Origin of the sequence: Pseudomonas sp. BP6 (genome assembly GCF_017875935.1) — a bacterium.
Classification (GTDB): domain Bacteria; phylum Pseudomonadota; class Gammaproteobacteria; order Pseudomonadales; family Pseudomonadaceae; genus Aquipseudomonas; species Aquipseudomonas putida_Y.
Map to the genome: position 1 here is coordinate 56,696 of NZ_JAGINI010000001.1, position 223,305 is coordinate 280,000.

Below are 223,305 nucleotides of genomic sequence, written 5' to 3' on the forward strand. Positions count from 1 at the left end.
AAACCCGCTCCTACACGGCGGCCTGTGGCCAATCACCGATGTGTGTCCACCCCGACCGGGCGTAGGAGCGGGTTTACCCGCGAATACGGCAGCGGCGGCAACGGTGAACGGCGGGTGGTAATTGGCCAGCAGGGCCGGCCTCTTCGCGGGTGAACCCGCTCCTACACGGCGGCCTGTGGTCAATCACCGATGTGTGTCCACCCCCGATCCGGTGTAGGAGCGGGTTTACCCGCGAATACGGTAGCGGCGGCAACGGTGAACGGCGGGTGGTAATTGGCCAGCAGGGCCGGCCTCTTCGCGGGTAAACCCGCTCCTACACGGCGGCCTGTGGTCAATCACCGATGTGTGTCCACCCCGGTCGGGCGTAGGAGCGGGTTTACCCGCGAATACGGTAGCGGCGGCAACGGTGAACGGCGGGTGGTAATTGGCCAGCAGGGCCGGCCTCTTCGCGGGTAAACCCGCTCCTACACGGCGGCCTGTGGTCAATCACCGATGTGTGTCCACCCCCGACCGGGCGTAGGAGCGGGTTTACCCGCGAATACGGTAGCGGCGGCAACGGTGAACGGCGGGTAGAGATTGGCCAGCAGGCCCGCCCCGTTCGCGGCTACAGGCTAAACGACAAATCAGGCCGCGCCGTAACGCTTGCGCGCCTCGATGGCCAGCCCGCTCCCAATGCTGCCAAAGATGTTGCCTTCCACATGCCGCGCATTCGGCAGCATCGCCGAAACACTGTTACGCAGCGCTGGAATGCCGCTGGAGCCACCGGTGAAGAACACCGTATCGACCTGGCCTTCGCTTACCCCGGCCTTGGCCAGCAGTTCGGTCACGCTGCCGCGCACGCGCTCCAGCAGGCCTTCGATCGCCTCTTCGAACAGCGTACGGGTCAGTTCCGCTTTCAGGTCGGGCTCGACGCGGCGCAGGTCGATGTGGCGGCTGTCGTGCTCGGTCAGCTCGATCTTGCTGGCTTCCACTTCCATTGCCAGCCAGTGCCCCGCGCGCTGTTCGATCAATTTGAACAGGCGATCGATGCCGAAGCTGTCCTCGATGTCATAGCGCATGCTGCCCAGCGCCAGCTGCGACTTCTGCGAGTACAAGGCGTTGATGGTGTGCCAGGTGGCCAGGTTGAGGTGGTAGCTGGTCGGCATCAGCGCACCGCTCTTCATGCGGCTGCCGTAGCCAAACAACGGCATCACGCCCTGAAGGCTCAGTTGCTTGTCGAAGTCGGTACCGCCAATGTGTACACCGCCGGTGGCGAGGATGTCACTTTGGCGCTCGGCGACCAGGTGGCGCTCCGGCGACAGGCGGATCAGGGTGAAGTCCGAGGTACCACCGCCGATGTCGACGATCAGTACCAGCTCTTCGCGGCTGATGCTCGATTCATAGTCGAAGGCCGCGGCAATCGGCTCGTACTGAAACGACACGTCCTTGAAGCCTATCTTGCGTGCCACCTCGGCCAAGGTGTCCTCGGCCTCCCGGTCGGCAGCCGGGTCTTCGTCGACGAAGAACACCGGGCGGCCCAGCACTACCTGGTCGAACTCACGGCCAGCGGCGGCTTCAGCGCGCTTCTTGAGCTCGCCGATGAACATGCCCAGCAGGTCCTTGAACGGCAAGGCGCTGCCCAGCACGCTGGTGTCGTGCTTGATCAGCTTCGAGCCCAGCAGGCTTTTCAGCGAGCGCATCAGGCGGCCTTCGTAGCCTTCCAGGTACTCGTGCAGCGCCAGGCGGCCATACACCGGGCGCCGCTCTTCGATATTGAAGAACACCACCGAGGGCAAGGTGATCTTGCCGTCTTCCAGGGCAATCAGCGACTCGACGCCAGGCCGGTGCCAGCCGACTGTGGAGTTGGAGGTGCCAAAGTCGATGCCCAGGGCGCGGGCCGGGGATACGTCAGACATGGGAAATGGGCTTCCGGAGGCAAAACGGCCGCGCAGTGTATGCCAGTTGGCTACAGAATCAAGACCAGTCGTCTGCCTTGAGGCAAACCCAAGTCGGTCTTGAAAGGCTATGCTTGACCCCTATCTTCAGTTGCAACATGCACATTCACATTGGTGATCCATAAATGGACTTCAAAGACTATTACAAGATACTCGGCGTAGAGCCCACTGCGGATGACAAGGCGATCAAGGCCGCATACCGCAAATTGGCGCGCAAGTATCACCCGGATGTCAGCAAGGAGCGCGACGCCGAGGAAAAATTCAAGGAGGCCAATGAGGCCTATGAGGTGCTGGGCGACGCGCAGAAACGTGCCGAGTTCGACGAAATTCGCAAGTACGGCGGCCAGCATGGCCGGCCGTTCCAGGCACCACCGGGTTGGGAAAACCGTGGCGGTGGCGGCGGCTTCGAAGGCGGCGACTTCTCCGACTTCTTCAGCTCGATTTTCGGTGGGCGCAGTGCTGGTGGCAACCCCTTCGGTGGCGCCCGGCAGCAACAACGCAGTGCCGGCAGGCGGGGGCAGGACGTGGAGCTTGAACTGGCAGTATTCCTTGAAGAAACCCTGAGCAAGGAGTCCAAGCAGATCAGCTTCCAGGTGCCGCAAACCAATGCCATGGGCCAGCGCACCGGCTTCACCACCAAGACCTTGAACGTGAGGATTCCGGCCGGGGTGACCGACGGCGAACGCATCCGCCTCAAGGGCCAGGGCGCGCCGGGCAGCGGTGGCGGGGCCAACGGTGACCTGTTCCTGACCATCCGCATGGCACCCCACCCGCTGTTCGATGTCGAAGGTCATGACCTGATCATCACTGTGCCGTTGGCACCGTGGGAGGCGGCCCTGGGCGCCAAGGTGGCGGTGCCGACCCTGGATGGCAAGATCAACCTGACCATCCGCCCTGACAGCCAGAGCGGCCAGCGCCTGCGTGTACCGGGCAAGGGCCTGGCGAACAAGCAGGGAGAGCGCGGCAACCTTTATGCGCAGCTCAAAGTGGTCATGCCGCCCGCGTCGGACGAATCTGCCCGCGAACTCTGGACCAAGCTTTCCGAGAAAGCTGCGTTCAACCCGAGGACACAATGGAGTAAGTGATCATGAGCAGCACCCTGATCGTTCAACTGGACATGCGTACCCTGTGTCAGGAAGCCGATGTCACGGCTGAATGCGTGATCGAAATTGTCGAGCACGGCATTGTCGAACCTTCCGGGCGAACGCCGGAGGACTGGCTGTTTGACGATCAGGCGCCGCTGGTGGCCAAACGAGCGGTGAAGCTGCACCAGGAGCTGGAACTGGAGTGGGAAGGGGTGGCGCTGGCGCTGGAGCTGTTGCAGGAAGTGCAGCAGTTGCGCAGTGAGAACAGCATGCTGAAGCAGCGGCTGGGCCGGTTTATCCAGATGTAGGCTCCCTTGCCGACATCTGTGGGGGCGACACAAGGCCGCTCCCACAATGGACCGCATTTCAGGTCGGTTCGGCGCCCGGGTTCAGCACCAACTGCATGAAGGTCAGGTCCAGCCAGCGGCCAAACTTTACCCCCACCTGCGGCATCTGGCCGGTCACCACGAAGCCCAGCCGCTCGTGCAGGCGCACCGACGCTGCATTACCACGCTCGATCGCTGCCACCATCACATGCTTGCCACATCCGCGCGCGCGCTCGACCAGCGCCGCCATCAACACCGGCCCGAGCCCTTTGCCACGCTGGTCGCTGCGCACGTACACCGAGTGCTCAACGGTCAGGCGAAAGCCCTCGAAAGGCCGCCAGTCGCCAAACGAGGCATACCCCAGCACGCCGGTTTCATCGACCGCCACCAGAATCGGGTAGCCCTGCTGCGCGCGCGCTTCAAACCAGGCCTGGCGGTTGCCGAGGTCTACCGGGGTTTCGTTCCAGATCGCCGTGGTGTTGAGCACCGCGTCGTTGTAGATGTCGAGTATGCCCGGTACATCGGTGGGCAGGGCATCGCGGATTTCGTAGCTCATGACAGCGTCTCGCAAGGTCGTTGCTCGCAGATTAAATGGTTACCAGCCCGCGTACACCTTCGGCTTGCATGTTTTCGCCGCGGCCGCGCTGGATGATTTCGCCGCGGGCCATGACCAGGTACTGGTCAGCCAGCGCTTCGGCAAAGTCGTAGAACTGCTCCACCAGCAAGATCGCCATGTCGCCACGCTCGGCCAGGCGGCGGATGACCGCGCCGATCTCCTTGATCACCGAGGGCTGGATGCCTTCGGTCGGCTCGTCGAGAATCAGCAGGCGCGGGCGGCTGGCCAAGGCGCGGCCGATCGCCAGTTGTTGCTGCTGGCCGCCAGACAGGTCGCCACCGCGGCGCTGCTTCATCTGCTCCAGCACAGGGAACAGTTCGTAGATGAAGGCCGGTACCTCGCGGGCTTCGCGGGCGGGGAAGCGCGACAGGCCCATCAGCAGGTTTTCCTCGACGGTGAGGCGCGGGAAGATCTCGCGGCCCTGGGGCACGTAGGCGATGCCGGCCTGCACCCGTTGCTGCGGTTTGAACGCGGTGATCGGCTTGCCTTCCCATTCGATACTGCCGTCACGGGCGGGCACCAGGCCCATCAGGCAGCGCAGCAAGGTGGTCTTGCCCACGCCGTTGCGGCCCAGCAGGCAGGTCACTTCGCCGACCTTGGCTTCGAAGGACAGGCCACGCAGGATGTGGCTGCCGCCGTAGTACTGGTGCAGTGTGTCGATCTTGAGCATGTGAGAGTTCCTGAAAGGGATGCTGTGCCTGTGCCGGCCTCTTCGCGGGCAAGCCCGTTCCTGTAACGGGAACCGCCCCATGGCATTACGCCCCCTGTAGGAGCGGGTTTACCCGCGAAGAGGCCGGTACAGGCGCCAAAAATTCAAATCCGGTCAGCGGCCCAGATACACCTCGACCACCCGCTCATCTGCCTGCACCTGCTCCAGCGAACCTTCCGCCAACACGCTCCCCTGGTGCAGCACGGTCACATGGTCGGCAATGCTGCCGACAAAGCCCATGTCATGCTCCACCACCATCAGCGAATGCTTGCCGGCCAGGCCCTTGAACAGCTCGGCGGTAAACTCGGTCTCGGCATCGGTCATGCCGGCCACCGGTTCATCCAGCAGCAGCAGTTGCGGCTCCTGCACCAGCAACATGCCGATCTCCAGGAACTGCTTCTGCCCATGGGACAGCAAGCCGGCCTGACGCTGGGCAAGCGGCAGCAGGCGCAAGGTGGTCAGCACTTCCTCGATGCGCTGGCGCTGGTCACCGCTCAGGCGCGCCGCCAGGCTGGCCCACACCGACTTGTCGGTCTTCAGCGCCAGTTCCAGGTTCTCGAACACGGTCAGCGCCTCGAACACCGTGGGCTTCTGGAACTTGCGGCCAATGCCGGCCTGGGCGATCTGGTATTCGCTCATGCGGGTCAGGTCGAGGGTATCGCCGAAGTAAGCCGTGCCGCTGTCGGGGCGGGTCTTGCCGGTGATGACGTCCATCATCGTGGTCTTGCCGGCGCCGTTGGGGCCGATGATACAGCGCAGCTCGCCCACCCCGATGTACAGGTTCAGCGTGTTGAGCGCCTTGAAACCATCGAAGCTGACGCTGATGTCTTCCAGGCTCAGCACCGTACCGTGGCGGGTGTCGAGGCCGGCCTTGCGGCTGTGGCCCAGGCCAATGGCATCGCGTCCGGCGCCGAGGTTGTCGAATACCGGTTCCAGCATGAATTCCGGGTGGACTGGGGGCACGCCTCTCATGGCTGGCTCCTTTTCTTCAACAGGCCGACCACGCCCTTGGGCAGGTACAGGGTGACGAGGATGAATAGTGCGCCGAGGAAGAACAGCCAGAACTCGGGGAAGGCCACGGTGAACCAGCTTTTCATGCCGTTGACCAGGCCTGCACCGAGCAGCGGGCCGATCAGCGTGCCGCGTCCGCCCAAGGCTACCCAGACGGCGGCTTCGATCGAGTTGGTCGGCGACATCTCGCTGGGGTTGATGATGCCCACCTGCGGCACGTACAGCGCACCGGCCAGGCCGCACAGCACGGCGCTCAGTACCCACACCAGCAACTTGAAGCCGCGCGGGTCATAGCCACAGAACATCATGCGGTTTTCAGCGTCACGCACGGCGGTGAGCAGGCGGCCGAACTTGCTGCGGGTCAGGCGCCAGCACAGGTACAGGCTGGTCAGCAGCAGGGCCACAGTCAGCAGGAACAACACTGCGCGGGTACCCTGGGCTGCAATGTCGAAGCCGAGGATGGTGCGGAAGCTGGTGAAGCCGTTGTTGCCACCGAACCCGGTTTCGTTGCGGAAGAACAGCAGCATGCCGGCAAAGGTCAGGGCCTGGGTCATGATCGAGAAGTACACGCCCTTGATCCGCGAGCGGAAGGCGAACCAGCCGAACACCAGCGCCAGCAGCCCGGGTGCCAGGACTACCAGGCACAGGGCCCAGGCGAAATGCTGGGTACCGGCCCAGTACCAGGGCAGCTCGGTCCACGACAGGAAGGTCATGAACCCGGGCAGGCCGTCGCCGGCTGCCTGCCGCATCAGGTACATGCCCATGGCGTAGCCGCCCAGGGCGAAGAACAGACCGTGGCCCAGCGACAGCAGCCCGGCATAGCCCCAGACCAGGTCCAGGGCCAGGGCGACGATGGCGTAACAGAGAATCTTGCCGACCAGGGTCAGGGTGTAGGCCGACACGTGCAGGGCATGGTCTGCCGGCAGCAGTGAGCACAGTGGCAAAGCCACCAGCAGCAGGACGACGACGGCACCGATGGCAAGGGTCAGGCGTGGGCCGGCCTTTTGCGTAGCAGTGACAAGCAGTGGCTGGTTCATCAGTCGATTACCCGTCCCTTGAGGGCGAACAGGCCTTGCGGGCGTTTCTGGATGAACAGAATGATCAACGCAAGGATGAGGATCTTGCCGAGTACGGCACCAATCTGCGGCTCCAGCAGCTTGTTGGCGATACCCAGGCCGAAGGCGGCCCAGAGGCTACCGGCCAGCTGCCCGACGCCGCCGAGCACCACCACCAGGAACGAGTCGATGATGTAGCTCTGGCCCAGGTCCGGGCCGACATTGCCCACCTGGCTCAAGGCCACGCCGCCGAGCCCGGCGATACCCGAGCCCAGGCCAAAGGCGAGCATGTCGACGCGCCCAGTGGACACGCCGCAGCAGGCGGCCATGTTGCGGTTCTGGGTGACTGCGCGCACGTTCAGGCCCAGCCGGGTACGGTTGAGCAGCAGCCAGGTGAGCAGCACCACGGCCAGGGCGAAGCCGATGATGACCAGACGGTTGTACGGCAGCACCAGGTTGGGCAGCAGCTGGATGCCACCGGACAGCCAGGCCGGGTTGCTCACCTCGACGTTCTGCGCGCCGAACAGCAGGCGGATGGCCTGGATCAGGATCAGGCTGATGCCCCAGGTGGCCAGCAGGGTTTCCAGTGGGCGGCCGTACAGGTGGCGGATCACCGTGCGCTCCAGCGCCATGCCGACGCCGGCACTGACGGCGAACGCCACCGGCAGGGCAATCAGCGGGTAGAACTCGATGGCGCCTGGGGCGAAGCGCTGCAGCAGTACCTGAACCATGTAGGTGCTGTAGGCGCCGAGCATCAACATCTCGCCATGGGCCATGTTGATCACCCCGAGCAGGCCGAAGGTGATCGCAAGGCCCAGCGCTGCCAGCAGCAGGACCGAACCCAGCGACAGGCCGCTGAAGGCCTGGCCGAGCAGTTCGCCGACCAGCAGTTTGCGTTTGACCTGGGCCAGGCTCGTTTCGGCGGCTGTGCGCACGCCCGGGTCGCGTTCCGCATCGGGCTGCAGCAGGGCTTCGAGGCGGGTGCGGGCCAGCGGGTCGCCGGTTTCACCCAGCAGGCGCACGGCGGCCAGGCGTACCGCAGGCTCGCTGGCGCCCAGTTGCAGGTTGGCCAGTGCCAGGCCGAGGGCGGCCTGCACGGCGGCGTCCGGCTCGCTGGCGAAGCGCCGGTCAAGGAAGGCCATTTGCGCGGGTTTTGCGGTTTTTTGCAGTTGTTGTGCGGCGGCCAGGCGGGTGTCGCTGTCGTCGCTGAGCAACTGATGGCTAGCCAGGGCGTTGTTGATCAGGCCGCGCAGGCGGTTGTTCAGGCGTACCTTGCGCGTGTCATCGGTGGCGATGCGGCCTTGGCGCAGGTTTTCCAGTAGCGGCAGGCGCGCGGCATCGGGTTGCGCCGCCCAGCCTTCGAGCAGGCGGACCTGCTCGGCGGGCTTGGCGGTGAGAAAGAATTCGCCCTCGCTGGCGTGGGTTGCCAGGGGGATTAGTAGCAGGAGGGTGAGCAGGAGTCTGAGCATGCGGGCAATCCTGGAAATCGGTGTTGGATTCTTCGCGGGTAAACCCGCTCCTACAGGGATTTCACCGGTCCAGAGGGCAGTGGGGAACCTGTGGGAGCGGGCAAGCCCGCGAATGGGCTGCAAAGCAGCCCCGTGCACTCAGTTACCTTTCACGGCGTAATCTGGCCGCTTGTCATTGCCCGGAATGAACGGGCTCCATGGCTGCGCCCGCAGTGGCTGCTCGGTTTCCCACACCACGCTGAACTGCCCGTCATCCTGAATCTCGCCGATCATCACCGGCTTGTGCAGGTGGTGGTTGGTCTTGTCCATGGTCAGGGTGAAGCCCGACGGTGCCTCGAAGCTCTGCCCGGCAAGCGCTTCACGCACCTTGTCGACGTCGGTGGACTTGGCTTTTTCCACCGCTTGCGCCCACATGTGGATGCCTACGTAGGTGGCCTCCATGGGGTCATTGGTCACGGCTTTGTCGGCACCCGGCAGGCCCTTGGCCTTGGCGTAGGCCTTCCAGTCGGCGACAAATTTCTGGTTGACCGGGTTATCCACCGATTCGAAGTAGTTCCATGCCGCCAGGTGGCCCACCAGCGGTTTGGTGTCGATGCCGCGCAGTTCCTCCTCGCCCACCGAGAAGGCCACCACCGGCACGTCGGTGGCCTTCAGGCCCTGGTTGGCCAGTTCCTTGTAGAACGGCACGTTGGAGTCACCATTGACTGTGGATATGACCGCGGTCTTGCCGCCGGCGGAGAACTTTTTGATGCTGGCGACAATGGTCTGGTAATCAGCGTGGCCAAACGGCGTGTACACCTCTTCGATGTCCTTGTCGGCCACGCCTTTGCTGTGCAGGAATGCGCGCAGGATCTTGTTGGTGGTGCGCGGGTAGACGTAGTCGGTGCCCAGCAGGAAGAAGCGCTTGGCGCTGCCGCCGTCCTCGCTCATCAGGTATTCCACGGCCGGGATGGCCTGCTGGTTCGGGGCGGCGCCCGTGTAGAACACGTTCGGCGACATTTCTTCGCCCTCGTACTGCACCGGGTAGAACAGCAGGCCGTTGAGTTCTTCGAACACCGGCAGGACAGACTTGCGCGACACGGAGGTCCAGCAGCCGAACACCACGGCCACTTTGTCCTGGGTCAGCAGTTGGCGGCTTTTTTCAGCGAACAGCGGCCAGTTGGACGCCGGGTCGACCACCACCGGTTCCAGCATCTTGCCGTTCACGCCACCCTTGGCGTTGATCTGCTCGATGGTCATCAGCGCCATGTCCTTGAGCGATGTCTCGGAAATGGCCATGGTCCCGGAAAGCGAATGCAGGATACCGACCTTGATGGTCTCGGCGGCCTGGATACTCCAGCTCAGGCCCATCGCCGCAATCGATGCGCTGAGGGTAAGGGCCTTGATCAGACTGCGACGCTTCATGTGCTCTCTCCGCTGAGTTTTTTATGGTGTTGGGCAAGCGGGGAGGGCATTGCAAGGGGTGTGCCTAGTGGCGAAAGGTACGGTTTAGAGGGGCTGTGCGAGGTGTTGGGGCGTTGGTTGGATCCAGGTTGGTGCCTGATGGAATTGTGTGCACAGGATTGGGGCTGCGACGCAGCCCCGAGGCCATCAGCCGTTATGCACAGCCGTGCGGGGATGGCGCCTGCTGCGTACGAGCTGGTAGGTCACCGCCAGCAATACAAACCAGATCGGCGTCACCACCAGCGCTGAACGTGTATCTGCCTCCAGGCTCAGCAACACCAGGATGAACGCAAAGAACGACAGGCACACGTAGCACATGAAGCGCCCGCCCGGCATCTTGTAGTTCGAGGCCTGGTGCAGCGCCGCGCGGTTCTTGCGGTACTTCAGGTATGACAGCAGGATCAGCGTCCACACGAACATGAACAGTACCGCCGACACGGTGGTGACCAGGGTGAATGCCTCGACCACGTTCGGCACCAGGTAGATCAGCACCGCACCAAGCAGCAGGCAGGTGCACGAGAAGTACAGGCCGTTGGCCGGTACCGAACGGCTCGACAGTTGTTCGAAGGACTTGGGCGCATCACCTTCCTGCGACAGGCCGTACAGCATGCGGCTGGTGGAGAACACGCCGCTGTTGGCCGACGAGGCCGCCGAGGTCAGCACCACGAAGTTGATGATACTCGCCGCCGCCGGCAGGCCTGCCAGCACGAACAACTCAACGAACGGGCTTTTGCCTGGCACCACGTCGCGCCACGGGGTTACGGCCATGATCGCGATCAGCGCCAGCACATAGAACACGATGATACGGATCGGAATCGAGTTGATCGCCCGCGGCAGGGTGCGTTCCGGGTTCTTCGCTTCGGCGGCGGTGGTACCCACCAACTCGATGCCGACGAAGGCGAACACGGCGATCTGGAAACCGGCGAAGAAGCCCATCAGGCCATGGGGGAACATGCCGCCGTCATTCCACAGGTTGGCCAGCTGGGCGGTGCGCCCGCTGGGCGAGGTGAAGCCGGTGATGACCATGTACAGGCCGGTGGCGACCAGGCCGAGGATGGCCACGATCTTGACCAGGGCGAACCAGAACTCCAGTTCGCCGAACATTTTTACGGTCACCAGGTTCAGCGACAGCAGCAGCCCTACGCAGGTCAGCGCCGGTATCCACTGCGGCAGGTCGGGGAACCAGAACTGCGTGTAGGCGGCGATCGCGACCACGTCGGCGATGCCGGTGACCACCCAGCAGAACCAGTAGGTCCAGCCGGTAAAGTAGCCGGCCCAAGGGCCGAGCAGGTCGGCAGAGAAGTCGATGAAAGATTTGTAGTTCAGGTTCGACAGCAGCAGTTCGCCCATGGCGCGCATGACGAAGAACAGCATGAAGCCGATAATCATGTAGACGAAGATGATCGATGGCCCGGCCAGGCTGATGGTCTTGCCCGAGCCCATGAACAGGCCGGTACCGATCGCGCCGCCGATGGCGATCAGCTGGATGTGGCGGTTGGTCAGGTTGCGTTGCAGGTGCTGTTCATCGGGTGGAGTTGGTGAGGTTTGCGTCATAGGCGGCATTCCCTTGTAGAGGCCAGTCTGCTTGTCAGAGGTAGCCGGCTAGGCTAACACGCGCGTTCCAGTTCTGGGCGCGACAGATCGACTCTACATTTGCGGCTCAGCATTTCGCCTGTACCGGCCTCTTCGCGGGTAAACCCGCTCCTACAAAGGCAACGCGGTCCCCTGTAGGAGCGGGTTTACCCGCGAAGAGGCCAGCACAGGCAACACAAGGCTCAAGCGCTGGCCAAGACCCGGCGGCGTCTCACCACCAAACTATCCACCCCCCACATCACCACCATCGACACCCCCACCAGCGGGAACATCACCCCCAGCACCAGCATCACTGCCACCGCCGCCTTCCAGCGTGGCAGGTCATGACGCAAAGGCGGTACGCCCAGGCCGCCTTCAGGCCGGCGCTTCCACCACATCACCAGCCCGCTCACCGAACCCAGCAGGATCATCAGGCACACCAGCAGGATGATGATCTGGTTCAGCGCCCCGAACATCTTGCCTTCGTGCAGCATCACGCCCAGCTCGGTGGCGCGGGCAACCGGGCTGTAGTCTTGCCAGCGCACATCGGCCAGAACCTTGCCGGTGTATTGGTCGACATGCAGGGTGGCGTCGTTGCGCGGGTCGTCGGCGAACACGGCAATGGTGAACACCCCGTCGGCAGTGGTGGGCAGGATAATGCTGTAGCCCGGCTCGACTTGACGCGAAGTGGCAATGTCTTCGACTTGCTGCAAGCTCACCAGGGGCGCCGCGGGCATGTCCGACATCATGTGGTGCCCGGCGTGCTCGGCGTGTGCACCGGACTGCGGCATCGGCGTGTTTTCCATGGCCCAGGGCACGGTCTGGCGGTGCGCGCTGTTCAGCTCACGCGCCTGCTGGTCCGACTTGGGCACGTCGTTCCACATGGCTGCCGGGAAGCGGTTCCACAAATCAGCGTACTGCTTGCCCCACAGGCCGGTCCAGGTCATGCCGCTGAGCAGCATCAACAACAGCAAGGCCGAACCCCAGAAGCCGGTTACCGCGTGCAGGTCACGCCACAGCAGCCGGCCGCGTGCCGACAGCCGCGGCCAAAGCACGCCGGCGCCATTGCGCCCGCGCGGCCACCACAGGTACAGGCCTGATACCACCAGCACGATGCCCCAGCCCGCCGCCAGTTCCACCAGCCGGTCGCCGACCGTGCCGACCATCAGTTCGCCATGCAGGGCGCGGGCGATGGCCTGCAGGTTCTGCTTGCCGTCCTGTTCACCGAGGACCTTGCCGCTGTATGGGTCGACGAACACGTTCAGTTCACGCCCGCCGTCCTGCACCACGAACTGCGCACTACGCTCTGCATTCAGTGGCGGCAGGTATTGGCTGATGTGGCCCTTGGGGTAGGCCTGGCGCACTTCAGCCAGCATCATGTCTGCGCCCTGGCGGTGGTGACCGGCCTCGACCACCATCAGGTCGCGGTACAGCAGCGGGTCGAGCTGGGGCTTGAACAGGTAGATGATCCCGGTGATCGCCAGCAGGATCATGAACGGGGCCACGAACAGCCCCGCATAGAAATGCCAACGCCAGGCCAGGTTATAGAATGAGACGCGTGTTCCTCTCATGGGAACCTCCTTTTTGACCAGCTGAGGGGCGCAACCGAAGCTGCGCCCGTTGTTGTCAGAAGCTGAAGTCGACCTTGGTCCAGAAGGTCCTGCCTGGCTCGTTGACCGGCTGTGGATCTGTAGCCGGGTAGCCAAACCCGGCGTTCCCGGCCAGGTTCAGGTGCTCGGCGTAGGTTTTGTCGAACAGGTTGTCGACCCCTGCGCTGAGCTTGAGGTTGTTGTTCACCTTGTAGGCGCCGTTCAAGGAGAACACGCCGAAGCCGGCGCTCTTGTCGTAGTCCTTGCCGACGACGTTCCCTTGATTTTCGGCAATACGGTTTTGCGCCGCCACCAGCCGCCACAGTGCGCCGACGCTCCACACATCGCGGCTGTAGGTCAGGCCCATGCGGCTTTCCAGGGGAGGCATTTGAGGTAGCGCCTTGCCATCACTGCTGTTCTTGCCCCAAGCGTAGGCAAGCGTGGCGTCGGCCTTCCAGTTTTCAGTCAACTGGTAGGCGGCGCCCAGTTCGCCACCCATGATGCGGGCGTCGATGTTCTGCGCCTGCGAGGTGCTCATGCCCATCATGCCAGTGCGATAGTCGAACAGGATGTAGTCGCGAATCTGCCCGACATAGCCCGAAGCCCAGGCCTCCAGGCGCTCGGTGCGGTACTGGATGCCGAAGTCGAGCTGGGTGGTTTTCTCTGGCTTGATGCCGTCGAAGGCATTGGCCGAGCCGGGTGGTGCCAGCTTGGGTGAGAACAGCTCCCAGTAGTCGGGGAAGCGCTGGGCATGGCCGAGGCCGATGTAGGTGGTGGCCGGGATGGCTGCCAGGTCGTGCTCGTAACGGATGAAGCCGCTTGGCAGGGTATCGGCGCGGGTGTCGCCTTCGGTGGCGCTGGTTTTGCGGAAATCGCGCGCCGAGGCGCGGTCCAGACGGGCGCCGGTAATCAAGCGGTCCTCTCCGCTGACGTACCAGGTCAGTTCGCTGAAGGCGCCGTAGTTGTGGAAGTCGGCGTCCTTGGTCCAGGCCTGGCCCCTGTGTGCGTCCACACCCATACCGCCACGCTGGCGATGTTCGTTGGTTTGCGCGTCGATCCCGCTGATCAACTGCACGTCGGCCCAGCGCCAGGTGGCTTTGATGCGTGCGCCCATGGTGCGGCGGTCGACGTTGCTGACCATCGGCATGCCCATCATGCCGCTACCCGACGGCGTGCGCAGGCTGTAGTTGTCCATCACATGGTCGGCGTAGTTGTAGTAGACCTGCGCCTCGACCTTGTCGAGCACCTCGCCGAGGTTGGACTTTTCAAAGCGCAGGCCAAGGCTTTCGCGCTTGAACTGCGAGCCGTCCATACCGCGCCCGGCGTAGCGGGCTTCGCCGTCACCCTTGCCGGCAGTCAGCTCCAGCAAGGTGTCCTGGTCGGGTGTCCAGCCGAGGGCGACATCGCCGTTCCACTTGTCCCAGCGCGACGGCACGGTGTCGTTGTTGCCGTCGTGGTAGTCATCCGAACGTGACTGGTTGCCGACGAAGCGGGCATAGCCCTGACTGTTGCCGGCCGCGGCATCCAGCACCTTGTCGAAGCGGCCGTTGGAGCCGGCCAGCAGGCTTGCGTTGACGCGGCTGCCGAGGGTGCCGAATTTCTCCGGTTCGCGCTCGAAGAGGATGGTGCCTGCCGAGCCGCCGGGGCCCCAGATAACGCTCTGCGGGCCTTTGATCACGGTCAGGCGGTCGTAGGTTTCTGGCGAAATATAGGACGTGGGCGCGTCCATGCGATTGGGGCAGGCCCCAAGCATCATGCCTCCGTTGGTGAGGATGTTCAGACGCGAACCGAACATGCCGCGCAGTACCGGGTCGCCGTTGGTACCGCCGGCACGGATTGCCGAGAAGCCGGGGATGGTCTTCAGGTAGTCGGCCCCGTCGCTGGCCGGCACTGGCTGGCGCGGGTCTTTCGGGTTGGTGACCACGGTCAGCGGCGAACTCGGGGCCACGGCGGTGATCACCGTCGGGCTCAGTTCGGGAGCATCGTGCACATGGCCTTCATGGCCAGGGTCGGCGGCCAGGGCCATGGGTGCGAGCAGCGAGCCGCACAGGGCGGCGATGGTCCCGCGCAGGGACAAGGCAAAAACAGGGGTGCAGCCGGACATAATGATTCCAGTCGATCAGTCATGAGTTAGCGCGAAGCCTCCTGGCTTCGTGCGCAAAATGTGGTTTCAGACGTTGATCGAAGAAGGCGGGGCGCGGCTGCGCGCACCTGGGAATACAGCCTGCCGGGCATGGCCCTGGTGCGTTGGCGCAAGCAGGTGGCTGGTGGGGACGATGCTGCCGGCGCTGAGCGGGCTGAGGGCCTGGGGCAGGGCCGGGCAGTTGAACAACAGGCTGCAGTAACCGCACTTTTCCCACATCACATGCAGCTGGCCATCGCCGCCGTGGCCGTGATGGGTGTCACCGCCATGCTGATGGGCAGCCGCCATCGGCATGTCCATCGGCATGTTCATGCCCGCGTGGTGGTCCATCGGCATCGACTGGGAAATCAGCGGGCCGATGAAGATCATCCACATGGCGAACAGGCTCAGCCATCCGCCACCGGCGCGCCTGAATTCAGGGCGGGTGGTACGGCTGATGCGGCTGCGCGGCAGACTCATGGCGAGTGCCTGTCAGCAGGTGTCAGTGTGCGTGTTCGTGGGCTTGCGACTGGTCCGCTGGCGCCTGCTTCTGCACGGCCACTTCGACGGTGATATCGCCGGCCTTTTCGAAGTGCAGGGTCAACGGGAAGCGCTTGCCGTCGCTGAGCAGGCTGCGGTCCTTGGGCTGCATCAGCATCACGTGGTACGCGCCGGGGGCAAAGGTCAGGTCCTTGCCGGCAGGCACTACCACGCTGGGCACCTGTTGCATCTTCATGGCGCCGCTGGCGCTCATGGCATGCTCATGCAGTTGCGCGTCATCGCTGATGGGGCTGTCGACGCTGAGCAGGCGGTCATCGGCCTGGCCATTGTTGTGCACCACGAAATATGCGGCGACATTAGGCGCGTTGGGTGGCAGTTGCAGCGACCACGGGTGGGCAATATGCAGGTCACCCACGCGGTATTCGTGGGCATTGGCAAAGGCGCCAGGCAGCAGCAGGGCGGCCATGACGAGGGCGTGCTTGAGCATGGTGAATCTCCGTTTCCGTTCTGGTTCAGGCAGACAGCGTGATGAACTCAGGCTAGCGGAGAGGCACGAGGGTTTAGCCCAGGCCAGAGCTGGCGCGGCGTAGGCTGGTACTTGGCAGGTGGCGGCAGCAGCCCGCCGAGCAGTGTCGGCGGGTTGTGCAACTGTGGCGGGTAGCCGGGCAGGGCCAGCAGCGGCACGGCACCGGAGCAGCACCAGCAGTTCATCATGCCGACGCTGTCGTCGCTTTGTGGGCCGAGGTCGATCTTGGCCAGGGCCTGTACGTCGACGTTGCCCTTGTTGGCCATGCTGGAACAGAAAGCCCCCCACAGCAGCTGCTCGGCCGGGCCCTTGGGCGCAGCAGAGGACAGCGGCATGGCCAGCAGGTTGAACAGCACTGCAAGGCAGGCTATCCAGGCAATGTGCCGACGTGGGGGCATGGAGAGATCCGGTCAGGAATCGTGGTGGCTATTGTACGGCGGAGTATAGGTAAAAATGCCGGGGTGCGGTGAAGTGACGCAGGTGGTCTCGTAATGGGGGCTGCTGTGCAGCCCATCGCGACACAAGGCCGCTCCCACAGAATTGCGGCAGCCTCGAATACTGCGCTGTCCTGTGGGGCCTTGTGTCGCGATAGGTGCGCAAAGCGCCCCCGACACTCTCAAACCTTGTTGCGGCCCATCAACCCGCGCACGGTTTCTTGCAGGTCAGCCGGCAACACCACCACCTTGGCATTGCTGCTGCCCGCCAGGTTCTCCATCGCGCCCACATAGCGTTCGCCCAACAGGTACATGGCCGGTACGGTCTCGTTGCCCACTGCTTCTTTCACCAGCGAAATCGCCCGCGCCGAGGCCTCGGCCAGGCTGATCTGTGCCTCGGCATCCAGCCTGGCCGCCTGCAGGCGCGCTTCTGCTTCGAGGATTGCCGCCTGCTTGGCCCCTTCGGCACGGGTGACGTCGGCCTTGCGCTCACGCTCGGCCGCAGCCTGGCGTTCCATGGCCAGTTGCATGTTTTCCGACGGTTTGATGTCTTGAATTTCCACCGAGCGCACGGTCACGCCCCAGTCTTCGGTCTGCTCGGACATTGCATCGCGCAGGCGGGCCTTGATCTGCTCGCGGCTGGACAGCGCCTCGTCGAGGTCCATTGCACCGACGATGGCGCGCAGCGAGGTCATGGTCAGGCTGGTGACGGCGAAGGAGAAGTCCTGCACGCCATACGAGGCTTTCTGCGGGTCGACTACCTTGGCGAAACACAGGGCGTTGGCGACGATTACCGCGTTGTCCTTGGTGATGATTTCCTGCTGCTGCACATCGAGGATGATGTCCTTGGTCGGCAGGCGGTAGGCGACCACGTCCATGTAGGGGATGACAATGTTGAGGCCCGGCTTGAGGGTGCTGTTGTAGCGGCCCAGGCGTTCGACGATCCACTCCTCGCCCTGGGGCACGATGCGCACCCCCTTGAACACGGTGATCAGGACGAACAGGGCGATGGCGCCGACGACGATGAGGCTGGTCATGCTGCAAAATTCCTTTTAATGCGGATTCAGGCCCGGATAACGCGGGCGGTGTTCCCCTCGATGGCGGTCAGGCGTACCCGTTCGCCGACGGCGATCTGGCTATCGGCGACGCAGGTCCACTCTTCGTTGCCGAGGATCGGCTTCTGGAAGCGTACGCGGCCCTTCTGAAACTCCGACACGGCAGCGGTCAGCAGGCCCACTTCGCCGATCACGCTGTCGGCGGTCCAGCGCACATCCGGCTGCTTGCGCCGGAACACTTTGAACCACAGCACGGTGGTGGCCGACGACAGCAGCACCCACAGCAGGATTTGCATGTCCAGTTGCAGGCTGGGTGCGGCGAGCGAGATGAGCGAGACCAGCACGGCGCCGATGCCGAACCAGAGTACGAAGAACGTTGGCAGGACCAGTTCAAGCAGGATCAGCGCGATGCCGAAGACCAGCCAGATCCACCATTGCATTTCCATATGGGTGAAACCTTCCGGGGGAGGGGCGTTGAGTTTAAGGCAGCAGGGCAGCAACGGGCCACTTGGTAAGTTGGAAGAAAAGTCTGAAATCTTTGTAGGAGCGCCTTGGGGCGCGAAAGGTCAGCGCCTAGAGAGCGAGCGCTGTTGCCAGATCTGCCAGTGAGTCGAATGTCCGGTCCACCTCCGGCAGCGCCGGACGTTTCAGGACAAGCACCGGCACGCCAAGCTCCCGCGCCACTTCCAGCTTCGGCTCGGTCGCCACACTGCCGCTGTTCTTGCTGATCAGCACATCGATGTGGCGGCGTTGGAACAACGCCCGCTCATCCTCGATATGGAACGGCCCACGTGCGCCAATCACTTCACAGCGCTCGTTGCCAGGGCATGCCTCCAGCGCACGCAGGGTCCAGAACTGCTCCGGCGGAATCTCGTCCAGGTGCTGCAGCGGCTCACGGCCCAGCGTGAACAGCGGCCTGCGGAACGGCTTCAGTGCTTCGATCAACCCTGCCCAATCGTCGACTTCTCGCCAGTCGTCCCCTGCTTGCGCCTGCCAGGCCGGACGACGCAAGGCCCAGCACGGGATGTCGGCGTTGCGTGCGGCGCTGGCGGCATTGCGGCTGATTTGCGCGGCATAGGGATGGGTGGCGTCGATCAGCAGGGTGATACCCGCTTCGCGCAGGTAGCGGGTCAGGCCCTCGACACCGCCATAGCCCCCGACCCGCACCTGGCATTGCAGGCCCTGCGGCACGCGGCCTATGCCAGCCAGGCTGTAGACATGTCGAGGCCCGAGCCGGCGGGCGATAGCCAGGGCTTCAGTGACCCCGCCCAGCAACAGGATGCGCGCAGTCATTGCACACCCGCCTGGCCGACGATGCCGCCTTGGCGGTCGATGGCGAACACTTCCACTTCCACCTGCGCCGGCACGACGCTACGGGCGAAGGCCAGGGCGTGGGCACACACCGCGTCACCCAGGGCAATGCCGGCCGCATGAGCCAGAGCGAGCGCTTGCTGGCTGGTGTTGGCGCCGCTGATGGCAGCCTGCAACGCCTCGTCAGCGCCAATGTCTGCGGCCCAACCGGCCAGTTGCGGCAAGTCGATGCTGGAGTGACGACTGTGCAGGTCCATGTGCCCGGCGGCCAGTTTGCTGATCTTGCCGAAGCCGCCGCACAGGGTCAGGCGCGGCACCGGTACCTTGCGCAGGTGCTTGAGCACCGCGCCGACGAAATCGCCCATTTCGATCAGGGCGATTTCCGGCAGACCGTAGACGCGGCGCATGGTGTCTTCGCTGGCATTGCCGGTGCACGCGGCGATGTGCGTGTAGCCGTTGGTGTGGGCCACGTCGATGCCTTGGTGGATCGAAGCAATGTAGGCTGCGCAGGAGAACGGCCGGACGATTCCGCTGGTGCCGAGGATCGACAGCCCGCCAAGGATGCCCAGGCGCGGGTTCATGGTTTTCAGGGCCAGTTGCTCGCCATCTTGCACATTGACCGTGACCTCGAAGCCGCCAAGGTAGCCGCACGCGTCGGCCAGGCGTTGCAGGTGTTCACTGATCATGCGCCGAGGCACCGGGTTGATGGCCGGTTCACCCACCGCCAGCACCAGCCCTGGCCGGGTCACCGTGCCCACGCCGCTGCCGGCGACAAAACCAATGCCAGGTTCCGCCAGCAGGCGCACCTGGGTATAGAGCAGGGCGCCGTGGGTCACGTCCGGGTCGTCACCCGCATCCTTGAGCGTGCCGGCTTCGGCGCACTCGCCGATCAGGCGGCAGAACTCCAGGCGCATCTGCACGACCTTGCCTTTGGGCAGGGTGATGTCCACCGCATCGTCACGCTGCCCGGTGAGCAGCAGCTTGGCCGCTGCCAGGCTGGTAGCGGTGGCGCAGCTGCCGGTGGTAAGGCCGCTGCGCAGAGGCGCGGGTTGTTCGCGGGTTTCTTCACGCATCGGCGGGTTTCAATACTTCCAGGAGGGTGATCGGTAGTGCCTGGCGCCAGGTGTCGAACGCACCCAAGGGCTGGGCATGCGCGACATGGATGCGGGTCAGCTCACCACCGTGCTGTTCGCGAAAGTGCGCCAGGGCCAGTTCGCTTTGCAGGGTGACGGCATTGGCCACCAGGCGGCCGCCGGGGCGCAGGCTTGCCCAGCACAGGTCCAGTACACCTTCGCGGGTAACGCCACCTCCGATGAAGATCGCATCCGGTTGCTCCAGGCCTTGCAGCGCCGCTGGCGCCTTGCCGCGAACCAGTTGCAGGCCAGGTACACCCAGTGCATCGCGGTTATGCTCGATCAAACCCTGGCGACCTTCGTCGGCCTCGATGGCCAGGGCCCGGCATGCCGGATGGGCGCGCATCCATTCGATGCCGATCGAGCCACAGCCCGCGCCCACATCCCACAACAGTTCGCCAGGCTGCGGTGCCAGGCGCGCCAGAGTGATGGCGCGGACATCACGCTTGGTCAACTGGCCATCGTGCCGGAATGCGGCGTCTGGCAACCCGGCCAGCCGGTGCAGGCGGGGCGCATCGGGCGTAGCCAGGCATTCGATGGCTACCAGGTTGAGCGCCGCGATACCGGTGTGCGGCCAGTCCTGGGCGGTGCCGGCCAGTGCACGTTCGTTCACGCCCCCCAGGTGCTCGAACACCTGCAGGCGGCTTGGGCCGAAGCCTTGCTCGCGCAACTGCGCGGCAATTGCCGCCGGGCTATCGCCATCGTTGCTCAGCACCAGCAGGCGCATGCCGCTGTGCAAGTGGGCATTGAGCGCTGCCAGGGGGCGGGCCACCAGCGACACCACCTGCAGGTCCTGCAGTGGCCAGCCCAGGCGGGCAGCAGCCAGGGCGCAGGAAGAGGGCATCGACAGCACGCGCATTTCTGCAGCGGGCACCTGGCGTGCCAGGCTGGCGCCGACGCCGTAGAACATGGGGTCGCCGCTGGCCAGCACGCACACCGGCTCGCCACGCAGGCTCAACACCGGGGCCAGCGAGAACGGGCTGGGCCAGGCCAGTTGTTCAGCGGTCACGCAACGTGGCAGCAAGGCCAACTGGCGCGGGCTGCCGAAGACCCGCCCAGCGCCAAGCAGTGCGCGCCGGGCCTGTTTGCCCAGGCCGCTGAAGCCGTCTTCGCCGATGCCTACTACCGTCAGCCAGGGTGTCATGTATTTCAATCCGCCATTTTTGGGGCCGCTTCGCGCCGCTTCGCGGGCAAGCCCGTTCCTACAGATACAGTGCAGCATGTGCGGCCTGCAGTGATCCTGTGGGAGCGGGCGAGCCCGCGAAGAAGGCGACGCGGTCCTGAATTTCTACTTGATCGCCGAGGGTGCTCGACCACCGGCTTTTCATGCCGCCGGACAAAGCAGGCATAATACCGCGCCTTCTACACTCAAGCGCACTTTCACAGATTGCCGGACACCCCATTGACCCAGGCCGAAGCCCCCACTGTCATCCCTCGCCCCTCGGCCTGCCCGGGGTTGTGGCGCATCGTCAGTGCCCGTGATGGCGGCATCTGCCGTATCAAGCTACCAGGCGGCCTGTTGCTGGCCGATCAGGCCGAAGTCGTGGCGACGGCGGCCGAGCGCTTTGCTGGCGGTGTGATCGAGGCTACCAACCGTGGCAACCTGCAGATTCGCGGCATCGGTAACGAGCACCGTGCCCTGGTCGACACCTTGCTCGCTGCTGGCCTGGGCCCACGCGAGGCGGCCGGTGACGATGTGCGCAACCTGATGCTCAGCCCGCTGGTCGGGCATGATCCGCTCATGCTGCTGGACGCCAGGCCGCTGGCCGGGCAGATCCTCCACCTGCTGGAAGGTACTCCGCGCTTTCACCAGCTGTCGGCCAAGTTTGCTGTGCAGCTGGATGCAGGCGAGCGCCTGGCGATGCTCGAGCACCCTCATGACCTGTGGCTGTCGCCCCTGCACCTGGACCAGCAGACCTGGCTGGTGTTTGGCCTGGCAGGTTGCCCGGCAGAGGGCCAGGCGCTCGGTGCGGTGCCGCTGGCGCAGGGCCTGATGCTGGTGCGCGCCGTGCTGGATCGCTTCCTCGATCTGGCATCCCCGACGCAGACGCGCATGCGCCAGCTGCTTGAGGTGTACCCGACAGCCGATTTTGTCGCTGGGCTCGGTCTGGACATCCGCCGCGATGCCGCCGTGCTCACATGGCGGCGTAAACAGCACCGCGCCTCGTGGTTGGGCAGGCTGCCCCAGGCGCAGGGTATTGCCCTTGGCGTTGCCCCGCCGCAAGGCCGCCTGACCCCCGCGATGCTGCGTGGCGCCGCACGTATTGCCCGTGAACTGGGCGATGCCAGTATGCGCCTTAGCCCTTGGCAAAGCCTGGTGCTGACCAACCTGCAAGAACAACACCTCGATCAGGCCTTGGCCGAACTGTCTGCGCTGGGGTTGCTGTGCCACGACCATGAACCCCTGGCGCGTATCAGCGCCTGCACCGGTGCCAGCGGCTGCGCCAAGGCCCTTGCCGAGACCAAGGCCGACGCGGTTGTCCTGGCCGCGCTGCTGGGCCCTGGCGTGCCGGCCAGCGTGCACCTGTCCGGCTGCCCCCGTTCCTGTGCTGTGGCCCATGTTGCCCCGGCCACTTTGCTGGCCCGTTCGCCGGGCCGTTACGACCTGTACCTGCGTGATGCGCGCCAGCCGGGTTTCGGTGCCCTGCGCGCCACCGACCTTACCTTGAATGAAGCAGGCGCCATGCTCGACCTGCCGACGGAGCACCTTGATGATTGACTACATCCGCGATGGTCAGGAGATCTATCGCAATTCCTTCCGGATCATCCGTGAGGAAGCCCGACTCGAGCGGATCCCCGCAGACCTTGAAAAGCTCGCCGTGCGCGTGATCCACGCCTGTGGCATGGTCGATGCACTCGATGGCCTGCAGTTCTCCGAAGGTGCCGGCCGGGCCGGGCGCGAGGCGCTGCTCAACGGCGCGCCGATCCTGTGCGATGCGCACATGGTGGCCGAAGGCATCACCCGGGCCCGCCTGCCAGCCGACAACAAAGTCATCTGCACCCTGCGTGACCCGAGCGTGCCGGGCCTGGCCAAAGATGCCGGCAACACCCGCTCCGCCGTAGCCCTGGAACTGTGGCGCCCGCACCTGGAAGGCAGTGTGGTGGTCATCGGCAATGCCCCTACCGCGCTGTTCTACCTGTTGGAAATGCTCGATGCCGGCGCGCCCAAACCGGCGCTCATCCTCGGTTTCCCGGTCGGTTTCGTCGGCGCTGCCGAGTCCAAGGCCATGCTCGCCGCCGACAGCCGTGGCGTGCCGTTCGTGATCATGCAAGGCCGCCTGGGCGGCAGCGCGATGGCCGCGGCGGCGGTCAACGCCCTGGCTACGGAGGTGGAATGATGGCCCCGCGTGGACGGCTGCTTGGCCTGGGTGTGGGCCCTGGCGATCCTGAACTGATTACCCTCAAGGCCCTGCGCCTGTTGCGCGAGGCGCCGGTGGTCGGCTACTTCGTGGCCAAGGGCAAGCGTGGCAATGCCTTCGGCATTATCGAGGCGCACCTGCAGCCCGAGCAGACCTTGCTGCCGCTGGTCTACCCGGTCACCACCGAAGTGCTGCCGGCGCCGCTGTCCTATGAGCAAGTGATCAGCGACTTCTACGACGAAGCCAGCGTACAGGTGGCCGAGCACCTGGATGCCGGCCGCGACGTGGCGGTGATTTGCGAAGGCGACCCGTTCTTCTATGGCTCCTACATGTACCTGCATGACCGCCTGGCGCAGCGCTACGAGGCCGAAGTGGTTCCCGGTGTCTGCTCGATGCTCGGTGGTGCTTCGGTGCTGGGGGCGCCGCTGGTGTACCGCAACCAGAGCCTGTCGGTGTTGTCTGGCGTGTTGCCCGCCGAAGAGCTCAAGCGCCGTCTGGCCGACGCCGATGCAGCGGTGATCATGAAACTTGGACGCAACTTCCCCAAGGTGCGCGAAGTGCTGGCCGAACTGGGCCTGGATCGGCGTGCGCTGTATGTGGAGCGGGCGACCATGGCCAACCAGAAGATCGTGCCGCTGGACCAGGTCGACCCGCAGTCGTCGCCCTACTTCTCGCTGATCATCGTGCCGGGGGAAAAATGGCAGGGCTGAACATGCACAAGGCACCGGCCATCGTCATTCTTGGCCCGGGCAGCCTTGCGACGGCGCAGCGTATCCAGGCCTGTTATCCACAGGCCACGATCCATGGCCTCGAAGGGCGTGTCGAGGGTGCGGACCAGTCGTACGCGTCGTTTGGCGATACCCTGCGTGGGTTGTACCAGCAAGACACGCCGATCATCGCGTTGTGTGCCGCGGGCATTGTCATCCGCAGCCTGGCCAGCCTGCTCAGCGAGAAGGGCAGCGAGCCGCCAGTACTGGCCGTGGCCGAGGATGGTAGCGCGGTAGTGCCGTTGCTCGGAGGCCTCGGTGGGGTGAACGTGATGGCGCGCGAAATCGCTGACGCACTGGGCGTTTCCGCGGCCATTACCACCAGTGGCGAGCTGCGCTTCGGTACTTGCCTGCTGAACCCGCCGCAGGGCTATGCATTGGCCGACATCGAGCAAGGCAAACGCTTTGTATCCGACCTGCTGGCGGGTGAGACTGTGCGTATCGAAGGTAACGCTCCGTGGCTGCAGTTGGCGCAGTTGCCTGCAAGCGAAGCGGCGCAGCGCACCATCCATGTGGGGCATCAGGCGCGCCCGGCCAACCGCGACGAGCTGCTGATCTACCCGCGCCTGGTGGTGGTGGGCGTTGCCGGTGGCAATCTGCACAGCATTCGCGCAGCACTGCAGCAGGCCGGTATCGCCGAGCCCTCGGTAGCCTGCGTGCTGGCAGACGAGCGAACCATGGCCGACAGCGCGTTGCACGAAGCTGCGCAGGCTCTGGGCGTCCCTTTGCGCTTCGCCACCCGCCTAGGCGATGTGGCCAGCATGGTCGCTGCGGCGGTGCCCGATGCCGAGTTGATAGCGATTGAAGAAGTCGTAGTCGCGGTGGCGCCTGCCCCGGTCGACGTAGCGCAGGTCGGCCGCCGTCGCGGTCGCCTGGCGGTCATCGGCCTTGGCCCAGGTGCGGCGGAACTGATGGTGCCGGCGGTCAAGGCAGAACTTGCGCAGGCCGAAGATGTGCTCGGTTACGAAACCTACGTACGCATGGCTGGCCCGTTTCGCGGCGACCAGGTGCTGCACTGCACCGACAACCGCGAAGAGATGCAGCGCGCTCGACATGCTTTCGAACTGGCAGCCCAAGGCCGTTCGGTGGTGGTGGTATCTTCGGGTGACCCGGGCGTTTTCGCCATGGCTGCTGCGGTGCTCGAAGCGCTGCACGAATCCAGTGACCCCGCCTGGCATAGCGTCGACCTGCAGATCCTGCCGGGGGTTTCAGCCTCGCTGGCAACCGCCGCCCAGGCAGGGGCACCGCTGGGGCATGACTTCTGTGTCATGTCGCTGTCGGACAACCTCAAGCCCTGGTCCATCATTGAAAAACGCCTGGACTTGGCTGCCCAGGCCGACCTGGTGCTGGCCTTCTACAACCCGATCTCCAAAGCCAGGCCACACCAGCTCGGTGTGGCCCTGGAGGTTGTGCGCCGACATCGTGACGGGAACACGCCTGTAGTCCTAGGCCGTGACATCGGTAGGCCGGGGCAGACGCTGAAGGTAGTCACCTTGGCCGAACTGCTGCCAGAAATGGTCGACATGCGCACCATGGTGCTGGTTGGATCGTCCACTACCTGCACTTTCGACCGCGCAGCTGGCGGGGTTTGGGTCTATACCCCGCGCTGGTATGGCGCAAAGCCGTAAGCGGCGGCAGCGCGGGCAGATGAGGAATTGCTTCGTGGCAGATTGAGGTAAAGGTCACAGGTAGGTTTGCGGCTGGAGCTATTTGGCTCCAACCGTACCCTTCCTGGAGACCTTTCCCATGACGACCGATAAAGAGAAGCTGCAGCTTCAGGTTCTGCCGGACAAGAATCTGTTCGTGTTCCCCGACCAAATGAGTGAGCAAAACCGCGATGCTGCAAAAGCTTGTCATGCCCTGGCAACGCAAGGTGCCAACAGGCAGCATGATCCTGTCCGTGAGACGCAGCTCTGGTTCAAGCACTACATCTACCTGATGTCCAAGATGGGCTGGGCGTCAACCAATGTCGACGTACAGCAGCTCACTGAACGCAATATGCACCTTGAGATCAGCAACCTGCTGGGCAAGGGCTTGCAGGCGGCATATGGCGTTTTCACTGGCGATGTGGCAACCGCCCTGGACAATCTCGGCAAAACAGTTGTTTCAGCCTTGGCCGCCAGCACCAAAAACGTCGAGTTGCTCGACCGCAAGTCGGTGGAAGATGACCGAACCGAGCTGAGCCTGGTCAAGTGCGAGCAAACCGGCGAAGGGCAGGTGGCGATGCTTGTCAGTGCAATCCAGACCGACGCCAAGCCTGACAAGGCTGCCAACTATCTTCTGGCCAAGTGGGAAAGCAGCGGCACCTCCAATTTTGCCTGTGGTGCAGTGTTGAATTTCGATAGCCGCCGATACGACAAAATTCGCGCCATTGTAGAAACCAAACTTGACGACAATGCCCTGCAGGTTCTGCTGGCACTGGAACTCTGACTATGAAGTTGGCCTGTCGACACGGCGTCGACGGGCCTGGAGGGCATACTGATGCACGCCAATTACACTTTGTGGTTGAACGGCAATAGCCTGGTATTGATCGACAACTCCGTCAGTGCTTCACGAGCAGAAGCGTTGTTGGATGTTCAGCTGGCAGCCTACCTGACTGCTAACAAGGGTCACGCCATTCAGGACGCTGTGTGGCACAAGGAATATCTGCGAATTCAGGGTAACTTCGGCTGCACTGTCGCGACCTTGCATTCCGGCGCCGCGCCTGCTGTATCCGCAGTGGCCTGTGAACCGTGGAAGATGCTGCGGATCAATCTCTTGGCAGCTCTGCCAAGCGCCCTTCAGGGGCCGGTAGCCAAATGCCTCGACGCTTACGCCGCCCAGCCAGACGGCGCTATTGAACAGTTGTTATGGGTGGAGTGTGTTCGGCCCCCGGACGATAAAGGCGTGAGCCATGTACGTATGGAGTTGCGCCTGATACTGGCTGATTCCGGCGTTATCAGTACCGCGTTGGGCTTTAGCACAGCAGAGCATGTGGCGATGGATTGGCTGTGGCAGCCGCTGGAACTTGCAAGCGCCCATCCCGCTCAGCAGTTCGACGCCAATTATTTCACCCATGGAAAAGTGATCAGTTCGATAAGTGCAGGCTTGCATGATTCCATCAAGGTCAAGCAATTGCAGTATCGCAGCCAGGTCAAACTTGCGACAACATCAGGAGTCGACAATGAGTGAGTTCAATCAAGATGCCGCCAGTGGCAAACTCGTCCACAGCAGCCTGCTGTCATTCTTGCCAGGTGTTAGCCGCGAAGCCCGTGACGACATCCTGTTGGCCAATGCGTTTGCCCAGCAAGTAGCCTGGGGGGACTTTAACGAAGGCCTGGAGCCGGACTGGTTCAGGAACTACTGGCGTAACCTTGCGTTTCTGGGCTTTGATGGCAAGCTCGCGCCCACGGCGACTCGACCGGGGCCGGACAGGGCCAGCCTTGCCGAGCAGGCGCTTGCCCAGGTTCGTCAGAAAGGCTCCGCCGGTCATCATCAATCTGCCCAGTCGTCGCTTCAGGCACTGCGCAATGACAGCCAGGCATTGACCGCGTTTGAATCCAGGGCAGTCTCCAAAGCGGTCGGACGCTTTCAGTTGCTGCCTTGCTCACAGCAGTCGAGCGGCTTCATCGACATGGTGTTGGTTCACATGGAAATGTCGATGAAAAAGACTTCCAAGGGCTTCTTGTTCATGCAGTTGAACAGTGAAGTCAAAATCCTGGACATGCGTGTCGAAGTGATCCACTTCAACTTGCAGGGGTTTCGCGAAGACTACCGCAAGCGGGCCCAGGCCAGCGTCGACAAGCAAAATGGCAAGGCTATCCTTGAGCTGCAGTTGTAGGCCTCCGGCCTACCGGTCCGGACAGCTTTGGTTCTGTACCCTAGGGCAGCAGGTAGCCGCGAATCCCGGTAAAGATGATCTGTGCTGCCAGGGCGCAGACGAAGAGCCCCATCAGGCGGCTGACAATTTGCAAACCCTGGTCACCGAGCAGGCGCTCGATACCGTGCGATAGATACAGCACCAGGCCTACGGTAAAGCTGGCCAGGGCAATGCTGACGATGGCCAGCAGTTTTTCATCCCAGTGCGGCTGGCTTACCCCCATCACCAACAGCGCACCGATGGTGCCTGGGCCAACCGTCAGCGGAATGGTCAGCGGTACGATGGTCACATCCTGCTGTACGTTGTCGGCCTGTACCGCCGGCTTGCCCTGGGCCATGCCCAGGGCCGAAATGAACAGCACGCTGCCGGCACCGATGCGGAAGGCATCGGCGGTGATGCCGAAAATACCGAAGATCGCCCGCCCGAACAGGTACAGCATCACGCTGGCGACCAAGGCTGCGAACGCGACCTTCCAGGCCAGTTGCTTGCGCTCCTTGCTGGAGTGGCCACGGGTCAGGCTGATGAAACACGACAGCACGAAGAACGGGCTGTAGAGCACGAGCATTTTCAGGTAGACGCTGAACAACTCATGGAGCATGAGCACTGTTCCTTGGGGGTTATGCCGGGGCGGCCTTGTTTCGCGAGGCCGCTCCTGCAAGAGCATTGGGTATCGGTCAGGACGTATGTGCCGGGTCCACCTTGACTTCCCGGTGATTGGCCCAGTATTGAATCAGCTCGCGTAACTGCGACAACTCCACCGGCTTGGCCATGTGTCCGTCCATGCCCGCCAGCCGCGCGCGTTCCTTGTGTTCGGCCAGTATGTGCGCAGTCAGTGCCACCACCGGCGTGCGCTGGCGCTGGTTTTCAGCCTCCCAGGCCCGTAACTGCTGGGTGGCCGAAAAACCGTCCAATATCGGCATCTCGCAGTCCATCAACACCAAGTCATAATGCTGCGTTTTCATTGCCTGCAAGGCCTCTTCGCCATTGCAGGCGGTATCGGGCTTGAGGTTGAGCTTGCCGAGCATACTGCGGATTACCTTGGTCGAGATGCTGTTGTCTTCGGCGACCAGCACGCGGAAGTCGCCTGGCAGGTCCAGCGCCTGCGGGACGCCAGGCAGGCTGGCAGGCATCGCTTGTTCGCGGCCGCGCTGGGCCAGTTCCTCGGCCAGGGTGGTCTTCAACGTATACCCGGCCACCGGCTTAGCCAGTATTCGCTTGACCCCGGCGTTGCGCGCGATGACTTTGCTCGGCGCATTGCTGATGCCGGTGAGCATCACCACCAGGATGTCGTGGTTCAGGCTCGGGTCTTCCTTGATCTTGGCGGCCAGTTGCATGCCGGTCATGCCGGGCATGTTCTGGTCCAGCAGCACCGCATCAAAGTAGTCGCGCAGGTGCGCCTTGGTGCGCAAAAGGGCCAGGGCCTCCTTGCCCGACGGTACCGCGCTGACATTCATGCCCCAGGCGCTGCACTGCTGTACAAGCACCTTGCGGCACGTGTCGTTGTCGTCCACCACCAGCACGCGGGCATCGCGCAGCGGGCTGTCGAGGTCCGCCGGTGGCTGTTCCAGGCGCGAAGGGTCCAGCGGTAAGGTCAGCCACAGGGTATTGCCCATGCCGGTGCTGCTCTTGATGCCGAACTCGCCCTGCATCAGACCGATCAACTGTTTGGCGATGACCAACCCCAGATGGCCGCCCAGCTTGTTGCTGGAAAGGAAGTGGTGGCTGTGCAACTCGGCCTGCAGCAAGGCTTCACGGTCGGCAGCGGGCAACGGCTCGCCGCTGTCCTGCACGGCGATACGCAGGCGTGGCACCTCGCCGCGTTGATCCAGCGCCACCACCAGCAGGATCTCGCCTTGGTCGGTGTTTTTCAGGGCGTTTTCCAGCAGGCTCGACAAGGCCTGGCGCAGGCGCGTCGGGTCTCCGCTGATGACCCGCGGTACTTGTGGCTGGGTGAAGCTGATCAACTCGATGTTCTGTTGCTCGGCCTTGGCGCGGAAGATGTTCAGGCAATCCTCGATCAGCGCGTTAAGGTCGAACTGCACATCATCCAGCTCGATCTGCCGGGATTCCAGCTTGGAAATGTCCAGAATTTCGTTGATCAGCGTCAGCAGCTCGTTGCCGGCGCTGTGGATGGTCTGCACATAATCACGCTGCTTCACCGACAGCGGTGTGCCCAGCAGCAATTCAGTCATGCCTAGCACGCCGTTCATTGGGGTGCGGATTTCGTGGCTGATCTTGGCCAGGAACTCGGCTTTGGCGTTGATTTCCGCATCGCTGGCGGCCAGCGCACGGCTGGCGCTGAAACGCTCCTCGCTTATACGCCGCAGCCGTTCACTGACTGCCAGGTTGAGCAGCAGGCCACTGACCACGGTCAGGCCCAGCAGGATACACAGCAGCCAGGGTGTCGAGGTGCGTGTCAGCCCCAGCAGGGCGGGCAGCAGTACCAGGCCTCCGAGGTTGAACACCACCATGGCCAGGCTGAACAGGCGTCCGGGTGCATAGCCCTTGTACCAGTGGTAGCTGCTGACCAGCAGCATGCTCACGCTGCCCAGCGCCATCAGGGCGTAGGTCATCAGGTTCAGAGGCAGGGTATCGACGAACAGCAGCACCAGGCCACTGAGCCCGACGATCAGCATCTCACCCTGCAGCAAGCGGTTAAGCCGTGGCGAATTGCATGGCGAAAAGAAATGTTGAGTGAAATACAACCCGGACAAGCCGGCCAGAACCAGCGTCAGGTAGGCGGCAGGTGTTTGTGCACTGTGCCACACATGCCACCAGGGGCCGCTGAGGTTCAGCAGGATCAGGCCGCTGAGCAGCATCAGGGCGTGGTACAGCGCCAGGATCAGGGTGGTGCTGGAGCGGGTGTAGAGGAAGCGGATCAGGTTGTGCATGATCAGCATGATCAGGCCGCCGAACAGCATGCCGAACAGCAGCGGCTGGCGTTGGTCCGAGGCGGCCTCTGCCGCAGGCTCAAGGCTGATGGCCGGCCGCAGCTGGTGCTCTGAGACCAGGCGCAGGTAGATGTCCAGCGGTTGCCTGCTGTTGGGCAGGGGCAATACATGGTCGCTGCCGCGCAGGGTCGGGCTGGCATTGCCGGCCTGGCGCCCGTGGTGCAGCTGACGCAGAAGTTGCTCGCCTTCAAGGGCGTAGAGGTCCAGGCCAGAAAGGTCCGGGGCAAATACCCGCAGCAGTTGCTCCTGGTCACCTGGAGCCAGACGATAGTGCAACCACAAGGCCTGCCCAGCCGGGGCAGCATCAAGGTCGGCGAGAGGCAGTGGGCTGAACTGGTTGCGATAGCGCTCGGAGCGCACATCGCTCAGTTGCAGGTTGGCCTGTTCGTCGAGCAGAACGGTCCAGCCACCGTCATGTTCGGCCGCAGCCGGAAACATGCAGAGCAGGGTCAGCAAGCTGACGATCAGAACTGAGGCAATCCGAAGCCGACGCACTACGAAATCCCTTCTTGGCCGATGTGCCGGGTACTCACTATGCGCGGCGCGCCAAGTCGAAGGCAAGGCCCATGCCGGGCCCTGTCGACGAGCCGGATGCCGCAAGCTGAATCAGCTACGGCAAACCGGTAATACTTACTGCTGGTGCTCACCGCGCTCGCGGGCGATGGCCCGATAGCCGATGTCGGAACGGTAGAAGCTGCCGTTCCAGCTGACTTCCTTGGCCAGGCGATAAGCCTGCTGCTGCGCGTCGGCAACGGTGCTGCCCATGGCGGTGGCACACAGTACGCGCCCGCCGTTGGTGGTTACCTTGCCATCCTTGAGCGCAGTACCGGCATGGAACACCTTGCCTTCGATCTTGGCGGCAGCGTCCAGGCCGTTGATCACGTCGCCCTTGGCGTAATCGCCCGGGTAACCGCCAGCTGCCAGGACCACGCCCAGGCTCGGGCGCGGGTCCCACTGTGCTTCGACCTTGTCCAGGGCCTTGGCGAATGCAGCTTCCACCAGCAGTACCAGGCTCGACTCCAGGCGCAGCATGACCGGCTGGGTTTCCGGGTCGCCGAAGCGGCAGTTGAACTCGATGACCTTGGGGTTGCCCGCCTTGTCGATCATCAGGCCGGCGTAGAGGAAGCCGGTGTAGACGTTACCTTCCTCGGCCATGCCGCGCACGGTTGGCCAGATCACCTGGTCCATCACGCGCTGGTGCACGTCGGCGGTGACGACCGGGGCAGGGGAGTAGGCGCCCATGCCGCCCGTGTTCGGGCCGGTGTCCTGGTCGCCGACGCGCTTGTGGTCCTGGCTGGTGGCCATGGGCAGCACATTATGGCCGTCGACCATGACGATGAAGCTGGCTTCCTCGCCGTCGAGGAACTCTTCGATCACGACGCGCGAACCGGCTTCACCGAAGGCGTTGCCAGCCAGCATGTCACGCACGGCTGCTTCGGCTTCTTCCAGCGTCATGGCGACGATCACGCCTTTGCCTGCCGCCAGGCCGTCCGCCTTGATCACGATTGGCGCGCCTTTTTCCTGCAGGTAGGCCAGCGCTGGCTCGATCTCGGTGAAATTCTGGTAGTCGGCGGTCGGGATCTTGTGACGCGCGAGGAAGTCCTTGGTGAAGGCCTTGGAGCCTTCCAGCTGGGCCGCGCCCTTGGTTGGGCCGAAGCAGTCCAGGCCGCGGCTGCGGAACAGGTCGACCACGCCGATAACCAGCGGTGCTTCCGGGCCGACGATGGTCAGGTCGACGTTTTTCTCGGCGAAGTCTGCCAATTGTTCCAGGGCGCACACGTCGATGGCGACGTTCTCGCACTTGGCTTCAATGGCGGTACCGGCGTTGCCCGGTGCAACGAAGACTTTCTCGACGCGTGGGTCCTGGGCGGCTTTCCAGGCCAGGGCGTGCTCACGGCCGCCGCTGCCGATGATCAAAACTTTCATGTCAAAACCTCGATTCAAGTGATCCCGTGGCTTGCGCCGAACACTGTGGGAGCGGGCTTGCCCGCGAATGCGGCGGTGAATCCACCATCGTATTCGCGGGCAAGCCCGCTCCCACAGGATCTCGACTCGCCTCGGGATCCGCGTAATTAGTGGCGGAAGTGGCGCATGCCAGTGAAGACCATCGCGATGCCGGCCTCGTCGGCAGCAGCGATGACTTCAGCATCACGCATCGAGCCACCCGGCTGGATCACGGCGCTGATACCCACTTTAGCTGCATTGTCGATGCCGTCACGGAATGGGAAGAATGCATCCGACGCCATGACTGCGCCCTGCACCTGCAGGCCAGCATGCTCGGCCTTGATTGCAGCGATGCGGGCGGAGTTGACGCGGCTCATCTGGCCGGCGCCGACGCCGATGGTCTGGCGCTGCTTGGCGTAGACAATGGCGTTGGACTTGACGAACTTGGCCACTTTCCAGGCGAATACCAGGTCGTGGATCTCTTGCTCGCTCGGGGCACGCTTGGTGACGATCTTCAGGTCATCGGCGGTGATCATGCCGATATCGCGGCTTTGCACCAGCAGGCCACCGTTGACGCGCTTGAAGTCCCAACCGGCAGCGCGCTCGGCTGGCCACTCGCCGCACTCCAGCAGACGTACGTTCTGCTTGGCAGCCACCACGTCGCGAGCGGCCTGGGAGATTTTCGGAGCGATGATCACTTCGACGAACTGGCGGTCGACAATGGCCTTGGCGGTTTCGCCGTCCAGTTCACGGTTGAATGCGATGATGCCGCCGAACGCCGACTCGGTGTCGGTCGCGTAGGCCAGGTCGTAGGCCTTGCGAATGCCGCCCTCGTCTTCCGGTACTACCGCCACGCCGCACGGGTTGGCGTGCTTGACGATGACGCAGGCCGGCTTGACGAAGCTCTTCACGCATTCCAGCGCGGCGTCAGTGTCGGCCACGTTGTTGAATGACAGTTCCTTGCCTTGCAGCTGGACAGCAGTGGAAATGCTGGCTTCGCCTTTCTTGGCTTCTACATAGAACGCCGCGCTCTGGTGCGGGTTCTCGCCATAGCGCATTTCCTGTGCCTTGACGAACTGGCTGTTGAAGGTGCGCGGGAATTCGCTGCGCGCCTCGGTGCTCAGGGTGTCCTTGGCCTGGTCGATGGTGCCCATGTAGTTGGCGATCATGCCGTCGTAGGCGGCAGTGTGCTCGAACGCCTTGAGCATCAGGTCGAAGCGCTGGGCATAGGTCAGGCCACCGGCCTTGAGGCCTTCGACGATGCCGGCGTAGTCGCTGGCGTTGACCACGATGGCCACGTCCTTGTGGTTCTTGGCTGCCGAACGGACCATGGTCGGGCCGCCGATGTCGATGTTCTCGATAGCGGTCGGCAGGTCGCAGCCAGGCTTGGAAATGGTGGCTTCGAACGGGTACAGGTTGACCGCAACCAGGTCGATCGGCTTGATGCCGTGCTCGTTCATGATGGCGTCGTCGGTACCGCGACGGCCGAGGATACCGCCGTGGATCTTCGGGTGCAGGGTCTTGACCCGGCCATCCATCATTTCGGCGAAGCCGGTGTAGTCAGCCACTTCCACCGCGTTTACGCCGTTGTCCTTGAGCAGCTTGTAGGTGCCGCCGGTGGACAGGATCTCGACACCGAGCTGCTGCAGCTCACGGGCGAATTCGAGGATACCGGTCTTGTCGGAGACGCTGATCAGGGCGCGGCGGACTGGCAGGCGGGTAGTCTGGTCGGTCATTTCGGATTCCAATAACGCGGTGGAGTCAGCAAAAAAGGCGCCTCTGTTCAGGGAGTCGCCTTTTCTGGATGGGATTCTGGCTTACAACAAGTCGTACTGCTTGAGCTTCTTGCGCAGGGTACCTCGGTTCAGCCCGAGCATCTCGCTGGCCTTGGTCTGGTTGCCCTTCACGTAGTTCATCACGCTTTCGAGCAGGGGCGCCTCGACTTCGGAGAGCACCAGGTTGTACACGTCCGTCACGGTCGCGCCTTCCAGGTGGGCGAAGTAGTTGTGCAGCGCCTTCTCGACGCTGTCGCGAAGGGTCTGGCCCTCTTCGCTCGGCGTGTTGAGGTGCTGTTTCAGGTTGGCGTTGTCGCTCACGGGCGTTGTTCCACTCACAAATGTCTCGGTCATCATCGTCATGCGGCCACCCCTTGTCCGTCCTCTGTCTCAAGGCTCTGTCGACGTTCGCTGAAAAACGCGCGAACGTTGGCGCACTGCGCTTGTGTGTCTTCCAAAGCGTTGAACCGGGCGCGAAACTCCTTGCCGCCGGGTCGTGTTGCCAGGTACCAGCCAACGTGCTTGCGGGCGATACGTACGCCCATCACATCGCCATAGAAGGCATGCAGCGCGGCCAGATGCTCCAGCAGGATGCGTTCCACTTCTTCCAGTTGCGGCGCTGGCAGGTGTTCGCCAGTGCGCAGGTAATGCTCGATCTCGCGAAAGATCCATGGCCGCCCCTGGGCAGCCCGGCCGATCAACAGGCCATCGACCCCGGTGGTTTCCAGCACCGCCCGGGCCTTTTCTGGCGAGGTGATATCGCCGTTGGCAAAAACCGGGATTGACACCGCCTGCTTGATGGCAGCGATGGTGTCGTATTCGGCTTCGCCGGTATACAGGTCGGCACGTGTGCGGCCATGCACCGCCAGCGCCTGGATGCCGGCCTGTTCGGCGATCTTCGCCACGTTCAGGCCGTTCTTGTTCGCCCGGTCCCAGCCGGTGCGGATTTTCAGGGTCACCGGTACATCCACGGCGCTGACAACGGCGTGGAGGATCTCGCTGACCAAGGCTTCATCTCTCAATAAAGCAGAGCCTGCGGCTTTGTTGCAGACTTTTTTTGCCGGGCAGCCCATGTTGATATCGATGATCTGGGCACCCGCGTCGACGTTGGCCTTTGCCGCCGCTGCCATCATCTGCGCATCACCGCCGGCGATCTGCACCGAGCGTGGCTCGGGATCACCTTCATGGATGCGGCGCAGGCTCGACTTGCGGCTGTTCCACAGGCTCATGTCGCTGCTTACCATTTCCGACACCACCATACCGGCGCCCAGGCGCTGGCAAAGTGTACGGAAAGGCTGATCCGTCACCCCGGCCATGGGCGCGAGGATCAGGTTGTTACGTAGTGTGTATTGGCCGATGCGTACCGCCGACATAGGTGATCCCTGTTGTGGGGCCGAATCTTGGAGTTCGAAAAAGGGTTGGCATGATACCCGCTCTCGATGACTGGATAAAGATGGATTTGGATAAAATCTGAACAGTTGCCGGCTTATGCCTTTGCGCTTCAAGCAGCAAGCGACACGCCAAAAGCGGCCACGTTTTGGGCCTCTTGTCTTGTGGCTTGCTGCTGGCCGCTTGTCGCTTATTCCGGCGAACGGAAGCTCAGGCTGTAATTCACGGCCTTCGGCCCCGGGTCGAGGATGTCCAAGGCAATGTGGATCGGCGTCTGGCTGGGCATTTCGCCACGCCCTGCCAGTTCGCCCGACAGGTACTCGCTGGGCTTGAAGCGACGGCTGGCGATCAGTTGGCCATTGAGGTCGGCGAAGCGCAGTTCCAGCAACGGGAACGGCTGGGCGAACGGCGCGCGGTTGTAGATGATCGCGTCGACAATCAGGGCGCCCGTGAAGTCAGGGTGGCTACGCACCACCAGATTGCTGCTCTTTATCCGTGCAATATCGACGCGGGTAGGTACCTGGCAACCGACCATCGGGCAGATCTGCTGGAAAATCGGCCGATACTGATCCTGGCGGGCCATCTCGTCGAAGTGGAACCACACGTACTGGAACGCCAGCAGGCCGGCAGCCAGCAGGGTCAGAAAGCCCCACAGCAGGCGCTTGCCCCAGTGGGGTGCGGGTTTTTCCCAGCCCAGCTGCAGCGGGTCGTCGACCACATCGACCAGCGGCTCCTTGCGCGAGGGGCGCTCAGGTTTGCCGGCAAGGCCTGGTTCCAGGCGCTCTCCGGGCAACGGCTCGACTGGCTCGTCATCATGCGCCGAGAGGCGCAGCGCCAAGGGCTCGTCGTCACGGGCACTCAGGCCCTTTTCCGGGGTTTCGTCATCGCTGATGCGCAGCGGTTCGCTGAGCACGGGCTGGTCATCGCGTTCGGCTGCACGGTGCGCGGGCGGCTCGCCATCGATGTCCAGGTCAAGGTTGCTGCCCAGGGTCGGCTCGGTGCGCTCGCCGGGTGCAGGCTCCAGGTCCAATTCCAAGGGCTCAGGCTCCAGTCGTACTGGGCCAGGCTCTGCCGGTTCCTGCGGCGCGTAGGGCTCATCGGTAGCCGTGCCGAAAAGGTCTTCTGCGTGCTCGTCCGGGTGAAGTTCGTCGCGCCGTGCCTGCAGTTGATCACCCTGGCTGGCCGGGCGGGTCGGGGCCGGTTGGCCGCGACGCTCCAGGCGCTCCAGTTCCTTGTCGAGGTCAAGCTCGTCCAGCGCTTGGGCGGTAAGCGCCCAGTCCTGGTCAGGGGAGCTGCCGCGTACACTGATGGCAGGCTCTGGCGCCGGTTCGGCAGGCGCTGCAGGTGCCGACGCCGGTACCACGGGGGCGCTGGTGGGCGCGGCGCGGTTCTGCTCCAGCAACTGCTTGGCGGCATTGAATACCTGCAGGCAATGCCCGCAGCGCACCACACCGCGGGCCACGCTCAACTGGTGGTGGGTGACGCGAAAGCTGGTCTGGCAATGCGGGCACTGGGTGACGAAACTGTCGGTCATGCGGCGATCCGGGAGCTGTGCAGAAATGTATTCTAGGCCCGCTTAGCGACGCCGACCACTGATGCGTACCCAGCCGTCGCGCACGACGATCGGGTCCAGTTCAAAGTCGGCGGCGTAAGCGGCGGCCACTTCTTCACCTTGCTCGGCGAGGATACCCGACAGCGCCAGCAGGCCACCTGGGCGAACCAGGCCGGACAATTGTGGCGCCAGCGACACCAGTGGGCCGGCGAGGATGTTGGCAACCAGCACGTCGGCCTGCATCGCCGGCATGTGCTCGGGCAAGTACAGCGCCAGTTTCTCGTCGGCAATACCGTTGCGTTGGGCGTTGTCGCGCGAAGCCTCGATGGCCTGCACGTCGATGTCGGTACCTACCGCTTCGCGGGCGCCCAGCAGCAATGCAGCGATAGCCAGGATGCCCGAACCGCAGCCAAAGTCCAGCACCTGGGTGCCTTCAAGCTGCTGGCCGTCGAGCCATTCCAGGCACAGGGCCGTGGTGGGGTGGGTGCCGGTGCCAAAGGCCAGGCCCGGGTCGAGCAGCAGGTTCACGGCGTCCTTTTCCGGAGCATCGTGCCAGCTGGGCACGATCCATAGGCGGCGACCGAAGCGCATCGGCTGGAAGTTGTCCATCCAGCTGCGTTCCCAGTCCTGGTCCTCGATCACCTCGGCCTGGTGTTCGGGCAGCTCGGCGCCGGTCAGCAGGCGCAGGTGGGCGAACACCTGTTCAGGGTCGGCATCGGCCTCGAACAGCGCCAGCAGGTGGGTGTGCGACCACAGCGGGGTGGTGTTGAGGTCTGGTTCGAAGATCGGTTGATCTTCGGCATCCATGAACGTGACCGAGACGGCGCCTACTTCAAGCAGCGCATCTTCATAGGTTTCGGCTTGTTCCGGGCTGATGGCCAGGCGTACTTGCAGCCAGGGCATGGCGGGCACCTTTGATAAATCGACAGGGGCAGCCCTAGGCTGCGCGAAGGCTGGCAGTTTACGCGAGTGCGGGGGATTTGTGGATCGGGGGCTGCATAGCAGCCCCTGGGGCATGTATCAGACAAAACAAAGCGACAGCGACTCGGCTATATAAGCAGGCTTCTCTTCACCTTCGATCTCCAGTGTGGCAATCGCCTTGAGTAGCCACTGCCCCGGCTTTTTCTCCACCACCTCGCCCAGCTTTACCTTCAGCCGAACGCGGCTGTCGACCTTGACCGGCTGAATGAAGCGCACGCTGTCCAGCCCGTAGTTCACCACCATCTTCAGCCCTTGCGGCAGGACGAGGATGTCCTCGATTAGCTTGGGGATCAGCGACAAGGTCAGGAAACCATGAGCGATCGTGCCGCCAAACGGGGTTTTTGCCGCCTTCTCAGGGTCGACATGGATGAACTGGAAGTCGCCGGTCGCCTCGGCGAACAGATTGATGCGCTGCTGGTCAATCTTCACCCACTCAGAGTGGCCCAGCTCCTTGCCAACGTACTGCGAAAGCTCTGTAACCGGTACATGGGGCATCGCGGACTCTCCGGGTTGTCAGTTGGTACGAAAGTACAAGATCAGCACGGCGAACCGTTTCAGTCAAGTTGCCCGCTTTTCGGCGAATATCGGTCTCTAGCTGCGCGTGCTTATAATGGCGGCCATGCACGAGGGAGATGCTTATGCTGTTGCGTGGTTTGACCTGGCTGGTGCTGTTCCAGTTGCTGGGGACGGCGATCAATCACCTGTTTGTACCGTTTTTGCCCGGCCCGATCATCGGCCTGTTGTTGTTGCTGTGCTTCCTCATGGCCCGCGGTGAGGTTGGCAAGCCGCTGAACGAGGCCGCCAGCAGCTTGCTGCGCTATCTGCCGCTGTTACTGGTGCCGCCGGCAGTTGGGGTGATGGTATATGCCAAGGACATTGCCGCCGACTTCTGGGCGATTGTCGGGGCCTTGCTGATCTCCTGCCTGGTGACCCTGGTGTTCGTCGGTGTGCTGATGCAGAAGCTCATCCAGCGCCAGGGCAAGCGTGAGGAACAGCCATGATGTTCGACTGGCAGGGCGCGCTCGATGCGGTCATACATCACCCATTGTTCGGTATCGGCATTACGCTGGGGGCCTATCAGGTAGTGCTGGCAGCCTACGAGAGAACCCGCTGGATCTTCTTGCAACCTGTACTGGTATCGATGCTGCTGGTGATCGGCGTGTTGCTGCTGAGCGGTATCGATTACAGCGAGTACCGCAAAAGCACCGAAATCATGAACATCCTGCTGGGGCCCGCCACTGTGGCCCTGGCTGTGCCGCTCTATCTCAACCTGCGGCGTATCCGCCAGCTGTTCTGGCCTACATTTACTACGCTGGTGGTCGGAGGCCTGTTCGCCACGCTCTGCTGCTTGGTGCTGGGCTGGTGGTTCGGTGCCGAGCACATGATCCTGATGACCATGGCGCCGAAGTCCGTCACCTCGCCGATCGCCATGCTGGTGGCCGAGCAGATTGGCGGGGTGGCGGCCCTGGCAGCAGTGTTCGTGTTGATTACCGGGGTGATCGGGGCGATCTTCGGCCCGGCGTTGCTGAGCCGCTTCGGCGTGCACAGCCCTGAGGCGCGCGGCATGTCGCTGGGCGTGACCGCACACGCAGTGGGCACTTCGGTGGCCCTGCAGGAAAGTGACGAATGCGGCGCCTTTGCCGCGCTGGCGATGAGCCTGATGGGGGTGGCTACAGCGGTGTTCCTGCCGCTGGCGGTCAGCCTGGTGGCTTGAGGAGTTGTGATGACGCTACCGCTGTTTCCGCTCAATACCGTGCTGTTTCCTGGCTGCTTTCTCGATTTGCAGATTTTCGAGGCGCGCTACCTGGACATGATCGGGCGCTGCATGAAGCAGGGCGAAGGGTTTGGTGTGGTGTGCATCCTTGAGGGCGAACAAGTCGGCAAGGCGCCGCCGGTGGTCGCCTCGATCGGCTGTGAAGCGGTGATCCGCGACTTCGTGCAGCAGGATAATGGCTTGCTGGGTATTCGCGTCGAGGGCGTGCGGCGCTTCAATCTGGAAAGCTCCGAGGTGCAGAAGGACCAGTTGCTGGTGGGTCAGGTGCAATGGCTGCCGGAGCAGGCCGACAGCCCCTTGCTGGAAGCCGATGACGACCTATTGGCGCTGCTGGTGGCTCTGGGTGAGCACCCCATGGTCGAAGCGCTGGGCATGCCGCGCCCGGTGGACGGGCGTCAGGCGCTGGCCAATCAGCTGGCGTACCTGTTGCCGTTCATGGAAGAGGACAAGCTGGACCTGCTGACTCTCGATTCGCCGCAGCAGCGGCTGGGGGAAATCCAGAAACTGCTGGAACGGATTCAGGGTGAGCTGTTCGCTTGATGGTTCTGTATTGCCTGTGCCGGCCCCTTCGCGGGTAAACCCGCGCCTACAACAAGCGCGATCCCCGCGAATAGGCCGGCACAGGCGACATCAATATTGATACCTGGCCAACGCCTGAGGCAGCGCATGCATGGCAAAGAACGCCAGCAGCGCCACGCATGCCGGCAACACCAGCCACCACACCCGAAGCGGCAGGGCCGGCAGGGCCTGCTGGCGTTGCACCAATGTCAGGCTGAGTGCACACACGCAACAGGCCAGAAGGGCCCCGGCCAGGATGTCGGTTGGCCAGTGCGCCCCCAGGTACACCCGCGACAGGGCAATCGCCAGCGCCGGAATGCACCCCAGCATCACCCAGGTCAGACGCATCCGTGGTGGCTGCCCACGCCCTGCCAGCACGGCCATTACCAGAAAGAACGCGAACGATGCCGAGCTGTGCCCGCTGGGCATGCTGTAGCTGGTCAGTGGGTCGGTCAATACTTCCGGCCGTGCCCGGGCAAATAGCCATTTCAGGGTGCCGTTGGCGATCGCCGTACCCATCAGCGCACCAGCGGCGAAAAATGCATGTCGCCACTGGCGGGCAAGCAGCAGCAGGCCGGTCAGCAGGCCGCCGAGGAAGAACTGGGTGCGGAAATCGCCTAGTCGTGTCACCAGTACCACGGTACTGTCGATGGCCTGGCTGCGATGCTCCTGGACCAGTGTCATCACGCCTTGGTCGAACTCATGGAAGTAGGGCCAGCCAAGGAATACACCGGCCAGGGCGATAAAGCTGAGAGCGGCAACCAGCCGCGTGCCGTGGCGCTGGTCACGCAGGCTGGTATTCAGGCTCAGGCCGATCAGCACTGCGAGGGCGCCGGCAATGATCCCGGCGTCCAGCCAGAAGCCTTCCGGCAGGGGCAGGCGCATGGCGGCGCCGGTGGCCCAGCCGGGTAGCAGGTAGGCTACCGACCAGCCGGCACCCGCCAACAGGCTGACAGCGATGAAACGCGGCAGGGGCATGTCGAACATGCCGGCGACCATTGGCAGCATCGGCCGCAGCGGGCCGATGAAACGGCCTACCAGCAGGCTGGCGATGCCATAACGCTGGAAGTAGCTTTCGGCGCTGCCGATCCATTCTGGATGGTGGCGGAGCAGCGGCAGGCGGCGGATGTTCTGGTGAAAGTACTTGCCCACTGCGTAAGACAGGGCGTCGCCCAGCAGGCCGCCGAGAAAGCCGAGGAGCAGCGTTTCGCCCAGGCTGAACGCGCCGTTGCCGGCCAGTACCGCAACGGCGAACAGCAGTATGGTGCCCGGCACGATAATGCCGGCGATGGCCAGGCATTCGATGCAGGCCACCAGGAAAATCGCCAGGCCAAGCCACTGCGGGTTGGCGCTGAGCCAGCCGGTCAGGCTGTCGAGCCATTGGCCCATGTTCAGCTTCCTTGTTCGAGAATGAAGAAATCACGGCCTTCGACTTGGCCGCGGCGTAACGGGTTCCGCGTGCAGAAACGGGCGTACTCGGCGTCGACGAAGCGGTACGGCAGGTGCTCGTCGCGCCCGTGCGGGATGCCCAGGCGAGCGGCCTGGACCACTCGGGGCACGGCGTTGCCGCAGTCCTCGACGTACAGGCGTTCGGCGTCAAAACGCTGGGCGTCCCAGTGCGGCACTTTCAGGCCCAGGGCCCGGCATAGCAGGGTCTGGCCGGCGCACAGGTGTTGTTCCGGGCGTAGGTTGCCGCTCGCATCGGGGTTGTTCAGTTGCATCTGCGCCAGGCTGTCGGGCCCCGAGAGGGTGTCCTGCCAAGGATAGGCAGACTTGATCAGCACGGCGTTGCCCGGCCCTTGGGCGCTGAAGTTCAGCGAGTCGCCGCCGCGGGCGTAGTACATGTAGATGTGCCCACCATCCAGGAACAGCGCCTTGCGTTTTTCGGTGTAGCCGAGCGAGGCGTGGCTACCTTTGTCGGCAAGGTAGTAGGCCTCGGTCTCGATGATGCGCGCGGCCAGCCACAGGTCGCCGTGGCGGTGGCGGATGACCTTGCCCAGCAGGGCCTTGGCCAGGGTCTGGGCGTCGCGGTCGAAAAAGCTGTCGGGCAGGGCTGGCATGCGGGCAGTTCGTGGCTGGAGGGGCAGGGATGATAGCAATGAATGGCTTAATCGAGGCTGAATTGGATGGTGATGTTGGCAGTGCCGGCTCTTTCGCAGGCATGCCCGCTCCCACTGGTGGTGCATAGGTCCAGGCCTTGTGAAATCCCTGTGGGAGCGGGCGCGCCCGCGAAAGGGCCGCAACAGGAGGTGCCAATCTCGATAACCCCGGTTACATCTTTCCTGCGCATTGCCCCATCCATTTTCTACCATCCGCCACCCGCCGCTGGGCGTACACCTGCGCGGCAGTTATAATCAGCCGATTTCCCCTTCGCCAAGACACCGAACCCATGACTGAGTCCGTTCTTGACTATATGACCCGCTTGGGTCGCGCTGCCCGTGAGGCTTCCCGGGTGATTGGCCGTGCCAGCACCGCGCAGAAGAACCGCGCCCTGCAAGCCGCCGCCGACGCGCTGGACGCTGCCCGTGCCGAACTCACTGCTGCCAACGAGCTGGACCTGGCCGCCGGCCGCGCCAGTGGTCTGGAGCCCGCACTGCTCGACCGCCTGGCGCTGACCCCTGCGCGCATCGACGGCATGATCACCGGCTTGCGCCAGGTGGCCAGCCTGCCGGACCCGGTCGGTGCCATTCGCGACATGAGCTACCGTCCATCGGGCATTCAGGTAGGCAAGATGCGTACCCCGCTGGGGGTGATCGGGATCATCTATGAATCGCGCCCGAACGTGACCATTGATGCTGCCAGCCTGTGCCTCAAGTCGGGGAACGCAACCATCCTGCGTGGCGGTTCCGAAGCCATCCATTCCAACCGCGCCATTGCCACCTGCATCCAGCGCGGCCTGGCCGAAGCCGGCTTGCCGGCAGCGGTGGTGCAGGTGGTCGAAACCACCGACCGCGAAGCCGTGGGCGCGCTGATCAGCATGCCGGAATTCGTCGATGTCATCGTGCCGCGCGGAGGCCGTGGCCTGATCGAGCGCATCAGCCGCGATGCCCGCGTACCGGTGATCAAGCACCTGGACGGTATCTGCCACATCTATGTCAGCCAGCATGCCGACCTGGACAAGGCCTGGAATGTGGCCTTCAACGCCAAGACCTACCGCTACGGCATTTGCGGGGCCATGGAAACGCTGCTGGTCGACCAACAAGTGGCTGAGCGCTTCCTGCCAGAAATGGCCCGCCGCTTCGTGGAGAAGGGCGTGGAGCTGCGCGGTTGCGAGCGTACCCAGGCTATCATCAGCGCCAAACCGGCCACCGAAGCCGACTGGCACGCGGAATACCTCGATGCGATCCTGTCGATTCGCGTGGTCGACGGCCTGAACCAGGCCATCGAGCACATCAACCACTACGGCTCGCACCACACCGACTCGATCATCAGCGAACACCAGGGTGAAGCCCGTCAGTTCATGGCTGAGGTCGATTCGGCGTCGGTCATGCTCAACACCCCGACCTGCTTTGCCGATGGCTTCGAGTACGGCCTGGGTGCGGAAATCGGTATTTCCACCGACAAGCTACATGCCCGCGGCCCTGTGGGCCTGGAAGGCCTGACCTGCGAGAAGTATGTGGTGATCGGTGATGGCCAGTTGCGCGGCCAGGGGTCCTGCTGAGTTGAGCAAGGCCCAGGCAGTCCGGCGCATCGGCATTCTAGGTGGTACCTTCGACCCCGTGCATATCGGCCACTTGCGCAGCGCGCTGGAAGTGGCCGAGTTCATGGGGCTGGATGAGCTACGCCTGTTGCCCAATGCCCGGCCGCCGCACCGCGACACGCCACAGGTGGCTGCGCAGGATCGCCTGGCCATGGTCCGTGAAGCGGTGCAGGGCGTCGTTTGCCTGAGCGTCGATGCCCGCGAGCTGGAACGTGACAAGCCGTCGTACACCATCGATACGCTGGAATCGATCCGCGCCGAACTGTCCGGCAACGACCAGCTGTTCCTGGTGCTGGGTTGGGATGCCTTCTGTGGCCTGCCCGCCTGGCATCGCTGGGAAGAATTGCTGCAATACTGTCACATCCTGGTACTGCAACGTCCGGATGCCGACGTAGAACCCCCTGACGAGTTGCGCAACCTGTTGGCTGCGCGCTCGGAGAGCGATCCCACCGCCATGTCCGGCCCGGCGGGAAATATTTCGTTCGTCTGGCAGACGCCGCTTGCGGTGTCGGCTACACAGATCCGACAGCTGCTGGCCAGCGGCAAATCGGTGAGGTTCCTGGTGCCGGACGCCGTACTGGCCTATATCGAGGCGCACGAACTGTATCGTGCGCCCAACTGACGGTGCCTCTGGCGCCTCATCCAACGAGTTGAACGAGTTTTATATGACCAAGCAGAAAATTTACGGCGAAGAACTGGTCGCAGTGACCAAGGCCGCGCTGGAAGACGTCAAGGCCCAGGACATCCAGGTCATCGACGTGCGCGAGAAGCACAGCCTGACCGACTACATGATCATTGCCACCGGTACCTCCAACCGCCAGATCAACGCGATGGCCGAAAAGGTCCGTGAAGCGGTCAAGGCCAAGGGCGCCCAGCCACTGGGTGAAGAAGGCAAGGGCGATAGCGACTGGGTGCTGCTGGACCTGAACGACGTCATCGTGCATATGATGACCGCCGCTGCCCGCCAGTTCTATGACCTTGAGCGTCTGTGGCAGGGTGCCGAGCAAAGCCGTGCCGCCGATGGCAAGCACCACAGCCCGGACCATGCCCACGAGTACTCCGACAAGCTCAAAGACCGCGAATAAGGAAAGCGCTGTGCGTCTGCGCCTGATTGCAGTCGGCTCGCGTATGCCAAAGTGGGTCGAGGAAGGCTGGCATGAATATGCCAAGCGCCTGCCCGCTGAGCTGTCGCTGGAGCTGGTGGAAATCCCGCTGAACACCCGTGGCAAGAATGCGGACGTCGCTCGCCTGATCCGTCAGGAGGGCGAAGCCATGCTGAGCAAGGTGCAACCTGGGGAACGCATTGTCACCCTCGAGGTCCATGGCAAGCCCTGGAGTACCGAGCAGTTGGCCACCGAGCTGGACCGCTGGCGCCTGGATGCGCGCACGGTGAATTTGATGGTGGGCGGCCCGGAGGGCCTGGCGCCTGAGGTTTGCGCACGCGCCGAGCAACGTTGGTCGCTGTCGCCGCTGACTTTGCCGCACCCGTTGGTAAGGATACTCATCGGCGAGCAGATCTATCGCGCCTGGACCGTGTTGTCCGGGCACCCTTACCACAAATGAGCCTGTAAGCAGTCCGATGTCGCAGCCGATCCGTCTCAAGGACCACGAGAAAGACGCCCGCCTGGTGCGCAAGCGCGTCGTGGTCGGCGCAGTGGCGATCATGCTGCTTGTTTGCGTGTTGATCGCGCGGCTGTACTACCTGCAGATCATCCAGTACGACTACCACTCCACGCTGTCGGAGAACAACCGGGTGCATGTGCAGCCGATCCCGCCGACGCGCGGGCTGATCTTCGACCGCAACGGGGTGATCGTTGCCGACAACCGGCCCAGCTTCAGCCTGTCGATGACCCGCGAACGTGCAGGTAACTGGCAGGAAGTGCTGGATACGATCGTCGAAGTGCTGGATCTTACCGCTGACGACCGCGCCCTGTTCGAAAAGCGCATGCGCCAAGGCCGCCGGCCATTCGAGCCGGTGCCGATCCTGTTCGAACTCAATGAAGAGCAGATCGCCCGTGTGGCGGTAAACCAGTTCCGCCTGCCAGGTGTGGAAGTGGTGGCCCAGTTGGTGCGGCATTACCCGCAGGGTGCGCATTTCGCCCACTCGGTGGGTTACGTAGGGCGGATCAACGAGAAAGAGCTGAAAACGCTCGACCCGGTGAACTACAGCGGTACCCACCATATTGGCAAGACCGGCATCGAGCGCTTCTACGAGGATGCCCTGCACGGCCAGGTGGGTTACGAGGAAGTCGAGACCAACGCCCGTGGCCGCGTGCTGCGGGTGCTCAAGCGCACCGACCCGAAGCCGGGCAAAGACATTGTGCTGAGCCTGGACATCAAGCTGCAGGAGGCCGCCGAAGCCGCCCTGGGAGGCCGGCGTGGTGCAGTGGTTGCGCTCGATCCGCGAACCGGCGAAGTCCTGGCGATGGTGAGTCAGCCTAGCTTCGACCCCAACCTGTTCGTCACCGGCATCAGCTTCAAGGCCTATGGTGAATTGCGCGACTCGATCGATCGGCCGCTATTCAACCGCGTGCTGCGTGGCCTGTACCCGCCGGGTTCGACCATCAAGCCGGCGGTGGCTATTGCCGGACTGGACAGTGGCGTTGTCAATGCCAGCAGCAGGGTGTTTGACCCAGGCTACTACCAGCTGCCCAACTACGACCATAAATACCGTAACTGGAACCGCTCCGGTGATGGCTGGGTGGATCTGGATACTGCCATCATGCGCTCGAACGACACCTACTTCTATGACCTTGCGCACAAGATGGGTATCGATCGGTTGTCCATCTACATGAACAAGTTCGGTATCGGCCAGCGGGTTTCCCTCGACATGTTCGAGGAGTCTGCCGGGTTGATGCCGTCGCGCGAATGGAAGCGAGCCACCCGTCGCCAGGCCTGGTTCCCCGGCGAAACCCTGATTCTCGGCATCGGCCAGGGCTACATGCAGGCAACGCCGCTGCAACTGGCCCAGGCCACTGCACTGATCGCCAACAAAGGCGTGTGGAACCGCCCGCACCTGGCCAAGACCATCGAAGGCCAGCCGCCGGTGGACAACAACCCGATGGAAAACATCGTGCTGCGTGACAAGTCCGATTGGGCCAAGGTCACCCATGGCATGGAGCAGGTGATGCACAACGCCCGCGGTACCGCGCGCAAAGCAGCTGCCGGTGCCCAGTACCGTATTGCAGGCAAGAGCGGTACCGCTCAGGTGGTGGCGATCAAGCAGGGCGAGAGGTACGACCGCAACAAACTTCAGGAGCGCCACCGCGACCATGCCCTGTTCGTCGCTTTTGCCCCAGCCGAAGCCCCGAAAATCGTGGTCTCGGTGATGGTCGAGAACGGTGAGTCCGGCTCGGGTGTCGCCGCACCGGTGGTACGCCAGATCATGGACGCCTGGTTGCTCGACGAAAATGGCCAGCTCAAACCCGAGTTCGCGCCAGCCACCGTTACCCAGGAATCGGCCCTGTGATGAACAATTTCGATCGCATGCTCTCCAGCGAGGATGTGATGCGTCGGCGTGCCAGCTTTCTGCAGCGCATCCATATCGACGGCCCCTTGCTGATCATTCTGCTGACCCTTGCAGCCGGCAGCCTGTTCGTACTGTATTCGGCCAGTGGCAAGAACTGGGACCTGCTGCTCAAGCAAGCCACCTCGTTTGGCATCGGTCTGGTGTCGATGTTCGTCATCGCCCAGCTGGAGCCGCGCTTCATGGCGCGCTGGGTGCCGCTGGCCTACCTCACCGGAGTGCTGCTGCTGGTGGTGGTGGACGTGATGGGCCACAACGCCATGGGTGCCACGCGCTGGATCAACATCCCAGGGGTGATCCGCTTCCAGCCCTCGGAATTCATGAAGATCATCATGCCGGCGACCATCGCCTGGTACCTGTCCAAGCGCACCTTGCCGCCCCATTTGAAGCACGTGGCGATCAGCCTGGTGCTGATCGGTGTGCCGTTCATGCTGATCGTGCGTCAGCCCGACCTGGGGACCGCGCTGCTGATCCTGGCCTCCGGTGCGTTCGTGCTGTTCATGGGCGGCTTGCGCTGGCGCTGGATTCTCAGCGTGCTGGCGGCAGCAGTGCCAGTCGCAGTGGCAATGTGGTTCTTCGTCATGCACGACTACCAGAAGCAGCGGGTATTGACCTTCCTCGACCCTGAAAGCGACCCGTTGGGCACCGGTTGGAACATCATCCAGTCCAAGGCGGCGATCGGCTCGGGCGGGGTGTTTGGCAAAGGCTGGCTGCTTGGCACACAGTCGCACCTGGACTTTCTGCCGGAAAGCCACACCGACTTCATCATCGCCGTGCTCGGCGAGGAGTTCGGCCTGGTCGGCATCTGCCTGCTGCTGATTGTCTACCTGCTGCTGATCGGCCGTGGCCTGGTGATCACGGCCCAGGCGCAGACCCTGTTTGGCAAGCTGCTTGCGGGCAGCCTGACCATGACCTTTTTTGTATACGTATTCGTCAATATCGGAATGGTAAGTGGCCTTCTGCCCGTGGTGGGCGTGCCGCTACCGTTCATCAGCTATGGCGGAACATCGTTGGTGACGCTGCTGTCAGCGTTTGGCGTTTTGATGTCGATCCATACGCACCGCAAATGGATCGCGCAGGTTTGAATAAGGTGAACAATTTCATGCAAGCAGTGCGTAACTGGGCTGCCCGTTGTGCGCCTTGGATCGGAGCGATGGGCCTGTTCGGCGCTGTACAGCTGGCCCATGCCGGCGAATACGACGGCTCGCCCCAGGTAGCCGCGTTCGTTGGCGAACTGAGCCGCGACTATGGTTTTGCGCCTGAGCAACTGATGGGTGTGTTTCGTGAGGTGCAGCGCAAGCAGTCGATCCTCGACGCCATATCGCGCCCGGCCGAACGGGTCAAACCGTGGAAGGACTACCGGCCGATGTTCATCACCGATGCGCGTATCGCTCGCGGTGTGGACTTCTGGCGCCAGCACGAGGCCGTATTGACGCGGGCCGAGCAGGAGTACGGCGTACCTGCGCAGTACATTGTCGCGATCATTGGCGTGGAAACCTTTTTTGGCCGCAATACCGGCAACTACCGGGTGATCGACGCCCTGTCGACGCTGGGCTTCGACTATCCGCCACGGGCCGAATTCTTCCGCAAGGAGCTGCGTGAGTTCCTGCTGCTGGCCCGCGAGGAACAGCTCGACCCCTTGACGCTCAAGGGGTCATACGCCGGTGCCATGGGGCTGCCGCAGTTCATGCCAAGCAGCTTCCGCCACTACGCGGTGGACTTCGACGGGGACGGCCATATCAATATCTGGAACAACCCTGACGATGCCATCGGCAGCGTGGCCAGCTACTTCAAGCGCCACGGCTGGGTGGCCGGGCAGGGTGTGGTCAGTCGCGCCAGGGTGGCCGGCGAGCGCGTCGACGAAGGCCTGACGACCGGCATCGAGCCGGTGAAAACGGTTGGAGAGTTGCGTACGCTTGGCTGGTCGGTTCATGATTCCCTGCGCGATGATCTGCCGGTTACCGCCTTCCGTCTCGAAGGCCAGAACGGTCCCGAGTACTGGATGGGCCTGAAGAACTTCTACGCGATCACTCGCTACAACCGCAGCGTGATGTATGCCATGGCGGTACATCAGCTTGCGGAACAGCTGGTTCAAGTACGGGGCATCAAGTAATGCGCGCAATCATCTCTGCCAACTCTTTCAAGCTGCTCACCTGCCTCACCGTCGGTGTGGCGCTGGCCAGCTGCTCTTCCAACCGCCCGGCCCCGCAAAGCAGTGGTAATGTCGTGCGCAGCCAGCCGGGCCTTGACATCAACCGGGCGCACAAGGACGGCGCACCGTGGTGGGACGTGGATGTGAACAAGATCCCCGATGCCACGCCGACCGTGCACACCGGTAACTACAAGGCCAACCCGTACACCGTGCTTGGCAAGACCTACTACCCGATACAGGACTCGCGCAACTACCGCGCCGAGGGTACGGCGTCATGGTACGGCACCAAATTCCACGGGCAGAACACTGCCAACGGTGAGCTGTACGACCTGTATGGCATGAGCGCAGCGCACAAGACCCTGCCACTGCCAGCCTATGTGCGGGTGACCAACCTGGCGAACGGCCGCAGCGTGATCCTTCGCGTGAACGACCGCGGCCCGTTCTACTCCGACCGTATCATCGACTTGTCCTATGCTGCGGCGAAAAAGCTCGGCTATGCCGAAATCGGCACTGCGCACGTGCGCGTCGAGGGTATCGATCCGAAGCAGTGGTGGGCTCAGCGTGGCCAGACGCCGCCGATGGTGTTGAAGGAGCCGCAAGTGGCGCAAACCCAGGCAATACCGGCCAGCACCGGGCGTGTCGAGCAATGGAACCCGCCACCACAGCAACACGCAGCACCAGTGGTCCCGGTGCAGGTGGGTGGCAACAACGTGCCCGGCGGCAACGCTGGCAGTTTCTTGCAGGTAGGCGCTTTCGCCAACCCTGACGCTGCCGAGTTGCTGCGCGCCAAGCTCAGCACCATGGTCAGTGCACCCGTGTTCATCAGCTCGATCGTGCGTAACCAGCAGACCCTGCACCGCGTGCGCCTGGGGCCGATCGGCAGCCAGGGTGAGATCCGGCAAGCACAAGACAGCATTCGCTTGGCGAACTTGGGGCAGGCCAAGGTGGTCACAGCAGACTGACTGCGGTTTTGTCATGAATTGCCGGGCTCGGCCATGTACAATGACAGCTTTTGCCCGCAGCGACATAAAGCCGCACGTTCGCGGGCCAGGCCAACGGCCATAAAACTAGACTGACTGGCGCTGGGCACATGATCTTGCCCAGGGAACATCTCAGACCATTAGCGATTTTCGAGAGACGGATGAACATCACCAACCTTGCCAAACGACTTTGCCTGCCTGTACTGCTGCTGATCACGCCTGTCGCCTTCGCGGCCGAGCAGATGACGCCGGCGCCACCACAACTGGCAGCCAAGTCCTACGTACTCATGGACGCGTCCAGCGGCAACGTGCTGGTCGAGAACAACGGTGACGAGCGCCTGCCGCCAGCCAGCCTGACCAAGCTGATGACCGCCTACATCGCCACGCTGGACATCCGACGTGGCCAGATCGGTGAAAACGACCCGGTCACCGTCAGCGAAAACGCATGGCGTACCGGCGGTTCGCGCATGTTCATCAAGGTTGGCAGCCAGGTAACGGTCAGCGACCTGCTGCACGGCATCATCATCCAGTCCGGTAACGACGCCTCGGTCGCCTTGGCCGAGCATATCGCCGGCAGCGAAGACGCCTTCGCCGACATGATGAACAAGACGGCTGCCGACCTGGGCATGACCAACAGCCACTTCATGAACCCGACCGGCCTGCCTAACCCTGAGCACTACTCGTCGGCGCACGACATGGCGACCCTGGCCCGTGCGATCATCAGTGTCGATCCGGCCCACTACGCCATCTACTCGCAGAAAGAGTTCTTGTGGAACAACATCAAGCAGCCTAACCGCAACCTGCTGCTGTGGCGTGACAAGACCGTCGATGGCCTGAAAACCGGTCACACCGACGAAGCCGGCTACTGCATGGTGGCCTCTGCCGTACGTGACGGCCAGCGCCTGATCGCCGTGGTGTTCGGTACCAACAGCGAACAATCGCGTGCTGCCGAAACCCAGAAGCTGCTGACCTACGGTTTCCGCTTCTTCGAAACCCAAACCTTCTACCAGAAGGGCACCGAGCTGACCCAGGCACCGGTCTGGAAGGGTGCGACCAGCCAAGTCAAGGCTGGCCTGGCGGACGACCTGACCATGACCATGCCTAAAGGCCAATTGAAGCGCCTGCAGGCTTCGATGACCATGAACCCGCAGCTCACCGCACCGATCGCCAAAGGTGACGTGATCGGCAAAGTGGAAGTCAAACTGGACGAGAAAGTGGTTCACAGCGCCGACCTGATCGCCCTTGATGGCGTCGAGGAAGGTGGTTTCTTCCGCCGTATGTGGGATAGCATCCGTCTATTCTTCTACGGGTTGTTCAACTGATACGTGACCTGCATGCCCCCGCGCATACCGCGGGGGTGTTGTTGTTGCCACGGCTTACGAGGCCGTTTCCGCCATGAGCGAACCAGACGTCAAGTCGCACAAGATCGAATTCCCCTGCGACGATTACCCGATCAAGGTCATCGGTGACACCGTTGTCGGTTTCAAGGACACGGTCATCGAGATTCTCAGCAAGCACGCCAAAGTCGACCTTTCCACCCTGGCCGAACGCCAGAGCAAGGAAGGCAAGTACACCACCGTGCAATTGCACATCGTTGCCGAAAGCGAGAACCAGTTGCACGATATCAACAGCGCTCTGCGCGCTACTGGCATCGTGAAAATGGTGCTCTGATGTCCGCCTGCCTCGGTTTTCGCGAGCTTGGCCTGCAGCCCTATGAACCGGTGCTCGAGGCCATGCGTCGTTTTACCGAGCTGCGCAGCCCGGACAGCCAGGATGAAATCTGGCTGGTCGAGCACCCTGCGGTCTTCACTCAGGGGCAGGCCGGCAAGGCCGAACACCTGCTGGTGCCGGGCGACATCCCGGTGGTGCAGACCGACCGCGGCGGCCAGGTCACCTACCATGGCCCCGGCCAGCTGGTGGCCTACCTGCTGCTGGATGTGCGCCGGCTGGGCTTTGGCGTGCGTGAGTTGGTCAGCCGTATCGAGCAGGCCCTCATCGACCTGCTCGCCAGCTATGCTGTTCAGGCGTCTGCCAAGCCTGATGCCCCGGGTGTCTATGTCGACGGAGCGAAAATCGCCTCCCTCGGCCTGCGAATTCGCAACGGCCGTTCGTTTCACGGCCTTGCCCTGAACGTGGACATGGACCTTGCGCCATTCCGCCGAATCAACCCCTGCGGCTATGCGGGGCTGGCGATGACCCAGCTGCGCGACCTGGCAGGTCCGATCGAACTCGACGAGGTCAGGACAAGGCTGCGCGGACAGCTGGTCAAGCACCTCGACTACGCTGAGCAGACGACCCTCACGGGCGGAATCGACTGAATATGACAACTGTGCAAGAAGCCGTGCCGAACCTGATACCTACCCAGGATGCCACCCCGCGCCCAGCGCCGAAGAAGGTGGAAGCTGGGGTCAAGCTGCGTGGTGCCGACAAAGTCGCGCGCATCCCGGTGAAGATCATCCCTACCGATGAGCTGCCAAAGAAGCCCGACTGGATTCGCGTGCGTATCCCGGTGTCGCCCGAGGTAGACCGCATCAAGCAACTGCTGCGCAAGCACAAACTGCACAGCGTGTGCGAAGAAGCATCCTGCCCGAACCTGGGCGAGTGCTTCTCGGGTGGTACCGCCACCTTCATGATCATGGGTGACATCTGCACCCGTCGTTGCCCGTTCTGTGACGTTGGCCACGGCCGACCGAAGCCGCTGGATCTGGACGAGCCGAAAAACCTGGCGGTTGCCATTGCCGACCTGCGCCTGAAGTATGTGGTGATCACCTCGGTGGACCGCGACGACCTGCGTGACGGTGGTGCCCAGCACTTTGCTGACTGCATCCGCGAAATCCGCGCGCTGTCGCCGGGCGTGCAGTTGGAGACCTTGGTGCCGGACTACCGCGGCCGTATGGACGTTGCCCTGGAAATCACCGCGCAAGAGCCGCCGGATGTGTTCAACCACAACCTCGAGACCGTACCGCGCCTGTACAAGGCCGCGCGCCCGGGGTCGGACTATGACTGGTCGCTGGACCTGCTGCAGAAGTTCAAGCAGTTGGTGCCGCACGTACCGACCAAGTCGGGCCTGATGCTCGGCCTGGGTGAGACCGACGAGGAAGTGATCGAAGTGATGCACCGCATGCGCGAGCATGACATCGACATGCTTACCCTCGGCCAGTACCTGCAGCCGTCGCGCAGCCATTTGCCGGTGCAGCGTTTCGTTCACCCGGACACCTTTGCCTGGTTCGCCGAGGAGGGCTACAAGATGGGCTTCAAGAACGTTGCTTCTGGCCCGCTGGTGCGTTCTTCGTACCACGCCGACCAGCAGGCTCACGAAGCCAAGATCAAGCTCTGAGCTATGCTCTAGCCAAGAGCAGAGCCACAGATGCCGATGCGCGCCCAAGGGCGGCATCGGCATTTTTGTTTGTGTCCCATGCGCTGCAAGGAGCCGCGATGTATTGCGCCAAAACCTTCCAACCCACCCTGCCAGCCGCGTTGCCGGCCAACGCGTGCTTTGCCATTGTCGCCCCGGCGGGCGCGGCGCGGCTTGATGCGCACAACGTTAGCCAGTGGTTCGTCGACCGCGGCTACCGTTGCTGTATCTACCCGGGTGCCCTGCAGGCGCAGGGCTACCTGGCTGGGCCGGACCAGCAGCGCCTGCAGGACTTGCACGCAGCCTTTGCCGATCCGGCCATTGACGCCATTCTGTGCATGCGTGGGGGGTACGGCAGCATGCGCTTGCTTGATCAGCTCGACTTCGAACTGATCCGACGCAACCCCAAGCCGCTGATCGGCTACAGCGACATCACCGCGCTGCATACGGCGATCTACCGGCATGCCGGACTGGTGACCTTCCATGGGGGGATGCTCAATGCCGACCTGCTGGGGGCCAAGTTGCCACCTACCGAGTCGTCGTTGCTGGCGCAGCTGGGTGGGCTTGTGAAGGCAGGCGAGCAGGTCGCGCACCCGGAGGGCTTCGCTTTGGATAGCGTGCTGCCGGGGGGGGCCAGCGGGCCGCTGTTGGGTGGCAACCTGTCGATGCTGGGTGCGACCATGGGGACGCTTGCCGAGCTGGATACCCAAGGCTGCATCCTGTTCATCGAGGACGTCAACGAGCCGTTGTACCGGGTGGATCGGCTGCTGACCCAGTTACGCCTGGCAGGCAAGCTGGAGGGGATCAAAGGCGTGCTGGTGGGTGACTTTGCCGGGATTACCACAGCGGCGCTGACGCCGTTGCTGGAGGATACGTTTGCACCGCTGGGGGTGCCGGTGCTGGCGGGTTGGCGCAGCGGGCATTGTGACCCGAATGTATGCTTGCCGCTGGGGGCTCGGGTAAGGCTGGACAGTGTTCAGCAAACACTGGTGCTGGAGCAGGATCTGTTCAGGGCGTGAGATTGTCGGGGCCGCGCAGCGGCCCCGAAATGCTTACTGCTGCCGCAGGCTCTCAAGCAGCTTATGGGTCGGGTAGCCATCCGCTGGCCATCCCAGCCCTTGCTGGGCATTGCGGATCGCCTTGCGGGTATTGGCCCCGATAATGCCATCGGCTTTACCCGCATCATGCCCGCGGCTGTTCAACAAGTGCTGCAGCTCCATGCGCTCGCTGCGACTGAGCGGCAGGTCCTCTTTCGGCCAGCTGCCGGCAATGAAGCCCCAGCCGCTGAAGCGATCCCCGAGCAGGCTCACTGCCAAGGCATAGGACGACGAGTTGTTGTACTTGAGGATGGCGCGGAAGTTGTCCAGCACCAGGAACGCCGGGCCGCGTGCACCGGCCGGCAGCAGAAGGGCGGCAGACAGTTGGTTGCTACCTGCTGGCAGGCGGGTACCTGCTGGCAGTTTTAAGCCCATCGCCAGCCATTCACTCACCGGTTTGCGCTGTGCGCCATCGGCCTGCCAGAAGTCGAAACCAGCCGGCACCTGTACCTCGAAGCCCCACGGTTGGCCGCGTTTCCAGCCCGAACTCTGCAGGTAGTGCGCTGTTGAGGCCAGGGCGTCTGGTGTGCTGTTCCAGATGTCGCGGCGGCCATCGCCGTCGAAGTCCACGGCATGGGTGTTGTAGGTGGTCGGGATGAACTGGGTCTGGCCCATGGCGCCGGCCCACGAGCCCCGCATGGCTTCAGGCTGGATGTCACCATGCTGGATGATCTGCAGCGCGGCAATCAGCTGGTCCTGGGCGAACTGTGGGCGGCGGCCCTCATAGGCCAAAGTGGCCAGCGAGCGGATCACCGACTTGCTGCCCTGGAACTGACCGAAGTTGCTTTCCATGCCCCACACCGCGACCAGCACCTGGCGGTCCACGCCATATTGTTGCTCGAGGCGAGTCAGCAGCTCAGCGTTCTGCACCAGCAGCTTCTTGCCGTTGCGCACACGCAGGGGCGACAGGGCGCCTTCGAGATATTCCCATACCGGGCGGGTGAACTCCGGCTGGCTGCGATCTGCCTTGATCACGTCCAGGTCGGGGGTGACACCGAGGAAGGCGCGGTCGAAGGTGCTCGGCGAAATGCCGGCTTGCAGGGCCTGCTCGCGGAAGCCCGCTTGCCATTGGGCGAAGGTTTGCAGAGGCTGGATTTCAGTGCTGACGTCGGGCGTTGCGCCGGGCACGGTCACCACTGGGTTGGGTTGGGCAGGGGCCAGCGGCAGCGCGTCGGCGGCGGTGGGCTTTTCCGCACAGGCCACGAGCAGGATGAAGCTGGAGGCCGCGATCAGCTGGCGGGTTTCCCAGCGGGGGATAATACGGAAGAGCATGCACAGATCCAGAGTTGCAGGTCAGGTGACGACCATATCATGCCTGCGCTTGCGATGCTTTCATGCAGCCAAAAAGTAGGAAGCCTCCCAATCTCTCGATTGGAAGGCTTCGCGGCGGTAGCTGCCTTTGCCCTTGTTCGGTTGTTCCTGGCGGCAGCGGAACAGTGGCTGGGCGATGATGGACTTGGCCTTGTTGGGGCCGTGCTTTTTCGGCTTTTTGCTCATGGCGGTCTCCCGGGGTTGGGTGGGTTTCGGGCGCACTGTAGGCCCCCCGAGGGGTGGGGGCCAATTGATTGTGTATATGATCGAGGCTCTGGTGCCTATGCAGGCGCGGGCCTGCGCCCAATCGCCAATGTGTGTCCGCCCCCGATCAGGTGTAGGAGCGGGTTTACCCGCGAATACGGTAGCGGCGTCAACGGTGAACGGCGGGTGGAGACTGGCCAGCAGGGCCGGCCTCTTCGCGGGTGAACCCGCTCCTACACGACGGCCTGTGTCCAACCCCTGATGTGTGTCCGCCACCGATCAGGTGTAGGAGCGGGTTCACCCGCGAATACGGTGGCGGCTGCGACGGCGAATGACCGGGGATATTGACCAGCAGCCCCGGCCCTTTCGCGGGTAAACCCGCCCCTACATGGGCGGCAGGGTCAGGCGCTGGCCAGCCATCAACAGCGACAGCCGCGCCAGGCCAATCCAGGGCGAACCTTCTGCCTGCCCTTTGATCTGCGCATCGATACGCTGGGCATCCTGCAGCAGTTGTGCCCAGCGCTGCGCCGAGAGGCGCTGCAGGGCCTTGCTGACCAGCGGTCGGCGTTTGTCCCAGATGGGCGGGCGGGCCTGGCTGAACGCTTTGTCCAATGGCACGCCTTGGCTGAACTGCTGGGCCAGCCCCGCCAGCTGACGCAGCTCACGGGCCAAGGCCCAGAGGATGACGGGCGGCTCCACACCTTCACCGCGCAAGCCTTCGAGCATGCGCAGGGCATGCGCAGCCTCGCCGTTGAGAATGGCATCGACCAGGCCGAAGACATCGAAGCGGGCGCTGTCGGCGACGGCAGCCTGCACGGTTTCCACGGTGATCTGACTGCCTTCGGCCAGCAACTTGAGCTTTTCGATTTCCTGCGCGGCTGCCAGCAGGTTGCCTTCCACGCGCGCGGCAATCAGGTCGACGGCATCACGCTGGGCTGACAGGCCGGCCTGTTGCAGGCGCTGGTTGATCCACTGAGGCAACTGGTGCACATCCACCGGCCAGATCTGGATGAACTGGCAATGGGCGCCTTCGATCAATGCCTTGCCCCACTTGGTCTTCTGCGCACTGCTGTCGAGCTTGGGCAGGCTGATCAGCAACAGCGTGTCTTCGGCGGGATTGGCGCAGTATTCCATCAGCGCGGCGGCACCTTTGTCACCGGGCTTGCCTGAGGGCAGGCGCAGTTCCAGCAGGCGGCGCTGGGCGAACAGCGACAGGCTTGCACCCGCCTGGAGCAGGGTGCCCCAGTCGAAGTTGGCGTCGGCACTGAATACCTGGCGTTCATCGAAACCTTGCTGACGCGCGGCATTGCGGATGGCGTCGGCGGCTTCCTGGCACAGCAGCGGGTCGTCGCCGCTGACCACGTAGACCGGTGCCAGGGCGCCTTGCAGGTGCTTGTTGAGTTGGGCAGGGGCGAGTTTCATGGGAGCAGGCGAGGCGCCCGAGGGCGCCCCTCACGGGCTTAGTTGCCCGGAACTTCCAGTGGCGATTGCTGAGGCGTCTCGGCTTGCTGGCGGCGGGCTGCTTCCAGCGCGGCAGCTTCGGCGCTGGCACGCTCGTCGGCTTTACGCTGCAGCTCATCCAGCTGGGACGGGGACAGCATTTGCAAGCGTACGACCATGGCGTTGACCAGGTCGCGGCGCATTTCTTCGCGGGCGCGTTTGGCTTCCTGCTCGGAGCCGGTGATGTTCGAGCCGTCACGCACGTAGACCTTGCGCACCTCCAGCTTGTCGCTCATCAGCTCCAGGTTGTTCAGGCCCAGGATGCTGTAGTCCAGCTTGGTGGTCAGCTCGTACTCGGCGGTACGGTTGCCACTGTTGTAGGTGGCCGAGCGCTCGCGCTCCTGTTCGTTGGTCAGCACCAGGCGATACGGTGCGCCGGCGTGCACGTTGACGCCGCTACGTTCCAGTACTTCACGCAGCTGGACCACGGTCGGGCCATAGGCATTGCGCGCGCTGACGTCCATTTCCTTCACGCTCAGCTCGGTGGCGCCGGTGCCGCGCAGCTGGAAACCGCAGGCGCTGAGCATGACCGCCAGGCCGATTACCAGCAAATTGCGTTTGATCATGTTGTTGCTCCCTTTTGGGCCTGTTCCGCCCACCCGCAGCCAATGCGGGTGGGCGTTTTCATCAGTTGGCGACGATGTTGACCAGTTTGCCCGGTACCACGATGACCTTGCGGATGGTCAGGCCATCGATGAAGCGCAGGACATTCTCGTTGCTGCGGGCAGCGGCTTCGACTTCTTCGCGGCTGGCAGCAGCAGGCATCTCGACCTGGCCGCGCAGTTTACCGTTGACCTGAACCACCAAGGTAATGGTGTCCTGCACCAGCGCCTGTTCGTCGACGCTTGGCCATGCGGCATCGATCACCGACCCTGCATGGCCCAGGTGCTGCCACAGCGCGTGAGAGATGTGCGGAGTGATCGGTGCCAGCAGCAGGGTGACGGCTTCCAGGCCTTCCTGCAGCAGGGCACGGTCCTGCTCGGTGGCTTGCGGGGCCTTTTCCAGCACGTTCATCACGGTCATCACCTGGGCGATGGCGGTATTGAACTTGTGGAACTGGCCCACGTCGGTGCTGGCCTGCTTGATGGCGGCGTGAATCGCGCGGCGGATGACTTTTTGCGCGTCGTCCAGGGCGGCGACATCCAGCTTGCCTGGCAGACCCTGGCTGACGTGAGCCTGAGCCAGGCGCCAGACGCGGCGCAGGAAGCGGCTGGCACCCTCGACGCCGGAGTCGGACCATTCCAGGCTCATGTCGGGCGGCGAGGCGAACATCATGAACAGGCGGCAGGTGTCGGCGCCATAGGCTTCGATCATGGACTGCGGGTCGACGCCGTTGTTTTTCGACTTGGACATCTTTTCGGTGCCACCGATTTCCACCGGCAGGCCGTCGGTCTTCAGGCGGGCGCCAATGATCTTGGCTTTGGCATCACGCTCGATCTCGACATCGGCCGGGTTGAACCAGTCCTTGCCGCCGTTGCTGGCAACGCGGTAGTAGGTCTCTGCGACCACCATGCCCTGGGTCAGCAGGTTCTTGAACGGCTCGTTCGAGGTGACCAGGCCTTCGTCACGCATCAGCTTGTGGAAGAAGCGCGCGTACAGCAAGTGCAGGATCGCGTGTTCGATACCGCCGATGTACTGATCTACCGGCAGCCAGTGGTTGGCGGCTTTGGGGTCGACCAGGCCTTTGTCGTAGTTTGGCGAGGCGTAGCGGGCGAAGTACCAGGACGACTCGACGAAGGTGTCCATGGTGTCGGTTTCGCGCTTGGCCGGAGTACCGCATTTCGGGCAGCTGCATTCGTAGAATTCAGGCATGCGCGCCAGTGGCGAACCGGCCCCGTCCGGCACCACGTTCTCCGGCAGGGTGACCGGCAACTGGTCTTCCGGCACCGGTACGTCGCCGCAGGACGGGCAGTGGATGATCGGGATCGGGCAGCCCCAGTAGCGCTGGCGGCTGATACCCCAGTCGCGCAGGCGGAACTGGGTACGCGACTTGCCCAGTTCCTTGCGGATCAGCGCCGCTTCGATGGCGTCGAAGGCGCCAGCGAAGTCCAGGCCGTCGAATTCTGCGGAGTTGATCAGCTGGCCGTGTTCGCCATAGGCGGCCTGCCATTCGCTGCCGACTTCATCGCCAGCGCTGGTGCGCACCACGGCCTTGACCGGCAGGTTGTACTTGTGGGCGAACTCGAAGTCGCGCTCGTCGTGGGCCGGTACGGCCATTACCGCGCCATCACCGTAGTGCATCAGCACGTAGTTGGCGACCCATACTGGCAGCTTCTCGCCAGTGAGCGGGTGCTCGACCAGCAGGGAAGTGGCCATGCCCTTCTTCTCCTGGGTGGCCATGTCGGCTTCGGCAACGCTGCCGCTCTTGCACTCATCGATGAACGCCTGCAGCGCCGGGTTGCCCTGCGCGGCCTGGGTGGCCAGCGGGTGCTCGGCGGCGACGGCGACGTAGGTGGCGCCCATCAGCGTGTCCGGACGGGTGGTGAAGACCTTGAGGGTGCCTTCGTGGCCGATGCTGGCCTGGTCGTACGGGAACTGTACTTCCATGCCGCGCGATTTGCCGATCCAGTTGCGCTGCATGGTCTTGACCTGCTCAGGCCAGCCTGGCAGCTCGTCGAGGCTCTCCAGCAGTTCGTCGGCGTAGTCGGTGATGCGGAAATAGTACATCGGGATTTCGCGCTTCTCGATCAGCGCGCCCGAACGCCAGCCACGGCCGTCGATGACCTGTTCGTTGGCCAGTACGGTCTGGTCCGCCGGGTCCCAGTTCACGGTACCGTTCTTGCGGTAAATGATGCCTTTCTCGAACAGACGGGTGAACAGCCACTGCTCCCAACGGTAGTAGTCGGGTTTGCAGGTGGTGACTTCACGTGCCCAGTCGATGGCCAGGCCCAGGCTCTTGAGCTGGGTCTTCATGTAGTCGATGTTTTCGTACGTCCACTTGGCCGGGGCGACGTTGTTTTTCATCGCCGCGTTTTCCGCGGGCATGCCGAAAGCGTCCCAGCCCATCGGTTGCAGGACGTTCTTGCCCAGCATGCGCTGGTAGCGGGCAATCACGTCACCGATGGTGTAGTTGCGCACGTGGCCCATGTGTAGCTTGCCGCTCGGGTACGGGAACATCGATAGGCAATAGTAGGTGTCTTTGCCTGGCTGTTCGGTCACAGCGAACGATTGTTGCTCGTCCCAGAACTTCTGGGCGGCGGCTTCGATATCACGGGGCGTGTATTGTTCGTGCATGGCTACTTTTGGCTGAGAGAGAAGAGACCTTGTTCCAGGCAGCGGAACCTCGCTGCGTCCGGCACTCCGGTGTCGTTTAGAGTGAACGCCGTAGCATACAGCAGCGCTGCGTATCGTGGGAAACCTTCGTTGCGAATGCCCGCTGGTCGCGGCACACGGCTGCTTTTTGCAGCGACGCTAAGCTCAGGTGTGGGGGGGATATTCTTACCTTCAATGAGGTGAACGGATGGGAGAGACGCAGCTACCCGCAATCAGACCGGAGCTTTACGAGCGCCTGATCGACCGGCTTGGCCTGGCACTGGAAACGGCCAGGACCTCGGTTCGATTGCGCGACGAGATGCCAGCTGAGCTTGAGTTGCGTGGCCTGAGCCACGCAGAGTTCGAAGTGATAAAGGCCTACCTGGATTCCCTCCCGGAGCGCCACAATGCCTCTGTCGGCAGTTACCCACAAGCGGAGCCGACATCGGCCAAGATCATCTGGCTCAAGGACAAGAAACGCCCCGCCAGTAAGGCGAGATCCAGGACGCTGCCGCATCGCTAGCCGTTCAGGACGCCAGGCGCAGGCTATCGCGCGCCGGTTCTTCACTATCACACAACTCACGATCGACGCCGGTACGCACTTGTTGACCGGCGTCGATCCTTCTAGGCTGCACGCCTGCCAAGGAGGTGTGGCCGATGCCGATCCGATTCTTCATCAAACAATGGCTGATGCCGCCGGGCGTGCTGCTCTTGCTGCTGCTTGCTGCCTGGTGGCTGCGCACGCGGCGGCCACGGTTGGCGGCGCTTTGCTTTGCCGCAGGACTGGGTGGTCTGTGGCTGATGAGCCTGCCGCTGGTGGTGCAGGAAACCGCCCGTGTGCTGGAAAGTGAGCCGCCGCTGGCGGTGAGCGACTGGGCCGGCCTGGCGAGCCGGGCGGATGCCATTGTGGTGCTGGGCGCCGGGCGCGAGCGCGGGGACCCGGCCTGGGGTGGCGGTGACCAGCCCACGGCCACGGCGCTGGAGCGTATGCGCTTTGCGGCGCGGCTGGCCAAGGCCTCCGGTCTGCCAGTGTTGACCAGTGGCGGGTTGCATTACGGGACGCCGCCCAGCGAGGCGAGGCTGATGGCTGATCGCCTGCGTGAAGATTTCGCTGTCGAGGTGAAATGGCGCGAAGAGGCCAGCCGCACGACTTGGGAAAATGCCCAGCTGACGGCAAAGGTGCTGCAGCCTTTGGGAGTTCGCCGGGTGGTGCTGGTGACCCAGGCCTGGCACATGCAGCGCTCACGCTGGAGTTTTGAAAAGGCGGGGTTCGAGGTGGTGCCGGCGCCGGTGGGGTTCCTGGGGCGCGATCATGCGCGGCCGTTTGGCGGGCTGTTGCCAGAGAGCCGGGCGATGTGGCAGAGCGGGCAACTGCTTAATGAAGTTGTGGGGTTGGCGGGGTATCGGGTGTTTTACTGATTCACCGGCTTACATAGTCCCCTGTAGGAGCGGGCTTGCCCGCGAAAGGGCCGGCCCTGCCGGCCAATCTCCACCCGCCGTTCACCGTTGCCGCCACTACCGTATTCGCGGGTAAACCCGCTCCTACAGTGGCCGCGTATCGCCAATCAGACGGTTTTTGCAATACGCCCTGCCAGCAACGCCCAGCCCAGCAGCAATGCACAGACTATTGCCAGCGGCCATGAGCGCCATTGCAGGTAAGGTGTCAGCTGCTGCATCGGCACCACTTCGCCATACAGCACTGCCTGCTGGAATTGCGGAACCTGCGTGGTAATGCGGCCAAACGGGTCGATCAGCGCCGTCACGCCGTTGTTGGTGGCGCGGATCATCCAGCGGCCGGCTTCCAGCGCGCGCATCTGCGCCATCTGCAGGTGCTGCAAGGGGCCGATGGATTTGCCGAACCAGGTGTCGTTGCTGATGGTCAGCAGCAGGTCGCTACGCGCAGCCAGGCCGGCGGCGAACTCGGGGTAGACCACCTCGTAGCAGATGTAAGGGGCAATCTGGTAGCCCTTGGCCTGCAGCAGCGGCTGGTCTTCCGGGCCGCGGGCGAAGTCCGACATGGGCAGGTCGAAGAACTCGATGGCCCCACGCAGCACGTCTTGCAGCGGCACATACTCGCCAAACGGCACCAGCTTCTGCTTGAGGTAAGTACCATCGCCTTCGCCCGTGACGGTGATGCCGTTGTAGTAGCGGCGCTGGTGGTGCACTTCTTCACGCACCGGCACCCCCGTGATCAGTGCCGAGTGGCGCTCGGCGGCGAAGCGGCCCATCACGTCGATGTAGCCCTGGGCCTGGTCCTTGAGTACCGGAACAGCAGTTTCCGGCCAAACCAGCAGGTCCACTGGCCTGGAGCTGAAACTCAGGTCGCGGTATAGCGCCAGTTGCGCGTCGATGTGCCTCGGGTCCCATTTCAGGTCCTGCTCGACGTTGCCCTGGATCGCCGCCACTTTCAGCGGCTCGCCTGCCGGAATGGTCCAGGCATGGCCCTTGAGCGCCAGGCCCAGCACCCAGGGGGCCAGCAACAGCACACTGGCCACGGCCAGGAACGAGGGGCGGGTGCGCAGGCGGTGCAGGTTGCACAGCAGGGCGGCGGTGAGGGCGAGGGTGAAGGAAATCAGCCATACGCCGCCCAGCGGCGCAAGGCCGGCCAGCGGGCCGTCCAGTTGGCTATAGCCGGCGTACAGCCAGGGGAAGCCGGTCAGGAACCAGCCGCGGAAGGCCTCTTGCAGGAGCCAGAGGGCGGCGAAGCACAGGGCGTCGGCCAGTGGCGCTTCGTTGCGGCGTAGCCAGCGCGCCCACAACCAGGTGGGCAGGGCAAAGAACCAGGCCAGTGCGGCGAAGAACGCCAGTAACAGCACGATCGCCAGCAGCGGCGAGGCGCCGCCGTAGGTGTTCATGCTGACGTAGATCCACCAGGTGCCGGCGCCATACAGGCCAAACCCGAACCACCAGCCACGCCACATGGCCTGGCGCGGGCTGAGCTCGCGCAGGCCAAGGTAGAGCATCGCGATGGACAACACTGCCAGCGGCCAGATGTCGAACGGCGCCAGGGCCAGGAGGGTGGAAGCACCGGCCGCCAGGGCCAGCAGGTTACCGGGCCAGCCGGGGCGGGTGATCCAACGCATGTTTGTCCTTAACGGGTGATCGGGGTCAGGCGCAGCAAGTGTATCCGCCGGCTGTCGGCGTTGAGAATACGGAACTTGTAAGAGCCGATCTCAGTGGTTTCGTTGCGCTTGGGCAGGTGGCCAAAGGCGCTCATCACCAGGCCGCCGACCGTGTCGAACTCGTCGTCGGAGAACTCGCTGTCGAAGAACTCGTTGAAGTTCTCGATCGGGGTAAGCGCTTTGACCAGGAAATCACCGCTGGGCAGTGGCTTGATGTAGCTGTCTTCCTCGACGTCGTGCTCGTCCTCGATATCGCCGACGATCTGCTCCAGCACATCCTCGATGGTAACCAGGCCCGCCACGCCGCCATATTCGTCGATGACGATGGCCATGTGGTTGTGGTTGGCGCGGAACTCGCGCAGCAACACGTTCAGGCGCTTGGACTCGGGTACGAAGGTGGCCGGGCGCAGCAGGTCCTTGATGTTGAAGCTGTCGCCGTTCTCCTTGAGGATCAATGGCAGCAAGTCTTTGGCGAGCAGGATCCCGAGCACATCGTCATGGCTTTCGCCGATTACCGGGTAGCGCGAGTGCGCGGCGTCGATCACCGCCGGCAGGAACTCGCGAGGCGACTGGCCGGCCTTGATGCTGTTCATCTGCGAGCGCGGCACCATGATGTCGCGAACCTGCAGGTCGGCGACCTGAATGGCGCCTTCGACGATGGTCAGCGCTTCGCTGTCCAGCAATTTGTTCTGATGGGCTTCGCGCAGCAGCTCAAGCAGCTCCTGGCGGTTTTTCGGCTCATGGGCAAAAGCCTGGGTCAGTTTACCCAGCCAGGACTTCTGCCCGTTGCTCGATCGATCTTCGCTCATGGCGGTTCTCGTGATCCTTCGTGTATCAGTGTGTGATTGTGTCGGTTTCATCATCGGCATACGGGTCGGGGTGACCCAGTTCTGCCAGCAATTCCCGTTCCAGGCTTTCCATTTCCTCGGCCTCCTCATCCTCGATGTGGTCATAGCCGAGCAAGTGCAGGCAACCGTGGATGACCAGGTGCGCCCAGTGCGCCTCCAGCGATTTGCCTTGTTCGGCCGCTTCGCGCTCGACCACCGCCACGCAGATCACCAGGTCGCCCAGCAGCGGGATATCGAGCAGGTCATCGGGCACATCGGCCGGGAACGACAACACATTGGTCGCGTAGTCCTTGTGCCGGTAGGTGTGGTTCAGCTCGCGGCCTTCGTTTTCGTCGACCAGGCGAATGGTCATTTCCGAGTCTGCGCTGCGCTGGCGCAACGCCAATTCGCACCAGCGGCGAAAGGCGGCGTCATCTGGAGTGGCAGCATCCGTGGCCCGTTGGATATCAAGTTCAAGCATCTTTGCCGGGCGCCTCGGGCTTGGGCTGACGGGCTTCGAAGCGGTCGTAGGCTTCGACAATACGCTGCACCAGTGGGTGACGAACCACATCCTTGGGTTGGAAATGGGTAAAGCTGATCCCGGGAACGTCCTTCAGCACCTCGATGACGTGCGCCAGGCCCGACTTGGTGCCACGGGGCAGGTCGACCTGGGTGATGTCACCGGTGATCACCGCGGTAGAGCCGAAACCGATGCGGGTCAGGAACATCTTCATCTGTTCGAGCGTGGTGTTCTGGCTTTCGTCGAGGATGATGAAGCTGTTGTTCAGGGTGCGGCCACGCATGTAGGCCAGAGGGGCGATTTCGATCACCTGGCGTTCGATCAGCTTGGCCACGTGTTCGAAGCCGAGCATTTCGTACAGGGCGTCGTACAGCGGGCGCAGGTACGGGTCGATTTTCTGTGCCAGGTCGCCGGGCAGGAAACCGAGCTTTTCACCTGCCTCGACCGCCGGGCGCACCAGCAAGATGCGGCGCACCTGTTCGCGTTCCAGCGCGTCCACGGCGCAGGCTACGGCCAGGTAGGTCTTGCCGGTACCGGCCGGGCCGATGCCGAAATTGATGTCGTTGGCCAGGATTTCCTTGACGTAGCGCTGCTGGTTGAGCCCGCGCGGGCGGATGTTGCCCTTGCGCGTGCGCAGCGACACGCTGACCTCGTTGACGGCCGGGTTGTCGATGTTTTCGACAGCCGACTCCTGCAGGTACAGGTGTACGGTTTCCGGTGACAGGTCGGTGGCCTTGGTCTCGCGATAGAGACGGCGCAGCAGCTGTTCGGCAGCAGAGGTGGTCCTGGGTTCGCCGATCAGTTCGAACTGATTGCCGCGGTTGCGGATCTCGATGGCCAGGCGCTGCTCGATCAGGCGCAGGTGCTCGTCGAACTGGCCGCACAAGTTGGCGAAACGGTGGGCCTCGAAGGGTTCGAGGATGAAACGATGGGGTTCTATGGGTGCGTTCAAGGTCGTTTTTAGCCGCTCGACGGCGATGGAGTTGAACTCAAGAATAACCCTTGAATGGCAGTGGCGAAAGCACTGAAACGTTCAACGGTATGTACGGGCTGTTCTGGCCTCGTCGCGGGTGAGCCCGCTCCTGCAAGGCCGGTAGAGATCCTGTGGGCGCGGGCTCACCCGCGAAGGGGCCAGAACAGGTATCATGGCCACCTTTTCTTACGCATGTGTTATCTGGTCGAACATGAGCAAACGCGAACCCGCCATCTATAAAGTGATCTTCCTGAACCAGGGCCAGGTCTTCGAGATGTACGCCAAGCAGATCTACCAGAGTGACCTGTGGGGCTTTCTGGAAATCGAGGAGTTCGTGTTCGGAGAGCGCTCGCAGCTGGTAGTGGACCCGAGTGAGGAGAAGCTCAAGAGCCAGTTCGACGGAGTGGTCCGCAGTTTCGTGCCAATGCACTCGATTGTGCGCATCGATGAGGTGGAGCGGCTGGGCACGGCGAAGATCAGCGAGGCCAAGGGTGGCGGCAATGTGATGCCGTTCCCGATGCCAATGCCGGAAAAGTGACCTTCAGGGAAGCGGCGAGAACGGCGTACGCCCTTCGGCGCTCTGCAGCTCCAGCAGGTACTTGCGGAAAATCTGGCCGAGCACCTGGGTGGCATGCTCCAGTTCGTCGCGGGGCATTTGCTCGGTCACTTCGTCGGCCATGTCCAGCGCATCTTCGGCGCCATTGACCGCAGCCATCTTCAGCAGGATGTAGGCCTGCACGTTGTTGGCCTTGACCCCTTCGCCACGGAAGAACATGGCGCCCAGGCGGTATTGGGCGTCGGCATGGCCTTGCAGCGAAGCCTTCTGGAACCAGTCCAGGGCTTTGTCCAGGTTTTTTGGCGTTTGCGTGTAGTAATACTCGCCCAGTTCGAATTGCGCCTGGGCATCCCCCGCAGTCGCCGTCTGCTCGCAGGCCTTGAGGGCGTTTGCCAGGTCTTCAGGCTGAACGTTCAAGGTACAGCGGCCCGTCGCCGGAATCAGCAACGAGTTACCGCCCTCCGCCAGGGCCAGCAGGGGCTGAAGAAGCAACAGGCAGCCCAGGGTCAGGGCGCGGCCGGTGCGGTTCATGGGGATCGACTTACCTCTGCAAAGCTGCGGCCAATGTCTCTGGTGGCACATTATGGGATAAGCAGCGCCAACCTTACAAAGTTTTACTCGAATTTCTGCTTGGTTGGGGAAGTCAGCTGATTGTGCGTGCGTAATTATTGCCTGTGCCGGCCTCTGTGGGAGCGGCCTTGTGTCGCGATAGGGCTGCGCAGCAGCCCCAGAATTCCAGCAGAAATGCATCGATTGCTGGGGCCGCTTTGCGGCCCTATCGCGACACAAGGCCGCTCCCACAAAGGGGAGTAGCTGCTTATTTCAGGGCGGCAAAGGCCTTCTCAGCCGCATCCAGGGTGATCTGCAGCTCCTTGTCACCGTGGGCGATGGAGGTGAAGCCCGCCTCGAACGCGCTCGGTGCCAGGTACACGCCACCGTCGAGCATCAGGTGGAAGAAGCGCTTGAAGCGCTCGGCATCGCTGGCCATCACGTCTTCGAAAGTGACGATATCGTCGGCGCCGCTGAAGTACAGGCCGAACATGGCACCGGCCTGGGTGGTGACGAATGGCACGCCAGCGGCATCGGCGCGCTGCTGCAGGCCATCGAGCATGCGGCTGGTGTAGTCGGTCAGCTCGGCGTGGAAGCCTGGGCGGCTGATCAGCTTGAGGGTGGTCAGGCCGGCGGCCATGGCCAGCGGATTGCCCGACAGGGTGCCGGCCTGGTAGACCGGGCCGAGCGGGGCGATGCAGCCCATGATTTCACGCTTGCCGCCGAAACAGCCGACCGGCATGCCGCCACCGACGATCTTGCCGAAGGTAGACAGGTCCGGCGTGATGCCGTAATGGCCCTGGGCGCCGCCGAGCGAGACGCGGAAACCGGTCATCACTTCGTCGAAAATCAGCACCACGCCATGCTTGTCGCATTGCTCGCGCAGGCCCTCGAGGAAGCCCGGTGCCGGTGGCACGCAGTTCATGTTGCCGGCCACGGGCTCCACGATGATGCAGGCCACGGTCTGGCCAACTTCGGCCAAGGTCTTCTCGACGGCAGCGATGTCGTTGAACGGCAGGGTCAGGGTGTGTTTGGCGAAGTCCGCTGGCACGCCTGCCGAGCTTGGCACGCCTTGGGTCAGCAAGCCGGAGCCGGCTTTTACCAGCAGGCTGTCGGAGTGGCCGTGGTAGCAGCCTTCGAATTTGATGATGGCGTCACGGCCAGTGTAGCCACGGGCCAGGCGGATGGCGCTCATGGTGGCTTCGGTGCCCGAGCTGACCATGCGCACCATTTCCATCGACGGTACGATCGAGCAGACCAGATCGGCCATCTCGGTTTCCATGGCGGTCGGCGCGCCGTAGGACAGGCCGTGCTCCAGCTGCTTGCGTACCGAGTCCAGCACGTCCGGGTGGCCGTGGCCGAGGATCATCGGGCCCCAGGAGCCGACGTAGTCGACGTAGCGTTTGTCGTCCTCGTCAACGACATAGGCGCCTTCGGCATGCTTGAAGAACAGCGGCGTGCCGCCAACGCTCTTGAAAGCGCGGACTGGCGAGTTGACGCCGCCGGGGATGTGCTTCTGGGCTTGGGCGAACAGGGCTTCGGAACGGGACATGGAAGTATCTCTCGAATCAGGATGCGAACAAGGCGTTGAAGGCGCGGGCGCGGCGGGTGACTTCCTGCGCGCTGTCGGCACCGAACAAACCGTGGATCACCGCCAGCAAGTCGGCACCGTGGGCGACCAGCGGGGCGGCGTTGTCGAGGGTGATGCCGCCGATCACGGCGATCGGCAGTTTCACCTGGGCGCGGGCCTGCTGCAGCAGTTCGACGTTGGCAGCGGGCGCGCCCGGCTTGGTGACAGAATTGAAGAAGCGGCCAAACGCCACGTAGCTGGCGCCTTCGCTGGCAGCCTGGGTGGCCAGTTCGAGGCTGGCGTGACAGGTGGAACCGATGATTGCCTGACGGCCGAGCAGTGCGCGGGCCGGGGTCAGCGGGCCGTCGGTCTGGCCCAGGTGTACGCCGACACCCAGGCGTGCGGCCAGTTCGGCGTCATCGTTGATCAGCAACCGGGTGCCGTAACGCTCGCAGAGCTTCATCAGCCCTTCGGCTTCACGCAGGCGGCGCGCCGCATCGTCGCTCTTGTCGCGGTACTGCAGCAGGCACACGCCGCCTTCCAGGGCCGCCTCGACATGGGACAGGAAACGGCCGGCGAGCAGCTGGCTGTCGGTGATGGCATACAGACCGCGTAGCTTCATTGAAGGCCTCGTGTCAGGAGCAGAAGTCCAGGGGCAGGCGGCGCGGCACGTACTGGCCTTTGCCCAGCTGCTCGGCGTCACGCAGGGTGCGCCAGGTGTAGTCCAGGGCGGTGCGCACGGCGCTTTCCAGCTGCTCGCCGAGCGCCAGGCGGCCGGCCAGGGCGCTGGCCAGGGTACAGCCCGAGCCGTGGTAGCTGCCTGGCAGGCGCTGGCAAGTCCAGGTGAAGTGCTGGCCGTCCTGGGTGTACAGGCGGTTGTGAATTTCGTCTTCGTCGCCGTGACCGCCGGTAATCAGCAGGTGTCTACAGAACGGCAACAGTTTCTTGGCGCATTCATCAGCGGTGCCTTCGGGCAGTTCGGCGAGGATGCGCGCTTCGGGCAGGTTCGGTGTGGCGATGGTCGCCAGCGGCAGCAGACGTTCGCGCAGGGCGTAGCCCACTTCGTCCTTGCCCAGGCGGCCACCGCCACCGGCACGCAGCACCGGGTCGCAGACCAGCGGCAGGTGGGGGTGGGCGGCCAGCAGTTCGGCGACGGTGTCGACCATCTCGATCGAGCCGAGCATGCCCAACTTGACGGCGGCCACCGTGGAGTCGGCCAGCACGGCGTTGGCCTGGGCCAGCACCCACTCGCGGTCGAGTACGCGGAAGTCGGAAACGTTGACGGTATCCTGCACGGTCAGGGCGGTCACTGCAGGTGCAGCGTGGCAGCCTTGGGCAATCAGGGCTTCGATATCTGCCTGCAAGCCGGCGCCGCCACTGGGGTCGTGGCCGGAGAGACAGAGGACAACGGGGCGGGAGCTGTAGGTATTCATGGTCGGCGAGCTTACCACCAAACCTGTTTGGGCGGATCGTCCGACAAACGAGTTTTACTGATCGATCGGTCAGGTTGTCTGTTGTTTTTCTATTGAAAGCGTTGATTTAGAGCCTTTTCTTTGTGTTTTTTATGGCCCATTGCCAGGTTGTGAAGCTATGCTAGAGTGCTCGGATAACTCTACAAACGGGTTCTGCAGGATCACGTCGTCTCAAACGGATGGGAGGCTACCGCGACGCGACCGGACAGGCCATGCTGGGGCTGTATGCGCTATTTGCTGATTGTGCTTCTGGGCTTGCTGCCCGTGCTGGCCGGAGCGGTCGATTTCGACGACGCTACCCGGCATCTTCCACTGGGCAAGGCCATGCAGGTTTATGAAGACCCCGGTGGCAATGCCAGCATCGCTCAGGTCAGTGCCCCCGGGTTTGCCAAACACTTTCAGCCCCACCATGAAGATGTGCTGAACGCCGGTTACTCCACCTCGGTGTTCTGGCTCAAGGTCGAGTTGCGCCCCGTTGCCGCGCCCAGTGCAGCCCCGCGTCAATGGTTGCTGGAGCTGGCCTACCCGCCGCTGGATCACCTCGAACTGTATTTGCCTGACAGCAGCGGCATGTACCGTCTGGCGCAGCGTACCGGCGATGCCTTGCCTTACGACAGCCGGCAGATCCGGCAGAACAACTACTTGTTCGAATTGCAATTGCCCCCTGGCAAGGTGACTACCGCGTACCTGCGGCTGCACAGCCAGGGGTCGGTGCAAGCACCGCTGGCGTTATGGTCCCCTGATGCCTACCTGGAAGAGCAGCCCACGCGCCTGTATGTGCTGGGGATGATCTACGGCGTGTTGCTGGTGATGCTGGTATACAACCTGTTCATCTACCTGAGCGTGCGCGACGTCAGCTACCTCTACTACATCCTTTACATCGCTTCGTTCGGCCTTTACCAGGTGTCGGTGAACGGTGCCGGTGTAGCGTACTTCTGGCCAGACAGCCCTTGGTGGGCGAATGCTTCCACGCCATTGTTCATTGGCGCCGCCGGCCTGTTCGGCTGCCAGTTCGCCCGGCACTTCCTGCGACTGGGCAGCATCAACCGTGGCTTCGACCGCCTGTTGCAACTGCTGATGCTGGGGGGCGCGCTGGTCATGGTGCTGGCGGTGAGCATGCCCTATGGCGTTGCTCTGCGCATGGCCACGCTGCTGGCGTTGCTGTTCACTGTAAGCGTCTTCTGCGCCGGCCTGTATGCCTGGTGGCGCGGCTTTCGAGTGGCGCGCTGGTTCATCATCGCCTGGACGGCGTTTCTGCTTGGCGGCCTGGTCAACACCTTGATGGTGCTGGGCTACCTGCCGAACGTGTTCATCACCATGTATGCCAGCCAGTTGGGTTCGGCGCTGGAGGTGGCCTTGTTGTCGCTGGCGCTGGCCGACCGCATCAACAGCCTGCGCGAGCAGCAGGCGCAGACCTTGCGCGACACTGGGCGTACGCTCGAGCAACTGAACCTGCAACTGGCCAGGAGCAACCGTCTGAAGGACGAGTTCCTGGCCAGCGTGACTCACGAGCTGCGCACCCCGATGAACGGGGTGATTGGCTCGCTCGAGTTGATGCACACCCTGCCGATGGATGCCGAAATGGCTCAGTACCATCACACGGCAGTGGGGTCTGCCCAAGGCATGATGGATATGGTCGACGCCATTCTTACCCTGTCCGAATTGCAGGCCGGCCGCCTGCGGGTGCAGCCGGCACCATTCAGCCTGCGCGCCCTGTTACAGGGCTTGCGCGCTGGTTATGCCGGGCAGGCTCTGGGCAAAGGCTTGTACCTGAGCCTGGATATTCCGGCCGACCTGCCGGACGAGTTGCTCGGTGACGGGCAGAAACTGGCGCACTGCCTGGGTTGCCTGGTGGACAACGGCTTGAAGTTCACCCATCAGGGCGGGGTGATGATCCAGGTGCGCGGCCGCCGGGTGGGGCCGGGTGATCTGGCGTTGACCTTTACCGTCAGCGACAGCGGTATCGGTTTCGATGATCTGGAGCAGTCGACCCTGTACCAGCGGTTCTTCCAGGTCGATGGTTCGATGACCCGGCGGTATGGCGGTTTGGGGATTGGCTTGTCGATTTGCCGGCAGATGGGGGAGTTGCTGGGGGCCAGATTGGCACATGAATCGACGCGCGGGTTGGGTAGCCGCTTCGAGTTGAGTTTGGACATGGCGATTTCGCAGGCGCAGATGAACCCGAACATGCTGCAGGCGCGGCGCTCGCTGTAGGAGCGGGTTCACCCGCGAAAGGGCCGGGTCTGCTGGCCAATATCCACCCACCGTTCACCGTTGCCGCCACCATCGTATTCGCGGGTAAACCCGCTCCTACACAGCACAGGTCGTTGTAGGAGCGGGTTCACCCGCGAAAGGGCCGGGCCTGCTGGCCAATATCCACCCACCGTTCACCGTTGCCGCCACCACCGTATTCGCGGGTAAACCCGCTCCTACACAGCACAGGTCGTTGTAGGCGCGGGTTCACCCGCGAAAGGGCCGGGTCTGCTGGCCGATATCCACCCGCCGTTCACCGTTGCCGCCACCACCGCATTCGCGGGTAAACCCGCTCCTACACACAGGTCGTTGTAGGAGCGGGTTCACCCGCGAAAGGGCCGGGTCTGCTGGCCGATATCCACCCGCCGTTCACCGTTGCCGCCACCATCGTATTCGCGGGTAAACCCGCTCCTACGCGCGCGTGCACGCCAGCAACCACACGTTTAGTCATTAATACCCCTTTGACTACCCCGCAAGCAGTGCTTCACTGGGTCTCTCAAGCCTACCCGGATCCAGGAGCCCCCCGATGAGCCTGCACCAGTACGCTGAAACCCACGAAGTCACCAATCAGCCGCCGCCACTCGACGGTGCCAACCTGTACCGCCTCGACATTCCACTGCAGGAATGGTCAAGGCGTTTTGGCGCGGGCTGGGCCGAGTCGCGGATCGACGCCTATGGTGCCCTGGCCGGCGGCCCGCTGATGCAGGCGGGCTTCCTGGCCAACGCGCACAAACCCGAGTTCAGCAGCCACGACCGCTATGGCCATCGCATCGACCTGGTCGAGTTCCACCCGGCCTACCATGAGCTGATGCGTACCGCCGTCGAACATGGCCTGCCTTCTTTACCATGGGCCGAACCCCGCGCTGGCGCCCATGTTGCGCGGGCGTCGATGACCTACCTGCACAGCCAGGCCGAGGCCGGCACCGGTTGCCCGCTGACCATGACGTTTGCCGCCGTGCCGGCATTGCGCCTGCAGCCTGAACTGGCTGAATACTGGCTGCCGAAGGTCCTTGCCTGCGAATATGATCCGCGCAACGTGGGTGACCGGCACAAGGCCGGGGTCACGCTTGGCATGGCGATGACCGAAAAGCAGGGCGGCACCGATGTGCGCGCCAACACTACCCGGGCCTATCCGGTCGGTACGCCGGGCCCGGGGCAGGCCTATGAGCTGGTTGGCCACAAGTGGTTCTGCTCGGCGCCGATGTGCGACGCTTTCCTGACCTTGGCGCAAACCGACAAAGGCCTGAGCTGCTTTCTGCTGCCGCGCCACCGCCCGGATGACAACCGCAACCAGTTCTATATCCAGCGGCTGAAGAACAAGCTGGGCAACAGCTCCAACGCCTCCAGCGAGGTAGAGTTCCGCGGTGCGCTGGCGTGGATGATTGGCGAAGAGGGGCGCGGCGTGCCGACCATCATCGAGATGGTCGCCATGACCCGGTTCGACTGCATGGTCGGCTCCAGCGCGCTGATGCGCCAGGCGCTGACGCAGGCGGCCCACCATTGCGCGCATCGCAAGGTCGGCGGGCGGGTACTGAACGAGCAGCCATTGATGCAGAACGTGCTGGCCGACCTGGCACTGGAAAGTGAGGCTGCGTTGGCCCTGAGCTTGCGCATGGGCCAGGCGCTGGAGCAACTGGACGACCCACAGCAGGCGCATTTCGCTCGGCTGGTCACGGCGGTGGGCAAATACTGGATCTGCAAACGTGCGCCGGCCATGATCAACGAGGCCGCCGAATGCCTGGGTGGCGCGGGGTATGTGGAAGACAGCATTCTGCCACGGCTGTACCGCGAGGCGCCGGTCAACTCGACCTGGGAGGGCTCGGGCAACGTGCAGTGCCTGGATGTGCTGCGGGCATTGTCCAAGGAGCCGGGAGTGCTCGATGCACTGTTTGCCGAGCTGGGTGACGGGCATGGCGACCCGCGCCTGGCGGCGCATATCGGCAACCTCAAGGGGGCGTTTGCCGACACCGGTGACATGCAGTACCGCGCGCGCCAACTGACCGAGGATATTGCCCTGGCGTTGCAGGCCAAGCTGCTGCTGGAGGCGGGGAATACAGAGGTCAGTGATGCGTTTATCGGCAGCCGCTTGGCCGGTGGTGGCAGGGTGTATGGGGCACTGCCGCGAGGTGTGGATGTGATGGCATTGGTAACAAGGGCTACGCCTGCCTGGCCGCTGTAGCAGCGGGCTTGCCCGCGAATCAACCCAACAGCGATCAATGGGGGTGTATTTAACCAAGAAGGCAGGCAAGATGGATCACATGCATGTCCAGACAGGAAGCACAGTGTGAGCCACGCTTTTGTAGTCGTTGATACCCCCGAACAGGCCGTCGACCGTCTGGCGGCCTTGCATGAACAGGCCACAGGGGCCCTTAGTAAGGCCCTGAAGCGTTACCTGAAGGACCGTACCGAGCCCGATGCCGATGAGCGCGACCTGTTCCGCTACCCGGCACTGCGTCTGACCTACTACAGCCATGGCGAAGTCGCCGCCACCACCCGCGCCTACGCCAAGGTTCAGGTTGCCGGCACCTACAGCGTCACCATTACCCAGCCCGCTGCGTTCCGTGGCTACCTGTTGGAACAACTGCGCCCGCTGATGCATGACTACACCGTCACGGTAGAAGTCGGCGTCAGCGAGCAGAACATCCCTTACCCCTATGTGGTCGACCAGGGCGACGAGCTGGCCGGCAGCGGCATTACCGCTGCGCAGCTGGCGCGTGTGTTCCCCAGCACCGACCTGTCGGCGGCCACCGACAACATCGCTGATGGCCTGTACGACTGGGACCGTGCTGAAATCATGCCACTGGCGTTGTTCGATGCCGCGCGGGTCGACTTCTCGCTGCGCCGCCTGGTGCACTACACCGGCAGCGACTGGCGCCATGTACAGCCGTGGATCCTGCTGACCAACTACCACCGCTATGTCGATCAGTTCATCAGCCATGGCCTGGAACAACTGCGTGACGACTCGCGCTTCGTGCGTATGGTGTTGCCGGGTAACGTTGTGATCGAAAAGGGCATGGACCATGGCGAAACCCAGGCCCTGGTGGCCAGCGTGGTCTGGCACCGCTACCAGATGCCGGCCTACCACCTGATCGCCGCCGACGGCAATGGCGTTACCTTGGTCAACATTGGTGTCGGCCCGTCCAACGCCAAGAACATCACCGACCACCTGGCCGTGCTGCGCCCGCATTGCTGGCTGATGATCGGCCACTGCGGCGGCCTGCGGCAGTCGCAGACCATCGGCGACTACGTGCTGGCGCACGCCTATATGCGTCGTGACGGCATTCTCGACCGGGTCGTGCCGCCGAATATCCCGATCCCGGCCCTGGCCGAAGTGCAGATGGCCTTGCAGGAGGCTGCCGCACAGGTCACTGGCGAGCGTGGCGAGCAGTTGAAAAAGCGCCTGCGCACCGGCACCGTGCTGACCTACGACGACCGCAACTGGGAGCTGCGCTGGGCCCAGGAACGCCCGTTGATCAACCTGTCGCGTGCCGTGGCGGTGGACATGGAAAGCGGCACCATTGCTGCCCAGGGCTACCGTTTGCGCGTGCCTTACGGCACCTTGCTGTGTGTGTCCGACAAGCCGCTGCACAGCGAGATCAAACTGCCAGGTTCGGCCAACGCCTTCTACAACCGGGCGGTCAGCCAGCACCTGAAGATCGGCATTGCCGCCCTCGACCTGCTGCGCACCGAGCTCAACTCGCTGCACTCGCGTAAACTGCGCAGCTTCGATGAGCCGCCGTTCCGCTGAGGATCCATGTCACTGCCACCCCGTAACAAGCCGCGCCGCCCCCAGGCGCGGCCTGCCGCCGGCCCGCGTCGCCAGGCCAAGGCGCCACCCGCTGAGCCGCGCCTGATCCTGTTCAACAAACCGTTCGACGTGCTGACCCAGTTCAGCGACGGTGAAGGGCGCGCGACGCTCAAGGACTTCATCGACATCCCGGGCGTATACCCGGCCGGGCGTCTGGACCGCGACAGTGAAGGCCTGCTGTTGTTGACCAATGATGGTGGGCTACAGGCGCGGATTGCCGACCCGAAGCACAAGCTGGCCAAAACCTACTGGGTGCAGGTGGAAGGCGAACCGAGTGACGAGCAGTTGCAGCGTTTGCGCGATGGTGTGGAGCTGAACGATGGGCCGACCTTGCCGGCCGAGGCGCGGCGCCTGGAAGAGCCCGAGCTGTGGCCGCGCAACCCGCCGGTACGCTTTCGCAAAAGTGTGCCGACCAGCTGGCTGGAGCTGGTGATTCGCGAAGGGCGTAACCGCCAGGTGCGGCGGATGACGGCGGCGGTGGGCTTGCCGACCTTACGCCTGGTGCGGGTGCGGATCGGGGATTGGGCGCTGGATGGGCTGGAGCAGGGGGGCTGGCGGGAGGTCCCTGCCAAGCTTTAGTTCAGGTCAGGGGCCTGTTCGCGGGCATGCCCGCTCCCACAGGGACGGCGCAGTACTTGAAGGCAGCGCCAAATCTGTGGGAGCGGGCGTGCCCGCGAATGGCCCTGAAATGTTTTATACGCCTTCCAGAAACCCCACCACCACGCTCTTGATGATGAAGGCCAGCACCCCAAGCCCCAGCACGAAGAACAGGATCAGCGTGCCGAACTTGCCTGCCTTGGACTTTTTCGCCAGGTCCCAGACGATGAAGCCCATGAAACCGATCAATACGGTGACCAGGATAATCATCATCCACTCTTCGAATACGGCGGGATCCATCGGTGTTCTCCAGGCGGGTTGAGCGTCCGATTATACGTCGGCTGGCGTGAGCATTTAACGCAGGTGGGTCAATGGCAGCTCGGTGCTGGCCAGTACCTGGTTGAGCACGAAGCTCGAACGCACGCTGGTGACGCCTTCGATACGCGTCAGGCTGCCTAGAAGCAGTTTCTGGTAGTGGTCCATGTCCGGCACCACCACTTTCAGCTGATAGTCGGCATCCATGCCGGTGACCAGGCTGCACTCGAGCACCTGCGGCAGGTTGCGGATGGCGGCCTCGAATGTTTCAAAGCGTTCCGGGGTGTGGCGGTCCATGCCTATCAACACATAGGCGGTCAGGCTCAGGCCCAGTTTCTTGCGGTCGAGCAGGGCCACCTGGCGCGAGATGTAGCCGTCGTCTTCCAGTTGCTTGACCCGACGTGAGCATGGCGATGGCGACAGGCCGATGCGTTCGGCCAGTTCCTGGTTGGAAATGCGCGCATCGCGCTGCAATTCGGCGAGGATGCTCAGGTCGTAGCGGTCAAGTTTGCTCATGGCATTTGCCTTTTCTGTTCGGATTGCTGCGAATTATCAATCCAGGGTGAAAAATTGCGCAAGTGCTATTTATCTGAGCAATCTTCGCAATCCTCTGTCGCAACCCGTCCGGTATCTTTATCACCAGAATCACTGCCCGGACATCAGTCCACGGCGACGCGCCCTAGGCGGGCGGTCGCGGCCAGCCATCCAACAGGATCTGCAGGCCCCCGGGCTACACACCCTCCAGAAGACGGTGTGAGGTGAGCCGGCGCCACAAGTGCCGAGCACGGACGACAATTCCTGAAGGGAGGCCCTGTGGCCTCCCTTTTTTCATGCCGGGAATTTTAATTGGCCTGTGTCATGGGCGCGGTAGACTGGCGATGGTTGCAGTTTTTTCTACCGAGAGGAACACCATGACGTCGCGCATCTGGCAGTTGGCAGGTGTTGGTTTGCTAGGTTTGAGCATCAGCCTTGGGGCCCTGGCTGAAGGGCCTGGCGAGGGGCCGTCGGGGCGCTCGCTCAACTCGCGCGACGAAGTGCGCCAGACCCAGCCGCCGCGCCAGGGGTATTACCAGGACATTCCCCGCCGACACGGTGATGATCACCACTGGCAAATCGGTGGCCCGGGGCAACGGCCTGGTGGCGACTGGCAGGGGCGCCCGGATGGCCATGGCAATGGCTGGGGGCCTGGGCCGCAGTATCGCCCAGGGCACAGGGTGGACCATTTTCCTGACCGCTACTGGAAAGTACCCTACCGGGGCGCTGACTATTTCTACTCCGGGGGTTACTGGTACCGCCCGCACGGGGGCAGTTACATCGTGGTGACCCCGCCGTACGGCGTGCGGGTCAATTATCTGCCGCCTTATGCGCGGGAAGTGTGGTTGGGGGGTGCGCTGTTCTTTCTGGTGGCCGATACCTATTACCAGTACCTGGCAGACAGCCAGGAATATGTGGTGGTCAACCCGCCGGTTGGCGTGCCGGTGGCACCGGCAAACGGCGGGTATGACGTGGTGGCTTATCCGATGTATGGCCAGGGGCAGGAACAGCAGGAGCAGGACCGCTATCAGTGCCATCGCTGGGCGGTGAGCCAGTCGGGCTTCGACCCGGCGACGGCGACGTACGCACCGGAGGCCACTGTGCTCAGCCACTACCAGCGGGCGCTGGGGGCCTGCTTCAGTGGTCGGGGTTACAGCATCAACTGAACCCTGCACGGAACCCCTGTAGGAGCGGGTTTACCCGCGAATACGGTAGCGGCGGCAACGGTGATCGGCGGGTGGAAATTGGCCAGCAGGCCCGGCCCTTTCGCGGGTGAACCCGCTCCTACAAAGGCCTGTGCGTGTGCAGGAGCGGGTTTACCCGCGAATACGGTAGCGGCGGCAACGGTGATCGGCGGGTGGAAATTGGCTAGCAGGCCCGGCCCTTTCGCGGGTGAACCCGCTCCTACAAAGGCCTGTGCGAATGTAGGAGCGGGTTTACCCGCGAATACGGTAGCGGCGGCAACGGTGATCGGCGGGTGGAAATTGGCCAGCAGCCCCGGCCCTTTCGCGGGTGAATCCGCTCCTACAAAGGCCTGTGCGTGTGGAGCGGGTTTACCCGCGAATACGGTAGCGGCGGCAACGGTGATCGGCGGGTGGAAATTGGTTAGCAGGCCCGGCCCTTTCGCGGGTGAACCCGCTCCTACAAAGGCCTGTGCGTGTGGAGCGGGTTTACCCGCGAATACGGTAGCGGCGGCAACGGTGATCGGCGGGTGGAAATTGGCCAGCAGCCCCGGCCCTTTCGCGGGTGAACCCGCTCCTACAAAGGCCTGTGCGTGTGTAGGAGCGGGTTTACCCGCGAATACGGTAGCGGCGGCAACGGTGATCGGCGGGTGGAAATTGGCCAGCAGCCCCGGCCCTTTCGCGATGAACCCGCGCCTACAAGGGGTGGGGCATGGGTGGTTACCTCATACCGGGTCGGCGTGCACCATCACGTCTGCCTGTGGGTAACGCTGGCGGATCACCCGCGAGGCCTCCACGCACAAGCTATGCGCCTCATGCAGCGGCAGTTGCCCCGGCAGTTCCAGGTGCAGTTGCACAAACCACTGGTTGCCCGACACGCGCGTGCGCAGGTCATGCACGCCTTTCACGCCTGCAACGGCCAGCACCAGCGCGGTCATCTCCTCGCCAACATCGCCGGGTAACGCCTTGTCCATCAGGATCGCCGTACTTTCGCGGGCAATTTGCAGCGCACTCCAGAGGATGTAAAAGGCGATGCCCAGGCCGAACAGCGCATCCAACTGAGGCCAGCCAAAACGCGCCAGCAACAAGGCCAGCAGAATGCTGCCGTTGAGCAGCAAGTCCGAGCGGTAGTGCAGGGAATCTGCCCGCACCGCAGTAGAGCCGGTGAGCCGGATAACCTTGTACTGCAATGCCAGCAGGGCGACTGTCAGCACCAGCGACAGCAGCATCACTACAATGCCAATGGCGGTATCACCCAGCGGTTGCGGGGTGTACAAGCGCTCGATCGCTTGCACCCCGATCAGCACCGCACTGACTCCGATGAACAGCGCCTGGGCCATACCGGCCAAGGCCTCGGCCTTGCCATGGCCAAACCGGTGATCGTCGTCGGCCGGGCGCAGGGCATAGTGCACCGCCAGCAGGTTGAGGAACGAGGCCACTGCGTCCAGTGCCGAATCGGTCAGCCCAGCCAGCAGGCTCACCGACCCACTCAGCCACCAGGCCAGCGCCTTGCTCAGCACCAGGATGCTGGCCACTGCCAGTGACGCGCGTGTGGCCAGGCGCAGCAGGCGCTGGTGTTCAGCTGGGGTCGTGGTCATCCGTGGTCAGCGTCCGTGTGGCTCAGGCTGCCGGGACCAGGCCGAGGCTGGCCAGTTGTTCGATGCTGCCGCGGTGCTGGATCAGCCGTGGGTCGTTCAGCGGCAGGCGCTGGCCCAGTTCGCTTTCCAGAATGGCCTGCAACTTCAGGTTGTCGACCTTGCCATCGGGGCTGACGGCTTCTTGCAGTTTGGCCGGTTCGACCTGGGCGGTGTGGCCACCTGGGTAGTAAATGGCGCCGGTGGCAAAGTCGATGCCGAAGGCAATGAGCCCCGGGATCACGTAGAACAGAATACCGATGGCATCCATTGCAGCAACCACAGGGTCGATCTTGCCGCCGATCTGGCCGCGCCGGTCCGGGTAGAAAATGGTGCCGCAGGCCGTCAGTTGAGTCAGCAGGGTGGCGATGAGGGCGCCACCGATGACGCGGGTCGAGATGCGCATGTAAATCTCCGAGAAGGTGTTCAGCAGGACAAGCGATGCGCCTGCACCTGATGTTAAGACCATGATAGAGCAGGCTGGGTTCGCCGTTATACTCGCGACACTGTTCGAGGACCACCATGATTTCATTACCCATTGATGCTGCCTTGCCCGCCCTGCGCCAGGCGCTGGAAAACCGTGACGAAGTGGTGCTTGAAGCCCCGCCCGGCGCTGGCAAGACCACCCGCGTGCCACTGGCGCTGCTGCACGAACCGTGGCTGGCCGGGCAGACCATCCTCATGCTCGAGCCTCGGCGCCTGGCTGCGCGTGCTGCGGCCGAACGGCTGGCCAGTGAACTGGGCGAGCAGGTTGGGGAAACCGTGGGTTACCGCATCCGCCTGGACAGCAAGGTCGGGCCGAAAACCCGTATCGAAGTGGTGACCGAAGGCATCCTCACACGCCGTCTGCAAGCCGACCCGGCGCTGGAAGGTGTGGGCTTGCTGATCTTCGATGAATTTCATGAGCGCAGCCTGGATGCCGATCTGGCCCTGGCGCTGAGCCTTAACGGCCGCGAGTTGCTTCGTGACGACCCGCCCCTGAAGATTCTGCTGATGTCGGCGACGCTGGAAGGCGAGCGCCTGTCGCGGCTGTTGGACGATGCCCCGGTGGTCACCAGTGAAGGGCGCATGCATCCGGTGGATATCCGTTGGGGGCGGCCGTTCCAGCCAGGCGAGTTCATCGAGCCACGGGTGGTGGACAGCGTGCTGCATGCGCTGGCTGACCAGGCCGGCAGCGTGCTGGTGTTCCTGCCTGGGCAAGCCGAGATCCGCCGGGTTCACCAAAGCCTTCAGGAGGCGCTGGGGGCGCGCCCCGAGATTCTGCTGTGCCCGCTGCATGGCGAGCTCGACCTCAATGCCCAGCGCGCCGCTATCGACCCGCCGGCCAAGGGCCTGCGCAAGGTGGTGCTGGCCACCAACATCGCCGAAACCAGCCTGACCATCGATGGCGTGCGCGTGGTGATCGACGCAGGGCTGGCCCGGGTGCCGCGCTTCGACCCCGGCAGCGGCATGACCCGCCTGGACACCCAGCGCATTTCCCGCGCCAGTGCCACCCAGCGCGCCGGGCGTGCCGGCCGTCTGGAGCCCGGCGTGTGCTACCGCCTTTGGTCCGAGGCCCAGCATGACCAGTTGGCCGCCCATGGCAGTGCCGAGATCCTCCAGGCCGACCTGGCCGGGCTGGCCCTGCAACTGACCCGCTGGGGTGTAACCCCCGAGCAGTTGCGTTGGCTCGACCAGCCGCCTGCGGCAGCGTTCGCTCAGGCGCAGGACCTGTTGGCGCGACTCAGCGCCTTCAAGCCGGGCAGCCGCGACAACCTCAGCGAGCATGGCCAGGCCATGGCCGAACTGCCGGCTCACCCACGCATCGCGCACTTGTTGCTGCGCGGTCAGGACCTGGGCCTGGCACAGATGGCATGCGATGTGGCTGCACTGCTGGGGGAGCGGGACATTCAGCGCGGCGGTGGTGCCGACTTGCACAGCCGACTTGCGCTGGTCAGCGGTGAGAGCAAGGCTGCGCGTGGCGGCCAGGGTGGGGTGCAGCGTGCTCGCCAGCTGGCCCGGCAATACCGTGGCCTGTTGCGTGGCAAGGTTGGTGCGCCGGTCGCCGACCCGGACCACCCTCGCTGGTTGGGCGCCCTGCTGGCGCTGGCCTACCCTGACCGGGTCGCCCAGCAGCGCCGGGCGGGTGGGGCTGAGTATCGGCTCGCCAACGGCCGTGCGGCCCTGTTTGGCGAAGTCGATGCCTTGATGAAGTGCCCATGGCTGGTGATCGCCGACCTGGGTAGCCGCCAGGGGCAGCGTGAGGAGCGGATCTATCTGGCAGCCGAATTCGATCCGGTGTTGCTCGAGGGTGTACTGGCCGAGCAGGTCGAGCGGGTCGATATCCTCGATTGGGACGAGCGCGAGCAGGTGTTGCGCGCCGAGCGCCAGGTGAAGGTTGGCGAACTGGTCCTCAGCCGCGAGCCGCTGCCCGGGCTGGATGACGAAGCCAGGGCCCGAGCGCTGCTTGGCCTGGTCCGGCGCAAAGGTTTGAACCTGCTGACCTGGACGCCCGAGCTGCGGCAATGGCAGGCACGTGTGGCACTGCTGCGTCAGCTCGACCTGGAGAAGGATGGCCACAGTGAATGGCCTGACCTGGGGGACGAGGCCCTGCTGGCCAGCCTGGAAGACTGGCTACAGCCTTACCTGAGCAAAGTATCGCGTCTCAGCCACTTTGCCGCGCTGGACTTGCCGTCGATGCTGCGTAACCTGCTGCCCTGGCCGCTGCCGCAACGCCTGGAAGAACAGGCCCCGGCGCATCTGGCCGTGCCGTCCGGCTCGAACATCCGCCTGGATTACAGCGAAACCCCGCCGATTCTCGCCGTGCGTCTGCAAGAACTGTTCGGCCTTGCCGACACCCCGCGCATCGCCAATGGCCGGCAGCAGGTCAAGCTGCACCTGCTGTCACCGGCGCGTCGGCCGGTGCAGGTGACCCAGGACCTGGCCAGTTTCTGGCGCACGACCTATGCCGAGGTGAAGAAAGACCTGAAAGGGCGATATCCGAAGCACTACTGGCCGGACGACCCTCTGGTGGCCGAGGCTACCGCCAGGGCCAAGCCGAGAGGGAGCTGATGCACACCACCGAGTGCGGCAGGCCGAAAAATCATGCTCTGGCCACGACGTGGCAGTGGTCGTGCCATTTATCGTATTGCCCCCGTCAGTGAAGCTCGATCTGCCTGCCTCAACAGGAACGTGATCACTTCGCCTTCCTCGACGTTGAGCCAGGCTACCCACTCCCCACTCCTGTGCGGCGTATCCGTGAGGGCGCCGACCCTGTAGCCCCGCTGGTCGCGCAGATGGCAGACAAGGCCTTCATCTGTCAGCGCCAGCGGCTCGATTTTCCAGTATTCGCTAACCTCTGCATGCCAGTAGAAGCCCAGATAGCCATTGCGGCTGAATCCTAGCTTCTTGGTCTCCGGGCGCCCTGGCATGCTGATGCGGTAGTGCAGGCGATCGTTGGTCCGCGAGTGGTAATGAAAGTCCATCACCGGCGAGTCCTGCCTACCTCCCGCCTGCAACCAGTCATCCTCGGGGGTAATGCCCCAGCCGAATTTGTCTGTACTGCGGCTGAGGCGCAGCGGGATGTCTCGGTCGACGGCGCGCATGTACAGTTGGCCGCGAAATGACCGGGCGTACCCTGCCTTGATGGTTTCGTTCATGGTGCACTCCTTGAATGGCGTTGAGGGTGTGCACTCTGGCGCCAAGGCTGGGCAGCCGGCAGATCGAAAACATTCCCCGGTGGCCTCAGGTGCTGGCTTCACCTTCCAGCAACATGAACAGGCGATACAGCACCACGGTGCTGAACAGCTGCAGGAAGCCGCTGAGGCTGTCCATGGCCAGTTCCATCCCTGGTGATGGCTCGGGGAAGGCCATCAACAGCAGCCCGTCGATCAGCCAGATCGGCGCCAGCACGCCTAGAACGCAGATCATGATGCGCATGAAGTGCCCGGTGGTCATGCTTGCGCTTTCGCGCATCGCCTGCACCACCGGCCGGCCGCGCAGTACCAGCAGGTACTCGGCGAACACCAGGTTGATCATGATCCACACCCCCGGGAAGATGAACAGCGCAAGGCCGGCCATGATCAGCAGCGAGCTGATCAGGATCAGCAGGGCCAGTTGTGGCCACAACTGCAGGGCGCGGGCGAACAGGTCGCGCTTGGCGATTTCCTGGCCGTTGCTGCGCGTGTCCAGGTACAGGATCAGGGCTGCGCTGTACAACGGGTAGAACAACAGGCTGACCAGCATGCCGTAGGCCGGTGATGCCTGGTCGCCCAGCTGTCGGTCCAGCAACTGGGTGAGCAGGGCTTCCACGACCACCAGCGGCAGGCACAGCTGGAGGATGTTTGGCAGGTGACGGCGGAAGAAGTACAGGGAGTCGCGCAGAACGCTCAGCGGATTCATCAGTCAACATCGCATGGCAGTAAAAACAGGGGCCTAACTTTAGCCCAAAGCAGGCCTGGGGCTGTCACTTGCTGAAAAAAGTTTCACCGCAGCAGTGATTGAATCCCGCGCCTGTACGCCCCATCTTTGACGCTGTCCGTTGTCCCGCTACCCCACGAGGTCGCCCCATGAACACTGAAGAACAAACCCTGATCGACGGCCTGTTCGGCCGTCTCAAGCAAGCCGAAGACCCGAGCCAGCCGCGTGACGCGCAAGCCCAGGCGTGTATCGAGCAGCACGTGCGTCAGCAACCGGCGGCGCCTTACTACATGACCCAGGCGATTCTGGTGCAGGAGGCCGCGATCAAGCGCCTCGACGAACAGAACAAGCAGCTGCAAGCCGAGCTGCAACAGGCACGTGCCCAGGCTCAGGCGGCACAAGCCGCCAGCAGTGCGCCGAGCAATGGCGGGGGTGGCTTCTTGTCCGGCATCTTTGGTTCGGGTGGGCGCAACGCGGCCCCGGCGGTGCAGCCACAGCGTCCTTCGGCGCCCCCAGTAGCGTCCGGTGGTGGCTGGCGCGAGCCGTCGGCACCTGGTTTCACCCGGCCTCAGGCGCCGCAGCCTGGCTATGGCGCCGCGCCTGCGCGCAGTGGGGCCAGCAGCTTCCTTGGTGGAGCCATGCAGACTGCCGCCGGTGTGGCCGGTGGTGTGTTGCTGGCGCAGGGTATCAGCAGCCTGTTCAACCACAACTCGCAACCGGAGGAAGTGGTCGAGGTCATCAAGGAAGAGCCGGTGCCAGCCAGCGACAGTGGCGGCTGGAGCGACCAGGGCGGGCAGCAGCAAGTGGCTGACAACGGTGGCTGGGGCAGTGACCAGGGCGGTTACGCCGACAGTGATTACGGCAGCGATGATGGCGGGTTCTTCTCGGACGACGACTCGTTCGTCTGACAGGTCTGGCATACTGCTGGCATTTCCGGGGGCGCTTTGCGCCCCTTCGCGGGCACGCCCGCTCCCACATGTACGCGCGATACCTGTGGGAGCGGGCGTGCCCGCGAAGGGCTGCGCAGCAGCCCCCCCAGCACTCCAGGCCAAAAATGAGGTTCCCAGGTGAAAAAGATCGCGCTGTTCGCCGATGTGCAGAACCTCTACTACACCGTACGCCAGGCCCACGGCTGCCACTTCAACTACACCGCCCTGTGGGCTGACGTCAGCCGCGAAGGCCAGATCGTCGAGGCCGTGGCCTATGCCATCGACCGTGGCGACAGCAAACAGCAGCAGTTCCAGCAGATCTTGCGCAACCTCGGTTTCGATGTGCGCCTCAAACCGTTCATCCAGCGCAGCGATGGCTCGGCCAAAGGCGACTGGGATGTGGGCATTACCCTGGATGTGATCGACGCGGCCAGCCGGGTCGACCAGGTGGTGCTGGCCTCCGGCGACGGTGACTTCGACCTGCTGCTGGAGCGGGTAATCCAGCGCCATGGCACCGAAGCGGTGGTGTATGGCGTGCCGGGCCTGACGGCGTTGTCACTGATCCGTGCTGCCACCCGCTACGTGCCCATCGAAGGCGCGCTGTTGCTCAAACACTAAGGTCTTTTCATGGAACGTATCGCTGTCATCGACTTTGAAACCACCGGCATTTCCCCCGGTACCGGCTGCCGTGCCACCGAGGTGGCGGTGGTAATGCTCGAGGGTGGGCGCATTGTCGAGCGCTACCAGAGCCTGATGAACGCCGGTGTGCCGGTGCCGGCCTTCGTCGCAGGGCTGACCGGCATCACCACCGCCATGCTGCGTGGTGCGCCGCCGGTGGACAAAGTGATGAACGAGGTGGCCGAGTTCGTCGGTAGCACCCCACTGTTGGCGCACAACGCTGCTTTCGACCAGAAGTTCTGGGACTATGAGCTGGGCCGTATTGGCCGCAGCCGCAGCCAGCCCTTCGCGTGTTCCCTGTTGCTGTCACGGCGCCTGCTGCCCACCGCGCCCAACCACAAGCTGGGCACTTTGACACGCTGGGCTGGGTTGCCTGACACGGGCACCGCGCACCGGGCCATGGCCGATGCCGAAATGGCCGCCAACCTGCTGCAGCATCTGGCGGGTGTGTTGCACCAGGACCACGGGGTTCAGCAACTGTCGCACGAGCTGCTTTGCCGGCTGCAGAAAACCCCGGCTGCGAAGGTGCGCGAAGCGCTGGCCAAGTATCGTCAGGGCTAGCAGGTGATCGTCTGGGGTGTCGCCTGCGCCGCACGCACCAGAATTGTGCCGCTCATTTGCACCCGTTCTGTAACGTACCTTCACTCAGGCAGGCCGTTAAACTGAGCCACCCGTAAATGGATTTCGAGTTTTCCCCATGCCTGCCTCCCGTCGTTTCCCGCTGTTGCTGATTGGCGCCTTCCTGGCCCTTTATCTGGTCTGGGGTTCCACTTACCTGTTCATTCGCATCGGCGTCGAGAGCTGGCCTCCGATGCTCATGGCCGGGGTGCGCTTCCTGATCGCCGGGGGGCTGCTATACGGCTTCCTGCGTTGGCGCGGCGTGCCGGCACCTACCTGGCCGCAATGGCGGGCGGCAGGGGCGATCGGTTTCTTGCTGCTCAGTTGTGGCAACGGCGGGGTGACCGTGGCCGAGCATGCGGGTGTGGCTTCGGGCGTGGCGGCTTTGGCAGTGGCGACGGTGCCGCTGTTCACCTTGCTGTTCGGCCTGTTGTTCGGGCACCGCAATTCCAAGCTGGAATGGGCGGGGATCGCCCTTGGGCTGGTGGGCATCGGCCTGCTGAACCTGGGTTCCAACCTGCAGGCAAGCCCGATAGGTGCGGCGCTGATCATCTTCGCGGCGGCGTCCTGGGCATTCGGCTCGGTGTGGAGCAAGACCTTGCCGCTGCCCCAGGGGCCGATGGCCAGCGCAGCGGAAATGCTGGTCGGGGGGGCGGTGCTGTTGCTGGGCAGTGTACTGTCGGGCGAACGCATGACACAGGTGCCGACCGCTGCTGGCTGGGGGGCGCTGGCCTACCTGGTGTTCTTCGGTTCGATCCTGGCGTTCAGTGCCTACATGTACCTGCTCAAGCACGTGCGCCCGGCAGCGGCCACCAGCTACGCCTACGTCAACCCGGCGGTGGCGGTGCTGCTGGGTATCGTCTTTGCCGGTGAGCAGATTGGCGCTGAAGAGTGCGTGGCGATGGCAGTGATCATCGGCGCGGTGGTGCTGATCGGCCTGCCACAGTGGCGCAAGGCGCCCGTAACTGTGCCACCGTTGAAAGGTGAAATCTGCAAGTAGGCAGGGGCGATGCGGTAAACTTGCCGCCTTCGCTGAACCCCCTGACGGTATTGCCATGAATTTCGCCAAACTCGGCCTGATCGAACCGCTGCTGCGCACGCTGCAGCAACTGGACTACACCACCCCGACCCCAGTGCAGGCCAAAGCCATCCCCGCCGTGCTGGCCGGCCGCGACCTGATGGCCGCAGCCCAGACCGGTACCGGCAAGACCGCAGGCTTCGCCCTGCCTGTGCTGCAGCGCCTGGCGCTGGAGGGCGAGAAGGTGGCCAGTAATTCGATCCGTGCCTTGGTGCTGGTACCCACCCGCGAGCTGGCCGAGCAGGTGCACAACAACGTGCGCGAATACGCCGAGAACCTGCCGCTGAGTACTTACGCGGTGTATGGCGGGGTCAGTATCAACCCGCAGATGATGCGCCTGCGTCGTGGTGTCGACCTGCTGGTGGCTACACCTGGCCGCTTGCTCGACCTGTTCCGGCAGAACGCCGTGAAGTTCAACCAGGTGCAGACCCTGGTGCTGGATGAAGCCGACCGCATGCTTGACCTGGGCTTTGCCGAAGAGCTGCAGTCGGTGTATGCGGCACTGCCGCGCAAGCGCCAGACGCTGCTGTTTTCCGCCACTTTCTCTGATCAGATTCGCATGCTGGCGGGGCTTGCGCTGAATGACCCGCTCAGTATCGAAGTGAGCCCGCGCAACGCCACGGCCACCAGCGTCAAGCAGTGGCTGGTGCCTGTGGACAAGAAGCGCAAGGCCGACCTGTTCTGCCACCTGCTGCGCAAACAGCGCTGGAAGCAGGTGCTGGTGTTCGCCAAGACCCGTAATGGCGTCGATCAACTGGTGGAGCGCTTGCTGGCCGAAGGCGTGAATGCCGACGGCATCCACGGTGATCGCCCACAGGCGACCCGGCAGCGTGCGCTGGACAGCTTCAAGGCCCGTGAGGTGCAAGTGCTGGTGGCGACCGATGTGGCGGCCCGTGGCCTGGATATCGATGACTTGCCGCTGGTCGTCAACCTCGACCTGCCGATCGTTGCCGAAGACTACGTGCACCGCATCGGGCGTACCGGGCGGGCGGGCAACAAGGGCGAGGCGATTTCGCTGGTGTGTGCGGATGAAGTGCAACTGCTGGCGGCTATCGAGGTGCTGACCCGGCAGACCCTGCCGCGTCATGAAGAGCCGGATTTCATCCCTGAGCACCGGGTGCCGATGACCGATGCCAGCGGGCAGGTTATCAAGAAACCGAAGAAGCCCAAGAAGCCGAAAGAAAACAGCGCCAAGCGCGGGCTGGGGCGCTGGATGGACAGCACTGAAGCCGGCAGTGCGGAACCGGCGGTGAAGGCTGTTCGCAAGGTGCCGAGCTTCAATGGTGGGCCGCGCAAGCGTAAGCCTTGAGGTTTTGGGGCCGCTTTGCGGCCCTTTCGCGACGCCAGGGCGCTCCCACACGGATCGCGCCAGCTTTCAGAAATTGAGCAAGACAGTTGCTCCCACATGGGCTGCGCAATCTGGATTGATGCAGTACTTGTGGAAGCAGCCCCGGCAAGCTGTCAGGAAGCCCGCACCCAATCCGCCGCTGCCCGCCCGGCGCGCAAGCCGCTGGCAAAGCACGCCGTGAGCAGATACCCCCCGGTTGGCGCCTCCCAGTCCAGCATCTCGCCGGCACAGAATACCCCCGGCATGCCCTTTACCATCAATCCCTCATCCAGCCCCTCGAAGCGGACCCCGCCGGCACTGCTGATCGCCTCATCCAGCGGCCGCGTGCGTATCAGGGTGATGGGCAATGCCTTGATGGCTCGAGCCAAGGCATCAACGTCGGCAAAGGTCGCCGGATCAGTCAGCTCGCGCAGCAGTGCTGCCTTGACCCCATCAATCCCCAGCTGGCTGTGCAGGTGCTTGGCCATGGAGCGTGAACCGCGTGGTTTGGCCAGTGCCTGGGCAATCTTGTCCACAGGCTTGTCCGGCAGCAGGTCGAGCAACAACACCCCATGGCCTTCACGGTGGATGGCCTCGCGTACCGGTGCCGACCAGGCATACACCAGGCTGCCTTCCACACCTTGAGCGGTGAGGATGAACTCGCCCTTGCGCGGTGTGCTGCCCGGGACACTGAGGGCGATGTTCTTCAGCGGTGCGCCCGCGAACTTGTCCTTGAGCAGCGCGCTCCAGCCCTCTACTTCAAAACCGCAGTTGCTCGGCTGCAAAGGCGAGATATCCACAGCCCGTTCGGCCAGCAGCGGTTGCCAGCTGCCGTCAGAACCCAGGCGCGCCCAGCTGGCGCCACCCAGCGCCAGCACCACGACCGAGGCTTTCACCTGCCGTTCGCCCTGTGGATAAGCAATTCGCAAGCTGCCATCGGTGTTCCAGCCCAACCAGCGATGGCGGGTGTGGATAACTACCCCGCTGTCGCGCAGGCGCTTGAGCCAGGCACGCAGCAACGGTGCGGCTTTCATGTCGGTGGGGAACACCCGGCCCGAGGTGCCGACGAAGGTTTCGATGCCCAAACCATGAATCCACTGGCGCAACGCGTCCGCATCGAAGTCGCGTAGCAGGGCTTCGATTTCGCCCTGGCGTTCGGCATAGCGGGCCACGAACGCCGGGTAGGGCTCGGAATGGGTGATGTTCATGCCGCCGACACCCGCCAGCAGGAACTTGCGCCCAACCGAAGGCATGGCATCGAACACCTCGACCGCCAGGCCTGCGTTGGCCAGTGCTTCGGCAGCCATCAGGCCGGCGGGGCCGCCACCGATGACGACAGCGGGAGGAGGGGATGCGGGGTTCAGATCGGGCATGGTGGGCAGCAGGCTGTGGAAAAGAGGCGCATTCTACCGCAGCGCTGCCCACGGAAGCACTGGTCAAAAAATAGCCAGCGTCACGCAGGCCTTGCCAGTAAAGGGCTACAGCGCCTTTCGCGCAGGTTATCCACAAGCGGTTCCACAGTCATTGTGAACAACCCATGACACGTGCGGCGCTGTGGTGAAGGATGCCGTGGCGTTTGGCCAGGGCTGTGCGGTCCTTGCTGTAGCCTCCGCCGATCACGCCCACCACCGGGATATCGCGGCCCAGGCAATGGCGCAGCACGGCTTCGTCACGGGCGGCAACGCCTGCGTCGGTCAGCTGCAGGTAGCCCAGGGCGTCGTCCTTGTGCACATCGACACCGGCGTCATATAACACCAGGTCGGGTTGATAAAGCGGCAGCAGGTAGTTGAGGGCGTCGTCCACCACCTTCAGGTAGGCCGCGTCGCCCATGCCTCGGGGCAGAGGGATGTCCCAGTCGCTTTGTGCCTTGCGGGCGGGGAAGTTCTGTTCGCAGTGCAGCGACACGGTGATGGCCTCAGGCGTGTCGTGCAGGATGCGCGCGGTGCCGTCACCCTGGTGCACGTCGCAATCGAAGATCAGCACCCGGTGTACCCGGCCTGCTTCCAGCAGGTAGCGGCTGATGACCGCCAGGTCGTTGAAAATGCAGAAGCCGGCGGGGTGGTCGTAATGAGCGTGGTGGGTGCCACCGGCGAGGTGGCAGGCGATGCCGTGCTGCAGCGCCATCTCGGCAGTCAGCAGTGAGCCGCCGACGGCGCGCACGGTACGCCGGGCCAGGGCCTCGCTCCAGGGCAGGCCGAGGCGGCGCTGGTCCTCGCGCGACAGCTCGCCGTTCATGTAGCGCTCGATGTAGCTGCGGTCATGGGCCAGGGCGAGGATGTCGTTGGGGCAGATGTCCGGGCGCAGCAGGGCCTGGTCGGTGGTCAGCCCGCTGCCGACCAGGTGGTCGTGCAGCAGTCGGAACTTGTCCATTGGGAAGCGGTGTTCGGCGGGGAACTCCGGGCTGTAATCTTCGTGGTAGATCAGCGGCAACGGCATGGTTGAGGTCGTAATCAGGGCCAGTGCTGATCTTGCCATGACGGGTGACTGTAATGGGAGTACCTGTTTCTTGCGCCGGTACCGGCCCTTTGTGGGAGCGGCCTTGTGTCGCGATTGGGCTGCGCAGCAGCCCCAAAATTTCAGCGCAGATGCACACATTGCTGGGGCTGCTGCGCAGCCCAATCGCGACACAAGGCCGCTCCCACAGAGATGGCGTTTACGTTTGAGGGCTATTTTCCTGTGCTGGCCAATACGCGTTGCCAGTCCGGTTCGTTCAGGCGCCCCAGGATGCGTGCCTTGCCATTGCCATCCACCGATACGAACAGGGCGCTGGCATAGTTGCTTTGACGTTCGCCGCCGGCAACGTGCTGCTGGCGGGCAAAGTGGTCGATGCAGCCGTTGTGAGTCACCAGCACCAGGTTGTGGCCCGCGCGTTTGTGTGCAAGCGCTTCGTTGGCGAACTGGCTGTCGCAGCTTTCCAGCCAGTCTTCGCTGGCCACCGCCTGGCCGAGGATGAAGTGCGCGGTTTGCCGGGTGCGCCGTTTCGGGCTGGTGAGCAAGTCGGCGTTGTTCAGGCCCAGCCGGTGCAGCCCCTGGCCAACGCGGGCGGCAGCCTGGCTACCGCTCAGGGTGATCCCCGTGGGGTCGTCCAGGCAGGGGCCGGGGGCGCTGTCGCAGCGTTCGGCGTGGCGGATCATCACGATCACCGCACCGTCGGCCCAGTCCTGCAGCAGGCCGCTGTCACTCAGTTGTTGCTCGTTGCCAAGGTCCACGATATGCGTCCTCGTCGCCAGCCAGGTGGTCAACGCCGCCACGACCATGCACAGGCCCAGGGCGGCTCCGAGGGCTTTGCGGGTCAGGCGTCGCTTGCGCCGGGCGTGAATGGCGGAGTGCCCCAGGGTATTGCTCAATTGCATGCGTGGCTCCGTTGGCATGGCCGTGCTTGGCACGGCAGGGATGGCGGCATCCTGCCAAGTGGCCTGTCGGGGGCCGGTGAAGGGCGTGTGAAAATTGCATTCGGCTACTACCGGCTGGGTGAAACCCGCGCCCGCGCCTACGCTGTAAACTGCAACACGGCAAAACCGGAGCAGGCCCGATGACCCCTATTCTTGAACTGGAAAGCGCACGGCTGGTGCTGCGCCAATGGCATGACGACGACCTGCGCGAGTTCGCCGCGCTGTGCGCTGACCCGCAGGTAATGCGTTACTTTCCGGCGCCGTTGACGCGCCTTGAGGCCGCTGCGTTGATCGGCCGCGTGCGTGGGCACTTCAATGAATACGGTTTTGGTTTGTGGGCCCTGGAGCGCAAGGACAGCGGCGCGTTCATCGGCATGACTGGCTTGCTGCACGTGGGCTTTGACGCCGATTTCACCCCCGCCGTAGAGATTGGCTGGCGCCTGGCCCGCCGCCACTGGGGCCTTGGCTTTGCCAGCGAAGCGGCGTGGACCTGCCTGCGTTGTGCTTTTGCCCAATTGCGCCTGGAGGAGGTCGTGTCATTCACTAGCGAATGCAACCTGCCGTCGCAGAAGGTCATGCAGGCCATTGGCATGCAGCAGGACCCACACGGCAGTTTCGAGCACCCCCGCCTGCCCATTGGCCACCCACTGCGCCCGCATGTGCTGTACCGCATTGACCGCGCGCACTGGGAGCGCACCCTGCGCGCCTGAATGCACGGCCATGCCCGGCGCGAATGACAAACGCTGTATCATTTGCCCATCTTGGAAGGCGCTTGCCCGTAACACGTTCAGCGCCTGTGAAATCGAGCGCCGCTCGGGCGGCGCATCGCGAGCTAGGCTCGCTCCTACGGAGATCCCCCGATGAGTCATGTGTTGGACGACCTGGTCGACCTGTTGAGCCTCGAATCCATCGAGGAGAACCTGTTCCGTGGACGTAGCCAGGACCTGGGCTTCCGCCAGCTTTACGGTGGGCAGGTGCTGGGCCAGTCGTTGTCGGCTGCCAGTCAGACCGTCGAGGACGCGCGCCATGTGCATTCGTTGCACGGCTACTTCCTGCGCCCGGGCGATGCCAGCCTTCCAGTGGTGTACTCGGTGGACCGGGTGCGCGATGGCGGCAGCTTCAGTACACGGCGGGTGACGGCGATCCAGAAGGGCCAGACCATCTTCACCTGCAGCGCGTCGTTCCAGTACGACGAGGAAGGCTTCGAGCACCAGGCGCAGATGCCTGACGTGGTCGGCCCGGAAAACCTGCCTACCGAGGTGGAACTGGCCCGTGCCATGGCTGACCAGTTGCCTGAGCGCATCCGCGACAAGGTGCTGTGCGCCAAGCCGATCGAGATCCGCCCGGTCACCGAGCGCGACCCGTTCAACCCCAAGCCGGGCGACCCGGTGAAATACGCCTGGTTCCGCGCCGACGGCAACCTGCCTGACGTGCCTGCCCTGCACAAGTACATGCTGGCCTACGCCTCGGACTTCGGCCTGCTGACCACGGCGTTGCTGCCCCATGGCAAATCGGTATGGCAGCGCGACATGCAGATCGCCAGCCTCGACCATTCGTTGTGGTTTCACGGCAACCTGCGCGCCGACGAGTGGCTACTGTACGCCACCGATAGCCCCTGGGCCGGCAATTCCCGTGGTTTCTGCCGCGGCAGCATTTTCAACCAGGCCGGGCAACTGGTGGCATCGTCGAGCCAGGAAGGCCTGATTCGCCATCGCAAGGACTGGGCATGAGCCTGGGCGAGGTGCGCAACTGGGTGTTCGACATGGACGGCACCCTGACCGTGGCCGTGCACGACTTCGCCGCCATTCGGGTGGCGCTGGACATCCCGGCCGAGCACGACATCCTCACTCACCTGGCGGCCTTGCCGGCGGCGGAAGCGGCGGCCAAGCATGCCTGGTTGCTGGAACACGAAAGGGACCTGGCAACGGCCTCCACGGCGGCCACCGGGGCGGTGGAACTGGTGCGCGAGTTGGCCGAGCGCGGGTGCCGGCTAGGTATTCTGACCCGCAATGCGCGTGAGCTTGCGCATGTAACGCTGGAGGCCATCGGCCTGGCGGACTGCTTCCCGGTGGAACATATTCTTGGGCGTGACGAGGCTGCGCCCAAGCCGAGCCCGGATGGGCTGCTGAAGATTGCCAGCGCCTGGGGCGTGACACCGAGCGAACTGGTGATGGTGGGGGATTACCGCTTTGACCTGGACTGTGGGCGGGCTGCGGGAGCACGCACGGTGCTGGTGAACCTGCCGGACAACCCCTGGCCAGAGCTGGTGGATTGGCATGCGGCGGATTGCCGGGCGTTGAAGGTGATGCTGGGCTGATGCGTGTGTTGGCCATGCGGGCCTCTTCGCGGGCACGCCCGCTCCCACAGGTATTGCGCACGTCTCGGGTCCTGTGGTGCCCCTGTCAGGGCGGGCGTGCCCGCGAAAGGGCCGGATCTGTCTATGCTGAACCCCATTCTTTGCTCTGATACGGAGACCCACCCATGAGCAGCAAGGCCATCTACGTACAACCCGGCGGCGGCTACGACAAAGTCGAGGTCGGCACCTGCGAGGCCCAGGCCCCCCAGGCCGACGAGATTACCGTGCGCCTGCACGCCAGTTCCCTCAACTACCACGATTTCGCCGTGGTCAGCGGCATGTGGGGCCCGAGCGAGCGACGCATCCCCATGGCCGATGGCGCCGGCGAGGTGGTTGCGGTGGGGGCTGGCGTCACTGAGTTCCAGGTCGGCGACAATGTGGTCAGCACCTTCTTCCCCGACTGGCTCGATGGCCAGGCCAATGTCGAGGGCTTTGCCCGGGTGCCCGGCGACGGCATCGACGGCTACGCCCGTGAGCAGGTGACTGCCCGCGCCAGCGCCTTCACCTTGGCACCCCAGGGTTTCAGCCATGCCGAGGCTGCCACCCTGACCACCGCCGGCCTTACCGCCTGGCGCGCGCTGATGAGCGATGATCACCTCAAACCCGGCGACACGGTGCTGGTGCAGGGTACCGGCGGTGTGTCGATTTTCGCCCTGCAGTTCGCCAAGCTGGCGGGCGCGACCGTGATCGCCACCTCGTCCAGCGATGCCAAGCTGGAGCGCCTGAAGGCTCTGGGTGCCGACCACCTGATCAACTACAGGAGCACCCCGGCCTGGGGTGAGAAGGTGCGCGAGCTGACTGGCAACCGCGGTGTCGACCATGTGATTGAAGTGGGCGGCCCGGCGACGCTGGAGCAGTCGATGATTGCCGCGCGCATTGGCGGGCATGTTTCGCTGATCGGCATCCTTACCGGGGTGGCCGGGCAGTTGCCGCTGGTACAGGCGTTGGTGCGGCAGATTCGGCTGCAAGGGGTGCTGGTCGGCAGCCGAGCGCAGCAGCAGGCGATGGTGCGGGCGATCGACGCCAACGGCCTGCGGCCTGTGGTGGACAAGCATTTCGAGTTGGAACAGATCGTCGAGGCGTTCCGTTACCAGGAGAGCAACCGGCATTTCGGCAAGATCTGCCTGACCTGGTGAAGTGAGGGCAGGGTAGCTGGGTGTAACGGCCACCCTGCACGCCAATATGCTTGTCTTGCACTGCCTGACAGTCAGTCCGGCAATAGCCGGTCGCGGCTGTTGGACAGGTGCAGGCACACCGCCGCCCGCGCCGCATCCGGGTCTTGTCGGCGGATGGCATTGAGGATCGCCTCATGCTCCAGGTTGGCCAGGTACGCTTGCCGCGCCAGCTTGGCCCCCGCGCGCTCGGCCTTGGCCATGCGGTTGCGCGGGATCAGACCATTGCCCAGTTGCAGCAGCATCTCGGTGAAATACAGATTGCCGGTGGCCTCGGCAATCAGCAGGTGAAAGCGCCGGTCGGCTTCGATGCAGCTGTCGCCAGCAGCGGCCAGGTCCTGATAGTCATCCAGTGCCTGGCGCATGCGCGCCAGTTGCGCCTCGTCACGACGCAGCGCGGCCAGTGCGGCAGCCTGGCCCTCAAGGCCAATACGCAGCTCCAGCAGATCGCGCACATTCGCCGCGCTCTCCGCCGCAACGCGCAGGCCGGCCTGGGCCTGGCGCTCCATCACGAACGTACCGATCCCGTGGCGCGGCTCCACCAGCCCAGAGGCTTGCAGCTTCGACAAGGCTTCGCGAACCACCGTGCGGCTGACCCCGTGCTCGCGCACTAGGGTGTTTTCCGAAGGCAGTTTGTCGCCTGGTTTGAAGGTGCCCAGCAGAATTTGCTGGGTCAGGCTGGAAACCAGGTCATGGGCACGGCTATGGCCGCGTTTGCGCGCGTGTTCGGGTTCCATGTGTGATTCGCTTCTTGATTGCTTGTACGACAAGTTAATCGATAGAAAAATTTTTTGCCGATTTTTCGCGCATCCAATTCAGCATGTAATTGATCTGTTTTTGCACGTTCGGATCAAATTAGCATTGTGACAGCTTGTATATTGCTATTTTGCCGACGTTAATGATCTTGTCGTACAACTTCGCTGCGCATAAGCTCCTCCCCACTGCCATGTCAGACAACCCGACCCGCACAAAAACAATTAGTGGGAGATCCGCAAGTGAACGACACCCTCGCTCCGTCTGCCCGGCATGAAGGCGACGCGTTGGCCAGTGCCGTGGCCAAGGTCAAGCGCCACGTCCTGCCGCTGTTCGTCATCATGTTCATCGTCAACTACCTCGACCGCGTCAACATTGGCTTCGTCCGCCCGCACCTGGAAAGCGACCTGGGCATCAGCGCTGCGGCCTTTGGCTTTGGTGCCGGGCTGTTCTTCATCGGTTACGCGCTGTTCGAAGTACCTTCGAACATGCTGCTGCAAAAGGTCGGTGCCCGGCTGTGGCTCACCCGCATCATGTTCACCTGGGGGCTGGTGGCCACGGCCATGGCCTTCGTGCAGAACGAAACCCAGTTCTACGTGTTGCGTTTTCTGCTCGGGGTGGCCGAAGCAGGTTTCTTTCCTGGCGTGATCTACTACTTCACCCGCTGGCTGCCAGCGGCAGAGCGCGGCAAGGCCATTGCTATCTTCCTCAGCGGTTCTGCACTGGCATCGCTGATTTCCGGGCCGCTGGCCGGGGCGTTGATGCAAATCCAGGGCCTGGGCCTGCATGGCTGGCAGTGGATGCTGTTCATCGAAGGCATGGCCTCGGTAGCACTGTGCTTCTTCGTATTCTTCTGGCTCGACTCCAGGCCGCAGGACGCCAAGTGGCTGAGCAAGGCCGAGCAGGACGCGCTGGTTGCCACCATCGACCGCGAGCAGCAAGCGCGTGAGGCCATCGGCGCGGTCAGGCCATCGGCCTGGAGCCTGCTCAAGGACCGCCAGATCGTGCTGTTCTGCCTGATCTACTTCTGTATCCAGCTGACCATCTACGCTGCGACCTTCTGGCTGCCTAGCATCATCAAGCGTATGGGCGACCTCAGTGACATGCAGGTCGGTTTCTTCAACTCGATCCCTTGGCTGATCTCGATCCTGGCCATGTACGCCTTCGCCGCCGGTTCCGCTCGCTGGAAGTTCCAGCAGGCCTGGGTGGCGGGCGCGCTGCTGGTCGCTGCCACGGGCATGTTCATGTCCACTACGGGTGGGCCAGTGTTCGCCTTCGTCGCCGTGTGCTTCACCGCGATCGGCTTCAAGTCAGCGTCGTCACTGTTCTGGCCAATCCCCCAAGGCTACCTGGACGCCCGCATCGCTGCGGCGGTGATTGCCTTGATCAACTCGGTCGGCAACCTCGGCGGCTTCGTTGCCCCCACCACCTTCGGCTTGCTGGAGCAGCAGACTGGCTCGATCCAGGGCGGGCTGTACGGCCTGGCAGTGACCTCGGTGCTGGCGGCGATTGCCATCTTCTTCGTACGCATTCGCCCCAAGGGCGTCCCTTCCGATGACCTCAAGGCCCCTTCGGCCCTGGGCCAGACCCACTGATGACTGCGAGACAACCCTCATGAATATGCAGACCCTTCACACCAGCACCCCGGTGGTCACCGACCTGCGCGTGGTCCCCGTGGCCGGCCATGACAGCATGCTGCTCAACCTCAGTGGCGCCCATGGCCCGTACTTCACCCGCAACGTGGTGGTGCTGCGCGACAGCGCCGGCAATACCGGCCTGGGCGAAGTGCCCGGCGGCGAGAACATTCGCCAGACCCTGGAGGACGCCCGCAGCCTGGTGGTCGGCCAGCCGATCGGCCATTACCAGCGTGTGCTCAATGCCATGCGCCAGACCTTCGCCAACCGCGACTCGGCAGGCCGTGGCCTGCAGACCTTCGACCTGCGCATCACCGTGCATGCGGTGACGGCCATCGAGTCGGCGTTGCTCGACCTGCTTGGCCAGCACCTGAACGTGCCGATGGCGGCACTGCTGGGCGAGGGGCAGCAACGGGATGCGGTGAAGATGCTCGGCTACCTGTTCTACATCGGCGACCGCCAGCAGACTGACCTGGCTTATCGCAACGAAGCCGACAGCGATGACGACTGGTTCCGCCTGCGCCACGAAAAGGCCCTGACCCCGGAAGCAGTGGTGCGGCTGGCCGAGGCCGCCAAGGCGCGCTATGGCTTCAGCGACTTCAAGCTCAAGGGCGGTGTGCTGCGCGGTGAAGAAGAGATGGAGGCTGTGACAGCGCTGGCCGAACGCTTCCCCGAAGCGCGCATCACGCTCGACCCCAATGGCGCGTGGTCGCTGAAGGAGGCCATCGCCCTGTGCCGCGACAAGCACGATGTACTGGCCTACGCCGAAGACCCGTGCGGTGCCGAGAACGGTTACTCGGGCCGCGAGGTGATGGCCGAGTTCCGCCGCGCCACCGGCCTGCCTACCGCGACCAACATGATTGCCACCGACTGGCGACAGATGGGCCATGCCATTCAGTTGCAGTCGGTGGACATTCCGCTGGCCGATCCGCACTTCTGGACCTTGCAGGGTTCGGTAAGAGTGGCGCAGATGTGCAATGACTGGGGCCTGACGTGGGGATCGCACTCGAACAACCACTTCGACATTTCGCTGGCGATGTTCACCCAGGTGGCGGCTGCGGCGCCGGGCGAAATCACGGCGATCGATACGCACTGGATCTGGCAGGATGGCCAGCGCCTGACCCGTGAGCCGCTGCGCATTGTCGACGGGCATGTGCGGGTGCCGGCGCGGCCGGGTTTGGGCGTGGAACTGGATGAAGACCAGCTGGCCAAGGCCCATGAGTGTTACCGCAACATGGGGCTGGGTGCGCGCGATGACAGCGTGGCGATGCAGTTCCTGATCCCGGGTTGGCGCTTCGATAACAAACGGCCCTGCCTGGTGCGTTGAGGCTGCTGGCCTCTTCGCGGGCAAGCCCGCTCCTACATCAACCGGTGGTGTCGCTACGCCGTCGTAGGAGCGGGTTCACCCGCGAAAGGGCCGGACCTGCCGGCCAATCCCCCCAGTCATTCACCACCGCAGCCGCCACCGCATTCATCAATCGGCGATGTCGCCACGCACCATCGTAGGAGCGGGTTCACCCGCGAATAGGCCCGACCTGCCGGCCAATCCCCCCAGTCATTCACCGCCGCACCCGCCACCGCATTCCTCAATCGGTGGCATCGCCAGGTTCCGTTGTAGGAGCGGGTTCACCCGCGAATAGGCCCGACCTGCCGGCCAATCCCCCCAGTCATTCACCACCGCAGCCGCCACCGCATTCATCAATCGGTACCGTCGCCACCTCCCGTCGTAGGAGCGGGTTCACCCGCGAAAGGGCCGGACCTGCCGGCCAATCCCCCCAGTCATTCACCGCCGCACCCGCCACCGAATTCATCAATCGGTACCGTCGCCACGTCCCGTCGTAGGAGCGGGTTCACCCGCGAAAGGGCCGGCACAGACAACACACATTCATATGAAAAACAAAAGCTCCATTTGGGCCCATGGCGCGATCGGACATGCCATTCGCGACATTTGGCGTTGATGGAAATGCCCTGTCGTGATCGAACAGTTCCGGGGCGTTCTCGTGTAATTCCCCACAGCCATGCGGGGATTAAATGAAGCCCGCCCTGCACTGACACGTTGCGCTGTGAAGCGCTCCAAAGATCAACAACAGAGCGCGAGTAACGTGTCGACTTATTGATTTCAAAGGAGATATTTTTCGCCTACGCCTGCCCGTCCTTCCTTGTGTCAGCAAAAAGAGAACAACATCAATGAACACCGTGGGATCTGATGGCAACCTTGCACAAGGTTTCAAGCCACGTCACGTAACGATGCTGTCCATCGCCGGCATCATCGGCGCCGGACTTTTCGTAGGTTCTGGCCATGCCATCGCGGCAGCCGGGCCAGCAACCATAATTTCCTATTTCGTGGCCGGAACCTTGGTGGTACTGGTCATGCGCATGCTCGGCGAAATGGCCGTGGCACACCCCGACACCGGATCGTTTTCCACCTACGCTGACCAGGCCATTGGCCGCTGGGCCGGCTATACCATCGGCTGGTTGTACTGGTGGTTCTGGGTACTGGTCATTCCTATCGAAGCATTGGCCGCCGGGCATGTGCTGAACGCCTGGTTCCCGCAGGTGGACAGCTGGATCTTCGCCCTGGCTTCGGTGTTGCTGCTGGCCGGTACCAACCTGTTCAGCGTGGCCAAGTACGGCGAGTTCGAGTTCTGGTTCGCCATCCTCAAGGTCACCGCCATCCTGGGCTTCATCGGCCTGGGCTTCGCCGCGCTGATGGGCTGGCTACCCAACCGCGAGGTCAGTGGCCTTAGCAGCTTGGTTGCCGAATACGGCGGCTTTGCACCGAATGGCTGGTCGGCAGTGGTGGGGGCGTTCATCACCGTGATGTTCAGCTTCATCGGCACCGAGGCGGTGACCATCGCCGCGTCCGAGTCCAGCGACCCGTCGCGCAACATTGCCAAGGCCACTCGCTCGGTGATCTGGCGTATCAGCACCTTCTATATCCTGTCGATCTTCGTGATCATTTCGGTGGTGCCGTGGAACGACCCGCAACTGGCAGTGGTGGGTTCGTACCAGCGTGCGCTGGAAATCATGAACATCCCCAACGCGGCATTCATGGTCGACCTGGTGGTTCTGGTAGCCGTTACCAGCTGCATGAACTCGTCGATCTACATCGCTTCGCGGATGATGTTCTCGCTGGCCAAGCGCGGTGACGCCCCGGCCTTCCTCAACAAGACCTCCAAGGTCGGCGTACCGCGTGCTGCAGTGTTCGGCAGCACCCTGATCGGTGCGGCCATCGCAGTCCTCAACTACTTCGCGCCGAAGGGCGTGTTCGAGTTCCTGCTGGCCAGCTCTGGTGCCATCGCCCTGTTGGTGTACATGGTTATCGCCATCTCGCAGCTGCGCATGCGCCGCCGTCTGGAGCGCGAGAACACCGAATTGAAGTTCCGCATGTGGCTGTTCCCGTACCTGACCTGGGCGGTGATCATTTTCATTGCCGGGGCGCTGGCGGTGATGATGTACACGCCTGAGCATCGGGCGGAAGTGAGCTCGACATTGGGCCTGGCGATCGTGATTTCCTTCCTGGGGATCGTGACGGCGAGGGGCCATGCGCAACCGGTGGGCGCGCGATCGATGGGGTGATTCAGTTCACCTGGCTGTAAGGCAAAGGGCACCCGAGGATGGGTGCCCTTTGTTTTTTTTACACTTGTCTGGCGGAAGATGCCTACGTGGTCGAATTCCTGGGCCTACCGGGGGGGCCATGTCGAAGCGGATCTGCAAGGTGTACTGATAGATATGCTCAAACAGTTCCTGCAGAAGATCAGCGTACTTGAGCGGCCATCAAGTGCCGCCCATCACGCTTTGCACATATCGCATCACAGCCGGCGCTTTCTCGAAGCGTCGGTGAACCAGGCTCAGCCACGAGCTAGCCTGGCAATCGACGACCCGCCGGTAATTCACCTGCGGCAGGTTGATGCGCTGCACCACCGATTCCGGGACTACTGCAATGCCTTGCCCAAGTGATACCAAGGTAATCACGGCCACCAGGCTGCCGGGTTGTGGGCCAAGCATCGGGACGAAGCCACCTTGCGCCGCCACTTCCAGCGTGCCGGAAATCTGCTCGGGCAGAATGAAGGTTTCATTGGCCAGGCGCGAGGCCGGGATCTGCGGCACTTCGTTGATCCGCGAGCTGGCGGGCAGGGCGAGAACGAAACCTTCCTGGTGCAAGGCGATGGCTTCCAGCTGGTCAGGAAACTCCATCGGTGAGCGCACGTAGGCAAGGTCTAGTAAGCCGTCGCGGACCATGCCGGGTAGTTCGGCCATGGGCAGTTCACGGATATTCAGGCGCACGCCAGGGCAGGTTTCGCTGTAGCGGCTGACTTGCTGCTGGAGCATGCCCGAGTAGGCGGCCGAAGCCACGTAGCCCAGTTCGATACGCCCGCTTTCGCCACGGGCTGCGCGTTGTGCACCCAGCTGTGCGGCGTCGAACTGGCGCACGGCCTGTTCGGCCTCAATCAACAGCGCCTGGCCGGCGGCGGTGAGGTTGACCTCGCGCTGGCTGCGCTCGAACAAGCGCACACCTAGCTCGCGTTCCATGTCCTGGATCTGCCGGCTGAGGGTGGGCGGGGCGATGCCCAACTGCTCGGCGGCCCGGGTGAAATGGCCGTGGCGGGCAACGCAGAGAAAATAGCGGAAATGGCGGATTTCCATCAGGTGTTACCTGCAGGGTAATGACGCGGGCCGCCGGGGCTAACAAGCCTTGGCGCAGGCGGCGGTATGGTAAGGCCAACACTACAAGGCTGTTGGCTTGGCGGCAAAGCCTGCCTGTGCAATTGCAGGGACCGCTCAACATTCGAGGGCTATGCAATATCTGGAGCGCGCAGCGGTCCCGGCGATCCTGCAGGTTAAAGGCACTTCAAACCAACCAGCTCAGCTTCTGGAGCCCCACCATGCCCTCTGCACGCTTTACCCTGCTTACCGCCTCCCTGGTCTGCGCCCTGATCATCCTCGACACCAACATTGTCGCGGTCAGCCTGCCCAGTATCGCCCGCGACCTGTCTGGCTCGTTTGCCGATATCGAATGGGTGGTCAGTGCCTACCTGCTGGCCTTCGCCGCTTGTCTGCTGCCCGCCGGCAGCCTCGCCGACCGCTTTGGCCGCCGGCGCATGCTGCTGCTCGGCCTGGCCCTGTTCGGCCTTGCCTCGCTAGCCTGCGGCGCGGCGCCCAGCCTGCTATTGCTCGACCTGGCCAGGGCCGCCAAGGGCATCGGCGCGTCCCTGTTGTTGACCTCGGCACTGGCCGCCATCGGCAACCGCTTCCACCAGCCGCAGGAACGCATGCGCGCCTGGGCCTTCTGGGGTGCCTGCATGGGCGCCACCATCACCTTTGCGCCGCTGCTCGGCGGGGTGATCGCCAGTACCCTGGGCTGGCGCTGGATCTTCTACATCAACCTGCCGTTGGTGGCGTTGCTGGCAGTGATGGTGCTGCGCAGTGTAGAGGAGTCCCGCGACAGCGCGGCGGCCCGGCTTGACCCATGGGGCAGCCTGACTTTTGCGGGTGCCCTGGGCTATCTGATCTGGGCGATGATCGATGCCAACCAGGTGGGCTGGGGCAGTGCTCAAACCCTGGGCCGGCTGCTAATCAGTGCCTTCCTGTTTGGCCTGTTTATCATGGTCGAACGCAACCAGGAACGGCCGATGATCGACCTTCAGCTGATGCGCAGCGGGCGGTTCGTGGGTGCTTTGCTGGGCATGTTCGCCTACGCCGCCTGCGCCCAGGTGATGATGACTTTGCTGCCGCTGTACCTGCAAAACGGCCTGCAACTGTCCGCATTGGCAGCCGGGGCCGGCATGCTGCCGTTTGCCGTGGCCATGTTGCTGGCACCGCGCTTGGGCATGCGCCTGGCGGCGCACTTGAGCCCGGCGCAGGTATTCGCCCTTGGCCTAGTGCTGGTGGGGGTGGGCAACCTGCTATGTGCCTGGGCCGCCGGGTTTGGCGGCTATGCAGCCTTTGCCCTGGCCAGCCTGGTGCTGGGGGCGGGTGCCGGGCTGCTAAATGGCGACACCCAGAAAAACATCATGGCTTGTGTGCCACGCCAGCGTACCGGGATGGCTTCCGGGTTGAGTACAACTACGCGCTTCGGGGCCATCGTCCTGGCTATCGGTTTACTGGGCGGCGTACTGGCCGCCCGCAGCGGGCAATTGCTTCACGAAGCCCTGGTTGCCGTAGCGCCATCGCAAGTGGGCCAAGTTGCTGCGATGGCCACGCGGGTAGCGGCGGGCGACCTGCAGGCGGCCCTGGCGCTGCTTGATCCGGGCTTGCGTGAAGCGGTGGCACCCTTGGCCCGCCAGGCGTTCATGGGTGGCTTCGAGGCCGTGTTGCAGGTTGCGGGCCTTGCAGCGCTGGTGTTCGCGGTGGTGGTTGGCGTGCTGCTGAGCCGCCCGCTGCCCGCTACGCAGGAAACGCTACTGGCTCAAAGCCAACCCCTGTAAAAGGCATGTATCCACACCGGCAAAACCGCTTTGAAACCGCACTCGGATGAGTAGGTGGCTGACCGCAGTTATTTCACCCTTGCGCGCAACTAATACAACCGGAAAATGTCATTTCACTGCGCGCCAGCAATGGCGCGTGGATGATGCTGGCGCTGGCCAGTAAAACTATACCGAGGCAAGGAGCTTCCCGTGCACAACGACGACTATTCCGACCAGCTATCAATCCCGGCGGACCAACTACCGCCAGGCGTTTTCCCGCCGATGCCGGGCTACACCATCGCCGACCTGCTTTATGTTGCCTACCAACCCACTGAAACGCTACTTGAAAAGCTCGATATCGACCCGGGCCTGATTCGCGAAACCAGCATCGCGTTTGCCAGCCATCTGTATCAGGCGCTGGAAAGAGACGATATCCAGTATCAGATCGCGACCTGGTACCAGAAGCCCTATGACCACCCTGAAATGCGTGTGCGCAGTGTGGAAATCATCGCTGAACAATTCGGGATCGTAACGGTAGAAGCTGTCGCTGACTCATTGGAGGGCTCACCGCTGCGGCAACTGGGTAAAGACTTCTATGCGGAATACATCGATCTGGCCGGTTGTGCCATCAAGAACCACATCCTGAAGTTGAACGACCCCGAGTTTGACCCGTTTGCGAGCCGCGAAAGTGAATAAGGTTTAAGTGCTGGAGGCGCCCGCGGTGTGGTGCCTCCAGCTACCCGAAAAATAAATGAGGTGTTTTCTCATTCTCGTTCGGCTTGTAGAGAAGGCCGGAATACAGGCCAGCCCGCCGACACTCTACGGAGCGAGAAAATGAGTTTGACCCCGGTTCCACAGCACCATCCATTGAGCCGTGCCGTGCGCGGCGCGTTTTTGGGTATGGTTGTCAGCAGCTACGCGCTGCCATCGCTTGCACAACCCGTAAACGCTGAGCACAACAACCAGCTGCAGCAGTGGAACATTCAGGGTGGTCCTTTGGCACCGGCGCTCGACCGCTTTGCTCGCCAGGCGGGTATCAGCCTGTCCTTCGATGCCCAAAACGCAGCTAACCGCAGCACCCAGGGCGTACAGGGCAACCTGGAAACGTCGGCAGCGTTGTCGTCGCTGTTGCAAGGCACCGAATTAAAAGTCGAGCAGCAAGGCCCCAACGCCTACCTGGTGATTCCACAACCAAAGCCTGCCGGCCCGCTGGAACTGGGCGCGACCGAGGACTACCGCCTGGCGCCTGTCATCATCAATGCCAAGGTCAAGGCCAGCGCCGACGATGACGCCAACTCGGTGGTTGCCAAGGAGCTGTGGGTTGGGGGCAAGGTGGCGACCAGCATCCTCAACACGCCCGCGTCCGTGTCTGTGGTTACCAACAAGGAAATGCAGCAGCGCAGCGTCAGCACCACCGAAGAGGCGCTGCAGTACACCCCCGGCGTGGTCAGCGACTACTACGGTTCGGACGACCGCAACGACTACTTCCTGATCCGCGGCTTCCAGGCCACCACCTACCGAGACGGCCTGACCCTCAGCTCGATGCGCGGTGTGCGCGAAGACCCTTACGCCTACGAGCGTATCGAAATTTTGCGGGGTGCCAACTCCACCCTGTTCGGCCCGGCAGACCCGGGTGGCTCGGTCAACTTCGTGACCAAGCAACCACGCTTCGAGAAGTTTGGCCAAGGCTACGTGACCTACGGCTCCTATGACCATGCCGAAACCGGGATCGATGTAGGCGATGCGCTGAACGACGAACAAACCCTGGCCGGCCGCTTCACGGCCAAGATGCAGAACAGCGACCGCGAGTACGACCACTCCCAGGACGACAACCGCTTCGTCATGGGCGGCCTGACCTGGGCGCCGACCGACTTCACCTCGGCCACGGTGGTGCTGGATTACCTGAAGACTAACAGCTCGCCGAACAGCGGTGGCTACCCGCTGGACAAGGAATACGACCGCAGCGACTTCTACGGCGAGCCCGGCTACAACTTCCACGATGTCGAGCGCACCAGCCTCAGCGGTAACATCACCCACGACTTCGACAACGGCTTCGTGCTGCGCAGCAACCTGCGCTACAGCGAGCTGACCGATGACTTTGGCTACGCCTACCTGAGCGACAACGCCTCGCGTGTTGGCACCACCATTCCACGCTACGTCTTCGGCACCGACAGCGATGCCGATCAGCTCAATGGCAACTTGATGCTGCAGTACGATGCCCAGTTCGAGCACATCGACAGCAGCACGCTGGTGGGCGTCGAGTACCTCGACTCGACGACCAAACAGAGCTCGGTCTACGGCCTGGCGCCCTCCATCGACATCGCCAACCCGGTATTCACCGGCGTGCCTGGCGGCATCACGCCCTATACCCGCAAAAAGAATGACGCCACCACCAAGGCGGTTTTCCTGCAGCAGAACCTGTCGTTCTTTGACCGCGTCATCGCGACCGCAGGCGTGCGTAACGACTCGATGGACCTGTCGAGCAAGGAATACATCGGTGGCGAGCAGACGGAAAAGGACAACTTCTCCGAAACCTCCTACCGCGCGGCACTGACCTATATCGTCAACGATGAAGTGTCTACCTACGTGAGCATGGTGGAGTCCGTCTCGCCCCCGCAAGTAGGCGTTACCCCGCAGACCGGCAAGCAATACGAAGTGGGCATCAAGTACTCGCCCATGGGCATGGACGCACTCTTCTCCGCCGCTGTTTATGACCTGACCCAGGAGAACGTCACCATTGCCGTGGTGTTGCCAAGCGGCATCATCGAGCAGCAGACGGTGGGCGAGTCACGCGTGCGTGGACTTGACCTGGAAGCCAAGGCACAAGTCACGCAAGACATCAGCGTGATTGGTGCTTACTCCTACATGGAGTCCGAGGTGCTGCGCGGGTCGCTGTATGACGGCTCTTCCTTGAAGGGCAATGAGTTCACCACGGCGCCCAAACACACCGCATCGTTGTGGAGCTACTACGACATACCTGGCACTGACGTGAGCGTCGGCCTGGGCGCGCGGTATGTGGGGGCGTACTACATGGATGCTGCCAATACCAAGAAGAGCGATGGGACCACGTTGTTCGATGCGGCGCTGAACTACAAGATCGCCAAAGGGACCGACCTGGCGCTGAATGTGAGCAACCTGTTCGATGAGCAGCATGTGGTGGGGTCGGGGACGGCGAATTACTACAACCCGGGGCGTGAGGTGACGGCGAAGTTGAGTTATAGCTGGTAAGGCGGGTAGGGGATGGCACGGGTTGCGCCCCTGTTCGTGGGTAAACCCGTGCCTACAGGTGCGCAAGATCCTGAAGCTTGCTATGAACCCCCGTATCTTCAAAGAGGCTCACTTGTGAGTCGGTGTTTTTAGACCTTCAAATCGGCACCGCTAAAACCGTTGCGCTGATAAAAGCGCTCCAGCTCACGGGCTTCCGGCTCCCTGCCGGTGAAAATCTTCAGATACTCGGGAATGTAGCGCATGCGCTGGGCCAGGGGCTCCCGGGTTTTCATGCTGATGTAGCCGATTTGCGTCAGGTAGATGGAACGGGCGCGGGTAATCGCGGCATCGTGTTCAAAGCCGAAACGGTCGAACATCTGCCGCAATGCCTCGACGCGTTGCGCGTCTGCCTGGCCGATTTCCTGCGCCACTTCCGGCGACTGGAGTGCCCAACTGCGCATGGCGAACTCGAATTGCGAGTCGAACAATTCGCTGTTCAGCCAGCAGTCGAAGACGTTGAGAATCGCCTCGGTGATGGACTCGGCATAGGCCTGGGATTTGGTCACCAGGTTGAAGGTGTTCTTGTTTTTCCATTGCTCGATCAAGGCCACGAGCAAGGCATCGCGGTCTTCGAAAAACCAGTAGAAGCTGGTGCGCGACAAATTCAGTTTTTTGGCCAGCGGCATCACTCGCACGGCATCCACACCTGACTCGGTCAGGCTTTCATAGGCCGCATTAAGCCAGCCTTCCAGTGAACCTCGGCCTGCTGCTTCCGCCTTTGAGGTGGTTCCTTTCATGGGCATTTCTTCCCTTCTCAATGTGCGCTTTGTGGTAACTGTACACCATCGTCAAGAGTATTGACACCTGTGTACACAGGGGCATATTGTCGGCGTGCCTGATGACCTGTTTGCGAGACCGATATGAAAAACGATCCGCTACTTCAGCCTTATCGCCTCAAGCATTTGACCCTGCGCAACCGCATCATCACCACTTCCCACGAGCCGGCCTACCCGGAAGACGGGATGCCGAAAAAGCTCTACCGGGCCTACCACGTTGAACGTGCCAAAGCCGGCGTAGCCATGACCATGACCGCAGGCTCCGCCGCAATCTCCCGTGACAGCCCACCTGTGTTCAACAACATTCTGGCCTACAAGGACGAAGTGGTCGGCTGGATGAAAGACCTGACCGACGAGTGCCACGAACATGGTGCAGCGGTGATGATCCAGCTCACTCACCTGGGCCGGCGTACCCGCTGGGACAAAGGCGACTGGCTACCGGTGGTGTCGCCCTCCCACAATCAGGAGCCCGCACACCGCGCCTTCCCCAAGCAGCTTGAACAGTGGGACATCGAGCGCATCATTCGCGATTATGCCGATGCCGCCGAACGCATGAAGGCCGCCGGCCTGGATGGCATCGAGCTGCAAGCCTACGGCCACTTGATGGACCAGTTCTGGTCGCCACTGACCAACGAACTGGAAGGGCCGTACGGCGGCTCGCTGCAAAACCGCCTGCGCTTCACCTTCGATGTGCTCACGGCCATTCGCAAACGCGTGGGCCCGGAATTTATTGTCGGCATTCGCTACACCGGGGACGAAGTGCTCGCCGGTGGCCTGCAAAAAGAAGAGGGCTTGCAGATCTCTCAACTGTTGAAAGACAGTGGCATGATCGACTTCCTCAATGTGATTCGCGGCAACATCGCCACCGACGCCGGGCTGACCGACATCATCCCGATCCAGGGTATGCGCAATGCCCCGCACCTGGACTTTGCCGGCGAAATCAAGACGCTGACCGGCTTCCCAACCTTCCATGCAGCAAAAATTCCAGACGTGGCCACGGCGCGTCATGCCATTGCCTCGGGGTTGGTGGACATGGTCGGCATGACCCGCGCGCACATGACCGACCCGCACATCGTGCGCAAGATCATCGAAGGCCGTGAGGACGATATCCGCCCTTGCGTAGGCGCCAACTATTGCCTGGACCGCATCTACAACGCAGGCGCGGCCTATTGCATCCACAACGCCGCGACCGGGCGTGAAACCACCATGCCTCATGAAATACCCAAGGCTGTGCAGAAGCGCAAAGTGGTGATTGTCGGCGCCGGCCCTGGTGGCCTGGAGGCGGCACGTGTGGCAGGCGAGCGCGGCCACGAGGTGGTGGTGTACGAGCTGGCGGACAAACCCGGCGGGCAGATTCGCCTGACCGCACAGTCCGAACGGCGCAAGGAAATGATCAGCATCATCGACTGGCGCATGGCGCAATGCGAGCGCCTTGGTGTGAGGTTCCACTTCAATACCTGGGCAGACACCGCGATTGTGCTCGATGAAAACGCCGACGTGGTGATCGTGGCGACCGGGGGCATGCCGCACACCGAAGTGCTGGAGCACGGCAATCAGTTCCTGGTTTCAAGCTGGGACATCATTTCCGGCGACGTGAAGCCTGGGCGCAATGTGCTGGTGTACGACGATGCGGGCGACCACGCTGGTTTGCAAGCCGCTGAATTCGTAGCCCGCAGTGGCGCCAAGACTGAAATCATGACCCCCGACCGCTCGTTCGCGCCAGAAGTCATGGGCATGAACCTGGTTCCCTACATGCGTGCGTTACAGCAACTGGACACCACTTTTACCGTCACCTACCGGCTCAAGGCCGTGGAGAAACAAGGCGACCAATTGCTGGCCACGATCGGCACCGATTACAGCGACCTGACCAAAACGCGCCTGGTGGATCAGGTGGTGGTCAACCACGGCACCCGTCCGCTGGACGAACTGTATTTCGACCTCAAACCCCTTGCCAGCAACGAAGGTGCCTTGGAGTACATGGACCTGATTGTCGGCAAGCCGCAAACCGTTGTCAGCAACCCCGAAGGGCGCTTCCAGCTGTTCCGCATTGGTGATGCAGTGGCGTCGCGCAATACCCATGCGGCCATCTACGATGCCCTGCGGCTGGTCAAGGACCTCTAGCTGCCCTGCGCCGCCCACAACAATAAAGACAGCCGTCACCAGATTTAGAAACCTTTTAGTTACTGCCCCGAAAGTTGGTTTGACTCAGCGGAGGTTGTTACATGCAAACGGGTTCTGATTCCATTGAGCTGCTCACGGCGTTAACCGAACGCGACCTGCGCTTTCGCAGCGATGCCAAGGTCACTGAACATGCGATCGCGCCGGTCGACACGGCGTTACTCGATGCGTATGCCGCCATCGACCGCAAAGCCTTGCGCCATTACCGCCTGGAGCGCATTCGCGAGCAACTGCGCGCCCAGGATTACGCCGGCATTCTGTTGGCCGATCCGATCAATATTCGCTATGCCACCGACACCAATAACCTTGGTTTGTGGGTGATGCACTCGCCCAGCCGCTATGTGTTCGTGGCCACCGACGGCCCGGTGGTGCTGTTCGAGTTCACCAGCAGCCGGCACAACAGCGAGCACGTGGAAACCATCGATGAAATTCGCCCGGCGATTCCCTGGCTGTATTTCCTCGCCGGCCCCCGCGTGCAGGAAAAAGCCGAGCGCTGGGCACAGGAGGTGGCGGACCTGATGGCCCGCCACGGTGGCGGCAATCGCCGCCTGGCGGTCGACCGCTGCGACCCTTGGGGCGCGCAGCGCCTGACACACCAGGGCATTGAGCTGTTCGATGCGCAGCCATTGATGGAGCAGGCGCGCTTGATCAAATCGGCTGAAGAAGTGGCCAGCCACCGGGTGTCCATGGGCGTGTGCGACCTGGCCATTGCCCGGATGCGCACAAGCCTGGTGCCGGGGGTTACTGAAAACCAGCTGTGGAGCATCATGCACGGCACCAACGTCGCGCACGGCGGAGAGTGGGCCGAAAGCCGCCTGCTCAGCTCCGGGCCGCGCACCAATCCGTGGTTTCAGGACGCCACCGACAAGGTCATCAAGGCCGGTGAGATGGTCTGTTTCGACACCGACATGGTCGGGCCCGGTGGTTACCTTTCAGACATCTCGCGCAGCTTCATCTGCCCCGGCAAGGCGCCGACCATGGCCCAACGCGACTTGCTGGACATCGCCTCACAGCAGATCAACCACAACGTCGAACTGCTGCGCCCGGGCCTGTCCTTTCGCGAGTTCGCCGAGCGCTGCTGGCCGGTGCCCCAGCGCTTCGAGCACAACCGCTACATGATGATGCTGCACGGTGTCGGGCTGGTGGACGAGTACCCCAGCGTCGCCTACGCCGTGGATTTCGCCGAGTGGGGTTACGACGGCCTATTCGAGGAAAACATGGTGGTGTCGGTGGAAAGTTACATCGGTGAGCAAGGCGGTGGGGAAGGGGTGAAGCTCGAAGAACAGGTGCTGATCAGCGCCAACGGGCCGATCAAACTCTCGCGCACACCCTTGGTCGACGGCGATCGATAGCTGGAGCAAAACCATGAGCAGTATGACCGTGATCGAAACCGCACCCACCTTGGCGCCGCGCTCGGTGACCAGCGCCGAACCGTTCTTGCGCCTGGAGGGCATTCATAAACAGTTTGGCCCTTACCCCGTCTTGCACGACGTGTGTTTTGAAATGAACAAGGGCGAGGTGGTGGCCATTATCGGCCCCAGTGGGTCGGGCAAAAGTACCTTGCTGCGCTGCATCAACCAACTGGAGCCGCCGACCAAGGGGCGGGTCAGCATGGATGGCGTGCACATTGAAGCTGGCAAGGCATTGCCCCGTACAGAGCTGCTGAAGTTGCGCCGGCGCATTGGCATGGTGTTCCAGTCGTTCAACCTGTTCCCGCACCTGACGGTGCTGCGCAACGTCAGCCTGGCGCAAATCCGCACCTTGGGCCGCAGCGCCAAAGAAGCCGACGCCCGCTCCTTGCAACTGCTCGAACGCGTTGGGCTGGCTGACAAGGCCCAGCATTATCCGGCGCGCTGCTCTGGTGGCCAGCAGCAACGGATCGCTATTGCCCGCGCCCTGGCACTGGACCCTGAGCTGATGCTGTTCGACGAGCCGACCTCGGCGCTGGACCCCGAGCTGGGCCTGGAGGTGCTGGCGGTGATGAAAGAGCTGGCCGGCGAAGGCATGTCGATGATTGTCGTGACTCACGAGATGCACTTCGCCGAAACCGTGTCCGACCGGGTGGTGGTCATGGCTGACGGGCGCATCATCGAACACGGGCCGAGCCAGCGAGTGATGCGCGAGCCCGAGCATGAACGGGTGATCCAGTTCCTTCAGGCAGTGAGGAATCGCTGATGAAAGACATCCTGATGATGCTGTTGAACGGCATACCCTGGACCATTGCCGTTACCGTGCTCGCATTCTGCGTCGGCGTAGTGCTGGGGTTTCCCATCTGTGCCCTGCGCATGTCCAGGTTCAAGGTACTGAGCATTCTGGCTGCCATGCTGGTGCTGACCCTGCGCTCAGTCCCCCCGATAGTCTGGCTGTTTTTCATCTTCTTCGGCATCGGTGGCGGCTATATCAGCTTGTCGCCATTTACCGCAGCGGTGGTTGGCTTGGGGCTGATCACGGCGGCGCACATGTCCGAGGTGTACCGCGGTGCGTTCGCGGCAATTCCCGCCGGCCAGTTCGAAGCCGCCTATGTGCTTAACCTGTCGGCGTCGCAACGGTTTTTCGATGTGGTGTTGCCGCAGTTGGTGCGTATCGCCATTCCCACCTCAGCCACCTACGCCATAGGCCTGCTCAAGGATTCGGCCGTGGCCTCGACGATTGGCGTTGGTGAAATCAGCTTTCAGGCTTACCAGGTTTCACAGCAAACCTTTCAGGGCCTGAGCGTCTACAGCGCGGCGGCGGTGGTGTACCTGGTGCTCAGCGTGCCAGTGGCCTTGTTCTCTCGTTGGCTGTCGGCCACGTTGAAACAGAGGATTGCCCGATGAGCGAACTGCTGACGATGTGGATGCAATGGTTGCCGGAGTTGTGGAAGGGCTTTGTGCTGTCGATGCAGGTCACGGCGGTGAGCCTGGGCCTGGGCGTTGTGCTGGGGCTGTTGCTGGCACTGGGCGTTTCGGCGCCGAGCCGCTGGTTGCGTTACCCCTCCCTGGTGGTGGTGGAACTGGGGCGTGGCGCACCGGCGTTGATCCTGCTGCAGTACTTCTACTTTGGCCTGCCCAGCGTCAACCTCACCCTGACCTCGTTCTGGGCTGCTGCGCTGGCCATGGCGTACTGCACGGCGGCCTACACCAGTGAAATCATTCGCGGTGGCATCGAGTCGGTGGCCGCAGGGCAAACCGAGGCCGCAGAAGTGATCGGCCTCAACCGGTTCGACGCGCTGCGCTTTGTGATCCTGCCTCAGGCCTTGCGGGTGGCGCTGCCATCGCTGCTGGGGTTCTCGATCATGATGTTCCAGGCCTCGTCGCTGTGTTTCACCATCGCCCTGCCAGAAATTGTCAGCCGGGCGTCCTCCATTGGCTCTTCCACGTTCGAGTACATGCCGGTGCTGATACTGGCCGGTTTGATGTATGCCGCTGTCTGCGCCCCGGCGACCCTGGGTGTGGCAGCGCTGGAAAGAAGACTGGCCCCCAGCCAGCCATAACAACAAATCCACTCGCGCCGATTTCGGCTGCTGCTCTCTTATTGCAAAGGTGACGTCATGACTCGCTCATTCAAGCGTTTTACCCGTTGGATGTTCTTGTGCTCGACCTTGGCCGGCGCCCCGTACGCCTTGGCCGAATGCACCCCCGCGAACCAGTTTGAAACCATCACCCCGGGTGTACTGACCGTGGCGGCGTATGTCTTCCCGCCATACTCGATACCGGGGCCGAACAACCAGTTGAGCGGCGTGGACGGCGAGATCATCAAGCGCATCGCTGAGCGCGAATGCCTGAAAGTCAAAACCATGGTGGTGGACACGGCAGCCGTCGTCCAGGCAGTGGTGGCAAAGCGCGCCGATGTCGGCATCGGTGATTGGTATCGCACGGCAGAGCGCAGCAAGGCGTTGGGCTTGTCGGCACCCTTGTACCTGGACGTGATGGGCATCATTTCGGATGAGGGTTACACCAAGATCTCCGAACTGGATGGCAAGCGTATCGGCACCGTGCAAGGCTACCTGTGGGTGGACGATTTGAAGAAAGCCTTTGGCGATAACCTGGTGCTCTACCCGAACCCCGTGGCCATGGCCCAGGACCTGGCGTCCAGGCGCATCCAGGTTGGCGCGGACAGCTTCGCGGTGGCCGTGTCTTCGCAGCAGAAGGGCGGCTACCCCGGCAAGAGCATCAAGGTGTCCGAGCCCGATCAACGGGTCAAGGCCACGCTTGAGCCCGGGCAGAGCGCCTTCCCGTACACCAAGGCCAACGCCGCCCTGGGCGAGGCGCTGGGCAAGAACATCCAGGCCTTGCATGCCTCAGGCGAAATCGCAGAAATCCTCGCCTCGTTTGGCCTGGACCGCGAGGCTGCAAAAGTGGGTGAGCCCAGGATGATTCAGTAAAGATAATCAAATCCCGTAGGAGCGGCGTTAGCCGCGAATGAACGCACCGCGAGCTTTCAGGAATGACGCGTTATCGTTCATTCGCGGCTAACACCGCCCTTGCAGGTTCGCTGGCTGCGGCACACCTTCAACCCGAGAGCACCGAAGCCCCCATGGACGATGACAAACCCGAAAAGCGCCTGTCGCTAACCGATGCCACCACCTTCGCACAGCAGTTGTGCCTGGCCCACGGCACCAGCTACGCCGTGGCCACGGCGCTTGCCAACGCCACCGTATCAGCCCAGGCCCATGGCCAACACGAACTCGGTTTCGGCCATTTGCCCGACTACCTCAGCGGCTTTGCCACCGGCCGAATCGCCACGGCTGCCGAGCCCATCGTGACCCAGGTCGCGCCGGCCATGATCCGCTGCGACGCCGCCCGAGGCATCGCGCAACTGGGGTTCGATCGCGCCTTCCCAGCGCTGTGCCGCAATGCGCATCAACTGGGTATCGCCCTGTTTGCGCAGTTCAACGCGTTCACCTGCGGCGAGTTGGGCTATTACACCCGTCGGCTGGCGCGGGAGGGGCTGGTCGCGTTGGCGTTCACCAATGGCTCACCGCTGCTCACCGTGGCCGGCCAGAGCCGGCCGCTGTACTCCACCAACCCCATCGCATTTGCCGCCGCCAGTGACACGGGGCGGTTACTGGCGATTGACCAAGCCAGCAGCGCCACGGCCTACGTAAACCTGGTGCGGGCCGCTGAAGCGGGGGAGGCGATACCGGCAGGCTGGGCGGTTGATGCACAAGGCAATGAAACGCGCAGCGCGCGGGAGGCATTGCATGGGACGTTGCTGGCGTTTGGGGGCGGTCGTGGGGCTAATATTGCGTTGATGGTTGAGGTGCTTGCGGCGGGGGTGACGGGGGCCAATTGGTCGCTGGATGCAGGCGATTTTCGTGCTGGTAGTGAATCCCCTGGGGCGGGGATGCTGGTGATTGGTATTGCTCCCAGGTTGCTGGATGAGTGCTTTGCTTCAAGGTTGGGCGAGCTGATGGCTCGGCTTGAGGCCTTGGGGGTTTACTTGCCGGGGAAGGGTAAAGAGCAAGCTTATGCTCGAGCGGTCTGTGAGGGGATCAGCTTGCCGTTAGCGGCGTACGATGCGTTTAGGGGGCGGGTGGGATAGTTACGCACTTTGTTGCTGGCGGCCGTGCCAGAAAACGCTAAGCGCAGCGGTTATGTTGGAAGAGTCTTTGATGCCTAGCAGGTTGGCGTGTTCGGACTGCAGGTGCGCGGTAGCTGATGGGCCGGGGTGAGCTGAATCGTTTACCCATAAAGTTGATTTAAAGGGTATTTTCTTGTTTGAAGATGTACTTGGAATACCGTTTGGAATAACGCAAGGATCGCGTTGATGACGCGGAGAGGACGGTAGGTGCCGAGTTGTCCTCCATTAACTCTCAATAGTTAGCCACCCGGTGAGTCGGGTGAGCTTTTCAGATTTGGAGTACGTCTCTAAGCGTAATCAAACGTGCCGTGAGCGTTTCCTGGCCGAGATGAATGAAATCAGCACCTTAGCCGTATGTCGATACTGGCTCGAAGCTATCCAACCGGTTAAGGTGTGGCATTGATCACATATACCTCACAGGGATGCGGCGAGCACGCCCTCCCTGCTTCTGTGTAAGGAACGTGCGCGTGAACCAGCAGACCCTGGCCCCCTTCATCTGGAATATCGCAGATCTGCTTCTGGGAGCCTTCAAGCCCTCCGAGTACGGCCGCATCATCCTTCCGTTCACCGTGCTGCGTCGTCTGGAATGTGTGCTGGAACCCACCCGCGGCAAGGTACGCAGCCAGTATGAGGCGATGAAGGCCAGTGGCGTGGACATGGACCTGATCTTGCCGACGACGGCCGGCGCAACCTTCTACAACGTCTCGCAGTTTTCCCTGGACAGCGTGGGCTCCACCAGCACCCGCGCCAACCTGGAAGACTACATCGCCAAGTTTTCCGCCAACGCCCGCCAGGTGTTCGAGCATTTCGCCTTTGACCGGTGGTTGGAGAAGCTGGAGAAAGCCAACCTGCTGTACCTGATCTCGCAGAAGTTTGCAGCAGTCGATTTGCACCCGGACAAGATTAGCAATCACGAAATGGGGCTCGTCTTTGAGCACCTGATCCGCAAGTTTGCCGAGTCATCCAACGATGATGCCGGGCAGTACTTTACCCCGCGCGATGTGGTGCGCCTGGCCACCACCCTGGTGTTTGCGCCGGATCATCAGGCACTCAACCGCGATGGTGTGGTACGCACCGTGTACGACTGCGCCGCCGGCACGGGCGGCTTTCTGTCTTCGGCCATCGAGCAGGTCTACGAGTGGAACCCCAATGCCCGCCTGGTGCCCTACGCCCAGGAGCTGAACCCGGAAACCTACGCCATCTCCGTGGCGGACAAGCTGATCCAGGGCTACGACACCCGTAACATCAAGCTCGGCAACACCCTGTCCGACGATCACCTACCCCATGAGCAGTTCGACTACTGCCTGGCCAACCCGCCGTTCGGCGTGAAGTGGGAGAACGTCCAGAAGCAGGTGCAGACCGAGCACAGCCAGCAAGGCTTCGCCGGCCGCTTCGGCGCCGGCCTGCCGCGCGTGGGCGATGGTTCGCTGCTGTTCCTCATGCACCTGCTGTCCAAGCGCAAACCGCTTGAGCTGGGCGGCAGCCGCATCGGCATCGTGCTGTCCGGCTCGCCGCTGTTCAACGGTGGTGCTGGTTCGGGCGAGTCGGAGATTCGCCGCTGGATTCTGGAGAATGACTGGCTGGAGGCGATCATCGCCCTGCCCACCGACCTGTTCTACAACACCGGCATCGGCACCTATATCTGGGTGCTGTCCAATCACAAAGACGCGCTACGCAAGGGCAAGGTGCAGCTGATCGATGCCAGCGCTGTGCACACTCCCATGCGCAAGAGCCTGGGCAGCAAGCGCAAGTATCTGTCGGATGAGCAGATCGCCGAGATCGCTAAGCTGTATGAGGCCTTCGAGGAGGGCCCGAACTCCAAGATCTTTTCCACCATCCACTTCGGCTACCGACGTATCACTGTTGAGCGCCCGCTGCGCCTGCGCTTCTCGGTCACGCCGGAAAAACTCGCCGCTTACCGGGATACCAAGGGTGCCGACCAGGTCGAGGCCTTTGCCGGCGTGCAGGGCGAGTTCGACAACCTGCCGGCCCTCCTCAAGTCCGCTGGTATCAAGAAACTGGGCAAGAGTGCACTCAAGGCGGTGCTGACCTACTTTGGCGAGCGCGATGCCAACGCTCAGCAGGTTCTGGACGACAAGGGCAGTGTGCAGGCCGATTCCGACCTGCGCGAGTTCGAAAATGTGCCGCTCAGCCAGAGCGTCGACGCCTATTTTGAGCGCGAAGTGCTACCCCATATGCCGGATGCCTGGATCGACATCGGCAAGCGGGATGAGAAAGACGGCCAGGTTGGCATCGTAGGCTACGAGATCAACTTCAACCGCTACTTCTACGTCTACCAGCCGCCGCGAGCGCTGGTCGAGATCGATGCCGATCTTAAGGCCGTGGAGGCCGAGATCGCCGCTCTGCTGGGCGAGGTGACGGCATGAGTCACTACAAGCCCTATCCGGCCTACAAGGACTCCGGACTGGAGTGGTTGGGGAGGGTGCCGGAGCATTGGCAAGTAATGGCGATAAAGCACATCGTGTCAGCGCCAATTACAGATGGCCCCCATGAAACTCCGGAGTTTTTGGATGAAGGGGTGCCATTCGTTTCAGCTGAGGCGGTTTCTGCGGGGAATATCAATTTCGAGAAAATTCGGGGCTTCATTTCCCGTGAAGATCATGAGCGGTACTCGAAAAAGTACTTTCCTCAACGAGGCGACATTTTCATGATCAAATCAGGTGCTACCACTGGCGTGACAGCAATAGTCGACACAGATAATGAGTTCAATATCTGGTCTCCGCTTGCGGTTATTCGCTGTGGTGAACGCTCCGCCCCATACTTTGTTTTGAATTTCATGCGCTCGCGAAATTTTCAGGAAGCTGTAGCGCTAAGTTGGAGCTATGGAACTCAGCAGAATATCGGCATGGGTGTTATCGGTAATCTTGCTGTGACGGTTCCTCCGCAAGAAGAGCAGCAGGTAATTGCTGCCCATCTCGACCGCGAAACCGCCCGCATCGACGCGCTGATTGAAAAGAAAACCCGTTTTATTGAACTGCTGCGCGAAAAACGCCAGGCGCTGATCATTAATGCCGTCACTAAGGGCCTTGACCCTAATGTGGGTATGAAAGACTCCGGTGTGAAGTGGCTGGGAGAGGTGCCAGAGCATTGGAATGTTTTGCAATTAAGGCATACAGCTCGGTTGGAGTCAGGCCATACACCCAGTCGCTCAAAGCCGGAGTACTGGGTTGACTGCACAGTTCCGTGGTTCACGCTCGCAGATGTCTGGCAGGTTCGTAGCGGTGAGCAAAAGTACGTATCGGAGACCTCTGAGAAGGTGAGTCAGCTAGGCCTGGAGAATTCATCAGCCCGTTTGTTGCCTGCGGGCTCCGTATTCTTGTCCCGAACTGCCTCCGTGGGCTTTCCGGGCATCATGGCGGTCGACATGGCAACCTCCCAAGACTTCGCAGTGTGGACATGTACTAGTGAGCTATTTAACGAGTACCTCTACTACGTACTGCTGGGCATGAAACCGGATTTTGATCGCTTGATGATGGGGTCGACCCACAAGACCATTTACATGCCGGATATCGAGGCTATTCGAATTGCTTGTCCACCAGTTGATGAGCAGCGAGGTATCGTAAGTGCGTTGAGTGCCCAGCTTGGTCGTTTCAGGATTATCATTGATAAAACCGAGCGCAGCATCGAACTCCTAAAAGAACGCCGCTCTGCCCTGATCACCGCAGCCGTCACCGGTCAGATCGATCTACGGGAGGCGGTATGAGCCAGGGCCGCAGCCTGCGTCTGTTTCTGGTGGACGGCACACCCAACGGTCTGCTCACCGCCGAAATCATGAACTGGACCGGCCATGTGCTGACGGGGCCGCGCTCCAGATTGGCCGAACTGGTGCAGCGCCCCGAATGCGCGCGAACCGGCGTGTACTTTCTTGTCGGGCCCGACCCGGACGACAGCCTGCGTACCCGGGTGTATATCGGCGAGTCTGATGATGTGGCCCAGCGTCTGAAACAACATAACCGTCCGCAAGAGCAGGGTGGCAAGGACTTCTGGGAGCGTGTGTGTCTGATTACCAGCAAGGACCAGAACCTGACCAAGGCTCATGCCAAGTATCTGGAAAGCCAACTTATTCAGATAGCCAGTCAAGCCGGTCGCTGCGTAGTAGGCAATGGCACAGCACATAGCTACACCAATTTGCCTGAGTCGGACCGTGCTGATATGGCTTTCTTCCTCGAGCAAATTCGCATCGTGCTACCTGTGCTGGGCTTCGACTTCCTGCGCGAGCTGATCAAACCCTCCAAGCTCGTTATGGCACCCGTCGAGCAACCGGTTAGCCAGTCGCCGCGTTTTGCATTACAGCTTCCAAAGAGCAAGGAGCGCGCGCAAGCGCAAGAGGTTGATGGTGAGTTCTTTGTACTGAAAGGGTCCCGAGCTCGAGCGCAGTGGGTAGGAACTGCGGATCACAACTACCGGAACCTGTACCAGCAGCTGGTGAGTGACGGTGTCATGATCAGTGACGGAAGTGAGTATCTAATGTTCAAGGACGACTATGCCTTCAGTAGCCCGAGTGCCGCGGCAGCGGTTGTGTATGGTCGTGCAGCCAGTGGTCGAATCTCTTGGCTGGTAGAGGGTAGTGGTGAAACTTATGCCGCCTGGCAGGACAGTCAATTGAGTGATATCGGTGTGAAGCCAGAAAATGAGTTGCTCAGTGAATAAGATCGAGCAGCCGCAGCGGTTGATCCTGGTGCGCTTCGAGAACATCAGTGGATACGCCAGGTAATGTAAATTTCGGTCTTTGGATTTGTCGCGGTAAGGGATTAGGCGTCGATGAAACTCACCACCAGCTGGTTGAAACCACCCTATGCAAGTGGCGGCATTGATCACCTCGGCACTCAGGCGCCCTGCGTAATGATCTATGGCCAGCTTCTGCCTGGCATTACGAATGTCACTGATCGGGCGCGCTACTACTCGCTCTATCCTTGGTTGGTATGGTCCTATGACCAGCGTTATGCGAAGAATGACTACCACCACTTCGTCGAGCGTTTTAGGCGTGCAGACTGCCTATTCACCCTGATTGCCGAGCAGCACGCACGGGGGACCGACCACAATAACGAGCGACACGGCGTCGCTATGGTCGGTCGCACCAAGCTGGTTCCCTCACTTGCCAGTCTGAAAGCCGGTGAACCATTGCGGCTATCGCTCTACGCGACGACCGAGGAAACGCCACAGCGCTACTTCATGAATCGGCTAGGTGGTCTTTCGCAGTACTACGCGGGCACTCTGGCCGATCTGCAACTGATGGAGTCGTCCGGTCGTTCCTGGAGTTTTTATAGCAGCCAATATGGCGCGCCACTGGCGCAGAGTGTCGATGCGTCGGTTCCTGGTGAGCGGTTCTGGCAGGTTGTAGAAAACGACTTGGTGACACTCGAAGAGCTCGACGGGCTGAGCGGTTTCTGTGCCTGCAACGTTGCTGGCAGCCAGCGCGAGCATCAGCAACTCACTGATATTTTCTTCGATACAGGCAACCGCTATTCAGAGGAAGGCACTCAGCGACGCCGAAGCCTGGGTCTGATTCAGCAACTGGTGGAAGCCCTGCCTAACGGATGGGATCTGACCGAGGATGTGTTCCGAGCCTGTGTCTATAGCGCCACTTTACCCTATGGCGCTGCGTGGGAAATTCCCGATGCCTTGCAATCCACTCAGGCGCACTGGGCTGTCTATGTGCGCAATGATCTCATGTCGGTTGCCTTCCAGACGATCCTCGCCATCTGCCTGCAGGAACTGCAACCGCAATCGGCGGCGCAGCGGCGGGTATTTCATAGCGTCGAGATGTTCGCTGACTGGTTTGCCAGCTCGGCAACGGTTGCCGGGGTATTGAGTAATCTGGGGGCGGGCAGTTTTGCAGATCTGGTTGCCAGCAGCAGGGCGAACGCTCCGGCGCTTACTGACTGGACAAACGACGCGCATGAGATTCAGTTGGGTTTGCAGTTAATTGGTGGCTGGCAGCCGGGCGTGGATATTGCGCCGCTGCTTTCAAATAGCCTGAGCCTGCTGGCAATGTTAGTTGCTCGCGATGATTCAGGGGCGCAGCCATATTCAGGGCTGGCAATTACTTATGAGGCACTCAGGGACTATCCAATCAACCTCATCAGCTTCCGCAGCCGTGGTGCAGACTGGATGGCGATGTCTCTCGAGCATGTGGTTACCGATCTGGTCGTTTGGTGTCTGGATACCCATCTTCGAGTGGCACTGCGCAAGCTCCGACAGTCCAACCGCTCAACCTTTCATTTGCGACCGTCCGAGCGAGGCCTGGAAGTGGTGGGTGACCAGGTCCCGCCGCCCTCCCAGACCACTCCTCGTTTCCGACAGGCGGTGCAGATTCTTCGCGATCTTGGAATGCTGGTGCGTGATGACAACCACATGACCAGGTTGACTGCATCTGGTCGGACGCAGATGGAGGTTGCTAGTGTCTGACGACGTATCCCTCCTAGACGTGATCAAACGTGGAGGTTACGAGGCCTCGCTGATAACCACCTTCAACGCGACTCTGCCTTTCTACGAGGAGGTTTTGCTGCGCAAGCTGGTAACAGCCGGATGTCGGTATAACGTGGTGCTGATGGATCGGGGCCAATGTGCAGCCTCATGGGAAAGCCAGGCGACCCGGCCTCGGCTGGCTGGTCATGCCTACACGCTGCTACCGATTGGCGTCAGCGGCGCGTTTCACCCGAAGGTCTGTCTGTTACTGGGGGCAAAGAAGGCGACGATTCTGGTCGGCAGCCACAATCTCACGCTCTCGGGGCTTGGCTTCAACCGCGAAATCACCAACTGGATCGAAGTTGGTGGTTCCAAAGATGGTGAGGGTATCGCCGTTCTCAAGGCTGTTTGGCTGATGCTTCGTGAGTGGATCGAGCTGGAACGCGGCAAGGCTCCTGAGCCTCTATTGGAGTCGGCGCTGGCAATTGGCCGTTCCATCAGCCCTTTGATTGCCACGGCCGGAGACATGGGCTCGCCTGCGGTCTTGGCGCAAGGTCCGAGAGGGCTGGCGTTGATCGATCAAATTGCTGAGCGGATTACAGCTCCGGTCAGGAGGATTGCGGTGCTGGGGGCGTTCTTCGATCGGGAGCTGGCTCTGCTCAAGGAGTTGAAGGCACGTTGGCCCGCTACAGATATCGTGGTGGGTATCGATCCCGACTCGGTCCATCATCCAGGCAACTTTGATAGCGAAATCGTTCGGTATGTGGATGCGCGAGAGGTTGCTAATCGAGCCGGCTATCTGCATGCCAAGGTGCTCTATTTTGAAACGCATGGCGCTGCGCCCGATGTGTTTGTCAGTGGTAGCGCGAACCCCAGCCGTCCCGCTTGGATGGGGGGTGTGAATGTCAATGTCGAGGCCATAGTGCTTCAGGTAGGCACTGCCGCCCGAAGTGCTGCTGAGGCCACTTCAATGCTCAGCCTGTTCGAGTTGCCCGAGCTGGCGCCAGAGGAGTTCGCTGCGATCCAAGAGCGCAACAAGACCAGCGAGATCGAGCAGCAGACGTCGTTGCCACTACTTTCGGGATTTTCGGATGGGGGGAGTGGCCTGATACGAATCAGTTATCGGGGCGAACTGATGTCGGTGGCTGCAGCTGTAATGCTTGGCCCGAACCAGGAGAAGTTGGAGACGCTTGCCCCACTGGAAATACGTGACGACGAGGTCGTGTTCAGAACCAATGTTGAGGCGACAAACATTCGTTCCTGTCTATTGGAGCAGAACGGCAGGTCGATCGCCCGGGCGATGATTCTGCACCCCTCGATCCTTGAGGCGAGCTCCCGGTCCTCTAAGCAGTACCAGATTCGTTCGGCACTCAGTGAGCTGGGCTCGAGTGAGGCCGATATATCGAAGGTCATCGCCACCGTTGAGAGGGTGATCTTCGCGGAGCAGTCCGATCACGAGATCCAGATGGCAATCCGCGAGTGTCGGGATAAGAAAGATGCGCTTCCAGTTGAGGACGGACCACCATCGTTGGTGATTAGTGTGAGCGACATGGCTCGGAGGAGGCGCAAGCAACGTGTGTTGAAGTCCGGTGACTTGGCCTACCTGATCGATGTGCTCATGCGACGCCTGAGCGACGGTCTCGAGGTGCAGAGTGTTGAGGTCGATCAGGCTGGGCGGAGCGAAGAGGAACAGGTTGGCCAGGAGGACGATGGCGGCGATAAAACGAGCGATCCAGTCGACAAGCCCCAGTTCTGGGACGCTGAAATCGCTTTGGCAGTTGCCAGGAAGGCAAGGTCATTGAGTAGAAAAATGGTCGAGCAACTGAAGCTGGCCAGCCAGGACGAGTCAAGGAAAGTCAGTGCGTCGATCCAGTTGATTGCCGTATTGGCTCTGATTCGTGAGCTACGCCATCTCGACAAGCAGAAACGCTGGCGAGCAACCGGGCAGGATCTCGTGGAAGAGCGAGATCGTCGTTATCTCCTCGATGAAAGTATCAGGTATTTACTCGGTTCGGGGGCGCGGCTCCTCGAAGTGATCGACAAGTCGATCGACGACGATGCCGATGAGACGATGCAGCTAACTACCTTGCTGATTTGGCTGGCTTGGGACCTGGGTGATGAATTGACGGCCAGGATCAGCCTAATGTGGGGTACGGATGAAAAACTCCGGAGGTTGCAGGCGAATGCGTTGTTCCTGAGGTTGATGCCGTCAATCGCTGCCGACCAGGATGCGAGTGCAGAGCTGCGCGAGAGCATTCAGCGAACACTCAAGCCAACTCCGAGCGCCTCCATTCAGGCAGAGCAATGGCTAATCCTGCATCTGGCTTATGGTTCATCGTGGTCGCAGGGGCAGAAGGAGACCGACGGGTTGGAGCTCGGCGGATATTGCAGGATTTTTGGTTTGGACGATAAGCCGAGAGTCATCGTGGAGATTGATCAGAACAACGTTGGCTTCTGGGATTTCGATGACGTACGGAAGTTTAAGCGTGACCGGGTAGTTGCACTGATGCCGACACAGCCAGCAAGTTACGCCCCGAATTGAGCCGCATCGGGACAAACAGTAGAGAAGCGAGACTGAATATATGAGCCACATCCACCACGAATGCGAACTGGAACGCCATATTGTCGAGCAGCTTGAAGCTGCCGGCTGGCTGGTGGGTAAGTCTGCTTATGACCAAGGGCGGGCGCTAGTCCCCGAGGATGTGCTGGGTTGGCTGGAGGAAAGTCAGCCCCAGGCTATGGCTAAGATCCTCGCCATGAATGGTGTTGGCACGCGTGATGTGGTGCTGGACCGGCTGGTCAAGCAGCTGGAGAACAAGGTTGATGGCGGCACGGTGAATGTGTTGCGTTACGGCTTTGCTGTGGCTGGTGGCGGCACCTTGGCTATGAGCCAGGCTCTGCCCGAGGATGAGCGCAACGACACGGTGACCGCCCGCTATGCGGCGAACCGTCTGCGCGTAGTGCCGCAACTGCGTTATTCGTTGGACAAGGCTGACGAAATCGATCTGGCCTTCTTCATCAACGGTATCCCGGTGGCCACGGTGGAGTTGAAGACCGACTTCACCCAGTCAGTCCAGGCCGCCATGCAGCAGTACTGCATGGACCGCCGCCCTGAGCGCAAGAGCGGTGGCCTGGAGCCGCTGCTCACCTTCAAGCGCGGCGCAGTGGTGCATTTCGCCATGAGTGATAGCGACGTACGCATGACCACCAAGCTGGCCGGGGACTCAACCTTCTTCCTGCCGTTCAACCGGGGCAACGATGGCGCCGCCGGCAACCCGCCGGGCGACAACGGTAGCTACCCGGTGAGCTACTTCTGGGAGCGGGTGCTGCAAAAGGACAACTGGCTGCACATCTTCCACCGCTTCGTGCTGCAGGAGCGTAAGGAAGCCCAGGACGTCAACGGCAAAACCTACTTCAAGGAGGGCCTGATCTTCCCGCGCTTCCATCAGTGGGAAGGCGTGACCAGGATGATCGACGCGGTGCGGGTAGAAGGGGCAGGGCAACCGTATCTGATCCAGCACAGCGCCGGCTCGGGCAAGACCAATACCATCGCCTGGACCGCGCATTCGCTGATTCGTGTGCGCCGTCCGGACGGTGAGCCGTATTTCCACAGTGTGATTGTGGTGACCGACCGCCAGGTGCTTGACCAGCAGTTGCAGGATGCCATCCAGCAGATCGAGCACCAGGCCGGCGTGGTATGCGCTATCGATCGCCAACAGTCGAATCTGCCCAAGAGCCAGCAGTTGGCCAAGGCCATGCTCGATGGTGTGCCGATTATCGTTTGTACCCTACAGACGTTCCCCTATGCGCAGAAGGCCATCCTCGGCGAGCAGAGCCTGCGCAATCGCCGTTTCGCGATCATCATCGACGAGGCGCACAGCTCCACTGGGGGCAGCACGGCGGATGACTTACGTTATGTTCTGACCGGGCAGAGCGAGGCGGAGTGGGAAAAACTCTCCAAGGCGGAGCGGTTGTCCGTGTGGCAGAGCTCGCGCTCGCGCCCAGGCAATGCCAGCTACTTCGCCTTCACCGCCACGCCCAAGCATTCGACGCTGAGCTTGTTCGGTCGCCCGCGCAATCCGGCGCAGCCCGTCAGCACCGACAACCCGCCGGCACCGTTCCACCTCTACACCATGCAGCAGGCGATCGACGAGGGCTTCATCCTCGATGTGCTGAAGAACTACACCAGCTACGAGGTGGCGTTCAAAATTGGCAGCGAGATGGTCGATGACAAGCGCGTGGACGAGAAGAGCGCCGGGCGCAAACTTGCCAAGTGGCTGTCGCTCAACCCGGTAAATGTGGGACAGAAGGTCGAGCTGATCGTCGAGCACTTCCGCAAGAACGTCGCGCACCTGCTCGGTGGCCAGGCCAAGGCCATGGTGGTGACCAGCTCGCGTGCTGCAGCGGTGAAGTACCACCTGGCGCTGGAGGACTACTGCAAGCGCAAGGGCTATGACAACGTGCTTGCGATGGTGGCCTTCTCAGGTGAGGTGCCTAATACGGATGTGGAAGCTGCCAGCCTGCCCAAGGATCACCAATTCAGTGAAACCAACCTGAACCCCGGCCTGCATGGCCGTGATATGCGCAAGGTGTTCGACACTCCGGACTACCGGGTGATGATCGTCGCCAACAAGTACCAGACCGGCTTCGACCAGCCCAAGCTGGTTGCCATGTACCTAGACAAAAAAATATCCGGTGTGGAGGCCGTGCAGACCCTCTCGCGTCTGAACCGTACCTTCCCCGGGAAGGAAAAGACGTTCGTCATCGACTTCGCTAACAAGGCCGACGAGATACTGGCGTCATTCAAGACCTTCTATCGTGATGCCCAGGTGGCGGACATCCAGGATCCGAACATCGTCTATGACATCAAGCAGCGCTTGGATGGCATGTTCATCTATGAGCAGGCTGAGGTGGAGGCTTTCGGTGACGCCATCGTCGATCCGAAGGTGACGCACCAGAAGCTGTTCTCGCTTACTCAGTCAGCTACCGACCGCTTCAACGGAAAGTTGAAGACGCTCAACGATGCCATCGACCAGTGGGAAAAAGCCTGGGAGAAGGCCCATGACGAAGGTAGCGACAAGGACATGGAGTATGCCGATGTGCAGCGTTCGGAGTATTGCAAGGCACGCGACGAGCTGATGATCTTCAGCGAGAGCCTGACCAAGTTCGTGCGCAGCTATGAGTACATCGCCCAGTTGATCGACTTCGGCGACCCCAGCCTGGAGGCCTTCGCCAGCTATGCGCGCCTGCTGCGTAAGCGGCTTAAGGGTATCACCGCCGAGCAGGTGGACCTGGGTGACCTCAAACTCAGCCACTACAAGATCAAGAAGGGCAGCAACCTCAGTGGTGTCGCCGTGCTGGGTGAAACACCTGGCCTTTATGGTATGACCGATAACGGCCTGCGCGACGCCCGCGACCGCGAGAAAAAATACCTCGCCGAACTGATTGAGAAGCTCAACAACTCCTTCGGCAAGGACATTACCGACACTGACCAAGTGGCCTTCGCGGTGCACGTCTCCGAGAAGCTGCGCGCTGACAGCGTGGTGATGGCCCAAGTGCAGAACAACACGATGGAACAGACCATGAAGGCGGACCTGCCTTCAAAAGCCATCTCTGCCATCGCTGCCGCCATGAGCAGCCACACTAGTATGGCGACTAAGCTACTCAGCGACGAGTCGACGCGTGAGGTGTTCCTGACGGTGGTGTACGAGCTGCTGAAGAAGGATTCTGGAGCAGATTTGTTTGGGGCTACACGGGAATGAGCAATGCTGATCTTTCCAATTTCCAAGTGTTGAATTGCCACTTCGGCTGAAGCCCTATCACTACAAAGAACGAGACAGGAACAAACATGGCTCGCATCGAGAACCACAAATACAGCATCGAAGAGGCCTTTAGAGAGTGCTTCTACATCGTTCCGGACTATCAGCGCGAGTACGTCTGGACGGACAAGGAAGTGCATCAACTGCTAGAGGACATCGGTGAACAGATCGATGCAGGGACCACTCGGGAATACTTCATCGGTACCGTTCTGGTGTCACCGACTGATCAGAAGAACCATTATGAGGTCATCGACGGCCAGCAACGGCTGACTACGTTCTTCTTGCTGCTGTGTGCGCTCAAGCATCTGTTCCAGGGGGAGCCGCAGCGGCAAATGATCTCTGGGTTGATCTCGACCAGTTATGTGGACAGCGATGGCGAGGTTCGCACCAACCTGAAATTGGAGCCGCGTTATGAGAACGCAGGCGAAGTCATGGCCACGCTGGTGGAGTTGGATTCTGACCCACAGGCTGTACGTGCGGGCATTCAGGCTGCGGGCATTTCAAGCTTCGGCTCGCTTGAGAACCTGATCAATGCCTATAGCACGCTGTACCGCTATCTGAAGGATAACTACGACGATGCCGCCAAGCTGAAGAAATATTGGGGCTATCTGGCCAACAACGTGGTGTTTATTCAGATATCCACGGACGTCAGCAGCGCCCTGAAGATTTTCGAGACCATCAACGAGCGAGGTGTGGGGCTGAACCCGATGGACTTGCTCAAGAACCTGTTGTTCACACAGGTCAAGCAGGCACAGTTCACCCAGCTCAAGGACGAGTGGAAAAAGATCACCAAACCGTTGGAGAAGGGCAAGGAGAAGCCGCTGCGTTTCCTGCGCTATTTCCTGATGGCTAACTACATCATCAAGAACGAGCGCGGCGACGCGGTGGTGCGGGAAGACGAGATCTACGACTGGTTTGTGGCCAAGGACAACGCAGCCTTGTGTGATTACGCGAATAAGCCCTTCGAGTTTGTCCGTAAGGTTATCCGCAATGTCGAGCACTACCTAGCCTTTGCCAACGGGCAGGGAAATGACAGCAAGCCCAGCCTGGCCATGGATAGCCTCAAGCGGCTAACTGGCGGCGCGTTCAGCTTGCATTACGTTTTGCTGCTGGCGGCGGCAAGCTTTCCCAAGTCGTTGTTTGACCATTTTGTTGCGCAACTGGAGAGCTTCCTTTTTTACTACATCTTTACTAAGACTCCTACCAAGGATCTGGAGCGCAGCTTCTCTCAATGGGCCGACGAACTGCGCGCGATTGCGGGGACAGCTGATGCTGCAAAGCAGAAAGCTCAGCTTAATGCCTTCATCGCCGAGCGTTTCGAGACCAATATGGTAGGTAAATCTCAGGAATTGGCGGATGCTCTCAAGCGCTTCAACTTTTACTCGATGCAGCAGTACCGGACTCGTTACTTACTGGCGCGGCTGACGCAGCACGTCGAGATGGCTTTCAGTGGACTGAAGGTGCCGGGCAGCCTAGCGCCCTTCACTAATTTGGAAATCGAGCACATCCTGCCCAACAGGCCAAAGGATGATCTGCGCGCTAAGTGGGCCACCGAGAGTCCGGGGATGGCCTACGACGACTACAAGAACCGGTTGGGCAACCTGACCCTGATTGAGAAGCCGATCAATATCGTCGCGGGTAATGATTTCTACACGGACAAGCAGGTCGAATACATCAAGAGCGGCAATTACCTAACCCGTAGCCTGGTTACGTTGACCGACGTCGGGCAAAACACCTCCATCTCGCGTATCAATGCCAAGTTGGAGGCTTTCTCCGAGTGGAATGCTGCGGCCATCGAAAAACGACATGCGATGCTGATTTCTCTGGCGCGGGACGTTTGGAAGACGACGCCGATTGAGGTTTAAATTTTCGGCACCTTACCGAAAGCAATCGGCGGCAGCATTGCCTGCTTTCGTACAGCTAAGAGCGACTCTCAAGCGCCCAGCTGTGATGTCGTAACCGTCGATCTACCTCTTGGTGAGCACGTCATGACTTTGGAACGGCCAGCCCCTGACCCCGAAGGCTGCGCCCGTTTCGTCCGCGAGCTGCTCCAGTGATCCGCATCAATTTCAGTTGCAAGCTTGGTTTACAAATTGACGCTAAGCGTGGTGCTGACAAAACACCACAATGCTGTCTGCGACGAGGAGCGTAATGTTCAGATCAAGAGCACGTTTGGTACGAGCCTGACGTTCCCGGTGCACCATGTGCCTGACTATTACCTGGGCATTCGTATGAACCGTGACGGGACATTCGAAGAGATCTACAACGGGCCGGGAGCGCTCATCCAGCAGCAACTGGCGGGACGTAAGCCGACGCGCACCGGGTTGCATGGTGGGTTGATGGCAATGCTGCGGCGCATCAATGCGACGGTTGCTGAGGAAGACCGCATCCCTCGGCGTTGATCGATTGGAGTAACAGGGGCCAAGCGGCTGACGCTGGCCCCTTGAAGCATCGCGGTGCGTGATTCAACGCATCATGCCGAGTTCGGCATCATCCAGTAGCGCTTTGCCCAAAGCACAGAGGTAATGCGCCGCCCAGATCAGTTTAGGCTTATCTTCCATCAGCCCGTCGATGGTCAGGTCCCGTGCGTAGCCCATCAGTTCCGAGGCCTGTTCGCGGGCGTTTTGACAAGGAATGCCGGCTTCGATACGGAACAGTGGGTGGGTCTGGTTTTCGCCTTGAAAGAAGATGGTTTTACCAACTGTGCATGGGGTGTCTTCGGTTGTCATTGATCAATCTCCCTGGTTCTGCTGGTGCGCCGGCAAGCCGGGCTTGCGCAGGCTTTTCGCTCGGTATGCGAATCAATGCATCGGTTGCGGGTTGGCTGTTTGCTGTATTTGCGTCAGCGCGGATTCGAGTAACCGCCGCAGGGTTTCAAGCTCGTGCATCGAGGCCATGATCAAAACCGATGCGGGTGACTTGGGCTGCATCAGAATTGCCTGCTGGGCTACGGCTTCTGCACAGAGCGCGTAGTCCGAGGCCATCATGATCGTGTCTTCCAGGGAGTGGAGGTGGTGAGGCGGGTCAGGAACGATCTTTAGCATTTTACTGTGTTCTCGATAGGGGCCACCGCCACCCCGCTGTCAAACGGAATGGTGGCAGCTGTGCATGGGTTGACAGACCGGCGAACACAGAAACCGGCGCACGCGAGCGTGCCCCATGCACAACCGCCATGAACGGTTATGCGCGCTGTGTAGCGTTGCGGCCTGTCAAAGCCGGTCGTTGATGAGCAACGACCCCTCGAGACTAAAACTCTGAAAAAATGACCGCAACGGAAAACAGGCGCAGGCAGTATCTTTGGGAAACGCCCTACAAGAAAGGGGTTAAATCCGATTTTTTCGACCCGCAGCGCCCAAATGCCAGGCACAAAAAAAGCCGCCCGAGGCCCCCTTCGATAACACTGCAGGTGTCTTCTCGATGTGCCGTTGCCGGTGCAGGACGGCGCGCTGCGGGTCAGTGGCGCTCATAACGGCAACGGGTCGCTGCCTGGACTGAACTGCGAGAACATCCAGTCGATGAACACCTGGGTCTCGGCGACCGCATCCTGGGACACCCCGTAGTAGTAACGGGTCAGTGGCAGGCGCAGGTGTGGCAGTGGGCTGTGCAGGCGACCGGTGGCCAGGTCCTTGCCCAGCAGCGAGGCCGGACACAGCGCCACGCCAAGTCCATCGACGGCGGCCTGCAGCACCAGGTGCATGTGGTCGAACTGCAGTCTTGGCTGGCGCTGCGGCTGGCTGATGCCGGCCAGTTTGCACCAGGCCGCCCAGTCGCCACTGCGGGTGCGGCCCGAGAGCAGGGTATGGCGCAGCACATCGCTCGGTGCAATTACCGGTATCGCCTGCAGCAGGGCGGGTGCGGCGACCAGCAGCATGTCGTCCTCGAGCAGGACGTGCGGTTCCACGTTGGCCGCCCAGCCCGAGCTGCCACGGCGTACCACCACATCGAAGGCTTCCCGTGACTGGTCCGGGGCCAGGGTGCTGGTGACCACCTCAGGCTGGATGTCCGGATGCTGCGCCATGAAATCGGGCAGACGCGGGATCAGCCAGCGCACCGCGAAAGACGGTCGGACATTGATCACTACCTTGCGCGACGCACTGCCGCGGGTCAGGGCGTGGGTGGCGTTGGCGATCTGCGCCAGGCCCTGGCTGATCTGTTCGAAATAGGCCTGGCCGATCGGGGTCAGCAGCGATTTCCGGTTGCGGCGTTCGAACAGCACCACCCCCAGGTGTTCCTCGAGCAGCCGGATATGGCGGCTGACGGCGCTGTGGGTAACGTGCAGCTCTTCGGCGGCACGGCTGAAGCTCTGGTGACGCGCAGCCGAGGCAAAGGCACGGACGGCGTTCAAGGGGGGGAGGTCGGCGATCATCTGTCTAATTTAGTCACATCAGAGGTGCAATTAAAGCGTTTGTCAGCAGTCGCGCTTCGCGCCACCCTTAAGGCCGCTGTTTCTGCCTTGGCCACCGCCCCATGACTGTGAACACCACCCAAGCTGCCGATCGGGATTCGCTGCGCGCTGCCGTGATACTTGGCCTGTGCCTGCCCGGCGATGTCCTGCTGTATCTGCTGCTGCCGATGCAGCCGGAGGCGTTTGACATCACCTTGGCCGAGGCCGGGCTGCTGCTGGCGGCCAACCGGCTGGTGCGGATCGTCGGCTATCGCCCTGTGATGAGTGCCTACGCGCGCTGGGGGGATCGCCCCAGCGTGATGCTGGCCGCCGGCAGCGCCGCCCTGTGCGCGCTGGGCTACGCCACGCTTTCGGGGTTCTGGGCCCTGTTGCTGCTGCGCCTGGTCTGGGGGTTGTGCTACGCGGCGTTGAACCTGTCTACCCAAGTCATGGCCACCGCCCAGGCCGCGGGTTCGGCGCGGCGTAGCGGCCGCTCCCGAGCGGTGATCGCCATCGGTCCAATGCTGGCATTGCCACTGGGCGCGTTACTGAGCCAGGCGCACGGGCCGCGCGTGATTTTCCTGGCGATGGTCGCCAGTTCGTTGCTGGCGGCCTGGCTGGCCAGGGGGCTGCCGGCCGCCGGGCATCCTCTGGCCCCTGCCGGCCGGCGACTGCGCAGCCCGGACAGTGTGGCGATCTGGTCCTTTATCGAGGGCCTGACCCTCGACGGCCTGTTCATCGTGGGGCTTTCGCTGCTGGCGCAGCAGTTGCTGGGGGGCAACGCGGTGCTGGTCGCGGGAGGGTTGCTGGCGTTGCGCTACCTGTCGGAACTGGTGCTCAGCCCGTTGGGGGGATTAGCGGCGCAACGTTGGGGCGCGACGCGCATGCTGATCGGCTTTTCGCTGCTGACCGCTCTGGCCCTGGTGGCGTTCGGTTGCCACTGGCTGGTACTTGGCGGTGGTCTGGTATTGGTACTGCGGGCCTTGCAACTGCCACTGGTGGTACCGGTGATTGCCGAGCGCAATCCCGGCCAGCAACGGCTCCAGGCCCTGGCCGCCAATGCGGTGTGGCGCGATATCGGGGCGGGTGTCGGGCCATTGCTGGCGGCGCTGTTGCTGCCCTTGGTGGCGTCGGCCTGGGTGTATTCGCTGGCGGCGCTGGCCTTGGCGGTCAGTGCCCTGGCGTGTGCCCAGCGGCGTACCGCGTTGGTCGGGGTGACGCCGTAGTCGTCGGTCGAGCGATAAATGGCAGGGGAAAGCAATACGTTGACTTATGGCCAGGGAGGCGCGGGCTGACTGCCAGGCGCCCTACCCAGTGAACCTTTAGGCGGGCAGGGGGCGCAGTGCTGGGTACTGTAAAAATAATAAGTAAACGAATCGGGGTGAGTGTCAGGAGTTATATGTTTCAGGTGAATGAATACAGTGTAGTCATGTTGTAATAATTTGTTGCTTTCGAGTCGGGGCTGTGCTTTTTTATAGTGGCCTTCGGCTATGCCGGGTGGGCAAGGCTATCTTTGAAGGGAGTTACCGAATTGTTCGGGTGCGCAGTCCGTTGCGCGCGAAAACAATAACTGTCAGTCCATAGGGAATGTCGAACTTTAATAGTCGACATAATAGCCGACTGTTGTCTGGAGAAAATAATGAGTGCTCAAGCTGCCTTCAAGTTTATCTCTGCGGATCACCGTGCCGCCTCACTTAGAACTTTATTGTCGACTAAACGTTGCCTGCGTTTTCTCGAAGCCCATAATCCGATTTCCGCGATCCTCGCCGAGCATGCCGCGCAAACCGTCGATGGCCAGACCCGGGTCTACGATGGCTTCTGGTCCAGTTCGCTGACCGACTCCACCGCGCGCGGCAAGCCGGACATCGAAGTGCTGGCGATCAAGGACCGTCTGGCCAACGTCAACGATATCTTCGAAGTCACCAGCAAGCCGCTGATCATGGACGGCGATACCGGCGGCAAACCCGAGCACTTTGCCTTCGATGTGCGCTCGCTGGAGCGCCTGGGGGTGTCGGCGGTGATCATCGAAGACAAGACCGGGCTGAAGAAGAATTCGTTGTTCGGCAATGAAGTATTCCAGCAACAGGAAACGATTGAGGACTTCTGCAACAAGATCCGCGTGGGTAAAAACGCGCAGATTTCCACTGACTTCATGATCATCGCGCGTATTGAGAGCCTTATTCTCGATGCCGGCCTGGACGATGCCCTGAACCGCGCCGACGCTTATGTTGCAGCAGGGGCCGACGGGATAATGATTCATAGCCGGCAGAGCACCCCGGACGAGATATTCGCATTTGCCCGGCGTTTCCGCGAACGGCACTCGTATGTGCCACTGGTGTGCGTGCCGACCAGTTATTCAAGTATTCCGTTCGAAACACTCGAGGCTGAGGGTTTCAATGTGGTAATTTATGCCAACCATATGTTGCGCTCGGCATATATGGCGATGAAACAAGTTGCCGAAACTATTCTGATGTCAGGCCGCACGCTGGAAGTTGAATCCAGCTGCCTGTCGATCAAGGAAATCCTCGAACTGATTCCGGGTACCAAATAATGAGCAGCCCATCCCTGGCCCAGCGCAACGACCTGGTGGTCGCGCCTAGCACTTCGCGTATGCGTAGCATTGCCAACGAACTGAAAGAGCGCGGTGAATCGGTGATCAACTTCGCCGCCGGTGAACTCGACTTCGACACCCTCGACAGCGTCAAGCAGGCGGCCATCGAGGCCATCAAGGGTAAATGCAACACCTATACCCCGGCCCTCGGCGAGAAGAAGATTCGCGAGCAACTGGCCGGTCATGTCAGCGCTCAGCTGGGCGTGGACTATGCCTGGAACGAAGTGGGCATGACCGCTGGTGCCAAGCAGGCGCTCTACAACACGGCTATGGTGTTGGTCAATCCGGGGGATGAGGTGATCATCCCGATCCCTTACTGGGTGACCTTCCCGACTCAGATCGAGCTGGCCGGCGGCAAGCCGGTGCTGGTCGACACCCGTGTCGATCACTACCAGCTCAGTGCCGAACGGGTCGCCGCCGCCATTACCCCGAACACCCGGGCGATCCTGATCAACACACCGAACAACCCGACCGGCGCGGTCTACAGCGAGGAGACCCTGCGCCGCATCGGCGAGCTGGCGATCCGTCACGACCTGTGGATTATCTTCGACGAGTGCTATTCGCGGCTGATCCGCAAGGGGGGCCAGCACCACAGCATCGTCACCCTGATGCCAGCGCTCAAGGCGCGTACGGTGGTGATCAACTCGTTCTCCAAGAGCATGGCGCTGACCGGCTGGCGACTGGGTTATGTCAGCGCGCCGGAACAGGTGATCAAAGCCATGGAAAACCTCCAGGGGCACACCACTTCCAACCCCAACGTGGTGGCGCAGGTGGCGGTATCCCGGGCGCTGGACGATTCGGCAGACTTCATCGCCACCGCCAACGCCATCCTCGACCGTCGCCTGCAGGTGATCCACGAAGCCCTGGCCGGCATCGACCATCTGCAGGTGGCCCCGGCAGCCGGGGCGTTCTACGTGTTCGCCGATATCCAGTGGTTCATCGGTCGGCAGTATGCCGGCAGGCAGCAAGTGCGCAGCACCGACGAACTGGTCGAACTGATCCTGGCCGAGGCCAAGGTGGCAGTGGTGTCCGGCGCCGGTTTCGGCGACCCGAGCGGTATCCGTATTTCCTATGCGGTGAGTGATGCCGATGTCGCCACCGGCATGCAGCGTCTGCGTGAATTCTTCGCCCGATTCAACTGAGGAGCGTCTGGCAATGAGAAAGGAAAACCCCGTTTCGGTGATCGTCCTCGCGGCAGGCCTGGGCTCGCGCCTGGAAGACCAGACCCTGGCGAAGAACAAGTGCCTGGTCGAGGTGGCCGGCAAGACCATCATCAGCCGCCTGCTCGAACAACTACAGGCGCATCAGGTGGCCAACGTCATCGTCGGCGTCGGCTACCTCAGTGATGTGCTCGAGAGCTACATCCGCAGCAACCACCCGGGTATCAACAGCGTGTTCGTGACCAACCCGATCTATGCCCGTTCAGGTTCGGTGCATTCGCTGAGTCTGTGCCTGGAAGCCGTGCCCGAAGGCCACGACGTGGTGATCTTCGAGGGTGACGTAGTGGTCGAGGACCGCCTGGTGGAACGTGCCCTGGCGTCGCTGCAAAACCTCGGCGAAGAAGGCTTCGCCACCGTGCTGGCACCCTGGTCCAGCGAGCTGAGCGGTACCTTCGCGCTGGTCGACGGCGCTCGGGTGAGCGCCTGGCGCCATGAGTCGGTGCGCGATGCCGAGTTCCCCCTCACTGCGTCGTTCAAGACGGTGAACATCACCGCGATGACCCCGGCCGCCGCGGTGATCCTGCAGCGGCACATCCGCCAGACGGTGGCCAACAAGGGCGTGAAGGCACCGCTGGAGTACGCCATGGACAGCCTGATCGACCATGGCTACCGGATCGATGCGCTGCTGGTCGACGCGGAGAAATGGTTCGAGGTCGACACGGCCGAGGACCTGGACATCGCCAACGACATCTTCAGCGCGCCGGCGCTGGTCCAGGCCTGAGGTGCGCCATGTTTGCTGCTCTGCATGAATGGCTGATCCTGCCCATCGCCCACTGTTTCCAGTGGGTGCTAGAAAGCAGTTACCAACACACCCACGATTTCGGCCTGGCGATCCTGTTGCTGAGCCTGGTGTTCAACCTGGTGCTGCTGCCGGCCTACCACTTCGCCGAGAAGGTGCAGGGCCGCGAACGCGCGGCGCGGGCGGCGATACAGGCCAAACTCGATGAGTTCAAGCGCTGCTTCAAGGGGCACGAACGGCACATGATGATCGCTGCCCTGTATCGCCAGCACCGCTATCACCCGGTGTACGCCTTGCGTGGCCTGGTGCCGCTGCTGATCCAGATTCCGGTGTTCATTGCGGCCTACGGCCTGCTCAGCGACTACCCGCCGCTGCGCGACGAGCACCTGTTCGGCATCGCCAACCTGGGGGCGCCCGACGGCCTGCTGGGCGGGGTCAACCTGCTGCCCATCGTCATGACCGGGGTCAACCTGCTGGCGGCCCACGTCTACAGTCGCGACCTGTCCGCGCGGGAGCGCCTGCAAACCTGGATCGTGGCGATGCTGTTCTTCGTGCTGCTGTATGGCTCGCCCGCCGGGCTGGTCCTGTACTGGATCTGCAACAACCTTTTCTCGCTGATCAAGAACCTGGTGTATCGGCTGGCCCGCTCCAGCTCGCCCCTTCGAAGGACTTCCAATGCCTAATTCGACCAGCCCCGCCTTCGCCGTGCCGGCAAGTGCGGTGGCCAACGCGGACAAACCGCTGAAACTGTTTCTGCTCTCGTTCGTGGCGCTGTACTTGCTGCTGGTGCTGGCGACTCCGCTGGCGCTGACCAGCTTCGAGGATGACGCCAGCGGGCTCGATGGCTACCTGACCCTCTACGCGACGACCCATGCCGTGGTGTTCGTCGCTTACCTGGCGCTGCTGGCACTGCTGGCCAGGTTCGCGCCCCGCGGGCTGCTGCAGATGCTCAGCGTGCTCGGGCTATGGGCCCTGCTGGTGGCCGGCGTTTACAGCTTCCTGCTGCCGCTGGATGCCGGGATGATCGACAACTTCCGCTTTTCCGAGCCCCAGGCCATGACCGTTTCGGGCCCGCGCCTGCTGCTCGACCTGGCAGTGGCCGTCGCCACGTTAGGCGTGGCGTTGTTGCTGGTACGCCGTTTCGCCGAGCAGGCTGGTAAGGCGCTGACCTTGTTCGTGCTGATCTGCGCTGCCTATGCCTTGTTCAGCGGCGTTACCCTGGCCTCGAAGATCGCCGTGATCCCGCTGCCGGGCAACGATGGCAAGCAGACCCTCTCGTTCTCGAAGACCGAGCAAAACATCGTCGTGCTGATGATCGATGGATCCATGGCTGGCTACATTCCGCGCCTGCTCGAGCACGATGCGCAGGCCGCCGAGCGCCTCAGCGGCTTCACCTGGTATTCCAATGTAGTGTCCACCGGCAACCGTACCTTCAATGCCCTGCCCGCGGTGTTTGGCGGCCTCGACTACACCGCTGGCAACATCAACAAGCTCCCGGGCGACAGCCTGGAGGAAAAGGTCGACCAGGCTTACATGTTGTATCCGGACAACTTCACCGCCAAGGGCTATGGGGTCCGCTACGTCGACCCGTTCTGGTATGGCTTCGCCCGCCGCGGCGACTGCGACAAGTTCATTGCCAAGGGCGCCGGCGACTGCATCCATTTGATCGACACCGTCGGCCGGCAGCAGACCAATGAGCACATGTCGGCCAAGCACGCCGAGTACCTCTGGGGCGTGCTCAAGCAGTACCTGGCGATCTCGCTGTACAAGGCCGCCCCCAACAGCCTCAAGGGCCAGGTGTATGATGCCGGCAACTGGCAGGGCGCCTCGCTGTCGTGGTGGAAGCGCGAGGACAAGTTCCTCGAGAACTACTTCTCGCTGCTGGCTTTGCCGGCGCTGTCCGACACCCAGGCGCCAGGCCCGACCTTCACGTTCATGGCCAACAACATTACCCGTGCGGTGCTCAAGCTCGACGAGAGCTGCGTGCCCAACAAGCAGTTGGGAACCACCGCGCAGGAGCTGTCGCAACTGCACAGCCAGGACACCGTGGAGATCTACGACACCTTCTACTGCGCGATGAACGGCGTGACCCGCTACCTCGACTGGTTTAGGCAGCAAGGCATCTACGACAACACGATGTTCGTGCTGGTTTCCGACCATGGCTGGCCGTCGCGCAACCCGTTGCTCAAGGCGGTCGGTAATGCCGAGCAGCAGGAACTGTACTCGCAGTTCCAGAACCTGCTGATGATCAAGCCGTTCGCGGCCAAGGGGGCACCACGGGAGAGCCGCGAGTTCATCTCCAACGCCAGCGTGCCCGGCATCGTCTGCGAGGTGATCGGTGGCTGCGTGGACCGCAGCACCGGCAAGCACGTGCGCTACCAGCCTCTCACGGAGCCGGTGCAGTTGTATGAAACCCCATGGCAACCCCAGGGACAGAACGCCGACTCCTACAAGATCCTCAGCACGTATGAGGTGAAGGACGACGTCTCGGTCCCAGGCAACTGGAGCAAGCTGCAATGACCGGTCTGCTGGAACATGCGGTTGCCGTTCCCTACGTCGGCCTGTACCTCGACCCAGGCACGGGCAGCCTGCTGTTCTCGCTGATCGCCGGTGTGGTGACCACGCTGTTCTACTCGGCCAAGGGCTTGTACTACCGCTTCGGCGGGGGCGGCAAGGGCGCCGCCGGCACTGCGGAGCGCAGCGTGCTGGAAGCCTGGCCGGTGGTGATCTACTCCGAAGGCCGGCAGTACTACGGCACCTTCCGGCCATTGCTCGAGGCGCTGGACAAGGCCGGTGTCAGGACCCTGTTCCTGAGCTCCGACAGCGAGGACCCCGGGCTGCGCCATCAGGGCCAGGTGACGGCGTGCTTCATCGGCAGCGGCCACAAAGCCTGGGCGCTGCTGGCACGGTTGCGCGCCGACCTGTGCATTTCCACCACCCCGGGCCTGGACGTGATGCAGTTCAAGCGCTCGAAGCGGGTCCGGCACTACATGCACCTGGTCCATGCGCCAACCGACAAGGCCTTCAACCGGCCTTACTCGTTCGACTACTTCGACTCGGTAGTGATCAACGGCCCGCATCAGGCGCGCACCCTGCGCTACCTGGAGCAATTGCGTGGCTCGCCGGCCAAGACGCTGATCATGGGAGGCTGCCTGTACTACGACGACCTGCTTGAGCAACTGCGCAACCCATTCCCCGAGCGCGTCATCCCAGGCAAGACCGTCCTGCTGGCCCCCACCTGGGGGCGCAACGGCCTGTTACGCTTGCACGGCAGTAAGCTGCTCGGCGCGCTGGCCGCCCAGGACATCACCCTGCTGATCCGCCCGCACCCACAGAGCCTGGTTTCCGAGCCGGAGCTGATCCAGCAACTGCAGGTGCTGTTCCCCGAGGGGGCGCGACTGGCGTGGGATTTCTCGCCTTCGCCTTTCGCCGCCATGAGCCGCAGCGACGTGATGGTCTCGGACATTTCCGGGGTGATCTTCGACTACGCCTTCCTGTTCGAGAAACCGGTCATCACTGTCGGCATCGAACCGGTGCGCGAAGGCACCGAGGCCAGCGACCTGCCCTACGACCCCTGGGAGCTGACGGTGCTCAACGACATCGGCCTGCGCCTGAGCGAGCAAGAGATCCCCCGCCTGACCGAGTACCTGCCGCAAGTCGCCGAGGACGAGCGCTACCAACGCAATATCCGTGCCTTGCGCGACGAGTACGTGGTCAACTTCGGCCATGCCGCCGGACCGATCATGCAGGCCATCATGCCGTTGATCGGGCGCGGTGCCGAGGCGCCGGTGGGTAACGAACTGGCGCGGCAGGTGAGGTGAGTCATGCTCGACGTCGTGCAAGGTCTCGCACAGTTGCTGCCGGCGTTGATCCTGGCGGTGACCGTGCACGAGGCCGCCCACGCGCTGGTGGCCGCGCTGTTCGGTGACCGCCAGGCGCTGGTCAGCGGGCGGGTGTCGATCAATCCGCTGCGGCACTGCTCGTTGCTGGGCACGGCGCTGGTGCCGTGCTCGGTGTTTGCCATCACCGTGCTGACGAACCTGCCGGGGATGCTGGTGGGCTGGGGGCGGGCGGTACCGATCGGGCCGCAACTGGCCCAGCGCCGCCTGGGCCTGTTGTGCACCGCGCTGGCCGGCCCGCTGGCGAACCTGCTGCTGGCGGCGGCGTGCCTAGCGTTGCGTCCGGCCGATGGGCAGGGCGCCTGGGTGGTGTTTCTCGAGACCAGCGCCTCGCTCAACCTGCTGCTCTGCGTGGTCAACCTGCTGCCGGTGCCACCGCTGGATGGCGCCACCTGTATTCAGGCGCTGTGTGGCGAGCGGGGGTGGAGGCGTTATCAAGGCTTGCAACCGTACCTCTATGTGGTCGGTGCCGGCCTGCTGTTCACCGGGCTGCTGGGGCAATACCTGCTCTGGGCGGCGCGGACGTTGTTGAACCTGCTGCCAGGAGGCATGCTGCATGGCTAGTTATGGACTGTTCCTCATTCTCGCGACGCTTACCGTACTCAGCCCTGGCCCCGGAGTGGTGCTGACACTTTCCAACGCCCTGCGCCATGGATGGAGCGGCGCGCTGCCCGGGATCCTCGGTATCGCCCTGGGCGCCTTCATCGTCGCCGGACTCTCGGCCAGCAGTGTCGGGTTGATCCTGGCGACCTCTGCGATGGCGTTCACCGTGCTCAAGTATGTTGGTGCCCTGTACCTGCTGTACCTGGGGGTCAAGATGTGGCGCACGCAGCGCTTTATCTCCGAGCTCACGGTGACCGCCACGCAACCCTGGCGCCGTTTTGTCGAGGCGCTGTCGATCCAGTTGCTCAACCCCAAAGCAGGATTTTTCTTCCTGGCGGTTTTCCCGCAGTTCATCCGTGCGCAGGACAGCTACTACAGCCAGTTCTTCATACTGGTGTCGTCCTACGCCCTGCTGGTGGTGCTGGTGCACACCGGCTATGCGCTGATGGCCAACGGCGCCAGGGGCTGGTTGTCGACCAACCGCGGCGCGCGGATTGTCGGCAAGCTTTCGGGCGTCACTTTCTTCTGTTTTGGCATGCTGATGGCGTCGGCCAGCAAATGAACCGTTTTGAATGTAACCAGGAGGCTGCATGGCCAGGAAGGCACTGGAATTCCTGCTGTCGGATGACGACCGCGCACATCTGAGGAAGACTGCCCGCTCCGGGCGAATGCCCTATCGTAGCGTTACCCGGGCCTCGATTCTGCTGTTGCTGGACAGTGGACTGACACCGAAGGAGGTCAGCTTGCGGCTGAACGTTACCGCACCAGTGGTGTTCAAGTGGCGTAGTCGGTACCTGGCCAATGGTATCGAAGGGCTCGAGGATCTGCCGCGTGGTGGGGTGGGTAGGGGATTGTCGATGGTGGGGTGAGGGCGACTGCGCTTTGGTGAGTCAAATTGCTGATCTCAACGCGTTGCCTACCCTATTCATAGCCCATCAGTTCCGAGGCCTGTTCGCGGGCGTTTTGGCAAGGAATGCCGGCTTCGATGCGGTTTGGGAAAAGCCCTGCAAGAAAGGGGTTAAATCCGATTTTTCCACCCGCAGCGCCCAAATGCCAGGCACAAAAAAAGACGCCCGAGGGCGTCTTCTTCTTTGGATTTGGTGGAGCCGGGGGGATTTGAACCCCCGTCCGCCAGTACTCCGCTGTCGGTACTACATGCTTAGCCGTGTCTACTGATTTAATCCGCAGCCGCCCGACGGGCAGGGTGCTTTGGATGAGTTGTGTAAGTTTTAGTCACTTCGCCCACAACGTGCTACGCGACGATCCTGTTCTGTATGACAATCATTTCGGGTTTACAGGCATCCCCTAGTGATTGCTGGAGCCGAAGCTACCAGAAGCAAAGGTCACTTACGCTGCGAGAGCGTAGGATTCCTCGCCGTAGGTTTCGTCATTGGCAACTATAGAAGTTGCAACAGTGGATTTACGAGTTCTGTTACCAACTCGGCATGCACCTAGAGTTTCGCTACCGGCGTCGAATCCTAATCGGCCCCGCACTAGCTCTTGGCTAACGCACCTTGCGGCGCGTAGGACGGAGTATACGCCATTGCGCGGGCGACGTCGACAGCCGGTCCAGTCGCCCGCTTTTGGGCTCACGCGCCGCCGTTGCCACTACTGCCTTTCTCGGTTTTTTCCAGGCGCTCCAGCACTTTGCTGGTAATGGCGATGCATTCCTTGGTGTCGCCCGAGGCCTGGGCGGCCTTGGCTTTGTCGACGTGCTCGGTGATGGCCTTGTCGAGGCCCTCGGAGGTGGCGCCGGCGGTGGCCATGCTGTTGTCGATTTTTTGCAGGTTGGTGGTGCAGAGGTCATCGGCGGCGAACACCGGCGAAGCCAGCAGGGTGGCGGCCGCGAACAGGGCCGAAAGTGCGGTACCTTTCATGGGTGTCTCCTCTGGGGCCTCTGGAAGGTGGGCCTGTAAGGTGGACTGTGGGGGATTGGCGGGGGTTCAATCGGGATGGTGGCGGGCGATATTGAGGTGGGGATGGCACCGGCGTTGCCGGTGTTCGCGGGTGAACCCGCTCCTACGGGGGGGGGGGCTGTGTCTGGCGCCCGATGTGTGTCCACCACCGATCTGTGTAGGCGGCTGTGACGGTGGACGGCGGGTGGGGATTGGCCAGCAGGGCCGGCCCTTTCGCGGGTGAACCCGCTCCTACACAGATCCTACAGCGTTCCCCACCTATATCAACGCGTTAGAGGCTGCGTGGTCGGGTGACGCGGTCTACCAGGTAGACCAGGCCGTGGTAGTCGATGCCGCTGTGGCTCGACAGGCCTATCTCGCAGGTGCGGCTGGTGGAAATGCCTTCGCTGCAATACTGCACGGCGTCCTTCAGGCTGCGCAGCGAGTGGGCGTTCAACTCGGGGGTGGTAAAGCCTTTGTCACCGGCAAACCCGCAGCAATGGATGCCTTCCGGGATCACCACCTGTTTGCTGCAGCGCCGCGCCAGGTCGATCAAGGCCTGGCTTTCGCCCAGGTGCTGGGTGCTGCAGGTCACGTGCACGGCTACCGGTTCGTCCTGGGGGGTAAACTCCAGTCGGTCGAGCAGGTGGGTGCGGATGAAGCGCACGGGGTCGTACAGGTCCAGCCGGGTTTCGCCCAGGTCCTGCACCAGGCGCAGGGTGCAGGGGCTGGTGTCGCAATAGATCGGGTCGAGGCCACCGCGGCTGGCGTGCAGCAGGGCGGTGATCAGCTCCTGGCGTTTGTGTTCGGCCTGCTCGGGGTAGCCTTTGGAGGCGAACGGTTGGCCGCAGCACAGGCTGTCGGCGTTGTCGGGGAACACCACTTGGTAACCGGCCTTTTCCAGCAGGGCGCGGGTTTTGTCCAGCAGCGAGCTTTGTTCGCGGTCGGCATAGGCCGGGCCCATTACCCGGGAGACGCAGGCGGCCAGGTACACCACGCGGGGGCGGGCGTCGTTGCTGGGCGCGCCGAAGGCCAGGGGGCGCAGCGGTTGCGGCATGGCCGGGGTCCATTGGGGCAGGCGGCCTTTGCTGGCTTTGCTCAGCGAGGCGCTCAGGCGGCCCAGGCGCGGGGCGCCTAGCAATTTGCGTGCGGTGTTGGCGGCGGTCAGGGTCAGGCGTGCACCGCTTAGGGCGGTGTGGAAATGCTCGGCTAGCCAGTCGGCGGTTTTAGCGTGGTCGGCGGCCTGGCTGCGCAGTTTCTTCACCAGCTCGCCGGTGTTGATGCCGACCGGGCAGCGTTGGGCGCACAGGCCGGTAGCGGCGCAGGTGTCGATGCCTTGGTACTGGTAGCTTTGCATCAGTTCACGGGTATCGATGCCGGCGCGCTGCTTGGCCTGGATGTCACGCCACATGACGATGCGCTGGCGCGGGCTGAGGGTCAGGCCCTTGGACGGGCACACCGGTTCGCAGAAGCCGCACTCGATGCACTTGTCGACGATTTCGTCGGCGGCAGGCAGCGGCTTGAGGTTTTTCAGGTGGATATCCGGGTCGTCGCTCAACACCACGTCGGGGTTGAGGATGCCGTTGGGGTCGAGCAGGCGCTTGAGCTTCCACATCAGCTGGTAGGCGTCGTGCCCCCACTCCAGCTCCACGAAGGGCGCCATGTTGCGCCCGGTACCGTGTTCGGCCTTGAGCGAGCCGCCAAACTCCACCGCCACCAGCTGCGCCACGTCGTCCATGAACGCCTGGTAACGGGCGACTTCTTCGGCGCTGTTGAAACCTTGGGTAAAGACGAAGTGCAGGTTGCCTTCCAGCGCGTGGCCGAAAATGATCGCTTCGTCATAGTGGTGCTTGTCGAACAGCTGGATCAGGCGGTTGACGCCTTCGGCCAGTTGCTCGACGGGGAAGGTCACGTCTTCGATGATGACCGTGGTGCCGGTCTGGCGCACGGCACCGACGGCGGGGAAGGTGTCCTTGCGGATTTTCCACAGCTGGTTGTACACGGCCGGGTCTTCGCTGAAGTCCACTTGCTGTTCCAGCGGGAAGTCGGCGATCGAGGCCATGATCTGCTGCAGTTGCTCGTGCAGCAGGCTCTGGCTGGCGGCGCGGGATTCGATCAGCAGGGCGCAGGCATTGTCCGACAGGCCTTTTACCCACAGCGGCATGCCGGGCATGTTCTGCACCGAGCGCAGGCTGCGGCGGTCGAGCAGTTCCACGGCCGAGACCGGCTGCTGCTTGAGCACGGGTACCGCGCGGCAGCAGCTTTCGACGCTGGGGAACACCAGCAGGGCGCTGGCCTTGTGCGGGTGGTCGGGCACGGTGTCGTACGTGACGGCGCTGATGAAGCCCAGGGTGCCTTCGGAGCCGACCAGCAGGTGCTGCAAAATGTCGAGCGGCTGGTCGTAGTCCACCAGTGCGTTCAGTGACAGGCCGGTGGTGTTCTTCAGCCGGTATTTGTGCCGGATGCGCTCGGCCAGCGCGGTGTTGGCGCGGGTTTCGCGGCCCAGGCGGGCCAGTGCTTCCAGCAGCTCGGCGTGGCTGCTTTCGAAGGCGGCGACGCTGGCCGGGTCTTCGCTGTCCAGGCGGGTGCCGTCGGCCAGCACCAGGCGCAGGCCCGCCAGGGTGTGGTAGGTGTTCTGCGCGGTGCCGCAGCACATGCCACTGGCGTTGTTGGCGACGATGCCGCCGATCTTGCAGGCGTTGATCGACGCCGGGTCGGGGCCGATCTTGCGTCCGAAGGGGGCCAGCCAGGCGTTGGCCTGGGCGCCGATCACGCCGGGTTGCAGGCGAATCTGCTCGCCCTGGCGACGGATTTCGCGGCCGTTCCAGTTATCGCCGAGCACGATCAGCACCGAGTCGCTGATGGCCTGGCCAGACAGGCTGGTGCCGGCAGCGCGGAAGGTGACCGGCACCCGCTCGCGCTGGGCCAGTTTGATCAGGCCGACCACTTCGTCCTCGGACTCGACGCGCACCACCAGCTTGGGGATCAGGCGGTAGAAGCTGGCGTCGGTGCCGAAGGCCAGGGTGGAGGTGGGGTCGTCGAAGCGGCGTTCGGCGGGGATCAGGCGCTCGGCATCACGCAGGAACGCGGCGGGCAGGCTCATGCAGTCTCCTCGCGGGGCTGTGGCGTCTGTGCGCTACATGCCCCGGGTCATTCAGGCGGTGGTTCTTGCAGGCGTTCAGGCGCCCAGTTCGCGTACCAGCGAGTCGCGGGTGATCTCGCTGATCGACTTGGCACCGGTCAGCACCATGGCCACGCGCATTTCCTTTTCGAACAGCTCGAGCAGGTTTTTCACGCCGGCCTGGCCATGCACGGCAAGGGCGTAGAGGAAGGCGCGGCCGATCAGTACGGTGTCGGCACCCAGGGCGATCATGCGCACCACGTCCAGGCCACTGCGAATGCCCGAGTCGGCCAGGATCTTCAGGTCGCCTTTGACCGCGTCGGCAATTGCCGGCAGGGCACGGGCGCTGGACAGCACGCCGTCGAGCTGGCGGCCGCCGTGGTTGGACACCACGATACCGTCGGCACCGAACTTGACCGCATCGCGGGCGTCATCGGCATCGAGAATGCCCTTGATGATCATCGGGCCGTCCCAGAACTCGCGGATCCACTCCAGGTCTTTCCAGGAAATGGACGGGTCGAAGTTGTTGCCCAGCCAGCCGATGTAGTCGGCAAGGCCGGTGGGGTTGCCACGGTATTTGGAGATGTTGCCCAGGTCATGCGGGCGGCCCATCACGCCCACATCCCATGCCCACTCGGGGTGGGTCATGGCTTGCAGCACGCGGCGCAGCGGGCCGTTCTTGCCGCTCATGCCGGAGTGGGCGTCGCGGTAGCGGGCACCGGGTACGGGCATGTCCACGGTGAACACCAGGGTCTTGACGCCAGCGGCCTTGGCGCGCTCCAGGGCATTGCGCATGAAGCCGCGATCCTTGAGCACATACAGCTGGAACCACATCGGCCGGTCGATGGCGGGCGCCACTTCTTCGATCGGGCACACCGACACGGTAGACATGGTGAACGGGATGCCATGGGCGGCTGCCGCGCGCGCCGCCTGCACTTCGCCGCGGCGGGCGTACATGCCGGTGAGGCCGACCGGGGCCAGGGCCACCGGCATGCTCAGGGTTTCGTCGAACAGCTTGGTTTCCAGGCTGAGCTCGGACATGTTGTTCAACACGCGCTGGCGCAGGGCGATGCCGGCCAGGTCCGACACGTTGTGGCGCAGGGTGTGCTCGGCGTAGGCGCCGCCGTCAGCGTAGTGGAACAGGAAGGGGGGCAGCTTGCGTTGGGCCGCGGCGCGATAGTCGGTAGAGGCAGAAATGATCATGGATTCTCGCAGCGTTGCTTGTGGGAGTGTCGGGCGCACGACGGCGCCCGGCCCCTTTCACTTTAGTGATGAACCAGCATGCCGGTCAGCCAGTAAGCCTGGATCAGGGTGATCAGGCCGACGATGGTGGCGAAGAACAGGCTGTGCTTGACGGTGAAGCGGAACAGGTCGGATTCCTTGCCGACCAGGCCGGTAGCGGCGCAGGCCACGGCGATCGATTGCGGCGAGATCATCTTGCCGGTTACGCCGCCGCTGGTGTTGGCCGCTACCAGCAGGGTGTCGTTGACCCCGATCTGGTGCGCGGTGGTGGCCTGCAGCGAGCTGAACAGGGCGTTGGACGAGGTGTCCGAGCCGGTCAGGAACACGCCCAGCCAGCCGAGGAACGGCGAGAAGAACGGGAACGCGGCGCCGGTACCGGCCAGCACCAGGGCCATGGTCGAGGACATGCCCGAGTAGTTGGTGACGAAGGCGAAGGCCAACACCATGCCGATCGACAGAATCGGCCAGCGCAGTTCCCAGAAGGTTTCTTTGAAAGTGGTAAGACCAGTTTTGAAGTTGATCTTCAGCACTGCCATCGAGATCAGCGCCGAGAGGAAGATCGCGGTGCCGGTGGCGGAGATCGGGTCGAGCTTGAACACCGCTGGCATGGCGGTCGGCGCGGCAACGATCGGTGCGGTCTTGATCACCAGCTGGTCGAGGTGCGGGATGGCGAAGTTGAAGACGAAGTTGTACATCGCGCCGCCCGGCGCGAAAGCCGCCTTGAACGGCTTCAGGGTCCAGATGGTGACCAGCACGGTGAGGATCAGGAACGGCGACCAGGCCTTGAAGATCTCGCCAAAGCTGTACGGGCTAGGCTGGCTGCCGCTTGGCTGCACAACGGCTGCGCCGACACTGCCTTTGGCCTCGCTGAACGCACGCTTGGGCTGCCAGACTTTCAGGAACAGGGTAAGGCAGATCAGACTGGCCAGTGCCGAGGTGATGTCTGGCAGTTCCGGGCCGATGAAGTTCGAGGTGAAGTACTGGGTGACGGCAAAGCTCAGGCCGGCGACCAGGGCGGCAGGCCAGGTTTCCTTCACGCCACGCAGGCCATCCATCATGAACACCAGCCAGAACGGCACGAACAGCGACAGCAACGGCAGCTGGCGGCCGGTCATGGCGCCGATGTGGAAGGCGTCGATACCGGTGACCTGGCCGGCCACGATGATCGGGATGCCCAAGGCGCCGAAGGCCACTGGCGCGGTGTTGGCGATCAGGCACAGGCCGGCAGCGTACAGCGGGTTGAAGCCCAGGCCCACCAGCAGTGCGGCAGTGATGGCCACCGGTGCGCCAAAGCCCGCCGCACCTTCGAGGAAGGCGCCGAAGCAGAAGCCGATCAACAGCACTTGCAGGCGCTGGTCGTCGGTAATCGACAGCACCGAGCTGCGGATCACTTCGAACTGGCCGCTCTTGACCGTGAGTTTGTACAGGAACACCGCGGCAACGATGATCCAGGCAATTGGCCAGAGGCCGTAGAGGAAGCCGTAACCCGCGGCGGCGAGGGCCATGTCGACAGGCATCTGGAAGGCGAAGATCGCCACCAGGATCGACAGCGCGAGGGTGATACTGCCCGCTACGTGGCCCTTGAGGCGGAACACGGCGAGGGCCAGGAAGAAGAACACGATAGGGATGACCGCCGCCAGTGCGGACAGGCCGAGACTACCAAGCGGGGTATAGAGTTGTTGCCAGGTTTGCATATGGGGTGGCCCCTAATTGTTGTTGGTCAGGCACTGGCATTGGATAATTGGTAAGACCAATTTACAATGGCTGGACGCTAGGTTAAAAGCGCTGTCGTGGGTGTGTCAATTTGTCCTGTGCAAAACTTTGGTCGCGTACCGATGAGCGGGCATCTGATGTGCTGGGAAAATCGCGGCTTGATGGGTGTTTGCGTGGCCTGGATCGGCGAGAATAGGCACCCCCTGACATTTGCCCGGGGGTTTGTGGAGAGCATGTGATGGTTTTTGATCAGGTACGCCAGCGGCGCCTGTCCGACGACATTGTCGATCGGCTGGAAGGGATGATTCTGGAAGGCACGCTGACCTCGGGGCAGCGGCTGCCGGCCGAGCGCGTCCTGGCCGAGCAGTTTGGTGTGTCCCGCCCATCACTGCGTGAGGCGATCCAGAAGCTGGTGGCCAAGGGGCTGTTGGTCAGCCGTCAGGGCGGGGGCAATTTTGTGGCGGAGTCGTTGGGGTCCACCTTCAGCGACCCGTTGCTGCAGTTGCTCGAGCACAGTGCCGAAGCGCAGCGTGACCTGCTCGAGTTCCGCCATACCCTGGAGGCGTCCTGTGCCTACTACGCTGCCCAGCGTGCCACCGAGCCGGACCGGGCGCGCTTGAAGGCGGCCTTCGATACGCTGCAGGACTGCTATGCCAGGTTCGACGAGGTAACCCGTGCGGAGGAGGGCGCGGCTGATGCGCGCTTCCACCTGGCGATCGCCGAGGCCAGCCATAACGCGGTGTTGCTGCACACCATCCGGGGGTTGTTCGACCTGCTCAAGCGCAACGTGGTGACCAACATCGGCGGCATGTACCAGCAGCGCACCGAAACCCGGGACATGCTGATCAGTCAGCACCGGGAGCTGTACCTGGCGATTGTCGAGGGCAGGGCGGAGGATGCGCGGGAGGTGTCCAGCCGGCACATTTTGTATGTGCAGGAGGTGCTGGAAGAGGCGCACGAGGAAGCTCAGCGGGTGGCGCGGGCGGAGCGGCGCAGCGGGCGCTGAGACTTTTATGGGCAGTACCTGCCTCTTCGCGGGCAAGCCCGCTCCCACAGGATAGGTGCCGGGCTTGAATCTGGTGCCCTTCCTGTGGGAGCGGGCGTGCCCGCGAAGAGGCCGCACACAGGATAAGCGCCGGGCTTGAGTCTGGTGCCCTTCCTGTGGGAGCGGGCGTGCCCGCGAAGAGGCCGCACACAGGATAAGCGCCGGGCTTAAGACTGGTGCCCTTCCTGTGGGAGCGGGCGTGCCCGCGAAGAGGCTGCACACAGGATAAGCGCCTGGCTTGAGACTGGTGCCCTTCCTGTGGGAGCGGGCGTGCCCGCGAAGAGGCCGCACACAGGATAAGCGCCTGGCTTGAGTCTGGTGCCCTTCCTGTGGGAGCGGGCGTGCCCGCGAAGAGGCTGCACACAGGATAAGCGCCGGGTTTGAATCTGGTGCTCTTCCTGTGGGAGCGGGCGTGCCCGCGAAGAGGCTGCTCCACAGGATAGGCGCCGGGTTTGAATCTGGTGCCCTTCCTGTGGGAGCGGGTTTACCCGCGAAGAGGCCGGAACAGGCTAAAGACCAATTAGTCTTCCTTGCCCTTGTTCCGCACAGCCCGCTGCAGCTCGCGGTTGGAATCGCGCTCGCGCATGGTGTCGCGCTTGTCGAATTCCTTCTTACCCTTGCCCAGTGCGATTTCGCACTTGATCAGGTGCTTGCTCCAGTACAGCGCCAAAGCCACGCAGGTGTAGCCTTTTTGCGCCACAGCCGCTTCCACGCGCTCTAGCTCGCGCTTGTTCAGCAGCAGCTTGCGGGTGCGTGTAGGGTCGGCGATGACGTGGGTGCTGGCCGTGGTCAGCGGGGTGATGTGGCTGCCGAACAGCCAGGCCTCACCGTCCTTGAGCAGCACGTAGCTGTCAGTCAGGTGCGCCTTGCCGGCTCGCAGGCTTTTTACTTCCCAGCCGGACAGGACCAGCCCGGCCTCGAACTTGTGTTCGATGAAGTAATCGTGTCGCGCTTTCTTGTTTTGCGCGATGGTCCCGGTCGGATGTTTTTTTTGCTTAGCCATAGGGGCGGCATTATAGGCAAGTCCGCGCGTCGTCCGCTATGGGATTTCGGTGTGCTTGAGCCACTGGAATGAATACCGGACAATACAAACCCTGTCATACGCACAGAACCTGTTTTCGGCACGCTGCGAAGCGTCGCCACCCAGCCTTGGAAGTGACGCCTGGATGACTACCCATATTCAACGCTCCGCCCTGCTGCCATACCCCGCCCAGGCGCTTTACGATCTGGTCAACGATGTAGCCAGCTACCCTGAGTTTTTGCCGTGGTGCTCGGCCTCGACGGTGATCGAAACCAGCGATACACACATGCGTGCCAAGCTCGAAGTGGCCAAGGGTGGCATGAGCCAGCACTTCGTTACGCGTAACGTGCTGGTGCCGGGGCAGTCCATCGAGATGAATCTCGAAGAAGGGCCATTCACCCAGCTGCATGGTGTTTGGGTGTTCAAGCCACTGGGTGAAAAGGCCTGCAAGATCAGCCTGGACCTGTCCTTCGATTACGCCGGGCCGATTGTGCGTGCCACGTTGGGCCCGCTATTCAATCAGGCGGCCAACACGCTGGTCGATGCGTTCTGCCAGCGTGCCAAGCAACTGAATGCCTGACTGAACGGGCGGCAATAAAAAGCCCGGAACACGTCCGGGCTTTTTTGCACCTGCTTCCCGGCTACCGGGTTTCCAGCGGTGCGGGGGTCGGGACCGGGGTGGTCTCGATGGTGTCGATCTCGCGCTGGATGGCCTCTTCGGTCGAACCTGGCTTGGCCGGTTTTTCTTCAGGCTGCGCTGCCGGCTGCTCGGTCTGGCCTGGCTCGGTGGCCGGGCTGATGGTGGTGTCGCTGCTGCCACCGAGGATTTCCTGATCGCGGCTGACGCCTGGCATGAAGTCGCCAGACAGGCTGACCAGTTGATCGCTTTCGTTGAAAAATACACTCATGCGTTCTTGCTGGCGCTTACCGCCACCAGGCTGCAGGCTGTACAGGTAATCCCAGCGATTGGTGTTGAAGGTATCCTGAATCAGCGGGTTGCCCATGATAAACCTTACTTGCCGGCGGGTCATTCCCGGGCGTAATTGGTCTATCATGTCTTGCGTGACGACATTGCCCTGCTGGATGTCGATTTTGTAAACCCCGGGAAACGAGCAACCGGCGAGTGCGAGCAGTCCCACTAGGGTGAGGCTGGTTAGCAAGAGCTTGGTGTTTTGCATCGGTGGGCGACTTCCACTATCTTGGCTGGACAACGTAAACCCCGATCATACCCGTATTAAGAGAAGCTGCGAAGCAGCATCGGCGAGAAAGCTGACCATGGTTGAAAATAGCGAATTGCGCAAAGCCGGTCTCAAGGTGACCCTGCCTCGAGTCAAGATCCTTCAGATGCTCGACTCTACCGAGCAGCGTCACATGAGTGCAGAGGATGTCTACAAGGCGCTGATGGAGGCTGGCGAGGATGTAGGCCTGGCCACCGTCTATCGCGTGCTGACCCAGTTCGAGGCGGCGGGTCTGGTGGTTCGCCACAACTTCGACGGCGGTCATGCAGTGTTCGAGCTGGCCGACGGCGGTCACCACGACCACATGGTGAACGTGGATACCAGTGAAGTCATCGAATTCATGGATGCTGAAATCGAGAAGCGCCAGCGCGAAATCGTGGCCGAGCATGGCTTCGAGCTGGTGGACCACAATCTGGTCCTGTATGTGCGTAAGAAGAAGTAACGATTTTTCGTTATGGATGGCAAAGGCGACCTTCGGGTCGCCTTTGTGCTTTCTGGGATTGAACGATGTGTTGTCTGTGCCGGCCTCTTCGCGGGCGCGCCCGCTCCCACAGGTCCAACACCTCAGGTTTCAGATCCTGTGATCACCCTGTGGGAGCGGGCGTGCCCGCGAATCGTCCTGGAAAAGCAAGGCTCAGGCCTTGCCGCTCACCACCATCTTGCGCGCATGCGCCAAAGATTCCTTGGTCAGGTCGATCCCGCCGAGCATCCGCGCCACTTCTTCCACGCGCTCACGCTTGCCAAGGCTAGCCACGGCGGTGTGGGTGGTGTCGCTGTTGCGCACCTTGTGCACGAACAGATGGTGATGCCCCTGCGCCGCCACCTGCGGCAGGTGGGTCACGGTCAGTACCTGGCCGCGTTCGCCCAGGCGCCGCAGCAATTGGCCGACGATTTCTGCCGTTGGCCCGCCAATACCCACGTCGACTTCGTCGAACACCAGGGTAGGAATGCGCGAGGTCTGCGCCGTGATCACCTGGATCGCCAGGCTGATACGTGACAGTTCACCGCCCGACGCCACCTTCGCCAGGCCCTTGAGTGGCTGGCCAGGGTTGGCGCTGACCAGCAGTTCGATCTGCTCCAGGCCATGGGGTGAAAGGTCTGTGCCTTCGTTGGGTGTCAGCTCTATGCAGAAGCGCCCGCCAGGCATGCCCAGGCGCTGGATTTCCTGCTCTACCGCGCCTGCCAGTTGCTGCGCCGCTTGCTGGCGCAGGCCGCTGAGTTCGCGCGCCTTCTCTTTATAGTGCTGGGCAAAGGCGCCAAGCTCTTCGCCCAGCCGCTCGATCGACTCATCGCTGGCATTAAGGCCTTCCAGCTCTTCCATCAATTGCTGTTGCAGGTGGGGCAGTTCGGTGGGGTGCACCCGGTGTTTGCGCGCCAGGGTATAGATGGTGTCCAGGCGCTCTTCCAGGGCTTGCAGGCGCATCGGGTCGGCGTCGAAGTTGTCGAGGAAGCGGTTGAGCTCGCCCATGGCTTCTTCGACCTGGATCTGTGCGCTGGCGATCAGGTTGGCCGCTTCGCTCAGTGCCTTGGGCGAGTTGGTGGCGGCACCCAGGCGGTTGAGGCTGGAGGTGAGGGCGCTGAGCACATTGCCCGAATCGCTCTCGCTGCACTGGTCGATGACCTGGCGGCAGATGCCGAACAGGGCTTCGGCGCTGGTCAGGTTCTTGTGTTCCTGTTCCAGCTGCTCCAGTTCGTGCTCGCCCAGGCCGAGGTTGTCCAGTTCTTCCAGCTGGTAACTGAGCAACTGGTGGCGGGCGCGCTGCTCGTCGCCCGAGTTGGACAGGCGCTCCAGCTCCAGGCGGGTCTGGTTCCAGCGCTTGGCTGCAAGCTGTACCTGGCGGGCCAGGTCGACGGCACCGGCATACTCGTCAAGCAGGCGACGATGGGTGTCGGTCTTGAGCAGGGACTGGTGCTCGTGCTGGCTGTGGATATCGATCAGCAGTTCGCCCAGCGCCTTGAGGTCGCCGAGCGGGCAGGGCGTGCCGTTGATGTAGCCGCGGCTGCGGCCTTCGGCGGTGATCACCCGGCGCAAGATGCACAGGCCTTCGTTGTTCAGGTCGCGCTCGGCCAGCCAGGTATGCGCTTCGGGAATGTCCACCAGGTCGAAGGTGGCCAGGATGTCTGCCTTGTCGGTGCCGGGGCGCACCACGCCGCTGTCGGCACGGTCGCCCAGGGCCAGGCCGAGGGCGTCGAGCATGATCGATTTGCCGGCACCGGTCTCGCCGGTGATGACGGACATGCCACGGGCGATTTCGAGGTCGAGGTGCTCGACGATGGCGTAGTTGTGAATGGACAGGTGCACCAGCATGGGGGGCGGCTCCCGAAAGTCAGGTCTGGTTATTTATACAGTACTTTTTTCAGGCCTGCCAATGCCCCTTCGCAGATTCTGTTGCAGCCTTGAAAACCACCTTGCCCCTTGAACCTGGTTTTTCCGGCCCCATATAGCCGTCATCCAAGGCGAGCCTGGCTCGCAGTCCACAAAATTGCGCAGGAGAGACCCCATGGCTGATGAGCAGCTGAACGAGAAAGACCTTAACGTGGAAGAAACCGGTGCAGGCAATGCAGCTGATACCCGTGTTCTGGAGCTCGAGGAACAGCTGGCCGCAGCCAAGGACCAGGCGCTGCGCGCCGTTGCCGACCTGCAGAACGTACGCCGTCGTGCCGAGCAGGACGTGGAAAAAGCCCACAAGTTCGCCCTGGAGAAGTTCTCCAGCGACTTGCTGCCGGTGATCGACAGCCTGGAGCTGGCCCTGGCTCACTCCAGTGCCGAGGATGAGCACGTCAAGCAGATCCGCGAAGGTGTCGAGCTGACCCTGAAGATGTTCCAGGACACGCTCAAGCGCTACAACCTTGAAGCGGTCGACCCGCACGGCCAGCCGTTCAACCCTGAGCACCACCAGGCCATGGCCATGCAGGAAAACGCCGAGGTCGAGCCAAACAGCGTGCTGAACGTGTTCCAGAAGGGTTACCTGCTGAACGGCCGCCTGCTGCGCCCCGCCATGGTGGTGGTCAGCAAGGCGCCGAGCGCGGCGCAACCCTCGATCAATGAAAAGGCTTGAAATCCTTCCGGGCATCCCCATCTAGGTGTCAAGCCTTCAAGTATTACCGCAGTTGGCCAAAGTAGTCGCTGCTACCAAATTCAAGTTTCGGGAGAGTTAACATGGGCAAAATCATCGGTATCGACCTGGGGACCACCAACTCGTGCGTCTCCATTCTGGAAAACGGTAACGTCAAAGTCATCGAAAACGCCGAAGGTGCGCGTACTACCCCTTCGATCGTGGCCTACGCCAACGATGGCGAAATCCTGGTTGGCCAGTCGGCCAAGCGCCAGGCCGTCACCAACCCGCACAACACCCTGTTCGCAGTGAAGCGCCTGATTGGCCGCCGCTTCGAAGAAGATGTCGTGCAGAAAGACATCAAGCTGGTGCCGTACAAGATCGTCAAGGCGAACAACGGTGACGCCTGGGTCGAGGCTGCTGGCAAGGAAATGGCTCCGCCGCAGATCAGCGCCGAAGTCCTGAAGAAAATGAAGAAGACCGCCGAAGACTACCTCGGCGAGCCAGTCACCGAAGCGGTCATCACCGTTCCGGCCTACTTCAACGACAGCCAGCGTCAGGCGACCAAAGACGCCGGCCGCATCGCTGGCCTGGACGTAAAACGCATTATCAACGAGCCGACTGCCGCTGCGCTGGCCTACGGTATGGACAAGGCCAAGGGCGACCACACCGTCATCGTTTATGACCTGGGTGGTGGTACCTTCGACGTTTCGGTCATCGAAATCGCCGAAGTCGACGGTGAGCACCAGTTCGAAGTACTGGCTACCAACGGCGACACCTTCCTGGGTGGCGAAGACTTCGACATGCGCCTGATCGACTACCTTGTCGACGAGTTCAAGAAAGAGTCGGGCATGGACCTGAAGAACGATCCTCTGGCCCTGCAGCGCCTGAAAGAAGCCGCAGAAAAGGCCAAGATCGAGCTGTCGTCCGCTCAGTCGACCGACGTCAACCTGCCGTACATCACTGCAGATGCCACCGGTCCTAAGCACCTGAATGTGAAGATCTCCCGCGCCAAGCTGGAGTCGCTGGTCGAAGACCTGGTCAAGCGTACCATCGAGCCTTGCCGCATCGCCCTGAAAGACGCTGGCATCGACGCCAGCAAGATCGACGACGTGATCCTGGTCGGCGGTCAGACCCGCATGCCGCTGGTGCAGAAAGAAGTGGCCGACTTCTTCGGTAAGGAAGCGCGCAAGGACGTGAACCCGGACGAAGCGGTTGCCATGGGTGCTGCCATCCAGGGTGCGGTACTGGCCGGTGACGTGAAAGACGTACTGCTGCTGGACGTCAGCCCGCTGACCCTGGGTATCGAAACCATGGGCGGCGTGATGACCGCGCTGATCGAGAAGAACACCACCATCCCGACCAAGAAGTCGCAGGTGTTCTCGACTGCCGACGACAACCAGAGCGCCGTGACCATTCACGTGCTGCAGGGTGAGCGTAAGCAGGCTGCGCAGAACAAGTCGCTGGGCAAGTTCGACCTGGCTGACATTCCGCCAGCACCGCGTGGCGTGCCGCAAATCGAAGTGACCTTCGACATCGACGCCAACGGCATCCTGCACGTAGGCGCGAAAGACAAGGCTACCGGCAAGACTCAGTCGATCGTGATCAAGGCCAACTCCGGCCTGTCGGACGAAGAAATCGAGCGCATGGTGCGTGACGCCGAGGCCAACGCCGAGGAAGACCGCAAGTTCGAAGAGCTGGCCGCTGCCCGTAACCAGGGTGACGCGCTGGTGCACTCGACCCGCAAGATGGTCGCTGACGCAGGTGACAAGGTTACCGCTGAAGAGAAAACCGCCATCGAGGCCGCCGTTGTTGCCCTGGAAGCCGCTGTCAAAGGCGACGACAAGGCTGCCATCGACGCCAAGGTTGAAGAGCTGTCCAAGGTCTCTGCCCCGGTTGCCCAGAAGATGTACGCCGAGCAGTCGGCTGAACAGCCTCAGGGTGGCGCGCAGCAGGCCGAGCCGGAAGCCAAGCACGATGACGTGGTTGACGCCGAGTTCGAAGAAGTGAAAGACAACAACAAGCAGTAATCCCTGCATGTTGTCGGCCAGTTCACCGTCGTTTGCCGGTGAGCTGGTAGGATGTCGCCGCGCGGGGGCTTGCTCCCGCGTTGGCGTATCTGGAATTCGAGAATTTTTACAGCATCTGTCAGTGGCTTTTAAGGGTAGCGGGCGGGTGCTGATGGCGTGGCGCAGATGCCAGACGCCCAACAAGGTGCAAATGACCTATGTCCAAGCGTGATTATTATGAGGTCCTGGGTGTCGAGCGCGGCGCCACTGAAGCGGACCTCAAGAAGGCTTACCGCCGTTTGGCGATGAAGTACCACCCGGACCGCAACCCGGGCGATAAAGAATCGGAAGACAAGTTCAAGGAGGCCAACGAGGCCTACGAAGTGCTGTCGGACGCTAGCAAGCGTGCGGCCTTCGACCAGTATGGCCATGCAGGTGTCGACCCAAGCATGGGTGGCGGTGGTGCCGGCTTTGGTGGTGCCAACTTCTCCGACATCTTCGGTGATGTGTTCAGCGACTTCTTCGGTGGCGGCGGCCGCGGTGGTGGTCGAGGCGGTGCCCAGCGCGGCAGCGACCTGCGCTACACCCTGGAACTGAACCTGGAAGAAGCGGTGCGTGGCACTACGGTCAGCATCCGCGTGCCCACCCTGGTCAACTGCCAGCCTTGCGACGGTTCCGGTGCCAAGAAGGGCTCGACCCCGTCGACCTGCCCGACCTGCGGCGGCATCGGCCAGGTGCGCATGCAGCAAGGCTTCTTCTCGGTGCAGCAGACCTGCCCGCGCTGCCATGGCCAAGGCAAGATCATTACCGACCCGTGCACTTCGTGCCACGGTGAAGGGCGTGTCGAGGAATACAAGACGCTGTCGGTCAAGGTGCCGGCAGGTGTTGATACCGGCGACCGCATCCGTCTGTCGGGTGAGGGCGAGGCGGGTACTCATGGTGGCCCGACTGGCGACCTGTACGTGGTGATCAGCGTGCGTGAGCACGAAATCTTCCAGCGTGATGGCAAGCACCTGTACTGTGAAGTACCGATCAGCTACACCGATGCTGCCCTGGGCGGCGAGCTGGAAGTGCCGACCCTGGATGGTCGTGTGAAGCTGAGGATTCCGGAAGGTACCCAGACCGGTAAGCAGTTCCGTCTGCGTGGCAAGGGTGTTGCCCCGGTGCGTGGCGGTGGCGCGGGCGACCTGCTGTGCCGTGTGGCCGTAGAAACCCCGGTCAACCTCAGCCGTCGCCAGCGCGAGTTGCTCGAAGAGCTGCGTGATTCGCTGGAAGGCGACAGTTCCCACTCGCCCAAGGCCAGCGGCTGGTTCGATGGTGTGAAGCGCTTCTTCGGCGATCTCTGACAAGGAACAGGTTATGCGACGTATTGCAGTGATGGGCGCGGCGGGGCGGATGGGTAAAACCCTCATCGAAGCCGTGCAACAAACCTCAGGTGCAGGGCTGACTGCGGCAATTGATCGCCCTGACAGCTCGTTGGTCGGGGCTGATGCCGGAGAGCTGGCGGCACTTGGCCGAATTGGCGTGCTGTTGTCCGACGACCTGGCCAAGGTTGCCGACGAGTTCGATGTGCTGATCGATTTCACTCACCCCTCGGTGACCCTGAAAAACCTGGCGTTCTGCCGCAAGCACGGCAAGGCGATGATCATCGGCACGACCGGTTTTACAGTCGAAGAGAAGCAGTTGTTGGCTGAGGCTGGCAAGGACATTCCTATCGTGTTCGCCGCCAACTTCAGCGTGGGTGTCAACCTTAGCCTGAAGCTGCTGGATATGGCTGCGCGGGTGCTGGGCGATGATGTCGATATCGAAATCATCGAGGCGCACCACCGGCACAAGGTCGATGCCCCGTCGGGTACTGCACTGCGCATGGGTGAAGTGGTTGCCAATGCGCTGGGCCGTGACCTGCAGGAAGTGGCCGTGTATGGCCGTGAAGGGCAGACTGGCGCGCGGGATCGCAAAACCATCGGTTTCGCCACCGTGCGTGCCGGCGATGTGGTGGGCGATCACACTGTGTTGTTCGCTGCCGAAGGCGAGCGCCTGGAAATCACCCACAAGGCCTCCAGCCGCATGACCTTCGCCAAGGGTGCCGTACGTGCGGCGCTGTGGCTGGATGGGCGTGAGCCGGGGCTGTACGACATGCAGGATGTGCTCGAGCTGCGTTAAGCCGTTCTGGCGGTGCTGGCTGCTTCGCGGGCTTGCCCGCTCCCACAGGTATTGCGCGGGTCTTGTGGCTTGTGGTGGGCCTGTGGGAGCGGGCGAGCCCGCGAAGAAGCCAATACAGATGTCAGCCTGTCGCATTGATGTGTTTTAGAGGCACATCCGCGGTAGACCGAAAACACACTTTTCTGTAAGCTACAGCTTTAGTGTGTCCACTAAAAGCGCGCAGCGAATTGAATTCAGCACATGAAAGCGGGGTGACGTGTCCATACGTCACTCCGCTTTTTTGCAACCTGCGATCGCCCTTTCATGCTTGATTTACGGGAGGTCTTCTTGACAAAGCCAGCCATACTCGCCCTTGCCGACGGCAGTATTTTCCGCGGTGAAGCCATCGGTGCCGACGGTCAGACCGTTGGTGAGGTGGTATTCAACACCGCTATGACCGGCTACCAGGAAATCCTTACAGACCCTTCCTACGCGCAGCAAATCGTTACCCTGACCTACCCGCACATCGGCAACACCGGTACTACCCCGGAAGACGCCGAGTCGAACCGCGTCTGGTCCGCTGGCCTGGTCATCCGTGACCTGCCGCTGCTGGCCAGCAACTGGCGCAACACCCAGTCGCTGCCTGAGTACCTCAAGGCCAACAACGTCGTTGCCATCGCCGGCATCGACACTCGTCGCCTGACCCGTATCCTGCGTGAAAAGGGCGCCCAGAACGGCTGCATTCTGGCGGGTGACAACATCAGCGAAGAAGCCGCCATCGCTGCTGCCCGCGGCTTCCCGGGCCTGAAGGGCATGGACCTGGCCAAGGTCGTCTCCACCAAGGAGCGTTACGAGTGGCGCTCCAGTGTGTGGGAGCTGAAAACCGACAGCCACCCGACCATCGAGGCTGCCGACCTGCCGTACCACGTGGTTGCCTTCGACTACGGCGTCAAGCTGAACATTCTGCGCATGCTGGTAGCCCGTGGCTGCCGCGTGACCGTGGTGCCAGCCCAGACCCCGGCCAGCGAAGTGCTGGCACTCAACCCGGACGGCGTGTTCCTGTCCAACGGCCCTGGTGACCCCGAGCCGTGCGACTACGCGATCCAGGCGATCAAGGAAATCCTCGAAACCGAGATTCCGGTATTCGGCATCTGCCTCGGCCACCAGCTGCTGGCCCTGGCCTCCGGTGCCAAGACCGTGAAAATGGGCCACGGCCACCACGGTGCCAACCACCCGGTCCAGGACCTGGATACCGGCGTGGTCATGATCACCAGCCAGAACCACGGCTTTGCCGTTGACGAAGCGACCCTGCCGGGTAACGTTCGCGCCATTCACAAGTCGCTGTTCGACGGCACCCTGCAGGGTATCGAGCGTACCGACAAGAGCGCGTTCAGCTTCCAGGGCCACCCTGAAGCGAGCCCAGGCCCGACCGACGTCGCGCCTCTGTTCGATCGTTTCACCGATGCCATGGCCAAGCGCCGCTGAGCATCCTGCTTCAAGGCCCCGGGCCGGCACCTGCCGTGCCCGGAAGCGCCTGACCCAGATTGTTCAAAGCGGCTTGCCGACTGACCCCGGATTTGAGTGACCACCATGCCAAAACGTACAGACATCAAAAGCATCCTGATTCTCGGCGCTGGCCCGATCGTGATCGGCCAGGCCTGCGAATTCGACTACTCCGGCGCCCAGGCCTGTAAAGCCCTGCGCGAGGAAGGTTTCCGCGTCATCCTGGTGAACTCCAACCCAGCCACCATCATGACCGACCCGGCCATGGCCGACGCCACCTACATCGAGCCGATCAAGTGGCAATCGGTCGCCAAGATCATCGAAAAAGAGCGCCCGGACGCCGTTTTGCCGACCATGGGTGGCCAGACCGCACTGAACTGCGCCCTGGACCTGGAGCGCCACGGCGTTCTGGAGAAGTTCGGCGTAGAGATGATCGGTGCCAACGCTGACACCATCGACAAGGCTGAAGACCGTTCGCGCTTCGACAAGGCGATGAAGGACATCGGCCTGGAGTGCCCGCGCTCCGGTATCGCCCACAGCATGGAAGAGGCCAATGCGGTCCTCGAGAAGCTTGGCTTCCCGTGCATCATTCGCCCATCGTTCACCATGGGCGGCACCGGTGGTGGTATCGCTTACAACCGTGAAGAGTTCGAGGAAATCTGCACCCGCGGTCTGGACCTGTCGCCGACCAAAGAGCTGCTGATCGACGAATCGCTGATCGGCTGGAAAGAGTACGAGATGGAAGTGGTCCGCGACAAAAAGGACAACTGCATCATCGTCTGCTCGATCGAGAACTTCGACCCGATGGGTGTGCACACCGGTGACTCGATCACTGTTGCTCCGGCACAGACCCTGACCGACAAGGAATACCAGATCATGCGCAACGCCTCGCTGGCGGTGCTGCGTGAAATCGGTGTGGAAACCGGTGGTTCCAACGTCCAGTTCGGCATTTGCCCGAACACCGGCCGCATGGTCGTCATCGAGATGAACCCGCGCGTATCGCGTTCGTCCGCCCTGGCTTCCAAGGCCACCGGCTTCCCGATCGCCAAGATCGCCGCCAAGCTGGCCATTGGTTACACCCTCGACGAGCTGCAGAACGACATCACTGGCGGTCGCACCCCGGCGTCCTTCGAGCCGTCGATCGACTACGTCGTCACCAAGCTGCCACGCTTCGCTTTCGAGAAATTCCCGAAAGCCGACGCCCGTCTGACCACCCAGATGAAATCCGTGGGTGAAGTCATGGCCATCGGCCGTACTTTCCAGGAATCCCTGCAGAAAGCCCTGCGCGGCCTGGAAGTCGGCGCCTGCGGCCTCGACCCGAAAGTCGACCTGGCCAGCCCGGAAGCCGCCAGCATCCTCAAGCGCGAACTGACCGTGCCGGGTGCCGAGCGTATCTGGTACGTGGCTGACGCCATGCGTTCGGGCATGACCTGCGAAGAAATCTTCAATCTGACCGGCATCGACATGTGGTTCCTGGTGCAGATGGAAGACCTGATCAAGGAAGAAGAGAAGGTCAAGACCCTGGCTTTGTCGTCGATCGACAAGGACTACATGCTGCGCCTCAAGCGCAAGGGCTTCTCGGACCAGCGTCTGGCAGTACTGCTGGGTATCACCGACAAGAACCTGCGCCGCCACCGCCACAAGCTGGAAGTGTTCCCGGTGTACAAGCGCGTCGACACCTGCGCCGCCGAGTTCGCCACCGACACCGCCTACCTGTACTCCACCTACGAGGAAGAGTGCGAGGCCAACCCGTCGACCCGCGACAAGATCATGATCCTGGGTGGTGGCCCTAACCGTATCGGCCAGGGTATCGAGTTCGACTACTGCTGCGTACACGCAGCCCTGGCGCTGCGTGAAGACGGTTACGAGACCATCATGGTCAACTGCAACCCGGAAACCGTCTCCACCGACTATGACACTTCCGATCGCCTGTACTTCGAGCCGCTGACCCTGGAAGACGTGCTGGAAGTCTGCCGCGTCGAGAAGCCGAAGGGCGTGATCGTTCACTACGGCGGCCAGACCCCGCTGAAGCTGGCCCGCGCTCTGGAAGAAGCTGGCGTGCCGATCATCGGTACCAGCCCTGACGCCATCGACCGCGCCGAAGACCGTGAGCGCTTCCAGCAGATGGTTCAGCGCCTGAGCCTGCTGCAGCCGCCAAACGCTACCGTGCGCAGCGAAGAAGAAGCCATCCGTGCTGCGGGCAGCATCGGCTATCCGCTGGTCGTGCGTCCGTCCTACGTACTGGGCGGCCGTGCCATGGAGATCGTCTACGAACTGGACGAGCTCAAGCGCTACCTGCGTGAAGCAGTACAAGTGTCGAACGATAGCCCGGTACTGCTCGACCACTTCCTCAACTGCGCCATCGAGATGGACGTGGATGCGGTGTGCGACGGCACCGACGTGGTCATCGGCGCAATCATGCAGCACATCGAACAGGCCGGTGTTCACTCCGGTGACTCGGCGTGCTCGCTGCCACCTTACTCGCTGAGCAAGGAAGTGCAGGACGAAGTCCGCGTTCAGGTCAAGAAAATGGCCCTGGAGCTGGGCGTGGTCGGCCTGATGAACGTGCAGTTGGCCCTGCAGGGTGACAAGATCTACGTGATCGAAGTCAACCCGCGTGCCTCGCGTACCGTACCGTTCGTGTCCAAGTGCATCGGCACGTCCCTGGCGATGATCGCAGCCCGTGTCATGGCGGGTAAAACCCTGAAAGAGCTGGGCTTCACCCAGGAAATCATCCCGAACTTCTACAGCGTCAAGGAAGCCGTCTTCCCGTTCGCCAAGTTCCCAGGGGTTGACCCGATCCTCGGCCCTGAGATGAAATCGACCGGTGAAGTGATGGGTGTCGGTGACAGCTTCGGTGAAGCCTTCGCCAAGGCCCAGATGGGTGCAAGCGAAGTGCTGCCGACCGGTGGTACTGCGTTCATCAGCGTGCGTGACGACGACAAGCCACAAGTGGCTGGCGTTGCCCGCGACCTGATCGCCCTGGGCTTCGAAGTGGTTGCCACTGCCGGCACTGCCAAGGTTATCGAGGCGGCCGGCTTGAAAGTGCGCCGTGTGAACAAAGTGACCGAAGGTCGCCCACACGTGGTCGACATGATCAAGAACGACGAAGTGTCGCTGATCATCAACACCACCGAAGGGCGCCAGTCGATCGCCGATTCCTATTCGATTCGTCGCAATGCGCTGCAGCACAAGATTTACTGCACCACTACCATTGCGGCTGGTGAAGCCATCTGCGAAGCGCTGAAATTCGGTCCGGAAAAGACCGTTCGTCGCTTGCAAGATCTGCATGCAGGACTGAAAGCATGAGCATTACCAAATACCCGATGACCGTCCAGGGCGCTCGCGCCCTGGAAGAGGAACACCTGTTTCTGAGCAAGACCGAGCGCCCGCGCCTGAGTCAGGCCATTGGTGAGGCACGTGAGCTGGGTGACCTCAAGGAAAACGCTGAATATCATGCAGCCCGTGAGGAGCAGGGCATGGTCGAAGCGCGTATCCGTGATATCGAAGGCCGTCTGCAGAACTCGGTGGTCATCGATGTGACCACTATCCCTCACACCGGCAAGGTGATTTTCGGTACCACCGTGGTACTGGCCAACACCGAAACCGATGAAGAGGTGTCCTACCAGATCGTTGGCGAGGATGAAGCCGACGTGAAGCAGGGCAAGCTGTCGAGCGGCGCACCTATCGCCCGTGCCATCATCGGCAAGGAAGAAGGTGATACTGTCGTCGTCAAGACGCCTAGCGGCACGGTCGAGTACGAGATTGTCGAAGTCAAGCACATCTGACCGGCGCCTGCGGGCGCCATCCCTTGAGGGGATCCTCTGGCAGCTGGCCCAGGTTTTCTGGGTCGGTGGCCTGTGGGTGTTCCATGTGGGGCTGGTGCCTGCGCTCAAGGTCAGTGGCCTGGCGCCGCTGCTGGTGCAGGATGTTGCCGGGCAGATCGACCGCTGGTTGATCGGCGTGGCGTTGCTTGGCTTGTTGACTCAGCTGGCAGTGCTGGCGAGGGTGGACGGCCTGGCGGCCTGGTGGCGGCAGTTCCGCGGCCAGATGCTGTTGCTCGGCTTCGGTGCCTGCGTGGGGTATTACACCTTGCGCTACGGTATTTCCGTGGGCGAGCGCTGGCAGATGTTCTGCTTCCTGGTGCTGGGTTTTTCCGGCGTCGTGCTGGTGGCCCAGCCGGTACCGGTCAGGGCGCGTTCACCGCGCCACTGATCGGCGCTACCGTTACTTGTAACGGTGGATGTTGGACAGCTGCTTGTTCGGCTGTGGGTTCTTGCGGTAGATCAGGGCTTTCTTGCCGATGGTCTGCACCAGCTCGGCACGGCCGGCCTTGCACAGCTCGGCGATGGTTTCGGCGCGCTCCTCGCGGTCTTCCGAGCGAATCTCGACCTTGATCAGCTCATGGTCGACCAGCGCGCGCTCCAGTTCGGCGATGACGCCTTCATTCAAACCGTTGCCAGCAACGATCAGGACCGGCTTCAGGTCATGACCAATGGACTTGTATTGCTTCTTCTGCTCGTTATTGAGCGGCATAATCTGACCCTTTCCGTCTGATTCTGTAAAATTGACCGGCATTTTACCCGAGGGCCACCGGCTCCGCCCAGTCAATCACGACGCATATCATCGAGGTGCCCCGTGGTACAACGTTCCAAAAGCAGCGCAAACTGGCTGCGAGAGCATTTCAACGACCCTTTTGTGAAGCAGGCGCAGAAGGATGGGTATCGCTCGCGTGCGAGCTACAAGCTGCTGGAGATCCAGGAGAAGGACCGCATTATCCGCCCAGGCATGAGCGTGATCGATCTCGGCGCGGCCCCTGGTGGCTGGTCCCAGGTGACCAGTCGTCTGATTGGTGGCCAAGGTCGCCTGATCGCTTCGGACATTCTGGAAATGGACGCGATCGCCGACGTGACCTTCATTCAGGGGGACTTCACCCAGGACGAAGTGCTGCAGCGCATTCTCGAAGCGGTCGGCGATTCGCATGTAGACCTTGTGATTTCCGACATGGCCCCCAATATGAGTGGTACGCCCGCGGTAGACATTCCGCGTGCCATGTTCCTCTGCGAGTTGGCCCTCGATCTGGCAACCCGTGTACTCAAGCCCGGGGGCGACTTCCTGATCAAGATTTTCCAGGGCGAAGGTTTTGACGTGTACCTGAAGGACGTGCGCAGCAAGTTCGACAAGGTGCAAATGCGCAAGCCGTCGTCGTCGCGGGACCGTTCCCGGGAGCAATACCTGTTGGGCAGGGGCTTCAAAGGGTAATGAAAGGTGTGAAGCGGGGTGGTCGATAGTTAATTCCAATCGGCCGCTGCGTCAGGATCGTCCGAACTTCGTGTAGTCTAGCTTTCACAAAGGGTTACAGACGGTGCCTGCGGCTGCGTAGGTAATGTAGTAAGTTAGGGCGATGAATATCATGCGAGGCACGGCTGCGTCGTGCGCCGGCCTCAGAGGGTAGCTAATTGAACGACATGGCAAAGAATCTGATCCTGTGGTTGATCATCGCAGCTGTCCTGGTGACAGTGATGAACAACTTCTCCAGCCCTAACGAGCCGCAGACCCTCAACTACTCCGACTTCATCCAGCAGGTCAAGGATGGCAAGGTCGAGCGTGTGACTGTCGATGGCTACATCATTACTGGCAAGCGCAGCGATGGCGACAACTTCAAGACTGTGCGCCCGGCCATCACCGACAATGGCCTGATTGGCGATCTGGTCGACAACCACGTGGTCGTCGAAGGCAAGCAGCCTGAGCAACAGAGCATCTGGACACAGTTGCTGGTGGCGAGCTTCCCGATCCTGGTGATCATTGCCGTGTTCATGTTCTTCATGCGCCAGATGCAAGGTGGTGCGGGCGGCAAGGGCGGGCCGATGAGCTTCGGCAAGAGCAAGGCCCGCCTGCTGTCCGAAGACCAGGTCAAGACCACGCTGGCTGACGTTGCCGGCTGCGACGAGGCCAAGGAAGAGGTTGGCGAGCTGGTCGAGTTCCTGCGCGATCCGGGCAAGTTTCAGCGCCTGGGTGGCCGTATCCCGCGCGGTGTGCTGATGGTTGGCCCGCCCGGTACCGGTAAGACCCTGCTGGCCAAGGCCATTGCGGGCGAAGCGAAAGTACCGTTCTTCACCATTTCCGGTTCGGACTTCGTGGAAATGTTCGTGGGTGTCGGTGCCAGCCGTGTGCGCGACATGTTCGAGCAGGCCAAGAAGCACGCCCCGTGCATCATCTTCATCGACGAGATCGACGCCGTTGGTCGCCACCGTGGCGCCGGCATGGGTGGCGGTCACGACGAGCGTGAACAAACCCTCAACCAGTTGCTGGTGGAGATGGACGGCTTCGAGATGAACGATGGCATCATCGTCATCGCCGCCACCAACCGTCCGGATGTGCTCGACCCGGCGCTGCTGCGCCCGGGCCGCTTCGACCGCCAGGTGGTGGTTGGCCTGCCGGACATTCGTGGCCGCGAGCAGATCCTCAAGGTGCACATGCGCAAGGTACCGATCGGCGAGAACGTCAATCCGGCGGTCATCGCGCGTGGTACCCCAGGCTTCTCCGGCGCCGACCTGGCCAACCTGGTCAACGAGGCTTCGCTGTTTGCCGCGCGTTCCAACAAGCGCCTGGTCGAAATGAAAGAGTTCGAGCTGGCCAAGGACAAGATCATGATGGGCGCCGAGCGCAAGACCATGGTCATGTCCGAAAAAGAAAAGAGAAACACCGCCTATCACGAGGCCGGCCACGCCATTGTCGGTCGCCTGGTGCCTGAGCACGACCCGGTCTACAAGGTTTCGATCATCCCGCGTGGTCGTGCCTTGGGTGTGACCATGTTCCTGCCGGAAGAAGACCGCTACAGCCTGTCCAAGCGTGCGCTGATCAGCCAGATCTGCTCGCTGTATGGCGGCCGTATCGCCGAGGAGATGACCTTGGGCTTCGATGGCGTGACCACCGGCGCGTCCAACGACATCATGCGGGCCAGCCAGCTCGCTCGTAACATGGTCACCAAATGGGGCCTGTCCGAGAAGCTCGGCCCGCTGATGTATGCAGAGGAAGAGGGCGAAGTGTTCCTCGGCCGTAGTGCCGGCAGCCAGCATGCCAGTGTGTCCGGCGAGACTGCCAAACTGATCGACTCCGAGGTGCGCAGCATCATCGATCAGTGCTATGCCACTGCCAAGCAGTTGCTGATCGACAACCGCGACAAGCTCGAGGCGATGACTGAAGCGCTGATGAAGTACGAGACCATCGATGCCGATCAGATTGACGACATCATGGCTGGGCGCACACCACGTGAACCGCGTGATTGGGACGACGACAAGCACTCGGGCACGCCTGCGGCCCAGGATGATCGTCCGGAATCGCCAATCGGCGGCCCAGCGGCTGAACACTAAGGGCATCTATGAGCTCAGTGCAGTACCCGACCCGGTTGCCTTGCGGCAGCCGGGTTCTTGATTTGTCGCATACCCATGTGATGGGTATTCTCAATATCACCCCCGATTCCTTCTCCGATGGCGGTCGCTTCAGTCAGCGCGACGAAGCCCTGCGCCATGCCGAAGCGATGGTTGCCGCTGGCGCAACGCTGATCGATATCGGTGGCGAGTCCACGCGCCCGGGTGCGCGTGCAGTGTCGGTGACCGAGGAGCTGGAACGTGTGGCGCCAATGGTCGAGGCCATCAACAGCCGCCTCGACGTGGTCATTTCGGTCGATACCTCCACACCTGCCGTCATGCGCGAAGCTGCACGCCTTGGTGCCGGGCTGATCAACGACGTGCGGGCCCTGGAGCGCGATGGCGCCCTGGACGCTGCGGCGGATACCGGTCTGCCGGTGTGCCTCATGCACATGCGTGGCGAGCCAGGCAACATGCAGGACGATCCGCATTACCAGGACGTGACTGCCGACGTCACGCGTTATCTTGAACAGCGGATGGCCGCCTGCGCAGCTGCGGGCATCGACGCTGACAGAATCATCCTTGACCCGGGCTTCGGTTTCGCCAAGACACTGGCGCACAATCTGAGCCTGTTCAAGCACATGGAAGCGCTCTATCGCCTTGGGCGCCCACTGCTGGTGGGCGTTTCACGAAAGAGCATGATCGGCCTGACGCTGGAACGTCCGGTCGGCGAGCGCTTGTACGGCAGCCTTGCGCTGGCGGCGTTGGCCATGACCAAAGGGGCGAGCATCCTTCGTGTACATGACGTGGCCGAAACCGTTGATGTGGTGCGCATGATCGCTGCGGTGCAAAACGCCGAATAAGAACATTGGAGTCCCTATGAGCAGAAAATACTTTGGTACCGACGGCATTCGTGGCCGCGTCGGCGAATACCCGATCACGCCTGACTTCATGCTGAAGCTCGGCTGGGCGGCCGGCATGGCCTTCCGCAAGCAAGGCCATTGCCGCGTGCTGGTGGGCAAGGACACCCGTATCTCCGGGTACATGTTCGAGTCCGCACTTGAAGCCGGCCTGTCCGCAGCAGGTGCCGATGTGATGCTGCTCGGGCCGATGCCGACCCCGGCCATCGCTTACCTCACGCGTACCTTCCACGCCGAAGCCGGCATCGTCATCAGTGCCTCGCACAACCCGCACGACGACAACGGCATCAAGTTCTTCTCGGGCCAGGGCACCAAGCTGCCGGACGAGGTCGAGCTGATGATCGAAGAGCTGCTCGACCAACCGATGACCGTTGTCGAGTCGGGCAAGCTGGGCAAGGTTTCGCGTATCAATGATGCCGCCGGCCGCTACATCGAATTCTGCAAAAGCAGCGTGCCGAGCAGCACCAGCTTCGAGGGCCTCAAGCTGGTGGTCGACTGCGCCCATGGTGCTACCTACAAGGTTGCGCCCAGCGTATTCCGTGAGCTGGGTGCCGACGTGACCGTGCTGCATGCACAACCGGATGGCCTGAACATCAACGAAGGTTGCGGCTCGACACACATCGAATCGCTACAGGCCGCTGTACTGGTCGGGCATGCCGATCTCGGCATTGCCTTTGACGGTGACGGCGATCGCGTGCTGATGGTCGACCACACGGGTGCCATCGTCGACGGTGACGAACTGCTGTTCATCATTGCGCGCGACCTGCAGGAGCATGGCAAGCTGCAAGGCGGGGTGGTCGGCACGCTGATGAGTAACCTGGGCCTGGAGCTGGCGCTCAAGGACCTGGACATCCCGTTCGTGCGGGCCAAGGTCGGCGACCGTTACGTCATGGCCGAGCTGTTGGAGCGTCAATGGCTGGTCGGCGGTGAAAACTCCGGTCACGTCGTGTGCTGCAACCACACTACCACCGGCGATGCGATCATTGCCGCGCTGCAGGTGCTGATGGCGCTCAAACGCCGTGGCGAAACCCTGGCCCAGGCCCGCCAGGCCCTGCGCAAGTGTCCGCAGGTGCTGATCAATGTGCGCTTTGGCGCCAGCAAGGTCGACCCGCTGGAGCACCCGGCCGTCAAGGAAGCCAGTGCCAAGGTTACCGAAGCGCTGGCGGGGCGTGGTCGTGTGCTGTTGCGCAAGTCCGGTACCGAACCGTTGGTCCGGGTCATGGTTGAGGGCGAAGACGAAACCCAGGTGCGGGCCCATGCTGAAGCGCTGGCCAAACTGGTCGGCGAAGTTTGTGTCTGAAGGCGCTTGCCAGCGCAGATCTGGTTGGGTAAGATCTGCGCCCACTTTGACCGACGAGGTAAAGCATGCGTCGCCCTATGGTAGCTGGTAACTGGAAAATGCACGGTACCCGCGCTAGCGTCGCTGAGCTGACCAAAGGCTTGAGTAATCTCGCCTTGCCGAGCGGAGTGGAAGTCGCCGTATTTCCACCGGCCTTGTTCATCAATCAAGTGATCGATGGCCTGGCAGGTAAAGAAATTACTATCGGCGCACAGAATTCTGCTGTACAACCCGAACAGGGTGCGCTGACTGGGGAAGTTGCTCCCGAGCAGCTGGTTGAAGCAGGTTGCAAGTTGGTGTTGATTGGTCATTCGGAGCGTCGCCAGATTATTGGTGAAACCGACGAAGTACTCAATCGCAAGTTTGCAGCCGCTCAGGCCAAAGGCTTGAAGCCAGTGCTTTGCATAGGGGAAACCCTTGAAGAGCGCGAGGCTGGCAAAACGCTCGAAGTTGTCGGGCGTCAACTAAGCAGTATCATCGAAGCATTCGGTGTTAAGGCTTTTGCCGATGCAGTAATTGCCTATGAGCCTGTATGGGCCATCGGTACAGGCCTTACGGCCACGCCACAGCAGGCCCAGGATGTGCACGCCGCCATCCGCGGCCAGCTGGCGGCAGAAGATGCTGAAGTGGCTGCGAAGGTGCAGTTGCTATACGGCGGCAGCGTGAAGGCGGCCAATGCGGCCGAACTGTTCGGCATGCCGGATATCGATGGGGGGCTCATTGGTGGGGCTTCCCTGAACGCAGACGAATTCGGTGCAATTTGTCGCGCCGCAGGAAACTGAACAAATGCTGGAAACAGTCATCGTTGTTTTTCATCTGTTGGCAGCGCTGTCGCTTGTAGTGCTGGTTCTGTTGCAACAGGGTAAAGGTGCTGAAGCAGGTGCATCTTTCGGCGCGGGTGCCTCAAACACCGTGTTCGGGAGCCAAGGCTCTGCAACGTTCCTAAGTAAATTAACTGCTATACTCGCTGCCACTTTCTTTTTGACAGCACTTGGGTTAGGATACTTCGCGAAGCAACAAGCTCACCAGCTTAGCCAAGCAGGTCTTCCAGATCCAGCAGTGCTAGAAGTGAAAGAGCCGCAGAAACCGGCAGTTAATGATGATGTACCGGTGCTCCAGCAGCAGAAGAGCGAAACCACCCATAATACCGGTGATGTACCTCCTCCGGCTCAAGAGCAGAAGTAACGGGTTTCAAGTAGTAGTATTGCCGAGGTGGTGGAATTGGTAGACACGCAACCTTGAGGTGGTTGTGCCCATAGGGTGTAGGGGTTCGAGTCCCCTTCTCGGTACCAATTAAAGCTTGAGAGCCCGCTTTAGCGGGCTTTCTTGTAGGTGAATGTTTGGATTTGACCCTCAACAGGGTTCGGTCTTATACTTTTGCCCCAGCTTTGTCGCGGGGTGGAGCAGCTTGGTAGCTCGTCGGGCTCATAACCCGAAGGTCGTTGGTTCAAATCCAGCCCCCGCAACCAGCTTCAGCGGAGCCCCTTTTCAGGGGCTTTTTGCTAACCGAACAGTTTCGGCGTCGTTGTCCTACGGCGCTTTCAGGGATGGGCGCTTCGCCCATTTTTTATTTGCACAGCATGCACGAGGGGGTTCAGGTGTCGAGCAAGCTAGAACAGTTGCAGGCCTTGTTGGCCCCGGTTGTCGAGGGTCTGGGCTATCAGTGCTGGGGGATCGAATACGTTTCCCAGGGTAAGCATTCGGTACTGCGCATCTACATCGACAAGGAAGGCGGTATTCTGGTGGACGACTGCGAAGCGGTCAGCCGTCAGGCCAGCGCAATCCTCGATGTAGAAGATCCAATCAGCAGTGAGTACACCCTCGAGGTGTCTTCTCCAGGCATGGATCGCCCACTGTTCACGCTGGAACAGTTTGCCTCGCATGCCGGCGAACAAGTGAAGATCAAGCTGCGCTCACCCTTCGAGGGTCGTCGTAACTTCCAGGGCCTTCTCCGCGGTGTGGAGGAGCAGGATGTGGTGGTCCAGGTGGACAATCAGGAGTTCCTGTTACCGATCGACTCGATCGACAAGGCCAATATTATTCCCAGTTTTGACTGAGACGTGCCGGGCCCGGCGGACTATCCGGGCCCAATGGCTTGCGCAAGGCGAGGCGTACGATGAGCAAAGAAGTACTGCTGGTTGTTGAATCGGTATCCAACGAAAAAGGTGTACCGCCCGGCGTCATTTTCGAAGCGCTGGAAGTGGCCCTGGCCACTGCAACCAAAAAACGTTTTGAAGACGAAGTCGACCTTCGTGTGGAAATCAACCGCCACACGGGTAGCTACGAGACTTTCCGTCGCTGGACCGTGGTCGACGAAGCCGATCTTGATGATCCGGCGATCGAGACCTGGCTGGACAAGATCAAGGACACCCACCCTGAAGCCAAGGTCGGTGACGTGATCGAAGAGAAGATCGAGTCCATCGAGTTCGGTCGTATTGCCGCCCAGACCGCCAAGCAGGTCATCGTGCAGAAGGTCCGTGAGGCCGAGCGTGCCCAGGTGGTCGATGCCTACCGTGAGCGCGTTGGCGAGATCATCTCCGGTACCGTAAAAAAGGTTACCCGCGACAACGTCATCGTTGACCTGGGCAACAACGCAGAGGCCTTGCTGGCCCGCGAAGACATCATTCCGCGCGAAACCTTCCGTGTTGGCGTGCGCCTGCGTGCGCTGCTCAAGGAAATTCGCACCGAAAACCGTGGCCCACAGCTGATCCTGTCGCGCACCGCGCCGCAGATGCTGATCGAGCTTTTCCGCATTGAAGTGCCGGAAATTGCCGAGGGCCTCATTGAAGTCATGGCTGCTTCCCGTGATCCGGGTTCGCGAGCCAAGATTGCCGTCCGCTCCAAGGACAAGCGTATCGATCCGCAAGGTGCCTGCATTGGCATGCGTGGTTCGCGCGTCCAGGCCGTATCCGGGGAGCTGGGTGGTGAGCGTGTGGATATCGTCCTTTGGGACGATAACCCGGCGCAGTTCGTCATCAACGCCATGTCGCCGGCTGAAGTCGCGGCGATCATCGTTGATGAAGATGCCCATGCCATGGACATCGCCGTCGCCGAGGACAACCTGGCCCAGGCCATTGGCCGTGGCGGTCAGAACGTTCGCCTGGCCAGTCAGTTGACCGGCTGGACCCTGAACGTGATGACCGAAAAGGACATCCAGGCCAAGCAACAGGCCGAAACCGGTGACATCCTGCGCAATTTCATCGAAGAACTGGAAGTCGACGAGGAGCTGGCCCAAGTGCTGGTCGACGAAGGCTTCACCAGCCTTGAAGAAATTGCCTACGTACCGTTGGAAGAAATGCTCAACATCGATGGCTTTGACGAAGACATCGTCAATGAGCTCCGCGCTCGAGCCAAGGACCGTTTGTTGACCAAGGCCATCGCTACCGAAGAAAAACTGGCAGACGCCCACCCGGCCGAAGACCTGCTCTCCCTTGAGGGCATGGACAAAGACCTGGCGGCTGAACTGGCGGTGCGCGGCGTGGTTAACCGCGAAGACCTGGCCGAGCAGTCGATCGACGATCTGCTCGACATCGACGGCATCGACGAAGAGCGTGCCGGCAAGTTGATCATGGCCGCCCGAGCCCACTGGTTCGAGTAATTAGGCGCGGCCTGAGGAGAGAAGTGCATGACGCAAGTCACGGTGAAAGAACTGGCCCAAGAGGTCGAGGCACCGGTAGAGCGCCTGCTGCAGCAGATGCGTGAGGCAGGTCTGCCGCACACCGACGCCGGTCAGGTAGTGACCGACAATGAGAAGCAGACCCTGCTGACTCATTTGAAAAGCAGCCACAAGAGCAAGGCGGAAGAGCCGCGCAAGATTACCTTGCAGCGCAAAACCACCAGCACCCTGCGTGTCGCCGGTAGCAAAAGCATCAGCGTAGAAGTACGCAAGAAGAAAGTTTTCGTTCAGCGCAGCCCTGAAGAAATCCAGGCTGAGCAGAAGCGTGAGCAAGATGAGCGCCGCGCGGCTGAAAATGCCGCTCGCGACAAGGTCGAGGCCGAAGTTCGCCAGCGCAACGAAGAGCAGGCTCGCCGTCAGGCGGCCGGCTCCGCAGCCGCCGCTCCTGCACCTGCCGCCAAGCCAGAGCCGGCGCCTGCCGCTGCTCCGGCCCCGGTAGTCGCAGACGCCCCGGCCTCTGAAGACGCCGCAGCCCGTGCTGCCGAGCGCAAGAAAGACGAGACCCGTCGCAACGAAAGCCGTACCCGTGATGACGACCGTCGTCGTGGCGAAGCACCTCGTGTGTCGATCAAGGTCAAGGTCAAGGAGAAGGAAAAAGCGCCGACTCCACGTGCGGCTCCGCGCACTACCGACGAAGAGAGCGATGGCGCTCGTCGTGGCCGTGGTGGCAAGAGCAAGCTGAAAAAGCGTAATCAGCACGGCTTCCAGAACCCGACCGGCCCCGTCATCCGTGACGTGACCATCGGCGAGACCATCACGGTCTCCGAGCTGGCTAACCAGATGTCCGTCAAGGGCGCTGAAGTGGTCAAGTTCATGTTCAAGATGGGTACCCCGGTCACCATCAACCAGGTGCTCGACCAGGAAACCGCTCAGCTGATCGCAGAAGAGCTGGGCCACAAGGTCACGCTGGTCAGCGATACCGCCCTGGAAGACTCCCTGGCCGAATCGCTGAAGTTCGAAGGCCAGACCGAGTCGCGTGCGCCGGTGGTTACCGTCATGGGTCACGTTGACCATGGTAAGACCTCGCTGCTCGACTACATCCGTCGTGCCAAGGTTGCCGCTGGCGAAGCCGGTGGTATTACCCAGCACATCGGTGCCTACCACGTGGAAACCGACCGCGGCATGGTCACCTTCCTCGATACCCCAGGTCACGCTGCGTTTACCCAGATGCGTGCCCGTGGTGCCAAGGCGACCGACATCGTCATCCTGGTGGTGGCGGCGGACGACGGTGTGATGCCACAAACCCGCGAAGCCGTTCAGCATGCCAAGGCAGCCGGTGTTCCGCTGGTCGTTGCGGTGAACAAGATCGACAAGCCAGGTGCTGACCTCGATCGCATCCGTAACGAGCTGTCCGTCGAAGGCGTTACCTCTGAGGACTGGGGTGGTGACACGCCGTTCGTCAAGGTTTCGGCGAAGATGGGTACCGGTGTCGACGAGCTGCTCGAAGCCGTTCTGCTGCAGGCCGAGATCCTCGAGCTGACCGCTACCCCGACCGCCCCAGGTCGTGGCGTGGTCGTCGAATCGCGCCTGGACAAGGGCCGTGGCCCGGTGGCGACCATCCTGGTTCAGGACGGTACCCTGCGTCAGGGCGACATGGTCCTGTGCGGTTCCAACTATGGCCGCGTACGCGCCATGCTCGACGAGAACGGCAAGCCTGTGAAGGAAGCCGGCCCGTCGATCCCGGTCGAAATCCTCGGCCTGGACGGTACTCCGGAAGCCGGTGACGAGCTGTCCGTGGTTGCCGACGAGAAGAAAGCCCGTGAAGTTGCCCTGTTCCGTCAAGGCAAGTATCGCGAGGTCAAGCTGGCCCGTGCTCACGCCGGCAAGCTGGAAAACATCTTCGAGACCATGGGTCAGGAAGAGAAGAAAACCCTCAACATCGTTCTCAAGACCGATGTGCGTGGTTCTCTTGAAGCGCTGCAGGGTTCGCTCGGCGGCCTGGGCAACGACGAAGTGCAAGTGCGCGTGATTGGTGGTGGCGTCGGTGGTATCACCGAGAGCGATGCCAACCTGGCGCTGGCTTCGAATGCAGTACTGTTCGGCTTCAACGTGCGTGCCGATGCCGGTGCGCGCAAGATCGTCGAGCAGGAAGGTCTGGATATGCGTTACTACAACGTGATCTACGACATCATCGAAGACGTCAAGAAGGCCCTGACCGGCATGCTCGGCAGCGATGTTCGCGAGAACATCCTGGGTGTCGCCGAAGTACGTGACGTGTTCCGTTCGCCGAAGTTCGGCGCCATCGCTGGCTGTATGGTCATCGAGGGTACCGTGTACCGCAACCGTCCGATCCGCGTACTGCGCGATGACGTTGTGATCTTCGAAGGCGAGCTGGAATCGCTGCGTCGCTTCAAGGACGATGCTTCCGAAGTCCGTTCGGGCATGGAGTGCGGTATTGGCGTCAAGAGCTACAACGACGTCAAGGTCGGCGACAAGATCGAAGTCTTCGAGAAAGTCCAGGTGGCTCGTACCCTTTAAGGGCGAGCGAGCCGCAAGCGCCTGCTACAGGGCGGCTTGCGGTACCTCTTCAGGTAGCGCCCGGTCAGGCATTCGTCTGTCCGGGCGTTTGCCGCTTTAAGTTACAGGTAGCAAGAATGGCCAAAGAATATAGCCGTACCCAACGTATTGGCGATCAGATGCAGCGCGAGCTGGCCGAGCTGATCCGTCGCGAAGTCAAGGACCCGCGTGTCGGTCTGGTGACCATCACCGCCGTGGACGTAAGCCGTGACCTGGGCCATGCCAAGGTGTTCATCACCGTCATGGGCGAGGAAACCCCGGATGCCGTGCAGCAGTCGCTCAAGGCATTGAATAGCGCCGCCAGCTTCCTGCGTCTGCACCTGGGGCGTTCGATGCAACTGCGCAGCGTGCCGCAGCTGCACTTCCATTTCGATGAAAGTGTCAGCCGTGGTGTGCACCTGTCGGCGCTGATCGAGCGTGCAGTGGCCGAAGACCGCCTGCACAAGGATGCCGACGAGTCGGACACCAAGGAGTAAGTGGTGGCCCAGGTCAAACGTATCCGCCGCAATGTCAGCGGCATCATCCTGCTCGACAAGCCGCTGGGCTTCACTTCCAATGCCGCCTTGCAGAAGGTGCGTTGGCTGCTCAACGCGGAAAAGGCCGGCCACACCGGTAGCCTCGACCCGCTGGCGACCGGCGTGTTGCCGCTGTGCTTCGGTGAAGCGACCAAGTTTTCGCAGTACTTGCTCGATTCCGACAAGGGCTACGAAACCGTCATGCAGATGGGGCAGACTACCAACACCGGCGATGCCGAGGGTGAGGTGCTGCAGACCCGCGACGTGACCGTTGGTCGCGCCGACATCGAGGCGCTGCTGCCACGTTTTCGCGGCCAGATCAGCCAGATACCGCCGATGTACTCGGCGCTCAAGCGTGATGGCCAGCCGTTGTACAAACTGGCACGTGCAGGAGAGGTAGTGGAGCGCGAGGCGCGTTCTGTTACTATTAACCGCTTGGAGTTGCTCGAGTGCGAAGGCACCCGTGCACGGCTGAGCGTAGGATGCAGCAAAGGTACCTATATCCGCACGCTGGTGGAGGATATCGGTGAAGCCCTTGGTTGCGGCGCCTATGTCGCCGAGCTGCGCAGGACCCAGGCAGGGCCCTTTGCGCTGGCACAGACGGTCACCCTCGAGGAGCTCGAACAGGCCCACGCCGAAGGTGGCAACGAAGCGCTCGACCGCTTCCTGATGCCATCGGACAGCGGGCTGCAGGACTGGCCGTTGGTCAGCCTGTCGGAACACAGTGCGTTCTACTGGCTGCATGGGCAGGCGGTACGCGCGCCGGACGCGCCACAATTTGGCATGGTCCGGGTACAGGATCACAACGCACGCTTCATCGGTATCGGTGAAGTGAGCGAAGACGGGCGCATTGCGCCGCGTCGGCTGATTCGGTCGGAATGACCGAAACCGCGGGGCCAGGCAGTTGCCGAGCCCCACGGCATCAAGGGTGGCTGTCAGTAGGCACGGTCACACCTTTTTTATTAATACAGGGATTTGTCCCTGGCCTATTGGACCCCGCATGCGGGATCCGTTATCAGGAGAAGCCAAATGGCCCTCAGCGTTGAAGAAAAAGCTCAGATCGTTGCCGAATATCAGCAAGCCGCCGGCGATACCGGTAGCCCGGAAGTGCAGGTTGCTCTGCTGACCGCCAACATCAACAAGCTGCAAGGCCACTTCAAGGCCAACGATAAAGACCACCACTCCCGTCGTGGTCTGATCCGTATGGTCAACCAGCGTCGTAAGCTGCTGGATTACCTGAAGGGCAAAGACACCACTCGTTACAGCGCCCTGATCGGTCGCCTGGGCCTGCGTCGCTAATAGCGGCCTGGTCAGTGGTGTGCGTGGGGTGTCGCAGGCTTCGGCAGGGCTGTTTTGCAGCGCTGCCGTTGGACATGCCACGCGTATCTCCGAGGTTGGCAGCCTGGCTATGCTGAGCGGTTTTTCCGCTTGGTGCCAGGCTCCCAGCCTCGTGTTGTATCTGGACGGTCAATGGGGCCGATTCCCCGTTCTGCCCAAGAATTCGCAAGAAACCAGTTCCCCCAAGAGCCACTGAAAAAGGTAGGAAACCGTGAACCCGGTAATCAAGACTTTCCAGTTCGGTCAATCGACCGTCACTCTCGAAACGGGCCGTATTGCCCGTCAGGCAACCGGCGCCGTGCTGGTTACCGTCGACAACGACGTCACCGTGCTGGTGACTGTGGTAGGCGCCAAACAGGCTGATCCAGGCAAGGGTTTCTTCCCGCTGTCGGTTCACTACCAGGAAAAGACCTACGCCGCTGGCAAGATCCCAGGTGGCTTCTTCAAGCGTGAAGGCCGTCCTTCCGAGAAAGAGACGCTGACCTCGCGCCTGATCGACCGTCCGATCCGTCCGCTGTTCCCGGAAGGCTTCATGAACGAAGTGCAGGTCGTCTGCACCGTGGTTTCCACCAGCAAGAAGACTGATCCGGACATCGCTGCGATGATCGGTACCTCGGCTGCCCTGGCCATTTCCGGTATTCCGTTCGAAGGCCCGATCGGCGCTGCCCGCGTTGCCTTCCACGAAAGCACTGGCTACCTGCTGAACCCGACCTACGAGCAGCTGGCTGCCTCGAGCCTGGACATGGTCGTTGCCGGTACCTCCGATGCTGTACTGATGGTTGAGTCGGAAGCTCAAGAGCTGACCGAAGACCAGATGCTGGGTGCCGTACTGTTCGCCCACGACGAATTCCAGGCTGTTATCCAGGCTGTCAAAGAGCTGGCTGCCGAAGCTGGCAAGCCGACTTGGGACTGGAAACCTGCCGTTGCCAACACCGAGCTGTTCAATGCTATCCGCGCCGAGTTCGGCGAAGCGGTTTCGCAGGGTTACACCATCACCGTCAAGGCCGACCGCTACGCGCGTCTGGGTGAGCTGCGTGACCAGGCGGTTGCCAAGTTCTCCGGTGAAGAAGGCCAGCCTTCGGCTTCCGAAGTAAAAGACATCTTCGGCGAAATCGAATACCGCACCGTTCGCGAAAACATCGTCAACGGCAAGCCTCGTATCGACGGCCGCGACACCAAGACTGTACGCCCGCTGAACATCGAAGTGGGTGTGCTGCCGAAAACTCACGGTTCGGCACTGTTCACCCGTGGCGAAACCCAGGCCCTGGTCGTTGCGACCCTGGGTACTGCCCGTGATGCCCAGCTGCTGGACACCCTCGAAGGCGAGAAGAAAGACCCCTTCATGCTGCACTACAACTTCCCACCGTTCTCGGTAGGTGAGTGTGGCCGCATGGGCGGTGCTGGCCGTCGCGAAATCGGCCACGGCCGTCTGGCCCGCCGTTCGGTTCAGGCCATGCTGCCTGCTGCTGACGTGTTCCCGTACACCATCCGCGTGGTTTCGGAAATCACCGAATCCAACGGCTCCAGCTCCATGGCTTCGGTCTGCGGTGCATCCCTGGCCCTGATGGACGCCGGTGTGCCGATGAAGGCGCCGGTTGCCGGTATCGCCATGGGCCTGGTCAAGGAAGGCGACAAGTTCGCAGTCCTGACTGACATCCTGGGTGACGAAGACCACCTGGGCGACATGGACTTCAAGGTAGCTGGTACCGCCAAAGGCGTCACCGCGCTGCAGATGGACATCAAGATCAACGGCATCACCGAAGAGATCATGGAAATCGCCCTGGGCCAAGCCCTGGAAGCGCGCCTGAACATCCTCGGCCAGATGAACCAGATCATTGGCCAGTCGCGTACCGAACTGTCGGCCAACGCCCCGACCATGATCGCGATGAAGATCGACACGGACAAGATCCGCGACGTCATCGGTAAAGGCGGCGCCACCATTCGCGCCATCTGTGAAGAGACCAAGGCTTCGATCGACATCGAAGACGACGGCTCCATCAAGATCTTCGGCGAAACCAAGGAAGCGGCAGATGCTGCCAAGCAGCGCATCCTGGGCATCACCGCTGAGGCCGAGATCGGCAAGATCTACGTCGGCAAGGTTGAGCGCATTGTCGACTTCGGCGCCTTCGTCAACATCCTGCCTGGCAAGGACGGCCTGGTGCACATCTCCATGCTGAGCGATGCTCGCGTCGAGAAAGTCACCGACATCCTGAAAGAAGGCCAGGAAGTCGAAGTGTTGGTACTGGACGTGGACAACCGCGGCCGTATCAAGCTTTCGATCAAGGACGTTGCTGCGGCCAAGGCCTCGGGCGTCTAAGCGACACACGCTACAGAGAAAGGGCCCTTCGGGGCCTTTTTTCATGGGCGACGGGAACCTTTTGCGGACTTGCATCTTGCATGCAGGTTTACCGCGCTGATTGCAAAATGCACGACCATCGAAGTGATGGTTGTTTGCTAACTGATTGATTTAAAAGGAAATAATAGAAGTGGCAAAGCTGGCACAGCCCGTGCAACTACCTTCATACCTGCCGCCAGGACATACGGCGCAGACCTTTCGAAAAACAGGAGTGACCCACATGAAGAAGTTCGCCATTGCTGCCGCTACTGCTACCGCTCTGACCCTGACCATGGCTAACGGTGCATTCGCCGCTGAGCCAACCCAGGCTCCAGTCATGTTGGCGGCCAACACCGTTGACAACGCCAAGCAAGAGGGCTCCGACACTTGGATCACTACCAAGGTCAAAGCTGACCTGCTGACTGAAAAAGGTATCCCAGGCAGCGACATCAAAGTCGAGACCAGCCAAGGTGTTGTGTCCCTGTCTTCTGACGTGAAGGTTACCGAATCGCAGAAAGAAGAAGCGGTACGCATCACCAAGAACATCAAAGGCGTCAAGAGCGTGATGTCTGACGGCCTGAAAGCCGAATAAGGAATGTCCCGTCGGCCAAATGGATTTGGCCACCTCCATCAAAGCCCTGGCCCGTGCCAGGGCTTTGTCTTGCGCTCAATACACCGGGTTGCGCGCGATCACATCGCTTTCGAAGCATTCCTGCTCAAGGATCAGCGGTTCCACCAATGGCCGGCTGTCGCGAAAGTGCGCGGTCTGGGTATGCGCTTCATACGCAGCATCATCGCGGTAGATTTCGTAGAGATAGATCAGCTCCGGGTCGACCCGATCCTGCGACACATCGAACACCAGGCAGCCTGGCTCACTCGCCACGGAAGCTGCGGCATTGACTTTGATTGCACTCAGGAACGCGTCGGCGCATCCAGGTTTCACTCGGGTCTTGATGAACAGGCTATACACAAAGGGCTCCTTTTGTTTTAAATTCAATAATGAATTGTATACAAAAGTGGAGCTCCGCAAATGTCCGAATTGCCTGCACGCCCTGGCCGCCTGAATGGCCTGCGCCACATCGCCCTGCTGGTGCCCAACCTGGAGGAGTGTGAACGCTTCTACGTCGATGTGCTGGGTATGGAAGTGCTGAATCGCGCCAATGAGGACCTGGTGTACCTCACCTGCGGTAACGATAACCTGTCGCTTGGGCGTGGGGCAGGAGCGGCCAACGGGTTACAGACCCTGGATCACTATGGATTCATTGTCGACAGCGTGGAGGAGTTGGAAGCCTGGTACCAGTACTTCAAGGCTCATGGCGTGACCTTGCTCGACCGACCGTTCAATCACGGTGACGGCGCACGCAGCTTCCACCTGTTGGACCCGGCGGGAAACAAGGTTCAACCGCTGTATCACCCGGCGGTGTCGGGGCAGCGGTTGGTTTGAAACCCGTGCTGGCCTCTTCGCGAGCACGCCCGCTCCCATCGGTATTGCGCAGGTCCGAGGTTGTGCGCCATCTCTGTGGGAGCGGGCGTGCCCGCGAAGAGGCCAGGCCTGGCACAGGGAATTACTCGGCATCCAGGTGCATCGGCGTAATCACCCGCCCATCGCTTTCAGGCTGGCCCAGGCTGGTATCGATGAAATACACCCGGTCATCTTCCAGCTTGCCCTTGTCCACCAGGTAATCCTTGATACTGCTGGCCCGCTCCTGGCCCAGTGTACGCAGCAAGGCGGTACTCTCAGCCCATGACTTGATCACCGCGTCGCGCAGCTTGGTGGTACGTTCGTCACGGCTCAGTTGCTCCCATTCTGCTGGCGGCTGTTTTTTCAGGCGGGTGCGGTAAATGCCTTCGAGCATCGCGGGCTTGTCGTCGTCGTCGATCACCAGCATCGAGGCATTGGCCGGCACCTTGTCACCCCGTCGCTGCAGGATCTTGTACCAGATAGTCTGGTACTCACGCTCCAGGCGCTTTTGGGCAATCAGCGGGCCATCGCTGGCCTGGGCGCTGGTGCCTTCGATTTCCAGGCGCAGTCCCGGGCGCTCTTTCAGCGCGGATGCCAGCTTGTCCAGGGACGCCTGGGCATCGCCGCTGAGTTCGCTGGAGCCCGGTGCGAACGCCACGTTGCCAAGGTCTTCCGAGCCGCCGCCGCTGATCAGCCCGCCAATGAATTTGAATGGCGCCTGCGCCGCGCGCAGTACCAGGTTGCGCAGGGTTTGCCAAACGATCGGCATCACGCTGAATTGCGGGTTGTTGAGGTCGCCAGACACCGGCAGCTCGATCGAGATCTTGCCCTCGGTATCCTTCAGCAATGCCACCGCCAGGCGGATCGGCAGGTCGACCGCATCCGGGCTGTCGACTTTCTCGCCCAGTTGCAGTTGTTCCACTACTACCTTGTTCTCGGCCTTGAGTTGACCGTTGGTGATCAAGTAGTGCAGGTCCAGGTTCAGCCGGCCCTTGCGGATGCGGAAGCCGGCGAACTTGCCGGAGTAGGGGGTCAACGTGGTCAGTTCGACGCGCTTGAAGCTGGTGGCAATGTCCAGACTGGCCAGCGGGTTGAACGGGTTGAGTGCGCCCTTGATGGTAACCGGTGCGTAGCGGTCCACCTTGCCCTTGACGTCGACATTGGCCGGCAGCGGCTTGCGGTTGTCGATGGTGCCGATCTGGCCGTTGAGTTGCTGGATGGCCGTGGCGAAGTTGGGGGTAAGCGACAGGTCGGCAAAGTTGGCCGAGCCGTCCTTGATGTCGATCTGGCCGATGTGGATGCCGAGCGGCTTGCTATTGCTGGCCGTGGGCGGCTTGGCCTGGCTGCTCGTCGGGGCGCCGGCCGGTTGCGGGATCAGCAGGTCATTGACGTTGGTAGTACGGTCTTCGTTGATGATGAAGCGTGCATAGGGCTGCAGCAGGGTCACCTTGTCGATCGACAGTGCATCGCCGTGCACGTAGGACAAGCCGTCCACGTTCACCTGCTGCCATTTGACGAAGTCGCGGCTCTTGATGGTGTCAAGCGTATGCAACTGGCTGACCTGCGCCTTGCCGGTAACATTGAAGGCCAGCGGCTCGGTGTTCTTCAGGTCGACCTTGAGGTCGCTGGAGAGCATGCCGCTGCGCAGCTCCAGCAGGATGAACGGGCTGATGTAGGCCTGGGCCACACGCAGGTCGATGTCGCGGGTGCTCACATCCAGCTTTGCCCATATCGGTGCCAGGTTGACCTGGCCTGCGGCCTGCAGCTTGCCTTGCTTACCCACACCTGTGTCGAGTTTGACGGTGAAGGGCGACTGGTTGAGGCTGTCGAAATCTTGCAGGTCGGCGTTGAGGGGGCCAATGTCCAACGCTACCGGTTCCTTCTGGCTGCGATCTGCCAGGTGCACCAGGTAATTGCGCAACTGCACGTCCTTGAGCAGCACTTGCCAAGGTTTGCTTGGCTCCTTGGCAGCTTTCTCTTCAGGCGTAGGTTCTGCGGCAGCCGGCTCGGCCTTTTCCTGGGGCGTGGCCTTGGCGGGTTGGCTGGCGAACAGCTTCTGCCAGTCGAGCTGGCCGTCTTTTTCCAGCGCCGCCCAGGTTTCGAGTTTTTCGCTGCGGACCTTGCCGACGGTGACCTGCTGTTTGACCAGATCGATGGAGGTTTCGCTAACCTCCAGGCTGGCCAGACGTACCAACGGTCGGCCATCCGGCGCCTTGATGGCGAATGGCGCGATGTGTACGGAGGCGTTATCCAGCAGCAGCTCGGTCTGTTTGGCGAGGTTGAGCGTGTAATGCGTATCGAGGTTGAACACGCCGTCTTCCAGCACCAGTGGCACGGCATCGCGCACGTAGGGCCAGAACAGCTTCATCTTGCCGTCAGTGACCTTCAGTGTGCCTTCGGAGGCGATCGGCGACAGGCTCAGGGTGCCCTTCCAGTCGATGCGTCCGCCGTTGGGGCCGCTGGCCACCAAGGTCATGTCGGCGCTGTCGTTGGGCAGGGTGCTGAGGTTTTTCAGCTCCAGACTCATGTTGTCGTAGAGAAACTCGATCGGCTCGCTGGGACGCAGGTCCTCGAAGTGCAGGTAGCCTTGGACGAGCTTGATGCTGCCAATACGTAGCGGGAACGGGTCGCTGGGCGGTTCTTCGGGTTTGGCTTCGCTGGCCGGTAGTTTGAACAACCCGGTCAGGTTGAGGGTACCGTCCTTGGCGAACCGCACTTCGTTGCGCGGTTTGTCGAGTTCCACCGCTTCCAGATGCAGGGCTTTGGTCCACAGGCTGTCGAGCGAGGCGTTAGCATAAAGACGCTCGAAACCGACCTGCTCCTTGCCCGGCTCGCCGATCTGCAGGCCCCACAGTGTCAACTCGAGGCTGAAGGGGTTGAGTTCGATCCGTTCGAGGTGGGCCGGCACGGTGGCGTATTGGGCCAACTGCTGGTTGGCGATGCGCAGTGCGACACCGGGAAGAATGAGAAAGCCGAGCAGGCTATACAGGGCTACCAGGGCCACGATTGCGCCAGCGGCGCGAGTCAATCCTTTGTACATGTGTCGCTTCGTCTGTCTAAGCAGGAGTGCTTGGAGTATGGCACGTTAAATCAGTTCCGCAGGGGCGACCTTTTTGCGCTCAATCAATGCCCATGCGCCGTTTGGCCCGGTGTGCCGAGCCGTCGCGCATTGCCCAGCGCAGGACCGGCGCGGTGCGTCGCAGGCCCAGGCGGATCAGGCGCTGCTGCAGGGGCCCGTGCTGCAGGCCGAGCATGGCCTGGGCCCAGCCGGGCAGCAAGTCGATACCCGCGTGCAGCATCAGTTTGCCAACCGGCTGCGCCAGGCGGCTGGGGGCAGGGGCGTCGAGCAGGATTCGTATCACCTCATGGCTACGCGCATCACAGTGCAGCTGCGGGCGTATGTGTTGCAGATAGTCTTCAACTTGCTGGCACGAGCGCGGCACGTCACGGGCACCGAGGCGCTCGGCGATCAGGGCGATTTCGTTGTAATAGGCATCCTGCTCGGCGCGTGGCAGGTGTGGGTTGCGGTAACGCAGGTGGGCGGCTAGGAAACTGCTGACCTCCGCTACATGCACCCAGGTCAACAGGTCCGGGTCGCTGGCCGCATAGGGGCGGCCATCTGGTGCCGTGCCGGTGACCTGCAGGTGAATGGTGCGCACTTTGTCGATCAGCCACTCGGCATCGCCAGTGGCCCCGAAGGTGGTGCCGGAAATGAACTGGCTGGTACGGCGCAAGCGGCCGAGCAGGTCTTCACGGAAATTGGAGTGGTCCCACACACCGGCCAGGGCCAGTGGATGCAACAACTGCAGCATCAGCGCACTGATGCCACCGACCAGCATGCTCGGGAAGTCGCCATGTACCCGCCAGCTGATGCTGTGCGGGCCGAACAGGCCGGGGTCGCCCTTGGGCGATTCCAGGTCGAGCTGGCCGAGGGCCAGCCCAGTGAGGCTCATGACCTGGGTTTCGATGCGGCGACGAAGGGCTTCCATGGCGACCTGTTGTGCAGGGCGGCCATGATTGGCGGCCGCCGGTTACTGGTTGAGGCGTTTGTCGATCAGGCCCTGTACCACGCTTGGGTCGGCCAGGGTCGAGGTATCGCCCAGATTCTCCAGCTCGTTGCAGGCGATTTTGCGCAGTATACGCCGCATGATCTTGCCTGAGCGCGTCTTGGGTAGCGCTGGCGCCCACTGAATCAGCTCAGGCTTGGCGAAGCTGCCGATTTCCTTGCTGACCAGGGCCAGCAGCTCGGCCTTGAGTGCGTCATCCGGCGACACGCCATTCATGGTCGTGACGAAGGCGTAGACGCCCTGGCCCTTGAGGTCGTGGGGGTAGCCGACCACCGCGGCTTCGGCCACGCTGTCGTGCAGCACCAGTGCGCTTTCCACTTCAGCGGTGCCGATGCGGTGCCCGGAAACGTTGATCACATCGTCGATGCGCCCGGTGATCCAGTAGTCGCCATCGGCATCGCGGCGGGCCCCGTCGCCGGTGAAGTAGTAGCCGGGCAGGGGCTTGAAGTAGGTATCGACCATCCGCTGGTGGTCGCCGTAGACACTGCGGATCTGCCCGGGCCAGCTGGCCTTGATCGCCAGCAGGCCGGCGCCGGGGCCTTCGATCAGTTTGCCTTTTTCATCCAGTAGCACCGGTTGCACGCCGAACATTGGCTGGGTGGCGCAGCCGGGTTTGAGCGACTGCGTGCCGGGCAGTGGGGTGAGCATGATGCCGCCGGTTTCGGTCTGCCACCAGGTATCCACAATCGGGCAGCGCTTCTGCCCGACCTCCTCGAAATACCATTCCCAGGCTTCCGGGTTGATCGGCTCGCCGACGCTGCCCAGCAGACGCAGGCTTTTGCGCGAGGTGCTCTGCAGCGGCGCAGAGCCCTCGCGCATCAGTGCGCGCAGGGCAGTCGGGGCGGTGTAGAAGATGTTCACCTGGTGCTTGTCCACCACCTGCCAGAAGCGCGAGGTGTCCGGGTAGTTGGGTACGCCTTCGAACATCAGCGAGATTGCGCCATTGGCCAGTGGGCCATAGACGATGTAGCTGTGGCCGGTCACCCAGCCGACGTCGGCGGTGCACCAGAACACCTCCCCGTCACGATAATCGAACACCACCTTGAAGGTCATCGTTGCCTGTAGCAGGTAGCCGCCGGTGGTATGCAGCACCCCTTTGGGTTTGCCGGTGCTGCCGGAGGTGTAGAGAATGAACAGCGGGTCTTCGGCCTCCATCGGCTCAGGAGGGCAGTCGTCGCCGGCGGCCTTCGTCGCTTCGTGGTACCAGAGGTCGCGGCCCTCGGCCCAGGCTACATCGCCGCCAGTGCGCCGCACCACCAACACGCTACTGACCGCTGGGCAGTTGGCCAGGGCCTTGTCGACGTTCTGTTTCAGCGGGATGCGTTTACCGCCACGCACGCCTTCATCGGCGGTGATCACGGTGCGACAGTCGGCATCGAGAATACGGTCACGCAGGGCATCGGGGGAAAAACCGCCGAACACCACCGAGTGGATGGCGCCGATGCGGGTACAGGCGAGCATGGCGAAGGCGGCCTCGGGGATCATTGGCATGTAGATGCACACCCGGTCGCCTTTCTTCACACCGCGCGCTTTCATTGCATTGGCCAGGCGGCAGACCTGACGGTGCAGTTCGCGGTAGGTGATGGCCTTGGCGTCCTGAGGGTCGTCGCCCTCCCACAGCAAGGCTGTTTGCTCGCCGCGCTGGGCCAGATGGCGGTCGATGCAGTTGTAGCTGACGTTGAGCTGCGCACCGTCGAACCAGCGGGCCTTGCCGGTCTTGAGGTCGCATTGCTGTACGCTTGACCAGGGCTTGATCCAGTCCAGGCGTTTGGCTTGTTCTGCCCAGAACGTGTCAGGGTCGTCGACCGACTGGCGGTAGAGGCGGTGGTAGTCGTCGGTGCTGAGGGTGGCAGACTGGCTGACGGCCAGGGCCTGCGGGTAATTGCGGATATCGAACATGGCGGGTGGTCCTGCTCTTTTAAGGGGCGATGGACTGCAACGGCTATTCGATAAGACAGTGTAGCTGGGAGAGGTGTTCAACCTGGGCCGGCCTCTTCGCGGGTAAACCCGCTCCTACGAGGTAATGCATAGTCTCGTAGGAGCGGGTTTACCCGCGAAGAGGCCGGCACAAGCTTCGGATCAACCGCGGTGACGGCCGCGGAAGTAGTTGATCAGGCCCTGGGTGGAACCGTCTTCGGCGCTGTCTTCCAGGCTGCCGACCAGGCGCTGGTAAACGCCCTTGCCCAGTTCCTTGCCCAGCTCAACGCCCCACTGGTCGAACGCGTTGATACCCCATATAACGCTCTGGACGAACACCTTGTGCTCGTACATGGCCACCAGCGCACCCAGGCGGCGCGGGCTGATGCGCTCGACCACCAACGTGTTGCTCGGGCGGTTACCCGGGATCACCTTGTGCGGGGCCAGCTTTTCGATGTCCGCTTCGTTGAGGCCTTTGCCGCGCAATTCGGCTTCGGCTTCCTCGCGGGTCTTGCCCAGCATCAGCGCCTGGCTCTGCGACAGGCAGTTGGCGTACAGCCATTGGTGGTGGTCGGCCACCGGGTTGAAGCTCACCACCGGCACGATGAAGTCGGCCGGAATCAGCTGGGTGCCCTGGTGCAGCAACTGGTGGTAGGCGTGCTGGCCGTTGCAACCCACGCCGCCCCAGATCACCGGCCCGGTGTCGGTCTTCACCGGGGTACCGTCTTGCAGCACGCTCTTGCCGTTGGATTCCATGTCCAACTGCTGCAGGTGCTTGGTGATGTTGCGCAGGTAGTGGTCGTACGGCAGGATCGCGTGGCTGTTCGCGTCCCAGAAGTTGCCATACCACACGCCCAACAGGGCCAGTAGCACCGGCATGTTCTTGTCGAACGGTGCGGTCTGGAAGTGCTGGTCCATGGTGTAGGCACCGGACAGCAGTTCCTTGAAGTTGGCAGTGCCGATGGCCAGGGCGATCGGCAGGCCGATGGCCGACCACAGTGAGTAGCGCCCGCCCACCCAATCCCACATCGGGAAGATGTTTTCTTCGCGGATACCGAACGCTACAGCAGCGGCCTTGTTGCTGGACACTGCAATGAAGTGGCGGTACAGCTCGGCTTCCGAGCCGCCTTGGGCCAGGTACCAGGTCCGCGCGGCCATGGCGTTTTTCAGCGTCTCGAGGGTGTTGAACGACTTCGACGAGACGATGAACAAGGTGGTTTCGGCGCGCAGGTTGGCCGACAGCTCGTGGAACTCACTGCCGTCGATGTTGGCCAGGTAGTGGCAGCGTACGCCGCGCTGGGCGTAGGGTAGCAGCGCTTCGGACACCAGCTCGGGGCCGAGGAACGAACCGCCAATACCAATGTTGACCACGTCGGTGATCGGCTTTTCGCTGTAGCCGCGCCACAGGCCATCGTGAATGCGGCCGACCAGTTCGGTGATCTGGTTGAGCACCTTGTGCACTTCCGGCATGACGTTCACGCCGTTTACATTGAGTTTGTCGCCTACGGGCCGACGCAAGGCGGTGTGCAGCACCGGGCGGCCTTCGGAGGCGTTGATGATCTCACCACCGAACATCGACTTGATGGCGTCCTGCAGGCCCACTTCATTGGCCAGGTTGACCAGCAGATCGCGGCTTTGCTCGGTGATCAGGTTTTTCGAGTAGTCGAGGAACAGGCCGCAAGCGCTAAGGGAAAACTGGTCGAAGCGCTTGGCATCGGCGGCGAAGGCTTCGCGCATGCTGAAGCTTTGCATGGCGTCGCGGTGTTTCTGAAGCGCCTGCCAGGCGGGCAGGGCCGTCACATCGTGGGGTGTACGGTAATACGCCATTGCGCGGGGTTCCCTTGGTGCGTGGTGAGGGCTTGGACACGGCAGCCATTGCCGGGTTCAGGCTGGCATCATTATAGGCAAAGGCCACGCGCTGGGAATGGGTAAGGAAGGGGGATTTTGGGGGGCTTTACAAGCAAGTCCGCCCCTACAGCTGAACGTGTAGGGGCGGGCTTGTCTGCGAATGGACTGCAAGGCAGCCCAAGACCATTATGCGGTCTTCTCTTCCACATGCAGGTAGAGGTTGTCGATCAACCGCGTGTTACCCAGGTAAGCCGCCGCAATCACCACCAGGTCTCGATCATCGATCACTGCCGGGCGCAGGCTTACGGCATGGCGTACTTCCAGGTAATCCGGACGGAAACCCGCTGCGCTCAGTTGTGCCTGGCCTTCAGCGACCAGCGCGGCAAAATCCCGCTGGCCACGGCCGATGCCCGCTGCAATGTGCTGCAGTGTGCGGTACAGCGCTGGCGCAGCAGTACGCTGCTCTGGCGTGAGGTAACCATTGCGCGACGACAGCGCCAAGCCATCCTCGGCACGCACGGTGGGTTCGCCGATGATCTGGATCGGCATGTTCAGGTCGCGCACCATGGCGCGGATCACCGCCAGCTGCTGATAGTCCTTCTCGCCGAACACGGCAAGGTCTGGCTGGACCATGTTGAACAGCTTGTTCACTACGGTGGCCACGCCTTCGAAATGCCCAGGTCGGCTGGCGCCGCACAGGCCTTCGGAAAGCTGGGGCACGCTGACGCGGGTTTGCACGCTCATGCCGTCGGGGTACATCTCTTCCACGGTGGGCGCGAAGAGCAGGTTGCAGCCGGCCTGCACCAGGCGCTCCTGGTCGGCTGCCAGGGTGCGTGGGTATTTGTCGAGGTCTTCGTTGGCACCAAATTGCAGCGGGTTGACGAAGATGCTGGCGACCACGAAATCGGCGCGCTGCGCAGCCTTGGACACCAAGGCTGCATGGCCGCTGTGCAGGTTGCCCATGGTCGGCACAAAACCGATGCGTTTGCCTTCACCGCGAGCGCGGGCCACTGCCGCGCGCAGTTCGCGGACGGTCTTGACTGTATTCATGCACTGAACCCGTGTTCGCTGCCTGGGAAACTGACTTGCTTGACTGCCTCGACGTAAGCGACGAGGGCGCTGTGGATATCCGGTTGGCCCTGCATGAAGTTCTTCACGAACTTCGGTACCCGGCCGCTCAGCGACAGGCCGAGCATGTCGTGCAGTACCAGTACCTGGCCATCGGTGGCGCTGCCGGCGCCAATGCCGATTACCGGGATGCCTACGGCGTTGGTGATTTCCGCCGCCAGTTCGCTGGGTACGCATTCGAGCAGCAGCATGGCCGCACCGGCCTGCTCCAGGGCAATGGCGTCGGCGCGCATCTGCCGGGCCTGGGCTTCCTGGCGGCCCTGCACTTTGTAGCCGCCCAGCACGTTGACGGTTTGCGGGGTCAGGCCCATGTGCGCGCAGACTGGCACACCACGTTCGGCCAGCAAGCGGATGGTTTCGGCCAGCCAGGCTGCGCCTTCGATCTTGACCATGTGGGCGCCGGCCTGCATCAGTGTGGCGCTGTTGGCAAAGGCTTGCTCCGGAGTGGCATGGGCCATGAACGGCAGGTCGGTGAGGATCAGCGCGCCGTCGTTGCCGCGTTTGACGCTGGCGGTGTGGTAGGCCATGTCCGCCGTGGTTACTGGCAAGGTGCTGTCGTGGCCCTGCAGGACCATCCCCAGCGAGTCGCCCACCAGCAACACTTCAACGCCGGCCTGGCTGGCGGCCTTGGCGAAGGTCGCGTCGTAGCAGGTCAGCATGGTGATTTTTTCACCCTTGGCCTTGAGGCCGTTAAGGGTGGTAAGGGTTACTTCAGGCATGTAGGAAATTCCTCGTTCAGGCGCTGTAAAAAACGACTGCATTCAACGCGTGTAGTCATCTTCCGGAGCGGCACATCATCGCGCGTGATGTTCGGGCACAGGTCCGTCCGGGCCTAAATACGGGTATGCGGCACTTTGGTGCCACACGGGACGCCTATAGTCGTGAGCGAGGTGTGGGAAGTCAATCACCCTGTTACCGCATTGTTACGATCAGGGTGTTACTGGCGTTACCGAGGTGGCAATGCAGGCTGGAACGCCCGGTTTACAAGCGTTCCAGGCCGACGAACGGGCAGTCGTCAAGCAGTTGCGCGAGGGCGCGGCCATCGGCCAGGCGGAAATCGCCCGGTACCAGTTCGGCCAACGGATACAGCACGAAGGGGCGGGCATGCATGTGGTAATGCGGCACTTTCAGGCGTGGCTGGTCGAGCACCTGGTCACCGAACAGCAGGATGTCCAAATCCAGCGTGCGGGGGCCCCAGCGCTCTTTGCGCACGCGGCCCTGGTCGTTTTCGATGGCCTGCAGCGCATCGAGCAATGCCAGTGGTTCCAGGGCGGTGTCCAAGGCGGCGACAGCATTGGTGTAGCGCGGTTGGCCGGGCAGCAGCGAATCGCTGGTGTACAGGGCCGAGGCAGCTACCAGGCGCGTGGCTTCGACCTGGTCGAGCGCCTGCAAGGCGCTACGCAACTGCTCGGCAGGGGCGTCCAGGTTGCTGCCCAGGCCTACGTAGGCACGAATGGTCACTCGAACGCCTCGTCACCACTGCGCTTGCGTTTGCTGCCGCTGCGCTTGCGTTTGCGCGGGCCGGCGCTTTCGTCACGGCTGCCAAGCTCGCGGATCATCTCGCGGCGCTCGCTGTCGTTTGCGTCCTGGTAATCGGTCCACCACTGGCCCAGGTCGTCGGTCTCTTCCCCGGCGCTTTCACGCAGCAGCAGGAAGTCGTAACCGGCGCGGAAACGCGGGTTGTCCAGCAGCATGTCGGCGCGCTTGCCGCTGCGGCGCGGCAGGCGCTCCTGCATGTCCCAGATCTCGCGGATCGGCAGAGTGAAACGCTTGGGGATGGCAATGCGCGCGCACTGCTCGGCGATCAGGTCGTGGGCCGCACCGTTCATGGCCGGGATCGGCGGCACGCCTTGGTTCTGCAGGTGCAGCACACGGGCCGGCAAAGCTGGCCAGAGCAGAGCAGCGAACAGGAAGGCTGGTGTCACCGGCTTGCCCTGTTTCACGCGCAGGTCGGTGTTGTTCAGCGCCTGGCTGATCAGCGTGTGGGTGTAGGTCGGCCGCTCGTCCAGCGCTTGGGCACTGGCCGGGAACAGCGGTTCGAACAACTCCAGATCGACCAGCATTTCGAAGGCCATGGCACCTTGGCCGCTGAGGAACAGCTTGAGGCATTCCTCGAACAGGCGTGCGGGTGGAATCTCGCGCAGCATCGGGGCCAGACCGCGGATCGGCAGGAAGGTGTGCTTTTCGATGCCAAAGTCGAGCTTGGCGGCAAAGCGCACCGCGCGCAGCATGCGCACCGGGTCTTCCTGGTAGCGGTGGGTCGGGTCCCCGATCAGCCGCAGCAGGCGATTGCGCACGTCGTGCACACCGTTGGCGTAATCGAGAATGCGTTCGCTGACCGGATCGTAGTACAGGGCGTTGATGGTGAAATCGCGGCGCTGCGCGTCCTCTTCCAGGGTGCCGTACACGTTGTCTCGCAGAATGCGACCACTGGCGTTATGCGACGAACGGTGGGCATCGCCCTGGTCGTCCTCGGAGTGGTGGGCGCGGAAGGTGGCGACTTCAATGATCTCACGGCCGAAATGCACGTGGACCAATTTGAAGCGGCGACCAATGATGCGGGCGTTGCGGAACTCGGCACGGACCTGTTCGGGGGTGGCACTGGTGGCCACGTCGAAGTCCTTCGGCGTGATGCCCAGCATCAGGTCGCGGACACAGCCACCGACCAGGTAAGCCTGGTAGCCGGCGCTTTGCAGGCGCTCCACGATGTTAACCGCATGACGGCTGAACTGGTGGCGCTGCAGCGAGTGCTGGCTCTTGTTGATCACCTCGGGCGTGGTGCGCCTGTGGTGCGGGCCCGGTACGGGCGGGCGGAAAGACTGGAACAGCTTCTTCAGCATGGGATGCACTGTGTGAAGGAATGTTCGGCCAAGAATAGGAGAATGGCCGCATGATGGGCGGGGATTCTAGCATTTACTCGGGGAATGGTGTAGGCGGGTAGCAGGATGCCTGCCAGAAGGGTAGAAATGACAAGGGGAGCCTAAGCTCCCCAAGAAGTCATTGCGTGCTCTTATTGTTTTTTTGCTGGGCTTCTTGTTTTTGTTGAGCGCCCTGTCCACAAATCTCGAAACTTGTGGACGACCCCCAAACCGGGGGTAAAGAGCAAACGGATTGCTTTGGCCGCTGATGACACGTTGATCTGTCGATCCAACCAGTTCAGGCGCTGCTTTTTAGTGCAGTTTTTGTTGTTCTCTGCCTGGTTGTGGGGCAAGCCCCAAACACGCATCCTCTCCAAAAGAATCAGTTAGCTGCGCCTCCGCCATCTTGTTTTTATTGTGCGTGAGCCGTTTCGTCTTGTTCTTATTATGAGTTGCAGTGCTTGTTATTGTTCTTGTACCAAAGATATAGCAGGTGCCGTGCCAACTTTTGAAAACCCAGCAAAATCAGGGGTTTGAGCGGGTTTTGCAATTCTTGGCAGGTCGAAAAGGTCGGGATTTCGTTACCGTACGCCTCGGGGACTGTTACGGCGGAAGGCTGGGGTAACAGATTTTTACGGGAGGTGATGTGTTACCTGCGGGGCGTCGTGACACGTTCTGCGCCTGTGAGACCGAGCGCCGCCCGCGCGGCGCTTCGCGGCTAAAGCCGCTCCTACAGTTGTTCGGTCCAATTTTTTCTGTGGGTTTTGCGCGCGAATGCCTTGGCGCATGGCTCGAGATTGCGTCGTACAACAAGGCGGTCGTGCGCGCGTGGCACAGGAGGGACTGGCCCGAAACAAATGTAGGAGCGGCTTTAGCCGCGAAGCGCCGCGCGGGCGGCGCTCGATCTCACCGACGCCGCGAAGGCCACGGCGTGCGGTGCGCAGGTGGGTTATTCGCTGGTAGCGTTGCTCTTGCGCCGTGGGATGCCCAGGCGTTGGCGGCGTTCCCACAGGCACTTGCGGCTGACGCCGAGCTTGCGTGCCAGTTCGGTCTCGGTCATGTGGTCCTGGTGTTCAAGCACGAAGTGCTGGAAGTAGTCTTCCAGCGACAGGTCTTCGGTCGGCTCGTGGCTCGCATTGGCCGCGCTGGACACCACCAGGGCATTGTCGAGGATGTCGTCCTCTTCCAGGTCGCTCAGCTCGATGTCGATGCCAAGCAGCTCGGCGGAAATTTCTGCGCTCTCGCTGAGGATCACCGCGCGCTCCACGGCGTTCTCCAGTTCACGCACGTTACCGGGCCAGCTGTAGTGACGAATGGCTTGCTCGGCCTCGGCCGAGAAGTGCAGGTCGTCGCGGCCGATGCGAGCGCTCTGGCGGGCGAGGAAGACGCTGGCGATCTCGTTGACGTCGCTGCCACGCTCGCGCAGGGCCGGCAGCTTCAGGGCAATGACGTGCAGGCGGTAATACAAGTCTTCACGGAACTGGCCGGCCTTGGCCAGGTTTTTCAGGTCGCGGTGGGTCGCGGCGATCAGGCGCACATCGACCTTTTGCGACTGCACCGAACCTACCCGGCGTATCTCGCCTTCCTGCAGCACACGTAGCAGGCGAGCCTGGGCTTCCAGCGGCAGTTCGCCAATCTCATCGAGGAACAACGTGCCGCCATCGGCGGCCTCCACCAAGCCGGCGCGCCCGGCGCTGGCGCCAGTGAACGCGCCTTTTTCGTGGCCGAACAGTTCGGATTCGATCAGCGTTTCGGGGATGGCTGCGCAGTTCACCGAGATCATCGGTGCCTTGGCCCGGCGAGACAGGTTGTGCAGGGCGCGGGCCACCAGCTCTTTACCGGTGCCCGACTCGCCCTGGATCAGCACATTGGAGTCGGTAGGCGCGACTTTGCGGATCTTGCTGTACATGTCCTGCATGGGCTGGCACGAGCCGATGATGCCGATTTCGCCATTGGCCGTTGCCGCGCTGCCTTTGTCGGGCGCTGCAACCTTGCCATTGCTGGCGCGTGGCTCGGCAGGTGGTGCCGCAGCCGGGGCGTTTTGCCGGTCGCGCAGAATACGCGCCACTGCCTGCAGCATCTCGTCATGGTCGAAGGGCTTGGCGATGTAGTCCACCGCGCCCATTTTCATCGAGTCCACCGCTGAGCGCAGGCTGGCGTAACTGGTCATGATCAGCACCGGGGTGCCTTGGCCGAGCTTGATCAGCTCGGTGCCGGGCGCGCCTGGCAGGCGCAGGTCGCTGACGATGAGGTCGAAAGTGGCAATGCTGAAGCGTTCCTGGGCTTCCTGCACCGAGCCGGCCTCGCTGACCTGGTACTGGTTCCGCTCAAGCAGACGACGCAAGGCCGAGCGGATGATGGTTTCGTCTTCGACGATCAGAATGTGCGGCATTGATTCAATTCTCTCGACGGTCTCGAATTTCAGGGGACGTCGCTACGACATGCCGGGGCAGGGTCACGCGGATCCGGGTGCCACGTTGCCGTTCGATATCGGCCGGGCTGTCGATGGTGATTTGCCCATAATGCTCTTCCACGATGGAATAGACCAGAGCGAGCCCCAGTCCGGTTCCTTCGCCCGGGTCCTTGGTGGTGAAGAAGGGTTCGAACAGGCGGTCCATGATGGTCTTCGGAATCCCGCTGCCTTCGTCTTCGACGATCAGGTCGACGGTGTGCTCGTTAACCTCGCTGCGCACGCGCACGGCGCTGCCGGGCGGCGAGGCATCGCGGGCGTTGGAGAGCAGGTTGATCAGTACCTGGGCCAGGCGCTGCGGGTCACCTTCGGCCCAGTGGTCCGGGTCGCAAAGGTTGAAGAACTGTACTTCGAAATTGCGCCGGTTCAACGCCAGCAGACCGATGGCATCTTGTGCCACTTCGGCCAGGCACACAGGCTCCTCGCTGTTCTGGTGGCTGCCGCCGGCATGGGCGAAGCTCATCAGCGACTGGACGATGCGCGATACGCGCTTGGTCTGGTCAAGGATCTGGCTGGACAACTCGATGATTTCGCCATCGTCTTCGCGTTCCTCGCGCAGGTTTTGCGCCAGGCAGGCGATACCGGTGATCGGGTTGCCGATTTCGTGGGCCACGCCGGCGGCCAGGCGGCCGATGCTGGCCAGGCGCTCGGAGTGCACCAGCTTGTCTTCCAGTGCCTGGGTTTCGGTAAGGTCTTCCACCAGCAGTACCAACCCGCTGTTACCGGGGGCCAGTGGCTCGTCGATGGCTGCCTTGTGCAGGTTCAGCCAGCGCGGCTGGCCGTCCAGCGCCAGGCGCTGCTTGTGCAGGTGCTCGTCGGGCACGTTGATGAAGCCTTGCAGCAGGCCGCGCCAAGGCTCGTCGATGGTGACCAGACGCGAGCCGACCACATGCTTGGCGGCGATGCCGGTGAGCTCTTCCATGGCCTTGTTCCACATCAGGATTTCCTGGTCCTTGGCCAGCGAGCAGACGCCCATGGGCAACTCCTGCAGGGTCTGGCGATGGTAGCGGCGCAGGGCATCGAGTTCGGCGGCCAGCCCGGTCAGGCGCGAGTGGTAGTCCTCCAGGCGGCTTTCGATGAAGTGGATGTCTTCGGTCACGTAGTTTTCGTTACCGGACTTGTACGGCAGGAAAGTCTCGACCATGTCCTGGGCCACGCTCGGCCCCATCAGGCCGGACAGGTTGGCCTCGATGCGGTCGCGCAGGCGGCGCAGGGCATAGGGGCGGCGTTCGTCGAACGGCAGGTAGAGATCGCGTAGCGCTTGCTCCACTTCCTTTTGCGCGGCCTTGGCGCCCAGCGGCTTGGCCAGCTGGGTGGCGAACTCCTGCGGCGAAGCGGCATGCAGTTCGCGGCGTTGCGGGCGGCGCACGTTATCCACGGCACAGGCTTCGGCCGCGCTGACCTCTTCGTTGCTGGCGTTGGTGAACAGCGAGATCAGGGTGAACAGCAGCACGTTGGCCGCCAGCGAGGCGATGGCTGCCATGTGCCAGCTGGTATCGTCCAGCACATAGATCATGTCCAGCAGCGGGATGTAGAAGCCCTGCAAGTTGCCGAGAAGCGGCAGCAGCATGGTCACCATCCACACCAGGGTGCCGGCCAGCAGCCCGGCGATGAAACCGCGGCGGTTGGCGGTTGGCCAGTAGAGCACCGACAGCACCCCAGGCAGGAACTGCAAGGTGGCGACGAAAGCGACGATGCCCAGGTTGGCCAGGCTCTGGTGGTAGTTCTGGCTCAGGTAGAACATGAAGCCGGCGGTGATGATGGCGACGATCAGTGCACGGCGGGTCCACTTCAGCCAACGGTAGATGTTGCCCTCGGCCGGGGGCTGGTAAAGCGGCAGCACCAGATGGTTAAGGGCCATGCCCGACAGCGCCAGGGTGGTGACGATGATCAGGCCGCTGGCTGCCGACAGGCCGCCAATGTAGGCCAGCAGTGCCAACGCCTGGTTGTTGGCGGCGATGCCCAGGCCCAGGGTGAAGTACTCGGGGTTGGTGCTGGCGCCCAGGCGCAGGCCGGCCCACAGCACCAGCGGCACGGCAAGACTCATCAGCAGCAGGAACAGCGGCAGGCCCCAGCTGGCGCTGACCAGCGAGCGCGGATTGAGGTTTTCGGTAAAGGCCATGTGGTACATGTGCGGCATGACGATGGCCGAGGCGAAGAACACCAGCAGCAGGGTGCGCCATGGGCCTTCCTGGAGGGGGGTGTGCAGGGCGGCGAGGGCGGTCTGGTTCTGCAACAGCCAGACTTCCAGCTCGTGCGGGCCGCCGAATACGCCATACAAGGCATACAGGCCGATACCGCCCAGGGCCAGCAGTTTGATCACCGACTCGAAGGCGATGGCGAATACCAACCCCTCATGTTTTTCGCGCGTGGCGATGTGCCGCGAGCCGAAGAAGATGGTGAACAGAATGATCAGCGTGCAAAAGGCAAAGGCCACCCGGGCCTTGACCGGTTCACCGGTAAGGATGCTGATCGAGTCGGCCACCGCCTGGATCTGCAGGGCCAGCAACGGCAGCACGCCAATCAGCATGATGATGGTGGTCAAGGCTCCGGCCCAGGTACTGCGGAAGCGGAAGGCCAGCAGGTCGGCCAGCGATGACAGCTGGTAGGTGCGGGTGATCTTGAGGATCGGGTAGAGCAGCACCGGCGCCAGCAGGAATGCGCCAGACACCCCCAGGTAACAGGCAAGGAAGCCGTAGCCGTACTGGTAGGCCAGGCCAACCGAGCCATAGAAGGCCCAGGCACTGGCGTAAACGCCCAGCGACAGGGTGTAGGTAAGTGGGTGGCGAATGATCGAACGCGGGATCAGCCCGCGCTCGCTGATCCAGGCCACGCCGAACAGCACCATGAGGTACCCGGCGCTGATCAGGATCATCTGGGTCAGGCTAAAGCTCATCGGCATCTCGTTGGCTCTGCAGGATGAAGGTGACGACGATCAGGATCAGCCAGAGCAGGTAGGGGCGGTACCAGGCTCCGGTCGGTTCGATCCACCAGTCCATGATGGCCGGGGAGAACAGGTAGATCCCCACGACCAGAAGCAGGACCAAACGATAGATGTACATGCTGGCCTCGATGGTTGGGCGCTGCGGGCTTGAACTTATTATTGGCGCAAATGGCAGGGGGGATGCTAGCGGGAATCCACAGCGTTAGCCAAGGGTTTGAATTTACTGGGCTTTTGTTTTTGAGAGGAGGAATGAATGTGCCGGCCTCTTCGCGGGTGAACCCACTCCTACAGGTAAAGCGTTGCCTCTAGGTTTATTGAGGACCCTGTGGGAGCGGGCGCGCCCGCGAAGAGACCGGTAAAGGTTCAGCGCAAATCAGCCTCCGGCACGGTGGTCCGCTGCGCGATCGCTTCTGGCCGCCACTGCGTGCGCGCGACTGCCAGCACCTCTGCCGGCGTAGCCAACAGCAGTTCCGGGTCCGTCTCCTGCCCCAGCGCCCGCAATGCCCGCAACAGCAGGGGGGTAGCATGCTCCGCCTGCAGTGGCGGGGAACGGTACGACTTGCCCAGCTTGTGCCCATCTGGCTGCACGATCAGCGGAATATGCAGGTAACGCGGCTGTGAGAAGCCCAACAGTTCCTGCAGGTACAGCTGGCGCGGGGTATTGTCGAGCAGGTCGGCGCCACGCACGATGTCGGTAACACCCTGCCAGGCATCGTCCAGCACCACGGCCAGCTGGTAGGCGTATAACCCGTCACGACGCTGGATGACGAAATCGCCCACCTCACGCCCCAGGTGTTGCTGGTACTCACCCTGCACTCGGTCGGTAAAGCGGTAGATCAGCTCCGGCACCCGCAAGCGGATGGCCGCCCCTTCACGGGCATGCCCGGCGTCGCGGCAAAAGCCTGGGTAGATGCCGTTGTAGCTTTCCAGCTGCTTGCGCGAGCAGGTGCATGCGTACGCCAGGCCCATGTTGAACAGGCGGTCTACCACGGCGGCATAGGCATCGTGGCGCTGGCTCTGGAATACCACCTCGCCATCCCATTGCAGGCCGTAACGTTCCAGCGTCTGGAGGATGGCATCGCGCGCGCCGGGCATTTCCCGGGGCGGGTCGGTGTCTTCCATGCGCAGCAGCCAGCGGCCGTTGACGGCGCGGGCATCGAGCCAGGAGGCGAGGGCGGCGACCAGCGAGCCGAAGTGCAGGAAGCCGCTGGGGGTGGGGGCGAAGCGCCCGATGTAGCTGGAGTCGGTCATGGTCAGGCTGGGTATATAAATGAAACGGGGCGCATGATGCGCCCCGTTCAGGTGGAAGAAAGATCAGCCTTTGCCGACCGTTTTTTCCTTTTTCTCGGCAATTTCCTTGCAGTCGAAGCACAGGTCGGCGGTCGGGCGGGCTTCCAGGCGGCGCAAGCCGATCTCGATGCCGCACGACTCGCACCAGCCGTACTCCTCGTCCTGAATCTTCTGCAGGGTTTTATCGATCTTCTTGATCAGCTTGCGCTCGCGGTCGCGGTTGCGCAGTTCGAGGGCGAACTCCTCTTCCTGGGATGCGCGGTCTGCGGGATCTGCGAAGTTGGCTGCCTCTTCTTTCATATGGTCAACGGTCTTGTCGACGCCGACCATCAGCTCTTGCTTCCAGCCAGTGAGGATCTTGGTGAAGTGCTTGCGCATGGGCTCACCCATGTACTCCTCACCCTTGGTCTCCTGATAGGGTGCAACCCCATAAAGATTCTGGTTGGCTTTTTGCTTTTCTAGGGTGGACATGAATAGACCGCCTCTCACTCATCTGATCCAATGCGCAGGATGCTCCATCTCCGGCGACCGCCGGCCCTGCGACTGCGAGCCGCCGAACTTACCAGATAGATCGGGGGTGCGCTACCCCGCCCGATCCTGCTAATTGACACTGGCCTGAGCGGTACGTTCGGTGGTGTGCAGAGGTAGAATCTCCAGTTTAGACCCAATTGAGAGAAGGTCATGGCCCAACCCTACAGTGCGCGCAGCCGCGCCATCGAACCTTTCCACGTCATGGCGCTGCTGGCCCGTGCCAACGAGCTGCAGGCGGCCGGGCACGATGTGATTCACCTGGAAATCGGCGAGCCGGACTTCACCACGGCTGCCCCCATCGTCGCTGCCGGCCAGGCCGCGCTGGCCGCCGGGCACACTCGCTACACCGCCGCACGCGGTCTGCCGGCACTGCGTGAGGCAATTGCCGGCTTTTATGGGCAGCGCTATGGCCTGAATATCGACCCGGAGCGCATCCTTATTACCCCGGGTGGCTCCGGCGCGCTGCTGCTGGCCAGCAGCCTGCTGGTGGACCCGGGCAAGCACTGGCTGCTGGCCGATCCGGGTTACCCGTGCAACCGCCACTTCCTGCGCCTGGTCGAGGGCGGGGCCCAATTGGTACCGGTGGGCCCGGACGTGAATTACCAACTGACTGCCGACCTGGTTGAGCGCTACTGGGACAAGGACACCGTCGGCGCCCTGGTCGCTTCGCCGGCTAACCCGACCGGAACCGTGCTGGGGCGCGAAGCGTTGGCCCGTCTGGCCAAATCCACCCATGAGCGGCATGGTCATCTGGTGGTGGACGAGATCTACCACGGCCTCACCTACGGCATCGACGCGCCAAGCGTGCTGGAAGTCGACGACTCGGCATTTGTCCTGAATAGTTTTTCCAAGTATTTCGGCATGACCGGTTGGCGCCTTGGCTGGCTGGTGGCCCCGCCCGGTGCGGTGGCCGACCTGGAGAAACTGGCGCAGAACCTGTACATCAGCGCGCCGAGCATGGCCCAACATGCCGCGCTGGCCTGTTTCCAGCCCGAGGCGCTGGCCATTTTCGAAGAGCGCCGCGCCGAATTCGCCCGCCGTCGCGACTACCTGCTGCCCGCCCTGCGTGAACTGGGTTTCCGCATTGCCGTCGAGCCGCAAGGCGCGTTCTACCTGTATGCCGATATCAGCGCTTTTGGCGGTGACGCGTTCGCATTCTGCCGACACTTCCTGGAAACCGAGCACGTGGCGTTCACGCCGGGCCTGGACTTTGGTCGCCACCTGGCCGGGCACCATGTGCGCTTCGCTTATACCCAGAGCCTGCCGCGCCTGGAAGAAGCGGTGCAGCGTATTGCCCGTGGCCTGCAGAGCTGGCAAGGCTGATGCGTTTCTCTCCGTCACTCGAGCAGGGCCGCCTGCTGCGTCGCTACAAGCGCTTTCTGGCCGATATCGAACTGGCCAGCGGCGAGCAGATGACTATCCACTGCCCGAATACCGGCTCCATGCTCAACTGCATGCGTGAAGGTGGGCAGGTGTGGTTCAGCCGCTCCAACGACCCCAAGCGCAAGCTGCCAGGCACCTGGGAAATCAGCGAAACCCCCCAGGGGCGGTTGGCCTGCGTGAATACCGGGCGGGCAAATGCGTTGGTCGAAGAGGCCCTGCGCGCCGGCACTATCACTGAACTGGCCGGTTTCACTGCACTCAGGCGCGAAGTGGCCTATGGCGAGGAAGGCAGCCGTATCGACTTTCGCCTGGAGTTCGAGGGTGCCCCGGCCTATGTCGAGGTCAAAAGTGTGACGCTGAGCTACCCCGACACTGCTGTTGCGGCCTTCCCCGACGCGGTGACTCAGCGCGGTGTGAAACACCTGCGCGAGCTGGCAACGCTGGCCCGGCAGGGCGTGCGGGCCGTGCAGCTGTATTGCGTGAACCTGACCGGTATCGACGCTGTGCGCCCGGCCGAGGAAATCGATATGGCCTACGCCCAGGCGCTGCGCGCTGCAGTAGCGGACGGGGTGGAGGTGCTGGCCTATGGCACCCGGCTGGACGCCGAGGGTATCGTCATCGATCGCCGCTTGCCGGTGCTGCTTACCCCTTGAACCAGATGCCCTGGCTGTCTTCGTGGCAGCCCAGGGGCTGCAGTTGCTCACCCTCGCAGGGCCCTGCCACGCATTCGCCGCTTTCTATCAGGAACAGCGCACCGTGATGGGCGCAGTGGATGAGGCTGGCGCTGTCATCCAGAAACGCGTCGTCTGCCCAGTTCAGTGGGATGTCCCGGTGCGGGCAGCGGTTGCGGTACAGGTACACCTGACCTTGGCGACGCACGCCGAACAGTTCGAGGCCGTCTACGCTGAAGGCGCGGCTTTGGCCCTCGGCCAGGCTGAGGGATGGACAAAGGAAGTGCATGGCAAGGATGGCTCGTGAGACACGTGATGGCTTGACGCTCCAATGCGAATAATTATCAAATTGCCCGCATTCGCTGCGCCCGGCTGTGTATGGTGCGCAGTTCCGCTGCTCGCCACAAGGCGTGCAGCCCGTCTTCAGAAGGAACCCGATGATGCGCCGTCCAGCTGCTTTTCTCGCTTTGTGTGCAAGCCTTGTGCTCTCAACCCAAGCCTTGGCAGCCGAACTGCCGCAACGCTGGGTCAGTGCTGGTGGCGCCTTGAGCGAGTGGATAACCGCATTGGGCGGCGAAGCACGCCTGGTCGGTGTGGACACTACCAGTCAGCACCCGGCCTCGTTGAAGTCGTTGCCCAGTGTGGGTTATCAACGACAGCTGTCGGCCGAAGGCATTCTCAGCTTGCGCCCGGATGTGCTGGTGGGCACCGAGGAAATGGGACCGCCACCGGTACTGGCGCAAATCCGCAAGGCCGGCGTGCGGGTCGAGTTGTTCTCCAGCAAGGCCGAGCTGCCGGCAGTAGATGAAAACCTCAGGCACCTGGGGCAGTTGCTCGGTGCAGAGCAGCAAGCGTCCGCGCTTGCAGCGGACTACCGCCAGCGGCTCGATGCGTTGCATGTCAACGTCAAGCTGGCCCAGGCCGGGGAGCAGGCTCCTGGGGTGTTGCTGCTGGTCGGTCATGCCGGGGCCAAGCCGCTGATTGCCGGGCAAGGCACTGCCGGTGACTGGCTGCTGGGCCAGGCGGGTGGGCGAAACCTGGCCGCGCACCAGGGCTACAAGAACTTCTCCAACGAAGCCTTGGCGGCGCTTGACCCGGATGTGATCGTGTTTTCCGACCGGGCGCTGGCCGATGAGCAGGCCTTGCAGGCGCTGTTGAAAGAAAACCCCGCGCTGGCTGCCTCGCGGGCCGTGCGTGAGAAACGCCTGGTCTCACTGGACCCGACGCTGTTGGTCGGCGGGCTCGGGCCTCGGCTACCGGCGACCTTGCAGTCGTTGGCAGCCACCTTCTACCCGGCTGCTCAGGCCAGCTTCGCACAATGAAACAACGGGTCCAGTCACGTACGTTGTTCATTAGCCTGAGCCTGCTGTGCCTGTTGGCGATCTGGCTGTCACTGGCGCTGGGGCCAGTCAGCCTGCCGATGTTCGATACGCTGCGCGCTGGGCTGCGTCTTTTGGGATTGCCTGTTTCCGAAGATGGCCTGCAGCAGGCCGAGATGATCCTTGGCCAGATCCGCTTGCCGCGCACCCTGTTGGGGTTGGCGGTGGGCGCGGTGCTGGCGCTGTCCGGGGTGGCCATGCAGGGGCTGTTCCGCAACCCGCTGGCCGACCCCGGGCTGGTAGGCGTTGCCGCCGGCGCCGCAGTGGGGGCAGCGGTTGCCATTGTCGGCGGCGCCTGGTTTGGCGGCATGCCGGATGCTTTCGCGCCTTATCTGCTGTCGTTCTGCGCTTTTGTCGGCGGGCTTGGGGTCACTGCGCTGGTCTACCGCCTGGGGCGCCGCGATGGCCAGACCAACGTTGCCACGATGCTGCTGGCTGGCGTGGCCATGACCGCGCTGGGTGGTGCGGTCGTGGGGCTGTTCTCTTACCTGGCCGATGATGCCACCTTGCGCACGCTGACATTCTGGAACCTTGGCAGCCTCAATGGCGCCAGCTATGAGCGGCTGTGGCCATTGTTGCTGGTGGCGGTAGCGGTAGCGGTGTGGCTGCCACGCCGGGCCAAGGCGCTGAATGCCCTGTTGCTGGGGGAGTCGGAGGCACGTCACCTGGGCGTTGACGTGGAGCGGCTCAAGCGTGAGTTGGTGTTCTGCACGGCGCTGGGGGTAGGGGCTGCAGTGGCTGCAGCCGGGTTGATCGGCTTCATCGGCCTGGTAGTACCGCACCTGGTACGCCTCCTGGCCGGGCCCGATCACCGTGTGGTGCTGCCAGCCTCGCTGCTGGCCGGCGGTGTGCTGATGTTGTTCGCCGACTTGGCGGCGCGGCTGCTGCTGGCGCCTGCCGAGCTGCCGATTGGTATCGTCACGGCCTTCATCGGTGCGCCGTTCTTCCTGTTCCTGCTGATGCGAGGGCGCGGCTGATGTTGCAAGTAGAGGGCCTGTATCTGTGCAGGGGCAGCAATGAGGTACTGCACGACATTCACCTGCAGTTGCCTCCGGGGCAGGTCGTGGGTGTGCTTGGTCCCAACGGTGCCGGCAAGAGCAGCCTGCTGAGTGTGCTTTGCGGTGAACTGGCGCCCGACCGCGGGCGGGTGACGCTGCAGGACCGCCCCCTGGCCGATTGGGCCGGGCAGGAACGGGCAAGGCGCCTGGCAGTGCTGCCACAGGTGTCCAGCCTGGGTTTCTCGTTTCGGGTCGAGGAAGTGGTGGGCATGGGGCGCATGCCTCATGGCACCGGTCAGCGACGCGATGCGGAAATTGTCGAAGCGGCGTTGCGGGCGGCAGATGCCTGGCACCTGGTAGAGCGCAGTTACCTGGCGCTTTCCGGTGGCGAGCGGCAACGGGTACACCTTGCCCGCGTGCTGGCGCAGCTATGGCCGGGCGAGGAAGGTGCCACTTTGCTGCTCGACGAACCGACCTCGATGCTCGACCCGCTACATCAGCACACCACCCTGGAAGCCGTTCGCCGCTTTGCCGACTGCGGTGCTGCAGTGTTGGTGATCCTGCATGACCTGAACCTGGCGGCGCGGTACTGTGATCGTATCCTGTTGCTGGAGCAGGGGCGCTGCCACGCGTTTGCCACGCCCGAAGCGGTACTGACCCCAGCGGCACTGAGGGCGGTGTACGGTATCGACGTACTGGTGCAGGCGCACCCCGAGCGCGGGCATCCGCTGATCATCACCCGTTGATTCTCGAACCGTGCACGGCCTCTGTGGAAGCGGCCTTGTCTCGCGACAGGTCCGCCCCGGGGCAGGCCATTCAAATTGTGGATGACATGGAGTAACTGCCGATGCGACACGCGCTGCTGTCTGGTTTCTCGCTGTGCCTGGTACTGGCGCTAGGCGGCTGTCAGGCCAGCCTGCCGCCGTTGCCCGCCTGGCAGAGCAGCGAAGGTCGCACCCACGCCGAGCTGGGGAAGATTGTCGATCTGTCCAATGAGCAGGTCATTAGCCCTGAACAGCTGGTACAGCGCCTGGCTGTCGCACCCCGCGTGCTTGTCGGCGAGAAGCACGACAACCCTGACCATCACGCGCTGCAACTATGGCTGCTGCGCGCTCTTCAAGGCCAGCGCTCTCAGGGCAGTCTGTTGCTGGAAATGCTGCAGCCCGGCCAGCAATCACGGGTGGACAAGCTGGTGGGGCAGCCTTTGCCGGTAGACTTGCCCAAGGCGCTGGCCTGGCAGGAGGGCTGGGATTGGCAGTTGTACGGGCCGATTGTCACCGAAGCCCTGCAGCATCGGGTGTCGTTGCTGGCAGCCAACCTTTCGCCCGCCGAGATGCGTCAGGCCTATCGACAGCCGGCTCCGGTGCAGGGCGAAAAGTCCAATGCACCCGCAGTAAAGGCTGCCTTGCTGGAACAGGTGCGCGCCGGACATTGCGGGATGCTGCCGGAAAGCCAGTTACCGGCGATGCTGGCCGTTCAGCAGCAGCGCGACCGGCGCATGGCCGAGCGTTTGCAGGCGGCACCGCAACCGGCACTGCTGTTTGCCGGGGCTTACCATGTGCGCAAGGACCTGGGCATACCCTTGCATCTGGCTGACCTGGGGGCGTCGGACGAGAGCAAGGTATTGCTGCTGGCTGAGGTGGGCGAGCGAGTCGAGCCTGGCGAGGCTGACTATGTGTGGTACACGGCAGCGATGCCGGAGCAGGATTATTGTGCGCTATTGCGGCGTTGATCCGGAAAAAGCCCAGGCAAAAAAAGACCCGGCAAACTGCCGGGTCAATAACCGTGATTAGCCTGATGAGGAGATAATCTGAGAGTCCGAACCAGGGGCTCTTAGCTTATCCAACCAGTCTCGCGACCAGTTGTGATAATCATAACAATTCTCATTTAGGCGTCAATCCCTTTACGCCGATTATTTTGGTTTTTTTTGCGTAGGGTTTTTCGCGTCCAATTGTTGGTTGAGTGCTTCCTTGCGTTCGAGCGGCAAATCGTTCCAGTGCATGTCCAGCAGGGCGCCTTCAATGGCATACAACAGCACCTTCGATGCACGGAACCCTCGTGTCTTCACGGCCTGGTACGCACCCACCGCGCCCAGGCGGCGCAAATCCGATGCACTGTGGATGCCAGCTGCATGCAGCCACTGCGCAGAAGTCTTGCCAAGGTTCTTCAGATGCTGCAATTCATCGTTCATCGAGCCTCCTTGCGATGGCTGAACGGGAATGGGGGGATAAATCGCGAGCAGGTCTGAGAGGAGTGTAGCGGGGGTTGGGAAATATGCGGCTTTTTGCCATCGGAGGGTGAGCGGCCTGTGCCTGCCCCTTCGGGGGTAGGCACAGGAAGATGACGAACTTACAGGCCAGGCAACCGCTGGCGAATCTGCTCGATCACCTGGTCCATGCTGCCAGCAGCCTGGGTATCGACGCGGGTGCTGTGCACCAGCTCCTGCGCATCCAGCGCCTCACGGCTGGCCTGCTGGGCCTTGATTACCTCCAGCGTGGCATCCGAGGGGTCGCTGTTTTCGGCCTGGCGCTGCTCCAGCCAACTGGCGATGACCGCCTCCGGCGCGTGGCAGTCGAGGATGAGGAACGGCACTCCGGTCTGGCTGGCAACGTCTGCCGCAGCCTGGCGCTGCTCACGCTTGAGGTAGGTGGCGTCCAGCACCACCGGGAAGCCGGCGCGCAGCACGGTCGCTGCCACCTCGTGCAGGCGCTGATAGGTCGCTGCGCTGGCCTCCTGGTCGTATATGCCCGTACTCAGCTGGCCGGCGTCGGCCTGCTGTTGTTCGCCGAACAGGCGCTTGCGCTCCACGTCCGAACGCACGCGCACTGCACCCAAGGCCTCGACCAGACGCATGGCCACGTGACTTTTGCCCACCGCCGAAACGCCATGGGTGATGGCCAGCAGCCGCGACGGGATGGCACTGTAGCTTTCGGCCAGGTTGGCGTAGTTGCGGTAGGTGCGCAGGGTGGTGGCACGCTGCACGCCATCAGCGTCGGCCGGCATGCTGAACAGTGCGACCTTGGCCCGCACCAGCGCGCGATAGGCCTTGTAGAAGTTGAGCAGTTCCAGGCCTTCGTAGTCCCCCGTCAGTTCCAGGTACTGGCTGATGAAACGTCGGGCCAGGCACTTCAGGCCGCGGTCTTCCAGGTCCATGGCCAGGAAGGCGGTGTCGGCGTAGACGTCGGTCAGTCGGAAAGGCTCGTTGAATTCGATGCAATCGAAGATCACCACCTTGCCATCGATCAAGGTGGCGTTGCCCAGGTGGATGTCACCGTGGCACTCACGGATGAAGCCATTGGCCTTGCGCCTTTCCAGCAGGCCGTGCAGGCGCTCGAAGCTGCTGCGGGCCCAGGCCTGCAGGGCGTCGAGTTGCTGCAGATCGGCTTTGTCGCTGAGGAATGGGCGAATTTGCTCGAAGTTCTGCTCCACCGGGGCCATCACGCTGTCTGGCGTGCCCAGCGGGTGCTCCATCGGCACACGTGGGGCCTGCAGGTGAAACTCGGCAATCTGCCGGGCCATCTGGTCGATGTGCGTGGCGTTCAGTTCGCCATTGGCCTGCAGGGTGTTGAGCATCTGGCCCTGGGGGAACTGGCGCATCTTCAGCACGTATTCGATGGCTTCACCTTCGCCACCGATCTGCGGTGCGTCGACGCTACCGGTGATCGGCAGCACTTCCAGATACAGGCCTTCGGTCAGTCGCTGGTTCAGGCGCAACTCTTCGTTACAGAAATGCTGGCGCTGGTCCAGCCCGGTGAAGTCCAGGAAACCGAAATTCATCGGTTTCTTGACCTTATAGGCGTACTCGCCAGTGAGCAGGACCCAGGAGATATGCGTCTCGATGAGCTGAAACCCATCCACGGGATGAGGGTACAGGGCAGGGTTCTGCAACGCAGTAATAAGAGCTTGGCTCACGGCAAATCCTTCCGGGGCAAGGGAATTCGAATGCGCCATTATGGTCAATGGTGCCGTCCCTGCCTACCGCTGGGCCGTCTGCCCAGCCTTTATAAAGTGCGTATAATCCGCCGCCATGACCCGAACCCGAAATTCCCGCACCCCTCAGAAACGCCCGACCGGCCGCTCCCGCGCCTGGCTGGGCTGGGCTTTGAAGCTCAGCCTGGTAGGCCTGGTGATCGTCGCCGGCTTCGCGGTTTACCTCGATGCCGTCGTCCAGGAAAAGTTCTCCGGCAAGCGCTGGACCATCCCGGCCAAGGTGTATGCCCGGCCGCTGGAACTGTTCACCGGCCAGAAGTTGAGCAAGAACGACTTCCTCACCGAGCTCGATGCGCTTGGCTACCGTCGCGAAAGCGCGGCCAACGGCCCCGGCGCTGCGTCCGTCAACGGCAATACCGTCGACCTCAATACCCGTGGCTTCCAGTTCTACGAGGGCATGGAACCGGCGCAGTTCGTGCGCGTGCGCTTCTCTGGCGATTACGTTGCGGGCCTTTCCGGTGCCAACGGCAAGTCGCTTGACGTGGTGCGGCTGGAGCCGCTGATGATCGGCGGCATCTACCCGAAAAATCTCGAGGACCGCATCCTGATCAAGATCGATCAGGTACCCAAGTATCTGCTTGAGACCCTGGTGGCCACGGAAGACCGCGACTTCTACAGCCACCACGGCGTGTCGCCCAAGTCCATCGCCCGGGCCATGTGGGTCAACACTTCGTCCGGCTCTATGCGCCAGGGTGGCAGTACCCTGACCCAGCAGTTGGTGAAAAACTTCTACCTCAGCAGCGAGCGCAGCCTCAGCCGTAAGCTGACCGAGGCGATGATGGCGATACTGCTCGAACTGCACTACGACAAGCGCGAAATCCTTGAGGCCTACCTCAACGAGGTGTTCGTCGGCCAGGACGGTCAACGCGCCGTGCACGGCTTTGGCCTGGCTAGCCAGTTCTTCTTCAGTCAGCCCTTGTCTGAGCTGAAACTGCATCAGATCGCCCTGCTGGTGGGCATGGTCAAAGGCCCGTCCTATTACAACCCGCGGCGTCACCCCGAGCGCGCTTTGGCGCGCCGCAACCTGGTGCTCGACCTGGTGGCCGAGCAGGGTGTGGCCAGCCAGGCAGAAGTCGATGCGGCGAAGAAGATGCCGCTGGGCGTGACCAAGCGTGGCAGCCTGGCCGACAGCTCGTTCCCGGCCTTCCTCGACCTGGTCAAACGACAGCTACGTCAGGACTACCGCGACGAAGACTTGACCGAAGAAGGCCTGCGCATCTTTACCAGCTTCGACCCGATCCTGCAGATGAAGGCCGAAACCTCGATGAGAGAGACCTTCAAGCGCCTGTCGGGCCGCAAGGGGGCTGACGAGGTGGAAGCGGCAATGGTCGTGACCAACCCTGAGACAGGTGAAGTACAGGCGTTGATCGGTAGCCGCCAGGCAGGCTTCGCCGGCTTCAACCGGGCCATCGATGCTGTGCGGCCGATCGGCTCGCTGGTCAAGCCGTCGGTATACCTGACCGCGCTGGAGCAGCCAAGCAAGTACACCCTGACCAGTTGGATGCAGGACGAGCCATTTTCGGTCAAGGGGGCTGACGGCCAGGTCTGGCGCCCGCAAAACTATGACCGTCGCCCGCACGGCACTATCTACCTGTACCAGGGGCTGGCCAACTCGTACAACCTGTCGACCGCCAAGCTCGGCCTGGAAGTGGGTGTGCCGAACGTGATCAAGACCATTGGTCGGTTGGGGGTGAATGTCGATTGGCCAGCGTTCCCGGCCATGTTGCTGGGGGCTGGTGGCATGTCGCCAATGCAGGTGGCAACCATGTATCAGACCATCGCCAACGGCGGCTTCAACACGCCGATGCGCGGTATCCGCAGCGTGCTCACCGCCGAGGGCGAGCCGCTCAAGCGTTACCCGTTCCAGATCCAACAAACCTTCGACCCGGGTGCCATTTACCTGGTGCAGAACGCCATGCAGCGCGTAATGCGCGAAGGTACAGGGCGCTCGGTGTACAACACCTTGCCACGCTCGCTGACCTTGGCGGGCAAGACCGGTACCAGTAACGACTCGCGTGACAGCTGGTTCTCCGGCTTCAGTCAGGATCTGCTGGCCGTGGTGTGGATGGGCCGTGACGATAACGGCAAGACACCGTTTACCGGCGCCACCGGAGCCTTGCAGGTGTGGACCAGCTTCATGAAGAAGGCCGACCCGCTGCCGCTGGATATGCCGCAACCGGACAACGTGGTGCAGGCCTGGATCGACCCGTACACTGGCCATGGGTCTGATGCCAGCTGTCCGGGAGCGGTGCAGATGCCGTATATTCGCGGGAGTGAGCCGCCGGCCGGCGCAACCTGTGGCGGTGAGCAGGATCCAGTCGAATCGGTAATGGACTGGGTCAAGGGCTGGATGAATTAAGCACAGGCTGCATTGATGAGGTGTGACGTGAACAAGTGGCTGTTTCCTGCCGTGACGGCGTTGGCTGTGCTCCAGGGGTGCTCCAGCGTCCCGCGTGGCAATATTCCGGTGGTCGATTCGAGCACCCGTGTGTCCAACAGCGAACGCGTGACGGCCAACCGCTCGGCGGGTGGCTATAACACCGGCACCGCCCAGGCGCAAACACTGCCGGAGGACTCCGGCGTCACCGTGATGATCCCGCAGGGCGCAGGCGCTTCGGCCATCCAGACGTTCCCGGCGAACAATGGCGCAGCACCGATCACTCCGGGGCCGATCACTCCTGGCCCTGTCAGCTCGGCACCGATGACCACCAATCCCAACCCGATTGCCGATGAGCCTTTCGACATTGCCGCGATGAACAGCACTTCGCAAAGCGCCAGCGCGCCAACCGGTATTCCGCGCAGCGCTGCCGCCGGTGGCCTGTCGGCCGACGAGCAACTGGACGGCCCGGTGCTGGCATTGCTGACCACTGCGCAGACGCAGCAGGGCAGTGGCGACTTCAACGGTGCCGCCTCGAGCCTGGAGCGTGCCCAGCGTATTGCTCCGCGTGAGCCGCAGGTGCTGTATCGCCTGGCCCAGGTGCGCCTCTCGCAAGGTGATGCAGCGCAGGCAGAGCAGTTGGCGCGCCGCGCCCTGACCTACGCCAACGGCCGCCCAAGCCTGCAGGCTGAGCTATGGAACACGATCGCCCAGGCCCGTGAAAAGCAGGGTGACAGCGCTGGCGCTGCGCTGGCCCGGCAAAAGGCGCGGGTCAATTCGTGATGATCGAGCAACGCATTCTGGATATTGCCGACCACCTGCTATTGATCGAGCGTGAACTGCAGGTGCAAGGCTGGTGGGATGACGAGCCGCCAAGCGACGAGGCATTGGCCAGTACGGTGCCGTTCGCCGTGGATACCCTCAGTTTCGAGCAATGGCTGCAATGGATCTTCCTGCCCCGCATGAAGATCATCATCGAGCTGGGTCACCCGCTGCCCAATGCATCGAGCATCCTTGTCATGGCCGAAACCGTGTTTACCGACCGGCCGGAGCAAAGTCGTGAGCTACGGCGCCTGTTGGCAGCTTTTGATCAATTGATCGCTCCTTCCGCCTGATTTCTTCAGTTTTTCCTTCTAGGGCCGCAGATTGTGGCCCTTTTTATTGGAAATCTTCTTAATTCTGCTGCTGAAGCGATTTTTAGTGGTGGCAGGAATTCATCTTGGGGAAAAATTGGCAATAATTTTTCTTGACTTGTTGGCGCCGAATCACAAGAATCCAACTTCCGCTGTAGAGGGACTGCCAGAAGCAGACCCGCTAAGCAGATCATGAGGTGCACACCCGCGCCGACCTGTTACACCCCGCAACGCGTTACCTCGCGCTGGGTGGGAAACCCCCGCAACACTCTGGGGATCTCCCAATACTTGCTCAGTCAGTGCTGACGTTCGCTCATGCTCTGCTTGGCAGTAAACCTATTAAGACCCGTCCAGTGAGGGCGGTATTCTGGCGTTTTAGAGGTGAACAACGTGGAGCTTTTATCTGGCGCTGAGATGGTCGTCCGCTTCTTGCGTGACGAAGGCGTTAAGCACATCTACGGGTACCCTGGTGGTGCTCTCCTGCATGTTTACGACGCACTGTTCAAAGAACCGGAAGTGGAACACATCCTGGTTCGTCACGAGCAGGCGGCAACCCATATGGCGGACGGCTACGCTCGCGCCACCGGCAAGGCCGGTGTGGTGCTGGTAACCTCCGGTCCTGGCGCGACCAATGCCATCACCGGCATTGCCACCGCCTACATGGACTCGATTCCGATGGTCATCCTGTCCGGCCAGGTGCCTAGCACCATGGTGGGCACCGATGCCTTCCAGGAAACCGACATGATCGGTATCTCGCGGCCGATCGTGAAGCACAGCTTCATGATCAAGAACCCGACCGAGATCCCTGAAATTCTGAAAAAAGCTTTCTACCTGGCGCAATCCGGTCGCCCAGGTCCAGTCGTGGTCGACATTCCAAAAGACATGACCAACCCGGCTGAGAAGTTCGAATACGTCTACCCGAAAAAGGTCAAGCTGCGCTCCTACAGCCCGGCGGTCCGCGGTCACTCCGGCCAGATCCGCAAGGCTGCCGAGATGCTTCTGGCAGCCAAGCGCCCGGTCGTCTACTCCGGTGGCGGTGTGATCCTCGGCGGTGGCTCCGAAGCCCTGACTGAAATCGCCAAGTCGCTGAACCTGCCGGTTACCAATACCCTGATGGGTCTGGGTGGCTTCCCGGGTACCGACCGCCAGTTCCTCGGCATGCTTGGCATGCATGGCAGCTACACCGCCAACATGGCCATGCACAATGCCGACGTCATCTTTGCCGTCGGTGCGCGTTTCGACGACCGCGTTGTAAACGGTCCGGCCAAGTTCTGCCCGAATGCCAAGATCATCCACATCGACATCGACCCGGCGTCGATCTCGAAGATGATCAAGGCCGACGTGCCGATCGTCGGCCCGGTCGACAGCGTACTCAGCGAAATGCTCGGCATCCTCAAGGAAATCGGCGAGCAGCCTGACAAGGCGGCGCTGGATGCCTGGTGGAAGCAGATTGACGAATGGCGTGGCGATGGCGAGTTGTTCCCTTACGACAAGGGCGATGGCAACGTCATCAAACCGCAAAAAGTCATCGAGACACTGTGCGAAGTGACCAATGGCGATGCCTTCGTCACTTCCGACGTGGGTCAACACCAGATGTTTGCCGCGCAGTACTACCGCTTCAACAAGCCAAACCGCTGGATCAACTCCGGTGGCCTGGGCACCATGGGCTTCGGCTTCCCGGCGGCGATGGGCATCAAGCTCAACTTCCCGGATCAGGACGTGGCCTGTGTGACCGGTGAAGGCAGCATCCAGATGAACATTCAGGAGCTGTCCACCTGCATGCAATACGGCCTGCCGGTGAAGATCGTCAACCTGAACAACGGTGTGTTGGGCATGGTCCGCCAATGGCAGGACATGGCCTACAACGGTCGTCATTCGCACTCGTACGTCGAGTCGCTGCCTGACTTCATCAAGCTGGCCGAAGCCTATGGCCATGTGGGTATCCGCATTACCAGCCTGAAAGACCTCAAGCCGAAGCTGGAGGAAGCGTTTGCGATGAAGGACCGTCTGGTGTTCATCGACATCGCGGTTGACCGCAGTGAGCACGTCTATCCGATGCAGATCAAGGATGGCTCGATGCGTGACATGTGGCTGAGCAAGACGGAGCGTACCTGATATGCGGCACATCATTTCCCTGCTGCTGGAAAACGAACCCGGTGCGTTGTCCCGTGTGGTCGGCCTGTTCTCCCAGCGCAACTACAACATTGAAAGCCTGACTGTAGCGCCGACCGAAGACCCGACCCTGTCGCGTCTGACGCTGACCACCGTTGGCCATGACGAAGTGATCGAACAGATCACCAAGAACCTGAACAAGCTGGTCGAAGTGGTCAAGCTTGTCGACCTGTCGGAAAGCGCTCATATCGAGCGTGAACTGATGCTGGTCAAGGTCAAGGCCACCGGTGCCCAGCGCGCCGAGATCAAGCGCACCACGGATATCTTCCGCGGCCAGATCGTCGACGTGACCGCCAGCGTGTACACCGTGCAGCTGAGCGGTACCAGCGACAAACTGGACAGCTTCATCCAGGCGATCGGCACTGCATCGATTCTGGAAACCGTGCGCAGCGGCGTTACCGGCATTGCCCGTGGCGACAAAGTGCTCAGCATCTAAATTTAAAAATTAGCGATGGCTCCGCAGGGGCCGAGATATAACCAGGGGTATTTTTATGAAAGTTTTCTACGATAAAGACTGCGACCTTTCCATCATCCAGGGTAAGAAAGTCGCCATCATCGGTTACGGCTCCCAGGGCCACGCTCAGGCGTGCAACCTGAAAGACTCCGGTGTAGACGTTACCGTCGGTCTGCGTAAAGGTTCGGCTACCGTTGCCAAGGCTGAAGCCCACGGCCTGAAAGTTGCTGATGTTGCTACCGCTGTCGCTGCGGCTGACCTGGTCATGATCCTGACCCCGGACGAGTTCCAGGGCTCGCTGTACAAGAACGAAATCGAGCCGAACATCAAGAAGGGCGCTACCCTGGCCTTCTCTCACGGTTTCTCGATCCACTACAACCAGGTGGTTCCGCGTGCCGATCTCGACGTGATCATGATCGCGCCGAAAGCCCCGGGCCACACCGTTCGCTCCGAGTTCGTCAAAGGCGGCGGTATCCCTGACCTGATCGCTATCTACCAGGACGCTTCCGGCAACGCCAAGAACGTCGCACTGTCCTACGCTTCGGGCGTGGGTGGTGGCCGCACCGGCATCATCGAAACTACCTTCAAGGACGAAACCGAAACCGACCTGTTCGGTGAGCAGGCTGTTCTGTGTGGCGGTACCGTCGAACTGGTCAAAGCCGGTTTCGAAACCCTGGTCGAAGCTGGCTACGCGCCGGAAATGGCCTACTTCGAGTGCCTGCACGAGCTGAAGTTGATCGTAGACCTCATGTACGAAGGCGGCATTGCCAACATGAACTACTCGATCTCCAACAACGCCGAATACGGTGAGTACGTGACTGGTCCGGAAGTCATCAACGAAGAATCCCGCAAGGCCATGCGCAATGCTCTGAAGCGCATCCAGGACGGCGAGTACGCGAAGATGTTCATCTCCGAAGGTGCTACCAACTACCCATCGATGACCGCCAAGCGTCGCAACAACGCCGCTCACGGCATCGAAATCATCGGCGAGCAACTGCGTTCGATGATGCCGTGGATCTCGGCTAACAAAATCGTCGACAAGACCAAGAACTAAGTCTTATCGAAAGATGAAAAACGCGGCTTCGGCCGCGTTTTTTCGTTCTGGCATCCAGCTTCTGGTATAAAGCAGACCAGTGGCTCGCTGTCAGAACCTGTTTCGCGGGCCCGTGTCGAACATTTTCCATCCTGTTGCAAGGTACCCTCCATGAGCGAACGTCCCGAAGAGCCGAACAAGCCCTCCGACGCCGAAAGCCTGCTACCTGTCGATGAGCACGTTGAAGAAGGGCATGACGCCGAAGGCCGCAAGGTGCGCCACCGCGGCATCTACCTGCTGCCCAACCTGTTTACCACCGCCAACCTGTTTGCCGGTTTCTATTCCATCATCAGCTCGATGAGCGCACAGAGCGCCCTGAGTGCCGGCGACCCGCGCGAGGCGAGCAAGTACTTCGCTTTTGCCGCTATCGCCATCTTCGTGGCCATGGTGCTCGACGGCCTGGACGGCCGCGTTGCGCGTATGACCAACACCCAGAGTGCCTTCGGTGCCGAGTATGACTCGCTGTCGGATATGGTCGCCTTCGGCGTGGCCCCGGCTTTGCTGGCCTTCGGCTGGGCGCTGGGTGACATGGGCAAGGTCGGCTGGATGGTTGCATTCATCTATGTGGCCGGTGCCGCGTTGCGCCTGGCGCGCTTCAATACCCAGGTCGGTACCGCCGACAAGCGCTACTTCATCGGCCTGGCCAGCCCGGCTGCCGCAGGTGTGGTGGCGGGCACCGTATGGGCGTTCAGCGACTATGGCATCCAGGGCTCCAAGCTGTCGTTCCTGGTGGCGCTGCTGGTGGCTGCTGCTGGCATGCTGATGGTCAGCAACATCAAGTACAACAGCTTCAAGGAGCTGGACCTCAAGGGACGCGTGCCGTTCGTGGCGATCCTGGCGGTGGTGCTGGTGTTTGCCGTCGTATTCAGCGACCCACCACGTATCCTTCTGCTGATCTTCCTTGCCTATGCAGCATCGGGGCCGATCCAGTTCCTGCTGAAGGCGCGCCGTCGCAAAGTGTGAAAATCACTTAACGCTGGAATAACCTCGCGGCTCCATAGTCTTACTGGTACATCCGTTACTCAGTGCTATGGAGCCGTTCATGCTTATCAAGCTTCCCAGGTCTTCCGAGTGCAAGGCGTCGGAGATCACCCCCGAAAGCATTTACCTTTCCCGTCGCACCCTGCTGGGCGGCTCATTGGCTGGCTTGGCGCTAGGCGCATTACCGGGTGGGGTGGGCGCGGCGCAAGTGTCGCGTTATGCCGATGTGCAGGCTGGGGCCGCGCCGGCCTGGTTCACTGACAAGCTCTCCGCCACGCGCTGGCAAGCGGTGACGGTGAAGGACGAGGCTATCACGCCGTTCAAGGATGCCACCCACTACAACAACTTTTACGAGTTCGGGCCCGACAAGGGAGACCCGGCGGCCAATGGCGACAGCCTGAAGACCGAACCGTGGTCCATTGTGGTGGATGGTGAGGTTGGCAAACCCGGACGCTATGCTCTGGAGGACTTCGTAAAACCCTATCAGCTTGAGGAGCGGATCTATCGGCTGCGCTGCGTAGAGGCGTGGTCGATGGTCATTCCGTGGCTGGGGTTCCCTCTGGCTCAGGTGCTCAAGCAGGTCGAGCCGACCTCGAGGGCGCGTTATGTGCGTTTCGAAACGCTGAAGGATCCTCAGCATATGCCCGGGCAGCGGTCAGGATTCGCCTTGATCGACTGGCCTTATAGAGAAGGGTTGCGCCTGGATGAGGCGATGCACCCGCTGGCAATTCTCGCGGTGGGTATGTACGGCCGGGAGCTGCCCAATCAGAACGGCGCGCCGTTGCGTCTGGTGGTGCCTTGGAAGTATGGCTTCAAGAGCATCAAGTCGATTGTGCGCATCAGCCTGGTAGCGGAGCAGCCTGGTACTACCTGGGAAGGGCTGGCGCCGGATGAATATGGTTTCTATGCCAATGTGAATCCGACAGTCGACCACCCGCGCTGGAGTCAGGCGCGCGAACGTCGCTTGCCCAGCGGGTTGTTCAGCCCCAACGTGCGGGAGACACAGATGTTCAATGGCTACGCTGATGAAGTGGCGTCGCTGTATACCGGGCTCGATCTGCGGAAGAACTACTGATGCGTTACCCCTGGTTTCGCTTGGCCATCTTTGTCGTGGGCTGCCTGTTTCCGGTGTGGTGGCTATATGAAGCGGCGATGAACCTGCTGGGGCCTGATCCCGGGAAGATCATGATGGACCGCCTTGGGCTTGGGGCGCTCACCTTCTTGCTGGTGACCTTGAGCATGACCCCACTGCAGAAGCTGACGGGCTGGTCTGGCTGGATTGTGGTTCGCCGGCAGCTGGGGTTGTGGGTGTTCGCCTATATAGTGCTGCACATCCTGGCTTACCTGTTTTTCATTCTGGGGCTGGATTGGGGGCAGTTGGCGGTGGAACTGAGCAAGCGGCCATACATTATTGTGGGAGCGCTGGGGTTCCTGGGTCTGCTGGTGCTGGCGGTCACCTCTAACCGGTACAGCCAGCGGCGGCTTGGGGCGCGTTGGAAAAAGTTGCACAGGTTGGTGTATGCGGTGCTTGGGTTGGGCTTGCTGCATTTCCTGTGGATCGTGCGCTCGGACCTTCGGGAGTGGGCGATCTATGCGTCTATTGGGGCTGTGTTGATGGTGTTGCGGATTCCTGCTGTTGCGCGGGTGCTTCCCAGGGTTGCCAGGAAGCAGGGTCGGGCGGTTTGAGAGTGGGGCGGGGCTGCCAAGGGCCTGTCTTGAGATAGCAATGGCAGTAGAGGGGCCCGCCTTTGTTTCTCTGGTGTCTGTGAGATCGAGCGCCGCCCGCGTCCGGCTCGAGACATTCATCGCCTGCGAGACCGAGCGCCGCCAGCGTCCGGCTCGAGACATTCATCGCCTGCGAGACCGAGCGCCGCCCGCGCGGCGCTTCGCGGGTAAACCCGCTCCTACGTTTGTTTCGGGCCAATTATGCCTGTGGGATTCGCGCGCGAACGCCTTGGTGCCTGTCTCGATATCGCGGCGTACCAACAAGGCGGTCGCGCGCGCCCGGCACAGGAGGGACTGGCCCGAAACAAACGTAGGAGCGGGTTTACCCGCGAAGCGCCGCGCGGGCGGCGCTCGATCTCACCGGCGCAGAAACTGTTGTGGCGAACACTTGGCAGCCCCGATACGGTCTTTTCCCCTTATAT

Annotated in this window: 196 protein-coding genes, 2 tRNA genes, 1 other RNA gene and 1 pseudogene; 117 read left to right on the forward strand and 83 right to left on the reverse strand. The window is 62.2% G+C overall.

The features are described 5' to 3' along the window. Positions 1 to 623 precede the first annotated feature (623 nt). Positions 624 to 1,895 (reverse strand): Hsp70 family protein, encoded by a 1,272-nt coding sequence (locus tag J3A98_RS00270; protein ID WP_209963166.1) that lies wholly within the window; start codon positions 1,893 to 1,895, stop codon positions 624 to 626. A 164-nt stretch (positions 1,896 to 2,059) separates the two neighbouring features. Between J3A98_RS00270 and cbpA the strand changes: the two genes are divergently transcribed. Then, a complete protein-coding gene (cbpA, locus tag J3A98_RS00275) occupies positions 2,060 to 3,019 on the forward strand; it encodes a curved DNA-binding protein (protein WP_019437188.1) in 960 nt (319 codons plus the stop codon). A gap of 2 nt (positions 3,020 to 3,021) precedes the next feature. Further along, positions 3,022 to 3,327 carry a chaperone modulator CbpM gene (locus tag J3A98_RS00280; protein ID WP_021784432.1) on the forward strand — a complete coding sequence of 102 codons (306 nt, stop codon included), beginning with the start codon at positions 3,022 to 3,024 and terminating at the stop codon, positions 3,325 to 3,327. 58 nt (positions 3,328 to 3,385) lie between these two features. Here the strand turns inward: J3A98_RS00280 and J3A98_RS00285 are convergent, their stop codons facing one another. The 17 genes from J3A98_RS00285 to cbiE all read right to left on the reverse strand — a co-directional run bounded on the left by J3A98_RS00285 (position 3,386) and on the right by cbiE (position 21,035). After that, positions 3,386 to 3,901, reverse strand: coding sequence for a GNAT family N-acetyltransferase (locus tag J3A98_RS00285; protein WP_176683175.1), 516 nt, complete (start codon positions 3,899 to 3,901; stop codon positions 3,386 to 3,388). A gap of 31 nt (positions 3,902 to 3,932) precedes the next feature. After that, on the reverse strand, positions 3,933 to 4,631 hold the full coding sequence (urtE, locus tag J3A98_RS00290) for an urea ABC transporter ATP-binding subunit UrtE (protein ID WP_003249634.1): 699 nt from the start codon (positions 4,629 to 4,631) through the stop codon (positions 3,933 to 3,935). A gap of 153 nt (positions 4,632 to 4,784) precedes the next feature. Further along, a complete protein-coding gene (urtD, locus tag J3A98_RS00295; RefSeq protein WP_144180699.1) occupies positions 4,785 to 5,642 on the reverse strand; it encodes an urea ABC transporter ATP-binding protein UrtD in 858 nt (285 codons plus the stop codon). Then, positions 5,639 to 6,718: an urea ABC transporter permease subunit UrtC gene (urtC, locus tag J3A98_RS00300; RefSeq protein WP_176683177.1), complete on the reverse strand. Its 1,080-nt coding sequence runs from the start codon at positions 6,716 to 6,718 to the stop codon at positions 5,639 to 5,641. Before urtC ends, urtD begins: the two co-directional genes overlap by 4 nt. Further along, positions 6,718 to 8,205, reverse strand: a complete 1,488-nt coding sequence (gene urtB, locus J3A98_RS00305) for an urea ABC transporter permease subunit UrtB (RefSeq protein WP_176683178.1) — start codon at positions 8,203 to 8,205, stop codon at positions 6,718 to 6,720. Before urtB ends, urtC begins: the two co-directional genes overlap by 1 nt. Before the next feature lie 138 nt (positions 8,206 to 8,343). After that, positions 8,344 to 9,609, reverse strand: a complete 1,266-nt coding sequence (urtA, locus tag J3A98_RS00310) for an urea ABC transporter substrate-binding protein (RefSeq protein ID WP_003249642.1) — start codon at positions 9,607 to 9,609, stop codon at positions 8,344 to 8,346. 186 nt (positions 9,610 to 9,795) lie between these two features. After that, complete coding sequence (gene cycA, locus J3A98_RS00315) at positions 9,796 to 11,202, reverse strand: D-serine/D-alanine/glycine transporter (protein ID WP_209963170.1); 1,407 nt, start codon at positions 11,200 to 11,202, stop codon at positions 9,796 to 9,798. 221 nt (positions 11,203 to 11,423) lie between these two features. Then, complete coding sequence (locus J3A98_RS00320; RefSeq protein WP_209963174.1) at positions 11,424 to 12,791, reverse strand: PepSY domain-containing protein; 1,368 nt, start codon at positions 12,789 to 12,791, stop codon at positions 11,424 to 11,426. 55 nt (positions 12,792 to 12,846) lie between these two features. After that, complete coding sequence (locus J3A98_RS00325) at positions 12,847 to 14,913, reverse strand: TonB-dependent copper receptor (protein WP_176683181.1); 2,067 nt, start codon at positions 14,911 to 14,913, stop codon at positions 12,847 to 12,849. A gap of 66 nt (positions 14,914 to 14,979) precedes the next feature. Then, positions 14,980 to 15,411 carry a DUF2946 domain-containing protein gene (locus J3A98_RS00330; protein ID WP_176683182.1) on the reverse strand — a complete coding sequence of 144 codons (432 nt, stop codon included), beginning with the start codon at positions 15,409 to 15,411 and terminating at the stop codon, positions 14,980 to 14,982. A 22-nt stretch (positions 15,412 to 15,433) separates the two neighbouring features. Continuing rightward, positions 15,434 to 15,919 carry a copper chaperone PCu(A)C gene (locus tag J3A98_RS00335; protein WP_209963177.1) on the reverse strand — a complete coding sequence of 162 codons (486 nt, stop codon included), beginning with the start codon at positions 15,917 to 15,919 and terminating at the stop codon, positions 15,434 to 15,436. 47 nt (positions 15,920 to 15,966) lie between these two features. Further along, positions 15,967 to 16,356, reverse strand: a complete 390-nt coding sequence (locus J3A98_RS00340) for a DUF2946 domain-containing protein (protein WP_209963180.1) — start codon at positions 16,354 to 16,356, stop codon at positions 15,967 to 15,969. 218 nt (positions 16,357 to 16,574) lie between these two features. Next, positions 16,575 to 17,429, reverse strand: a complete 855-nt coding sequence (locus tag J3A98_RS00345; protein WP_176683185.1) for an SPFH domain-containing protein — start codon at positions 17,427 to 17,429, stop codon at positions 16,575 to 16,577. Positions 17,430 to 17,455: 26 nt separating this feature from the next. Then, the gene (locus tag J3A98_RS00350) at positions 17,456 to 17,893 is read right to left on the reverse strand and encodes an NfeD family protein (RefSeq protein WP_209963183.1); all 438 of its coding nucleotides are present in this window, start codon (positions 17,891 to 17,893) and stop codon (positions 17,456 to 17,458) included. 127 nt (positions 17,894 to 18,020) lie between these two features. Further along, entirely contained in the window at positions 18,021 to 18,740 is a 720-nt protein-coding gene (locus tag J3A98_RS00355; protein ID WP_209963187.1) for a cobalt-precorrin-6A reductase, read from the reverse strand. Then, positions 18,737 to 19,831, reverse strand: coding sequence for a cobalt-precorrin-5B (C(1))-methyltransferase (locus J3A98_RS00360; RefSeq protein WP_209963191.1), 1,095 nt, complete (start codon positions 19,829 to 19,831; stop codon positions 18,737 to 18,739). Before J3A98_RS00360 ends, J3A98_RS00355 begins: the two co-directional genes overlap by 4 nt. Further along, entirely contained in the window at positions 19,824 to 21,035 is a 1,212-nt protein-coding gene (gene cbiE / locus J3A98_RS00365) for a precorrin-6y C5,15-methyltransferase (decarboxylating) subunit CbiE (RefSeq protein ID WP_176683189.1), read from the reverse strand. Before cbiE ends, J3A98_RS00360 begins: the two co-directional genes overlap by 8 nt. Before the next feature lie 243 nt (positions 21,036 to 21,278). Between cbiE and cobG the strand changes: the two genes are divergently transcribed. The 7 genes from cobG to J3A98_RS00400 all read left to right on the forward strand — a co-directional run bounded on the left by cobG (position 21,279) and on the right by J3A98_RS00400 (position 27,837). Then, a complete protein-coding gene (gene cobG, locus J3A98_RS00370; RefSeq protein WP_209963193.1) occupies positions 21,279 to 22,610 on the forward strand; it encodes a precorrin-3B synthase in 1,332 nt (443 codons plus the stop codon). Continuing rightward, positions 22,603 to 23,229, forward strand: coding sequence for a precorrin-8X methylmutase (locus tag J3A98_RS00375; RefSeq protein ID WP_209963197.1), 627 nt, complete (start codon positions 22,603 to 22,605; stop codon positions 23,227 to 23,229). The genes cobG and J3A98_RS00375 overlap by 8 nt, the downstream gene beginning before the upstream one ends. Continuing rightward, the gene (locus tag J3A98_RS00380; protein WP_209969711.1) at positions 23,229 to 23,960 is read left to right on the forward strand and encodes a precorrin-2 C(20)-methyltransferase; all 732 of its coding nucleotides are present in this window, start codon (positions 23,229 to 23,231) and stop codon (positions 23,958 to 23,960) included. Before J3A98_RS00375 ends, J3A98_RS00380 begins: the two co-directional genes overlap by 1 nt. Continuing rightward, positions 23,948 to 25,645, forward strand: a complete 1,698-nt coding sequence (cobJ, locus tag J3A98_RS00385; RefSeq protein WP_209963200.1) for a precorrin-3B C(17)-methyltransferase — start codon at positions 23,948 to 23,950, stop codon at positions 25,643 to 25,645. Before J3A98_RS00380 ends, cobJ begins: the two co-directional genes overlap by 13 nt. Positions 25,646 to 25,763: 118 nt before the next feature. Then, complete coding sequence (locus J3A98_RS00390; protein WP_209963203.1) at positions 25,764 to 26,447, forward strand: hypothetical protein; 684 nt, start codon at positions 25,764 to 25,766, stop codon at positions 26,445 to 26,447. A gap of 51 nt (positions 26,448 to 26,498) precedes the next feature. After that, on the forward strand, positions 26,499 to 27,188 hold the full coding sequence (locus tag J3A98_RS00395) for a hypothetical protein (protein ID WP_209963206.1): 690 nt from the start codon (positions 26,499 to 26,501) through the stop codon (positions 27,186 to 27,188). After that, positions 27,181 to 27,837 (forward strand): hypothetical protein, encoded by a 657-nt coding sequence (locus J3A98_RS00400; protein ID WP_176683194.1) that lies wholly within the window; start codon positions 27,181 to 27,183, stop codon positions 27,835 to 27,837. Before J3A98_RS00395 ends, J3A98_RS00400 begins: the two co-directional genes overlap by 8 nt. Positions 27,838 to 27,877: 40 nt before the next feature. Here the strand turns inward: J3A98_RS00400 and J3A98_RS00405 are convergent, their stop codons facing one another. The 9 genes from J3A98_RS00405 to J3A98_RS00445 all read right to left on the reverse strand — a co-directional run bounded on the left by J3A98_RS00405 (position 27,878) and on the right by J3A98_RS00445 (position 38,963). After that, positions 27,878 to 28,474 carry a MarC family protein gene (locus tag J3A98_RS00405; protein WP_014592545.1) on the reverse strand — a complete coding sequence of 199 codons (597 nt, stop codon included), beginning with the start codon at positions 28,472 to 28,474 and terminating at the stop codon, positions 27,878 to 27,880. A gap of 76 nt (positions 28,475 to 28,550) precedes the next feature. Continuing rightward, positions 28,551 to 31,322, reverse strand: a complete 2,772-nt coding sequence (locus J3A98_RS00410) for a hybrid sensor histidine kinase/response regulator (protein ID WP_209963208.1) — start codon at positions 31,320 to 31,322, stop codon at positions 28,551 to 28,553. Positions 31,323 to 31,457: 135 nt separating this feature from the next. Continuing rightward, complete coding sequence (gene purD / locus J3A98_RS00415) at positions 31,458 to 32,753, reverse strand: phosphoribosylamine--glycine ligase (protein ID WP_209963213.1); 1,296 nt, start codon at positions 32,751 to 32,753, stop codon at positions 31,458 to 31,460. A gap of 146 nt (positions 32,754 to 32,899) precedes the next feature. After that, entirely contained in the window at positions 32,900 to 34,507 is a 1,608-nt protein-coding gene (gene purH, locus J3A98_RS00420; protein WP_209963215.1) for a bifunctional phosphoribosylaminoimidazolecarboxamide formyltransferase/IMP cyclohydrolase, read from the reverse strand. 81 nt (positions 34,508 to 34,588) lie between these two features. Next, entirely contained in the window at positions 34,589 to 34,909 is a 321-nt protein-coding gene (gene fis, locus J3A98_RS00425) for a DNA-binding transcriptional regulator Fis (protein ID WP_012274390.1), read from the reverse strand. Next, a complete protein-coding gene (dusB, locus tag J3A98_RS00430) occupies positions 34,906 to 35,919 on the reverse strand; it encodes a tRNA dihydrouridine synthase DusB (RefSeq protein WP_176683196.1) in 1,014 nt (337 codons plus the stop codon). Before dusB ends, fis begins: the two co-directional genes overlap by 4 nt. A 206-nt stretch (positions 35,920 to 36,125) precedes the next feature. Continuing rightward, positions 36,126 to 37,469, reverse strand: a complete 1,344-nt coding sequence (locus J3A98_RS00435) for a DUF3426 domain-containing protein (protein WP_209963218.1) — start codon at positions 37,467 to 37,469, stop codon at positions 36,126 to 36,128. 42 nt (positions 37,470 to 37,511) lie between these two features. Beyond that, complete coding sequence (prmA, locus tag J3A98_RS00440) at positions 37,512 to 38,390, reverse strand: 50S ribosomal protein L11 methyltransferase (RefSeq protein WP_209963221.1); 879 nt, start codon at positions 38,388 to 38,390, stop codon at positions 37,512 to 37,514. Positions 38,391 to 38,507: 117 nt separating this feature from the next. Then, positions 38,508 to 38,963: a MaoC family dehydratase gene (locus J3A98_RS00445; protein ID WP_019752601.1), complete on the reverse strand. Its 456-nt coding sequence runs from the start codon at positions 38,961 to 38,963 to the stop codon at positions 38,508 to 38,510. A gap of 143 nt (positions 38,964 to 39,106) precedes the next feature. Between J3A98_RS00445 and J3A98_RS00450 the strand changes: the two genes are divergently transcribed. The 3 genes from J3A98_RS00450 to J3A98_RS00460 are packed head-to-tail and all read left to right on the forward strand — an operon-like array spanning position 39,107 to position 40,782. Beyond that, positions 39,107 to 39,469: a CidA/LrgA family protein gene (locus tag J3A98_RS00450; protein WP_209963223.1), complete on the forward strand. Its 363-nt coding sequence runs from the start codon at positions 39,107 to 39,109 to the stop codon at positions 39,467 to 39,469. Next, a complete protein-coding gene (locus J3A98_RS00455; RefSeq protein ID WP_209963225.1) occupies positions 39,466 to 40,182 on the forward strand; it encodes an LrgB family protein in 717 nt (238 codons plus the stop codon). The genes J3A98_RS00450 and J3A98_RS00455 overlap by 4 nt, the downstream gene beginning before the upstream one ends. A gap of 9 nt (positions 40,183 to 40,191) precedes the next feature. After that, a complete protein-coding gene (locus J3A98_RS00460) occupies positions 40,192 to 40,782 on the forward strand; it encodes an LON peptidase substrate-binding domain-containing protein (RefSeq protein WP_003249708.1) in 591 nt (196 codons plus the stop codon). 90 nt (positions 40,783 to 40,872) lie between these two features. On the opposite strand, the gene J3A98_RS00465 is transcribed toward J3A98_RS00460, so the two are convergent. Further along, complete coding sequence (locus J3A98_RS00465; protein WP_176683202.1) at positions 40,873 to 42,189, reverse strand: bifunctional DedA family/phosphatase PAP2 family protein; 1,317 nt, start codon at positions 42,187 to 42,189, stop codon at positions 40,873 to 40,875. A gap of 2 nt (positions 42,190 to 42,191) precedes the next feature. After that, positions 42,192 to 42,860, reverse strand: coding sequence for a DNA-3-methyladenine glycosylase (locus J3A98_RS00470; protein WP_209963228.1), 669 nt, complete (start codon positions 42,858 to 42,860; stop codon positions 42,192 to 42,194). Positions 42,861 to 43,189: 329 nt separating this feature from the next. Between J3A98_RS00470 and J3A98_RS00475 the strand changes: the two genes are divergently transcribed. The 13 genes from J3A98_RS00475 to J3A98_RS00535 all read left to right on the forward strand — a co-directional run bounded on the left by J3A98_RS00475 (position 43,190) and on the right by J3A98_RS00535 (position 55,532). After that, the gene (locus tag J3A98_RS00475) at positions 43,190 to 44,461 is read left to right on the forward strand and encodes a glutamate-5-semialdehyde dehydrogenase (RefSeq protein WP_176683204.1); all 1,272 of its coding nucleotides are present in this window, start codon (positions 43,190 to 43,192) and stop codon (positions 44,459 to 44,461) included. Beyond that, positions 44,430 to 45,122 carry a nicotinate-nucleotide adenylyltransferase gene (gene nadD, locus J3A98_RS00480; protein WP_209963231.1) on the forward strand — a complete coding sequence of 231 codons (693 nt, stop codon included), beginning with the start codon at positions 44,430 to 44,432 and terminating at the stop codon, positions 45,120 to 45,122. Before J3A98_RS00475 ends, nadD begins: the two co-directional genes overlap by 32 nt. 43 nt (positions 45,123 to 45,165) lie before the next feature. Next, a complete protein-coding gene (gene rsfS / locus J3A98_RS00485) occupies positions 45,166 to 45,585 on the forward strand; it encodes a ribosome silencing factor (protein WP_009685825.1) in 420 nt (139 codons plus the stop codon). A 10-nt stretch (positions 45,586 to 45,595) separates the two neighbouring features. Then, a complete protein-coding gene (gene rlmH, locus J3A98_RS00490; protein ID WP_003249722.1) occupies positions 45,596 to 46,063 on the forward strand; it encodes a 23S rRNA (pseudouridine(1915)-N(3))-methyltransferase RlmH in 468 nt (155 codons plus the stop codon). 16 nt (positions 46,064 to 46,079) lie between these two features. Beyond that, positions 46,080 to 47,969, forward strand: a complete 1,890-nt coding sequence (gene mrdA / locus J3A98_RS00495; protein WP_176683206.1) for a penicillin-binding protein 2 — start codon at positions 46,080 to 46,082, stop codon at positions 47,967 to 47,969. Positions 47,970 to 48,007: 38 nt separating this feature from the next. Further along, complete coding sequence (gene rodA, locus J3A98_RS00500) at positions 48,008 to 49,111, forward strand: rod shape-determining protein RodA (protein ID WP_176683257.1); 1,104 nt, start codon at positions 48,008 to 48,010, stop codon at positions 49,109 to 49,111. Positions 49,112 to 49,128: 17 nt separating this feature from the next. Beyond that, on the forward strand, positions 49,129 to 50,139 hold the full coding sequence (gene mltB, locus J3A98_RS00505) for a lytic murein transglycosylase B (protein ID WP_176683207.1): 1,011 nt from the start codon (positions 49,129 to 49,131) through the stop codon (positions 50,137 to 50,139). Further along, positions 50,139 to 51,140: a septal ring lytic transglycosylase RlpA family protein gene (locus J3A98_RS00510; protein WP_209963235.1), complete on the forward strand. Its 1,002-nt coding sequence runs from the start codon at positions 50,139 to 50,141 to the stop codon at positions 51,138 to 51,140. The genes mltB and J3A98_RS00510 overlap by 1 nt, the downstream gene beginning before the upstream one ends. A gap of 179 nt (positions 51,141 to 51,319) precedes the next feature. Next, positions 51,320 to 52,480 (forward strand): D-alanyl-D-alanine carboxypeptidase family protein, encoded by a 1,161-nt coding sequence (locus tag J3A98_RS00515; protein ID WP_176683209.1) that lies wholly within the window; start codon positions 51,320 to 51,322, stop codon positions 52,478 to 52,480. 73 nt (positions 52,481 to 52,553) lie between these two features. Continuing rightward, the gene (locus J3A98_RS00520; protein ID WP_003249736.1) at positions 52,554 to 52,829 is read left to right on the forward strand and encodes a DUF493 domain-containing protein; all 276 of its coding nucleotides are present in this window, start codon (positions 52,554 to 52,556) and stop codon (positions 52,827 to 52,829) included. After that, on the forward strand, positions 52,829 to 53,476 hold the full coding sequence (lipB, locus tag J3A98_RS00525; RefSeq protein ID WP_209963237.1) for a lipoyl(octanoyl) transferase LipB: 648 nt from the start codon (positions 52,829 to 52,831) through the stop codon (positions 53,474 to 53,476). Before J3A98_RS00520 ends, lipB begins: the two co-directional genes overlap by 1 nt. A gap of 2 nt (positions 53,477 to 53,478) precedes the next feature. After that, positions 53,479 to 54,495 (forward strand): lipoyl synthase, encoded by a 1,017-nt coding sequence (lipA, locus tag J3A98_RS00530; RefSeq protein WP_003249742.1) that lies wholly within the window; start codon positions 53,479 to 53,481, stop codon positions 54,493 to 54,495. 98 nt (positions 54,496 to 54,593) lie between these two features. Next, positions 54,594 to 55,532 carry an LD-carboxypeptidase gene (locus J3A98_RS00535; RefSeq protein ID WP_209963240.1) on the forward strand — a complete coding sequence of 313 codons (939 nt, stop codon included), beginning with the start codon at positions 54,594 to 54,596 and terminating at the stop codon, positions 55,530 to 55,532. Positions 55,533 to 55,565: 33 nt separating this feature from the next. On the opposite strand, the gene J3A98_RS00540 is transcribed toward J3A98_RS00535, so the two are convergent. The 5 genes from J3A98_RS00540 to leuS form a co-directional block, all read right to left on the reverse strand. Beyond that, the gene (locus J3A98_RS00540; protein WP_209963243.1) at positions 55,566 to 56,882 is read right to left on the reverse strand and encodes a lytic murein transglycosylase; all 1,317 of its coding nucleotides are present in this window, start codon (positions 56,880 to 56,882) and stop codon (positions 55,566 to 55,568) included. Positions 56,883 to 56,942: 60 nt separating this feature from the next. After that, positions 56,943 to 57,107, reverse strand: a complete 165-nt coding sequence (gene arfA / locus J3A98_RS00545; protein ID WP_003257578.1) for an alternative ribosome rescue factor ArfA — start codon at positions 57,105 to 57,107, stop codon at positions 56,943 to 56,945. Between the two features lie 402 nt (positions 57,108 to 57,509). After that, positions 57,510 to 58,547, reverse strand: coding sequence for a DNA polymerase III subunit delta (holA, locus tag J3A98_RS00550; protein ID WP_176683213.1), 1,038 nt, complete (start codon positions 58,545 to 58,547; stop codon positions 57,510 to 57,512). Between the two features lie 38 nt (positions 58,548 to 58,585). Further along, on the reverse strand, positions 58,586 to 59,191 hold the full coding sequence (gene lptE, locus J3A98_RS00555; RefSeq protein ID WP_176683214.1) for an LPS assembly lipoprotein LptE: 606 nt from the start codon (positions 59,189 to 59,191) through the stop codon (positions 58,586 to 58,588). A 61-nt stretch (positions 59,192 to 59,252) separates the two neighbouring features. Continuing rightward, positions 59,253 to 61,859: a leucine--tRNA ligase gene (gene leuS / locus J3A98_RS00560; protein ID WP_209963246.1), complete on the reverse strand. Its 2,607-nt coding sequence runs from the start codon at positions 61,857 to 61,859 to the stop codon at positions 59,253 to 59,255. Positions 61,860 to 62,085: 226 nt separating this feature from the next. On the opposite strand from leuS, the gene J3A98_RS00565 reads away from it, so the two are divergent. Both J3A98_RS00565 and J3A98_RS00570 read left to right on the forward strand, forming a co-directional pair. Continuing rightward, complete coding sequence (locus J3A98_RS00565; RefSeq protein ID WP_176683216.1) at positions 62,086 to 62,400, forward strand: hypothetical protein; 315 nt, start codon at positions 62,086 to 62,088, stop codon at positions 62,398 to 62,400. A gap of 134 nt (positions 62,401 to 62,534) precedes the next feature. Further along, a complete protein-coding gene (locus J3A98_RS00570; RefSeq protein WP_209963249.1) occupies positions 62,535 to 63,296 on the forward strand; it encodes a YdcF family protein in 762 nt (253 codons plus the stop codon). Positions 63,297 to 63,442: 146 nt separating this feature from the next. Here the strand turns inward: J3A98_RS00570 and lnt are convergent, their stop codons facing one another. From lnt to J3A98_RS00590, 4 genes are read right to left on the reverse strand one after another with little or no spacing between them, the layout of a single operon-like run. Beyond that, positions 63,443 to 64,960 (reverse strand): apolipoprotein N-acyltransferase, encoded by a 1,518-nt coding sequence (lnt, locus tag J3A98_RS00575; RefSeq protein WP_209963252.1) that lies wholly within the window; start codon positions 64,958 to 64,960, stop codon positions 63,443 to 63,445. Positions 64,961 to 64,968: 8 nt separating this feature from the next. Continuing rightward, positions 64,969 to 65,808, reverse strand: coding sequence for an HlyC/CorC family transporter (locus tag J3A98_RS00580; RefSeq protein ID WP_003249762.1), 840 nt, complete (start codon positions 65,806 to 65,808; stop codon positions 64,969 to 64,971). 25 nt (positions 65,809 to 65,833) lie between these two features. After that, on the reverse strand, positions 65,834 to 66,307 hold the full coding sequence (ybeY, locus tag J3A98_RS00585; RefSeq protein ID WP_209963255.1) for an rRNA maturation RNase YbeY: 474 nt from the start codon (positions 66,305 to 66,307) through the stop codon (positions 65,834 to 65,836). Further along, complete coding sequence (locus tag J3A98_RS00590; RefSeq protein ID WP_014592526.1) at positions 66,300 to 67,298, reverse strand: PhoH family protein; 999 nt, start codon at positions 67,296 to 67,298, stop codon at positions 66,300 to 66,302. Before J3A98_RS00590 ends, ybeY begins: the two co-directional genes overlap by 8 nt. Before the next feature lie 232 nt (positions 67,299 to 67,530). Here J3A98_RS00590 and J3A98_RS00595 point away from each other — a divergent pair, with 232 nt between their 5' ends. After that, positions 67,531 to 67,857: a DUF1820 family protein gene (locus J3A98_RS00595; protein WP_003249769.1), complete on the forward strand. Its 327-nt coding sequence runs from the start codon at positions 67,531 to 67,533 to the stop codon at positions 67,855 to 67,857. A 3-nt stretch (positions 67,858 to 67,860) separates the two neighbouring features. On the opposite strand, the gene J3A98_RS00600 is transcribed toward J3A98_RS00595, so the two are convergent. From J3A98_RS00600 to J3A98_RS00615, 4 genes are all read right to left on the reverse strand, one after another. Next, positions 67,861 to 68,406 carry a tetratricopeptide repeat protein gene (locus J3A98_RS00600; RefSeq protein WP_176683220.1) on the reverse strand — a complete coding sequence of 182 codons (546 nt, stop codon included), beginning with the start codon at positions 68,404 to 68,406 and terminating at the stop codon, positions 67,861 to 67,863. Positions 68,407 to 68,692: 286 nt separating this feature from the next. Further along, a complete protein-coding gene (gene hemL / locus J3A98_RS00605; RefSeq protein ID WP_012053798.1) occupies positions 68,693 to 69,976 on the reverse strand; it encodes a glutamate-1-semialdehyde 2,1-aminomutase in 1,284 nt (427 codons plus the stop codon). A gap of 16 nt (positions 69,977 to 69,992) precedes the next feature. Then, on the reverse strand, positions 69,993 to 70,616 hold the full coding sequence (thiE, locus tag J3A98_RS00610; protein ID WP_176683221.1) for a thiamine phosphate synthase: 624 nt from the start codon (positions 70,614 to 70,616) through the stop codon (positions 69,993 to 69,995). 13 nt (positions 70,617 to 70,629) lie between these two features. Beyond that, a complete protein-coding gene (locus J3A98_RS00615; RefSeq protein ID WP_209963259.1) occupies positions 70,630 to 71,427 on the reverse strand; it encodes a hydroxymethylpyrimidine/phosphomethylpyrimidine kinase in 798 nt (265 codons plus the stop codon). A gap of 264 nt (positions 71,428 to 71,691) precedes the next feature. On the opposite strand from J3A98_RS00615, the gene J3A98_RS00620 reads away from it, so the two are divergent. The 4 genes from J3A98_RS00620 to J3A98_RS00635 all read left to right on the forward strand — a co-directional run bounded on the left by J3A98_RS00620 (position 71,692) and on the right by J3A98_RS00635 (position 78,106). Continuing rightward, positions 71,692 to 73,680 (forward strand): hybrid sensor histidine kinase/response regulator, encoded by a 1,989-nt coding sequence (locus tag J3A98_RS00620; protein WP_209963262.1) that lies wholly within the window; start codon positions 71,692 to 71,694, stop codon positions 73,678 to 73,680. 565 nt (positions 73,681 to 74,245) lie between these two features. Further along, positions 74,246 to 75,898 carry an acyl-CoA dehydrogenase family protein gene (locus J3A98_RS00625; RefSeq protein ID WP_176683223.1) on the forward strand — a complete coding sequence of 551 codons (1,653 nt, stop codon included), beginning with the start codon at positions 74,246 to 74,248 and terminating at the stop codon, positions 75,896 to 75,898. A gap of 105 nt (positions 75,899 to 76,003) precedes the next feature. Then, positions 76,004 to 77,467 (forward strand): AMP nucleosidase, encoded by a 1,464-nt coding sequence (amn, locus tag J3A98_RS00630; protein WP_176683224.1) that lies wholly within the window; start codon positions 76,004 to 76,006, stop codon positions 77,465 to 77,467. Between the two features lie 6 nt (positions 77,468 to 77,473). Continuing rightward, positions 77,474 to 78,106, forward strand: coding sequence for a pseudouridine synthase (locus J3A98_RS00635; RefSeq protein WP_245354957.1), 633 nt, complete (start codon positions 77,474 to 77,476; stop codon positions 78,104 to 78,106). A 114-nt stretch (positions 78,107 to 78,220) separates the two neighbouring features. On the opposite strand, the gene J3A98_RS00640 is transcribed toward J3A98_RS00635, so the two are convergent. Both J3A98_RS00640 and J3A98_RS00645 read right to left on the reverse strand, forming a co-directional pair. After that, positions 78,221 to 78,424 (reverse strand): DUF2788 domain-containing protein, encoded by a 204-nt coding sequence (locus J3A98_RS00640; RefSeq protein ID WP_003249787.1) that lies wholly within the window; start codon positions 78,422 to 78,424, stop codon positions 78,221 to 78,223. A 54-nt stretch (positions 78,425 to 78,478) separates the two neighbouring features. Continuing rightward, the gene (locus J3A98_RS00645; RefSeq protein WP_003249795.1) at positions 78,479 to 78,955 is read right to left on the reverse strand and encodes an Lrp/AsnC family transcriptional regulator; all 477 of its coding nucleotides are present in this window, start codon (positions 78,953 to 78,955) and stop codon (positions 78,479 to 78,481) included. Between the two features lie 395 nt (positions 78,956 to 79,350). Here J3A98_RS00645 and J3A98_RS00650 point away from each other — a divergent pair, with 395 nt between their 5' ends. Further along, positions 79,351 to 80,139, forward strand: a complete 789-nt coding sequence (locus J3A98_RS00650; protein ID WP_209963265.1) for a DUF6515 family protein — start codon at positions 79,351 to 79,353, stop codon at positions 80,137 to 80,139. A gap of 740 nt (positions 80,140 to 80,879) precedes the next feature. Here the strand turns inward: J3A98_RS00650 and J3A98_RS00655 are convergent. Further along, a complete protein-coding gene (locus tag J3A98_RS00655; RefSeq protein WP_209963268.1) occupies positions 80,880 to 81,752 on the reverse strand; it encodes a cation diffusion facilitator family transporter in 873 nt (290 codons plus the stop codon). Positions 81,753 to 81,774: 22 nt separating this feature from the next. Continuing rightward, positions 81,775 to 82,194 (reverse strand): polyribonucleotide nucleotidyltransferase, encoded by a 420-nt coding sequence (locus J3A98_RS00660; protein WP_209963270.1) that lies wholly within the window; start codon positions 82,192 to 82,194, stop codon positions 81,775 to 81,777. A gap of 116 nt (positions 82,195 to 82,310) precedes the next feature. Here J3A98_RS00660 and hrpB point away from each other — a divergent pair, with 116 nt between their 5' ends. Further along, positions 82,311 to 84,839 carry an ATP-dependent helicase HrpB gene (gene hrpB / locus J3A98_RS00665; protein WP_176683227.1) on the forward strand — a complete coding sequence of 843 codons (2,529 nt, stop codon included), beginning with the start codon at positions 82,311 to 82,313 and terminating at the stop codon, positions 84,837 to 84,839. A 68-nt stretch (positions 84,840 to 84,907) separates the two neighbouring features. Here hrpB and J3A98_RS00670 read toward each other — a convergent pair whose 3' ends face one another. Together J3A98_RS00670 and J3A98_RS00675 are read right to left on the reverse strand one after the other, a co-directional pair. Beyond that, entirely contained in the window at positions 84,908 to 85,426 is a 519-nt protein-coding gene (locus J3A98_RS00670; RefSeq protein WP_209963273.1) for a hypothetical protein, read from the reverse strand. An 85-nt stretch (positions 85,427 to 85,511) separates the two neighbouring features. Next, positions 85,512 to 86,168 (reverse strand): YciC family protein, encoded by a 657-nt coding sequence (locus J3A98_RS00675; RefSeq protein WP_010955396.1) that lies wholly within the window; start codon positions 86,166 to 86,168, stop codon positions 85,512 to 85,514. A gap of 167 nt (positions 86,169 to 86,335) precedes the next feature. Here J3A98_RS00675 and J3A98_RS00680 point away from each other — a divergent pair, with 167 nt between their 5' ends. The 5 genes from J3A98_RS00680 to J3A98_RS00700 all read left to right on the forward strand — a co-directional run bounded on the left by J3A98_RS00680 (position 86,336) and on the right by J3A98_RS00700 (position 90,798). Further along, a complete protein-coding gene (locus J3A98_RS00680; RefSeq protein WP_209963276.1) occupies positions 86,336 to 87,094 on the forward strand; it encodes a DUF2076 domain-containing protein in 759 nt (252 codons plus the stop codon). A 159-nt stretch (positions 87,095 to 87,253) separates the two neighbouring features. After that, on the forward strand, positions 87,254 to 87,733 hold the full coding sequence (locus tag J3A98_RS00685) for an NYN domain-containing protein (RefSeq protein ID WP_004576858.1): 480 nt from the start codon (positions 87,254 to 87,256) through the stop codon (positions 87,731 to 87,733). Positions 87,734 to 87,742: 9 nt separating this feature from the next. After that, positions 87,743 to 88,354 (forward strand): 3'-5' exonuclease, encoded by a 612-nt coding sequence (locus tag J3A98_RS00690; protein WP_209963282.1) that lies wholly within the window; start codon positions 87,743 to 87,745, stop codon positions 88,352 to 88,354. A gap of 136 nt (positions 88,355 to 88,490) precedes the next feature. After that, the gene (yedA, locus tag J3A98_RS00695) at positions 88,491 to 89,411 is read left to right on the forward strand and encodes a drug/metabolite exporter YedA (protein ID WP_209963285.1); all 921 of its coding nucleotides are present in this window, start codon (positions 88,491 to 88,493) and stop codon (positions 89,409 to 89,411) included. 55 nt (positions 89,412 to 89,466) lie between these two features. Further along, positions 89,467 to 90,798: a DEAD/DEAH box helicase gene (locus tag J3A98_RS00700; protein WP_012053786.1), complete on the forward strand. Its 1,332-nt coding sequence runs from the start codon at positions 89,467 to 89,469 to the stop codon at positions 90,796 to 90,798. 152 nt (positions 90,799 to 90,950) lie between these two features. Here the strand turns inward: J3A98_RS00700 and J3A98_RS00705 are convergent, their stop codons facing one another. From J3A98_RS00705 to J3A98_RS00715, 3 genes are all read right to left on the reverse strand, one after another. Further along, positions 90,951 to 92,189, reverse strand: a complete 1,239-nt coding sequence (locus tag J3A98_RS00705; RefSeq protein ID WP_209963286.1) for a TIGR03862 family flavoprotein — start codon at positions 92,187 to 92,189, stop codon at positions 90,951 to 90,953. A gap of 148 nt (positions 92,190 to 92,337) precedes the next feature. Next, positions 92,338 to 93,252 carry a histone deacetylase gene (locus tag J3A98_RS00710; protein WP_021784367.1) on the reverse strand — a complete coding sequence of 305 codons (915 nt, stop codon included), beginning with the start codon at positions 93,250 to 93,252 and terminating at the stop codon, positions 92,338 to 92,340. 230 nt (positions 93,253 to 93,482) lie between these two features. After that, positions 93,483 to 94,169: a histidine phosphatase family protein gene (locus tag J3A98_RS00715; RefSeq protein WP_209963290.1), complete on the reverse strand. Its 687-nt coding sequence runs from the start codon at positions 94,167 to 94,169 to the stop codon at positions 93,483 to 93,485. A gap of 179 nt (positions 94,170 to 94,348) precedes the next feature. Between J3A98_RS00715 and J3A98_RS00720 the strand changes: the two genes are divergently transcribed. The 4 genes from J3A98_RS00720 (at position 94,349) to J3A98_RS00735 (ending at position 97,700) form a co-directional block, all read left to right on the forward strand. Continuing rightward, entirely contained in the window at positions 94,349 to 94,918 is a 570-nt protein-coding gene (locus J3A98_RS00720; RefSeq protein WP_084851515.1) for a GNAT family N-acetyltransferase, read from the forward strand. Positions 94,919 to 95,068: 150 nt separating this feature from the next. Further along, positions 95,069 to 95,938: an acyl-CoA thioesterase II gene (gene tesB / locus J3A98_RS00725; protein ID WP_003249851.1), complete on the forward strand. Its 870-nt coding sequence runs from the start codon at positions 95,069 to 95,071 to the stop codon at positions 95,936 to 95,938. Continuing rightward, positions 95,935 to 96,525 (forward strand): HAD family hydrolase, encoded by a 591-nt coding sequence (locus J3A98_RS00730; RefSeq protein ID WP_021784364.1) that lies wholly within the window; start codon positions 95,935 to 95,937, stop codon positions 96,523 to 96,525. Before tesB ends, J3A98_RS00730 begins: the two co-directional genes overlap by 4 nt. A gap of 164 nt (positions 96,526 to 96,689) precedes the next feature. Next, complete coding sequence (locus J3A98_RS00735; protein ID WP_209963293.1) at positions 96,690 to 97,700, forward strand: NAD(P)-dependent alcohol dehydrogenase; 1,011 nt, start codon at positions 96,690 to 96,692, stop codon at positions 97,698 to 97,700. 71 nt (positions 97,701 to 97,771) lie between these two features. On the opposite strand, the gene J3A98_RS00740 is transcribed toward J3A98_RS00735, so the two are convergent. Next, positions 97,772 to 98,473, reverse strand: a complete 702-nt coding sequence (locus J3A98_RS00740; RefSeq protein ID WP_176683237.1) for a FadR/GntR family transcriptional regulator — start codon at positions 98,471 to 98,473, stop codon at positions 97,772 to 97,774. Between the two features lie 258 nt (positions 98,474 to 98,731). On the opposite strand from J3A98_RS00740, the gene J3A98_RS00745 reads away from it, so the two are divergent. From J3A98_RS00745 to gabP, 3 genes are all read left to right on the forward strand, one after another. After that, a complete protein-coding gene (locus tag J3A98_RS00745; protein ID WP_209963297.1) occupies positions 98,732 to 100,084 on the forward strand; it encodes an MFS transporter in 1,353 nt (450 codons plus the stop codon). A 19-nt stretch (positions 100,085 to 100,103) separates the two neighbouring features. Continuing rightward, complete coding sequence (gene gudD / locus J3A98_RS00750; RefSeq protein WP_209963300.1) at positions 100,104 to 101,450, forward strand: glucarate dehydratase; 1,347 nt, start codon at positions 100,104 to 100,106, stop codon at positions 101,448 to 101,450. 860 nt (positions 101,451 to 102,310) lie between these two features. Beyond that, positions 102,311 to 103,702 (forward strand): GABA permease, encoded by a 1,392-nt coding sequence (gene gabP / locus J3A98_RS00755; RefSeq protein WP_209963304.1) that lies wholly within the window; start codon positions 102,311 to 102,313, stop codon positions 103,700 to 103,702. A gap of 198 nt (positions 103,703 to 103,900) precedes the next feature. Here gabP and J3A98_RS00760 read toward each other — a convergent pair whose 3' ends face one another. Beyond that, the gene (locus tag J3A98_RS00760) at positions 103,901 to 104,770 is read right to left on the reverse strand and encodes a LysR family transcriptional regulator (protein WP_209963308.1); all 870 of its coding nucleotides are present in this window, start codon (positions 104,768 to 104,770) and stop codon (positions 103,901 to 103,903) included. A 239-nt stretch (positions 104,771 to 105,009) separates the two neighbouring features. Between J3A98_RS00760 and J3A98_RS00765 the strand changes: the two genes are divergently transcribed. From J3A98_RS00765 to J3A98_RS00775, 3 genes are all read left to right on the forward strand, one after another. Continuing rightward, positions 105,010 to 106,551 (forward strand): MFS transporter, encoded by a 1,542-nt coding sequence (locus J3A98_RS00765; protein WP_209963311.1) that lies wholly within the window; start codon positions 105,010 to 105,012, stop codon positions 106,549 to 106,551. Positions 106,552 to 106,740: 189 nt separating this feature from the next. After that, a complete protein-coding gene (locus tag J3A98_RS00770) occupies positions 106,741 to 107,226 on the forward strand; it encodes a hypothetical protein (RefSeq protein WP_209963314.1) in 486 nt (161 codons plus the stop codon). A gap of 138 nt (positions 107,227 to 107,364) precedes the next feature. Beyond that, positions 107,365 to 109,758 (forward strand): TonB-dependent siderophore receptor, encoded by a 2,394-nt coding sequence (locus tag J3A98_RS00775; protein ID WP_209963317.1) that lies wholly within the window; start codon positions 107,365 to 107,367, stop codon positions 109,756 to 109,758. A gap of 128 nt (positions 109,759 to 109,886) precedes the next feature. Here J3A98_RS00775 and J3A98_RS00780 read toward each other — a convergent pair whose 3' ends face one another. After that, a complete protein-coding gene (locus J3A98_RS00780) occupies positions 109,887 to 110,534 on the reverse strand; it encodes a TetR/AcrR family transcriptional regulator (protein ID WP_129932622.1) in 648 nt (215 codons plus the stop codon). A gap of 123 nt (positions 110,535 to 110,657) precedes the next feature. Here J3A98_RS00780 and J3A98_RS00785 point away from each other — a divergent pair, with 123 nt between their 5' ends. The 15 genes from J3A98_RS00785 (at position 110,658) to J3A98_RS00855 (ending at position 132,963) form a co-directional block, all read left to right on the forward strand. Further along, positions 110,658 to 112,694: an NADH:flavin oxidoreductase gene (locus J3A98_RS00785; RefSeq protein WP_209963318.1), complete on the forward strand. Its 2,037-nt coding sequence runs from the start codon at positions 110,658 to 110,660 to the stop codon at positions 112,692 to 112,694. 101 nt (positions 112,695 to 112,795) lie between these two features. After that, the gene (locus J3A98_RS00790) at positions 112,796 to 114,103 is read left to right on the forward strand and encodes a Xaa-Pro peptidase family protein (protein WP_014592431.1); all 1,308 of its coding nucleotides are present in this window, start codon (positions 112,796 to 112,798) and stop codon (positions 114,101 to 114,103) included. 13 nt (positions 114,104 to 114,116) lie between these two features. After that, complete coding sequence (locus tag J3A98_RS00795; protein WP_209963321.1) at positions 114,117 to 114,926, forward strand: amino acid ABC transporter ATP-binding protein; 810 nt, start codon at positions 114,117 to 114,119, stop codon at positions 114,924 to 114,926. Further along, positions 114,926 to 115,567, forward strand: coding sequence for an amino acid ABC transporter permease (locus J3A98_RS00800; RefSeq protein ID WP_209963326.1), 642 nt, complete (start codon positions 114,926 to 114,928; stop codon positions 115,565 to 115,567). The genes J3A98_RS00795 and J3A98_RS00800 overlap by 1 nt, the downstream gene beginning before the upstream one ends. Continuing rightward, positions 115,564 to 116,223: an amino acid ABC transporter permease gene (locus tag J3A98_RS00805; RefSeq protein WP_209963330.1), complete on the forward strand. Its 660-nt coding sequence runs from the start codon at positions 115,564 to 115,566 to the stop codon at positions 116,221 to 116,223. Before J3A98_RS00800 ends, J3A98_RS00805 begins: the two co-directional genes overlap by 4 nt. A gap of 57 nt (positions 116,224 to 116,280) precedes the next feature. Beyond that, entirely contained in the window at positions 116,281 to 117,114 is an 834-nt protein-coding gene (locus J3A98_RS00810; RefSeq protein ID WP_004576158.1) for a transporter substrate-binding domain-containing protein, read from the forward strand. A gap of 152 nt (positions 117,115 to 117,266) precedes the next feature. Further along, on the forward strand, positions 117,267 to 118,274 hold the full coding sequence (locus J3A98_RS00815) for an Ldh family oxidoreductase (protein ID WP_209963333.1): 1,008 nt from the start codon (positions 117,267 to 117,269) through the stop codon (positions 118,272 to 118,274). Between the two features lie 461 nt (positions 118,275 to 118,735). Then, positions 118,736 to 120,700: a class I SAM-dependent DNA methyltransferase gene (locus tag J3A98_RS00820; protein ID WP_209963336.1), complete on the forward strand. Its 1,965-nt coding sequence runs from the start codon at positions 118,736 to 118,738 to the stop codon at positions 120,698 to 120,700. Further along, on the forward strand, positions 120,697 to 122,037 hold the full coding sequence (locus tag J3A98_RS00825) for a restriction endonuclease subunit S (protein WP_209963338.1): 1,341 nt from the start codon (positions 120,697 to 120,699) through the stop codon (positions 122,035 to 122,037). Before J3A98_RS00820 ends, J3A98_RS00825 begins: the two co-directional genes overlap by 4 nt. Continuing rightward, a complete protein-coding gene (locus tag J3A98_RS00830) occupies positions 122,034 to 122,984 on the forward strand; it encodes a GIY-YIG nuclease family protein (protein WP_209963340.1) in 951 nt (316 codons plus the stop codon). The genes J3A98_RS00825 and J3A98_RS00830 overlap by 4 nt, the downstream gene beginning before the upstream one ends. A gap of 111 nt (positions 122,985 to 123,095) precedes the next feature. Next, positions 123,096 to 124,742 carry a hypothetical protein gene (locus J3A98_RS00835; protein WP_209963342.1) on the forward strand — a complete coding sequence of 549 codons (1,647 nt, stop codon included), beginning with the start codon at positions 123,096 to 123,098 and terminating at the stop codon, positions 124,740 to 124,742. Then, positions 124,735 to 127,284: a hypothetical protein gene (locus tag J3A98_RS00840; protein ID WP_209963344.1), complete on the forward strand. Its 2,550-nt coding sequence runs from the start codon at positions 124,735 to 124,737 to the stop codon at positions 127,282 to 127,284. The genes J3A98_RS00835 and J3A98_RS00840 overlap by 8 nt, the downstream gene beginning before the upstream one ends. A 40-nt stretch (positions 127,285 to 127,324) precedes the next feature. After that, on the forward strand, positions 127,325 to 130,504 hold the full coding sequence (locus J3A98_RS00845; RefSeq protein ID WP_209963346.1) for a DEAD/DEAH box helicase family protein: 3,180 nt from the start codon (positions 127,325 to 127,327) through the stop codon (positions 130,502 to 130,504). Between the two features lie 86 nt (positions 130,505 to 130,590). Further along, entirely contained in the window at positions 130,591 to 132,426 is a 1,836-nt protein-coding gene (locus J3A98_RS00850; protein WP_209963348.1) for a DUF262 domain-containing protein, read from the forward strand. A 216-nt stretch (positions 132,427 to 132,642) separates the two neighbouring features. Further along, on the forward strand, positions 132,643 to 132,963 hold the full coding sequence (locus J3A98_RS00855; RefSeq protein WP_245354956.1) for a hypothetical protein: 321 nt from the start codon (positions 132,643 to 132,645) through the stop codon (positions 132,961 to 132,963). A 63-nt stretch (positions 132,964 to 133,026) separates the two neighbouring features. Here J3A98_RS00855 and J3A98_RS00860 read toward each other — a convergent pair whose 3' ends face one another. From J3A98_RS00860 to gcvA, 3 genes are all read right to left on the reverse strand, one after another. Further along, entirely contained in the window at positions 133,027 to 133,290 is a 264-nt protein-coding gene (locus tag J3A98_RS00860; protein WP_061202863.1) for a DUF3077 domain-containing protein, read from the reverse strand. Positions 133,291 to 133,362: 72 nt separating this feature from the next. Then, entirely contained in the window at positions 133,363 to 133,605 is a 243-nt protein-coding gene (locus tag J3A98_RS00865) for a hypothetical protein (RefSeq protein WP_003249899.1), read from the reverse strand. A gap of 419 nt (positions 133,606 to 134,024) precedes the next feature. Beyond that, positions 134,025 to 134,927 carry a transcriptional regulator GcvA gene (gene gcvA / locus J3A98_RS00870; RefSeq protein WP_209963350.1) on the reverse strand — a complete coding sequence of 301 codons (903 nt, stop codon included), beginning with the start codon at positions 134,925 to 134,927 and terminating at the stop codon, positions 134,025 to 134,027. Positions 134,928 to 135,028: 101 nt separating this feature from the next. Here gcvA and J3A98_RS00875 point away from each other — a divergent pair, with 101 nt between their 5' ends. The 10 genes and pseudogenes from J3A98_RS00875 to J3A98_RS00920 form a co-directional block, all read left to right on the forward strand. Next, positions 135,029 to 136,171, forward strand: a complete 1,143-nt coding sequence (locus J3A98_RS00875; protein WP_209963352.1) for an MFS transporter — start codon at positions 135,029 to 135,031, stop codon at positions 136,169 to 136,171. 479 nt (positions 136,172 to 136,650) lie between these two features. Beyond that, the gene (aepX, locus tag J3A98_RS00880) at positions 136,651 to 137,496 is read left to right on the forward strand and encodes a phosphoenolpyruvate mutase (RefSeq protein ID WP_245354955.1); all 846 of its coding nucleotides are present in this window, start codon (positions 136,651 to 136,653) and stop codon (positions 137,494 to 137,496) included. After that, positions 137,496 to 138,698, forward strand: a complete 1,203-nt coding sequence (locus J3A98_RS00885) for a pyridoxal phosphate-dependent aminotransferase (protein ID WP_209963358.1) — start codon at positions 137,496 to 137,498, stop codon at positions 138,696 to 138,698. Before aepX ends, J3A98_RS00885 begins: the two co-directional genes overlap by 1 nt. Positions 138,699 to 138,711: 13 nt before the next feature. Then, positions 138,712 to 139,497 (forward strand): phosphocholine cytidylyltransferase family protein, encoded by a 786-nt coding sequence (locus tag J3A98_RS00890; protein WP_209963362.1) that lies wholly within the window; start codon positions 138,712 to 138,714, stop codon positions 139,495 to 139,497. Positions 139,498 to 139,505: 8 nt separating this feature from the next. Then, a complete protein-coding gene (locus J3A98_RS00895; RefSeq protein ID WP_209963366.1) occupies positions 139,506 to 140,198 on the forward strand; it encodes a membrane protein insertase YidC in 693 nt (230 codons plus the stop codon). Continuing rightward, a complete protein-coding gene (locus tag J3A98_RS00900) occupies positions 140,191 to 142,035 on the forward strand; it encodes a sulfatase-like hydrolase/transferase (RefSeq protein WP_209963370.1) in 1,845 nt (614 codons plus the stop codon). Before J3A98_RS00895 ends, J3A98_RS00900 begins: the two co-directional genes overlap by 8 nt. Further along, positions 142,032 to 143,336: a CDP-glycerol glycerophosphotransferase family protein gene (locus J3A98_RS00905; protein ID WP_209963374.1), complete on the forward strand. Its 1,305-nt coding sequence runs from the start codon at positions 142,032 to 142,034 to the stop codon at positions 143,334 to 143,336. Before J3A98_RS00900 ends, J3A98_RS00905 begins: the two co-directional genes overlap by 4 nt. 3 nt (positions 143,337 to 143,339) lie before the next feature. Then, a complete protein-coding gene (locus J3A98_RS00910) occupies positions 143,340 to 143,978 on the forward strand; it encodes a site-2 protease family protein (protein WP_209963378.1) in 639 nt (212 codons plus the stop codon). Continuing rightward, positions 143,971 to 144,579, forward strand: a complete 609-nt coding sequence (locus J3A98_RS00915) for a LysE family translocator (RefSeq protein ID WP_198747859.1) — start codon at positions 143,971 to 143,973, stop codon at positions 144,577 to 144,579. Before J3A98_RS00910 ends, J3A98_RS00915 begins: the two co-directional genes overlap by 8 nt. A 127-nt stretch (positions 144,580 to 144,706) precedes the next feature. Further along, a pseudogene (locus tag J3A98_RS00920) lies at positions 144,707 to 144,856 on the forward strand (helix-turn-helix domain-containing protein); the annotation flags it as partial. Positions 144,857 to 145,115: 259 nt separating this feature from the next. Here the strand turns inward: J3A98_RS00920 and ssrA are convergent. The 5 genes from ssrA to J3A98_RS00945 form a co-directional block, all read right to left on the reverse strand. Next, positions 145,116 to 145,507: a transfer-messenger RNA gene (ssrA, locus tag J3A98_RS00925) on the reverse strand. A gap of 99 nt (positions 145,508 to 145,606) precedes the next feature. Next, entirely contained in the window at positions 145,607 to 145,894 is a 288-nt protein-coding gene (locus J3A98_RS00930; protein ID WP_209963381.1) for a hypothetical protein, read from the reverse strand. 310 nt (positions 145,895 to 146,204) lie between these two features. Next, positions 146,205 to 149,015: an FAD-binding and (Fe-S)-binding domain-containing protein gene (locus J3A98_RS00935; protein ID WP_209963384.1), complete on the reverse strand. Its 2,811-nt coding sequence runs from the start codon at positions 149,013 to 149,015 to the stop codon at positions 146,205 to 146,207. 75 nt (positions 149,016 to 149,090) lie between these two features. Next, positions 149,091 to 150,236 (reverse strand): FMN-dependent L-lactate dehydrogenase LldD, encoded by a 1,146-nt coding sequence (lldD, locus tag J3A98_RS00940; RefSeq protein ID WP_021784340.1) that lies wholly within the window; start codon positions 150,234 to 150,236, stop codon positions 149,091 to 149,093. A 62-nt stretch (positions 150,237 to 150,298) separates the two neighbouring features. After that, the gene (locus tag J3A98_RS00945; RefSeq protein WP_053870479.1) at positions 150,299 to 151,969 is read right to left on the reverse strand and encodes a lactate permease LctP family transporter; all 1,671 of its coding nucleotides are present in this window, start codon (positions 151,967 to 151,969) and stop codon (positions 150,299 to 150,301) included. Positions 151,970 to 152,226: 257 nt separating this feature from the next. On the opposite strand from J3A98_RS00945, the gene J3A98_RS00950 reads away from it, so the two are divergent. Further along, positions 152,227 to 152,994 carry an FCD domain-containing protein gene (locus J3A98_RS00950; RefSeq protein WP_021784338.1) on the forward strand — a complete coding sequence of 256 codons (768 nt, stop codon included), beginning with the start codon at positions 152,227 to 152,229 and terminating at the stop codon, positions 152,992 to 152,994. Positions 152,995 to 153,553: 559 nt separating this feature from the next. On the opposite strand, the gene smpB is transcribed toward J3A98_RS00950, so the two are convergent. Continuing rightward, complete coding sequence (gene smpB, locus J3A98_RS00955) at positions 153,554 to 154,036, reverse strand: SsrA-binding protein SmpB (RefSeq protein ID WP_014592415.1); 483 nt, start codon at positions 154,034 to 154,036, stop codon at positions 153,554 to 153,556. Between the two features lie 163 nt (positions 154,037 to 154,199). Here smpB and J3A98_RS00960 point away from each other — a divergent pair, with 163 nt between their 5' ends. Next, positions 154,200 to 154,634, forward strand: a complete 435-nt coding sequence (locus tag J3A98_RS00960; RefSeq protein ID WP_003249916.1) for a type II toxin-antitoxin system RatA family toxin — start codon at positions 154,200 to 154,202, stop codon at positions 154,632 to 154,634. Positions 154,635 to 154,695: 61 nt separating this feature from the next. Here J3A98_RS00960 and J3A98_RS00965 read toward each other — a convergent pair whose 3' ends face one another. Beyond that, on the reverse strand, positions 154,696 to 155,232 hold the full coding sequence (locus J3A98_RS00965) for an outer membrane protein assembly factor BamE (RefSeq protein WP_176685384.1): 537 nt from the start codon (positions 155,230 to 155,232) through the stop codon (positions 154,696 to 154,698). A 97-nt stretch (positions 155,233 to 155,329) separates the two neighbouring features. On the opposite strand from J3A98_RS00965, the gene fur reads away from it, so the two are divergent. Beyond that, a complete protein-coding gene (gene fur / locus J3A98_RS00970; protein WP_003249922.1) occupies positions 155,330 to 155,734 on the forward strand; it encodes a ferric iron uptake transcriptional regulator in 405 nt (134 codons plus the stop codon). A gap of 192 nt (positions 155,735 to 155,926) precedes the next feature. On the opposite strand, the gene recN is transcribed toward fur, so the two are convergent. Beyond that, positions 155,927 to 157,600, reverse strand: coding sequence for a DNA repair protein RecN (gene recN, locus J3A98_RS00975; protein WP_209963389.1), 1,674 nt, complete (start codon positions 157,598 to 157,600; stop codon positions 155,927 to 155,929). Between the two features lie 193 nt (positions 157,601 to 157,793). Here recN and grpE point away from each other — a divergent pair, with 193 nt between their 5' ends. The 8 genes from grpE to J3A98_RS01015 all read left to right on the forward strand — a co-directional run bounded on the left by grpE (position 157,794) and on the right by J3A98_RS01015 (position 168,217). Then, a complete protein-coding gene (grpE, locus tag J3A98_RS00980; protein WP_012053755.1) occupies positions 157,794 to 158,351 on the forward strand; it encodes a nucleotide exchange factor GrpE in 558 nt (185 codons plus the stop codon). A gap of 101 nt (positions 158,352 to 158,452) precedes the next feature. Further along, on the forward strand, positions 158,453 to 160,378 hold the full coding sequence (dnaK, locus tag J3A98_RS00985) for a molecular chaperone DnaK (protein WP_010955366.1): 1,926 nt from the start codon (positions 158,453 to 158,455) through the stop codon (positions 160,376 to 160,378). 197 nt (positions 160,379 to 160,575) lie between these two features. Further along, entirely contained in the window at positions 160,576 to 161,703 is a 1,128-nt protein-coding gene (gene dnaJ, locus J3A98_RS00990; protein ID WP_176685382.1) for a molecular chaperone DnaJ, read from the forward strand. Positions 161,704 to 161,716: 13 nt separating this feature from the next. Then, positions 161,717 to 162,520 carry a 4-hydroxy-tetrahydrodipicolinate reductase gene (gene dapB / locus J3A98_RS00995; protein ID WP_012053753.1) on the forward strand — a complete coding sequence of 268 codons (804 nt, stop codon included), beginning with the start codon at positions 161,717 to 161,719 and terminating at the stop codon, positions 162,518 to 162,520. 327 nt (positions 162,521 to 162,847) lie between these two features. Beyond that, positions 162,848 to 163,984: a glutamine-hydrolyzing carbamoyl-phosphate synthase small subunit gene (gene carA, locus J3A98_RS01000; protein ID WP_016391781.1), complete on the forward strand. Its 1,137-nt coding sequence runs from the start codon at positions 162,848 to 162,850 to the stop codon at positions 163,982 to 163,984. 105 nt (positions 163,985 to 164,089) lie between these two features. Further along, a complete protein-coding gene (gene carB, locus J3A98_RS01005; protein WP_028697606.1) occupies positions 164,090 to 167,311 on the forward strand; it encodes a carbamoyl-phosphate synthase large subunit in 3,222 nt (1,073 codons plus the stop codon). After that, complete coding sequence (gene greA, locus J3A98_RS01010; RefSeq protein WP_013974292.1) at positions 167,308 to 167,790, forward strand: transcription elongation factor GreA; 483 nt, start codon at positions 167,308 to 167,310, stop codon at positions 167,788 to 167,790. Before carB ends, greA begins: the two co-directional genes overlap by 4 nt. Then, entirely contained in the window at positions 167,768 to 168,217 is a 450-nt protein-coding gene (locus tag J3A98_RS01015; RefSeq protein WP_209963392.1) for an MFS transporter, read from the forward strand. The genes greA and J3A98_RS01015 overlap by 23 nt, the downstream gene beginning before the upstream one ends. A gap of 12 nt (positions 168,218 to 168,229) precedes the next feature. On the opposite strand, the gene yhbY is transcribed toward J3A98_RS01015, so the two are convergent. Further along, on the reverse strand, positions 168,230 to 168,538 hold the full coding sequence (yhbY, locus tag J3A98_RS01020) for a ribosome assembly RNA-binding protein YhbY (RefSeq protein WP_003249945.1): 309 nt from the start codon (positions 168,536 to 168,538) through the stop codon (positions 168,230 to 168,232). Between the two features lie 102 nt (positions 168,539 to 168,640). Here yhbY and rlmE point away from each other — a divergent pair, with 102 nt between their 5' ends. The 16 genes from rlmE (at position 168,641) to J3A98_RS01100 (ending at position 184,604) form a co-directional block, all read left to right on the forward strand. Further along, on the forward strand, positions 168,641 to 169,264 hold the full coding sequence (gene rlmE, locus J3A98_RS01025) for a 23S rRNA (uridine(2552)-2'-O)-methyltransferase RlmE (protein ID WP_176685379.1): 624 nt from the start codon (positions 168,641 to 168,643) through the stop codon (positions 169,262 to 169,264). Between the two features lie 206 nt (positions 169,265 to 169,470). Beyond that, on the forward strand, positions 169,471 to 171,375 hold the full coding sequence (ftsH, locus tag J3A98_RS01030) for an ATP-dependent zinc metalloprotease FtsH (RefSeq protein ID WP_209963394.1): 1,905 nt from the start codon (positions 169,471 to 169,473) through the stop codon (positions 171,373 to 171,375). Positions 171,376 to 171,383: 8 nt separating this feature from the next. Then, complete coding sequence (gene folP / locus J3A98_RS01035; RefSeq protein WP_003249952.1) at positions 171,384 to 172,235, forward strand: dihydropteroate synthase; 852 nt, start codon at positions 171,384 to 171,386, stop codon at positions 172,233 to 172,235. A 16-nt stretch (positions 172,236 to 172,251) separates the two neighbouring features. Next, on the forward strand, positions 172,252 to 173,592 hold the full coding sequence (glmM, locus tag J3A98_RS01040; protein WP_176685378.1) for a phosphoglucosamine mutase: 1,341 nt from the start codon (positions 172,252 to 172,254) through the stop codon (positions 173,590 to 173,592). Between the two features lie 65 nt (positions 173,593 to 173,657). After that, the gene (gene tpiA / locus J3A98_RS01045; RefSeq protein WP_176685377.1) at positions 173,658 to 174,413 is read left to right on the forward strand and encodes a triose-phosphate isomerase; all 756 of its coding nucleotides are present in this window, start codon (positions 173,658 to 173,660) and stop codon (positions 174,411 to 174,413) included. Positions 174,414 to 174,417: 4 nt separating this feature from the next. Beyond that, positions 174,418 to 174,816, forward strand: a complete 399-nt coding sequence (gene secG, locus J3A98_RS01050) for a preprotein translocase subunit SecG (RefSeq protein ID WP_176685376.1) — start codon at positions 174,418 to 174,420, stop codon at positions 174,814 to 174,816. A gap of 21 nt (positions 174,817 to 174,837) precedes the next feature. Further along, positions 174,838 to 174,923 (forward strand) — tRNA-Leu (locus J3A98_RS01055). A 100-nt stretch (positions 174,924 to 175,023) separates the two neighbouring features. Further along, positions 175,024 to 175,100, forward strand: a tRNA-Met gene (locus J3A98_RS01060). Between the two features lie 129 nt (positions 175,101 to 175,229). Beyond that, positions 175,230 to 175,688 (forward strand): ribosome maturation factor RimP, encoded by a 459-nt coding sequence (gene rimP, locus J3A98_RS01065; RefSeq protein WP_003249960.1) that lies wholly within the window; start codon positions 175,230 to 175,232, stop codon positions 175,686 to 175,688. Positions 175,689 to 175,747: 59 nt separating this feature from the next. Beyond that, the gene (gene nusA, locus J3A98_RS01070; RefSeq protein WP_003249963.1) at positions 175,748 to 177,229 is read left to right on the forward strand and encodes a transcription termination factor NusA; all 1,482 of its coding nucleotides are present in this window, start codon (positions 175,748 to 175,750) and stop codon (positions 177,227 to 177,229) included. A 27-nt stretch (positions 177,230 to 177,256) separates the two neighbouring features. Beyond that, positions 177,257 to 179,785: a translation initiation factor IF-2 gene (infB, locus tag J3A98_RS01075; protein ID WP_021784326.1), complete on the forward strand. Its 2,529-nt coding sequence runs from the start codon at positions 177,257 to 177,259 to the stop codon at positions 179,783 to 179,785. A gap of 116 nt (positions 179,786 to 179,901) precedes the next feature. Beyond that, positions 179,902 to 180,300, forward strand: coding sequence for a 30S ribosome-binding factor RbfA (rbfA, locus tag J3A98_RS01080; protein WP_003249967.1), 399 nt, complete (start codon positions 179,902 to 179,904; stop codon positions 180,298 to 180,300). A 3-nt stretch (positions 180,301 to 180,303) separates the two neighbouring features. Further along, positions 180,304 to 181,221: a tRNA pseudouridine(55) synthase TruB gene (gene truB / locus J3A98_RS01085; protein ID WP_209963395.1), complete on the forward strand. Its 918-nt coding sequence runs from the start codon at positions 180,304 to 180,306 to the stop codon at positions 181,219 to 181,221. A 147-nt stretch (positions 181,222 to 181,368) separates the two neighbouring features. Beyond that, the gene (rpsO, locus tag J3A98_RS01090; RefSeq protein WP_003249971.1) at positions 181,369 to 181,638 is read left to right on the forward strand and encodes a 30S ribosomal protein S15; all 270 of its coding nucleotides are present in this window, start codon (positions 181,369 to 181,371) and stop codon (positions 181,636 to 181,638) included. 250 nt (positions 181,639 to 181,888) lie between these two features. Beyond that, positions 181,889 to 183,994 (forward strand): polyribonucleotide nucleotidyltransferase, encoded by a 2,106-nt coding sequence (gene pnp, locus J3A98_RS01095; protein ID WP_014859357.1) that lies wholly within the window; start codon positions 181,889 to 181,891, stop codon positions 183,992 to 183,994. 259 nt (positions 183,995 to 184,253) lie between these two features. Further along, positions 184,254 to 184,604: a BON domain-containing protein gene (locus J3A98_RS01100; RefSeq protein ID WP_021784324.1), complete on the forward strand. Its 351-nt coding sequence runs from the start codon at positions 184,254 to 184,256 to the stop codon at positions 184,602 to 184,604. Between the two features lie 75 nt (positions 184,605 to 184,679). Here the strand turns inward: J3A98_RS01100 and J3A98_RS01105 are convergent, their stop codons facing one another. Next, positions 184,680 to 184,982 (reverse strand): putative quinol monooxygenase, encoded by a 303-nt coding sequence (locus tag J3A98_RS01105; RefSeq protein WP_209963397.1) that lies wholly within the window; start codon positions 184,980 to 184,982, stop codon positions 184,680 to 184,682. A 60-nt stretch (positions 184,983 to 185,042) separates the two neighbouring features. Here J3A98_RS01105 and J3A98_RS01110 point away from each other — a divergent pair, with 60 nt between their 5' ends. Further along, positions 185,043 to 185,456, forward strand: coding sequence for a VOC family protein (locus J3A98_RS01110; RefSeq protein ID WP_010955354.1), 414 nt, complete (start codon positions 185,043 to 185,045; stop codon positions 185,454 to 185,456). Positions 185,457 to 185,577: 121 nt separating this feature from the next. Here J3A98_RS01110 and J3A98_RS01115 read toward each other — a convergent pair whose 3' ends face one another. The 13 genes from J3A98_RS01115 to dksA form a co-directional block, all read right to left on the reverse strand. Further along, positions 185,578 to 188,514 carry a DUF748 domain-containing protein gene (locus J3A98_RS01115; RefSeq protein ID WP_209963399.1) on the reverse strand — a complete coding sequence of 979 codons (2,937 nt, stop codon included), beginning with the start codon at positions 188,512 to 188,514 and terminating at the stop codon, positions 185,578 to 185,580. Positions 188,515 to 188,593: 79 nt separating this feature from the next. After that, on the reverse strand, positions 188,594 to 189,463 hold the full coding sequence (locus J3A98_RS01120; RefSeq protein WP_209963401.1) for an oxygenase MpaB family protein: 870 nt from the start codon (positions 189,461 to 189,463) through the stop codon (positions 188,594 to 188,596). A 42-nt stretch (positions 189,464 to 189,505) separates the two neighbouring features. Continuing rightward, complete coding sequence (gene acs, locus J3A98_RS01125; RefSeq protein WP_209963403.1) at positions 189,506 to 191,440, reverse strand: acetate--CoA ligase; 1,935 nt, start codon at positions 191,438 to 191,440, stop codon at positions 189,506 to 189,508. Between the two features lie 180 nt (positions 191,441 to 191,620). Beyond that, positions 191,621 to 193,285, reverse strand: coding sequence for a glucose-6-phosphate isomerase (gene pgi, locus J3A98_RS01130; protein WP_209963406.1), 1,665 nt, complete (start codon positions 193,283 to 193,285; stop codon positions 191,621 to 191,623). A gap of 207 nt (positions 193,286 to 193,492) precedes the next feature. Next, positions 193,493 to 194,356 (reverse strand): pantoate--beta-alanine ligase, encoded by an 864-nt coding sequence (gene panC / locus J3A98_RS01135; RefSeq protein WP_209963408.1) that lies wholly within the window; start codon positions 194,354 to 194,356, stop codon positions 193,493 to 193,495. Next, a complete protein-coding gene (gene panB, locus J3A98_RS01140; RefSeq protein ID WP_209963410.1) occupies positions 194,353 to 195,153 on the reverse strand; it encodes a 3-methyl-2-oxobutanoate hydroxymethyltransferase in 801 nt (266 codons plus the stop codon). Before panB ends, panC begins: the two co-directional genes overlap by 4 nt. Before the next feature lie 262 nt (positions 195,154 to 195,415). Then, positions 195,416 to 195,895, reverse strand: a complete 480-nt coding sequence (gene folK, locus J3A98_RS01145; protein ID WP_209963412.1) for a 2-amino-4-hydroxy-6-hydroxymethyldihydropteridine diphosphokinase — start codon at positions 195,893 to 195,895, stop codon at positions 195,416 to 195,418. Next, complete coding sequence (locus J3A98_RS01150; RefSeq protein ID WP_176685366.1) at positions 195,892 to 197,274, reverse strand: polynucleotide adenylyltransferase PcnB; 1,383 nt, start codon at positions 197,272 to 197,274, stop codon at positions 195,892 to 195,894. The genes folK and J3A98_RS01150 overlap by 4 nt, the downstream gene beginning before the upstream one ends. A 967-nt stretch (positions 197,275 to 198,241) precedes the next feature. After that, positions 198,242 to 199,684 carry a sigma-54 dependent transcriptional regulator gene (locus J3A98_RS01155; RefSeq protein ID WP_176685365.1) on the reverse strand — a complete coding sequence of 481 codons (1,443 nt, stop codon included), beginning with the start codon at positions 199,682 to 199,684 and terminating at the stop codon, positions 198,242 to 198,244. Positions 199,685 to 199,688: 4 nt separating this feature from the next. Next, positions 199,689 to 202,664, reverse strand: coding sequence for a sensor histidine kinase (locus J3A98_RS01160; protein ID WP_176685364.1), 2,976 nt, complete (start codon positions 202,662 to 202,664; stop codon positions 199,689 to 199,691). Next, the gene (locus tag J3A98_RS01165; RefSeq protein WP_003250005.1) at positions 202,648 to 202,824 is read right to left on the reverse strand and encodes a hypothetical protein; all 177 of its coding nucleotides are present in this window, start codon (positions 202,822 to 202,824) and stop codon (positions 202,648 to 202,650) included. Before J3A98_RS01165 ends, J3A98_RS01160 begins: the two co-directional genes overlap by 17 nt. A 245-nt stretch (positions 202,825 to 203,069) precedes the next feature. Next, positions 203,070 to 203,957 (reverse strand): tRNA glutamyl-Q(34) synthetase GluQRS, encoded by an 888-nt coding sequence (gene gluQRS / locus J3A98_RS01170; protein ID WP_176685363.1) that lies wholly within the window; start codon positions 203,955 to 203,957, stop codon positions 203,070 to 203,072. 63 nt (positions 203,958 to 204,020) lie between these two features. Beyond that, positions 204,021 to 204,467 carry an RNA polymerase-binding protein DksA gene (dksA, locus tag J3A98_RS01175; RefSeq protein ID WP_003250009.1) on the reverse strand — a complete coding sequence of 149 codons (447 nt, stop codon included), beginning with the start codon at positions 204,465 to 204,467 and terminating at the stop codon, positions 204,021 to 204,023. 210 nt (positions 204,468 to 204,677) lie between these two features. Between dksA and J3A98_RS01180 the strand changes: the two genes are divergently transcribed. Further along, a complete protein-coding gene (locus J3A98_RS01180) occupies positions 204,678 to 205,850 on the forward strand; it encodes a pyridoxal phosphate-dependent aminotransferase (RefSeq protein WP_176685362.1) in 1,173 nt (390 codons plus the stop codon). Then, positions 205,850 to 206,563 (forward strand): DNA/RNA nuclease SfsA, encoded by a 714-nt coding sequence (sfsA, locus tag J3A98_RS01185; RefSeq protein WP_209963416.1) that lies wholly within the window; start codon positions 205,850 to 205,852, stop codon positions 206,561 to 206,563. Before J3A98_RS01180 ends, sfsA begins: the two co-directional genes overlap by 1 nt. Here the strand turns inward: sfsA and J3A98_RS01190 are convergent. Then, complete coding sequence (locus tag J3A98_RS01190) at positions 206,553 to 206,870, reverse strand: Rieske (2Fe-2S) protein (protein WP_021784782.1); 318 nt, start codon at positions 206,868 to 206,870, stop codon at positions 206,553 to 206,555. The two genes, sfsA and J3A98_RS01190, sit on opposite strands and share 11 nt — an antisense overlap. Positions 206,871 to 207,018: 148 nt before the next feature. On the opposite strand from J3A98_RS01190, the gene J3A98_RS01195 reads away from it, so the two are divergent. From J3A98_RS01195 to J3A98_RS01210, 4 genes are all read left to right on the forward strand, one after another. Beyond that, a complete protein-coding gene (locus J3A98_RS01195; RefSeq protein ID WP_209963418.1) occupies positions 207,019 to 207,903 on the forward strand; it encodes an ABC transporter substrate-binding protein in 885 nt (294 codons plus the stop codon). Between the two features lie 50 nt (positions 207,904 to 207,953). Then, positions 207,954 to 208,937 (forward strand): iron ABC transporter permease, encoded by a 984-nt coding sequence (locus J3A98_RS01200; protein WP_209969713.1) that lies wholly within the window; start codon positions 207,954 to 207,956, stop codon positions 208,935 to 208,937. Continuing rightward, positions 208,937 to 209,704 (forward strand): heme ABC transporter ATP-binding protein, encoded by a 768-nt coding sequence (locus J3A98_RS01205; protein WP_209963420.1) that lies wholly within the window; start codon positions 208,937 to 208,939, stop codon positions 209,702 to 209,704. The genes J3A98_RS01200 and J3A98_RS01205 overlap by 1 nt, the downstream gene beginning before the upstream one ends. Positions 209,705 to 209,805: 101 nt before the next feature. Next, positions 209,806 to 210,690, forward strand: coding sequence for a ChaN family lipoprotein (locus J3A98_RS01210; protein ID WP_209963425.1), 885 nt, complete (start codon positions 209,806 to 209,808; stop codon positions 210,688 to 210,690). 180 nt (positions 210,691 to 210,870) lie between these two features. On the opposite strand, the gene J3A98_RS01215 is transcribed toward J3A98_RS01210, so the two are convergent. Further along, a complete protein-coding gene (locus J3A98_RS01215; RefSeq protein WP_010955337.1) occupies positions 210,871 to 211,149 on the reverse strand; it encodes a TfoX/Sxy family protein in 279 nt (92 codons plus the stop codon). A 158-nt stretch (positions 211,150 to 211,307) separates the two neighbouring features. Next, entirely contained in the window at positions 211,308 to 212,870 is a 1,563-nt protein-coding gene (locus tag J3A98_RS01220; RefSeq protein WP_209963428.1) for a bifunctional aminoglycoside phosphotransferase/ATP-binding protein, read from the reverse strand. A gap of 115 nt (positions 212,871 to 212,985) precedes the next feature. Here J3A98_RS01220 and mrcB point away from each other — a divergent pair, with 115 nt between their 5' ends. The 9 genes from mrcB to msrQ all read left to right on the forward strand — a co-directional run bounded on the left by mrcB (position 212,986) and on the right by msrQ (position 222,844). After that, entirely contained in the window at positions 212,986 to 215,307 is a 2,322-nt protein-coding gene (gene mrcB / locus J3A98_RS01225; RefSeq protein ID WP_176685356.1) for a penicillin-binding protein 1B, read from the forward strand. 15 nt (positions 215,308 to 215,322) lie between these two features. Further along, the gene (locus J3A98_RS01230) at positions 215,323 to 216,108 is read left to right on the forward strand and encodes a tetratricopeptide repeat protein (RefSeq protein ID WP_176685355.1); all 786 of its coding nucleotides are present in this window, start codon (positions 215,323 to 215,325) and stop codon (positions 216,106 to 216,108) included. Further along, positions 216,108 to 216,440 (forward strand): YqcC family protein, encoded by a 333-nt coding sequence (locus J3A98_RS01235; protein WP_019099850.1) that lies wholly within the window; start codon positions 216,108 to 216,110, stop codon positions 216,438 to 216,440. The genes J3A98_RS01230 and J3A98_RS01235 overlap by 1 nt, the downstream gene beginning before the upstream one ends. A 408-nt stretch (positions 216,441 to 216,848) precedes the next feature. Beyond that, positions 216,849 to 218,573, forward strand: coding sequence for an acetolactate synthase 3 large subunit (locus tag J3A98_RS01240; RefSeq protein ID WP_209963432.1), 1,725 nt, complete (start codon positions 216,849 to 216,851; stop codon positions 218,571 to 218,573). 1 nt (position 218,574) lies between these two features. Then, on the forward strand, positions 218,575 to 219,066 hold the full coding sequence (gene ilvN, locus J3A98_RS01245; protein WP_003250040.1) for an acetolactate synthase small subunit: 492 nt from the start codon (positions 218,575 to 218,577) through the stop codon (positions 219,064 to 219,066). Positions 219,067 to 219,121: 55 nt separating this feature from the next. Further along, complete coding sequence (gene ilvC, locus J3A98_RS01250; protein WP_209963435.1) at positions 219,122 to 220,138, forward strand: ketol-acid reductoisomerase; 1,017 nt, start codon at positions 219,122 to 219,124, stop codon at positions 220,136 to 220,138. A gap of 150 nt (positions 220,139 to 220,288) precedes the next feature. Beyond that, complete coding sequence (gene pssA, locus J3A98_RS01255) at positions 220,289 to 221,140, forward strand: CDP-diacylglycerol--serine O-phosphatidyltransferase (RefSeq protein ID WP_021784770.1); 852 nt, start codon at positions 220,289 to 220,291, stop codon at positions 221,138 to 221,140. Positions 221,141 to 221,219: 79 nt separating this feature from the next. Then, positions 221,220 to 222,233 carry a protein-methionine-sulfoxide reductase catalytic subunit MsrP gene (gene msrP, locus J3A98_RS01260; protein ID WP_209963438.1) on the forward strand — a complete coding sequence of 338 codons (1,014 nt, stop codon included), beginning with the start codon at positions 221,220 to 221,222 and terminating at the stop codon, positions 222,231 to 222,233. Continuing rightward, positions 222,233 to 222,844, forward strand: coding sequence for a protein-methionine-sulfoxide reductase heme-binding subunit MsrQ (gene msrQ / locus J3A98_RS01265; RefSeq protein WP_209963441.1), 612 nt, complete (start codon positions 222,233 to 222,235; stop codon positions 222,842 to 222,844). Before msrP ends, msrQ begins: the two co-directional genes overlap by 1 nt. The last annotated feature ends 461 nt before the right edge of the window (positions 222,845 to 223,305 follow it).

Coding starts and splice junctions, on each gene's coding strand:
- hrpB (WP_176683227.1), top strand. CDS start 82,311: ATGATTTCATTACCCATTGATGCTGCCTTGCCCGCCCTGCGCCAGGCG.
- cobJ (WP_209963200.1), top strand. CDS start 23,948: ATGGCAGGGCTGAACATGCACAAGGCACCGGCCATCGTCATTCTTGGC.
- J3A98_RS00360 (WP_209963191.1), bottom strand. CDS start 19,831: ATGCGTGAAGAAACCCGCGAACAACCCGCGCCTCTGCGCAGCGGCCTT.
- mrdA (WP_176683206.1), top strand. CDS start 46,080: ATGTCGCAGCCGATCCGTCTCAAGGACCACGAGAAAGACGCCCGCCTG.
- J3A98_RS00720 (WP_084851515.1), top strand. CDS start 94,349: ATGACCCCTATTCTTGAACTGGAAAGCGCACGGCTGGTGCTGCGCCAA.
- gluQRS (WP_176685363.1), bottom strand. CDS start 203,957: ATGACCGACTCCAGCTACATCGGGCGCTTCGCCCCCACCCCCAGCGGC.
- J3A98_RS00915 (WP_198747859.1), top strand. CDS start 143,971: ATGGCTAGTTATGGACTGTTCCTCATTCTCGCGACGCTTACCGTACTC.
- recN (WP_209963389.1), bottom strand. CDS start 157,600: ATGCTGGTGCACCTGTCCATTCACAACTACGCCATCGTCGAGCACCTC.
- J3A98_RS00395 (WP_209963206.1), top strand. CDS start 26,499: ATGCACGCCAATTACACTTTGTGGTTGAACGGCAATAGCCTGGTATTG.
- J3A98_RS00340 (WP_209963180.1), bottom strand. CDS start 16,356: ATGCCCCCACGTCGGCACATTGCCTGGATAGCCTGCCTTGCAGTGCTG.
- nadD (WP_209963231.1), top strand. CDS start 44,430: ATGGCCAGTTGCGCGGCCAGGGGTCCTGCTGAGTTGAGCAAGGCCCAG.
- J3A98_RS00965 (WP_176685384.1), bottom strand. CDS start 155,232: ATGCAAAACACCAAGCTCTTGCTAACCAGCCTCACCCTAGTGGGACTG.
- smpB (WP_014592415.1), bottom strand. CDS start 154,036: ATGGCTAAGCAAAAAAAACATCCGACCGGGACCATCGCGCAAAACAAG.
- J3A98_RS00435 (WP_209963218.1), bottom strand. CDS start 37,469: ATGACCGACAGTTTCGTCACCCAGTGCCCGCATTGCCAGACCAGCTTT.
- J3A98_RS00885 (WP_209963358.1), top strand. CDS start 137,496: ATGAGCAGCCCATCCCTGGCCCAGCGCAACGACCTGGTGGTCGCGCCT.
- J3A98_RS00390 (WP_209963203.1), top strand. CDS start 25,764: ATGACGACCGATAAAGAGAAGCTGCAGCTTCAGGTTCTGCCGGACAAG.
- infB (WP_021784326.1), top strand. CDS start 177,257: ATGACGCAAGTCACGGTGAAAGAACTGGCCCAAGAGGTCGAGGCACCG.
- holA (WP_176683213.1), bottom strand. CDS start 58,547: ATGAAACTCGCCCCTGCCCAACTCAACAAGCACCTGCAAGGCGCCCTG.
- J3A98_RS00765 (WP_209963311.1), top strand. CDS start 105,010: ATGCCCTCTGCACGCTTTACCCTGCTTACCGCCTCCCTGGTCTGCGCC.
- J3A98_RS00910 (WP_209963378.1), top strand. CDS start 143,340: ATGCTCGACGTCGTGCAAGGTCTCGCACAGTTGCTGCCGGCGTTGATC.
- J3A98_RS01210 (WP_209963425.1), top strand. CDS start 209,806: ATGCGACACGCGCTGCTGTCTGGTTTCTCGCTGTGCCTGGTACTGGCG.
- thiE (WP_176683221.1), bottom strand. CDS start 70,616: ATGAAGCTACGCGGTCTGTATGCCATCACCGACAGCCAGCTGCTCGCC.
- J3A98_RS00895 (WP_209963366.1), top strand. CDS start 139,506: ATGTTTGCTGCTCTGCATGAATGGCTGATCCTGCCCATCGCCCACTGT.
- J3A98_RS00515 (WP_176683209.1), top strand. CDS start 51,320: ATGAACATCACCAACCTTGCCAAACGACTTTGCCTGCCTGTACTGCTG.
- panC (WP_209963408.1), bottom strand. CDS start 194,356: ATGAATACAGTCAAGACCGTCCGCGAACTGCGCGCGGCAGTGGCCCGC.
- J3A98_RS00535 (WP_209963240.1), top strand. CDS start 54,594: ATGTATTGCGCCAAAACCTTCCAACCCACCCTGCCAGCCGCGTTGCCG.
- J3A98_RS01100 (WP_021784324.1), top strand. CDS start 184,254: ATGAAGAAGTTCGCCATTGCTGCCGCTACTGCTACCGCTCTGACCCTG.
- J3A98_RS00960 (WP_003249916.1), top strand. CDS start 154,200: ATGACTACCCATATTCAACGCTCCGCCCTGCTGCCATACCCCGCCCAG.
- mrcB (WP_176685356.1), top strand. CDS start 212,986: ATGACCCGAACCCGAAATTCCCGCACCCCTCAGAAACGCCCGACCGGC.
- J3A98_RS00325 (WP_176683181.1), bottom strand. CDS start 14,913: ATGTCCGGCTGCACCCCTGTTTTTGCCTTGTCCCTGCGCGGGACCATC.
- purD (WP_209963213.1), bottom strand. CDS start 32,753: ATGAAAGTTTTGATCATCGGCAGCGGCGGCCGTGAGCACGCCCTGGCC.
- J3A98_RS01235 (WP_019099850.1), top strand. CDS start 216,108: ATGATCGAGCAACGCATTCTGGATATTGCCGACCACCTGCTATTGATC.
- J3A98_RS00280 (WP_021784432.1), top strand. CDS start 3,022: ATGAGCAGCACCCTGATCGTTCAACTGGACATGCGTACCCTGTGTCAG.
- purH (WP_209963215.1), bottom strand. CDS start 34,507: ATGACCGACCAGACTACCCGCCTGCCAGTCCGCCGCGCCCTGATCAGC.
- J3A98_RS00810 (WP_004576158.1), top strand. CDS start 116,281: ATGACTCGCTCATTCAAGCGTTTTACCCGTTGGATGTTCTTGTGCTCG.
- yhbY (WP_003249945.1), bottom strand. CDS start 168,538: ATGCCGCTCAATAACGAGCAGAAGAAGCAATACAAGTCCATTGGTCAT.
- J3A98_RS00355 (WP_209963187.1), bottom strand. CDS start 18,740: ATGACTGCGCGCATCCTGTTGCTGGGCGGGGTCACTGAAGCCCTGGCT.
- J3A98_RS00460 (WP_003249708.1), top strand. CDS start 40,192: ATGACGCTACCGCTGTTTCCGCTCAATACCGTGCTGTTTCCTGGCTGC.
- cycA (WP_209963170.1), bottom strand. CDS start 11,202: ATGACGCAAACCTCACCAACTCCACCCGATGAACAGCACCTGCAACGC.
- tpiA (WP_176685377.1), top strand. CDS start 173,658: ATGCGTCGCCCTATGGTAGCTGGTAACTGGAAAATGCACGGTACCCGC.
- J3A98_RS00540 (WP_209963243.1), bottom strand. CDS start 56,882: ATGCTCTTCCGTATTATCCCCCGCTGGGAAACCCGCCAGCTGATCGCG.
- J3A98_RS00945 (WP_053870479.1), bottom strand. CDS start 151,969: ATGCAAACCTGGCAACAACTCTATACCCCGCTTGGTAGTCTCGGCCTG.
- J3A98_RS01215 (WP_010955337.1), bottom strand. CDS start 211,149: ATGAACGATGAATTGCAGCATCTGAAGAACCTTGGCAAGACTTCTGCG.
- rpsO (WP_003249971.1), top strand. CDS start 181,369: ATGGCCCTCAGCGTTGAAGAAAAAGCTCAGATCGTTGCCGAATATCAG.
- J3A98_RS00335 (WP_209963177.1), bottom strand. CDS start 15,919: ATGCTCAAGCACGCCCTCGTCATGGCCGCCCTGCTGCTGCCTGGCGCC.
- J3A98_RS00850 (WP_209963348.1), top strand. CDS start 130,591: ATGGCTCGCATCGAGAACCACAAATACAGCATCGAAGAGGCCTTTAGA.
- gabP (WP_209963304.1), top strand. CDS start 102,311: ATGAACACCGTGGGATCTGATGGCAACCTTGCACAAGGTTTCAAGCCA.
- J3A98_RS00405 (WP_014592545.1), bottom strand. CDS start 28,474: ATGCTCCATGAGTTGTTCAGCGTCTACCTGAAAATGCTCGTGCTCTAC.
- gudD (WP_209963300.1), top strand. CDS start 100,104: ATGAATATGCAGACCCTTCACACCAGCACCCCGGTGGTCACCGACCTG.
- J3A98_RS00675 (WP_010955396.1), bottom strand. CDS start 86,168: ATGAATCCGCTGAGCGTTCTGCGCGACTCCCTGTACTTCTTCCGCCGT.
- sfsA (WP_209963416.1), top strand. CDS start 205,850: ATGCGTTTCTCTCCGTCACTCGAGCAGGGCCGCCTGCTGCGTCGCTAC.
- J3A98_RS00655 (WP_209963268.1), bottom strand. CDS start 81,752: ATGACCACGACCCCAGCTGAACACCAGCGCCTGCTGCGCCTGGCCACA.
- J3A98_RS00795 (WP_209963321.1), top strand. CDS start 114,117: ATGAGCAGTATGACCGTGATCGAAACCGCACCCACCTTGGCGCCGCGC.
- J3A98_RS01155 (WP_176685365.1), bottom strand. CDS start 199,684: ATGCCGCACATTCTGATCGTCGAAGACGAAACCATCATCCGCTCGGCC.
- J3A98_RS00950 (WP_021784338.1), top strand. CDS start 152,227: ATGGTTTTTGATCAGGTACGCCAGCGGCGCCTGTCCGACGACATTGTC.
- J3A98_RS00860 (WP_061202863.1), bottom strand. CDS start 133,290: ATGACAACCGAAGACACCCCATGCACAGTTGGTAAAACCATCTTCTTT.
- greA (WP_013974292.1), top strand. CDS start 167,308: ATGAGCATTACCAAATACCCGATGACCGTCCAGGGCGCTCGCGCCCTG.
- tesB (WP_003249851.1), top strand. CDS start 95,069: ATGAGTCATGTGTTGGACGACCTGGTCGACCTGTTGAGCCTCGAATCC.
- J3A98_RS01115 (WP_209963399.1), bottom strand. CDS start 188,514: ATGTACAAAGGATTGACTCGCGCCGCTGGCGCAATCGTGGCCCTGGTA.
- J3A98_RS00900 (WP_209963370.1), top strand. CDS start 140,191: ATGCCTAATTCGACCAGCCCCGCCTTCGCCGTGCCGGCAAGTGCGGTG.
- dapB (WP_012053753.1), top strand. CDS start 161,717: ATGCGACGTATTGCAGTGATGGGCGCGGCGGGGCGGATGGGTAAAACC.
- J3A98_RS00935 (WP_209963384.1), bottom strand. CDS start 149,015: ATGAGCCTGCCCGCCGCGTTCCTGCGTGATGCCGAGCGCCTGATCCCC.
- J3A98_RS00600 (WP_176683220.1), bottom strand. CDS start 68,406: ATGAACCGCACCGGCCGCGCCCTGACCCTGGGCTGCCTGTTGCTTCTT.
- gcvA (WP_209963350.1), bottom strand. CDS start 134,927: ATGATCGCCGACCTCCCCCCCTTGAACGCCGTCCGTGCCTTTGCCTCG.
- urtB (WP_176683178.1), bottom strand. CDS start 8,205: ATGCTCAGACTCCTGCTCACCCTCCTGCTACTAATCCCCCTGGCAACC.
- J3A98_RS00640 (WP_003249787.1), bottom strand. CDS start 78,424: ATGGATCCCGCCGTATTCGAAGAGTGGATGATGATTATCCTGGTCACC.
- J3A98_RS00565 (WP_176683216.1), top strand. CDS start 62,086: ATGGGAGAGACGCAGCTACCCGCAATCAGACCGGAGCTTTACGAGCGC.
- J3A98_RS00805 (WP_209963330.1), top strand. CDS start 115,564: ATGAGCGAACTGCTGACGATGTGGATGCAATGGTTGCCGGAGTTGTGG.
- acs (WP_209963403.1), bottom strand. CDS start 191,440: ATGTTCGATATCCGCAATTACCCGCAGGCCCTGGCCGTCAGCCAGTCT.
- J3A98_RS00470 (WP_209963228.1), bottom strand. CDS start 42,860: ATGCCAGCCCTGCCCGACAGCTTTTTCGACCGCGACGCCCAGACCCTG.
- J3A98_RS00760 (WP_209963308.1), bottom strand. CDS start 104,770: ATGGAAATCCGCCATTTCCGCTATTTTCTCTGCGTTGCCCGCCACGGC.
- lptE (WP_176683214.1), bottom strand. CDS start 59,191: ATGATCAAACGCAATTTGCTGGTAATCGGCCTGGCGGTCATGCTCAGC.
- J3A98_RS00680 (WP_209963276.1), top strand. CDS start 86,336: ATGAACACTGAAGAACAAACCCTGATCGACGGCCTGTTCGGCCGTCTC.
- J3A98_RS00785 (WP_209963318.1), top strand. CDS start 110,658: ATGAAAAACGATCCGCTACTTCAGCCTTATCGCCTCAAGCATTTGACC.
- J3A98_RS00650 (WP_209963265.1), top strand. CDS start 79,351: ATGACGTCGCGCATCTGGCAGTTGGCAGGTGTTGGTTTGCTAGGTTTG.
- J3A98_RS00905 (WP_209963374.1), top strand. CDS start 142,032: ATGACCGGTCTGCTGGAACATGCGGTTGCCGTTCCCTACGTCGGCCTG.
- ilvN (WP_003250040.1), top strand. CDS start 218,575: ATGCGGCACATCATTTCCCTGCTGCTGGAAAACGAACCCGGTGCGTTG.
- J3A98_RS00700 (WP_012053786.1), top strand. CDS start 89,467: ATGAATTTCGCCAAACTCGGCCTGATCGAACCGCTGCTGCGCACGCTG.
- J3A98_RS00825 (WP_209963338.1), top strand. CDS start 120,697: ATGAGTCACTACAAGCCCTATCCGGCCTACAAGGACTCCGGACTGGAG.
- J3A98_RS00830 (WP_209963340.1), top strand. CDS start 122,034: ATGAGCCAGGGCCGCAGCCTGCGTCTGTTTCTGGTGGACGGCACACCC.
- arfA (WP_003257578.1), bottom strand. CDS start 57,107: ATGAGCAAAAAGCCGAAAAAGCACGGCCCCAACAAGGCCAAGTCCATC.
- J3A98_RS00615 (WP_209963259.1), bottom strand. CDS start 71,427: ATGAATACCTACAGCTCCCGCCCCGTTGTCCTCTGTCTCTCCGGCCAC.
- J3A98_RS00350 (WP_209963183.1), bottom strand. CDS start 17,893: ATGGAAATGCAATGGTGGATCTGGCTGGTCTTCGGCATCGCGCTGATC.
- J3A98_RS00845 (WP_209963346.1), top strand. CDS start 127,325: ATGAGCCACATCCACCACGAATGCGAACTGGAACGCCATATTGTCGAG.
- prmA (WP_209963221.1), bottom strand. CDS start 38,390: ATGCCCTGGCTGCAAGTACGCCTGGCCATCAGCCCGGAACAAGCCGAA.
- dnaJ (WP_176685382.1), top strand. CDS start 160,576: ATGTCCAAGCGTGATTATTATGAGGTCCTGGGTGTCGAGCGCGGCGCC.
- J3A98_RS00775 (WP_209963317.1), top strand. CDS start 107,365: ATGAGTTTGACCCCGGTTCCACAGCACCATCCATTGAGCCGTGCCGTG.
- yedA (WP_209963285.1), top strand. CDS start 88,491: ATGCCTGCCTCCCGTCGTTTCCCGCTGTTGCTGATTGGCGCCTTCCTG.
- J3A98_RS00930 (WP_209963381.1), bottom strand. CDS start 145,894: ATGAAAGGTACCGCACTTTCGGCCCTGTTCGCGGCCGCCACCCTGCTG.
- fis (WP_012274390.1), bottom strand. CDS start 34,909: ATGACGATGATGACCGAGACATTTGTGAGTGGAACAACGCCCGTGAGC.
- J3A98_RS00475 (WP_176683204.1), top strand. CDS start 43,190: ATGACTGAGTCCGTTCTTGACTATATGACCCGCTTGGGTCGCGCTGCC.
- fur (WP_003249922.1), top strand. CDS start 155,330: ATGGTTGAAAATAGCGAATTGCGCAAAGCCGGTCTCAAGGTGACCCTG.
- J3A98_RS00815 (WP_209963333.1), top strand. CDS start 117,267: ATGGACGATGACAAACCCGAAAAGCGCCTGTCGCTAACCGATGCCACC.
- J3A98_RS00705 (WP_209963286.1), bottom strand. CDS start 92,189: ATGCCCGATCTGAACCCCGCATCCCCTCCTCCCGCTGTCGTCATCGGT.
- lnt (WP_209963252.1), bottom strand. CDS start 64,960: ATGCGTTGGATCACCCGCCCCGGCTGGCCCGGTAACCTGCTGGCCCTG.
- msrQ (WP_209963441.1), top strand. CDS start 222,233: ATGCGTTACCCCTGGTTTCGCTTGGCCATCTTTGTCGTGGGCTGCCTG.
- J3A98_RS00580 (WP_003249762.1), bottom strand. CDS start 65,808: ATGAGCGAAGATCGATCGAGCAACGGGCAGAAGTCCTGGCTGGGTAAA.
- J3A98_RS00380 (WP_209969711.1), top strand. CDS start 23,229: ATGGCCCCGCGTGGACGGCTGCTTGGCCTGGGTGTGGGCCCTGGCGAT.
- J3A98_RS01180 (WP_176685362.1), top strand. CDS start 204,678: ATGGCCCAACCCTACAGTGCGCGCAGCCGCGCCATCGAACCTTTCCAC.
- J3A98_RS00570 (WP_209963249.1), top strand. CDS start 62,535: ATGCCGATCCGATTCTTCATCAAACAATGGCTGATGCCGCCGGGCGTG.
- J3A98_RS00450 (WP_209963223.1), top strand. CDS start 39,107: ATGCTGTTGCGTGGTTTGACCTGGCTGGTGCTGTTCCAGTTGCTGGGG.
- J3A98_RS01195 (WP_209963418.1), top strand. CDS start 207,019: ATGATGCGCCGTCCAGCTGCTTTTCTCGCTTTGTGTGCAAGCCTTGTG.
- glmM (WP_176685378.1), top strand. CDS start 172,252: ATGAGCAGAAAATACTTTGGTACCGACGGCATTCGTGGCCGCGTCGGC.
- cbiE (WP_176683189.1), bottom strand. CDS start 21,035: ATGACACCCTGGCTGACGGTAGTAGGCATCGGCGAAGACGGCTTCAGC.
- J3A98_RS00375 (WP_209963197.1), top strand. CDS start 22,603: ATGATTGACTACATCCGCGATGGTCAGGAGATCTATCGCAATTCCTTC.
- J3A98_RS00730 (WP_021784364.1), top strand. CDS start 95,935: ATGAGCCTGGGCGAGGTGCGCAACTGGGTGTTCGACATGGACGGCACC.
- J3A98_RS00835 (WP_209963342.1), top strand. CDS start 123,096: ATGAAACTCACCACCAGCTGGTTGAAACCACCCTATGCAAGTGGCGGC.
- msrP (WP_209963438.1), top strand. CDS start 221,220: ATGCTTATCAAGCTTCCCAGGTCTTCCGAGTGCAAGGCGTCGGAGATC.
- J3A98_RS01190 (WP_021784782.1), bottom strand. CDS start 206,870: ATGCACTTCCTTTGTCCATCCCTCAGCCTGGCCGAGGGCCAAAGCCGC.
- J3A98_RS01230 (WP_176685355.1), top strand. CDS start 215,323: ATGAGGTGTGACGTGAACAAGTGGCTGTTTCCTGCCGTGACGGCGTTG.
- rbfA (WP_003249967.1), top strand. CDS start 179,902: ATGGCCAAAGAATATAGCCGTACCCAACGTATTGGCGATCAGATGCAG.
- ftsH (WP_209963394.1), top strand. CDS start 169,471: ATGGCAAAGAATCTGATCCTGTGGTTGATCATCGCAGCTGTCCTGGTG.
- cbpA (WP_019437188.1), top strand. CDS start 2,060: ATGGACTTCAAAGACTATTACAAGATACTCGGCGTAGAGCCCACTGCG.
- J3A98_RS00285 (WP_176683175.1), bottom strand. CDS start 3,901: ATGAGCTACGAAATCCGCGATGCCCTGCCCACCGATGTACCGGGCATA.
- J3A98_RS01165 (WP_003250005.1), bottom strand. CDS start 202,824: ATGTACATCTATCGTTTGGTCCTGCTTCTGGTCGTGGGGATCTACCTG.
- hemL (WP_012053798.1), bottom strand. CDS start 69,976: ATGTCCCGTTCCGAAGCCCTGTTCGCCCAAGCCCAGAAGCACATCCCC.
- panB (WP_209963410.1), bottom strand. CDS start 195,153: ATGCCTGAAGTAACCCTTACCACCCTTAACGGCCTCAAGGCCAAGGGT.
- J3A98_RS00595 (WP_003249769.1), top strand. CDS start 67,531: ATGAGCAAACGCGAACCCGCCATCTATAAAGTGATCTTCCTGAACCAG.
- J3A98_RS00715 (WP_209963290.1), bottom strand. CDS start 94,169: ATGCAATTGAGCAATACCCTGGGGCACTCCGCCATTCACGCCCGGCGC.
- lipB (WP_209963237.1), top strand. CDS start 52,829: ATGTCCGCCTGCCTCGGTTTTCGCGAGCTTGGCCTGCAGCCCTATGAA.
- leuS (WP_209963246.1), bottom strand. CDS start 61,859: ATGCACGAACAATACACGCCCCGTGATATCGAAGCCGCCGCCCAGAAG.
- carB (WP_028697606.1), top strand. CDS start 164,090: ATGCCAAAACGTACAGACATCAAAAGCATCCTGATTCTCGGCGCTGGC.
- J3A98_RS00660 (WP_209963270.1), bottom strand. CDS start 82,194: ATGCGCATCTCGACCCGCGTCATCGGTGGCGCCCTCATCGCCACCCTG.
- mltB (WP_176683207.1), top strand. CDS start 49,129: ATGCAAGCAGTGCGTAACTGGGCTGCCCGTTGTGCGCCTTGGATCGGA.
- J3A98_RS00445 (WP_019752601.1), bottom strand. CDS start 38,963: ATGCCCCATGTACCGGTTACAGAGCTTTCGCAGTACGTTGGCAAGGAG.
- J3A98_RS00735 (WP_209963293.1), top strand. CDS start 96,690: ATGAGCAGCAAGGCCATCTACGTACAACCCGGCGGCGGCTACGACAAA.
- urtC (WP_176683177.1), bottom strand. CDS start 6,718: ATGAACCAGCCACTGCTTGTCACTGCTACGCAAAAGGCCGGCCCACGC.
- J3A98_RS00620 (WP_209963262.1), top strand. CDS start 71,692: ATGCGCTATTTGCTGATTGTGCTTCTGGGCTTGCTGCCCGTGCTGGCC.
- J3A98_RS00865 (WP_003249899.1), bottom strand. CDS start 133,605: ATGCTAAAGATCGTTCCTGACCCGCCTCACCACCTCCACTCCCTGGAA.
- J3A98_RS00520 (WP_003249736.1), top strand. CDS start 52,554: ATGAGCGAACCAGACGTCAAGTCGCACAAGATCGAATTCCCCTGCGAC.
- pssA (WP_021784770.1), top strand. CDS start 220,289: ATGAGCGAACGTCCCGAAGAGCCGAACAAGCCCTCCGACGCCGAAAGC.
- urtE (WP_003249634.1), bottom strand. CDS start 4,631: ATGCTCAAGATCGACACACTGCACCAGTACTACGGCGGCAGCCACATC.
- dksA (WP_003250009.1), bottom strand. CDS start 204,467: ATGTCCACCCTAGAAAAGCAAAAAGCCAACCAGAATCTTTATGGGGTT.
- J3A98_RS00345 (WP_176683185.1), bottom strand. CDS start 17,429: ATGACCAGCCTCATCGTCGTCGGCGCCATCGCCCTGTTCGTCCTGATC.
- J3A98_RS00780 (WP_129932622.1), bottom strand. CDS start 110,534: ATGAAAGGAACCACCTCAAAGGCGGAAGCAGCAGGCCGAGGTTCACTG.
- rsfS (WP_009685825.1), top strand. CDS start 45,166: ATGACCAAGCAGAAAATTTACGGCGAAGAACTGGTCGCAGTGACCAAG.
- J3A98_RS00320 (WP_209963174.1), bottom strand. CDS start 12,791: ATGAGAGGAACACGCGTCTCATTCTATAACCTGGCCTGGCGTTGGCAT.
- J3A98_RS00800 (WP_209963326.1), top strand. CDS start 114,926: ATGAAAGACATCCTGATGATGCTGTTGAACGGCATACCCTGGACCATT.
- ybeY (WP_209963255.1), bottom strand. CDS start 66,307: ATGCTTGAACTTGATATCCAACGGGCCACGGATGCTGCCACTCCAGAT.
- lldD (WP_021784340.1), bottom strand. CDS start 150,236: ATGATCATTTCTGCCTCTACCGACTATCGCGCCGCGGCCCAACGCAAG.
- J3A98_RS01205 (WP_209963420.1), top strand. CDS start 208,937: ATGTTGCAAGTAGAGGGCCTGTATCTGTGCAGGGGCAGCAATGAGGTA.
- J3A98_RS01110 (WP_010955354.1), top strand. CDS start 185,043: ATGTCCGAATTGCCTGCACGCCCTGGCCGCCTGAATGGCCTGCGCCAC.
- J3A98_RS00820 (WP_209963336.1), top strand. CDS start 118,736: ATGCGGCGAGCACGCCCTCCCTGCTTCTGTGTAAGGAACGTGCGCGTG.
- J3A98_RS00465 (WP_176683202.1), bottom strand. CDS start 42,189: ATGGGCCAATGGCTCGACAGCCTGACCGGCTGGCTCAGCGCCAACCCG.
- J3A98_RS00270 (WP_209963166.1), bottom strand. CDS start 1,895: ATGTCTGACGTATCCCCGGCCCGCGCCCTGGGCATCGACTTTGGCACC.
- urtA (WP_003249642.1), bottom strand. CDS start 9,609: ATGAAGCGTCGCAGTCTGATCAAGGCCCTTACCCTCAGCGCATCGATT.
- dusB (WP_176683196.1), bottom strand. CDS start 35,919: ATGTCGGCGGTACGCATCGGCCAATACACACTACGTAACAACCTGATC.
- nusA (WP_003249963.1), top strand. CDS start 175,748: ATGAGCAAAGAAGTACTGCTGGTTGTTGAATCGGTATCCAACGAAAAA.
- J3A98_RS00635 (WP_245354957.1), top strand. CDS start 77,474: ATGTCACTGCCACCCCGTAACAAGCCGCGCCGCCCCCAGGCGCGGCCT.
- urtD (WP_144180699.1), bottom strand. CDS start 5,642: ATGAGAGGCGTGCCCCCAGTCCACCCGGAATTCATGCTGGAACCGGTA.
- J3A98_RS00890 (WP_209963362.1), top strand. CDS start 138,712: ATGAGAAAGGAAAACCCCGTTTCGGTGATCGTCCTCGCGGCAGGCCTG.
- J3A98_RS00455 (WP_209963225.1), top strand. CDS start 39,466: ATGATGTTCGACTGGCAGGGCGCGCTCGATGCGGTCATACATCACCCA.
- J3A98_RS00670 (WP_209963273.1), bottom strand. CDS start 85,426: ATGAACGAAACCATCAAGGCAGGGTACGCCCGGTCATTTCGCGGCCAA.
- J3A98_RS00790 (WP_014592431.1), top strand. CDS start 112,796: ATGCAAACGGGTTCTGATTCCATTGAGCTGCTCACGGCGTTAACCGAA.
- J3A98_RS00400 (WP_176683194.1), top strand. CDS start 27,181: ATGAGTGAGTTCAATCAAGATGCCGCCAGTGGCAAACTCGTCCACAGC.
- J3A98_RS01150 (WP_176685366.1), bottom strand. CDS start 197,274: ATGCTGAAGAAGCTGTTCCAGTCTTTCCGCCCGCCCGTACCGGGCCCG.
- J3A98_RS00645 (WP_003249795.1), bottom strand. CDS start 78,955: ATGAGCAAACTTGACCGCTACGACCTGAGCATCCTCGCCGAATTGCAG.
- J3A98_RS00330 (WP_176683182.1), bottom strand. CDS start 15,411: ATGAGTCTGCCGCGCAGCCGCATCAGCCGTACCACCCGCCCTGAATTC.
- dnaK (WP_010955366.1), top strand. CDS start 158,453: ATGGGCAAAATCATCGGTATCGACCTGGGGACCACCAACTCGTGCGTC.
- folP (WP_003249952.1), top strand. CDS start 171,384: ATGAGCTCAGTGCAGTACCCGACCCGGTTGCCTTGCGGCAGCCGGGTT.
- J3A98_RS00690 (WP_209963282.1), top strand. CDS start 87,743: ATGGAACGTATCGCTGTCATCGACTTTGAAACCACCGGCATTTCCCCC.
- J3A98_RS00510 (WP_209963235.1), top strand. CDS start 50,139: ATGCGCGCAATCATCTCTGCCAACTCTTTCAAGCTGCTCACCTGCCTC.
- J3A98_RS00875 (WP_209963352.1), top strand. CDS start 135,029: ATGACTGTGAACACCACCCAAGCTGCCGATCGGGATTCGCTGCGCGCT.
- pgi (WP_209963406.1), bottom strand. CDS start 193,285: ATGGCGTATTACCGTACACCCCACGATGTGACGGCCCTGCCCGCCTGG.
- rodA (WP_176683257.1), top strand. CDS start 48,008: ATGCGTCGGCGTGCCAGCTTTCTGCAGCGCATCCATATCGACGGCCCC.
- J3A98_RS01160 (WP_176685364.1), bottom strand. CDS start 202,664: ATGCCGATGAGCTTTAGCCTGACCCAGATGATCCTGATCAGCGCCGGG.
- ilvC (WP_209963435.1), top strand. CDS start 219,122: ATGAAAGTTTTCTACGATAAAGACTGCGACCTTTCCATCATCCAGGGT.
- J3A98_RS00710 (WP_021784367.1), bottom strand. CDS start 93,252: ATGCCGTTGCCGCTGATCTACCACGAAGATTACAGCCCGGAGTTCCCC.
- secG (WP_176685376.1), top strand. CDS start 174,418: ATGCTGGAAACAGTCATCGTTGTTTTTCATCTGTTGGCAGCGCTGTCG.
- grpE (WP_012053755.1), top strand. CDS start 157,794: ATGGCTGATGAGCAGCTGAACGAGAAAGACCTTAACGTGGAAGAAACC.
- J3A98_RS00740 (WP_176683237.1), bottom strand. CDS start 98,473: ATGGAACCCGAACACGCGCGCAAACGCGGCCATAGCCGTGCCCATGAC.
- J3A98_RS00625 (WP_176683223.1), top strand. CDS start 74,246: ATGAGCCTGCACCAGTACGCTGAAACCCACGAAGTCACCAATCAGCCG.
- lipA (WP_003249742.1), top strand. CDS start 53,479: ATGACAACTGTGCAAGAAGCCGTGCCGAACCTGATACCTACCCAGGAT.
- J3A98_RS01120 (WP_209963401.1), bottom strand. CDS start 189,463: ATGGAAGCCCTTCGTCGCCGCATCGAAACCCAGGTCATGAGCCTCACT.